Below are 180,822 nucleotides of genomic sequence, written 5' to 3'. Positions count from 1 at the left end.
TGCGCCCGCCAGCCGCATCCGCGACCTGTATACCCGCTATTATACCCCCCGCCGCGCCGCGATCATCATTGCCGGCGATGTGGATGTCCGTGCGGTCGAAGCAAAGATTCGGGCACGCTTCTCGGGCTGGCGGTCGGGCGAAGAAACCACCGGCGATCCGACCGCGACCCAGGTGGCGGCCGATCGGCCAAGCGCCGCCGCCTATTTCCGTGATCCCGACGTGCCGACCAGCGTTTCGCTGTTCGTGATCAAGCCACGCGACGAGAGGCCGGACGATATCGCCAAGCGCCGCACCGATATTCTCCGCAGCCTGGCCAATGCCATCGTCAGCCGGCGGATCGCGCGCCTGGCACGCGAAACCGACGCGCCGATCCTGGGTGGCGGCGCCAGCAATGGCGAGATCTTCTCGACCGCAGAGCAAAGCGCGATCACCATCGGCGGCAAGGGCGACGACTGGCGAAGCGCGCTGGCCGTCGCGGACCGGGAATTGCGCCGCGCGCTGGAGCATGGCTTCACCCGCGCGGAACTCGCCGAACAGCTCGCCAATCTTCGAACCGGCTTCGAAAATGCCGCGCGCCAGGCGGATACCCGGCGGAGTGATGCACTGGCGAGCGCGATCGTCAGCGCGATCGAGCAGGACAGCATCGTCACGACACCCGCCTATCGCCTCACCCTGTTCGAACGCTTCGCGACAGACCTGACACTGAGCGCGGTCGAAGCGGCATTTCGCGAACAATGGGCCGGCGCCAATCCGCTGATCCATGTTTCCGGCAAGGCCGCGCTCGACAATGCCGATGCCACGATCCTTGCGGCCTATGCCGCCAGCCGCTCGGTCACGGTCGATGCGCTTCCGGACACCGGGCTCGACAGTTTCGCCTATGCAGATTTCGGCCCGCCCGGCACGATCGCGGACGATGCGCGCATCGCCGATCTGGGCATTCGCACGATCCGCTTCGCCAACAATGTCCGCCTGTCGGTCAAGACCACGGGGTTTGAGAAGGATCGCGTACGCGTGTCGCTGCGCGTCGGCGGCGGCATGCTGGAGTTTCCCGCCGACCAGCCTGGGCTGGCGCTGCTCATGAACAGCGTGTTTTCCGCCGGCGGGTTGGAGAAGCACAGCTTCGACGCGCTCCAGTCGATGCTGGCGGGTCGAGCGGTGACCTTTGGCCTCGCCGCGTCGGACGATCATTTTGGCGGAACCGTGACGACCAATCCACGCGACCTGGAATTGCAGATGCAGGTCTTCGCGGCCTTCCTGACCGCACCTGGCTTTCGTGGCGAAGCCGATGCCCAGTGGCAGCGCATGGTGCCCACCTTCTACGATACGCTCGACGCTTCCCCCGGCGCCATTGTCGGCCGCGACGTCGGCCGCATCCTGGCGAACGGCGATGCGCGTTTCGGCGTTCCCCCGCTGGAGACGCTGCTGCGCCGGAACATGGCGGAACTGCGCGCCGCCACGAACCGCGCCTTCCGCACCGGCGCGATCGAGATCGCCATCGTCGGCGATGTCGGCGAGCAGGATGCCATCGATCTGGTCGCCCGCACATTGGGCGCGCTGCCGATGCGCGACGCCGCCCCGCCGCGCTTCACCGAAGCCCGGCACGTCGAGTTTCGCACGGATCGAACGCCGGTAACGCTGCATCATGAAGGCAAGCCCGATCAGGCGATGACGCTCGCTTACTGGCCCACCACCGACGATAGCGACTATCCGCAGGTGGCCCGGCTGAACCTGCTGGCCGGGGTGATGCGGCTGATGCTGACCGAGGAACTGCGTGAGCGGCTGGGGGCGACCTATTCGCCGAGCGCCGGGTCCAGCATGTCGGACACCTATCCCGGTTTCGGCCAATTCTCGGTGACGAACAGCATCGACCCGAAAGACGCCCCCATCGTCGAAGCCGCGATCGCGGAGATCACGCAAGCGCTGCGCGACACGCCGGTCGATGCCGATCTGATGCTGCGCGCGCGCCAGCCGATCCTGGAGCGGATCGAGCGAAACCGGCGCGAGAATGCGAGCTGGCTGGCGATCGTGGATCAGGCGCAATCCGCGCCGCGATATCTGGACCGGTTCCGGGCGAGCAAATCAGTCTATCAGGCGATCACCGCCGCCGACCTCCAGGCCGCTGCACGACGCTATCTGCAACCGGACGCGATGTTGCGTATCCGAGTGATGCCGCCCAACGCTCCTTCGCCAAGATAAGACGGGAATCGGGTTGAACCTTCGCGGCTCCGGCGTCATAGGAGCGGCATTCCATCCAGGCCCGAGGACATCCATGAAAACGCGCATCTTCGTCACTCTCAAGGGCGGCGTTCTCGATCCCCAGGGCAAGGCGATCCATCACGCGCTGGAAGGGCTCGGTTTCGACGGCGTGAACGATGTGCGCGCAGGCAAGCTGATCGAGCTCGATCTTGAAGACGGTGTTTCGGACGAGCAGATCGACGAGATGTGCCGCAAGCTGCTCGCCAATACGGTAATCGAGAATTACCGCATCGAAAGGGTGCAAGGATGAAAACCGCCGTCATCGTCTTCCCCGGATCCAATTGCGATCGCGACCTTGCTGTCGCGTTGGGACAGGTGACCGGCCGCAAGGCGGAGATGGTGTGGCACGGCGCCACCGATCTTCCCGACGGCATCGGGCTGATCGCGCTGCCCGGCGGATTTTCCTATGGCGACTATCTGCGCGCCGGCGCGATGTCCGCGCGTAGCCCGATCATGCGCGCCGTGGTCGAGGCGGCCGGGCGTGGCGTGCCGGTTCTCGGCGTGTGCAACGGTTTCCAGGTGCTGACGGAGGCCGGGCTGCTACCGGGCGCGCTGATGCGCAACGCCGGTCTCAACTTCGTCTGCCGCAGCGTCCGCCTGACCGTGGAGAACGCCCAGAGCGCCTTCACCAGCCACTATGACGCCGGCGAGGAGATATCGGTTCCCGTCGCCCATCATGACGGCAATTTCTTCGCCGATGGCGATACGCTGGACCGCCTTGAAGGCGATGGCCGCGTCGCCTTCCGCTATGCCGAGCAGGTCAACGGTTCCGCCCGCAACATCGCGGGCATCCTCAATGCCCAGGGCAATGTGCTGGGCATGATGCCGCACCCCGAGCGTGTGATCGAAGCGGCGCACGGCGGCACCGACGGACGCCGGCTGTTCGAGGGATTGCTGGAAACGGTCGCGTAATGGTTTCCGGCGGCTGCCTGTGCGGCGCGGTGCGCTTCGCGGTGGACGCCGAGCCGATGGCGGCACGGCAATGCTGGTGCCGACTGTGCCAATATCTCGGCGCCGGATCTTCCACGGTGAATGTCTGTTTTCCTGCCGGGGCGCTGACGGTTGACGGCGATGTGCGCTGGCATGCCAGCGTTGCCGACAGCGGCAACCGGATGCAGCGCGGCTTCTGCCCGCAATGCGGCACGCCTTTGTTCAGCAATGCCGAGATCCGTCCGCACCTGACCTTCATCCGCGCCGGCGCGCTCGACGATCCCGGTCTGATCGCACCGCAGGCGACGATCTGGACCGGCCAAGCGCCCGATTGGGCGTGTTTCGATCCGGCGGTCCCGCAGAACGAAGGCCAGCCCCCGCCGGTCGCCTGATGCGACGACTTCAGTCGATACCGGGCAGGTCCGCGGTTTCGTCGAGAATCGCGATCGCCGCCGCATTGCCGCGATAGCGATGCCGGATGCGTTGTTCGTCCTTCTCGATCCGCGCACAGCGCAGGTCGCGGATTGCGCGCTCGATTTCCGCGCGGCGCTGCGCGTCATAAGGCTCCTCGCCGGTCCAGTGATTGCAGTCCGCCCGGCGCTCGACAAATGCACCCGGCGGGCGCGGCAAGGCATCGAGCCGCTGGCGCAACGTCGGCACGTCTCCCGTCGTCGCCAGCAGCGCGATCAGGATCATCATCGTATATCCTCGACGGCAACGGCAGTGCCTCGCTCGAAGATCCGCGTCGTGCGCGCAAGGATGAGCAAAGCGGTCGGCCAGAACAAGGTGTTCCAGATGTCCTTCAGATTGGCCGTGAGGTCGATCGAGGTACCATAGGTCACGCTGTCGCGCAGATCCCATGCCTCGCCGATCAGCGCTGCCGCCAGTACGACCGACCAGGGCTTCCAGCTCCTGAGCGGCCATTTGAACAGCAGCGCGGACCCCAGGAACAGCAGCAGCGCGACATAGATGTGCAGCGCATCCTTGGCGAGATGGACGTGCTGGACCAGCCAGAGCTTCGCCGACTGGACAGGACTCATGTCAAACCCTGGCGCTGAACGGCGTGAAGTTGGTCCCCTCGTCGAAGACGTCGACACCCTCCTGACGCTTCAGCCAGCCGACCACGCCATAGGTGACGGGCGTCAGCACCGCTTCCCAGCCCACCTTCAAGGCCCAGTTGGTGACCATCACCGTCAGCACCTGATCGGTGGTCCACACCCCCAGAAAGGCGAGCGGATAGAAGATCACGCTGTCCACGCCCTGCCCCACCACCGTCGAGCCGATGGTGCGGCTCCAAAGATGCTTGCCCTTGGTCAGGATCTTCATCTTGGAGAGCACGAAGCTGTTGGCGAATTCGCCCGCCCAGAAGGCGAGCAGCGAGGCGAAGACGATGCGCCATGTGCTGCCGAACACTGATTCATAGGCCGCCTGCCCGGTCCAGCCGTCAGCGGGCGGCATCGCCACCACCACCCAGCTCATCACCGCCATGAACGTCATCGCGCCGAAGCCCGCCCAGACGCAGCGCCGCGCGCGCGCATAGCCGTAAACTTCGGTCAGCACGTCGCCGATCACGTAGCCGAGCGGAAAGAACAGGATGCCCGCGCCGAAGGTGAAGCCCCACAAGGTGGAAAGCTTCGCCGCGCCGATCAGATTGGAGAGCAGCAGCACGGTGACGAATGCCGCCATCACGAAATCGAACCAGCGGAAATGCCCGCCCATCAACGATTCGGCCGAAACCGCCCGTGGCGCGCCAACGCCGACCCCGATGCCCCGCATGCTCATGCTGCCATGATGATCGAGCTTGCGCGCACGCGCAATCCATGCCGGACATGAAAGGTTCCGATTTCAAGACGCTTCCCCCGCGCGCGATCACGCGATAAGCGGATGTCCGGCGCGCGCCCGTAGCTCAGCTGGATAGAGCGCGAGACTTCTAATCTTGAGGCCGCAGGTTCGACTCCTGCCGGGCGCGCCAGTCCTTCTCCACCCGCATGTCCGCATTCATGACAGGATTTGACATGATTCTGGCACCAGACGTCACTGGTCCGGAATCGGCGAATTGCACATGATCGGGGCGCGACGACGGACGTTTTGCGAACATGGTGTTCTTCCGGATCGCCTGAACGCGAAACCGCCCGTCAAGCGACGGCCGGCGCCCCGCTCGCCGTCGCGCGCGCCAGTTGCGTATCGCCTTTCAGGCACGAGACATCGTCCGCCCCCTTGCCATTATGCGACCCTGGCAAGGGAGCCGGAGCGGTCAGGGGCGCCGTCATCCAAGGATGGCGGCGCCCTGTTTCGTCAGCGCCCCACAAACACGAAGGGTGCCCAGTTGATCGGCTGATCGCCACCGGGGATCGGCGATCGCTTCATCATCGTCAGCATCGCTTCGCGCAACGCCTCGGCGGGATCGGCGCCGGCGCGGTAGCGCTTGACGGTCTCCACCGAGAGGAACGCGGCGGCATCGTCGCGCACCGCCCAGTGCGAAACCAGCAAATTGCGACCGCCGGCATGGAGGAACGCGCGCGCCAGCCCGGCGAAGCCGGCATCGTCCGCGCCGCCGCCGCCGGCGGTGTTGCAGGCCGAAAGCACCACCCAATCGACATCCATGCGCAGCCGCATGATTTCGCTCGCGGTCAGCAACCCATCGTCGCCCCCACCCGGCGTCACGACCAGCGCCGGTTCGTCGAGCCCGTCGAGCTCGCCGGGCATCAGCCCATGCGTCGCAAAGGCGACAACACCCGCCAGCGGCGTCTGTCGCACCGCCGCCTCGGTCGCGCCCGCACCGGTCAATATGGTCTGGTTCGGCGCGGCCAACGCCCGGCCCAGGGCGGTGAGTTCGGGCGCGGTCGCCGGCAACGACGGCAATTCGGCGACCTGGCGCGCCAGATTGGCCGAACGGAAAGGTATTGCAGTGGCGTCGAGATCGGCGGCGGCGAGTTGAGGAGCCCCGACCGCGACGAAGCGCGTCACGTCCTTCGCCTGGACAAACGCGCGCCGCCGCGCCGCCGCGGCGACATCGGGGAGCTGGACGATCGCATGATCGTGGATCAGCCAGCGCGCCTTGTCCGGCGACGGCGACGTCATTGCCGGCGCGAGTGCCGCGAAGGGCAAGGCGGAGAGGCTGCCCCCGGTCGCGATCAGCAACCGCCTGCGCCCCGCGATCGCTCGCGCGATCGGTTGCGGCAGCAGAGCATCATGCAAAGCCGCCGATGCCGCGAAGTCGAAGCTGCCCCCCCCCGGGGCGATACTCGTCCGCAGTCGCCGCACCAGCGCCTCGACCGCGTCGCGACCAAGATCGACGCGCGCGAGCGCGGCTCCTTTCCGTGTGATCGCGATCAGCGCGGTCCCCGTCGGACCGACCACCGCCACCAGCAATGCCTCTTCGGGCTGCAGTGCCGTTCGCACCTCCGTCAGCGAAACCGGCCGCGCGCGCTCGACGGCGATCAGCGCCGGCGCCAGAACTGCCAGCCGGGCATCCGCACCGGCCAGCTTCCCGGCCAGTGCCGTGCGTTCGGCATCGATCTCCCGCATGTCCTCGCCACGCCCGGCCAGCCGCAACTGCCGGTCCAAAGCACGCTGGAGTTCGGCCGCGATATCCTGACGATCGCGCAACGCCGCGACCGTTGCGGGATCTGTGATCGCCTCACGCGCGGCGGCATCGGCGGCGGCACGACCGGCCGCATTCTCGATGGCCTGCTGCGCGAAGGCGAAGGCCGCATCGGCATTGCCGGCGCTGAGCGCTGCATCGAGCGCCCAGCCATAGCCGCCCCGCGCCTCCCGATCATGGCCGGTGCGCGCCGCCCCGGCGGCACGTAACTGGTCGAGCCTGCGGTCGAGCATCGCCGCCGCTTCGCCGGCGCGGCGCAATCCGGCATCCGCCTGCCCGCCCCGCGCTTCGATCGCGCCGAGCCGCGCGTCCCCCACCAGCCGGGCGATATCGTCGACCGGATAGGTCGCCGCGCGTAGCGCCTGCGCATCGCTTTGCGCGCTCAGCGCCTGCGGAAAAGCGCCCAGCATCAGCGCCTCCGTCGCCATGCGATCGCCGCCAAGGATGCGATCGCGATGATGGGGCGGAAATTTGCGCTGGCGCGTTTCGGCGATGCGCGTCCGAAGCGCGAGCGCGGCGGCCCGATCCCCGCCCGCCGCCATCGCCGCCGCAAGCGTTTCGCGCGCCATCAAAGTGCGATCCGCATCGGGGCCGAGATCGCGCTCGAGAATACCGATGGCGCGTTCGGCCATCGCCCTGCCCTCGGTCACCTTGCGCTGCTCGACCAGGGCCTGGGCGAGCGTCGCCAGATAATTGGCGGTCTGCTGCATCTCGCCGAACTTGGCGGCCGCGATATCGGTCGCGCGTCTGGCCACCAGTTCGGCTTCGGCCGGCCTGCCGAGCTGGAGTTGCAGCCGCGCGAGTGTATTGAGATTCTGCGCGATCGTCGGATGGTCGGCCGGCAAGAGCGTTTCATAATCACGCTGGGCGGAATGAGCGGCTTCCACCGCCTCCTCGATGCGCCCCGCCCCGCCGAGATAGATCGCCAGATTGGCCAGATAGAGCGGAAGATTGGGGGATGGTGGCGAGAGGCGCTTCGATTCGGCGATCGCGCGCCGGTCGGTCTCGATCGCGATATCGTAGTTGCCGAACTCGAATTCGGCATGCGCCAGATTGCCATAGGCGGCGGCAACCTGCCGATGTGGCGCTTCTCCATATTGCGCACGCCGGCGCGCCAGCACCTCCGCCGCGATCTCGCGCGCCTCCCGGTGCAATCCCAGCGTCATCAAAAAAACGACTTCGCCATTCAGCTCGCTGGTCAGCGCCTCCGCATAACCGGGGCCTGCCCGGCGCAATCGTTCGACGATCGGGCGCGAACGCGCCAGCGCGCCCTGCACGTCGCCCTCCAGATAGGAGACCACGCCGATCTGCCCCTCGATCACCGCCAGACGGGGATGATCCGCCGGATAGATGCTCCGCGCGAACGCGTGCACATCCTCCCAGGTCTTGCGATAGGCCTTGAGGTCGGCACGGCCGTCCATCGCGTCGGCCGCCTCATACATCGCGTCGAGCTTCGCGATCGCCGCGTTATCCGGCTGCGGATCGGCCGGGCGAGCGGTCGCGGATGTCGAAAAGGCAAGCGCCACCGCGATCGCGGCGGCGGGATATGTCCAACGCACGGCTTCCCCCAGTCGTCGAATCCATCTCGGGCGCGACCCCGCCGCGCAAACTAGATGTCATTGTCAGGATTGCAACGTCTTCTCCTAACAGGGATTGTCACTGCAGTCGGGGCTTGCGATGCGATATGCGCCAGGTTCGCAGGGGACCATCCGGACGCATGACAGGACTGAACATTCTCTACGTCGAAGACGATGCGATGCTGGCGGACGATGTCGCGCGCATCATGGCATCCGAAGGCAATCGCCTGACCTGGACGGCAAGTGGCCAGGACGGGCTGAGGCGCGCCGCCGTCGAACCCTTCGACGTCATCATCCTCGACCGCATGCTGCCCGATCTGAGCGGCATCGCGGTGATCGAACGCCTGCGCGGCGCGGGCGTCGCCGCCCCCGTGCTGATGCTTTCCGCCCTTGGCCGCGCCGAAAACCGGATCGAGGGGCTCGATGCCGGCGTCGACGACTATATGGCGAAGCCCTTCGAGCCGGCGGAGCTCGTCGCGCGCGTGCGGGCATTGCAGCGGCGCGCGACCGGGCATTCGCACAGCGCGGTGATCCTGTTCGGCGGACTCGAATGCCATGTGAAGGCGCGCACCGCCCATCGCGACGGACGGCATATCCCGCTCAGCCCCAAGGAGTTCGAGCTCTTCCGTTATTTCATGGAAAATGCGGGCGAAGTGATTACGCGCGAGATGCTGTTGCGCAATGTCTGGAACCTTTCCTTCGATCCGCAGACCAATGTGATCGACGTGAATGTCGGCCGGTTGCGCCGCAAGCTGGAGGACGGGTTCGAAACCTCCGTCCTCGAAACGATCTGGGGAACCGGCTATCGGCTGGTGGCGGATTGAACAGGGTCCGCACCGGTCGGTCGCTGGTCGTTCCGGTGATCCTGGCGAGCGCCGTCTTCGCGCTCGCGACCTGCCTGTTCCTCTATCTCACCACCCTGTGGGTGGTCCGCAACGACAGCGATGCCGGCCTTGCCCAGGCCGTCGATATCGAGCTTGCCGCGCTGGCCGATGTCTTCGCGACCGGCGGTCTGGACGAGACCGCGGCCAGGATTTCGGACCGTCTGGCGATGCGCGGCGCTTCGGGCGACAATGCCCATTATCTGCTCGCCGATACCGATGGCAAACGGATCGCCGGAGATATCCATGGCTGGCCGATGCTCTCCGCCGAGAACAGCCAGGCCGGCTTCCTCACCATCAACGGCGATATTCGGGTCTATGCGCGCGCGACCCAGCTCGCGCCGGGCGTCAGCGTGATCGCGGCGCGCGAATATGGACAGCGCAGCGCATTGATCGCGCATCTGAACTGGGTGTTCGCCATCGCCGCCGCATTGGTCCTGATCGCTTCCCTGCTGCTTGCCTGGCGCTACGCGGCGCGGCTCGGCCGCCGGGTCTCCGCGCTCAACGACGCATTCGATGCCGTCCAGGCAGGCACGCTCGACCAGCCCGTGCCGGGCCGAAGCGACGAGGACGAGCTTGGCGCGCTTTCCCGCCATGCGGAACAGTTGATCGGGCGGCTGTCGCACGCACTCAAAGGGCAGCGCGCGATCACCGATCAGGTTGCGCACGAGATCCGCACACCGCTCGCCCATCTCGACAGCCGCCTGCTCAGGATCATCGCCGCCAATCCGGATCCGGATCAGGTGGCGGCGCTCGGCGCGGTGCGCAGGGACGCGCGGGGCATCGCCGACATGCTTGATTCCCTGCTCGACATCGCCGCCAGCGAAACCCGCCGTGGCGACCGTTCCGGTCTTGAACGGATCGATCTGTCCGCCGTCGCGCAGGATGTGCTCGATCTCTACGCCGACAGCGCCGACGAGGCCGGCCATCGCCTGAGCGCGAACCTCACCCCGCAGGTCATGATCGCCGGCGACGCGATGCAGCTCACGCGGATGTTCAGCAACCTGCTCGACAATGCCTTCAAATATGCAGGCCCGGGCGCCGGCATTTCGGTTTCCGTCGAGCAAGGCCCGCGCATCGTCGTCGCGGACAATGGCCCCGGCGTCGCCGCGCCACTGCGCCAGACCATGTTCGAACCGTTCCGGCGCGCCGGTCCCGGCCCGGGGCATGGGCTGGGGCTTGCGCTGGTGCGTGCCATCGCCGAACGCCATGGCCTGTCGATCCGTTACGAGGACGGGCAGCCGGGCGCGATGTTCATTCTGGAAGGGGAGCGATCATGATCGGACTGGCCTTGCTGGCCCTGGCGGCACCCGTCACGGAAATCGAGGTCACGTCGGTCGGCCGCGTCGCCGATGCGCTTGCGGCCGGCGAAGAGGCGGCAGCCAAGAACACGGCGCAGCCGCTGATGAACGCCGCGGAAACGCTGCGCGCCATGGGCGCGAAGCCCGCCGACGACGATGCCGCCGCGCGCTGGCGCAAACAGGCGATCGCAGCCGGCGCGACACCCGTGCCGCCGGTGCGCGGCCGCCTGCTCGGCCCAGCCTATCGATCCGGGCTGATCGCTCCCAATGCCAGTATCAGCACCGAACAGATATTCCTGGCCGGCCAGCGTGCCGAGGTCGCGATCGTTCCGCATGGCGCGGGCACGGTGAAGATCCGGATCGGCGAAGGCGACACCGCGATCTGCGAACGCCAGATCTCTGCGCCGCGCGGCGGATGCAGCTGGATCCCCACCTTCACCCGGCGCATCGAAATCCGCCTGACCAACGGTTCGGCGCAACCGCTGCGCTACTGGCTCGTCAGCAACTGAAAAGATACGGGGGCATGGCGATCCGCCATGCCCCCGCCCCCTTGTAGCTCGCCGTTTCAGAAGCGGATATTGCCCCCAAGCAATTGGCTCGCCTGATCGCGCATCGTCGCCATGTCGATACTCGAAGGCGTTGCGTTGGCTGAGACGCCCGGCACATCGCGAGCGGTCGGCCAGGCCAGCGCCGCCTGCGGTGGCGCGCCGGCTGCCGCACCGTCCTTGGTGAAGGCCGCGACGCCGTGGAAGTCGAGATTGCGCTGCACCGTGTTCTGGACGCGGAAGTGGAGGCCGATGCCCGCCGCACCGCTGCCCGCGAGGAAACCGTTCCAGATCGGCCGGCAGGCATTGCCCGCGCACCCTGTGCCCGTGGCGTTGCCGTTCGGGCCGATTGAATTGAAGCGCCCGTCGGTGCCCACGGTCAGCTCGCTCGCGGAAACGTCGCCGGTGCGGCCTGTCGTCCACAGATTATAGCTGCTGCCGTTGAACTGCGTCGTGATGTCGAAACCGACCTTCACTGTCGATCCGAACATCACCTTTGCCGTGCCCGTTGTCGTCCCGCCCGCCGCGACCGCGCCGAGATTGTCGGCGACCTGCGTGCCGCCGCCGACCGTGTAGCTCGCCGTGCCGCTGGTCGGCATGTTGCTGAGCGGCTGGCCATGCATGATCTGATAGCTGTCGTTCGCGCCGAGCACGACCGAGCTGGGGCCGAAGCGCGCAATGTCGAGCTGGCCGCTGGTCCAGCGCGTCCAGCCGACCAGATTGCCGGCAAGACTGCCACTTTCCGCGATCGTTGCGGTGCCCAGCCGATCGTGCAGACCGTTGAAGCTGGTCATGCCGATCACCTGGCCAGCAGGGTTCAGGTCATAGCTGGCCCCGCTGTTGTTCGGGCTCAGCGCACTGTTGGTGCCGGTATAGGCGAACAGCGTACGATCGGTGACGCGGGTGAGGGTCTGGGGCGCCCCGACCCAATTGCCGGTGAAGGCTGCGGCGCCATGGATGACGGCATCGGGTGAGCCATTTTGCTGCGAGGTCGAATAGGTGACGCCGATCGCCAGCGGATCATTGCCGGTCAACGTGCCGGCGAATCCGATCGTGCAGGCGGTTCCGCACGCCGCCCCGCTGCCCTGTAACGGTGCCGAGAAGTTGAAGCTGCTATCCGCATTGAACTGGAAACTGCTGTTCGGATTGGCGTTTCCGCCCGGCGTGGTGAAGCTGTAGGTGGCGATGCCCGACGCTTCCGGCATGCGGATGGTGCCGGTGATGCCGATCTTGGGCTGCGACGCGAAAGCGATCGACATCGCCGCATCGAACAGGCCCGGCATGGTGCCGCCGCCGACATAGGTGGGCCGCGTCGCCGCCAGCAGCGTATAATCGACCCGCCCCATATAGGGGATGATGAAATCCGGCGTCAGGCCGAGCACATAATGCATGCCGGTGTTCGCCGTCAGCGTGGTGGCGAAGCTGCCGTTGCCCGAGGGCACATAACGGCCGTCGCTCCAGCGTCCGACGACGATCCGCGCATTGCCCGCCACATCGCTGGATTTCGCCTGGTCGCGCGTGACCGTGATGCCCGCCTGCTGGCCGTTGGCGATGCCGATCGCGGTCACGCCGCCATCGGGCTGGATCGTCGCGGTGCCGTTGCGCACCTGGCTGAAGAGTTGGCCGTTCGAGCTGCCGGTGACGCGAACGCCGCTCAGCATGTGGCGGATGCCAGTCCCCGGAAGCCCGGCCACATAGCCATGGTTCGGATCGGGCAAGGGATTTTGCGGCGCCACATAGTCGCCGGTGAAAGCGACGGCGCCCATGATCGGATCGACGCCGGTTCCCAGCGAATAATAGACGAAGCCGAGCGCTTCCGGGCTGGATCCGCCGAATCCACCCTCGAACCGCAGGCTGCAACTGCCCCCGCAGCCCCGGCCTTCCCCCGTCATCGCCGCGATGATCGAGAGTTGCGAAAGCGTGCCGAGATTCAGCGTTTCGCTGGGCGTGGCCGCCCCGCCGGGAGTGGTGAAGGCATAGCTGATCGGACCGCCCTGTTCGGGCATCCGGATCGTACCGGCGATGCCCGCCTTGCGCGTCGCGAAATCGATCGAGAGATCGGCGTCGAACAGCCCGGCGGCGCCATAGCCACTCTCATAGGTCGGCTGGGTCGCCGCCAAGATCTCGTAATCAATACGGCCAGCAGCCGGTGCCGTGAAGCTCGCCGGCGCGGCCGCGTAATAATGGAGCGATTGGGCGCCGGTGGGATTGAACACCGGATTGCCGACGGTATAGGCGCCCGCCGTCCAGCGGCCGACCACGACATTCGCGTTGCCCGCCGCGTCCTTGACCTGCGCGCCCGAGGTGCGGATCAGGCTGGCGAGCTGCGTCGCCTGCCCCTGGGCATTCACGACGACCTGCGAGCCGTTGTTCTGGCTGGTGAACAGCCGCTGCCCGGCCGCGCTCGGCGTGATCGCCTTGTAGCTGGTGTTCGCGTTCGGCGTGAAACCGCCCGAATAGGTGAAGGCGGGCGCGGGCAACGGCGTCAGCGGCGCCTGCGGCAGCCCCGGAAACAGATCGGGATTGCTGCCGCCATCGACCCAGGCGGCATAGTCGAGCAGCAACTGCCGGTCATCGGCGTCGAGGCTCGCGGCGAGCACGCCGGCGGCATCGAGCTTGCGGATATAGCCGATCAGCGTGCCCTGGCTCGCTGCGGTGTAGAGCGACGGTTTACCGCCGCCCGAGATATAGTCGAAATAGGCGAGCAAGGCGGTCTTGTATCCTTCAAAGACCGGCAGGCCCGCAAAGCCGTCGGGCGCGCCGCCGGCCAGCAGATGCGTCACATAGGCCGAAGCGCCGCCGGCACCGGCGAGCATCTGTTCGAGCAGGCCGGCATCGCGAAGCGCCGTCAGATAGGCGAGGAGCTGACCGGATGGCAGTGCACCATAGTTGCTGGGAAGCCCGTCATTCTCGACATAGGCGAGGAATGCGAGCACCGCCGATCGATAGCCGTCGAACACGGGCAGGCCGGGGAAAAGATCGGGCGATTTGCCGGCCTCGATATGTGTCAGATAGGCGGAGAGGAAGGCGGCATCTCCGCCGAGCAATCCCTGCAACAAACCGGCGCTGGCAAGCACGCTCAGATAATCGCGGACCTGCGCCGCGCTGAGCGCGGCATAGCCGCTCGGCAGGCCACCGCCCGCGAGATGCGCGTAATAGCTTTGCAGCGCGGCGGCATAGCTGCCGTAGACCGGCGCGCCGGCGAAGCTTCCCGGTGCGCCACCCGCCGCCACATGGTCGAGATAGGCGGACAGCAAGGTGTCGCTGAGCAGCCCCGCCCCCTTGAGCGCGGCCAGATAACGCTGAAGCGTGGCCGCATCGGCCGCGCCATAGCCGCCCGGCAGGCCGCCGCCACGCAGATAGGCCGCAAAGGCGTTGACCGTGCCAGCATAGGCATCGAAGTCGATCGGCGCGGGAAGATTGGGATAGGCGTCGGGATTGCCGCCGCCGACGACATAGCTGCGATACCCGGTCCAGAAGCCGGCCTCGCTTCCCAGGAAACGGTCGAACACGCCGGCGGCGGTGAGGGCATCGAGATAGCCCGCGATCTGCGCGGCGGTGAGCGCGGCATAGGCGCTGGGTACGCCGCCGGTCTTCAGATAGTCGAGATAGGCGCCGAGCGCCGCCGCATAGCCCGAATAGAGATTGGCAGGCAGGCCCTGCCAGCCATCGACGCCACCGCCCGCCTTCAGATGGGCCAGATAGGCGTCGAAGAACTGCGCCTGCTGGGCCAACAGCCGATCGAACACGCCCGCCGCCTTGAGCGCGTCGAGATAGGCGGCCAGCGTCTCCGCTGGGAGAACGCCATAGGCGGAGGGCAGATTGCCGCCCTTCAGATAGGCGGCATAAGCCGACAGTGCGTCGGCATAGCCCGCATAGACATTGACCGGCAGTCCGGCCCAGCCGTCCGTCGTGCCGCCGGCCGCAAGATGTGCGAGATAATCGCGGAAGAAACCGGCATCGCTCCCCAGGAAGCGATCGAGCGCGCCTGCCGCGGACAATGCCTCCAGATAGGCCTTGAGCGTGGCGACCGGGACGGCGCCATAGGCCGAAGGCAGGTTGCCGCCTTTCAGATAGGCCTCGAACGCCGCGAGCGCGCCGGCATAGCCGGTGAACTGGTTGGCGGGCAGCGCGGTCCAGGCGTCGATCGCGCCGCCCGCGTTCAGATGATCGAGATAAGCGCGGTAGAACGCCGCCTGTGAACCGAGCACGCCATCGAGCAGCCCGGCCTGGGCCAGCGTGTCGAGATAGGCGCGCAGCGTCGCAGGCGGCAGGGCGACATAGCTGCTCGGCAGATTGCCGGCCTTGAGATAATCGAAGTACGCGCCAAGCGCCGAACGATATTGATCGACAAACGCCAACCCGTTGCTGCCATTGGCGAGCCCGTCGAGATAGGCGGTGAGCAGCGCGCGATTGGCGGGCGAAAGCGCACCGGTCAGCCTGGCGTCGCGCAGAAAGGCAAGATAGGCGTTGACGGTCTGCTGGCTCGCCCCGGTGAATTCGGCGGGCGAGCCGCCGGCCAGCAGGAAGTCGAAATAGGCCTTGGCGAGATCGGTGTAGCGTCGGGTGAACTGGTCGGCATTGCCGCCGCCGGCCAGGAAGCCGCGATAGGCGTCGAGCAGCACGCGGTTCTCGGCGGAGAGGCCGGCAAAGCCGCTGGTGCGTGCCTGATAGGCCAGGAAATCGTTGATCTGCCGAACGCTCGCGCCCTGGAAGCTCGACGGCAGCGCGCCGCCGCGCATCAGGTCGAGATATTGGACGAGCAGCGCGGCATAGCCCTGGAGGAAGCTCTCGCGTGCGCCGCCCTTCGACAGATATTCGAGATAGGTGCGCACGATATCCGGCCCCGCGCCCGGAAAAGCCTGGCCGCCGAGCGGCGCGGACAATCGGGCGGCATAGGCGACGAGCGCGCCATAATCGCCGACCGGAAAACTGGTGAGCGACGGATTGGCGACGCTCGCCTCCACGGCGTTGGCGGCGCTGACAATATCGCCCGAAGCGCCGTTCGCCGCCAGCGCCTCGCCCAGCCCGGTCGGCAGCCCCGCCACCACGGCGGCGACCGGGCCTCCGGCGCGCAGATCGGGCACGGCGACCGCGTCGGTGACGCGGATCGCGGTCGCCACGGGCTGGCCGGAGGCGAGCACCGGCGCCGGCGCGCCTTCCGCATTCGCGACCGCACGCGAAGGTTCGCCGCGCGCATCGACCCGCCAGAATTGTCCGCCTGCGTAACTGGTGCGGCCGCTACGCCCGGTGACGACGGCATTGCCCGTCATCACATGGCCGCGCGCGCCGTCGGCCGCTGCCGTGAAGGATGCGGCGCCCGCGCCGCCCAGCCGCCCTTCAACGCCGTTCGGCATATGGACCACCACCGCCTTGCCCGTTTGCGAGGTGACGGTGACGGTGCCGGACTGGAGCTCGATCGCATCGGCGTCGCGGATCGCGAATTCCGCCGCGCCGACGAACGACGCCACCGCACCGCCATCGAGCCGGATCTGGGTCACGCCGCCCGCCAGCACCAGCCGGCGACCCGGTTCGATCGCTTGGCCGCGCAAATTGGCCGATCCGAATATGACCTCACCCGCCTGGGCGCGATCGAAAGGCAGAGCGAGCGAGGAACCGGCGAGCAGGCCGGCGGTGAGGGTCAGCTTGAGCGTTGCGTTCATGGCGGTTCTTCCCCTCAAAATTCAACGCGGGCGCCGAGCCCGGCCGTCCAGCGATCGAAGTCGTAAAGCCCGATATTGCTCCAGTTGCGCGTGTAGGTGACGCGCGGCCGGAGATAGACATTGTCGAAGACCAGCAGCTTGATGCCGAGCGAAGCGTCGACGCGCTCGTCCTTGCGTTTGGCCAGGAACAGCACGTCCGGGGCATCGTGGCGGCGCAGGTCGAACGCCAGGCCACCGACAAAGGCGATCCGATCGTTGATCGGCAATTCTGCCCCCAGATTGGCGCCGGCGAAGACATGCGAATTGGCGTCGCCCGCCGCGCGGCGCGTCGCTTCCTTGCCGGCATTGACGGTGACCACCCAGCGCCGTGCCGCATAGCTGACCGCCGCCGCCACGCGATCGGCATCGCGCAGCGCGTCGCGATCATAGTCGAAGCGATAATATTGACCCGAGATCGAGAGCGCGTCGCCGCCGATCAGATGCGTATATTGCGCGATCGCGCCATAGCCCTGCCGAAAACTCGATCCACCCAGCCAGAATTGCTGCGCCTGGAGCGAGATCGAGATGACGTCGCGGTCGGCGAAGCTATGGGCATAGCCCGCCGTGCCGGTCAGGCTTTGCTGATCGAACATGTCGTCGGACAGATTCTCGCGCCAGCCACCCAGCACGCTGCCGAACAGCCGATCTTGCCGCCCGATCGCGGTAGCGCCCGACAGGCCGGCCTGGGCGTCGATGAAACTGTCGTCGATCGCGCGCGCAGCGCCGCCCAGCGTGCCCGGTCCGAGCCCGGCGAAGAGCGGGATCACGATCGAGGTGAGTTCGGTCGCCGAGTTGATATTGCTGTCCCACCCGCCTGAAATATCAGCGAAACCGGAGACGCTGGAACCGCCGCCGCGAATGTCTCGGCCATATTTGCGGACGATCCCGGTGAAGCGCTGGCGGACGGGATCGGGCAGCGTCGGATCCTCCAGCACGGTATCGAATTGCTGCTTGGCGGTGTCGATATCGCCCGTCATCGCATAGGCGCGCGCGAGTTCGGCGCGCGCGGGGGCATTGCCGGGCTGGAGCGCAAGCACGCGCTGCAACGCCATGATCGCCTCGCCCGGCTGCTTGCTGTCGATCGCCGCGATCGCCAGCGCATAGTCGAAATCGGGATCGCCGATCCGCGAGGCGGTATGCGGGCTGAGCATCTGATAGGCTTTTTCGGGCTCGCCCGATGCGTGGAGCAGCGTCGCGTCACGCACCAGCGCATCCTGTTCGGCGGCGGCCGGCGTAGCGACGAAAGCACAGGTGGCGAGTGCCAGAACCGCAACCGTACGGCTGCAGGTTGAACGCAGATTCCGAAGCATCCGAACCCCCTTTTGATGCAGGGCACGAATGTCCGCAGGGGGAACCGGATTCAAATGACAAGCCTTGTCAGACTTCTGACAAGTGATGTTCGGCGCCACGAGAATGGCGCAAAACCGCGCTTTCGCGCGTCACGGACCTCAATGCTCGATCGGATAGTCCTTGTCGCGCCAGGTCTTCATGCCGCCATCGAGCGCGACAGCGCGCATGAAGCCGAGTTCGCGCAACGTCGCCGCCGCGAGCGTCGAGATCTTGCCGAACTCGCAGCAGGTGACGATGCGCATCGTCGGGTCGGGAATCTCCTCGTTCACGCGCAGCTCAAGCTGGCCGCGTGGCAAATGGCGCGCGCCCGGGATATGGCCCGATCTGAACGCGGCCTCCTCGCGCACATCGAGCACAAGCAGGTTGTTCGCTCCACCTTCGATATGCCTGCGCAATTCCTCCAGGCCGATATGCGGCACCTTGGCGGCGGCATCCGCAAGCAACTGGCTCACGGTCTTGCCGCCCGTCATGTTGGTGCGCAGCGCCTCGGTCATATGCGTCGGCGCCGCCAGATTGAGCTCGCGCATCATCTGTACGAATTCGGCGCGATCGCGCTTCTGCAGCCGGGGATTTTCGGCGATCTCCGCGCCGATCGTCGAATGCGTCCGCCCTTTATAGTCATGCGCGGGATAGACCAGCAGCGCGGGATCGAGCGCCAGCAGCCTGCCGAAGAGGCTGTCGTAGAGCTGGTCGGGATTGCCGGTCGGCAAGTCGGTCCGGCCGGTGCCGCCGATCAGCAGCGTATCGCCGGTGAAGACGCGATCACCGGCCACCAGGCACATCGAATCGCGCGTGTGCCCCGGCGTATGCAACGCCCGGATCCGCAGATTGCCGACGATCAGCATCTCGTCATCGCCCAGTCGCAATCCCGCATGCGGCGCGGGGCTCAACTGGTGCATCACCGTCGGCACGCCCAGCGCCTCGCTGATCCGGTGCGCGGCGGAGAAATGATCGGCATGGGTGTGTGTGTGTCGATCACATAGCGGATCCGCACCCCATAGCGCGACGCCAGCCCCTGGTAACGATCGATCTGGGTGATCTCCGGATCGATCAGCACCGCGCATTGGGTATCCGGGCATCCCAGCAGATAGGACTGGCATCCCCCCGTGGCGATCTGTTCGAACAGCATAGCGTTTGCCCCCTTCACCGATGCCGCCAGCGCTTACGAAAGATGCATGGGCATCGAAAATCCACACCCGCTTGACCAACGCCAGCGCTCGACTTCAATTCCGCTCCCCGGCGGAGAACGCCACGAAGCCTTCCAGGAAGGCCCGCAACCGCTCACGCATGGCATCGTCGGACAACTGTCCGTCGCCATCGAATAAAGCGCCAGCGCGCGAGGCGAGCAGGCGGCCGCCGAACCATGGCCGGGTGCCGAGCGTGCGCAACACCGAAAGCCAGCCATCCTGCGCGAGCAGGGTACCGAAATTGCCCGGCGAGGCGCCGATCAGCGCGACCGGGCGACCACCAAACACACGGCCGATATCGTCGGCAGGCCGCGAGAGCCAGTCGATCGCGTTCTTGAAAACGCCGGGAATGCCGTTGTTATATTCGGGAGTCGCCAGGATCAGCCCGTCCGCGCTCGCAATCGCATCCTTGATGGCGACCACCGAGGCGGGCAATCCCGATGCGGCTTCGTCATCGGCATTATAGAGTGGGATACCCCCGATGGTGTGGACCTCGATCGTCGCACCATCGGGCATCAGCGTTTCAGCCGCACGCAGCAGGCCGAGATTGAAGGAATGCCGCCGCAGGCTGCCGGCGATCCCGACGATGCGCATCATTGTGCGGTTTCCTCGCCCAGATGCGTATCGATCCTCAGTCCCGATTTGATCGCCAGCGTGACGGGGGTGCGCTCGGCGACATCGGCGAGCCGCGCCCGCTGCGCATCGTCGAGATCACCGCGCGGATACAGCGTGCGCTCGATATGGTCGCCATCATCGCCGCGAACGAGCACGAGATCGACGTCGAGCATGTCGAGCGCCCAGCCCTTGTGTTCAGCATACATGCGCAACGTGATGCTGGTGCAGGCGCCCAGCCCCGAAAGCAGGAGGTCGAACGGTGCTGGCCCCGCATCTTGACCGCCCAGCTTCGCGGGTTCGTCGGCGGTCAGATGATGGCGCCCTGCATCGATGGCGACGGCATAGGGGGTGGTGCCGATGCTGGCGCGGACCCTGCTCAGCCTGTGATCGGTCATGCCATGGTCCTTATGTCGTGGCGGGCGCCGGCCGCGCCGGATCCTCGGGCAAGGGAATGAATTCCTGATCGTCGGCATCGGGCAGCTTCATCCGCCCCGCCCGCCAGTCGGCCGCCGCCTGCGCCAGCCGGTCCTTGGACGAGGATACGAAGTTCCAGTAGAGGAAGCGCTCGCCGATCGGCTCCCCACCCAGCACCATGACGGTCGCGCGTTCCGGCGCGCGGATGCGCGACACCCCCGCCCCCAACACCAGCATCTTGCCGGTGTCGTAGCGGATGCCGTCGAACTCGATCGCGCCCGTCGCGACATAAAGCGCGCGCTCGCTGAAGCCGTCGGGCAGTTCAGCCGTAGCGCCCGGCTCAAGATCGAGATGCGCGTAGAAGAGTGGCGAATGCGTGCGCGCGGCGGCGGTCAGGCCATAGGCACTGCCGGCGATGAGTTGGCCATGCACACCCCGTTCGCTCCATTGCGGCAGGTCGACGCCTTCATGGTGCGAAAAGGAGGGCGTGGTCTCCTCGTGCGCGTCGGGCAGCGCGACCCAGGCCTGGATACCGTGGAGATGGTCGCCGGTCGCACGTCCCTTCTCGAATCGCTCGCTGTGGGTGATGCCGCTTCCGGCGGTCATCCAGTTCACCTCCTGCGGGCGGATCGCCTGCTGCGATCCGACGCTGTCACGGTGCATGATCTCGCCGGAGAACAGGTAAGTGACGGTGGACAGGCCGATATGCGGATGTGGCCGCACATCCAGGCTGCGGTCTATGCCCGGCGCCAGATCGAGCGGTCCCATATGATCGAAGAACACGAACGGCCCGACCATGCGCCGCTTCGCGAAGGGCAGCACGCGCCCCACGTCGAGCCCACCGCCCAGACTGCGGCGCCTCTGTTCGATCACCATTTCGATCATGATCGCATCTCCTTGTCAGGTCGGTGATTCGTGCCGTGCCGGTCGCAGCTTCGGGCAGCTTGCTCCCACCCGCAACCCGGTACGCCCCATGGAAAGAAGAACCCGGCCCCTGCACTGAGGGACCGGGTTCGATCGTCAGGCCGCCTCGGCGAATCTGCCGTTGTTGAAGTCGTCAACCGCCTGCCTGATCTCGGCTTCGCTGTTCATCACGAAGGGGCCATAGCCGACGATGGGCTCGTCGATCGGCTCGCCGGTCAGGACAAGCAGCACCGCATCGCCATCCGCATGGATCGCGATCTCACTGCCGTCGCGATCGAGCAGCAGCATTTCCGCCTCGCCCGCCGCTTCGGTGCCGTTGACCGTCACATGACCGCCCAGCACCACCAGCATGGAGGTATGCCCCTCGGGCAGGTCGAGCGTCAGGTCGGCATCGCGGTTCAACCGCACGTCCCAGACGTTGATCGGCGTGAAGGTGTTGGCCGGCCCTTTCGCCTCGCCCAGTTCACCCGCGATGATCCGCGCCCTGCCCGCCCCGTCCGCCAGTTCGACGACCGGGATGTCGGCGGAGACGATCGCCTGATAGCCGCCGGGCGCCATCTTGTCCCTGGCGGGCAGGTTGACCCAGAGCTGCACCATGCGGAAGGGTCCGCCGGTCCTGGCGAAGGCCGGCGAATGATATTCCTCGTGCAGGATGCCGCCCGCCGCCGTCATCCACTGGACGTCGCCGGGGCCGATGACGCCGCCATTGCCGGTGGAATCGCGGTGCTCGACCTCACCGTCATAGACGATCGTCACTGTCTCGAACCCGCGATGCGGATGCTGGCCGACGCCGCGCCGCGCATCGGTGGGCGCGAAATAATGCGGCCCCGCATAATCGAGCAGCAGGAACGGGCTGATATGCGCGCCCAGGCTGTTGTAGGAAAAGAGCGAGCGGACGGGAAAGCCGTCGCCCACCCAATGGCCGCGATCATTGCCGTAGCGGCCGAGGATCTTCTTGCTCATCATCTGTCTCCAGGCGCGATCGGACGATTGTCCATCCGATCGCTGTTGCCCTGGAGTTAACATGGCAACGCTGATGCCAGAAGATCACGGAATTCGACGCAGCGTCCTAACAACAGGACACTGAACCTGACATCATGCCTTGACGAGCTTGTCGCGGCCGATCCGTCGCCCAAGCAGGAGCCCGGCCAGCCCCAGCGCGAACAGGCCCCATGCCCCGTTGATCGGCACGGGCGTCGAGCCACCCGAACTGCCGCCCCCCGTCGGTGGGCCGGACGGCGGCGTATAGCCGCCTGTATAGGTGCCGATATGCATCTCGCCATTCTGGACGAGGCTGCCGAACACCGCCGAACCCTGGATATAATTGCCTGTCGTGGCGGCGGCGCGCGGCGCGAGCACCGATCCACCCCACGCCGTCGTCAGATTGAGCGAATCCGCCTCGGCGAAGTTCCAGATAACATGTTCACCGAGATTGTTGGTACCGCCCAGGAAATTGTCGTTGAGCAGGATCGATTTGCCGCTGACATTGACGATCGCGGTATCCGCACCATTCAGCTTGAAATCGATCTCGCCGATGCTGTTGAGCTGATCGGCAGTGATGTTGAACACCGCGACGCCCTCCGCATTGGGTGCGGCGTTGAAGGTCGCGCGATTCCCGCTGATCGCGACCGCGCTGTTCGAATCCAGCGTCGATAGCGTATGCGACAGATCGGTGAGGCTACTCGTCAGCACGGTCTTCTGCTGGTTGAGGCTCCCCAGGAAATCCGGGCTCGACGCGGCCAGCCCGGACTGGACGGTATTCTGGTTGACGTTGGTATTGCTGATCGTGCCGCCGACCTGCACCGTCTGCGCCGCGCCGTTCAGGTTGAAACCGCTCGAGACGTTACCGCCGACGATCGCACCGGACCCATTGTTGAGGTTCTTGGCGCCGCCGACGACATTGCCGACCACGGTCAAGCCCGGCTGACCGGTCGGCGACGGCGTGGGGGTCTTGATCTGATAGTTGGAGGAATTGCCCGTCAGGTCGCCGCCGACGAAGGTGCGCCCCTCCACTTCGGACGAGGACTGGAGATCGCCCAGCACGATCAGGTTCCATTCGCGCATGCTGTCGAGGCCGACAACCGGCGGCGCCGCCAGAACAGGGATGGAGATGGCCGCCGTCAGCGCGGCACCGAGCAGCAAGTGAATTTTCTTCATGCGCCGCATATAGTTGACCGCCGAAAACGGCGGTGAAGAAATGAAGGTTAATTTTTCCCAAAAAGGGACGGATCGAATTCAGCCGACCCATGACCATCCATCGCGCGGTCGAGAAAATCGGCGATCACCGGGGCGACCAGATCGGCTTGCAACGTCACCTCGTGACCATGGCCGGGAAACTCGCGCACTTCCCATCCATTCGCTTCAAGATCGGATCGCCGCCGCCGGATCGTGGATGCGATCGGGACCGGATGTCCCGCCTCTATCAAATCGCCATCCCCGCCGAAATAGACGAGCCTGGGGCAGCGGATCGCCGCGACCGCATCCGCCTCCGGCCATCCGTCCAGGCTGGCATAGAATTGCGACCATTGGACATATTGTTCGGCCGATCGCAGCACCACCATCGACGAGGGCTCGACATGGCCGATCCTGGCCAGGCTGGCCGCCAGCAGCGCGCCATAGGGCGCATCGATCGGCGGCCAGCCGCCGATGGCAAGCGCGGTCAGCCGATCACTGCGCGTCGCGAGTTGCAACCCCGCCGCCGCGCCCCAGCTATAGCCGCAATAGGCGAAATGATCGAACCCCGCCGCGCTGGCCACGCCCAGCAGGTCGTCGCAGACACGCTCGGCCGTCATCGGCGCAGGCAGGATATCGCGGCTCTTTCCGATCGCCGGATAATCGACCAGCAGGATGCGGTAACGATCGGCCAGCCGATCGAGATAACCATCGAGCAACGCCAGCGACGCCTCGCCGAAGATCGCCTGATGAGACGCCATCAGCGGCAGGCCGATCATCAGCGGCGCGCCCTGGCCATGGAGTTCGTAATGAACACCGGTCGCGGGATCGAGCGGCATCAGGCGGCGGCCGCCCGGGGCGTGGCAGCCTCACGATCGATCCAGGCGCCAACCAGATCGTCGAGCACCGGCAAGGTCACGGCGCCGATACCGGTGATCGCATCATGGAAACCCCGATGGCTGAAACGATCGCCGAGCGCCGCCTCCGCGCGGGCACGCAGGGCGCGGATGCGCAGATTGCCGATCTGATAGGCCAGCGCCTGTGCGGGCAATGCCGCGTAGCGATCGACCTCGCCCGCGATGATCTCCGGCGAGAGCGCCAGCCGTTCGGTCATATAGGCGATCGCATCATCGCGGCTCCAGTCGAGCCAGTGGATACCGGTATCGACGACGAGCCGCACCGCGCGCCACATCTCCATCTCCAGCCGCCCATAATGTTCGTGCGGCGTCTGATAGAGGCCCATCTCGGCTGCCAGTCCTTCGCAATAGAGCGCCCACCCCTCGACGCAGGCGGTATATTTGACCGCGCCGTGGCGGCGGAAATCGGGCAGCCCATCCTGTTCGTGCATCAGCGCGATATGCATCAGATGCCCTGGCCAGGCTTCGTGCACGGCCAGCGCGACATGTATGTAGCTGGGGCATTTTGCGGGAATCGCGCTGGCCCAGAAGATGCCGGGCGCGGAACGGTCGGCCGGGCTCGGCTGCGCATAGGCGGGCGGCATGTTGGCCGAAAGCGCCGCGGGCATCGTTTCCACGCCATAGGTGATGCGCGGGATGCGGCCGAAATAGGCCGGAATGCTCTTGTCGATCCGTTTGCACAGGCTTTCGAGCGCCGCGCGAAGCGCGTCGGGGCTTTCCGCGACGAATTGCGGATCGCCGGTCAGGAACGCGCGATAACCGGCAAGGTCGCCGGCATGGCCCGCCTCCGCCGCCAACAGCTCCAGTTCGGTTTCGAGCCGGGCGACTTCGCCCAGCCCGAGCGCGTGCACCGCCTCGGGCGTCATGCCGGTCGTGGTGAAATGGCGGACGAAGGTCTCGTAATAGGCGCGGCCGCCCGGCGTGTCGCAACAGCTCAGGCTCTCTCGCGCGCCGACCGCCAGCGCGCCGGTCAGGTCGTCGGCATAGGCGGCCATCGCGGGCACGATCTCGTCGCGGATCAGCGCCGCCGCACGCCCGGCCGCGTCGCGCACGCCCGCCTGCCCGCTCGCGGCAGAACGCTTGAACGGCCCGTACCAGGGCAGATCCTCGGCATTGCCGGCGATCATGCCGCGCGTATTGGCGGCCGCGCCCTCCAGCACCGCGCGGGGATAGCGGATGCCTATCGCATGGCCGGCCGCCAGATTGGCGCGGATATCGGCCATGAACGACGGGATCGTCGAGAGCCGTTTCAGATAGAGCGCAGCCGCCTCGCTATCCGCGATCGCAGCGGAGTTGGAGAAGAACACGGTGTTGAAATCGGGGCCGGCCGGCAGCAACCAGGGCCGCAAATGCGCCTGGACGGCGTAAAGGTCGCGAACCGCCCTCAGCTCGCGTTCGAGCAGGATGCGCGTCGCGCGATCCTGATCGTCGAGCCCTTCAGCCGGGATCGCCGCCAGCGCGTCGAGCATCTCGGCCGCACCAGCGTCGCGGCGCGCATGATCGTCGGCGGACTCACGGAAAACGACTTCATCCTCGGTCGGCTGGCCCGCCAGGATCGCGGCGAGCGGCGTTTCCCGGCACTCGAACCGCCAGAATCGCTCAGCCAGCGCAGCAAGCCGTTCATCGCCCATATCAATCGAATCCCTTTTCCAGAAAGCGCTCGGCCAGCCCGGCAAGCAGCGCGCCGCCGCGCGCCATCACGCGTTCGTCGAGCACCATGTGATCGGAATGGAGACCGCAGCACTGCGTCCAGTCGGCCCCCGCCTCCGCCGCCCCCAGGAAGAACATCGCGCCCGGCACCCGATCGAGCACATAGGAGAAATCCTCCGCGCCCATGATCGGCGCGTCGAGCGCCAGCCAGGCATCGTCACCGAACAGCGATCGTGCCACATCCTCGCCGAACGCCACCGCCGCCGGATCGCAGCGCGTCACCGGAAAGCCCGGATCGAAGGAGACCTCGGCGCGTGCGCCATGCGCCGCCGCGATGCCCGTCGCCAGACGCGTAAGCCCCTCCTGAACCGACGCGCGGCGCTCCGCCGAAAGCGTGCGCACCGTGCCCGCCATCAGCGCGGTCTGTGGAATGACATTGTCGGTCGTCCCCGCCTCGATCCGCGCGATGGTGACGACGGCGGGATCGAACACCGAAATCCGCCGCGTGACGAAGCTCTGGATCGCGGTCACGATTTCGCAGGCGATCGGCACCGGATCGAGCGCGTCATGCGGCATCGATGCATGGCCGCCCGCGCCGAACACGGTGATGTTCAGCCGATCGGACGAGGCGAGCAGCGGCCCGGGGCGGCCAGCGATCACCCCGTGCGGCGCATTGGGCATGACATGGAGCGCGAAGGCGGCATCGGGCAGCGGATCGAGCAGTCCGTCGTCGATCATGAAGCGCGCGCCATGCCAGCCTTCCTCGCCGGGCTGGAACATGAAAACGACCTCGCCCGCCAGTCCGTCGCGCCGCTCGGCGAGGATCCGTGCCGCGCCCGCCAGCATCGCGGTGTGCGCGTCATGACCGCAGGCATGCATGGCGCCCGCGATGGTCGACTGGAAGTCGAGGCCGGTGCGTTCCTGCATCGGCAACGCATCCATGTCGCCGCGCAGCAGCACGCGACGCCCGGCCGATCCGCCCTTGAGCAACGCGACCGCGCCGGTGGTCGATGTGCCTTCGCGCCATTCGAGCGGCAGGTCGGCCAGCGCGTCGCGAACCTTCGCCATCGTCGCGGGGGTGTGCAGGCCGATCTCGGGCTCGCCATGGATGGCGCGACGCAGCGACACCATGCGCGGCAGCATCGCTTCCGCTCGTTCCACCAGATCGCCGCCCAGATACGCCATCATCTGCTCCTCATCCTGTGTCAGGCTCATGAGCTAACCGGTTTGTCGCGTTCGCGCACCCGAAAGGGCTCGAGCGCGGGACGATCGAGCGCGAAAGCGGGACGAAGGCTGTCCTCGCCGTCCAGCACTCGCGCGACATGCTCGCCAATGCCCGCCGAATGCTTGAAACCATGGCCGGAACAAGCGGACACGACGAGGATGCGATCGCTGTCGGGGCGGTGATCGATCGCGAAATCGCCATCGGGCGCGTTGGTGTAGAAACAGGCGGCCGAGCGCAGCGCCGAACGCGAAAGGCCGACAAGGCGGCCATCTGCGTGATCGACATGCATCGCTTCCACTTCGGCGGCGGTCACGGTGCGGTCGAGATCGTGCGGAGCGCCCATCTCGGTCGAGAATTGCTCGGTCGCCAATTTCACACCGGGCGTCGCGCCCGGTGCGATCGGGAAACCGTAGAAACTGTCCTCGGGCGCCACACCATGTGCCCAAATGAATGTCGGGAACCGTCCCGCTTCATAATGGTCGGGCCGATCGGGCACGAACCAGTGCAGCACCTGACGCAGCAATTGCAGCCGCCGCAGCGGCGAGCCGATCAGCGCGGGCGTCCATCCTCCCGCCGCGACGACGACATGGCCGGCGTCATAGACGCCGCGCGACGTGGTGACACGCACGCCACCGGAGACGGGCACGATCGCCTGGACCGCCTCGTTCAGTTGCAGCCGTGCGCCCAGCGCCTTGGCCCGCTTGAGCTGCGCGGCGATGCAGTGTTCCGGATAGACCAGTCCGCCACCCGGTTCGTAATAGACGCGCTCGTCCCCGCGCAGCGTGAAGCCCGGAAAGCGGTGCATGAGCTCGTCGGGGCTCAGCACTTCGTGCGCGATGCCGAAACGCTCGGCGGCGCGTTCGGTGCGTTCGGCGAAGCCGTTCTTGCCGTGCATCACCGCCTGACCGCCCGAACTGTCGATCGCGACGAAGCCGCATTCGAGGAGCAGTTGTTCGCCGGTCTCCGCTTCCAGCTCGCGCCAGATCTCGTGCGAACGCAGCACCAGCGGCACATAGATCTCGCCCTCGCCGATGGCCTGGCGCGTGATCCGCGTCTCGCCATGGCTGGAGCCGCTGTCATGGGGCGGCGCGAACCGGTCGATGCCGATCACGCGCGCGTCGCGCCGCGCGAGCTGGTGCAGCGCGGCGGCACCCATCGCTCCCAGGCCGATCACAATGACGTCCGCGGTTTCGGTCATGATATCGTTCGCGATCCGGCGTGCGTTCAGAACTGCACCCGCACCCCGGCGCCGATCGTGCGCGGCCGCGTATAGACGGGCTCGAAATAGGCGCCGAACGCCGGGTTCACGATGCGGCTGGTGTTGGTGAGGTTGTTGGCGAAGACATAGGGTTTGAGCCGCCCGAGGTCGACGCCCAGCCGCGCGTTGAGCACCGCGCGCGATTCGGTGAAGCTCACCTGATCGAGCACCGGGCTGTGCAGGGTGATCCGCGCCTTGTCGCTATAGCCATAGTCGAGATGCGCCAGCAGGCGGGTTTCGCCGCCGATCAGCGGCTCGTAATCGATCGCCGCCGACCAGGTCCAGTCGGGCACCAGATCGAGCGGTTCACCCTTGCTCCGATCGATGCCGGTCGTATCGAAGCGCAGATGGCTGTAGCCGACGCTGGCCGATATCGAGAGGTCGCGCATCACCTTGCCCTGCAGGGTGACATCGACGCCGGGGCCGCTGGCCTTGCCCGAATTGGTGGTGGCGCTGATCGTCGCGCTTTGCGGGAACACCGCCTGCACGCCCTTGTAATCGTTGTAATAGACCGCAATCTCCAGGAACAGGCGGCGATCGAACAGCGCCTGCTTCGTCCCGATCTCGTAGCTCCACAGCTTTTCCGGCCCATAGGTCGGCGGCGTCAGCGGCGAGGTCACGGTGTTGAAGCCGCCGCTGCGGAAGCCCTTGGCGGCGTTGGCATAGATTGTTCCGTCGGCCGAGGTCTTGATGCTGATGCTGGCGCGCGGATTGAAGCTGTTGAAGCTGCCCGACTGCACCGTCGGCGAGGACAGGCCGAGCGACGGGATTTCGAGCACCGTATCGCTTGATCGTCGGTCGTGGAAATAGCGGCCACCGACCTCGACCTTGATCGCATCGGTGATGTCGTAACCCAGATCGCCATAGACCGCCCAGCTCTTGGAAATCTGCGGCCCGCTGATCACATAGTCCAGCCCCGGGATCGCCGGTTCGGATCCGCCGCTGAGATCGCTGTTCGTCCGTCCGTGGACATAAACGGCACCGGCGGTCAGGCGGAACGGGCCGGTCGCGTTGGTGGTCAGCCGCACCTCCTGCGAGAATTTGCTCAGCCGCGTCGCGCTTTCGCCGACCGCGCTCGTGAGCACGGGCGCGCCGAACACGAACATGTTGTAATATTCGCCGGAATCGTCGACCGATCGGCTCTTGTTGCGCAGATAACCCGTCGAGCTCAGCAAGGTTAGCGGGCCGAAATCATAGGTCGCGACGAGATTGCCGAGCGTATAGCTTTGCCGCAGCGGCGAAGCGACGACGGCGTCGCTGTCATAATCCTCTTCGCTGTAATTCTTATAGGCCTGGTTCGCGACCTGATGCTGCACCAGCAGTGAAAGCGTGAAGGCGTCGCTCGGCTTCAGCAACAGCTTGCCGCGCAGCGTGGTGTAGCGCGCATCGTTGACGTTGTTGCCGGCGGGCACATCGACATAGCCGCCGACCTGCTCGCGCGCCGCCGCGAAGCGGATGCCGACCTTGTCCTCGACGAGCGGCAGGTTGAACACGGCTTCGGCGCGGTACCCCGCCTCTCCGCCATCGACGGTGTTTACCTGCGCTTCCGCGCTGCCGCTGACCCGCGTCAGATCGGGAGACGCCGTCACGTAACGGATCGTGCCGCCCATCGAGCCTTCGCCATAAAGCGTCGGCTGCGGACCGCGCAGCACCTCCACCCGTTCCATGTCGAGCAGGCGCATGTCGGAGACGCCGCCCGCCGCGAAATTGTTGATCGACAGTTCGTCGATATAGTTCCCCACGGTCGGCAGGCCCAGGAACTGCGAGATGCCGCGCAACTGGATACGCTGCGTGCCGACGCCGATATCGACGAGCCGGAGCCCGGGCACCGAGGTCTGGAGCGAATCGAGGCTGGTGACGCCGCGGCGCTCGATATCGCGGCTGCCGATCGCGGAGATCGAGATCGGCACATCGACGATCCGCTCCTCGCGCCGCTGCGCCGTGACGACGATGTCGGGAGAACCCACTTCCTCGGCCGCCGGCGCATCCTGCGCCATTGCCGGCATCGCACCCGCGAACCCTCCGGCCAGCAACGCCGACATCAACATCGCCCGATTTCCCAGCCCCGCCATGCTCCACCCTTTCATCATGGTTTTCACGATACAAACATGTATTCGATAGAAGCGCAATAGGCTTCGATTTTGTCGCCAATAGTCGCGATTCATCGCTTGCGCTCGCCGCAATATCCGCTAGCCTCGGATACATCCATGAATTGGAGAGAAGCATGGAGTCGAGCGCCGCCGCGTTACAGCCAGTCGAGACCGAACGCGCCGGATTCGGCGCATGGTATGGGCTGTTCGTGCTCATCCTGACATCGATGGTCGGCAATGCGATCCCGCAAGTGATGCTGCTGGTGACCGAAGCGATAAAGGCCGATCTGAACCTGTCGGACATGCAGATCGGCGCGCTGCGCGGCATCGCGGTCACTTTGGTGGTGGCGATCGCATCCTATCCGATCAGTTGGCTTGCAGATCGCACCGGACGGCGGCCGATCTATGCCGCCTGCATCCTGATCTGGTCGCTGGGCGCCGCGGCAACCGCATTGGCGGGCAGCTATGGCGCGCTGTTCGCCTGCGCGATGGCGATCGCCGCCGGCGAAGCCGTGCTGGGACCCGTCACCTTCTCGATCATCCCGGACCTGTTCAACGAGAAGCAGCGGCTGATCGCCAATTCGATCTTCTTCATTTCGCAGCTGCTCGGCATTTCCGCAGGCCTCGCCATTGGCGGCGCACTCGTCGGCGGGATCACGCAGCATCATGCGGAACTGCCCGCCGCCCTCGCCATGCTGGCGCCCTGGCGACTGGCGCTGATGGCGATGGCGCTGCCCGCGATCGCGTTGATCCCGATGGTGCTGCTCATTCCACTGCGCAAGGCAAGGCGCGACGCGCCGGCCGCCAGCGGCACGGGCGCCGTCCTTCCCTTCTTTCGAACAAATCGGCGGACGCTGTTTCCCGTGTTCATCGGCTTCGGCGCGATCGGTGCCGCCAATTTCACGGTGTTCGGTTGGATGGCGATCGCGATCGTCCGCTTGTTCGAAGCCGATCCGGCGGCGGTGGGCATCCGCCTGAGCCAGGTCTTCGCGATCGGCAGCATCGGCGGGGTCGTGGCGGCGAATCTGCTTGCACGCATGATCGCCGGTCGCACGGGCGATCTGACACCGGGGCGTGTGGCGCAGATCGGCGCGCTGGTCGCGCTGCTGCTGTGCTGCCTGTATCCCTTCGCGCGGTCGCCGGACGCCTTCTACATGATCGCGACCGCACAGATCGCCGCGTCCTTCGGCGGGCTGGTATTGTCACCCACGCTAACCCAGGCACTTGCCCCCGCCGAAATCCGCACGCGCCTGCTGGCCGTCGCGGGCCTGTTCTACACGCTGTTCGGCGCGCTCAGCCCGGTGCTGGTCGGCGCGATTTCCGACGCGCTGGGCGCGGCGCCGTTCGATCTGCTGCAAGCGATGCTGATGGTCGCCCTGCCCGGCTTCGCCGCCGGCGCGATATTGCTGCGCTACAGCGAACGCGGCCTGCCGCAGACGCTGGCCGCCGTTCGCGCCTGAAATCCCCGGCAAGCGATGCTAATCGTCGAAACCAGTCAGCAGACGCGTATAGACCGGCGCGAGCGCACGGCGCTGCTCCTGCGTTTCACGGATGCCCAGCGCCCAATAGCCGATCTGGTGGAAATAGACGATCCGCGCGCGCACCGTCGCCTCCACCTCGTCCTGCCGCGCATCGACGAAGATCCGCGCAAGCGCCGCGATGCATTCCTCGTCGGCCAGGAGCACCTGTTCCGCGACATCGGGTTCGACGCGCCCCCATTGGCGGATCGCCGAATCGAGCGCGGCATCGAAGTCGCGGCCCTCCATCCACAGCCGGACGATCCGGCGATAGCGATCGACCGGCGTGCCCGCGCGATCAGCGGCGCGCAGAAAGGCGCGGACATTGCCGTCGCGCCATTCGCGCAGCAGATGATCGAGCAGGTCCTGCCGGTTCTTGAAACGCCAGTAGAAACCACCGCGCGTGACCCCGAGCCGGGCCGCCAGCGGATTGATCTGGACGGCGGAGATGCCCCCTTCGATCAGCATCTCGCGCGCGGCCGCGATCCAGTCGCGCTCCACGGGAGTCGCCGTGCCGCCTGCCGCGTCGTCCTGCTTGCTCTCGCCCATTCCACTCTCTCAGATCGGCGCGATGCGCGCCGCAATACATGCTTGTATCTGTTAGCGAAGGCGGGCTGAATGCGAAAGGGAAATACCAGGATGAACCCGATGCCTCGGCGACCGATCGACTATCTGCTGACCGTGATGAGCCGGGACTGGGCCGCGCTCGCGCTTGCGCTGTTCCTCGCCATGGCCGGGCTGCTGCTCGTCGCCCTTGGCGCGTCGATCGCGGGAATCCTCCTGATCATCGTCGCGCTGCTCGCCACGATTGGCGGCATCGTGCACCTTGCCCAGGTTCGCCGGGCGATGGCGGCGCATCCCGCGCCCGGCCGGCTGATCGATGTGGGTGGATACCATATCCATCTGCTGGCGGAAGGCGATGCGAACGGCGCCCCCGCCGTGGTCTGGCTGCCGGGCGCGCATGGCGCGGGGCTTGCGCTGGACCATCTTCACCGGGCCTTGCGCAGCGACGGTCGATCGATCCTGATCGACCGGCCGGGCAGCGGCTGGAGCGATCCCGGCCCCTTCCCCCGCACGACGATGCGCGAGGTGGACGAGATCATGACCGCGCTCGACAGGGCCGGAGAACAAGGCCCCTTCATCTTCGCCGGCCACAGTTTCGGCGGATTTCTGGCCGCCGCCATCGCCCGGCATCGTCCGGCATCGGTGGCGGGGCTCGTCCTGCTCGACGCGACGCCGCCCGAAACGATCGTCTTCGGCCCGCCCAACCCCTTTCTCAGTCGCATGCGGCGCGGGGCGTTCTGGTCGGCAACGGTCCGCCTGTTCGGCTTTCGGAGCAGCGCCTCCGAACGCCGGCTGCGCGACGACCCCGCCTTCGCATCGGTGACGGCGGCGGTCAGGAACGCGCTGGGGCCGGCGGTGGACACGGCCACCACCGCCCTGGCGTTGCGCGCGCGTGAAACCTGCGCGGCCGCGTCGATCTTCGAGGAATTGTCGCCCATGGGCATGGCCCGCATCGCCTGGGATGCCATTGCCTATGACCGCGATCTGGGCGACCTTCCCGTCTTCCTCGTCGCCCCCGGCGACACCGATGCGGAGCGGGAGATGATGAAGGCGATCGTCACCGACGAAGCCGGGGATCCCAACCGCGCGCCACGCTTCTACGCGGCGTCGCGCGAACGCTATCTCGCCATCTCCACCCGCGCGGAGCGCATTCGCGCACCTGCCGGCACCGGGCATAATTTCGTCTATGAGGCGCCCGAATTCACGGCAGCGGCGGTCCGCCGGATGCGCGACATGGTTTCCGCCGGAGGCGGCGCATGAGCGATGCGATGCTCGCCGACTGGAAAGGACCGCTGGGCGGACTGCCGCCGCTCGACGCGATCGCGCCCGACCATTTCGTCCAGGCCTTCCAGACCGCGATCGACGATTGCGAGCGCGAGATCGACGGGATCGCGGACAATCCCGAACCACCCGATCACGCCAACACGCTCGCGGCGCTCGGGCAGTGCGGCCGCCCGCTTCGCCGGCTGCGCGCACTGTTCAACGTCGCCGCGGATACGATGGCCGATGCGCGAATTTCGGCAGCCGCACCGACGATACTCGCCATGCTCGCCGCGCATGACGATCGCATCGGCCAGCATGCCGGCCTTCATGCGCGGCTCTCGGCGCTGGCGGGACAGGAGGTCCGCCCGGCGAACGACACGGTCCAGGCGCGCCGCCGCGCCCGTCTGCTCGAACGCATATTGCAGGATTTCCACATGTCCGGCGCGTCGCTCGGCACTGTGGAGAAAGCGCGGCTGATCGCGATCGGCGAAGAGATGGCGGCATGCCATGCCGGGTTCCGCCGGATCCTGATCGAGGATGAGGCCGACCTGTTGCCGCTTACGCCCGCCGAACATGCGGGCCTGCCCCTCGGTCTCGCGGACCGGCCGGTGCCCTGCACGCGCGCGACGATCGAGCCCATCCTGACCCAGCATGCGGATCGCGGCGTTCGCGAACGCGCATGGCGGCTGTTCGCGGCCCGGGGGGACCGTGCGCCCGATCGCTGCACATTGCCGCTCGCCACGACACTGCTTCGCCTGCGCGCCGAACGCGCGCGCCTTCTCGGCTTCGCATCCCATGCCGAACTCGTCACATCGAGCCGCATGGCGGCACACCCCGAGGCAGCGCTCACGCTGCTCGACCGGCTCTGGCCCGCGGCGCGCGCGAAGGCGGATCGGGAACTGGACGCATTGGCGGCCATGGCACGCCGCGACGGGATCGATCGGCTCGAGCCGTGGGACGTCGCCTTTTACCGCGAGCGCGATCGCCAGCATCGCCTGGGTGCGGGCGAAAGCGCGCTTTCGCGATATCTGACGCTCGACGGCTTGCGCGACGGGCTGTTCTGGCTGGCCGAACGATTGTTCGGCCTGCGCTTCGCCGCATTGCCGGAAGCACCGGTCCATCATCCCGATGTGCGCGCCTATCGCGTCGAACGCGCGGGCGAAGCGGTCGGCGCGCTCTATCTCGATCCCTTCGCGCGGACGGGCAAGACGGGTGGCGCCTGGGTACAGCCGCTGCGCCAGCCCGAACGCGGCCATGATCTGCCGATCGCGATGATCGTCCACAATATCGCGCGGCCGCAGGATGGCGCACCGGCCCATCTGCGGCTTTGGGATGCCGTCACGCTGTTCCACGAATTCGGCCATGCGCTGCATCTGCTGCTGGGCGATGTCGAGGATCATCGGCAAAGCGCCTTCCATGTCCCATGGGATTTCGTCGAACTGCCTTCGACGATGTTCGAGAAATGGCTGACCCAGCCCGACATGCTCGCCGCCTTTGCGCGCGATCCGGCGACGGGCCTGGCGATTCCGGCGGATCTGGCCGAGACGCTGCGCCACGCGGTCGCGAAATCGGGCATCGAGACCGCCGAATATCTGGCGGCCGCGATCATCGACCTGCGGCTGCATATGCAGGCCGATCCGCCCGCCGACCTGCGTGCCTTCGAAGACGATACCAGAACGGCGCTGGGCATGCCCGATGCGCTGCGCCCGCTCCATCCGCTCGCGGCGTTCCGGCATCTCTTCGCCGGTGGCGAGCCGACATATTCGGCCGGCTATTACGTCTATATCTGGGCGGAACTGATGTCGGCGGACATCGTCGAAGCCTTTGCCGACGCGCCCGGCGGACTGCTCGATCGACCGACCGCCCAAAGGCTGGAACACAGCCTGTTGTCGGTCGGTGACGCCGATCCACCAGACACGGCATTCCGCGCGTTTCGCGGACGCGATCCGAGCCCGGACGCGCTGCTCAGATCACGCGGGCTTGTTGCCTAAGCCGTCTTCACCAGACGCCATAGAAGCCAGTCAAGCCGCCAGGTCGAACCGCCGCAGCAGCGCATCGCCGTCGGGATCGCGCCCGCGAAACGCACGGAACGCATCGTCCGCCGGGATGCTCGCGCCGATCTCCAGCATGGTCTCGCGCCAGCGCGCGGCGGTTTCCGCGTCATAGAGTCCGTCGGGCGACGCGGTGAACGCCTCGGCGATATCGGCCGCCATCACGTCCGCCCAGAGATAGGAATAGACGCCGGCGGCATAGACGTCGGTGAAGCTGTGGAAACAATGGGTGACGTACATCATCGGATCGATCGCGCGCGGCATGTTCATCTCCGCCAGCACGCGCGCCTCGATCGCCTGCGCATCGCCCGGCTCCGCCCCATGGATCGCGAGATCGACCAGCGCGGTCGCGAGATAGTCGGCGGTCACGCTGAATACGCGATCGTGCCGCACCGCCGCTTCGAGCGCGTCGATCGTCGCATCGGGCATCGGTTCGCCCGTCGCATGATGCCTGGCGAAGCGCCGGAGCAGCGACCGGTCGAGCAGCCAGCGTTCGTTGAGCAGGGCGGGAACTTCGACGAAATCCCAGGCGACCGACGTACTGCCGAGCGACGGGTAACGCGCTCGGCTCATCAGCATATGAAGCGCGTGGCCGAATTCGTGGAACAGCACATTGGCATATTCCCAGGCGAGCAGCACGGGCTCGCCGTCCCGCGCCGGCGTGTTGCTGGAGACGATGCACGATAGCGGCAACACTTTCCCGTCAAAGCTTTCCGCGCTGCGCAGTTCGGACTGCCAGGATCCGTGCCCCTTGCCCTGACGCGCGATCAGATCAAGCCAGAGCCCGCCGATCGGCTCGTCGCCGCGGCGGACTTCGAAGACGCGTATGTCGGGATGCAGCCTCGGCGCATCCGGCATGGCATGGAAGCTCAACCCGTGAAGCGTGCCCGCCGCGTCGAAGGCGGCGGGCAGCACGGTATCGAGCGAAAGATGATCGCGCACCGCATCGGCATCGAAGCCGAAGCGCTCGGCCTTCATCCGTTCGGCCAGGTAGAGGCGATCCCAGGGCTCGACGTCATCGCCCAGCGCGGCCAGATCGGCTTCGGTCACGCGACGCACATGCGCCCATATCCGTTCGAGGAGTTCCCTGGCGCGTTCGGGCGTCCCCGCCATGCGCGGCGCGCACGCCAGTTCCGCATAGCTGGCGTATCCCATCAATCGCGCCAGCGCGGCGCGGCTCGCGATGATCTCGTTCACGACCGGCCGATTGTCGTGCGGCCCGTCATTGGCGCCACGGCCAACCCACATCGCCCAGACCTGTCGCCGGAGATCGCGGTCATGCGCGCGCTGGAGGACCGCCATCACCGCGGGGCGATTGGCTGCGAACGCCCATGTGCCCGGTCGCCCGCGCCGCTCGGCGAGCGCCGCCGCCTGCGCCAGCGCGGTTTCCGCGATACCGCCCAGCCGATCGCGATCGTCGACCTCGACCGCCAGTGCCTCGGCTTCCGACAGGAGATTGGCATGAAAGCGCGCCTGAAGCGCGGTGATGCGTTCGTTCAAGCGCCGCAATTCGGCCTGATCGCCCTCATCCAACCGGGCGCCGCCACGCACGAACCGCTGCAGCAATTGCTCGGCCAGCCGGCGCTGCTCGGGTTCGAGCGGCCCCGCCGCGACCGCCTCGATACGATCGAACAGCCGCCGGTCCTGCGCGATCTCGACGTCCAGTTCGGCGCCAAGCGACGCGAGCCGGGCATTCACCGCCTGCATCTCGGGCGACGCGGCGGTGGTTACCTGCATCTGCCGGAGCACATCGATCCGGCGCAACGCGCGTCCGCAGGCCTCGATCGCCTCGATCACATTGGCGAAACCGGGCGCCTCCATGTCCGTCGCGACCCGTTCGATTTCGGCGCGCTTGGCGGCAAGCGCCGCGATAAAGGCCGCCTCTATGCCGGCCGGTGTCGTGCGATCGAAGGGAGGGAGGCCGCCCAGTGGCCCGTCCCAATGCGTCAGTGAAGATTCGCTCATGACGAATGCTATAGAACACGATACAGGGGTGTATCCAGTCCAAACAGGTTCGAGGATCGATCGTGACCGAAACCGCCGCTTCCGCGCTGATCCGCTCCAGTTTCGCCTGGGACAATCACGCTTGCATGCCATTGCGGCCGGCCGACACCTCGTTCCTTCCACAGGCGGAGCGCGCCCGTGCCGCGGGTTTCGATGCGGTCACGATCAATATCGGCTTCGGCCGGAGCGGGCCGGACGAGCATTTCGCGATGCTTGCTTCGATGCGCGAATGGTTCGGTGCGCGCAGCGACGCCTATCGGCTGATCGATCGCCCGTCCGATCTAGACGAAGCGCGCACCGAAGGCCGGCTGGGCATCCTGTTCGATATCGAGGGCGCGTGCGCGATCTCCGACCGGCTCGACCTGATCGAACGCTTCTACGCGGGCGGCGTCCGCTGGATGCTGATCGCCTATAATCGCGCCAATCTCGCCGGTTCCGGCTGCCTCGATACCGAGGATGGCGGCCTGACGGCGTTCGGACGTGCGATGATCGCGGAGATGAACCGCGTCGGCATGACGGTCTGCTGCACGCATACCGGACATCGTACCGCGATGGACGTGCTCCAGGCCGCGCAGGCGCCGGTGATCTTCTCCCATTCCAATTGCAACGCGGTTTTCCAGCACCCCCGCAACATTCCCGATGCGCTCATCCGCGCCTGTGCCGAAACCGGCGGGGTCGTCGGCATCAACGGGCTCGGCGATTTCCTCGGCCCGCGCGGCGCCGATCTCGACGCGGCGATCGTCGCGCATATCGACCATGCCGTGTCGCTGGTCGGGCCGGAGCATGTCGGCATCGCGCTCGACTATGTCTATGATCGCGAGGAACTGCTCGAATATTTCCGCACGCACAAGGACACGCTGCCGGCCGATATGGACGAGACCGTGCCGATGATCGGCCCCGAAGGGCTGACCGGCATCGTGGAGGGGTTGATCGGACTTGGCTATCCCGAGCCGGCGATCCGTCAGATCCTGGGCGGCAACTGGCGCCGCGTGGCGGACGCCTGCTGGCGCCCGGTCATTGCTACCGTCCAGTAGATGACCGATGTTTAACCCGCCCGCCAGCGGCCGGAACGCGCCTTTCGTCTATCGCCGGACGATCGGCGCGCGCCGCGCCATCGACGGGACAGTGCGGGATGAGATCGATCGCCAAACCGATGCTCTGGCTGTCGCTGCTGTTCGCAACGGCCACCCCTGCATTGGCCCATGACAGCACCGGAGCTTCAGATAACGACATCGATATCGGCGGCGACCGGATCACCATCGGCGCCGGCCTGGCGGTGACACCCAGCTATATCGGATCGGATTCGACGATCGCGCTGCCGACCCTCGCGATCCAGGGGCAAGTGTCCGGCCTGTCGTTCAACAGTCAGGGAACCGCATTCTACCTCGATGCGATCCCGGACAACGGCAAGCCCGGCTGGAAGTTGCAACTGGGGCCGCTCGCGGCGCTGCGGCTCGATCGCAATTCGATGATCGACGACAGCGCGGTCGCGGCGTTGGGCAAGCGCAGAAAGGCGCTGGAGCTCGGCGGTTGGGCAGGCATCCAGCGCACCGGCGTCGTCACCAGCCCCTATGACACCTTGTCGGTCGGCCTGTCCTACCAGCATGACGTGAACCGCGCGCATCGCAGCGATATCGTCAGCCCCAGCATCGACTATGCGACGCCGCTGTCGCACACCGCCTATGCCAGCATTTCGCTATCGGCCGATCATGTCGGCAGGGGATTCGGGCGCTATTATTACGACGTCGATCCCGCCGGCAGTGCCGCGAGTGGCCTGCCCGTCTATTCGGGCGCGGACAAGGCCGGCTGGAAGGACTGGAACGGCAGTATGCTGCTGGCGCATTCGCTGACGGGCAATCTCACTCACGGCCTGAGCGTCTTCGCGACCGGTGGCTATGCGCGCATGCTGGGCGCCTATCGGCGTTCGCCGATCGTCGACATGGCCGGCAACCCCAATCAGTGGAGCGGTGCGGTCGGACTGGCGTATACGTTTTGATAGCGAACGGTCAGGCGACCAGCGCGAGCCGCTTCGTCCCGGCCGCACTCTTGGCGCCTCCTCCGACCAGCGTCTGCAAGTCGATCAGGCCCCGCGCCATGCCAACGCCATGGGGACCGGCGATGTAGCGTGGTTCCCAGACCGGCGAGAATTTCTCCTTGTACGCACGCAGCCCTTCGAAGCCGTAGAAACTGTCGCCATGCCGATAGAGCAACGCGCCGATCCGTGCCCACATCGGCGCCAGCCTGCGGGATTCGATGCCCGACAGTGGCGCAAGACCGAGATTGAACCAGCGATAGCCCTGTTGGCTGCCCCATTTCATCAGCCGGACGAACAGATAGTCCATCGTGCCATAAGGCATGGTTTCGGCGTGGCGCATCAGATCGACCGACAGTTCCTCTTGCGTGCCCGTCGTCCAGATATTGGCGAAGGCGACGATGCGTCCATGCTGGCGGACCACCGCGCAATCGAAGCGCGCGAGATAGGCGGGATCGAACCGTCCGATCGAAAAGGCCTTTTCGCTCTGCCGCTTGGTTCGCAGCCAGGCATCGGACACCCCGCGCAATTCGGGCAGGAGCGCGGGCACGTCCGCAGCCGCGACGATCTCGAAGCTCGCACCTTCGCGCTCGGCGCGGCGCTCGGCATGGCGCAGCGATTTCATGTCGGGCGTGTCGAGCGTGAAACCGGGGAGCGCGACGCGCGCCTCCTCGCCATATTTTACGAGTTGGAGGCCCAGATCGATCGCCACCGGCACCGACGCCAGCGAGATCTGGTACAGCAGCAACCGTCCCTGCGCGGCATCCGCCATCTCGCGGATCCGCCAGAGCAGATCGGGCCATTCGGCCTTCGGCCCGACCGGATCACCCATCACGATCCAGCTCTGGCCCTGCACCTGGTACATCAGCAGCGCTTCGCCGCTTGTTGACGACAGGAAGCGCTTGTCACCCGTGAGCGCGAGCATGGCGTCGGTCCGCTGGCTATGCGCCAGTGCCGGCGGAACGCACCCATTCGCTTGCGCCAGCGGTTCGGTCGCGGGCGGGCGCGCATGGCCGAACAGCCGGTAGACCGCCACCCCGACCAGCACGATCGCTGCCGCGAAGCTCCCCCGCAGGAACCGGGACGCATCGCCGCTCCATGCGAAGCGCCACCAGAGATCGTCCTGATAGGCGACATGCTTGAACGCGAAGAAACCGATCCAGGTCGACAACACCAGCGCGACGACGACGGTGACCAGTGCGCGCGGCGTGCCGGGAAGCCCGGTCATCGCGGTTCGCCGGTAAAATGCGGGATGCGAAAGCTGGAGCAGGCCGGCAATGCCGAGCAGGATCAGCGCCTCTTCATAATCGATGCCCTTGGCTAGCGAAAAGGCCGCGCCTGCGAGCAGCAGCGCCCGGCACATCAGGAAGGCGGCATCGAGCCGGCGATAAAGGCCGGGCGCGATCAGCAGCAGCGCCGTCCCCGCCAGGCTGGCCGCGATATGCGACGCCTCGACGAAGGGCAGCGGCACGACGTCGCGCAGCAGATGCAGTCGCGCCGGGATCGCGGGCAGCGATCCGGAGACGAGCAGGACGACGCCGCCGACGAACACCAAGCCTGAGAGGAAAGTCGGCGCGATGCCATGCAGCGCGAAGCGCAGCGCGCCGAAAGCGGTGGCGAGCGGCCGGCGGATGCTGCGCCGCTCGTGAATAGCGAACAGGATCGCACCCAGCCCAAGCGGCAGCAGATAATAGATGACGCGATAAAGGATCAGCGCCGCCAGCAGCTTCGACGGATCGACGCCGGGCAGCGCGGCGATGACGACCGCCTCGAAAACGCCGACTCCGCCGGGGACATGGCTGAGCAGCGCGATGACGATGCCGAGCGCATAGCCGAGAAACACTGTCGGAAAGACGGAGAGGCCTGCCCCCGGCACCAATACGAGCAGCGCCGCGCTGGCTGCCGCCAGATCGAGCGCGGCGAGAACGATCTGCAAACATGCCTGCCCGGCGGTCGGACGCGGGAAATGCCATTTGAAAATATCGATGGTGCGCGCCCCACCGCGCAGTGCAACGATCGACAGACCCATCGCGACAAGCGTCCCGATCCCGATCGCACGTTGCGCGGCGAGCGGCACCATCCATGTACCGAATGCGAGCGGAACGGGATGCACGACCACCGCCGCCGCCGCCATCACGATGATGCCCGCCCAGAAAGTGACGCTCGCGGTCGCGATCACGCGCAGGATATCAGCAGCCTCCAGCCCGGCCGCGCTGTAGATGCGATAGCGTGCCGGCCCGCCGGTCAGCAGCGCGAAGCCGAAATTATGGCTGAGCGTGTAGCTGGTCAGCGCGGCGAGCGCCGCGGTGCGATAGGGCAGCGGCCGACCGATGATGCGCAACGCCAACACGTCGTAGAGCGTGAGCAGGAAATAGCTGATCGCGGTGAGCCCGATCGCGGCCGCCATTTGCCCCGCGCCAACCTGATGAAAGGCCGCACGCACGTCGTGCACATGGACGTCGGCGAGCAGCGCGTGAAGCGCGAAGAAGCCGAGCGCCGCGACGCCCAATATTCCGACGATCCTGATCGCGACACCATGGCGCTCCACCACGTGCCGCACCTTGCCCCTGAATGACGCCATGGCGCTATCCCCGCTGCCAGGTCTGCGACTTGCAGATCCAACCACCCAATATGCAGCCGCTGATCTTCAGGCTGTTGGGATCGAGCTGGCGGATCGTCGAATAATAGGTCTTGCCCATGTCGGGCACATAGACCCGGCCCTGCCACCGGCCCGGACCGACGGCGCGATAATCCTGGAGCAGCGCCACGCCGATCAGTTTGTCGATGCCCGCCTCATGCGCATCAGAGGTCGCCTGCGGATTGGCCCAGACCACCCAGCCGCACAGCTTGTCACCGCATCCGCCCGTCTGCACCTTCACGGATCCCTTGGGATTGACCCAGGTGCCGATCACGCCGGTGGCGGACGGGACCGCCGCGCCCGCACCGATCGGCGCCAGCGCCATCAGGGTCGCGGAAAGCGCAGCAAGCGACCAGCACCTCATGACATCCTCCGTTCAACGGTTCGATCGCGTCGAGATTAGCGGTGCCGCAATGGTGACAGCATGGGGGATTTCCGAAATTTTTGTAATGTTCGGATTGCGCCGGAACGTGCGGTCGATCATCGCGGTGAGTACGCGATGCACGGCGTCAACATCGCCATCCAGGGGATGCCCGCCGGGCAAGGCAACGCTGCGGACATTGGCCTGGCCGAGCAGCGGGCAGAGGCTTTCGGTCTCCTCCTCGCCATGGATGCAGACCACCGGCACCCAGGTCAGCGCCTGCGCCGTCGGCAGAGCGAGCGCATCGGGCTTCGCCCAGTTGAACAGCTCCGATGGCGAAGCGCGGAAAATGAGCGTGTCGGTCGGCACCACCAGCGCCACCAGCCTGACCCGCGCGCGTAAATCGGGCGGCAGGCGCGTCAATCCGACATGCAGCATGTCCGCGCCGAACGACTGGCCGATCATCACGAGCCGGCGTGCATGGCCGAACGCCAGCGCACGTCGTGCGGCGGAGGCAACCAGTGCGGAGACCTCGTCGGGCGTGCGTTCGCGCCGGAAATAGGTCAGCGAATTGACGCCCACCACCGGAATGCCGTCGGCCGCCAGGCGCCGGGCGATGCGCGGCCCCATGCCGACCTTGAACCCCATATCGCCCGACAGGATCACCGCCGCGACCCCGCCTCGCCCCGGTACGGCCGACGCGGTTGCCGGCACGTCGGTGAATACGGGGCCGCCGAAATAGCCGATATGGACGGCGAAACCGAAAAGTGCGGCGACGAGAAGACCCAGCAGGCCCAGGGCCAGCCTGCCCCGCCCGTTCATGCGAGGATCCCGCGCAGCACCGTCGCCGCGATCAGATCCGCATTGCCGTCGAAATGATGGCCGCCCGGCACCACGGCTTGCGCGATGTAGGGCGCGGCCAGTGCCGAACAGGCGCTGTCGGTTTCGCGCGCGCCGCGAATGCACTGGAACGGCACGCTCGGCATCCGCCGGATCTGCGGCACCGTCGGCAATGCATTGGCCCCCTCGACATCGAGCCAGGAGGCGAGATGGAACTGGAAATCGGCGCTGCCACTCAGCCCCAGCATGGCGACGCGGGCAAGCGCCGGGCGCAGGACCTGGGGCATGGCATCGACGATGAAGGGCAGATCATCCGCGCCGAATGAATAACCGAGCAACAGCAGCTTGGGGCGCTGCCATTGCTGGCTGAAATGATTGACGATCCGGCCGAGATCGCTGCCCGCCTGCTGCGGCGTCTTGGCGTTCCAGAAATAGTCGAGGCTGTCGATGCCGACGACGGGAACGCCGGACGCCGCCAGCCGCGCCGCGACCGCGCGGTCCAGGCCGACCCAGCCGCCGTCGCCCGAATACATCACCGCCATCAGATTGGTACGCGGTGCGGCCGGATCGGTGACGATGTTGAGCGGCAGATCGTCGATGCTGGCCGAGGAACCGATGGACGACGAAGCGCTTTCGAGCATCGGCGCGAAGGCGGCGGTGAATTGCGGCATCCAGTGCGCCTGTACCGAAAAACCATGGCCAACCTTGGCGAGTTCGATCAACTGGGCTTCGGGAATCCTGCCCGTGAAGCTGCGCGTGACCGCGGGCTGGACAACCTGATCGTCAAGGCCCTGCAACACCAGCCAGGGTGCGGAGAGATGCGGAACGGGCGCGAACAGCCAGCCCGCCTCCGGCTTGGTGATCCGCGAAACCGACAGGCCGGGTGCCGCGCACCAGGGCTTGCTGCCGCCGATATCGGGACCGAAGCCGAGCGAAACCGCGCCGCGATAGGAACCGGCGGGCGCCTGCGCCAACGCGCCATAGGCGAGTGTCGCGCCCGAGGAATAGCCGACCAGGATTGGCTTCATATAGTGATCGAGCCCGGCGCGATGCTCGAAATCCTGCGCGAGCGCGGCCAGCGCATAGTTCGGATTGATGCAGCGGTCAGCGCCTTTCTCGAGCGCCTTTTGAAAGGCGGGCGTCGAGAAGCCGGCAACCGCGATGCCCTGGCGCGTCAGCGCCTTCGCCATGTCGACCACGCCCAGATTCCAGCCGCCGTCACCCGACATGAACAGAGCGACGCCGCGCACGGGACCGGACGGCAGATAGGTGGAGACCGGCCCCACCTGCGCCAACCGCATGGTGCCGTCCATCACCAGGCGCGGCGCATCCTGCTCGACGGCGGGCACGGCGCCGGCGATGACGTGCGTACGCGGAAGCGCGAGCGTACCGGCCGCCGCGACCAAAGCCACGACCGACCCGATCTTCAGAAACGGAACAGGCATCTCACCCTCCCCCTTTTTCATCGAAGCGTTCAGCGCGGCATGTCAGCGCTTCGCCGGCGGTGCATCGCTCTTCACCAGAGAGGTCAGCGGATAGGACTGGCCGCGCACGACGATCGAGGAGAAACGGTCGAGCGTCGAGATCGGGCCGGTGGCGAAGCCGATATGCTCGACAAAGGGCAGGTCGAACGCTGGCTGCATCAAGGTGGCGTGATACCATTGCCGATGCGCGTCCTGGATCCAGACACCGCTGGTACCGTCCGCGCGCCAATCCCGGATTCCGCCAAGATTGACGAACGGGATCGTCACCTGACGATCGGTGTTCGCCGCCGGATGAGTGGCGTAAGCGGGCACAATGCCAGCCGCCAGCGAGAGCGCTGCCGCAGTGCCGATGAGGAGCTTGCGAAACATGTCGCGATCCTTCCGTCCCACCGGACCCTTCGCCCGGCCATGAACTGAACCATAGGCGCGCGAAACTGTCGGCGTGCTGGGCGCAGCATTAAGCTTTGGACAGGTTGCTCCCGGGGCGCCGGATGGCCGCCGGATGACCAAAGCTTAACATGACTCGCCAGGGCCGATCACCCAATATCGGGATCGCGGGGCGCCGCGCCGATCCGGTGAAACGGCGCGCCCGCATCACGAAAGGAAGTGCCATGAAGACGCTGCTGCTTGCCACCGCGCTGCTCCTGGGCGGCGCGACCGCGGCCGGGGCCGCAACCCCGCGCACCGTTTCCACGCCGCAGGGCGACGTGCCGCTCTGTTCGAAGACGGTGACCGACGAATGCATGAATCCCCAGGCGGCACCCGCTGCCTCGACGCATCATGCGCGCCATCATCATGCCGCGACCAAGCGGCGTGCGGCGACCGTTCGCGGATGATAGCATGGGCCCCTCGTCCGGAGGATCGCGCGATGATCCTCCGGACTTATCCAGACGGGGGACACGACATGACCGGCCATGACATCCAGACGCTCGCCACCCGCCTGCTGGGCAAGCCAGTCGATGCGCTCGACCCCGAGGAACATAATGTCCTGACGACGATGCAGGCACGGCTGCCGATCAGCCGCGACGCGGCGGACATCGCCGATGAGCGCGCGACGTTCGGCGAGCGCCTTGCCGATCGGGTCGCCGCCGTCGGCGGCTCATGGGGCTTCATCATCGCCTTCGCGATCATCCTGCTCAGCTGGATGACGCTGAACACGAACATACTCGGCCATCTCGGGCTGGCCTTCGATCCCTATCCCTATATCTTCCTCAACCTGATGCTCTCCATGCTCGCCGCCATCCAGGCGCCGATCATCATGATGAGCCAGAACCGCCAGTCCGCGAAGGATCGCGTCGCCGCCAGCCTCGACTTCGAGGTCAATCTTCGCGCCGAACTCGAGATCCTGCGGCTGCACCAGAAGCTCGACCTGGGCGTCACCGACCGGCTGGACCAGTTGGCGCAACAGATCGCGACAATCGCACAGCGCCTCGATCGGCCGGATAGGCCGGCGCGGACGGCATGAGCATGGCGGGCGGCCGCCACAGCAACGCGATGGCCTGGTGGGGCATCTGTTTGTTATGCTGTGCGCCGCTCGCGGCGGCCCCCCTCTTTACGCGATCGATTATCGGCGGCGGGAACGAGGTAGCGCCGATCCGTCCATCCGACCTACTGCCCGGCATGACGATCGAGCCGGCCACATCCGGCCGGGGCCTGATCGTCACCAGCCTGCGTTCCGATGGTGAGGCTGCGGCGAAGGGGATCACGGTGGGCGACGCGATCGCGGCGATCGACGGCCATCGCGTCTCGACACTGGATGAAGCCGCGGCTTGCCTGCATAACCATGCGGGCGATGCGATCGCGCTCGACATCGTCCATGATCGTCATGCCCGGCTGATCGCGCTGACAAAGGTTGAGGGTTGAGGATGGGGCATAAGCTGCTGCTGATCGAGGACGACGAGGCCACCGCGAGCTATATCGTCAAGGGCATGACCGAAGAGGGCTTCGTGCTCGATCATGCCGATAATGGCCGGGACGGTTTCTTCCTGGCGAGCGATGGCAGCTACGACGCGATCATCCTCGATCGCATGCTGCCGGGGATGGACGGCATGGCGGTGCTTGGCGCATTGCGCGCGGCGAAGATCGAGACCCCCGTGATCATCCTCTCCGCGCTTGGCTCGCCCGAAGATCGCGTCGGCGGCCTGACCGCAGGCTCGGACGATTATCTGGTCAAGCCCTTCGCCTTCGCCGAACTGCTCGCACGGGTGCGGCTGATGCTGCGGCATCGCGGATCGGGATCGGCGGTGGTGACGAGCCTGAATTGCGCCGATCTCGATATGGACCTGCTCTCACGCAAGGTGCGGCGTGGCGGCCGGACGATCGAACTGCAGCCGCGCGAATTCCGCCTGCTCGAATATTTCCTGCGCCATGCCGATCAGGTTGTCACCCGCACTATGCTGCTTGAAGGCGTGTGGGATTATCATTTCGATCCCGGCACCAACGTCATCGACGTCCATGTCAGTCGGTTACGCCGCAAGCTGGACGACGGATCGGACACGCCATTGCTCCACACCATCCGGGGTGCGGGTTATCGATTGGGGGCGGCCGCCTGAATGGCGCCGCGCTGGCGCAGCCTGATCCGTTCGACCACCGCGCGGCTGGTGGTTCTGGCGTTCCTGTTCCAGATGCTGGTCACGGCCGGCGTGTTGCTGTTCGTCCAGCAGGCGAGTCAGCACGCGTTGATCGAGGAACAGCAAGCGCTGGTGGGCGAACTGCGCGACGAATTGCGCGGCGCCTATGCCGGCGGCGGTCAGGCGGAAGTGAAGCGCCTGATCCTGACACGGTTGCGATCGGTGCGGAGCGACGCGGTGGTGATCCTGCTCGCCGATCGCGCAGGCATGCCGGTCGCGGGCAATATCGCCGCCTGGCCGACCGTCATTCCATCGGAGACCGACTGGCGGACGATCGATCTGTACCGCATGGGCGCGGACCAGCCCGAACATATGGGTGTGGCGACCACAAGGCTGCCCGACGGATCGCGGCTCCTGACCGGTCATGTCATCGATGCCAACCTGCGACTGACCCGTGTCAATGCGGAGGCGATGCTGGCGGCACTGTCGATCGGCCTGTCGCTGACGCTGGTCGGCACGCTTGCCTTTGGGCGCCTGCTCAGCCGCAAGATCCAGGGCGTGGTCGCGACGGCGGCGGCGGTCGGTGACGGTGCGCTGGCGCGGCGCGTTCCGGTCGACGGCAGCGGAGACGCCTTCGATGCGCTCGGCGAATCAATCAACGTGATGTTGCAGCGGATCGAGGCACTGGTCTCGCAATTGCGGATGATGACCGACGGCCTCGCCCACGACCTGCGCTCGCCGGTGACGCGGCTCAAATCGGTGCTCGAACGCGCGATTGTCGAAACCCGCGACACCGAGGCGCTGACCGCGCTGGAAAAGGCATCGGCGGAAGCCGACACCCTGCTCTCAATGCTGTCGACAGCCCTGCTGATCAGCCGGGCCGAAGCAGGCATCGGCCGCGAATCGCTGGTCGAGAGCGATCTGGCGACACTGCTGTCCGACCTGGTCGAGGTCTATGGGCCGCTGGTGGAAGATCGCGGCTTCACGATCTCCGCGGATGCACAGACCGGTCTCACCGGGCGGCTGCACCGCGAACTTGTCAGCCAGGCGATCGGCAACCTGGTCGAGAATGCGCTGAACCATGGTGAAGGCGGCAGCGCCATCATGCTCATCGCCCGCGACCATGACGGGATCCTGGCGGTGGAGGTGTCCGATGACGGTCCCGGCATCCCGAGCGAACGACGCAGCGATGCGCTACGCCGCTTCGGCCGGCTGGATCCCTCGCGCCACCGCCCCGGATCGGGACTTGGACTGTCGCTGGTCGAGGCGGTCGCGGGACTGCATCATGGCGCGATCTCGCTGGAAGACAATCAGCCGGGCCTGCGCGTCGTGATGACGCTGGGCCCGGCGATCGTTCGGCAGCAATAGCGCACCGATATCATTGCGCGGCGATGCGCGTGCTTCCCTGCCGCCGAGCCGCAGCGATCGCGCCTTCACGCTGGACTGAAACACGATCCGCCGCGTCGGTGCGGCAGCGCTGGATCGCTTTCCAGCCCATCGGATCGGCGCTCGACGCATCACCGCAGGCGGTGGCGATCGCGATCTCGATGCGGCGGTCGAGCGTCTTGCGGCCCTTGGCCGTGCTCAGGTCCAGATCATCGTGCGCGACGGCGCGGACGACGGGCGGGTGGCGGGTTTCAGCCGCGGCGGCCGGCGCCACGCACAGGGCTCCGGCAAGCGCGGATAGCGCTAGCAAGGTCTTCATGACCGTCTCCATAATGTCTAGGTCGCCGGTCTTTTCCGGCCAGACCGATCTACACCCCCCTGCCGGCACAGACGAACAACGATGTTGCGCTGCGATACTGCATTATTGCAGAATGCCGCTATCATATGATCGGGGCATAAGTCACAGATGCTCGACTGGAATGATCTCCGTTATTTCCTGGCCGTCGCGCGCACGGGCAGCACGCTGGCGGCGGGCAAGTCACTCGGCGTCAGCCAGACCACGGCCGCGCGCCGGGTGGCCGCGCTGGAAGCGGCGGCGGGCGTCACCCTGTTCGAGCGGCGACAGGCCGGTTACGTGCTGACCGCCGTGGGGGAGGCGCTGCGCGAACGCGCCGAGGCCGTAGAGGCGGCCGCGAATCGCTTTGCCGAGGATGCCGGATCGCATGGCCGCGAGGCGAGCGGCACAGTGCGGCTGACCATGCAGGAAATCCACGCCGTCACCATCATGGCGCCGATCCTGCGCGATCTGCGCGAGGCGCATCCGACGATCCGGATCGAGCTCGATACCAGTGAGCAGGTACGCGACCTGGAAGCGGGCGAAGCCGATATCGCGCTGCGCTGCGCCGGTCGGCCGTCAGGCAGCGGACTGGTCGGGCGCCGCGTCGCCGACGAACCATGGACGGTCTATTGCAGCCGCGATTATGCCGCACGCCACGGCACGCCGCGCCGCCCGCGCGACATGATTGATCATGTGATCATCGGCGGCGGCGGCAAGGGCGTCTGGCGCATCTATCGCGCTTGGCTGGAACAGCATGGCCTGGCCGATACCGTCGCCATCCACCATGATTCCGCCACCGGACTGCTGTCCGCCGTGCGATCGGGCATGGGGCTCGCCACCCTGCCCTGCTTCGTCGCCGATGCCGATCCGGAACTGATCCGCTGCGTCCCCATTCCCAGGGAAGTGGAACGCGGTGTCTGGCTGCTGACGCACGAACGATCGCGCCATATACCCCGCGTGCGCGTGGTGCTGGATTTCCTGGGCGAACGGCTGACCCAGCTTGCCCGCCGCCAGGCGCAGGCCAGCACCGGCATGGCGCCGGGATCGATCATGCCCGCTTCAGTCCCGCAGGATCAATCCGGATCCCCCTGACGCTCGGCCGCGCGAACCAGGTCGAGGCAGCGCCGATAATCGGCGACTTCCCTGGCGATCTCCGCATCGCTGATCGGACGGCCGCGCAATGCCTTCCAGATCTCCAGCGCCAGGATTTCGTCGGCTCCCATCATGCTTCTCCTTCGCGTGGCGGACGCCATGCATATTCAACCCAACGGCCATACACCCAGATCGTTGCCGGGGATCGGCGCAATGCCCTATCGCAAATCGCCGAGTGGCCCCGGCCGCGCGAACAGATAGCCCTGCCCCAGCGTGCAGCCGAGCTCGATCAGGCGCTGGCGCTGGGCGGTCGTCTCTATCCCTTCGGCAATCACCGATTTGCGCATGCCCCGGCCCAATCCGATGATCGCGCGCACGATCGCCTCGCTGCTGCCGTCGCCATCAAACAGGCTGAGCACGAAGGAACGATCGATCTTGAGGATATCGATCGGCATCCGCTTCAGATGGATGAGTGAGGCATAGCCGGTGCCGAAATCGTCGAGCGCGATCTGGACATTGGCCTCATGGAGCAGGCGCAGCGCCTCCGCCATCGCATCGACCGAACGGCCGAGCACGATATCCTCGGTCACTTCGATGCACAGTCGCTCCGGTGCGACGCCCGCCTCTTCCAGCCGGCTCAACAGTCGCCGCGCTGCGTGCGCACCGTCGAGCTGCGCCGCCGTGAAATTCATCGAGACCGCGCGGATATCGTCAGGGCGCGCGGCAAGCATGGCCAGCACGCGCGTGAGCACGCGATCCTGCACCGCGCTGCCGATCTTCGGATCGACAAGCACGCTGCCGAACACCGATGGCGTCAGCACGCCATGTTCGGGATGCTGCCAGCGCAGCAGCGCCTCGTAGCTGACGACGCGGCCGCCCTCCAGTTCGACGATCGGCTGATAATGGAGGACGAATTCGTCACGCTCCAGCCCCAGATGCGCGTCACGCGCCAGCGCCGCGCTGCGATCGATCTCCGCGCGCAGCCCGGGATCGTAGCGATGCAGCCGCCGCCGCCCACGCAGCTTGGCCTCATAGAGCGCCAGATCGGCGTTCTTGTAGAGCGGATCGGCATCGAGCGCGTCTTCCGGATAACGGGCCATGCCGATGCTCAGCGACAACGCCCAGCTCCGCCCGCCATAGCTCCAGATCTCGCCCTGCATCATGTCGAGCGTTTCGGAGATTTCGGCGATCCGCCGTTCGTCCGCCCGCGTCAGGATCAGCGCGAACTCGTCGCCGCCGATCCGTGCGACATGCTCATCCGTCCCCACCGCGCCGCGCAACATCTCCCCGACATGCACCAGCAAGGCGTCACCCCCATCATGACCCAGCCGGTCATTGATCTCCTTCAGATTATCGACGTCGATCAGATAGAGCTGTATGCCGCGCGCACTCGATTCCATGCGGGTGCGCAACGCCGCCTGGAACGAGGCGCGATTGCCCAGGCCAGTCAGGAAATCGGTCTGCGCGGCGCGGCGCAACGTCTCGCTTTCGATCGCGATCGCCGCGCGGGCCTGTTCGGCCAGGTCGCGTTCGCGGCGCAGCAACCGAAAGCGATCGGCGATGGCGAGCGAAAGCGCGATCGACTCGAAAGCAAGCGTGCCGAAGGTCGCGAGGTCGACAAGATCGTTCTGCGGCAGGAAACCCAGGTTGCGGGCCAGCCGCAGTGCGAAGATGACGAGCACCGGCGTCCAGCCCAGCAGGTAGAACCAGACGATGCGGCTGCCTCGCCGGATCGCATAGCAGACGCCGATAAAGACCGAGATGGCACTGGCGAGGATGGCATAGTTCATCAGCCGGTCCATCAGCGCGGCAGGCAGGATCTGGTCGGCCGAGGCGGCGGCGCCGAGCAATATCCCGATCAGCGCGAGCACGCGCCCGGCACGGTGAAGCCAGCGCGGCAACACGCCTTCCTCGATCACCGCCAGGAAGAAGACATTGCCGGTGCCGATCATGACGCCGACCAGGATAAAATCGAGCCGGACCGTCACCGGCCCGACAAATCCGGGCAACAGCAGCGCGATCACATTGGTCCAGATCAGCCCATAGGCGAGCACGGTTGCCGCCCAGATCAGGTACCAGCGCTGGAATGTCTGGCGATGACCGATATAGATCACAAGATTATAGGCGAAGGCTGAAAGCAATGCCCCGCTGAACAGGCCCATCAGCAACAGCCAGCGATCGCTCAGCTTCCTGGCGGTCTCCGGGCTTGCCGCAGTCACCTTTCGCATCAAGCCGAGATCGGCCAGCCTGTAATAGCCGATATGGATCTGCCGGACGTCGCGGCCCGCCCGATCGACGACGAAGCGCTGCAGTCCGCCTGGCGCCCAGTTTTTTTCGAGGTCGCCGGCGTCCCGTACCATTTCCTGGGCACGCCCGCGCGAGTCGATGATCACGATCGCGATCCGGTCGAAACGCGCCTGATCGATGAGCAGGCGCCATCTGACCGGCAGCGCCGCAACCCGGGCAGCATCGGGGCCCGCAAGCCGGCTGGTGTCGAGCCGTAGCCATAGCCAGCGGTCATGATAACCCGTGGCCTTGCCGCCGCGGCAATCAAAGCTCAGGCCACGAACCGTATTCGCGTTCGGCAACCGATCCGCCGGAGCATTCGCATGGCAGAAATGCGACCTGAGTTCGACGCTTTCCGCCGATGCCGCCCCCGGCCAGAACACCGCGAGCAACAGGAACAGGATCGGCAGGATATTACGTACGTGCACTCGGCTCCCTTCGGGACTGGGTCGTTAGGCCCGCCATGCTGAAGAGAAGCTAAACGCGCCAAATCATATCAGGGTGCATGGTTGGTTAAGGCTGATTATCGCTCAGGAAGGAAGCGCAAGAACGAACAACAGGCCCGCCAGTGTCGGCGAGATCGTCCGCATCGTGTTCCAGCGGGTCCAGGCCCGTTGATAATGCGCCCATAGCGCCGGTTCCCCTGCCGACTGGACCGCTGCGAGCCGATTGTTGAGCGGCACGTTGAAGGACATCGTCACGCCGAAGCAGCCGAACAGATACAGAAGCGCGCCCGACAGGATCAGGCCCGAACCCGCGCGATCCCAGGCGAACAGCGACCAGCCCGCGATCGCGAGACTGAACGGCACCATGCCCATGAACGGAATCATGAAGCTGGGCGTGAACACGGTGACGTTGATCGACCGCATGGCATTCGCACCCTGTTCTGACGGGATACGCCCGAGCCCAGCCATCACGAAGGACGAAAAAGCATGGAAGATGCCGCCGACCAGGATGGCGGCGACCGCAGCGACGAGAAGCGATACGGAAATGATCGTGTCGGTCATGGCGAGACTCCCTTCATGGGGGTTCGACGGAGACGAGGCTGTGCTTCCGCCATGATTTTGTCGTGGCTCTTTGTCGAGCCCGCGTTTTTCGGTCGCCAGCGGGCGGCGGATGGGCAATGGTTCGTCCATGTGTGTCCTGGCCTTCGCATGGCGATCGCATCCGCGCTGGCGCTTGATCGTCGCGGGCAATCGCGACGAGCTTCACACCCGCCCCGCCAGCGCGCTCGCGCGGTGGGATGATCCCGACCATCTGATCGCGGGGCGCGATCTGGCGTCGGGCGGCACCTGGCTGGGCGTTTCCGAACAGGGCAGCTTCGCCGTCGTCACCAATTTGCGAGGCCATGGCGGGCCGGACCCCGACCGCGCGTCACGCGGTGCGCTCGTCTCCGATCTTCTGGCCGGGCACGGCGCCTATGCCGATGCGGACAGCGCCACGCTCGATGACTTCAATCCCTTCAACCTGATCGTCGCCGATCGCGATCGCGCGCTGTTCCTGTCCAACCGGCCCGAAGCGCAGCGCAGCCTGCTCGCGCCGGGCATCTACGGCCTGTCCAACGGCACGCTCGACGAACCATGGCCAAAGACGCTCAGGCTGAAGGCGCTGATGCTCGACTGGATCGTGTGCGACGCAACACACCCGGAGACATTGCTCGACGGCCTTCGCGAGGACGTGCTGCCCGATGTCGGGCTCCGCACGGCCGCTGCGTCGGATGTGCCGCAAGAGCCCGCATTGTCGCCGATCTTCATCCGCAACCCCGTCTATGGTACGCGCTGCAGCACCGTGGTCGCGATCGACGAGCGCGGCCACGGCGTGATCGTCGAACGGCGCTATGATGCTGCTGGGGACGCAACCGGCGAAACGGCGCTCAGCTTCAACTGGCCGCGCTCAGCCGCGAAGCGATAAGGGTCGAAACAGGCGGCATCCGGGTCCGGCATTCCCGACAGATCGGCGGCGATGATTTCGCCGGCCAGCGCAGCGAAGGCGATGCCGTTGCCGCCAAAGCCCGCCGCAATCCACAAGTGCCGCGCATTGGCTGCGCGTCCAATCGCAGGCAGGCCATCGGGCGAGGCCCCGAAGGTGGCTGCCCAACTTCGATCGATCGCAACCGGCCCGCTTCCCAGCATTGCCTCCAGCTTTGCGGCGATGACCCCGGCCTTCGCCGCTATCATTGCGTCGCGACGGGCAGGATCGTGGAAATCCTCGTCCTCGCCGCCCGCGACGATCCTGCCATCGGCTGTCGTGCGGACATAAAGATAGGGATCGGCAGCTTCCCAGATCATCGCGTTTTCGCACCAGCGCGGCGCCAATCCCGGCGGACTTGCGAAAGCGAAGCTGGAAAGCAGGGAGAATTCGGCGGGCAGGAACATCGGCGCACGCTCATAGCCACCGGCAAGGATCACGGTTCGTGCCTTGATCGTCGCGCCATCGCCCAGCCGCAGCGTGATGCCGTCCGCGTGCTGATCAAGCGCGAGCACATCGCGAGGGTGGCAGATCGCGCCGCCACGGGTACGAACGATATCGAGCAATCCATGCGTGAGCGCGACCGGATCGACTTCGAACCCGCCCGACGAAACCAGCCCTGCCCTTGGAGCGATGCCGAAACGGGCCGCGACCCCATCTGCATCCAGGAACGTGCTGGGCAAGGCGTGGCGGCGATGCGCCTCGCCTTCTTCGGCCAGCGCGTCGCGATCGAGCAACCCGCCTTCCAGATACAATGTCGGTCGGTCCACCCGCGCGCAATCAATGCCGAGCGCGTCGATCCGATGGCCCAACCCGCTTACCGCCCGGTAGACGCGCCTCCAGCGACGGGCGGCCTCGTCCTCACCGAGCTTGCGGGCCAGATGCGTCAAGGGCACATCCATCGCCCACATCAGTTCGGCGGTGGACGCAGCGGTGCTGCCATGGCCGGGTGGACGCCGGTCGAGCAGCACTATGCGATGCCCGTCGACGCTCAGCCGCTCCGCTATCGTCGCCCCCATGATTCCGGATCCGATGATCACGATATCCGAGGTTGCGGGAAGCGAATCGGCGGCTTGGCCATCACCCGGACGCCAGACCGGATCGCCGCCGCGAAGGTCGTGATGCTCGGTCAGTTCCATGAGAGTCCCAAACTTCCGGACCTGCCGAAAGTTGCGTGCGCCATTCAGCGCGGGCGGCGCGCCAATCGATCATCAAGCCATACCAGCACGAAGCCGACGGCGAGGAAGCCGATTGCCATCGCGAACGCATTGGTGAGGGTCGCACCCCACCCGATCTGCGCGACATTCATAAATGGATAGGGATAGCGCCCCTCAAGGTCGCCGCGCACCAGCGCATAGCCGAAATAGGCGAGCGGCAGGCACGCCCAGAGGAACGGCGCGCGCCACGTCAATCCGCCCTTGGGCGCGAGCAGCAGCCAATAGAGCGGCACCAGCACCGGCGTGACGCTGTGAAGCAGGATATCGGCGAGCCGCGCGCCGCCGCTCAGTTCGAGCAAGCCGCGCAGCAACAGCGCATAGACCACCCCGACGAGCAGGATCGCGATCGTCACGCCGCCGATCGTGACGGGCGCCTTGAAAGCCCGCCAATCGAGCGCGATACCGGTCATCACGATCGCGGCCAGCAGATTGGCGATGATCGTGAAGAACAGCAGCATGTTCCAGATCGCGCCCCGGACCGAGCCCGCCAGGGCTGTGCTCGCATCGAGCTGAACCCCGATCCCGATCCAGCCGACCAGCGCGACCAGCGCTGCCGCCACCCTGCGCCCGCTCGGGCCGATATCGATCATCCCGCCTCCCCGGCTTCGCCGTTCAGCGCGGACACATCAGGCATACGCTTCAGCATCCTGCGCAGGAAATCGACAAGCATCGCTTCCTCTCCCGCGTTGAAATCCTGAAGCAATATTCGTGCGCGTTCCAACGCGATGGGGACGGCTTCGTCCTGCAGCGCCGCGCCAGCGGCGGTCAGCGCCCAGCGACGATAGGCGGGGTGGCGGTCGTCAGTACGGCTGACCACCAGCCCCCGCGCCTCCAGCCCCTTGAGCGTCCGGCTGGCCGCGCCGGGATCGAGCCCCATCACTTCGGTGAAGCGGCGGCCGAGGATATCGGGCTCGACCGCAAGCATCGCCAGCACACGGAACTCGGTGATGTTGAGCCCGAAGCGCGTGCGATAGGCAGCAGAACCGCTGGCCGTGAGCTTCGTCGCGACGAAATTGATCAACACCGAAACCGAGCGGTCGAGATCCATCGCCAATTGTGCGGGGTGCGCATGCGGTTTCTCGGGCTCGGTCATCGCGCCAACCTACAGCAAGCCCGCCGCCTGCCAAATCGCGATCGCATATTGACACTTTATATTGACTTATCAATATGAATGCAGGAGGCAAATTCGATGCGATCCCCTTATGCGATCTATGATGACGATCCGCCGCCCGGCGTGCCGGTGCTCGATATCGATCCGTTCGAGACCGGCTATTTCGACGATCCCTATCCGGCGCAGCAGGCGATGCGCGACGCGGGGCCGTATTTCTGGCTGTCACGCTACAGCGTCGGCGCGGTCGCGCGCCACGACAGCGTCCGCGCGGTGCTGGCGGACTGGCGAACCTATTGCTCGTCGCGCGGCGTGGGCATGGAGGATTTCGAGCGGCACGGCCGGTTCCGGCTGCGCAGCCTGATCCTGGAGGTCGATCCGCCCGAGCATGACGCGGCTCGGCGCGTGCTCAATCGCGTACTTTCCCCCGCCGTGCTGGCGGACCTTCGCGAGCGCTTCTTCGCGGCAGCGGACGCGATGATCGCCGAGCTGGTCGACCATCGGCGCTTCGACGGGATCGCCGACCTCGCCCACGCCTATCCCCTGCGCGTATTCCCGGACGCCGTTGGCATGGGTGTGGAAAATCGCGAGAAGCTGCTTCCCCATGCCGATGCGCTGTTCAATTCGTTCGGCCCTCGCAACACGCTGTTCCAGGCATCGACCGCGAAGGTCAATTTCGAATGGATCGAAGCGCAGGGACATCGCGAGCGACTGGCCCCGGGCGGGCTCGGCATGATGGTTCATGAAGCGGCCGACCGGGGCGAGATCGGCCATGGCGATGCGCAGATGCTGGTCCGCGCGCTGCTTCAGGCTGGGCTGGACACGACGATCAATTCACTCGCGGCGGCGCTGCACGCGCTCGCGCGGTTCCCGGACGAATTCGACCGGCTGCGCGCCAGCCCCGATCTGGCGAAGAACGCGTTCGAGGAAGCGGTGCGCTTCGAATCCCCCGTGCAGACTTTCTTCCGTACGGCGACACAGCCCGGCGAGCTTGGCGGCCTGCCCGTGCGCGCTGGCGACAAGATCCTGATGTTCCTGGGCGCGGCCAATCGCGATCCCCGCGCCTGGGATGAACCCGATCGCTACGATATCGGCCGGCGCATCACCAATCATGTCGGCTTCGGCGCCGGCATCCATGGTTGTGTCGGCAGGCTGCTCGCCAGGATGGAGGGTGAAGCGGTGCTGGCCTCACTCGCCCGCCGGGCACGCCGCATCCTGCTCGCCGGCGAGCCCGTCCGCCACTACAACAACACGATCAGAAGCTGGTCGAGCCTGCCCATGGAACTGGTTCCGGCATGAGTTGAATGGCGATCGGCTATGCTCGGACCAGTCGACATTCAGTTCAGACCGAGTCGAAAATGGTGATTTTTCGTGACCCGGAGCGTAGCGTGCTTATCGTACGTGAGCACCGGAAGCGCGGGAAAGCGCCATTTGCAGGCCGGTATGGGCTGAATGTCGATTGGTCCTAGAGCGGCAGCGTCGGCTGTGCTGGCCCGTCCGCATCCTCCTCGACGATATTAGAGAGCGTGACGCCGAGCAGACGGATGCCCGGCAGGATCGCGGGCAGATCGTCGACCAGCCCGCGCGCCAGCGTCTCGATCATCTCCGGGTCCCCGGTCGCGCCCGTCAGCGTGCGCGAGCGCGTCATCGAACGGAAATCGGCATAACGCACTTTCAGTGTCACCGTCCGGCCACGCGCGGCGGAGCGTTCGATGCGGCGCATCAGCGAGTCCAGTATCTCGCCAAGCGCAGCCTGAACGGCCGGTGGGTCCATCAGGTCGTTCGAGAATGTCGTCTCGGCTCCAACCGACTTGAGCGGACGGTCCGGCATGACGGGTCGATTGTCTATGCCCTGCGCCGCCAGATGGAAGTAATCGGCGCTGCTGCCGAAATGACGGGCCAGGAAATCGAGCCCGCAATCGCGCAGGTCAGCGCCGGTCCGGATGCCCAGCCGTTCCATCTTGGCCGCGGTCACCGGACCGACTCCACGAAAGCGACTGACGGGAAGCGCCGCGACAAAGGCCGGCCCCATCTCCGGCGTGATCACGCATAATCCATCCGGCTTGTTCTGGTCCGACGCGAGCTTTGCCACGAACTTGTTGTAGGACACGCCCGCCGATGCCGTCAGTTGGGTCTCTTCACGGATACGCCGGCGGATCTCCTCGGCCGTCGCGGTCGCAGACCGCAATGCGCGCCGATCCTCGGTGACATCGAGATAGGCCTCGTCGAGCGACAGCGGCTCGATCAGATCGGTATAGTCGGCGAAGATCGCGCGCACCTGCTGCGAAACCGCGCGATAGACGTCGAAGCGCGGCGGCACGAAAGTCAGTTCGGGACAGCGGCGGATCGCGGTGACCGACGGCATCGCCGATCTGACGCCGAACTTGCGCGCCTCGTAGCTCGCGGCGGCGACCACGCCGCGCCCGCCAGCGCTTCCCACGGCGAGCGGCCGACCGCGCAATGACGGATCGTCACGCTGTTCCACCGACGCGAAAAAGGCGTCCATGTCGATATGGATGATCTTCCGTTCCGCCACTGTTCGCACTTTAGGGGCAAGCGGCCGCCGGTTCTATGCCTCGGCGGTCACGCCATCGACATCGACCAGCCCATCAGCCACGACCACGCCGGTGACGCGGACGCGCTTCTCCACATGATCGACCGGAACACGATGCATATCGAGCATCCAGCGTCCGCCCAGATCGCGCCGCAATACGAAACCGGCGCCTTCGCGCAGCAGCGTTCCCAATTCGTCGATCCTGGTGCCGATGCCCGCCATGCCGTCGCTCTATGGCTTAGATAGCGATCCCGCTAGTCCAAAAGCTTGCATTGTCGTCGAAGCCGGGTATCGAATTTACCTCCATTTTGGAGGAAATTTTCGATGGCCGACGAACGCGACGAAAAGCTGCTCGTTCTGACCGCGGATATCGTCGCCGCACATGTGTCGAACAACAAGGTCGCGGTCTCCGATTTGCCGATGGTGATCGCGAACGTCCACGATGCGCTGGCCGGCCTTGCGAGCCCGCCCCCTCCCGTCGAGGAAGAGCCGCCGACGCCCAAGGTTTCGATCCGCGCCTCGCTGAAGCCCGATCATCTTGTCTGCCTTGAGGACGGGTTGAAGATGCGGACGCTCAAGCGCCATCTGATGACCCATCACAATCTGACGCCGGAACAATATCGCGCGCGCTGGGGTCTGCCCGCCGACTATCCGATGGTCGCCCCCAACTATGCCGAACAGCGCCGCAACCTCGCCATCGCCATCGGCCTCGGCAAGCGCCCGGAGAAGAAACCGACGCGCAAGAAGGGACGCTGAACGACCTTAGGCGGCGAACAATCTGCCGAGATCGGCGCGCCGGGCCAGAAGGTCCTCCAGCGTATAACCGTCGAGCACGCGCATGAAGGCGGCCAGCGCCTCGTCCAGCGCGCCGGTCAGGCCGCAAACGGGCGCGATCACGCAGCCGCCGCAATCGACCAGTTCGAACCCGTCCTCGGTATGGCGCACCACAGCGCCGACATTGATCTCGCCAGCGGGCCGGCCCAACCGGATGCCGCCGAAGCGGCCGCGAACGCTTGCCACATAGCCTTCACGCGCCAGATCGTTGACCACCTTCATCAGGTGATTCTGCGAGATCCCATAAGCGCGCGACACCTCGGCGATCGAGCATAGCGCATCAGGCCGCGCGCCAAGATACAGCAGCACGCGCATCGCATAGTCAGTGTAGCGCGTCAGGCGCATTCAGGCTCCATCTTCGGCATCACGCCATATATGCATTTCTGTTGCATCTTTAGAAGCAGGCTTATACATGCACTGTCAATACATGTTTAAGCGAGTCGATGATGATCGGAACGTCGGACATTGATGAAGAGGCTCTGGGCCGGCTGATTCCGCTCTTCTATGACCGGATCAGGCAGGATCCCCTGCTCGGGCCGGTGTTCGACGGTGCGGTCCATGACTGGCCGGCGCACCTTGAGACGCTGACCGCCTTCTGGTCTTCCGTCATGCTTACCAGCGGTCGTTACAAGGGCAATCCGATGCGTGCGCATCTGGCACATCGCGATACGATCACCCCGGAGATGTTCGAACGCTGGCTCACACTCTGGGCCGAGATCACCGACAGGCACATGCCGCAGGACAGCGCCGTGGCGATGCAGGCCAAGGCCGCGCGCATCGCGGAAAGCCTGCAGCTTGCCCTGTTCTTCCGGCTCGATCCGCCCGCGCGACAGGCAACCGCCTGATTGCCCATCGAAAGGGATCCGTCATGACGACCGCACCGAACAGCCGCGACAGCGCCCGCGCCGACTTCCGCCGGATGATGAAGCTGATCGGTATCGCCGGCATCGTCATGACCGCGGGCGCGCTCTGGTATCTCTCGCTGTTCGGCCCGTTGACCGTTCACATGGTTGTGGCAACGGTCGGCGGCGTCTTCGTGTCCGTGCTGCTGGGATGCGGCCTGTTCGCCGCCGCCTTCTTCAGCGACAAGAGCGGTCATGACGAGCAGGTGACGCGCGCGACATCCGCCGGATCGGCAGCGCGAGCGGCCAATCCGGACGCGATTCCGGATGGCCTTCTCCCCTATCGCCGCACGCCCGATTTTTCCGAGGCCAACGTGCCGGCGGCGCTGCTGGCCGATCATGACACCAAGCCCGGCACCTGGGGACTGATCCACGTCGCCAGCGGCAAGCTGCGCTATACAATCACCGATCCGCGCCGAATGCCGGTCGATATCATCCTGACCCCCGATCGCGCGCCCGGGATCGTCGAACCCACGATCCGCCACCATGTCGAGCCGATCGGTGCCGTCGCCTTCCATGTAGAATTCCTGCGCGCGGCGACGAACTGATTCGATGAACCTCCCGCGCGTTTCGACCACCGTCGGCAGCGCGGATTGAGCCGCCGCACGGGCGGGCGCATGATCCCGAATACGCAATCAAGGGGATCTGACATGCGTAACCTCATCCTGACCGCGCTGGCCGGCGCGGCCGCCTGCATTTCCGTTCCGGTATCCGCCGCCCCCGCCAAGCCCGACCTTGCCGCCGCCGTCGCCAGGGCCGGCCGTCCGGCGGAAGCGATCGCGCTGGACGAAAGCCGAAAACCAGCCGAAACGCTTGCCTTTCTCGGATTGAAGCAAGGCATGTCCGCCGCCGACATCATGACGGGATCGGGCTATTGGGCGGAGATCATCGCCAATGCGGTCGGGCCACAGGGTAAAGTGACCGCCTTCGAGCCCAACCAATTCTACACCGCCCCGGACGAGATCAAGAAATGGAATGCGCTGGTCGCCCGCCGGCCCGACGTGAATTTCGTCCGCTATCCCTTCGAGGCCTTCGCCTCCAAGCCCAACAGCTTCGATTTCGTGATCATCAATCTGAGCTATCACGACCTTTATTGGGAATCGGAGAAGTACAAGATTCCGCGCACCGATCCGGCCGCGTTCCTCAGGACGCTCTATGCCGCGACCAGGCCCGGCGGCGTGGTCGGCATCATCGACCATGTCGGTCCGTCAGGCGAAACCCGCGCGATCGTCGACAAGCTGCACCGCATCGATCCGACGACGGTGAAGGCCGATTTCAAGGCCGCCGGCTTCGTGCTCGAAGCGGAAAGCCCGCTGCTCGCCAATCCCGCCGACGATCATGGCAAGCTGGTCTTCAACCCCGCCGTGCGCGGCAAGACCGACCGGTTCCTGTACCGGTTCCGCAAGCCGAAATAGCGATCGCCACTCAGCGCCCCGGCCGATGCCCTTTCGGCTTGTGGCCCGGCCCCTTGCGGAACGGCTTTGGCGCATGGCGCACCGGCGCGGGACCGGCACGGTTGCGCTTGGCCTCTTCGCGCGGGCTGCCGTGCATCGGCTCGATCCGAACCGTGCCGCCGTCCTCGTCATTGCCCGCGGTGCGCTTGACCGCATCGGCGAAACGCGCGGCGACGGCACGCTGTACCTCGACCATGGTTTCGTTCGCGGCGATGCGGATCGCGCCCACCTCGCTACGCGTGATATGGCCGCGCCGGCACAACAGCGGCAGCAGCCAGCGCGCATCGGCGTTCTGCCGGCGACCGACATCCATGCGGAACCATACCGTATCCTCGAAACCCGGACGCGGCCCTTCGGATTTGGGCGGCCCCGCGCTCGCTTCGACGAGTTCCTCGGGTTGCGGCATCCGCGCACGGTGAACGCGGACCAGCGCCATGGCGATGTCTTCGGCCGAACGCTCGGCAAGCAGCTTCAACGCGACCTCGCGATCCTCGTCATCGGCCTCGACGGGCTGGAGCAGCAGATCGAGCAGTCGCTGGCGATCCGCCGTGCGAATGTCAGTGGCAGTCGGGGGATTCGTCCATTCCGCCTCGATCCGTGCGCCACGCAGCATCGAATCGACGCGTCGGCGGCGCGGATAGGGCACGATCAGGATCGCGGTACCCTTCTTGCCAGCGCGCCCCGTCCGGCCGGAGCGGTGCTGCAGCGTTTCGGCGTCACGCGGGATCTCGACATGGATGACGAGCGACAAGGTCGGCAGATCGATGCCGCGTGCCGCCACGTCGGTTGCGACGCAAACGCGTGCGCGGCGATCGCGCAGTGCCTGCAGCGCATGATTGCGCTCGCTCTGGCTATGCTCGCCCGACAATGCGACGGCGGCGAAGCCGCGCTCGATCAGGCTGGCGTGGAGATGGCGGACATTGTCGCGCGTCGCGCAGAACAGCATCGCCGTTTCAGCCTCATGATAGCGCAGCAGGTTGACGACGACATTCTCGATATCCGACGGCGCGACCGCCATCGCCTGATAGCTGATATCGCCATGGCCGCGATCGGTGCCGACGGTGGAGATGCGCAACGCGTCGCGCTGGTAGCGCCGCGCCAGGGCCACGATCGGCTTGGGCATGGTCGCCGAGAACAGCAGCGTCCGCCGCGTTTCCGGCGTCGCGTCGAGCAGTTCCTCCAGATCCTCGCGGAAACCCATGTCGAGCATCTCGTCGGCCTCGTCGAGCACGGCGACCGATATCGCGGACAGGTCGAGCGCGCCGCGTTCAAGATGGTCGCGCAAGCGCCCCGGCGTACCGACCACGATATGCGCGCCCTGCGCCAGGTTACGGCGTTCCTTCGACGCGTCCATGCCGCCGACGCAGGTGGCGATCCACGCCCCCGCCTTGCCATAGAGCCAGATCAGCTCGCGGCTGACCTGCAACGCCAGTTCACGCGTCGGCGCGATGATCAGCGCCTGCGGGGCGCCAGCAGGCGGCGCCCGGCCGGCATCGCCGGTCAGAAGCTGCGGCGCCATCGCCAGGCCGAACGCGACGGTCTTGCCCGATCCGGTCTGCGCGGAGACGACCAGGTCGCGCCCGTCCGCCTCGGGCTCCAGCACGGCTGCCTGAACAGGGGTGGGCGCGGCATAACCACGGGCGGTAAGCGCCTCCGAAAGGAGGGCGGGAAGAGTGTCGAAGCTCATGGTCTCTCATGCTCGCGCGGGAAATCATGGTCCGCGTCGTCACCAGTCGCCGTCTTTCGGGCACTATGGCACCCTCGGCACCCGCGCCCTTAGCGTGCCTGCCGCCATTCGACAATGCCCGACGGATTCTAAGCTTCGGGACCAGATCGATCGGACGCCCTGCCGATCGCGATCACCGATGGACGCGGCGGACGTCCGGGTGCGAAATCGGGCCAGCCGGTCTTGGCCGCACCGATGTCGTTCGCGCGCTCGGATGGATGCTGGATCGACAGGAACATCGTCCGCCCGTCGGGAGTGAAAGCCGGGCTACAGCATTCGGACTGGATCGGCGGCGAATAGAAGAGGCGCGGCAACCCGGCCCGCTCGCCCTGAACCTCCATCACCCACAGCCCGTCATGGCCGCGAATGCCGGGCCCATCGCTGCACACCCAGAGCCGGCCAGCGGGATCGAAACCGATATTGTCGGGCTCGACGAACCACCCCTTGGCGCTCGTCTCGGGATGGAAGGTGGCGCGATCCGCCGGATCGGCGGGATCGCCGCACAGCAGGAAGACGCGCCAGCCGAAAATATCGGCGCCGTGATCGGGCACGCCGGCCCGGACGGGCGGGATCAGTTCAAGGATATGGCCGTGCGCATTGGCCGCGCGCGGATTGGCGGGATCGACCCGGTCGGGCGAGCGTGCATCATTGCCGGTCAGCGCGATGAAGACATGACCGGTCACCGGGTCGGGCTCGAACCCCTCGGGCGAATCCATCGGTGTCGCGCCAAGCAGATCGGCGGCGCGTCTCGTTTCCAGCAGCACATCCGCCTGGCTGGCGAAGCCGTTGGCGGTGGTGAGCGGCCCCTGCCCCCAGACCAGCGGCAGCCACGCGACATCGCCGTCTGCGTCGAACCGCGCGACCGAAAGCACCCCGTCGTCGAGCAGGTCGCGATTGGCCGCCCGGTTCGTGCGATCGACCGGCCGCGCGCTGACGAAGCGGTAACAATATTCGAATTCCCAATCGTCGCCGAGATAGACCGCGACGCGGCCGTCGGCGGTCAGCGCGCAATGCGCGCCCTCATGCGCGAAACGGCCGAGCGCCGTGCGCTTTACAGGCGGCGCATCGGGATCGAGGGGATCGATCTCCACCACCCATTCGAAGCGATTGGGCTCGTTGGGATGGAGATCGAAATCGAAGCGATCATGGAAACGTGCCCAGCCGTAACGGCCATGCGCCGAACTCTCATAATGATTGCGCTCCATATGCGCGCGATCAGGATGGCGCGCGACGTCACCCGCGAAGAAATCGGCCGATCCTTCCTCGCAGCTCAGGATCGTGCCCCATGGCGTGATCCCTCCATTGCAATTGTCATGGGTGCCAAGCACACGCGTGCCCGTCGGATCGGCGGCGGTGCGCAGCTTCGCATGGCCGGCGACGGGGCCGGAGATACGGATCGGCGTGTCGGCGGTGATCCGGCGGTTGAAGCGGCTGTCGAGGTCGACACACCACTGCCCCCGCTCGCGCCGCAATTCGACGACCGACACACCGCACGATGCGATGCAGATATCGACCTGCTCGCGATCGATGCCATGGGCGACGATGTCGGCGGTGAGCCCGGGGAACATGAGGTGCGGGATGGGATATTCATGGTTGACCACCAGCAGTCCGCGATCCGACCGGCCCGAGCCCAATGGGAGCGGCACGAAGGCGGTATAGTCGTTGTTGAAGCCGAACTGGCGCCGCGCCGCGGCAGCGCTCTGCGCTCCCACATCGAAACCCGGCGCGTCGGCGAACAGCGGATCGCCCCAGCGAAGGACAATCTGTCGCTCATACCCATCGGGCAGGCGGTCACCGGGTTCCACCGTCAGTGGAATCTCCTCGAATTCGAACCGTGCGGCACTTGTCGCCGCCACGGCTCGTACGGGGAGCAACGCGCTCATGGCCAACCCGGCACCACCGGCCAGCAAGCCGCGCCGGTCAATCAGCGCGGACAGCGATGGCGCGGTTCCGTGCGGCCGGGCCGGGCTCAACCCACCCTTGTCGTTGCGGACAAGGGTGGGCCAATGATGTGCACGATCGCTCATCACCGCATCAGTCAGAAGGACGCGTTGATGCCGAAGGTGACGGTGCGGCCAGTATAGGTCGCACCCTCCAGGAAGCGGCTGCCCTTGCCGTACCGCTCGTCGACGATCGGGTTCTTGCCGCTGTTGAGCAGATCGACCGCGTTGACGAACAGCTTGAACCGCGGGGTCAGGGCATAGCGGATCTGGCCATCGAGCGAGCCGTAGGGCTCTTCGACGATACGCGTATTGTAGCTCGAGAAGCGGACAGCCTGACGATCGCGCCAGCTATAGGCCAGCGTGCCTTCGATGCCGTATTTCTGGTAAGTCAGCGCACCGGTGAAGATCGTCTCCGGCGCGTTGAAGAAATCGTCCTTCGCCACGCCTTCGATTCCGGTATCCGCCTCGCTGCGCTGGAAAGTCGCATTGGCATAGATGCCAAGCCCGCCCAACGCGCCCGGCAGTTTGGGGAACTGGCGGACCAGGTTGAGCTCGATGCCGTAGATCTTCGCGCTCTTGCCGTTGGTATAGGTGGTCACGTCGTCGATCACCTTGCCCACCAGGCGCGGATCATTGGCGAAGCGCGCGCGATCCCCCTCGGTCTCCGGCGCGACGCCGCTGAAGATGAAGCGGTCGATCTTCTTGTAGAAGACGCCGCCCGAGATCAGGCCGACCGAGCCGAAATAGCGCTCCAGGCTGAGATCGAAATTATAGGCATAGGCCGGCTTCAGCCCCGGATTGCCGACAGTCACGTCGACCTCGCCATCCTCTTCCTCGATCTCGGTCGCACCCGAGATGTAGAGCGGTTCCGGCCGCGCGATCGAGGTGTAGAAGGCGCCGCGCAGCACCAGATTGTCGTTCGCGCGGAAATTGACCTGAAGCCGCGGCAATATGCTGGTGTAACGCGCCTTGCCCTTCACCTTGGTGAAGACCGGATCCTCGTCCTCCAGCGCCAGCACCTCGAAATTGTCGGACGAGACACGGCTGTGGTCGACGCGGACGCCGCCGATCACTTCGAAGCGGCCCCAGACGCCCTTCGCCATCGCGTAAGCCGCATAGCTGTCTTCGTTGCTGGTATAGCTGTCCTCGTCCTGCGGGATCGCGCCGCCCTCGACATATTCGTTCACATAATCGGGGCTGCTCGCGATCAGCCGCTGCGCATAGTTCCGCCAATCCTTGAGATTGGCGATGTCGAGCGAGAGATAGGGCGCATAGGGCGCGCCGACCACACCGGTATCGACCAGCCGGCCGATGCCGAACTGGTTCATCGTCAGCGGGCCGGTCAATTCCATGACGTTGCCTTCGACCAGCGTCCGGCGCGACCGCTCGGCCTTCACCCCCAGCTTCACCATGCGCAGCCATGACGATGCCGGTTCATACGTCATGTTGAAATGCGCCGCGTAACGCGTGTTCTTCGTGTTATCGATATCGATGTCGTTATAACCCAGCGTGTAACCGTTGGGGTCGGCGATGGCCGCCCGATCCCGCGCGCTCAGGTTCGGGATCGGAAAGCGGCCCGAGAAATCATAGCCGAAGAGATTGCTGTCGAGCTCGCGGGTGAACGCCACCTCGTTGTCGAACGGCTCCTCGCGCTTGCCCGTCGAATAGCCGATGCCGTAATCCAGCGTAAAACCGCCAGTACGGGTGATCCCGCTCAGCACATAGGATTGCTGGGTAAGCTCGGTCTCTTCATATTGGTTGAAGATGTTCGCCGTGCCCGGCTCGGTGCGGATCAGATTGCCGTCATCGGCATATTCATCGGTGCCACCCTCGAAATAGAGCGCACGGCTCAGTTCCTTGTCGAACAACCGGTTGAAGCTGCCCTTGAAGGTGAATTCGGTGGTGTCGGTCGCCGCCCAGTTGAGCGCGACATTGGCCGAGATGTTCTGGCGGTCATTCTCGTATTCGGTCAGGTGATATTGCAGCGGGGTGACCCCGCTTGCCGGGTCGTCCTCGCCGAAGCTCAGATAATCCTCGTCCTGATAGAAGACGAAGCCCCTGGTCTTGCGCTTCGACCAGGCGCCCGAGACGAGGATACCGAACCGGTCGTCGGCACCGAACTTGGTCGCCAGCGTCGCCTGGACCTGGGGCTGCAACTTGTCGGCGAGGTCGTGGTAGAAGCCCGCCACCGTGAAATCCATGACCGGCTTGGGATAGTCGAAAGCGGTCGCGGTCTCGAGCACGACCGCACCGCCGATGCCGTCGGCCTCCTGGTCCGGCAACAGCGTCTTGTGAACGGTGATCGACGAAAGCGCGCTCGTCTGGATCATGTCCATCGGGACGCGCCGGTTCTCCTTTTCAGGCTGCGCGGCGTTCATGCCGTTGATCTGCGTATTGTTGAGTCCGCTATCGAGGCCTCGGATCGAGATATAGCGCCCCTCGCCCGCATCGACCTCGCGCTGGACGGAGACGCCCGGCACGCGCCGTAGCGCTTCGGCCGCGTTGAAATCGGGGAAGCGCCCCGCCTGATCGGCGGAGACGACATTGCGGACATTGTCCGCGGCCTTCTGCTCGTTGATCGCCTTTGCCTGGGCGCCGCGCTGTCCGGTGATGAGGATCGTGCCGGCATCGTCCTCATCCGCGGCGGCGGCGAAAGAAACATCGAGCGTGGCGGCCTGGCCGGGCTCCACCGTCACCTGTGCGGCGCGCACCGGCAGGCCGATATAGCGCACGCTGACGCTGTAGCTGCCCGGTACGACATTGCCGAACCGGTAAAGGCCCTGATCGTCGGTGACCGCGGTCTGGCCGGTCTCCTCGATGGTGACGATCGCGCCTGACAGCATCGCACCGCCTTCCGACTGCGATATCCGGCCCGACAGGACAGAGTTCGAGGTCTGCGCGGCGGCAGGTACGAACGGCAGGGCGACGGCGCCCAACGCGGCGCCACACAACAGGCGTGATGCGGCACGGACGAACAGCTTGGATTCTGGACGCATGACTTTCCCCTGGCCCGCCCGACGCGCAGGCGGGACCCCATATGCGGATGACCCGCGATTGACGGTTGGCAGCCTCTAAGCCCTGGTTCGCGTCACTCGGCCCTCGCCCCGATCGTGAGGGAGCGAATCGATTGGGGCAGCGCGTCGAAAGTTGCCGGCAAGCTGTGCTCGCCCGCTAGCAATGCAATGTTGCACTTTGGGGACATGCGGTAGAGTTTCTACGCGTCGTGGCAGGACTGCTCCGCTCCCAATGCAATCGGGCCATTGTCCGATTCTGCTTTCCAGCGACTGAGCGGACATTATGATTGAGCACGAACCTTGAAAGGGATCGACATGGGCGTGCTTGATTTTCTGTCCAAACAGTTTGTCGACGTCATCGACTGGGTTGAGGAGCCGGGCCTGCTCGCCTGGCGCTATCCCATGCAGGACCGCGAGATCCAGAACGGCGCACAATTGACGGTGCGCGAGGGGCAGGTCGCCGCTTTCTACAATGAGGGCACGATCGCCGACATGTTCGGGCCGGGCCTCTACACGTTGGAAACCTCGACGCTGCCGATCCTGACGGCGCTCGCCAACTGGGACAAGGCGTTCAAGTCGCCGTTCAAGTCCGACGTCTATTTCTTCTCGCAGAAGGAACAGATCAACCTGAAATGGGGCACCGCCCAGCCGGTGACGCTACGTGATCCCGAACTGGGGCCGCTGCGCATCCGCGCCTTCGGCAGCTATTCCTTCCGCGTCGAATCGGTGCCCGCCTTCATGCACAAGCTGGTCGGCACGCTCGAACGCCTGACCGTCGCCGATATCGAACCGCAACTGCGCGGCGCGATCGCGACGGCGATCGCCACCGGGCTGGGCGGCAGCGGCACCCCCTTCCTCGACCTCGCCGCCAGCCAGACCGCCTTTTCCGATGCGCTCAAGACGGCGGTGACGCCCGCCTTCGAGCAATGGGGCCTGAAGGTCGGCAGCTTCTTCGTCGAGAGTCTCTCGTTGCCGGAAGAGGTGCAGAAGCATCTCGACAAATCCAGTTCGATGCGTGTGCTCGGCGATCTCGATCGCTACGCCAAGTTCCAGGCGGCGGAGGCGATCGAGGTTGCGGCGGCGCAGCCGGGCGGCATGGCGGGCATCGGCGCGGGCGCCGCTGCGGGGCTCGCAATCGGCCAGACCATGGCGGGCGCGCTCGGCGGCGCGGCGCAGCCGGCGGCACCCGCCGAGGATCCGTTCACACTGGTCGAGAAGCTGCATAAGCTGCTCACCATCGGCGCGATCACCCAGGCGGAGTTCGACGCGAAAAAGGCGGAGTTGCTGGGCCGGATCCGCTGACACGGCGATGCTGAGCGTCAACTGCCCCAATTGCGGCGCGGAAATGGTGTTCCGTTCGCCGGCGCTGCCGGTGAAGGTGTGCGATTATTGTCGCACCGCCGTCACCCGGATCGACGATGGCGTGCGCGCCGCCGGCGAGATGGCGGTGCTGCCGTTCGATGTCAGCCCGATCCGGATGGGCACGCGCGGCAGCTTCGACGGGCAGGGTTTCGACGTGATCGGCCGCGTCCGCTGGGGCTGGAGCGACGGCGCGTGGAACGAATGGCTGCTGCTGTTCGCCGATGGGCGCGACGCCTGGCTGGGCGAAGCGATGGGGCAGTTCATGCTGCTGTTCGAAAAGCCGCTGGAAGGGTCGCTGGCCCGCGTCGTCTCCCGCCTGGCCAAGGGCGGCGACGCGACGATCGGCGACAAGGCCATGATCGACGGGATCGACTATCAGGTCGCCGACATCAAGGACGCGGCCTGCATCGCCTGCGAGGGGGAATTACCCTTCACCGCGCCCGCCGGCTGGAAGGTCAAGAGCGTCGATTTCCGTTCGAACATCGGCGCCTGCGCCAGCTTCCAGCATGACGGCACCGAGGCGTCGCTCTACACCGGCCGCTATGTCACGCTCGCGGAACTGCATCCGCAGGACCTGCGCGCGCTCGACGGCTGGACGATCCCGAGCTTCGCCGCATGAGCGATCCCGCGATCAACGCGATCACCTGCCCAGCATGCGGCGGCACCGTCGAGATGCGCGCGGCAGGCTACAGCGTCACCATCGTCTGCCAATATTGCAGTAGCGTGCTCGACGTCGCCAATCCCGACGTCCGCATCATCGAACGCTATCAGGAAGCCGCCCGCGCGCTCGCCATCCCGCTGGGCACGCGCGGCACGCTGCGCGGCGTGGAATGGGAGGCGATCGGCTATCTCGGTCGGTCGGAGGGCGGATATTATCCCTGGGAAGAATATCTGCTGTTCAACCCCTATCATGGCTATCGCTGGCTGACGACCGACGGTCGCGGCTGGAGCTTCGGCACCATGCTGACAGCGACACCCGACTATGTCTCGCACGGCGTGCTGTCGGTGAACGGCGAGAGCTATGACGCGTTCTTCCGTGGCGATGCGCAGGTCGATTATGTGCTCGGCGAATTCTATTGGCGGGTCGCGGCCGGCGAACAGGTCCAGACCGCCGACTATGTGCGCCCCGGCACGATGCTGTCGTTCGAGGGCAATGAATCGGAACGCAACTGGACGCTGAATGAATTGCTCGCGCCCAAGGAGATCGGCGCCTTCGGCGTCGATCCGCCCCGGCCCTGGCCGGGCAGCGGCCGGCCGCCGCTGCCGCATCAGCCATCGCCCTATGGCGCGAGCCTGAAAGGCTTTCTCAAGCTCGGGCTCGTCACCTTCGCGGCGCTCGTCGTCATCATCATGCTGTTCGGGCGCAAGGGTGAACCGCAATCCTTCACCATGGCGCTGACGCCGGGCCGCGAAGCGATCAGCCAGAGTTTCGGCCCGATCGTGCTGCCACGACCGAGCCAGGCCGTGACGATCAGCGCCGAGGCGCCGGGTATCGACAATCTGTGGGTCGACATCGATTATGCGCTGGTCGATCGCAAGACCCAGGCGAGCTACGAGGCCTATGGCCTGGTCGAACATTATTCGGGCCGCGATTCGGACGGCGCCTGGACCGAAGGCAGCCGCGACAAGACCACCAAGCTCGCGGTCGTGCCCGCCGGCACCTATGATCTGGTCGTCGACGCATCCGCCAGCCGCTGGAGCGGATCGGGATCGTCATCTTCCTATGCGGCCGACGGCTGGAGCGGGTCCGAACCCTCGGTGTCACTCGATATCAGGATCGCACCCGGCGGCTTCTTCCTGTCGAACTTCTGGCTCGCGCTGATCGTCATCATCCTGCCGATCGGTTTCCTGCTGTGGCGTCACGCGACCTTCGAGACCGCACGGCGGAACGAAAGCGACTTCGCCGGCAGCAGCGACGACGATGACGAGGACGACGAATGAGCAAGGGCACCTTTCTCTACGGCCTGTGGTGCTGCGGCGTCGTTGTCCTGTTCCTGATGAGCGCCTTTTCCGGATATTCGCCCTTTGCCGATGGCGGCCGCGCGACCCGCGCCGGCTTCTATGCCGGCGGCCCAAATCACAAATAGGAGGAATGCGATGGTCACCACGGTCCCCGCCCTGCTCAACACCCTGCTTTACGCGGGCATCGGCATCGCCGTGTTCGTCATCGGCTTCGTCATTCTCGACCTGCTGACACCGGGTAAATTGTGGCAGGAGATCAACGAGAAACAGAATCGCGCCGTTGCCCAGTTCGCGGGCGCGATCGCGATCGGGCTCGCGATCATCGTGGCTGCGGCCATCCATGGCTGAACCGGCTCAGGCCGGGTCGGAGCATCCCAAAGGATCAGCTTTCGCGGGGGCGCTGCTCGTCTCCGTCTTCGTCGTCGCCACCTGCGGCCTGGTCTATGAACTGCTCGCCAGCACCATCGCCAGCTATCTGCTGGGCGACAGCGTCACCCAATTCTCCACCGTCATCGGCACCTATCTGTTCGCGATGGGGATCGGAAGCTGGTGCTCGCGCTATGTGAAACGCGACGAACTGCGCCTGTTCGTCCGCGTCGAGATCCTGATCGCGCTGCTCGGCGGCTGGTCTGCCGCGGCATTGTTCACGCTGTTCCCGGTGCTCGATCATTTCCGCGTTGCGCTTTATGCGCTGGTGCTCGCGATCGGCTTTTTCGTCGGGCTGGAAATCCCGCTGCTGATGCGCATCCTGCGCGGCCGTTTCGACTTCAGCGAAACGGTCTCCAACGTCCTGACCTTCGATTATGTCGGCGCGCTGGCGGCATCGCTCCTGTTCCCGCTGGTGCTGATGCCCTGGCTGGGCATGATCCGGACCGGTTTCCTGTTCGGCCTGCTCAATGTCGCCGTCGCGCTGGCGGTGCTGTTCATGCTGCCCGCGAAGCGCGCGATGCTGGCCGAGAAGATCGCCGGCATCGTCGCCGCCATGCTGTTGCTTGGCGGCTTCGTCGTGGCGGAACGACTGCAGCGCTGGGCCGAGGTCGCCGGCTATGGCGAGCCCGTGATCTATGCGCTGTCCACCCCCTTCCAGCGGATCGTGCTCACCCGCAGCGGCGACGATATGCGCCTGTTCCTCAACGGCAATCTGCAATTCTCGTCGCGCGACGAATATCGCTATCACGAAGCCCTGGTGCATCCGGCGATCGGTCGCGTGGCGCATCCGCGCGACGTGCTGATCCTGGGCGGCGGCGACGGGCTCGCCGCGCGCGAGGTGCTGAAACACCCCGAGGTCCGTCACATCACCCTGGTCGATCTCGATCCCGAGATGACCAAGCTGTTCTCGCAAAGCGACATGCTGGTCGCGCTCAATCACGGCTCGCTCACCGATCCGCGACTGCGCGTGATCAATGCCGACGGTTTCCGCTGGCTGCGCGAGGCACGCGGCCGCTACGACGCGATCATCGTCGATTTCCCCGATCCGACCGATTTCTCGGTCGGCAAGCTCTATACTGAAAGCTTCTACCGCGAATTGTCGCGCGTGCTGGCCCCAGACGGGATCGCGGTGGTGCAAAGCACCTCGCCGCTGGTCGCGCCCGGCGCCTTCTGGACGGTGGCGGCGACGATCGAGGCGGCGGGGCTCGCGACCAAGCCCTATCATGCCTATGTGCCCAGCTTCGGCGAATGGGGCTTCATCCTGGCCGCGCACGGCACCGTGCCCACCCAGGCCCGCATCCTGCCCGGCGCGCGCTTCCTGTCCGCAGAAACCGCCGACCGGCTGTTCGATTTCCCGCCCGACATGGCACGGCGGCCGATGCCGGTGAACCGGCTCGACAACCAGGCGCTGGTTCGCGAATTCGCGGCCGAATGGGCGCGGTACGAGGGATGAGCTGGCGGCCGAGCAGGCGCTCGCTGATCGCGGGCGCCGGTGCCGGCGTCGCGGCGGCGGGCATCGGCTGGGGCGTGACACGGGACAACACGCCGGAGGGCGGCGAAGGCGGCGCGGACATGGCGCGCGGCCATCGCCTGCGCGACGGCGGCTTCCCCGAACCGGTGCATGTGGAACGCACCGGCATCGTCATCGCCGGCGGCGGCGTCGCGGGGCTCGCGGCCGCCTGGGCGCTGGCGGAAGCGGGCCATGCGGATTTCCGCCTGCTCGAACTGGAAGACGAAGTGGGCGGCAACGCGCGTGGCGGCCGCAACGCCGTCTCCGCCTATCCGCTCGGCGCGCATTATCTGCCCGTCGCCAATCGCGAGGCCGGCGCCCTGCGCCGGATGCTGACGCAATTCGGCATGATCACCGGCGAAAAGGACGGTGCGCCGGTCTACGACCCCTATCAGCTCTGCGCCGATCTCGAGGAACGGTTGCTCTGGAAGGGCCGCTGGCAGGAAGGGCTGGTGCCACACAGCGCGCTCACCGAAACCGACCGGACCGATCTTGCGGCGTTCGGTGTGGCGATGGAGGAATTCTCGAAGCGGATCGGCAGCGACGGCAAGCCCGCCTTCGCCCTGCCGATCGCCTATAGCTCGCAGGACGCGGACCTGCTCGCGCTCGACCGCATCGGCTTCGCCGACTGGCTCGACGCACAGGGCTGGCGATCGCCGGTACTGCGCGCGCATCTCCGCTATAGCTGCCGCGACGATTATGGCTGCGAGCCCGCCCATGTCTCCGCCTGGGCGGGCATCCATTATTTCGCGGGACGGCGCGGCTGGGCGGCCGATGGCGCGGGGGAGAATGTGCTGACCTGGCCGGAGGGCAATGCGCGGCTGGCGCGCGCGATGGCCGCGCGCTTCGCGCCACGGATCGCGTCGGGCCGGATCGTGTTCCGCGCCACCCGCGACGCGGACGGCGTCGTCGTCGATAGTTTCGATGTCGCCAGGAACGAGAGCGTCCGCACCCGCGCCGCCGCCGCAATCCTCGCTATGCCGCATTTCGTCGCGGCGCGGATCGCCCCCGGGGTGACCGCCCCCGCAAAAGCATTTGGCTACGCGCCCTGGCTGATCGCCAATGTCACGGTTGACCGCCATCCCGCCGGGCGCGGCGCGAAACTGGCCTGGGACAATGTCTCCGCCACCTCCGAAGCGCTCGGCTATGTCGTTGCGACGCACCAGACGATCGGCGCACGCGCCAAGGAAACGGTGCTGACCTGGTATCTGCCGCTGTCGACCATGGCGCCCGCCGCCGCCCGACGCCTGCTGGTCGAGCGCCCGGCGGAGGAATGGCGCCGGATCGTCGCCGACGATCTGCTGGCGACCAACCCCGATCTGGAGGGCGCGATCCGCAGCATCGACCTGTGGCGCTGGGGCCATGCCATGATCCGCCCCGTCCCCGGCTTCATCTGGCAAGCGGCGCCGGAGGCTGCGGCGGCGACGCGGCCGCCCTTCTTCCTGGCGCATTCGGATCTCAGCGGACTATCGCTGTTCGAGGAAGCGCATTATCGCGGCGTGCTTGCGGCGGAAGGCGCGATGCGCTTCACCGGCCACGCCCATGAGACGATGCTATGACCCAGCCGATATCCGCCCCCGCCTATGACGGCCGCCACCTGCTGGCGGACCTGCACGGCTGCACCGGGCTCGACGATATCGGCCTTATCGAAACCGCGTTGCGCGCGGCCGTCGATGCCGCTGGCGCCACCTTGCTCGAGATCAGGCTGCACGGCTTCGGCCCCGGCCAGGGCGTGACCGGCGTGGCGCTGCTCGCGGAATCGCATATCTCGATCCATAGCTGGCCGGAACATGGCTATGCGGCGCTCGATTTCTTCCTGTGTGGCAGCCGTCACGATCTGGATGCGGCACTTGCCGCGATCGTCGACCGGCTCCGGCCCGAACGGGTCGAGCAAAGGACGATCGCGCGGGGCTATGGGATGGCGCAAACCGAAGCGCGCTGATCAGGGCACGAAATGCGCCGGCGTGCCCGGCTTCACCATCATCGCCAACCGCGCGGCATCCCAATTGGTCAGGCGGATGCAGCCATGGCTTTCTGTCCGGCCGATCGATTGCGGTTCGGGCGTGCCATGGATGCCGTAATGCGGCTTTGAAAGGTCGATCCAGACCACGCCGACCGGCCCGTTGGGGCCGGGCGGCAGCAATTCCTTGTCGTGCTTGGAAGACGCATCCCAGAACAGATCCGGATTATAATGGAAGGGCGGATTGTACGAGACGCCCTTGATCGTCCACTTGCCGATCGGCAGCGGATCATGCTCGCTGCCCATGGTCGCGGGGAACTGCGCGATCAACCGGTCCTTCGCATCGAACACCTTGAGCACGGCTTCGGATTTATCCACCATCACGCGTTCCGCGGCAGGCTGCGCCGAACCGACGCCCAGCGTGGCGAGCATAGCCCGCCACTCAGCATCCTCCACCTTGGCGGCATCGATCACCGCATCGCCGATATTGGGCACGCGGATCGAAAGCCCCGCCCCGATCTTCGTGCCGGGCGCGTTGATCGCGATCAGCGTCTCCGTGTCGGTGTGAAAACGCTCCGCGAGTTTCTCGGCGAGGTTGCGATATCCCATCGTCACCAGCTTCGCCTGGGCGCCAGGATCGCTCGGAATCACGGGCGTAAACGGTCCTTTCGCCAGGTCGGCTGAAATCGTGACGACCCGCGTCGCCGGGATGTTCGTCCATTCGGCCAGCGCGGCGCGCGTCGGCGCGTCGAGCGTGCCACTTTTCGCGAGCCCTCGCGATTCCTGGAAACCACGCAGCGCGGCCGTGAAGGACTGGCCTTCCTTGCCGTCGATCACGCCGGTGCCGAAGCCCAGCCGGTCCAGCACGACCTGTACCTGCATGATCGGACGCGGTTGATCGTTGGCGACCGGCTGGCCTGTCGTCACGCCCGGTGATGACATCCGTTCCGAACGGACCAGGATGTGGGGCAGCGCGAAGACGACAGCGCCGATCAAGAGGAGCACGCCCACAAGCCAGAGGATGATACGCAACAGTCCCTCCCGAATGATGTCATGACGACAACGTTCGGACCCGCGCTTTTATCCACGGCAAGGCCAGCCTTGCCTTGACGGCTCCACGGGCTAGGACATGGGGCATGACCCAACGCACCGGCCCTATCTCCGCATTGCGCGATTTCCTGCAAAGCGAAGCAGCGGGCGGAATCGTGCTCATGGCGGCGGCAGCGCTGGCGCTCATCGTCGCCAACGGGCCGCTGGCCGATGCCTATCACCATCTGCTCCACGCCCCACTGGGGCCGGTGCTGACCGAGAAGCTCGGTCCGATGACCGCGCATCTGTGGATCAATGACGGGCTGATGGCGATCTTCTTCCTGCTCGTCGGGCTGGAGATCAAGCGCGAGTTCGTCGACGGGCGGCTCGCCACCTGGCAACAGCGCCGGCTGCCGGTGCTCGCCGCCGCCGCCGGCATGGCGGTGCCCGCCATCATCTATCTGATCGCGGCCGGGCGCGAGCCTGGGCTGGCGGCCGGCTGGGCGATCCCGGCGGCGACCGACATCGCCTTCGCCATCGGCGTGCTCGCCCTGCTCGGCAGCCGCGCGCCCACGTCGCTCAAGCTGTTCCTGACCACCGTCGCGATCGTCGACGACATGGGCGCGGTCGCGATCATCGCGATCGCCTATACCGCCAAGATCAACCTGGTCGCTCTGACGGCGGCCGCCGTGATCCTGGCCGTCATGATGCTGCTCAACCGTCGCGGCGTGATGGCGCTCACCCCCTACATGATCGGCGCGGCATTGCTCTGGTACGCAGTGCTGCTCTCGGGCGTGCACGCCACCATCGCCGGCGTGCTCGCGGCATTCGCGATCCCGATCAAGCGCACGCCGGGCGCGCCCGATGCCGTCGATTCACCGCTGCACCGGCTGGAACATGCGCTGCACCCGAGCGTCGCCTATGCCATCGTGCCACTGTTCGGCTTCGCCAATGCCGGCGTCTCGCTCGCCGGCATGGGGCCGTCGCAATTGCTCGCGCCGCTGCCGCTCGGCATTGCCGCCGGACTGTTCCTGGGCAAGCAGATCGGCATCTTCGGCAGCATCTGGCTGGCTGTGAAATTCGGTATCGCCGGCAAGCTGCGCGGCGCCACATGGCTGCAGATCTACGGCGTCTCGTTGATGTGCGGCATCGGCTTCACGATGAGCCTGTTCATCGGCGCCCTCGCCTTTCCCGGCGATCCGCTGCTGATCGAGGAAGCCAAGATCGGCGTGCTGCTCGGTTCGCTGTTGTCGGCGATCGCCGGCTTCGCGGTGCTCCGCTTCGCGCCGGCGCATGCCGCGTACGAGCTGGAGGAAGCGGAGATGGCACGCGAGATCGATGCGGACGGAGATACGCGTTGCGAGGAAGAAGCAAACCGCCCTCTCCCCCATTAGGACTGAGCTTGTCGAAGTCCTGTCCTTCCCTTTGGCATCGAGCATGGAGAAGGACAGGGTTTTGACAATCTCAGCCTGAACGGTGGAAAACTACGCCGGTACCCCCACCCCGAAACGCCGACGATAATCGCCCGGCGGCAATCCGGTCACCTTGTTGAACACTTTCCGGAACGCGCCCGGATCCTCATATCCCACCGACCAGGCGATCTGGTCGACGGGGCGGTTGGTGAATTCCAGCAGTTCGCGCGCCTTCCCCACCCGCAGCTTCTGCGTATATTCGGTCGGCTTCAGCCCCGTCGCGGCACGGAAGCGGCGTAGGAAGGTGCGTTCCTCCATATGCGCCTCCGCCGCCATTTCCCGCACGCCCACATCGCGTGCGCCTTTGGCCTGCAGCCAATGCTGCACTTTCAGGATCGCCTCGTCGCCATGGGTGAGCGTCGGTGCGAAGCTGCTATAGTGCCGCTGCTCACGCCCGGCGGGATCGATCAGCAAGAATTTGCCGGTCTCCATCATCACCGTCGGTCCAAGCAGCCGATCGACCAGGCGCATGCCGAGATCGGTCCACGCCATCAGCCCGCCGGCGGTGATGATGTCGCCATCCTCGATCACCATCTTGTCGGGATCGACCGTCACGTCGGGAAAGCGTGCGCGAAACGCATCGACGAAGGCCCAATGCGTGGTGACGCGCCGTCCGGCGAGCAACCCCGTCGATGCCAGCAGGAACGCGCCGCCGCAATTGGACACCAAAGTCGCGCCCTGGGCATGTCGATTGAGCAGCCAGCGCGCATAAGGCGCGGCCTCCTCCGGCGTCACGGGCCCTGAGAGCCGCCCTGGCACGATCAGCACCTGCGGCTCCCCATCGCTGCCCGGATCGGTGTCAAAACAACGCGCGAAGCCACCATCGTCGCCGCGTCGCCAATGGCTGACCCTCAGCCTTTGACCGCCATGTTTTTCCGAGAAATTGCCCGCGATCGCGAGCAGGTCGGTCATGCCGTGGATCATCGCCATCTGGCAACCGGGGTAGAGCAGCAATCCGACTTCCGCCTTTGACGGGTTCGCCATGGTTCGCGTCATCGTCATACCTTTGTCAGTTTTGGCCTGTCTTATGTCGGATACGCCAATCCTGATCGTTCCGGAAGCGACCTATCTCCTGTCCATCGGCAGCGGAAAGCACCGACAGTCTCGAAAGGATCGAACGATGAGCACGATCACCACCAAGGACGGTACCCGCATCTTCTACAAGGACTGGGGCAGCAAGGATGCCCAGCCCATCGTTTTCTCGCACGGCTGGCCGCTCAGCGCCGACGCCTGGGACGGGCAGATGGTGTTCTTCGCCAATCAGGGCTTCCGCACCATCGCGCATGACCGCCGCAGCCATGGCCGGTCGGACCAGGTGTGGAACGACAACACCATGGATCAGTATGCCGACGATCTCGGCGAGCTGCTCGAACAGCTCGACCTGACCGATGTCATCCTCGTCGGCCATTCGACGGGCGGCGGCGAAGTGACCCGTTATCTCGGCCGTCATGGCACGCGCCGGGTCGCCAAGATTGTGCTGGTCGGCGCGGTCCCACCGCTGATGCTGAAGACCGAAGCCAATCCCGGCGGCCTGCCGATCGACGTGTTCGACGGCATCCGCAAGGGCACCTACGACAATCGCTCGCAGTTCTTCAAGGATCTGACGATCCCATTCTATGGCTATAATCGGGACGGCGCCGTGATCTCCGAAGGGATCCGCGAGGAATTCTGGCGACAGGGCATGATGGGCGGGCTCAAGGGCCAGCTCGACTCGATCCGCGCCTTTTCGGAAAGCGACTTCACCGAGGATCTGAAGAGCATCGATCGCCCCACCCTGATCGTCCATGGCGACGACGACCAGATCGTCCCCATCGGCGCTTCCGCGCTGATGTCCTCCAAGCTGGTGCAGGGTTCGATTCTCAAGATCTACGAAGGCGCGGATCACGGCCTGCCGCAGACCCAGCAGGACCGTTTCAACGCCGACCTGCTCGCCTTCTTCCGCAACTGACAGTCGAGCCGGCGGGCGGAGCCCACTCCGCCCGCCGCTCAAGGAGATATGAGATGACCAAGGAAACCGCACTCGTCACCGGTGCTTCCACCGGTATCGGCGCCACCTATGCCGATCGCCTCGCCCGGCGCGGCCACGACCTGATCCTCGTCGCACGCAGCGCCGACAAACTGGAAGCGCTTGCCGAACGGCTCCGCAGGGAAACGGGCGTCGCGGTCGAGATACTCCCCGCCGACCTGTCCGACACGGCCGGGCTCGCGACCGTCGAACAGCGCCTGCGTGACGATCCGACGATCGCATTGCTCGTCAACAATGCCGGCATCGCCGGCGAAGGCCCGATCGCGACCGCCGATCCAGCGCTGCTGACGACGATGATCAACCTCAACATCACTGCTGTCACCCGGCTCACGGCGGCGGTCGCACCGCGCTTCGCGGCCAACGGCAGCGGCACGATCGTCAACATCACCTCGGTCACCGCGCTGATGCCCGAGGCGTTCACCTCGGTCTATCCTGCCACCAAGGCCTTCGTGCTCGCCTTCAGCGAAGCGATCGCCGCCGAACTCGGCCCCAAGGGTGTGCGTGTCCAGGCGGTGCTGCCCGGCATCACCCGCACCGCGATCTGGGAAAAGGAAAGCCTCGATCATATCCCGCCCGAGATGATCATGAAGGTCGACGAGATGGTCGACGCCGCGCTCGCCGGGCTCGATCTCGGTGAGGCCGTCACCATCCCCGCCCTGCCCGACATCGCCGGCTGGGACGCGTTCGTCGCCGCCCGCACCGCGCTGCGCCCCGGCCTGTCGCTCGCCCACGCGGCACCGCGTTATCGCTGATGTTTCCACATCGAAATGAAACACCTAGGCATGGCGGCGGATCATTGTAGCATGCCGCCGCTGCCTCCTTCCGATGGAGTCGACCGATGATCCTGCCTCTTGCTCTCCTGATCGGCGTAATCGCCGGACTTCGCGCGATGACCGCCCCCGCCGCCGTCAGTTGGGCCGCCGCCTCCGGCTGGCTGAACCTCGACGGGACATGGCTCGCCTTTCTGGGCTATCGTTTCACCCCCTGGATCCTCACCCTGCTCGCGCTCGGCGAACTGGTGACCGACCAGCTCCCCTCCACTCCCAGCCGCAAGGTGCCCGTCCAGTTCGGCACGCGCATCCTGATGGGCGCCGTCACCGGCGCTGCGGTCGGCATCTCGGGCGGATCGCTCTGGGGCGGGCTTGCCGCCGGCGCGATCGGCGCGGTCATCGGCACCTATGGCGGTGCGGCGGCTCGCGGCAAGCTGGCGGCGCTGTTCGGATCGGACCGACCGGCCGCGATCATCGAGGATGTCGTCGCGATCGGCGGCGCCTGGCTCATCCTCTCGGCGGCGGCTTCGGCATGAACCGCCGGTTCGACGCGATCATCGTCGGCGCAGGCCAGGCTGGCCCATCACTGGCGGGCCGGCTCACCGCAGCCGGCATGACCGTGGCGCTGATCGAGCGCAAATTGATCGGCGGCACCTGCGTCAATACCGGCTGCATGCCGACCAAGGCGCTGGTCGCGAGCGCCTATGCCGCGCACCTCGCACGGCGCGGCGGCGACTTCGGGGTCGAGACCGGCCCGGTCTCGATCGACATGAAGCGGATCCGGGAACGCGCCGACACCGTCTCCACCAATGCACGCGCCAACAATGAAAAATGGCTGCGCGGCATGGAGCGGCTGACGCTCATCATGGGACATGCCCGTTTCACCGGACCGGACACGATGGAGGTGAAGGGCGAAACCATCTCCGCCCCGCGCATCTTCCTCAATGTCGGCGGTCGCGCCAATATGCCCGACTTTCCGGGCGTGAACGACGTCGACTATCTGACGAATGTCTCGATCCTGCAGCTCGATTCGCTGCCCGAACATCTGGTCGTCGTCGGCGGCAGCTATATCGGCCTGGAATTCGCGCAGATGTATCGCCGCTTCGGCGCGAAGGTGACCGTCGTCGAGAAAGGCCCGCGCCTCGTCTCTCGCGAGGATGAGGATGTGTCCGAAGCGATCCGCGAGATCATGGAAGCCGAAGGCATCACCGTCCGCACCGGCGCCGAATGCATCAGCTTCGCGGTTCATGCCGACGGAATCGAGGTCGGCGTCGACTGCAATTCGGGCAGCCCGACCGAAATCGGATCGCACGCGCTGCTCGCCGTCGGCAGGCGCCCCAACACCGACGATCTGGGGCTGGATGCCGCGGGGATCGCCACGGACGCGCGCGGCTATATCACCGTCAACGATGCCCTGGAGACCAATGTGCCGGGCATCTGGGCGATGGGCGATTGCAACGGCCGCGGCGCGTTCACCCACACCGCCTATAATGATTACGAGATCATCGCTGCCAATCTGCTCGACGGCGCCGATCGCAAGCTGAGCGACCGCATCCTCGGCTATGCACTCTATATCGATCCGCCGCTCGGCCGCGTGGGGCTAAACGAAAGCGAGGCGCGCAAGAGCGGCCGGCCGCTGCTCGTCTCCAAACGGCCGATGACCCGCGTCGGCCGCGCCATCGAGAAGAGCGAGACCAGGGGCTTCATGAAGATACTGGCCGACGCCGACACGAAGAAGATCCTGGGCGCCGCGATCCTCGGCACCGGCGGAGACGAGGCGATCCACGGCATTCTCGACATGATGAACGCAGATGTCGATTATGGCGTGCTCCAATGGGCGGTGCCGATCCACCCGACCGTTTCGGAATTGATCCCGACGGTGCTTGGGGATCTGAAACCGGCGGCGTAAGCGATCACACACATCATCCGTTCGGTTCGAGCAGCATCGAGCGAAGTCGAAATGCGGCCGTCGAAAACCCTTCCGTTTTCGTCGCGACAGACGTTCTCGACTGTGCTCGAACCGAACGAAGCAAATCAGAAATCGACCGCGATTCCCTTCAGCTCCCAATCGCCGTAGCGTACCGGATCGCGCCCCAGCGGATCCTCTTCAGGGCGCTTCAGCTCTTCGGGTTCCGGCACGGGCGGGCTTTTCGACAGGTGCGCCGGGGGTTTCACATGATCTGGACGGCGGCCGGTCATCGCATCACCTCGATATTGCAGCGGAAGCGCTTGCCCCCCACATTGGGGATCGAAGGAGCGAATGCCAAGTGAACGGTTTCAAGACGACAATGCTGCTGGCGGCCTTGACCGCGCTTTTCATGGGGCTGGGCTATACGCTGGGCGGAAGCGGCGGCGCATTGATCGCGCTGCTGGTCGCCGCCGGCATGAACCTGTTCACCTATTGGAACGCCGACAAGATCGTCCTGCGCATGCACAATGCGCGTGAGGTCGATGGTTCGAGCGCACCTGAGTTCGTCGGCATGGTCAGCCAGCTCGCCACGCGCGCCGGCCTGCCGATGCCGCGCGTCTACATCATCGACGATCCGCACCCCAATGCCTTCGCTACCGGCCGCAATCCAGAGAATGCAGCGGTCGCGGCGACCAGCGGCCTACTTAACATGCTGAACCGGGACGAGATCGCCGGCGTGATGGCGCACGAACTCGCGCATGTCCGCAACCGCGACACGCTGGTGATGACCATGGTGACCACGATCGCCGGCGCGATCTCGATGCTCGCCAATTTCGGGCTATTCTTCCGGTCGGGCGACAATCGCGGCAATATGCTGGCGACGATCCTGGCGGTGTTCGTCGCGCCCTTCGCCGCGATGATCGTCCAGCTCGCGATCAGCCGGACCCGCGAATATGGCGCGGATCGCGGCGGCGCCGAAATCTCGGGCAATCCCCGCGCGCTCGCCTCCGCGCTCGCCAAGCTGGCGCAAGGCGCGGCGCGCGTGCCCAATCAATTCATCGATCGCAACCCGGCGGCGGCGCAGCTTTATATCGTGCCGGCGCTGAGCGGACGCGGTGGCGACAGCCTGTTCTCGACCCATCCCGACACGCAGAACCGGATCGACGCGCTCGAACAGATCGCGGGCGAGATGGGACTGCCCAATCCGCCGCCGCTGTTCGAGCAGCCGGCTCGCCGGCAGAGCGCGGTTCCGTCGTCGGTGCGCAACCGGCGCGGCAGCGCGCTCGATCCGCTGCGGCGGAAATGACGGCCGGGATTTGACATCGCGCGTCCCCGCTCAGAGGGGGATATGATGAAGCCCCGCTATCCCGCCCCTACCCCCGGCCTCGCTGCGCGCCGCGCGGCGCTCAAGCTGCTCGATGCCGTGCTCCGCCGCGGCCAGCCGCTGGAAACCGCGCTGCACGCCGCGACGCAGGGTATCGAGAAATCGGAAGATCGCGCGCTCGCCCACGCTATTGCAGCCGAGGCGCTGCGCCGGCTGCCCGATCTCGACGCGCTGATCGATGGCGCAACCGCGAAGATCCTGCCGGAGGATGCCAAGGCGCGGAGCGTGCTGCGTATCGCGCTGGTCCAGGCGCTGGCACTGGGCACCCCGCCCCATGCGGCGATCTCGACGGTTCTGCCCTTGGTGGATGGCGGCCCCAAGCGACTGGTGCACGGCGTGTTCGGCAGCCTGATGCGCGGCGGTGCACGCTTGCCCGAACATCCGGCATTGCCGCCGCATGTGCGCGAGCGTTGGTCTGCCAATTGGGGCGATGCGATGGTCACCGCCGTAAGCCCCGCGCTCGCGGCACCGCCGCCGCTCGACCTGACATTGAGGGATGTAGCCGAAACCGCACATTGGGTCGAAGCACTTGGCGGCACCTGCCTGGCGCCCGGCCATGTCCGCGTGGCCGATAATGGTCCGGTGAAAGGGCTGCCCGGCTTCGACGCCGGCGCCTGGTGGGTACAAGATCTCGCCGCATCGCTGCCTGCGCGGTTGCTGGGGTCGGGCGACGACGTCGCGCTCGATCTGTGCGCGGCGCCCGGCGGCAAGGCGCTCCAGCTCGCCGCCGCGGGCTGGCGCGTGAAGGCGCTCGACCGCAGCGCGCGACGGCTGGAGCGTGTCGCGGAAAATGCAGCGCGGATCGGGCTTCCGCTCGATATCGTGACCGCCGATGCGCTCGAATGGGCGCCGGACGGCCCGGTGCACGCCATCCTGCTCGACGCCCCCTGCACGGCGACCGGCATTTTCAGGCGGCATCCCGACGTTCTGTATCGGATCGGCGAGAAGGAGATCGCCGAGATGGCGGCGTTGCAGGGCCGGATGCTGGCGCGGGCTGTCGACTGGCTCGCCCCCGGTGGCCGGCTGGTCTACGCGACCTGCTCGCTCGAACCCGAGGAAGGCGAAAACGGGATAGAGGCCCTGCTCGCCACGCGCGCCGACATCGCGATCGATCCCGTCCGGCCCGAAGAGCTGCCCGCCGGCGTGCCTCCGCATGAACGCGGCTGGGTCCGCACCTTGCCTGGCATGCTCGCCGAACAAGGCGGGCTCGATGGCTTCTTCATGGCGCGATTGATCCGGAGATAATGTCGGCGGGTTATCCCGCGCTTGCCCGCGCGCAGCCCCTTGGCTAAGGCCCGGGGTTCCATGACCCATCCCATCCGCATCGCGCCATCCATCCTCTCCGCCGACTTCGCCCGCCTGGGCGAGGAAATCCGCGCCATCGACGCGGCCGGCGCCGACTGGATCCATGTCGACGTGATGGATGGCCATTTCGTGCCCAACATCACCATCGGCCCGGCCGTGGTGAAGGCGCTTCGCCCACACACGGCCAAGCCGTTCGACGTGCATCTGATGATCTCGCCGGTCGATTCCTATCTGGAAGCCTTTGCCGAGGCCGGCGCGGACATCCTGACCGTGCATCCCGAAGCCGGCCCGCACACGCACCGCACCGTCCAGGCGATCAAGGCGCTCGGCAAGATGGCGGGCGTGGTCCTCAATCCCGCGACCCCGGCCAAGATGCTCGACTATCTGATCGAGGATGTCGATCTGGTGCTGGTGATGAGCGTCAATCCCGGGTTCGGCGGCCAGAGCTTCATCGAAAGCCAGCTCCGCAAGATCGAGGCGATCCGCAAGATGATCGACAAGACCGGCAAGGACATCCGGCTTGAGGTCGACGGCGGCATCGACGTGAACACTGCCCCGCGCGCGATCGCGGCAGGCGCCGATACGCTCGTCGCCGGCACCGCGACCTTCCGGGGCGGCCCGGATCGCTACGCCGCCAATATCGAGGCGCTGAGGGGCGGGTGAGCGCCGATCCGCCCATCGGAAGGGGCGCCGACGGCATCGAGCAGGGCAAACGGCTCGTGCGGCTCGGCGACAAGGGGCTTTCCCTGGCCGAGCGGCTGACCGCGCGCCTCCACCGGCTGAGCTGGCGGACGCCGCTCCATGCCTTGCGGCTGAAGGGCCGTCATCCGCTCAAGCTGATGGCGGTGCCCGACGATCCGATCATGGGCGATGCGCGCGGCGGCCGATCGCTGCTGTCGGGCACATTCCTGTTTCGTGGCGAGCGGCTGGAACTGGCCGATCTCGACTTCGCCCGGCTCGACGCCTCGCCCGGCCTCGCCGAACATATCCACAGCTTCGCCTGGCTGCGCGACCTTTCGACGGTGGCGACGCGCGAGCAAGGCGCGCCGATCGCCGAAGCCGTGATGCGCAAATGGACGGCCCGTCATGCCGAGCAGGTGAGCGACCTCGCCTGGCGGCCCGATCTGTGGGGCAAGCGCATCCTGTTCTGGACCGCGCATGCGCCGCTGATCCTGTCGAGCCATGACCTGATCTATCGTTCGGCGGTGCTCAACGCGCTCGCACGCGGCGCGCGGCATCTCGATCGCGGCGCCGACAAGGCCGAACCCGGCGTACCGCGCATCGCCGCCTGGGCGGGATTGACGGCGGCCGGACTGCTGATTCCGGGATCGGGCACGCGCCTCGCGTCGGCCGAGTCCGGCCTGGCCCGCGCATTGCAGACCGGGCTGTTTTCCGATGGCGGCGTGGTGTGCCGGTCTCCGTCGGGCCAGATCGAGGCGGTGATGCTGCTGTCCATGCTGCTCGCCGTGTACGATGTCCGTCGCCAGACGCCGCCCGATATTCTCGAAGCGGCGATCGGGCGCGCGGTGCCCGCCTTGCTGGGCGTCACCCATGGCGACGGCGGGCTGGCCAGCTTCCAGGGCAGTGCGCCACTGCCACCGGAGAAAGTCTCCGCCGTCATCGAGGCGTCGGGTATCCGCACCCGGCCGCAACGCCAGCCGCGCGAATGGGGCTATCACCGGCTCTCGGGCGGCGCGACCGTGCTGATCGTCGATGCCGGGCCGCCGCCGGTCAGCCGACTCAGCGCCGGCGGCTGCGCGTCGACCCTCGCCATCGAAATGTCCGACGGGCCGCACCGGCTGATCGTCAATTGCGGTGGATCGCGCGAATCGAGTGCTTATGTCCCCACCCGGCTGACCGCAGGGTTGCGATCGAGCGCCGCGCATTCGACGCTGATCGTCGCCGACAGCAACAGCACCGCGATCCATGCCGATGGCTCGATGGGGCGCGGCGTCGCCGAGATCGAGCTCGACCGTCGCGAACTCGATACCGGCAGCCGGATCGAGGCGAGCCATGACGGCTATGCCCGCCGCTTCGGCTTCATCCATCGCCGCCTGCTCGCGCTGACCTCCGACGGCAAGGAGTTGCGCGGCGAGGACACGCTGCTGCCCGCACCGCACCGCAAGCGAGCCGATACGACGGCGTTTTCGGTGCGATTCCATCTGGCGCCGAAGGTTGAGGCGTCACCGACCGCCGATGGCATGGGGGCGCTGCTCCGCATCGGCCAGGGCGCCCTGTGGCAGTTTCGCTGCCGTGGCGGCGCGCTGACCATCGAGGACAGCATCTGGGTGGATGCCGATGGGCGTCCGCACAATACGCTTCAGCTCGCCGTGGCGGCGGAAGTGACGGCTGAGGGCGGCACGGTCGGCTGGGTACTGAAGCGCGCAGGCTAAGACGGCCCCTTATTCGGCTCTCCAGGCCCGTAAATGCGGGTCCACTGGAAGGCGCGCGCCCTTTTCTTCGTGGGGAAAAGAAGTAGAGGGCTTCGGAATGCTCAGCCCGAACGGATTCGGGACAATTCAGGGATTGAAGATGACCGACGTGAAGATCACCCGTGCGCTCCTTTCGGTGTCGGACAAGAGCGGCCTTGCCGAACTGGGCGCCGCGCTGGCGCGCCACAGCGTCGAACTGGTTTCGACGGGCGGCACGGCCAAGGCGCTGCGCGACGCCGGCCTCGCGGTCAAGGATATCTCGGATCTCACCGGCTTTCCCGAAATGATGGACGGCCGCGTCAAGACACTGCATCCCAAGGTCCATGGCGGATTGCTCGCGGTGCGCGACGATGCCGCGCATGTCGCATCGATGGAGGAGCATGGTATCGGCGCGATCGATCTGGTCGTCGTCAATCTCTATCCCTTCGCGCAGACCGTGGCCAAGGGCGCCGAGCGCGACGAGATCATCGAGAATATCGATATCGGCGGCCCATCCATGGTCCGTTCGGCCGCCAAGAACCACGCGCATGTCGCGATCGTCACCGATCCCGCCGACTATGCCGAGCTGATCGCGGCGATCGACGGCAATGGCGGCGCGACCAGCCTCGATTTCCGCCGGCGCCTGGCCGCCAAGGCCTTTGCCGCCACCGCCGAATATGATTCGATGATCGCGTCCTGGTTCGCCTTCGCCGATCAGGGCGAGATGTTCCCGGCCAAGCTGACCGTGCCGTTCCGCATCGGCCAGTCGCTGCGCTATGGCGAGAATCCACACCAGTCGGCCGCGCTCTACCTGCCCGCCTTTGCGCCCAATGGATCGCTCGCCGACCATCGCCAGGTGCAGGGCAAGGAATTGTCGTACAACAATCTCAACGACGCCGACGCCGCGCTCGAACTGGTTTCGGAATTCCGCGATGGGCCGCCGACCGTGGTGATCGTCAAGCATGCCAATCCCTGCGGCGTGGCGAGCGGCGAAACACTGATCGAAGCGTATAAGGCCGCGCTGGAATGCGACAGCGTCTCGGCATTCGGCGGCATCATCGCGGTCAACCGCCCCCTCGATGGTGCCACCGCCGAGGCGATCTCCGGCATCTTCACCGAAGTCGTCGCGGCCCCCGATGCAGATGCAGATGCACTCGCAGTGTTCGCGAAGAAGAAGAATCTCCGCCTGCTGCTCACCGGCCCGCTCGGTGATCCTGCGCGCGGCGGCATGACATTGAAGACGATCGCGGGCGGGGCGCTCGTCCAGTCGCGCGACAATGGCCGGATCACGCGCGACGCGCTGAAGGTGATGACCAAGCGCCAGCCGACCGAACAGGAGCTGACCGACTGCCTGTTCGCCTGGACCGTCGCCAAGCACGTCAAGTCGAACGCGATCGTCTATGCCAGGGACGGCGCGACCGCCGGCATCGGCGCCGGCCAGATGAACCGTCGCGATTCCGCCCGCATCGCCGCCGCCAAGGCAAAGGAAGCCGCGGAGACCTATGGCTGGGAAGCGCCGCGCACGATCGGTTCGGCCGTCGCCTCCGATGCATTCTTCCCCTTCTCCGACGGCCTGCTTGCCGCGGTCGAGGCCGGCGCCACCGCCGTCATCCAGCCGGGCGGCTCGATCCGTGACGACGAAGTGATCGCCGCCGCCGACGAGGCCGGCCTGGCGATGGTCTTCACCGGCATGCGCCACTTCCGGCACTGAGGGAAAGCGGAGGGCTTGAGTCCCAAGCCCTCCGAGCATCCAGCTCTGCGCCAACCGTCATGCCAGCCCTTCGACTGCCTGCAAGGCAGGCGCTCAGGATGAACTGCGCCTTCGGTGCAGGCTGGCATCTTGCCGGCAATTCAGTGCTTGGGCCTCGAGCAGCCCCCCGGTTTTCGTTGGGTTGACGCGTTTTATCGGCGTCAGGCCGCTTTTTCCTTCATCCGGAACAGCGCGCGATCGTCAGGCCCGAAGCCCCGCGTCCAGATGACATAGCCATAGACGCCCAGGATCAGCGGAATGCCGAGCCCCAGTTCGAGCCATTCAGGAAGCTGCGTCACGACATAGCCGACGACGATCGCCACGGCGGCTGCCCAGATCAGCGCCCAGCGCCAGCCATTGACGGGCGAATCGAGCAGTCGCGAGAGCAACCGGGCCTTGACGATCGAAGCCAGACCGAGCGCGCAACACAATGCTGCCGGTGGACCGGCAGCCACCCAGAGCGCGGGCCAGCCCATTTCCTGTATGGCGAGAATGAAGACCACGCTCAGCGCCGCCTGGATGACGATCATCACCAGCGAGATCATCATGTTGCGATGGCGCGCGACATAGATCAGCGCCGACTCGCTGACGACGGCGGTCGCGGCGACGACCTCGGCGCCTAGCAGGAAAGCGAGCGCGCCGACGCCGCCGACAAAGCCGGGGCCGACCAGACCCATCACGCCCTCACCCGGGATGCCAAGCGCCAGCGCGATCCCGGCCTGCGCGGCGATGATCCAGAAACCGACCTGGCTGACCTGACGTGCGACCGCCGCGCGATCGCCCGCTTCCAGATTGCGCGTGATCACCGGCCCCAGGATCGGATCGAAGCTGGTCTTGAGCTTCTGCGGCAGCGAAGCGACCTGCTGCGCGACATAATAGATGCCGACGATCGCGGGTGAGACGAACAGGCCGAGAATGGCGAGGTCGAGCCGGCGCGACCCCCATTCGACCGCGTCGGCCGCCGCCAGCGGCATGTTCTGGCGCATCAGCCGAACGATCGGTGCCGGGCGGGGCCGCCAGCCATGCGGTACGCCATAGCTCCGGAAGAATGGCCAGAGCGACGCGAGGAGCGCCGCCGCCATGGAGACCGCATAGGCGATGATCAGCCCGTCACGCGTGGAATAGAAAGCCAACGCAAAGGCCGCGATACTGATCGTCCAGGGTTCGATCACCGAACGCGCACGCACCGTGGCGGCGATATCGTAGCGATAGGCAAGCGCCGCGAGCGTCAGATCCGAACCGACCAGCGCGAAGATGGTGAGCGGCAGCAACAGTTCCAGCCCGTTGATCTGGCTGTTCGGAAACATCGCCTGGGGAAAGATCATCAGGATGCCCGCGACGGCCACCGAAACGAGGCCGCCGACAAGCAATGCATCCCACACGACATGGACATGTGGTCGATCGGTCTTGGATAGCTGCTCGGCCAATCCCCGCTTCAAGCCGAACGTCGCGATCTGCGCGGCGAACTCGACGACGAGCACCGCATAGGCGAAACGGCCCAGCGCTTCCTCGCCATACCAACGCCCGGCGATGAACAGGAAGGGCAGCCGCGCGGCCAGGCGCAGCAGGAAACCGAAGAAATTGGTCCGGCCGCCCTTGGCGAGCGCCTGGATATCCTCGGACTTTTCGGCGGGCGCGGCCGTCAAGGCAGTAGCGTCATTCCGGCAGAAGCCGGAATCCAGAGGCGCGGCATGTGCTCGACAGGCTCCTGCTCAGGGATTCCGGTTCTCGCCGGAACGATGGACAGGCACAAGCCCCCCATCAATGCGCGGCGCCCCAGCTACGGCCGGTACCGATCTCGACGCCCAGCGGCACCGACAGCGTCACCGCCGGCTCGGCAGCATTCGCCATGACTCGCTCAATGACGGGCTTCGCACGCTCGACATCGCCCTCGGGCAATTCGAACACCAGTTCGTCATGCACCTGCAGCAGCATCTTCACATCGCGCAATCCGGCATCGAGCAAAGCCGGCCCCATGCGCGCCATCGCCCGCTTGATGATATCGGCGCTGGTGCCCTGGATCGGCGCGTTGATCGCGGCGCGCTCGGCGCCCTGCCGCTCGTGCTGGACGCTCGACTTGATCCGCGAAAAATGCGTCTTGCGTCCGAACAGGGTGGTGGTGAAGCCGCATTCGCGCACGCTCGACAGCGTTTCCGCGATATAGTTGCGGATGCCGGGGAAGCGTTCGAAATAACGATCGATCATCGCCTGCGCCTCGTCCGGCGCGATCTCCAGCCGGCCGGCCAGGCCCCAGCGCGAAATGCCGTAGAGGATCGCGAAATTGATCGTCTTGGCGCGTGCGCGGGTGTCGCGATTGATTTCCCCGAACAATTCCTGCGCGGTCATGTTGTGGATGTCGTCGCCACGCAGGAAGGCTTCGCGAAGCTGCGGCACATCCGCCATGTGCGCGGCGAGCCGCAGCTCGATCTGGCTATAGTCGGCGGAAAGCAGGACATTGCCGGGTTCGGCGACGAATGCGTCGCGGATACGCCGCCCGGCTTCGGTGCGAATCGGGATATTCTGGAGATTGGGGTCGTTCGACGACAGACGCCCGGTCTGTGCGCCCGTCAGCGAATAGCTGGTGTGAACCCGTCCGGTCTCCGCCTTGATCTCGGCCTGAAGCGAATCGGTATAGGTCGATTTCAGCTTGGAGAGCTGGCGCCAGTCGAGCACCTTGCGCACCATCTCGACACCGGGCCCGCCATCCTTGTCGCCGGCGATCCGCTCCAGTTCGTTGACGTCGGTCGAATAGACGCCGGACTTGCCCTTGCGGCCGCCCTTCAGCCCCATCTTGTCGAACAGGATATCGCCAAGCTGCTTGGGGCTGCCGATCGTGAAGGGTACGCCCGCGATCGCGTGAATCTCCTTCTCCAGCTCGACGATCTGTCCGGAGAATTCAGCCGAGAGCCGCGCCAGTTCCTCGCGGTCGACCTTGATGCCCTCGCGCTCCATGGCGGACAGCACGGGCACCAGCGGCCGATCGACCATTTCGTAGACGCGCGTGACATGTTCGGGCGAGAGGCGAGGTTTCAATCGCCGCCACAGCCGGAGCGTGACGTCCGCATCCTCCGCCGCATAGCGCGTCGCTTCGCGCAACGGGACTTCGTGAAAACCCTTTTGCGACTTGCCCGTGCCGACCACGTCCTTGAACGCGATGCAGCTATGGTCGAGATGCGTGGTCGCCAGTTCGTCCATGCCATGGCCATGAAGACCCGCATCGAGATTGAAGCTCATCACCATCGTATCATCGACCGGCGCGACCGCGACGCCCTGACGGCCAAGGATGCTGATGTCGTATTTGGCGTTGTGCCCGATCTTGAGCACCGCCGGGTCCTCGAACAATGGCTTCAGCCGAGCGAGCGCCTGATCGGTCGGGATCTGCACAGGCGTTTCGGAGAGCAAGTCGTTGCCGCCATGGCCGAGCGGAATATAGCACGCCTTGTTGGGCGCGGTCGCCAGGCTGATGCCGACCAGCCGCGCCATCGCGCCAAGCCCGTCGGTCTCGGTATCGAAGGCGACGAAGCCCTGCGCGGTCGCCGCGGCGATCCAGCGGTCGAGCGCGTCCAGATCGATCACGCTTTCATAGGCGTCGTGATCGCAGGGCGGATCGGCGGGCAGCTCGATCGTTGACGCAGGTGCGGGCTGCGGCGCATCGACGCCACCACCAGCGGCCGTGCCCAAGCGCATCAGCAGCGACTTGAAGCCGTGATGATCGAGGAATGCGCGCAGTGGCGCCTCGGGTATGCCCTTGAGTTCCAGATCCTCCAGCGGATCGGGTAGCGGCACTTCGCTGGCAAGCTCGACCAGCTTACGCGACAGCCGTGCCATCTCGGCATGCTCGATCAGATTGTCGCGCAGCTTGCCGGCCTTCATCGTCGGCGCGGCGGCCAGCACCGCCTCGACATCGCCATGCTCGAGAATCAGCTTCGACGCGGTCTTGGGTCCGACACCGGGAACGCCGGGCACATTGTCGACGCTGTCGCCCATTAGCGCGAGCACGTCTCCAAGCTGGTGCGGCATCACGCCGAACTTCTCGACGACCGCCTCAGCGCCCAGCCGCCGGTTGTTCATCGTGTCGTACATGTCGAGGCCGGGTTCGATGAGCTGCATCAGGTCCTTGTCGGAACTGACGATCGTCACCTGCCAGCCCTGTGCCAGCGCCGCCTTCGCATAGCTGGCGATCAGGTCGTCGGCTTCCCAGCCCTCCTCCTCGATGCAGGGCAGCGAGAAGGCGCGCGTCGCGTCGCGGATCATCGGGAACTGGGGAATCAGGTCTTCGGGTGGCGGCGGACGTTGCGCCTTGTACTTGTCGTAAAGCTCGTTGCGAAAGGTGTGCGACGACTTGTCGAGCACGACCGCCATATGCGTCGGCCCATCGGCCTTGTGGACTTCATCGGCGAGCTTCCACAGCATCGCGGTATAGCCGTAGACGGCGCCGACCGGCTCGCCATGCTTGTTGGTGAGCGGCGGCAGCCGGTGATAGGCGCGGAAGATGTAGCCGGAGCCGTCGACGAGATAGAGATGGTTGCTGGCCATGCGCGCGGGGATAGCCGAACGCGACTGGCGCCGCCACTCCCCCCGGATTAATGTGACCTTCGATCGAAGGGAAAAATCATGACACGCCGAATGCTGCTCGCGCTGTTCGCGCTGCTTGGACTGTTCGCGCCCATGGCGGCGCAGGCGAAGGGCTTCGCATCGGACCGAATCACCGTGACGGTCCAGGGCAGGGGCCCCGACGTGATCCTGATTCCCGGCCTCACCTCCAGCCCCGCCGCCTGGAAATATGCGGTGCCGGCGGTACCGGGCTATCGCTATCATCTGGTGCAGGTGAAGGGGTTCGCGGGCACCGCGCCGGAAGGCAACGCAAAGGGCGATCTGCTCGCCGGCGTCGCCAGCGAGATCGCGCGCTATGTCGCCGAAGCGAGGCTCAAGCGCCCGGCGGTGATCGGCCATTCGATGGGCGGCACAATCGCGCTGATGATCGGCGCGCGCCATCCGGCCGCGATCGCGCGCCTGATGGTCGTCGACCAGGTGCCGTTCATGGGGATGATGTTCGGCCCGCCGGGCAGCACCGGCGAAACCATCCGCCCGACGGCGGACGCGATCCTGGCGCAGATGCGCGCCAACAGCGCCGAGGCACGCGAAAAGTCGATCGGCGCGATGACCGGCGGCATGGTGAAGACCGATGCGGAGCGGCCTGCGGTGGTCAAGAGCGCGCTCGACAGCGATCGCGCCGTGACCGAGAATACATTTCACGAGTTGGTCGTCACCGACCTGCGCCCTGAGCTGGCGCGCATCGCGGTCCCTGCCGAAGTTCTTTATGTAACGCCGGCGGGTACCCCTTTCACCGACGCACAGATCGATGCGGCCTATCAGGCATCCTATGCCGGATTGAAGGGCGCCAGGCTGATGCGTGTACCGAACAGCGCGCATTTCATCATGTACGACAACCCCATTGCCTTCCATGCGGCGATGAAAGCGTTCCTGTCAGGAAACTGAGCCCCCACCACCGGGCAAGGCACCACGCCGGGTCACCACACGGCCGATCACCGCGCCACCGAGCAGGATCAGCGCGGCGATGAAGAATGGCGAACCCGGGTGCGGCAGCACCGGATCGCTGCTGACGGACATCGAATAGACGATGCCGAAGAACAGCGGGGATGCGACACCGGCAACGCTCGCCACGCTGTTGTTGGCGCCCTGAAGCTGCCCCTGCTCGCTTTCGGAGACATGGCGGGTCATCAGCGACTGGAGCGTCGGCATCGCCAGGCCCCAGAGCGCGTTGGGCAGCATCGCGGCGACGAACAGCCAGCCCGTTGGCGCCAACCCCATGCAAGTGATGCCGATCGAACCGGCGAACAGCCCGAACACCATGGTGCCGCGATCGCCCAGCCTTTTGGTGAAGGGACCGACCAGCCCGCCCTGCACGCCCATGTCGAGCACGCCGACCATGGCGAGCAGCACGCCCACCTCCAGCGCGCTCCAGCCGTACCGATATTCGGCATAAAGCACGAACACCGCCGAAAAGACGTGGTGCGCGAAATAGAGCAGGAAATTGACGATCGCGAGCCCGGACAATTCGGGATGCGAACGCAGCAGTTGCAGAGCACCGAATGGATTAGCGCGCTTCCACGAGAACGGCATCCGGCTTTCGGGCTTCAGCGATTCGGGCAGGATGAGCAGGCCATATAGGAATGCGACGCCTGACAATGCCGCCGCCGCCCAGAATGGGGCGCGCGGTGAGATTTCGCCGAGCACGCCGCCGACGAGCGGCCCCAGCACGAAGCCGCCGCTGAACGCCGCGCCGATCAGGCCATAGGCCTTGGCCCGCTTCTCGGGCTCGGTGATGTCGGCCATATAGGCGAAGACGGTGGTGAAGCTTGATGACGTGATCCCGCCGATGATCCGCCCCACCGCGAGCCACCAGAGGCTGGGCGCCAGCGCCATCAGCACCCAGTCCGCGGCAAGCCCGGCGGTGGAGAGCAGGATGACTGGGCGGCGACCATAGCGGTCCGACAGCGATCCGATGATCGGCGAGCAGATGAACTGCATGCCCGCCCACAGCGCGATGAAAACGCCATTCCACACGCCGGCGCTTGCGTTCGAACCCGCGAATTCCTCGATCAGCGAGGGCAGGACAGGGATGACGAGCCCCATCGACATCACGTCGAGTGCGGCCGTCACCAGAATGAAGGCGATCGCGGCGTTGCGTCGCCCGGGGGATGCGGCCGTCACGTATGAAACTCCTTGTGGTCGCGGCTTCTAGCTCGCTCTTTCAATCGAGAAAAGGCGCACATCTTCAGCCTGCGTTAAAAGCCAGGCAGCAATTGGGGTCGTGATATGAAGACGTTGCCATCGATCGATCGCCGCACCTTGCTGGGTGGCGCGCTTGCCCTGGCGCTGATGCCGCGCGCGGCTGCGGCCGCCGCATTTGTCTCATCGCGCATGTCGGTCACGGTCCAGGGACAGGGACCGGATGTGATCCTGATCCACGGCGTCGATTCCTCGCGCGCGATCTGGAACACCACCCTGCCTGCGCTTGCCGGCCATCGCATCCACCTCGTCCAGATCGCCGGATTCTCCGGTGTCCCCGCAGGCGGCAATGCCAAGGGGCCGATCGTCGCATCGGTCGCGGCGGAGATCGCGCGCTACATCGCCGATACCCGGCTGATCCGGCCCGCACTGATCGGACATTCGATGGGCGGCACGATCGCGATGATGGTCGCATCGCGCTGGCCCGCGCGGATCGGACGATTGATGGTGGTCGATATGCTGCCCGCGCCCGCCGGTCTGCTCGGCGGCAATGCCGAAGGCTGGGGGCCGTTCGCCGATCGGCTCGCCGAATTGTTCACCGCAACGCCGCAGGGCCGGCGCAGTTTCGAATCGCTGATGCGGATGTTCGGCGGCAGTGGCGCCACCAGCGACCCCGACGTGACCGCGCGCAGCCTGCGCGAACTGGCAGCGATAGACCTGACGCCCGAACTGCCGAAGATCGTCGCGCCGATCACGGTGACCTTTGCCACACCCCGCCCCGGAACCGCGATCACGCCCGCCGAAATTCGCCAGACCTATGCATCCGCCTATCGCGGCGCGAAGCAGGCGCTGCTCACCCCCATCGCGGATAGCGGCCATATGATCATGCTCGACCAGCCGGCCCGTTTCAACGCGGCGGTCCGGAGCTTCCTTGTCGCGCGCTGACCTGCTCGCCGCTCCGCTGCTGGTCGCGCTCTCCGCTTTACCGGCAGTGGCGCAGCCTCGCGATGACGACGGAGACGCGATCGTCGACGAGATGAATCGCGTGCGCGACGACCCGCGCGGCTATGCCCGATCGCTCCGCGACTATCGTGACGGCTATGAAGGCAGGATCGTGACGCTGCCTGGCCGCGACGACCGGTTGATGACCCAAGAGGGCGTCGCAGCCGTGGACGAGGCGATCCGCTTCCTCGAACGCCAGGCCCCGCTGCCGCCATTGCTGCCCGGACCGATTCTGGCTCGCGCAGCCGCCGATCATGCACGCGATCAAGGCAGCCGTGGCGCGATGGGCCATGTTGGATCAGGCGGATCCACCCCGGGCATCCGCGTGCAGCGACGCGGCGGGCACATCTACGTCGGCGAATCGATCACCTATGGCCCGGACAATGCCGAGGACGCGGTGCGCCAATTGATCATCGACGATGGCGTGCCGACGCGCGGTCACCGCAAGATGCTCTTCGACACCCGCTGGCGCCATGCGGGCGCAGCGTGCGGCCCGCATCGCGGCTATCGCTGGATGTGCATCATCGATTTCGGCGAAACCGCCAATGGCGACGTTCGGCCCCCAACGCCACGGGAGTGACGTCGATCAGGGCGCCAGGACGGTATCGATCGCGGCAGGCAACATCTCTGGATAATCGGTCGTATAGTGCAGCCCCCGACTCTCCTTGCGGTGGAGCGCCGAGCGGACGATGAGGTCCGCCACCTCGACCAGGTTGCGCAGCTCGATCAGATCGGGCGTGACGCGAAAATGGCCGTAATAATCCTCCACTTCCTTGCGCAGTAGCGCAACGCGGTGAGCTGCCCGCTCAAGGCGCTTGGTAGTACGAACGATGCCGACATAGTCCCACATGAAGCGGCGGATCTCGCGCCAATTATGCTGGACGATCACTTCCTCGTCCGAATCGGTGACGCGGCTTTCGTCCCATGGCCGGATCGGCGGCGGTGCCGGGAATTCGTCCCAATGCGCGGCGATGTGCCGCGCAGCGGCTTCGCCGAAGACGAAGCATTCGAGCAGCGAGTTGGAGGCCAGGCGATTGGCGCCGTGCAGGCCCGATTGCGTCACCTCGCCCGCCGCGTAGAGCCCCGGCAGGTCGGTACGGCCGTCGAGATCGATCATCACGCCGCCGCACGTATAATGCTGCGCCGGCACCACCGGGATGGGATCGCGTGTGATGTCGATGCCCAGTTCGATCAGGCGGTTGTAGATATTGGGGAAATGCCCTTTCACGAAATCGGCCGGCTTGTGGCTGATGTCGAGATGGACATAGTCGAGGCCGAGCCGCTTGATCTCATGGTCGATCGCGCGGGCGACCACGTCGCGTGGCGCCAGTTCCTCGCGCGGATCGAAGCGCGGCATGAAGCGCTCGCCGCCGCCCTGCACGCCCGGCGGCAGTTTCAGCACACCGCCCTCGCCGCGCACCGCTTCGGTGATCAGGAAATTCTTGACCTCCAGATTGTAGAGACAAGTCGGGTGGAACTGCATGAATTCCATGTTGGAAACGCGGCATCCCGCGCGCCAGGCCATCGCGATGCCGTCGCCGGTCGCGCCGCGCGGCGCGGTCGAATAGAGATAGGTCCGCCCCGCGCCGCCGCTCGCCAGCACCGTCGCACGCGCGGTGAACAGCTCGACATGGCCGGTCCGCCGGTTGACCGCGTACAGCCCCCAGACATGGCCGTCGCCCGAATAGCGCTCGCCATGCCGGCCGGTGACGAGGTCGATCGCCACCATGTCCGGGATCAGGGTGATGTTGGGATTGTCGCCCGCCGCCTTCTCAAGCGCCTGCTGCACCGCCCAGCCGGTCGCGTCATCGACATGGACGATGCGGCGATGGCTGTGCCCACCCTCACGCGTCAGGTGAAGCGCGCCTGCCTCGGTGTTGAACGGAACGCCGATCGCCGCGAGCCGCTCGATCGCGGCCGGCGCGTTCTCGACGACGAATTCGACGGTGGCGCGGTTGTTGAGCCCCGCGCCCGCGACCATCGTATCCTCGATATGGCTTTCGAAGGTATCGCCAGGTTCAAGCACGGCGGCGATCCCGCCCTGCGCCCATGCCGTCGATCCGTCTGACAGCGCACCTTTCGCGATCACCGCGACCTTGAAGCGCTGCGCGAGATTGAGTGCAGCGGTGAGCCCTGCCGCACCGGAGCCGATGACAAGGACGTCGTAATGGTGCATCTTAAAGCCCCTCCCCTTCAGGGGAGGGGTTGGGGTGGGGCAGTCGCCAAGATGATCTTGACGGCAAAGATCGTGCCTTCAGCAAAATGGCTTCCAGAACACCCTCCATATTATTTGCAACGTCCGCATTCGTAAAACGAAGTACGCACAAACCATAGGGCTCGAAAACCCGATCCGTCTCCCGATCCCGCTCGAAATCGTGTGTATCGCCATCGACTTCGATCACCAAGCCAACGGCCGGGCAGAAGAAATCCACGATCCGGTTACCGATGGTAGCCTGACGGCGAAATTTCCATCCATTAAGTTGTGAGTTGGATAGCTGGCGCCAGAGGCGTTTTTCGAACTCGGTCGGTTCCCGGCGCATCTCTCGCGCTCGTTCGACCAGACTCGGGTTCAATCTCGGCATCCTTCCCCACCCCAACCCCTCCCCTGAAGGGGAGAGGCTTATCTATGCATTGCTCGCCCGCGTCAGGTTCAGGAACACGTCCTCCAGATCGGCTTCGCGCGTCACAACGTCGACGATGCCGTATCCATCCTTCTGCACCGCCGCGAGCACTTCGCCGGCGTTCACCTTGTCCTTGGCATAGGTGATCGCGAGCACGCGCTCGCCTTTTAGCTCGATCTTCTGGAAGCAGGCATTGTCCGGCACCGCCGCGACGTCGCGATCGACGGTCACCTCGACCAGCTTTTCCTGCGCCATGCCGACCAGCGTGCGCGTCGGTTCGTTGGCGATCAGCCGGCCATGGTTGATGATCGCGATCCGGTCGCAAAGCTCCTCGGCTTCTTCCAGATAATGGGTGGTGAGCACCACCGTCACGCCCTGGGCGTTCAATTCGCGGACATAGGCCCAGAGTTGCTGCCGGAGCTCGATATCGACGCCGGCGGTCGGCTCGTCGAGCACCAGCACCGGCGGCGCATGGACCAGCGCCTTGGCGACCATCAGCCGACGTTTCATTCCGCCCGAAAGCGTGCGGGCATAGGCCTCCGCCTTGTCGTCGAGGCGGACGGCGCGCAGCAATTCCATCGTCCGGCGCTCCGCCTTGGGCACGCCATAAAGCCCGGCCTGAATCTCCAGCGCCTCGCGCGGCGTAAAGAAGGGGTCGAACAATATCTCCTGATTGACGATGCCGATCGAGAATTTCGCGTTGCGCGGATTCCGGTCGATATCGAAGCCCCAGATCGCGGCCCGCCCGCCGGTCTTGTTGACCAGGCCCGCCAGGATGTTGATCAGCGTGGACTTGCCGGCGCCATTGGGACCGAGCAGACCGAAGATCTGCCCACGCGGTACTTCGAAGCTGACCCCGTCCAGCGCGCGCTTGCCGCCCGCATAGACTTTTTCGAGTCCTTCGATCTCGATCGCTGCCTGAACCATGCGAACCGCGCATACGCCAAGCAGCGCGACGCGCAAGCCTTCCTTAACCCGCGCGCGCGATGATGCGCCCATGACGACCTGGAAGCCCCATTGGATCGAGGACCTGGCCGGCCTGGCGCTGCGTTCGGCGATGCTGCTCGCACTCGTCGGCGCGCCGGCGCTGCTCTGACCCCAAATCCCGCTGGCAAGCGGCCGCGCGCCTTGCTAAGCGCGCTTTCATGAGCTCCGCACCCGAAACCCTCCGCGTGAAGACCAGCCGCGTCGCCTGTGACGGCGCCAGCGACATCCCAGGCGGCGCCGCGCTCGGCCATCCCCGCGTCTGGCTGGAGATCGACGAGACCGGCTTTGTCGAGTGCGGTTATTGCGATCGGCGGTTCGTGCTGATCGGCGGCCCCGCCGATCAGGGCGGCGAAGAGGCTTCGCAGGCGGCCTGAGGATTTTCCAGAGCTTGCGCGGGGGCTTGCCCCTCGACTGTGCTCGGGACAGGCCTATATCGGTGGCATGACCACCGATCCACGCTCCTATCTCTACCGCCCCGACGGGCTCGATCCCGATTCGGCCAAGCGGCTGACCGCCGACGCGCTCCAGCGCTGCGACGATGGCGAGTTGTTCCTGCAATATAGCGCGACCGAAAGCTTCGGCTTCGACGACGGACGCTTGAAGACCGCCGATTATTCGACCGAATCGGGTTTCGGCCTGCGGGGCGTCAGCGGCGAGACCACGGCGTTCGCGCATGCCAATGAACTGAGCGAAGCGGCGATACGGCGCGCGGCCGAGACGATGACGCTGCTCGATCCCGCGAAGGGCGCGCCCGCCCCACCGCCGCGCGGCAACAATCGCCATCTTTATACGGCGGACAATCCGCTCGGCCTGGTCTCGTTCGCCGACAAGGTCGCGCTTTGCGAATCGATCGACGCGATGGCGCGCGCGCGCGATCCGCGCGTCGCCCAGGTCTCGGTGTCGCTGTCGGGCTCCTGGTCGGTCGTCGACATCGTCCGTCCTGATGGCTTCACCGCGATGGACGTGCGTCCGCTGGTCAGGCTGAACGTCAGCATCGTGACCGAATTGAACGGTCGACGTGAAACCGGCAGCTTCGGTGTCGGCGGCCGTTATCTCTACGATCGGCTGCTCGGCCCCGCGCTGATCGACCGCGCGATCGACGAAGCGCTCAAACAGGCGCTCGTCAATCTCGACTCGGTGCCGGCGCCGGCGGGCGAGATGCAGGTGCTGCTCGGCCCGGGCTGGCCGGGCGTGCTTCTCCATGAAGCGATCGGGCACGGCCTGGAAGGCGACTTCAACCGCAAGGGTACCAGCGCCTTTTCCGGACGGATCGGCGAACGCGTCGGCGCGCCGGGCGTGACCGTGATCGACGACGGATCGATCGGCGAGCGGCGCGGATCGCTCTCGATCGACGACGAAGGCACGCCGACGCAGGAAAATGTGCTGATCGAGGACGGCATATTGAAGGGCTATATCCACGATCGCCTCAATGCCCGGCTGATGGGCGTGGAGCCGACGGGCAATGGCCGCCGCCAATCCTATGCCCATGCGCCGATGCCACGCATGACCAACACCTTCATGAAGGGCGGCAACGACGATCCCGCCGACCTGCTCTCGCGGATGAAGTCGGGCATATTCGCCAAGAGCTTCGGTGGGGGCCAGGTCGATATCGTCTCCGGCAAGTTCGTCTTTTCCTGCACCGAGGCCTATCGCGTCGAGAATGGCAAGCTGGGTGCGCCGATCAAGGGCGCGACCCTGATCGGCGACGGCCCGACCGTGCTGACCAAGGTGCTCGGCATCGGCAATGATTTCGCGCTCGACGAAGGCATCGGCATGTGCGGCAAGGCGGGCCAGTCGGTGCCCGCCGGCGTCGGCCAGCCGACATTGCTGATTGAAGGGCTCACGGTCGGTGGAACCGCCGCATGAGCGCCGAGGTCGACGCTATCCTCGCCTATTGGTTCGACGAACTCGGCTCCGATCGCTGGTGGACGCGCTCTGACGAAACCGACGAGACGATCAAGGAACGCTTCGAACCGCTCTGGCATGCTTGGCGGTCGCGTACGCCGGAGAGTTTTCTGGGCACCGCGCGCGAAGCGCTGGCGGGGGTGATCCTGTTCGACCAGTTCCCCCGCAACATCTTCCGTGGCAGCGCCGACGCCTTTTCGACCGATCCGCTCGCGCTCGCGATCGCCCGGGGCGCGGTCGATACCGGACTGGACGATGCGCTGAGCCAAGACGAACGATCCTTCCTCTACATGCCGTTCATGCACAGCGAGGAACTCGACGATCAGGATCGCGCGCTGCTGCTGTTCACCGCGCTCGGCAACCAGAACTCGCTCGATTATGCGCACAAGCATCACGACGTGATCGCGCGCTTCGGCCGGTTTCCGCATCGCAACGCCGTGCTTGGCCGCTCCATGCGCCCCGGCGAAGAAGAAGCCGCGAAAGAAGGCGCAAACTGGTAGTGTTCGTCGCCAAACGCGGGCGCCCGATCCGGTGACGCTGGTTCCGATCGCCGAATATCCAGACCGGATCGCGGCCGATGTCGCGCGCATCGGGCTCGCCGCCCAAGGCATAGAGGCCGTGCTTTTCGATGGCGGCATGGCGGATCTCGGGCTGGGTTTCATGACGCCCGTCCGCCTGATGGTGCACAAGGATGATGCAGATCGCGCACGTGCGCTGATCGAAGCTGCCTAAAAAACGGGCACGACTTCGCACCTGCACAATAATTTAGCGTCTCCGATCGCCGGTGCGCGCATAGGACGATGCGCGCACGGCCAAATTCGCGCCATTTTCGAATCTGGCACACGCCTTGCTCTCTTCTGCTCCGCACAAAAAGCAGATGGGGGCCGAATGAAACTCGTCATAGCAATCATCAAACCCTTCAAGCTCGATGAGGTGCGCGAAGCGCTTTCCGAGCTTGGTGTCGCCGGGATGACGGTGACCGAGGTCAAGGGTTTCGGGCGCCAAAAGGGTCAGACCGAAATCTACCGCGGCGCCGAATACAGCACGAACATGGTCCCCAAGATCAAGATCGAGATCGCCTGCGCTTCCGCGCTGGCGGACCGCGTGGTCGAAGCGATCCAGGCATCGGCGAACACCGGCGCGATCGGTGACGGCAAGATCTTCGTGCTGGATGTCGGCCAGGCTGTGCGCATCCGCACCGGCGAAACCGACGAAACCGCGCTCTAACGGGAAAGGGGGAACAATGACGATTTCCAAGAAAATCGCGGCGGGTGCGGGAGCGGTCGGCGCTTCGCTGTTCGCCGCTATGCCCGCCTGGGCCAATGTGGCTGCCGCCAATGTCGCGGAAACCGCCAATACCGCCGTCGCAGCCTTGACCGAAGCGGCGCCGGCTGCGGTCGAGGCCACCGTCAACAAGGGCGACACCGCCTGGATGATGGTCGCCACTGTCCTTGTCATGGCGATGATCGTTCCCGGCCTTGCCCTGTTCTACGGCGGCCTCGTCCGGTCGAAGAACATGCTCTCGGTGCTCACGCAGATCATCGCGGTCGCCAGCCTCGCCATGATCATGTGGGTCATGTTCGGCTATGGTCTCGCGTTCGGTGGCGACGCCAACAAGTTCGTCTCGGCCGGCAAATGGTTCCTGGCGGGCGTGAACGCCGATTCCACGGTCGCCACCTTCACCGCGGGCGTGAACATCCCCGAATTCGTCTTCATCGCCTTCCAGATGACCTTCTCCGCGATCACCGTCGCGCTGGTCGTCGGCGGCCTTGTCGAACGCATGAAGTTCTCGGCGCTGATGGTCTTCGCCCTCGTCTGGCTCACCATCGTCTATTACCCGATCGCGCACATGGTCTGGTATCTGGGCGGTTCGGACGACGCGACCGGCCTGATCTTCGGCTGGGGCGCGCTGGACTTCGCGGGTGGCACCGTGGTGCACATCAATGCCGGCGTTTCCGCGCTGGTCGGCGCGATCATCCTGGGCAAGCGCATCGGCTACCAGAAGGAAATCATCGCGCCGCACTCGCTGACGCTGACGCTGGTCGGCACCGGCCTCCTGTGGGTGGGCTGGTTCGGCTTCAACGCCGGCTCGGCGCTCGAAGCCAATGGTTCGGCCGGCCTCGCGCTGATCAACACCTTCACCGCCACCGCCGCCGGCGTGCTCTTCTGGATGCTCACCGAAAAGGCGCTCGGTCATAACGGCTCGCTGCTCGGCGCCTGTTCCGGCGCGATCGCCGGCCTGGTCGCCGTCACCCCGGCAGCCGGCAATTCGGGTCCGTTCGGCGCGATCCTGCTCGGCGCGATCGCGGCGGTCGTCTGCTGCATCTTCGTGATGAAGATCAAGGCCAAGCTGGGCTTCGACGACTCGCTGGACGCCTTCGGCATCCACGGCGTGGGCGGCATCATCGGTTCGATCGGCACCGCCTTCACGATGCTGCCTTCGCTCGGCGGCCCCGGCAAGCCGGACTATGACCTGGGCGGCCAGTTGGTCACCCAGATCATGGCTGTCGGTGTCGCGATCGTCTGGGCCGCCATCGGTTCGGCCATCGCCTTCTACATCGCCAAGGCCGTCACCGGCCTGCGCGTCTCCCCCGAAGTGGAGCGCGAGGGTCTCGACCTCGGCGAGCATGGCGAACGCGCCTACAACTACTGACAGGATCGGGAGGCGGCCGGCAGAAGCCGCCCTCCCCAAGGGGTTCCTCCTGCGAACAGACTGGGTCGGCATGGTAACATGCCGGCCCGTTTTTTATGCGAACGCGCCGTTGGCGCGGTTCGCATAACCCCGGCGAAAGCTGGAGTCTCTCACGCGTCGATGCGAAGCTCTCGCATCGCAGCTCGAGACATAAGTCTCTCGCACCCATCCCAAACCCCTCCCGTGAACGGGAGGGACTTTTTAGTGCTGCGCCAGATCGGCTTTCACGAAATCGGCGCAGCGCTCGCCGATCATGATCGTCGGCGCATTGGTATTGCCGGAGACAAGAGCGGGCATGATCGACGCGTCGGCGACATAGAGGCCATCTACCCCGCGTACCCTGAGCCGCGGATCGACCACCGAACCCGCATCGGCGCCCATCCGGCAAGTGCCCACCGGATGATAGACCGTGTCGGCCCGGTCACGGATGATCTCGATCATCGCCGCATCGTCGCGCACACCGGCCATATGCCTGTCGCGCCCGCCATAATCGGAGAGCGGTGGCGCTTCCAGGATGCGGCGCATCAGCTTCACGCCAGCCAACAGTGTCTCGACGTCGCGTGCGTCGGACAGGAAAGCCGGATCGATCAGTGGCGCCGCGGCTGCATCGGGCGACGCGAGACGAACGGTGCCGCGACTATACGGCCGCAACACGCAGACATGGCAGGAAAAACCGTGTCCCTTCACCTTGGTCCGCCCATGATCCTCCAGCAGCGCCGGCACGAAATGGAACTGGACATCGGGCGCGGGCAGATCGGCGCGCGTTCGCGCGAAACCGCCGCTTTCCGCATAAGGCGTCGTAAACGGACCGCTGCGCGACCGGAACCATTGGAACATGGCCCCCAATGTGCTGAGCGTGCCGCGCAAGGTCTGGCCGATGAAAGGCGCACCCGCTGTCTCATAGCCGGCGACATAGTCGATATGATCCTGCAACGCCCCGCCGACCGCCTGCCGATCGCGTATCACCGCGATGCCATGATCGCGCAGATGCTCCGCCGGACCGATGCCCGAAAGCATCAGCGTCTGCGGCGATCCGAAGGCGCCGCCCGCGACGATCACCGCGCCCCGCGCGCGGACGGTGCGCCGGGCGCCGTTCTGCGCGAACTGGACGCCGACGGCACGTCCATCCTCGATCAGGATACGCTCGACCAGCGCGCCCGTACGGATATCGATGCGATCGCGGCGCGGCTCGATATAGGCGCGCGCGGCGCTCCAGCGCTCCCCGCCCTTCTGCGTCACCTGATAGACGCCGACCCCGTCGAGCTGGGCTCCGTTGAAATCGGAATTGCGCGCCAATTGCAGCGACGCCGCCGCTTCCACAAAGGCGAGGCTGCCCGGATTGGCGCTCTGCTGGTCGGACACCGCCAGCGGGCCGCCGACACCATGGAAGCGATCCTCGCCGCGTATATTGTCCTCCGCGCGGCGAAACACCGGCAGCACATCCGCATACGACCAGCCATGACAGCCCATCGCCGCCCAATTGTCGTAATCCCAGGCGCCGCCGCGGATATAAAGCATCGCGTTGATCGCGCTGGATCCGCCCAATCCCCGCCCGCGCGGCTGATAGCCGCGCCGCCCGTTGAGCCCGGCCTGCGGAACCGTCTCGAACCGCCAGTTCGACGCGTCCGGAATGAAGGGCATCATGCCCGGCGCGCGGATGCGCCAATCGGTATTGGCGCCCCCTGCCTCGATCAGCGCGACGCTGAGCCCCCTGTCCGCCGCGAGCCGGCCCGCCACCGCAGCGCCACCCGATCCGCCGCCCACCACGACGATGTCGACCTCGTCCATCCACCCGCTCCCGCTCGGTCACCTGAAAGTGATCTCGCGTTTACGTTAACGTCATTTCCATTACGGGCAAGCGATCAAATATGGACGAAGCTGAGCGCGATTGGGCGGTTGAGCGCACGGGCGTCATCGACGATCCCGACAAGCGCATCGAACAAGGTGGTCAACGCAGGCACGGGCCGCGCCGGGCACAATATTTCGACCGCGAAGGGCGGCTCCACGCCATTGATACCGCCGCCAATAAGGGAATCGGCCAGCGCGTCGATCGAATGGCTGTGCCATGACGGCGCATCGATCGCCGCCAGGAACGCATCGTAGAAGCTTTCCACATCGGCCCAGCCGCGTCCGTCGAGGCGGATCACTTCAGCCATGGTCCGTGATCACCGCGTCCTGCCCCCGCTCCTGCCTCGCTTGCCAGCGCGCCCGGATCGTCTCGCTCGAGTCGCGTGATCCGTCATGACTCCAGCCCGGCGGAGCGACAAGATAACCGATCTTGTTGCGGATACCTGGCGCGCGCCACACATCCCGCGCCATGCCGACCCATTCGTGGAACGCGGCCCAGAGCAGGTTGAAACTGCCCAGTTGCTTCACGATTCCATAGCGTGGGCGCTCCTCGTCGAGCTCAGGCGTATAGGTGCCGAACATCCGATCCCAGACGATGAACACACCGGCATAGTTGCGATCGAGATAGCGCGGATTGGTGGCGTGGTGGACGCGGTGGTGCGACGGCGTGTTCATCACCGCCTCGAACCAGCGGGGCATCCGCCCGATCGTCTCGGTATGGATCCAGAACTGGTAGATCAGGTTGAGCCCTGCACAGAAGAACACCATCGCCGGCGGGAATCCGATCAGGAACAGCGGCAAGCGGAAGATGAAGGCCAGGCTGATGAAACCGGTCCAGGTCTGCCTGAGCGCGGTCGACAGATTATAATGCTGGCTGCTGTGATGGATGACATGGCTCGCCCAGAACCAGCGTACCCGGTGCGCGCTGCGGTGGAACGCATAATAAGCGAGATCGTCGAGCACGAAGCACAGCGGCCATGCCCACCAGCCATAACCGATATCGAGCAACCGGTGGTTCCAGAGCCAGAGAGCCGAAGCACCCACGGCCCCGGCACACAGCACCGCGGCGATCGTGCTGCCCAGCCCCAACCCCAGCGAAGTGAGCGTGTCGCGCACATTATAGCGTGCCCGGTCGCGTCGGCGCGCGACGAGCATCTCCACAAACACCAGGGCGATGAAGCCGGGGACCGCGAAATTGACGGGATCGGGCAGCTCAACCATGATGATTGTATCTAAGGCCGCTCGCCCAGCGCGCCGCCTGATCGCCCAAGTCCAGCGTCACCCGCCCGAACATCCGGTCCGCCGTCGCGATGGTCAGCATCCGCCGATCGAGCCGACCGAAAAAGGGTGGCTCCAGGAGCCGCGAGACGAAGTGATTGCCATGAACGCGGATCAGCATGTGCCGTCCTTCAGCGTCCTTGAGCAGGGCGGCATGGCCGGCGCGATCGACCACCACATCGACAGGATCGAAGCCGCAATGCGCCTCATCCGCCAGGATCCTGGCATGCGCCAGGTCGGCGATGCGGACATCAGCGCCCAATCCCAGCAGTTGCGCGGCAAGCCCAAGGCCGAGAACCCCGACCACCGAACCGCCGAGCAGCAGCCAGTTCATGCGCGCGCCGAAAGCGCGTCCAGCATCGGGCGGATAGACCCGAGATCGTAACCCGCGCCCGCCGCGGTTTCGCTGAGCGCATCGGGCGAACCGCCGCGCTGCGCCGATGCGAGCGCCCAGAGATAGGTGGAACGCGTGCCCGACCGGCAATAAGCGAGCACCGGCCCGCCCGCCGCATCGAGCGCGGCGTTCATCTCGTCGAGCTGGTTGGCCGAGAAGCCGGCATGGGTGACAGGTATCGCGCGATAGGCGAGGCCGGCGGCGGTGGCGGCCGCCTCGATCTCGGCGCCGCTCGGCTGCCCCTCTTCCTCGCCCTCGGGACGATTGTTGATGATCATCGTCACGCCCTGCGCGGCGGCGGCCGCGACCTGATCGGCGGTGATCTGCGGCGACACGGCGATCGTGTCATCAAGCCTTCGGAACATCGGATACTCCACGGGAAACGGAAACCTCATCCGCTTCATAGCGCGACCGAAAGGATCGCGAAACGGCCCTTGCAAGCGACGCCAACGACGAACGACGTTACAGCGCGGCTTCGGTCGCGGGCGGCACGATCGGCCTGCGCCGCGCGGCCCAGAGACACCCGGCGACGATCATCAGCGCGCCTGCGACGGTCATCATCGATACGGTTTCGCCGAACACCCACCAGCCGAGCAGCGACGCCCAGATAAAGGCGGTATATTCGACGGGCAGCAGATAGCTCGCCTCCGCCCGCGCATAGGCCCAGGCCAGCAGCATGATCGAGATAAAGGCGAAGATCGCGCAGACGATCAGGCGCTGCACCTGCACCGCGTCAGGCGCCACCGCCCACCAGGGCGCGGCCGGCATGTAGATGCCAAGCGCGACGATGTTGAAGAACAACGCGACCTCGAACGGATCGGCGACCTGCGACTGGCGCCGCGCGATGATCAGGCTGAAGGCATAGAGCACCGCGCCGATCAGGACGGCGATCGCGCCGCGAAAGGCCTCCGGCCCCATATCCGCCCGCGCCTGCCCGATCAGGATGACGAGCACGCCAAGGAAAGCGAGCGCCGACGCGGCGATCGCGGTCCGGTCAACGCGTTCCTTCAGCATCACCGCCGCGAGATATAGCGCGATCAACGGCGCGATGAAGCTGAGCGCCACACCCTGCGCGATCGGCATGCGGGCGAGCCCCCAAAAGAAGAGCAGCACCGACAGTCCCGCCGTCAGCCCGCGCCAGAAGTGCAGGACCAGCACCGGCCTGTCCGGCCAGCGCCGACGCTTGGCCACAAATATAAGGCCACCAATGATCAACCCGAAGATCGAGCGCCACAGCATCGCGCTATAGGCGCCCATCTCGATCGAGAGCCCCTTCATCAGCGCGTCCATCGCGGAAAAGACCGCGATTCCGAGTGCTGCGACCGCGAAGGCGGCGGCACCGCCCCCAGGCTTCATTCCTGGGTGAGCCGTTCGAGCGTTTCACCCTCCAGCCGCCAGGTTTCCCAGCCGCTCGTCCGATGGCCGCCGATATGAGCGTAGAAACGCTTGGCGTTCTCGTTCCAGTCTAGCACTGCCCAGTCCATCCGGCCGCAATCGCGCACCTTGGCTTCGGCGGCGAGCGCGCGGAACAGCGCCATGCCCGCGCCCGAACCGCGCGCGACCTCTTCAACGAACAGATCTTCGAGATAGAGCGTCGGCTTGCCCGTCCAGGTCGAATAGGTGAGGAACCACAGGGCCAGCCCGACAACCTTACCGTCGATTTCCGCCAGATGCGCCCAGACGCGCGGGACGTCGCCGAACAATGTGGCGCTGAGCGACTCCTCCGTCGCCTTCACCGCATCGGGCTCGCGTTCATATACCGCGAGGGCGTGGATCAACCGCAGGATTTCGGCCTCATCGCCCGCGCGGGCGGTGCGTATGGTGAGAGTCATTCCGCGGCCACCGGCGTATCGATGCTCGCGGCTTCGATCTCGGCGGCCTTCGCCTCGACCAGCTTCACGATATGCTCGATCATCTCGGCATCCTGAACATGATGGTCGGTGACGCCCGATAGATAGACCATATGCTTGCCATTGCCGCCGCCCGTGATGCCGATATCGGTTTCACGCGCTTCGCCCGGCCCGTTCACGACGCAACCGAGCACCGACAGAGACAGCGGTGTGTTGATATGCTTGAGCCGGTCTTCCAGCGCCTGGACGGTGCGGATCACGTCGAAGCCCTGGCGCGCGCAGCTCGGGCACGAGACGACGCGGACACCACGTGTGCGGATGCCGAGCGACTTCAGGATCTCATAGCCGACGCGCACTTCCTCTTCGGGCTCAGCCGAGAGCGAGACGCGGATCGTATCGCCGATACCGGCCCAGAGCAGGTTGCCGATGCCGATCGCCGACTTGACGGTGCCGCCGATCAGACCGCCGGCCTCGGTGATGCCCAGATGCAGCGGGCAGTCCACTGCCTCTGCGAGGCCCATATAAGCGGAAACGGCGAGGAATACGTCCGACGCCTTCACCGCCACCTTGAATTCGTGGAAATCGCGATCCTGGAGCAGCTTGATATGGTCGAGCGCGCTTTCGACCAGCGCCTCCGGACAGGGTTCGCCATATTTTTCGAGCAGGTCGCGCTCCAGGCTGCCGGCGTTGACGCCGATACGGATCGCGCAGCCATTGGCGCGCGCGGCATTGACCACTTCGTTCACGCGGTCCGCGCTGCCGATATTGCCGGGATTGATGCGCAGGCAGGCGGCGCCCGCATCCGCCGCCTCCAGTGCGCGCTTATAGTGGAAATGGATGTCCGCGACGATCGGCACGCGCGCGGCGCGGACGATCTGCTTGAGCGCGGCGGTCGATTCCACATCGGGGCACGAAACGCGGATGATGTCGGCGCCCGCCTCCTCACAGCGGCGAATCTGGTCGATCGTCGCCTTCGCATCGCTCGTCAGCGTGTTCGTCATCGTCTGCACGGTGACGGGCGCATCGCCGCCAACGGGAACATTGCCCACCATGATCTGGCGGGATTGGCGGCGCGCGATATCGCGCCAGGGGCGGACCGACATGTTTTACTCTTCTGTTAGCAAGCAATGCCCTATAGCGCGCTTGAATGACGATCGGTAGTGAAGTTCCTGTGCAGCCCAACGTTACCGTGCCCAGGCACTATGGGCTGGACTGGCTGCGCATCGGCGCCTTCCTGCTGCTGATGCTCTATCATGCCGGCATGGTCTTCGTGACCGGCGACTGGATCGTGAAGACCGCGCACCCGATCCAGTGGCTCGCCTATCCGATGCTGTTCATAACCCCGTGGCGGCTGACCGTGCTGTTCATCGTCTCCGGCTATGCATCGCGCGCGCTGCTCGTAAAGCTCAAGGGCACGAAACGTTTCGCGCGCGAGCGCACGACACGGCTGATCATCCCGCTGCTGTTCGCGATGGCGGTGATCATACCGCCGCAAAGCTGGGTGAATCTGCGCTTCAATCACGGCTACACCCACGACTTCGGCCATTTCATCAAACATGACTGGCTGATGTTCGGGCAATATGACCATGTGACCCTGCCGGGCTGGGAACATCTCTGGTTCGTCTTCTATCTCTGGTTTTTCACGATGCTTCTGGCCGCGGGCCTGTTGCTCCTCCGCGAGGAAACAAAGGCGAAGCTTGCCGGCATGTTCGAAACGCTCGGCATCGGATCGCGCCTGCTGTGGCTGCCGCTCGTCTATTTCGTGCCGGTACGCGTCGCCGTCACCTTCACCACCGGCGAATCACACGGGCTGTTCGACGACTGGCTGACCGACGTGATCCATTTCCCCGCCTTCCTGTTCGGCTTTGGATTGGCCGGTTCACGCGCAGTGTGGCCCGCCTTCGCACGTGTCTGGCGGCCGGCGCTGGCACTGGCGCTGGCGAGCTTCGCCGTTCTCGTCGCGGTTGAAAGCGCCTATCCCGGCACGATGACGCCACCGCATGGCACGATGGCGCTCAACCGCGCCGCGCTGGCTTGCATGATGTGGAGCATGGCGCTGGTGATGATCCATGCCGCGACGGTGCTGCTCAATCGCGATCACCCGTGGCGCGCCCGGCTGAGCGAAGCGGTCTTTCCCTTCTACATCATCCACCAGACCGCGATCGTGATGATCGCATGGTGGCTGCTGCCGCTGGCGCTGCCACCTATCGCCGAAGCGTTGATCATCATCGCGGGCACCGCGCTCAGTTGCGTCCTCTTTTACGGCATCGCCGGCCGTATCGCCTGGCTCAGGCCGCTCATCGGCCTGCGCCGCTAGAGCGATCCAGCGCGTCGCGCGGCTCGCAAATCACGGCGAACCAACCGCCGGGCAAGCAACAAATCATTACAAGCATGATCGGATCGCGACACGCTGCGCGACGATATCGGCTGGGCAAGATCCAGGATCCTCGCCGTGCCGCGCTCCTCCCCCAGCAGAAAATGCGCTCGACACCTGAGCACCTTCATCGCGGCCGGCCTGCTCACCTGCCTGGCAACGCCATCGCAGGCCGGCGCCGAAAAATCGGGGTGCGCATCAGCCGACTGGCATGATTTCGATGTCGATCGCGACCGTCACATCCGCGTACCGGTGACGATCGCGGGCGTCGCATTCTCCGCCGTGCTCGACAGCGGCGCGACGCGCAGCGTGATCGATCGCAGGATCGCCGGGCAACTGGGCCTGCGCATGCAGCCCGGCTATACCGCGCGCGGCCTGACGCGCGACGTGGAAGGCGCGATCGGGGAAGCCGCGGCCGTCAGGATCGGCGATATCGCCCTGTCGCTGTCGATGGGCGTGCTTGATCTCGGCGCGCTTTCCAAGGCATCGGCGCGCCCCATCGACGTCGTGCTGGGCCGGGAGATCTTCGAACAGGGCATCGTCGATATCGATTTCCGGAAGGGTAGGATCCGCTTCCTCAACCGTGACTGCCGTCCACGCGATGATCGTGCGATCGTCCTGCCACTCCGCAAAAAGGACGGCATGTACAGCGTGACCGCGACGGTCGAAGGCAAGAGGGATGTCGATTTCCTGCTCGACCTCGGCAGCACCGTGTCGGTCTATCTTTCCCCAAGCTACGCGCTGGAAGCGAAGCTGCTGGAGGGAAAGAAGGTGTCCACCGGTATGACCGTCGGCATGGAAGGGCTCGATCTCAGCCTGTTGTCGACACTGCGCAGCTTCAATCTGGGCGGTGTCGAGTTCAGGAACGTTCCGGTCGCGATTCCCGAACGCTGGAGCCAACAGACCAGCGGCGTGATCGGGTTACCCGTTCTCGCCCGGTTCCGGGTCCAGATCGATGCCGCAGCCGGAAATATCCGGCTAACGCCCGCGGGCGACGCCGATCGCGAACCCTTTGCCCGCGATCGCTCCGGGCTTAGCACCTATCGCGAGGATCGGCATCTGCGCGTGCTGCACGTCGCGCGCGGCAGTCCCGCCGAACGTGCGGGACTGCGCCCCAACGACCGGATCGTCGCGATCAACGGCGTGGGCGTACCCAAGGCCTATCCGCCCGGCGCCGTTCCGATCGGCCGCAAGCCCGCGGGCACCGTGGTCAAGCTGCTGACGGCCGAAGGTGGCGATCACTCCATCACGCTCGAGGACTATTACTGATCGGTCACCTTCGACCCTGACCGCTTCGGGGAGTGTCGCCACAGGGGTAGGAAGCAGCGATCGGAAGCGATCAGGGTCAGGACGGCGATGCCTTCCTGCGTCCGGCGCGCACCATCTCTCGGCGGGCGGGCGCGGAATGGTGTCGCGCCGGAGCCCTGCACGCTAAGCCCCGTTTATTTGCCACCATTGTCTGCTTTGTAAGGAAATGCGGCTGAGCCCGATCTCAGGCGGACACGCTCGTGCCGGGCAGCCGGATCTCGACGCGCAGCCCGCCATCGGGGCGATTGGCGAGTTGCAGATTGCCCCGTTCGCGCTCCACCGCGCGCGCGACGATCGCAAGGCCGAGCCCCAGGCCGCCGGTGTTGCGGCTCCGCGCGGTATCGAGCCGAATGAACGGCTTGAGCACGTCCGCCATGCGGTCCTCGGGAATACCCGGCCCATCGTCATCGACCCGGATCACCAGATCTTCACCGTCACGATCCAGCGAAAGCGCGGCGGTCTTCCCATAATGAAGCGCGTTCTCGACCAGGTTGGACAATGCCCGCCGCATCGCCACCTGCCGCAAAGGCCATTCGAGATGCACCGGGCCCGCATATTGCGCGTCATGCCCCTGATCGACCATCTCGTCGATGATGGTCGCCGCCATGACCGCGATATCGGTGGGCACGATGGTCTCGGGATCCTTCTCGCCGCCAAGATAGGCGAGCAGCGACGTCACCATCGCGCCCATCTCCGACACATCACCGGAAATCGACTCCCGCAGATCGTCGTCGTCGATCGCATCGAGACGCAGTTGCAACCGCGCGATGGGCGTGCGCAGATCATGCCCCACGGCAGCGAGTGTTTCGGTGCGATCGTCGATCAGTCGGTGGATGCGCCGCTGCATTTCGTTGAACGCGCGGATCAGGTTGCGCACCTCGACGGTGCCCGCCTCCTCGAGTTCGATCCGCTCGCCCAATCCCACCCGCTCCGTCATCTTCGCAAGCCGCCGCAGTGGCGTCAGCGTCCGGCGGATCAGCAAACCGCTCACGATCAGCAGCGCGATCGCCGGGATCAGCGCCAGCCCCATCCGCCCGGCGGTCAATGCCCAGCCGACAGGGGCGTCCTTCATGCTGAAATAAAGCCAGCTTCCGTCGGGCAATTGCAGGCCGCCGGTGACCGTCGACTGCCGCCCCAACGACACCAGGCGGATGCGCAGGTCCGATCTCCCGAGCGACGGCTCCCAGGCAAGGATCTGGTTGCGCATCCGCTCAAGCTGGGGAGACAGGCGCTGGGGGGGCGGCAAGGCCGGCGTCCAGTGCACGTCATAGCGATCGGTGGTAAGCTGGTCCGCCATCGCTTCGCGCTCGTGCCATGGCCGTTCCGCGACAAGCTTGCGCGAGATGATCAGATGCTCGGCCAGGCGCCGCGCCTCGTCCTCCTGCAGAGACAGGTGGCTGGAGCGTTCATAGAGGAAGGTGCCGACGGCGAACTCTATGGTCAGCGCCATCAACAGGATCGCGAAAATCCGCCCAACCAGTCCGAGCGAACCCTGAAAATGGCGCATCAGGCGCGACTGACCTCGGCATTGAACATATAGCCGATGCCGCGCACGGTGGTGATCGGCGCAGGCCTGGTGCCGGTGGAGAGCTTGCGGCGCAATCGGCTGACCAGCACATCGACACTGCGATCGGAGGAATCACCCAGCCGGGTGCGCGACAGTTCGATCAGTCGCTCGCGCGCGATCACGCGTTGCGGATGACTGAGGAAACTGCCGAGCAGATCGAATTCGGCGCCCGTGAGCTCGACCACCGCGCCGCTTGGCGACCGCAGTTCACGACGGGGAAAATTGACCGACCAGCCATCGAAATGCGCTTCGCTCTCGCGAAAGTCGCCGGGCTGGCGTTCGCTACCGACACGGCGAAGCACGGCCCGGATGCGCGCGATCAGTTCGCGCGTGCCGAAAGGCTTTGCGAGATAGTCGTCCGCGCCCAGCTCAAGCCCGATCACCCGATCCGCCTCGCTGCCGCGCGCACTGATGAAGATGATCGGAACTTCGCTCTTGCGGCGGATCTGTCGGCAAAGGTCGATACCATCGGTGCCGGGCAGCATGATATCGAGCAGGACGAGGTCCACCGGGCCGCCCTCGAACGCGACCCACATCTCCGCCGCCGACGATGCGGGGCGGACGATATAGCCGTGCTCCTGCAGCGCGCGTGCGGTCAGCATGCGCAGGGGAGGATCATCCTCGACGATGACGATCGATGGTGCGCTCATGGCTGGAGATGCTGATAGCAGGAAAAATTCATCGGCGCGCGAAGTAGGTAGCGGCCCGGTGAAGGTCAACCGCTCACCCCGCGAAGACCGCCGACATCCGTGCCCGGAAACATTTTGTCATCATCAGGAAACGATGGAGGCACGCGGCAATATTTTCTTACGACGGCGGCACAGAACCGAAATTTCGCAACACTAGGTCGGGCATCGATCCGAACCCTGACGGAGTTGGCTTTGCCTTCCATGCCGAATTTCACCGCGTCGCTCCAGCGGCTTTCCGCCATTGCCGCGATCGCGCTGGTGCTGCCCGCCGTCGCGGGGGCAGCCCCTGACAAACGCCTGGCGGCGATGACGCCCGAACGTTTCCGTGCCGCCGCCTCCACTGTCGACGATCCGCTCGAATTCGAAACCGTGATCTCAACCGAGCGTGGCTATCGCCGAGAAAAGACGATGAAGGGAACGGTCGGCAATGACGCGCATCTCCGCGCGGTTGTCGACAAAAGATCGGGCGCCACCCGTTACGAGGTGTGGCAGGAGATTCGCTATTTCGGTCCACGCCGCGCTTATCACGCCGTCCATTTCGCGGCAGGAGATGATGTCGAGCGCCGGCCGCTGTCGATCGCGCGCCATGGCGCCAATCTGTGCCCGGAACCCGAGACCAACGGCGATTGCGTCATGACCAAGACCATGGCGTTCGCGGTCGAGGAAAAGATGCTGCGGGCCGTTGCGGCCAATTACAGGGCCGGAAGCAAGGATAGCTGGAAGTTCAAGTTCAAGGATGGCACCGGCAATGATGTGGTCAGCGCGATCGCGCCCGCCGAAGCCGCCGGCCTGCTGCTTGCCGTCGACGACTATCGCGCCACCGTCGCATCACGCCGCGAGCCGGCGGGGCGCGATCAGGCCGGCTGACACACCGAAGATCCATCCGACGCTTCTGTACGAGTAAAGATCGTGACCAGGCATTTGCGGGCGACATTCGCGGCGGGCGTACTGTGCTGCGCCTATGCGCCGACGGCCTGGGCGCAGGCACTGTCCGTCGAGGAAGCACAGGTGCTCCGCGACGAGGTCGCGTCGATGAAGGCGCGGCTGGAATTGCTGGAACGGCGCCTTGCCGCGAGCGAGGCCGCATCGCCCAAGCCGACCGCGGACGCAAATCCGGCACCGGTCGCGGTCGCCGCCGCCCCACCGCCCTCGCCATCCAAGGATGTCGATCGCATCCAATGGCGCGGATCGCCGCAATTCGTTTCGGGCGATCGGCGTTTCAAGGTGAAGGGCCGGTTGCAGGTCGATGCCGGCTATGTCTCGCCGCCGCCGGGATCGAAGGACAAGGCGTTCGGCTTCTCGAACGAGTTCCGGCGCATCCGCCTGGGCGGAGAGGGCAATCTCGACTCGCGTTTCGGCTACAAGCTCGAACTCGAACTGTCCGACAACGGCGTCGATCTGGTCGATGCCTTCGTTACCTATGAATCCGGGCCGCTCTCCCTTGCGCTGGGCAATCAGAACCAGTTCCAGTCGCTCGACGAACTCGTCGGCGACACCACCGGTTCGTTCATGGAGCGCGCGGCCTTTACCGACGCCTTCAATTTCGAGCGGCGCCTGGGCCTGTCCGCGAGCTATCGCAAGGGCGACTGGCTGATGCAGGCCGGCATCTTCTCCGACGATCCAGGCTCGCTCGCCAACGACAGCGACGGGCCGGCAGGCGGCGACGAGAATGACAGTTTCGGCATCGACGGGCGGCTGGTTCACGTCCGCCGCTTCGGCCGGACATTGCTCCACCTCGGCGCGTCGGCGCATTGGCGCGCGCTCAACCGAACGGCGGAGCGACCGACACGCTATGGCCAACGTCCCTATCTGCACAGCAGCAACACGCGCGTGATCTCGACGCCCGCATTCGCGGTGACCAACGAACTGCACTATGGCGCGGAAATCGCGGCGATCCGCGATCGCTGGCACTTCGCGGCCGAGGCGCACTGGCTGCGCGCGTCGCGCCCCGGCCTTGCCGACCCGTTGTTCTTCGGCGGCTATGCTGAGCTGGGCTATTTCCTGACGCGTGGCGACAGCCGGGTCTACAAGAACGGCATATTCGATCGCAGCGCGCCAAAATCGAGTGTCACCGATGGAGGCATCGGATCGATACAGCTCAATCTCCGCTATGATTATCTCAGCCTCAACGACGACATCATTCGGGGCGGCAACCAGAATGCCCTGCTGCTCGGCCTGATCTGGACGCCCGTCAACTATCTGCGTTTGAACATGAATTACGGACATATCCGATACCAGACCGCAGATCTGGACGAATTCGGCATCAATGTAGCCGGATTACGGATGGAACTCGACTTCTGATCATATCGATCGATTTCGATTCATATCACATTCGACATGAAATCGGCGTGATCACGGATTTGTAAGCGATCATGTCTGCCTTGCTAAATATTGTTGCTCCGCAACACAGTTCATTGTGCGTTGCAACCCAACACCCCATTCTGTCCCAATCGCGCCCCTTCAAGGATCATCTGTGACCATGACAAGCATATTCGATCGCTGGAAGGCCGACGTACCCGCGTCCATCGTCGTGGCGCTCGTCGCACTCCCCTTGTGCCTTGGCGTCGCGCTCGCATCGGGCGCGCCGCTGTTCTCGGGCATCATCGCGGGCATTGTAGGCGGCATCGTCGTCGGCGCGCTTTCGAAATCGCCGCTCTCCGTAAGCGGCCCCGCCGCGGGCCTGACCGTTATCGTCCTGTCCGCGATCGAACGCATGCCGAGTTTCGAGGCATTCCTGCTTGCCGTCGTTCTGGCCGGCGTGCTCCAGATCATCCTGGGCCTGACGCGATCGGGCGTGCTCGCCGAATTCGTGCCTTCTTCGGTCATCACCGGCATGCTGGCCGCGATCGGCCTGATCCTGATCCTGAAGCAATTGCCGCACGCCTTCGGCTATGACGGCACTTACGAAGGCAGCTTCGAATTCATGCAGGCCGACGGCCTCAACACCTTCAGCACGATCATCCATTCGCTGACGAGCAGCGTTCACGCCGGCGCGATCCTGATCGCGGCGATCAGCATGATCTTCCTGTTCTGGTGGGACAGCGCGAAGCCGACCGAGGGGCCGCTGCGCTATCTGCCCGGCCCGCTCGTCGTCGTGCTGATCGGCATATTCGGCAATATGCTGTTCGGACTGGCGATGCCGACGCTCAAGATCGACGTTTCGCATCTGGTGAAAGTGCCCGTCGCCGAGGACATTCCCGCCTTCCTCTCCCTGTTCAGCTTCCCCGATTTTTCGGCGATCTCCAATCCGGCGACCTGGACGATCGCGATCACGCTGGCGATCGTCGCGAGCCTTGAATCGCTGCTCAGCGTCAAGGCTGTCGATGAACTGGACCCCCAGCGCCGGACCACCGACAAGAATCGAGAGCTGATCGCCCAGGGCGGCGGCAATCTGATCTCCGGCCTGATCGGCGGCATTCCCGTCACCTCGGTGATCGTGCGTTCGTCCGCGAACGTCGAAGCCAAGGCCGAGAGCAAGGCATCGACGATCATGCATGGTACCTGGCTGTTGCTGAGCGTGCTGCTGATCCCGACGGTGCTCAACCTGATCCCGCTGTCCGCGCTCGCCGCGATCCTGATCGCGACCGGTTACAAGCTGGCCAAGCCCAAGCTGTTCCTTCAGCGTTACAAACAGGGCTGGACGCAGTTCGTGCCCTTCGTGGTGACGGTAGTGGCGATCCTGTTCACCGATCTGCTGATGGGCATCGGCATCGGCCTGGCCGTGGGCTTCGTCTTCGTCGTCGGTCGCAACCTCCGCCCCGCGATCACCTTCGCCTGCGACGGCAAGGATTGCCTGATCCGCGCGCGCCGCAACCTCTATTTCATGCATAAATACGAGTTGCAGCGCGAACTGGGGCGCGTGCCCGACGGATCCAACGTGCTGATCGACCTGTCGTCGACCAACTATGTCGACCTCGACAATGTCGAGATCATCAACGCCTTCATCAAGGGTGCGCGCTTCCGCGAGATTTCGGTGATCGTCCGCGGCGATATCGCCGAGAACACCGCGCCGCTGATCAACGCCCCGCTCACCAGGGTTCAATACGCATGAGACAGTATAAGCAGCTCCTCCTCGCCAACAAGGCGTGGGCCTCCGAGATGGTCGAGGAACATCCCGAGTTCTTCAGCCGCCAGGTGGTGGGGCAAAAGCCCGACTTCCTCTGGATCGGCTGTTCGGACAGCCGGGTCAGCCCCGAACAGATGACGATGACGCAGCCCGGCGGCATGTTCATGCATCGCAACATCGCCAATCTGGTCGACGAGAACGACCTGAACCTGATGTCGGTGATCCAATATGCCGTGACCGTGCTTCGCGTCAGCCATATCATCGTCTGCGGCCATTATGGCTGCGGCGGCGTGACCGCGGCGCTCAACGGCGGGACCGAGGGCCCCGTCCACGAATGGCTCGCCAGTCCGCGCGCGACACGCGATCGCCATAGCGGCGAGATCGCGTGCCTCGACGACCAGACAGCGAAGATCAACCGCCTGGTCGAACTCAATGTCGTCGATCAGCTCGAACGGCTTGCGCGCACCGAGACGGTCCGGGACGCCTTCTCGACCGGACAGCCGCTCACGCTCCATGGCTGGGTCTATGATCTGAGCGACGGCCTGATCCGCACATTGGCCGAGATCGACGCGAAGACCGCGAACAAGACGGGATTGCAGCCTCTCGAAGCCGCCTGATGAACCGCCTGCGCGCGAAACGTTGAGAGGGTGGCGCGAAAGCGGCCGCTGCTGGTACAGCGTCGGCGATGACTCGCCTCCTCGCCTTCCTCGCCGCGTTGTTCCTGCTCGCCCCTGCCCCGGCCCAGGCCTGGTGGGAATATGGGCACGAAACCGTCGGCGCGATCGCCTATCGCAACGTGACACCCAAGGCGCGCGCCGCGATCGACGCGCTGCTGCGCAAGGGACGATTACTGGAAACGCCGACCTGCCCGGTCAATACGATCGAATTGGCGAGCTATTGGCCGGACTGCGCCAAGGAACTCGGCCTGCGCTTTTCCTACGCCTATTCCTGGCACTATCAGAATGTCGATATCTGCAAGCCCTTCGACCTGAAGGCGGCCTGCCGTGACGGCAATTGCGTCTCCGCGCAGGTCGATCGCAATCTGAAGCTGCTCAAGGACAAATCGGTGCCGGAACGCGAACGCCTGATGGCGCTCGTCTTCCTCGTCCATTTCGTCGGCGATCTGCATCAGCCGCTCCATGCCGGCGACAAGAGCGATCTGGGCGGCAATCGCGCACGCGCCGCCTATGGCGACTATGTGACTCAAAGGCTCAATCTGCATTCGATCTGGGACGGCTATCTTGCCGAGCGCGCGATCTCGACGCCGCCGCCGCTGGTTCGCGTCTACTCGGCGGAGGAACGCGCCGAGATGGAGAAAGGGACGGTCGAGGATTGGAGCCGGGAAAGCTGGCAGGTCGCGCGCGACACCGTCTACGCCAGCGCCTATGGCGGCGATCCCTGCACCGGACCGGCACAGGAACGTTCCAAGCTGTCGAACGAAACGATCGACATGCTCATTCAGCCGCTGCGCCTGCAGGTCGAACGCGGCGGATTGAGGCTGGCGCGGCTGCTTGACGAAGCCTTGGGCTAATTCCGAGCGGTCGCCTTGCTTAGCCGCGCGGACGGGCCTGTGGATAGGTGCCCAGCATCCGCACCCATTTGGTGTGGAAAGCCAGTTCCTCCAATGCGCGCTTCACCGCCGGATCGTCGGGCGAGCCCTCGATGTCGGTGAAGAATTCGGTCGCGGCGAAGCTGCCGCCGCGCTGATAGCTTTCCAGCTTCGTCATGTTGACGCCGTTGGTCGCGAAACCGCCCATCGCCTTGTAGAGCGCGGCGGGAATATTCTTCACCTCGAAGATGAAGGTGGTCATCAGCTTGCCTTCGGGCTGTTCGGCAAGCGCCTCGCGCGCGAGCACGACGAAGCGGGTGACATTGTCCTCCGAATCGGCAAGCCCTTCAGCCAATGTCTCGAGCCCGTAGATGCCTGCGGCAAGCGGCGGCGCCAGCGCGGCCACTCCGACATCGTTCATCTCGACGACCAGCGCCGCGGCGCCGGCGGTATCGGCATAAGGCACCGGCGTGATGTTTCGCGCGCGCAGCCAGCGGCGGCACTGGCCGAGCGCCTGGGGGTGGCTCACCGCGTCCCGGATCCCTTCGATCGGCCCAAGCCCCATCAGGCTGTAGCGGATCGGCAGGAAATACTCGCCGGTGATCACCAGCCCGGATTCCGGCAGCAGGAAGTGCATGTCGGCGACGCGGCCGTGCAGCGAATTCTCGATCGGGATGAGCGCGCAGCCCGCCTGCCCCTCCTTCACCGCATCGATCGCATCCTCGAAACTGAAACAGGGCAGCGGCAGGGCGCCCGGAAGCGCCTGTTCCACCGCAAGATGCGAATTGGCGCCGGGCGCGCCCTGAAACGCTACGGCACGCGCGGGTTCGCGGGCTGCGGCCTCCAGCATGGCGGCGACGATCGGGCGGGCGGGAGCGGGATATTTTTCCATGATAGGGCGAGCCGCTTACGCATGAAGCGGATTCGGCACAAGCCGCGCTTGCGATGCTCGACACTGGCTCCTAAAGGGAGCGCCATTCGAATGCGGGACGAACAGAGGGATTCTGATGGACGACAGGTTCAACACGATCGCAGGCTGGACCTTGTTTGCGGGGATCGTGGCACTGGGCGCTTCGATCGCCAGCGGCATGTACTTCCATGCGGAAGCGCCTGAAAAGCCCGGCTACGAAGTCGCGGACGCCGATCCGGCGGGTGGCGGCGGCGCGGCCGAAGCGGTCGATATCGCCACATTGCTGCCGGCTGCCGACGCCGCCAAGGGCGCCGAGGTCTTCAAGAAGTGCGCGGCTTGCCACACCATCAACCAGGGCGGCGCCAACGGCATCGGCCCCAATCTCTACGGCACGATGGGTGAAGAGATCGGCCACGGCAAGGCGGGCTTCGCCTTCTCCGACGCGCTGAAGGGCGTTGGCGGCAACTGGGACTTCCAGAAGATGGATGCGTGGCTCGCCAGTCCGCGCAAGTTCGCGCCGGGCACGAAGATGACCTTCGCCGGTCTCTCCAAGCCCGAGGATCGCGCGAATCTGCTCGTTTACCTGAACGCGCAGGGTTCGAACCTGCCGCTTCCGGCTGCAAGCGCAGCACCCGCAGCCGCCGATGCGGCCGCCGCGGCCCCTGCCGCCAATGGCGCGGCACCGGCGGAGAATGCCGCGGAAGCAGCGCCCGCTGCCAGCGCCGCGGCACCCGCCGCGCATTGATCCGCATCGAACCGCTCGCCGGGCCAGCGCTCGGCGAGCGGATCGACGATCTGGCGGCACTGCGGATCGCCGTCTTCCGCGCCTTTCCCTATCTCTATGACGGGGACCTCGACTATGAGCGCGACTATCTGAAAGCCTATGCCGACAGCCCCGACGCGATCGTCATCGGCGCGTTCGACGGAGATCGGCTGATCGGTGCCGCGACCGCCGCGCCGATGGAGGATCATGCGGCCGAGTTCGCCGCCCCCTTCGAAGCGCGCGGTTACGATCTTTCGACCATCCTCTATTTCGGCGAATCGGTGCTTCTGCCCGACTATCGCGGCCATGGACTGGGTCATGCGTTCTTCGATGGTCGCGAAGCGCATGCGCGCGTGCTGGGGCGCGACCACACGACTTTCTGCGCCGTGGTCCGCCCGACCAGCCACCCTGCCCGTCCCGCCGACTATTCGCCGCTCGATTCGTTCTGGCGCAAGCGCGGCTACGGCCTGCTCGACGGCATCACCACCAGCTTTTCGTGGAAGGATGTCGGCGAGCCGGCCGAAACCGAGAAGCCTATGCAGTTCTGGATGAAGACGCTGGCTTAGGCACCAATTCCGTCACGCCGATGCAGGCTCCGAATAAAAGTCCTGCACGATCGCCCAGGCTTCCTCCGCCGTCTCCACATAGTGGAAAAGATCGAGGTCGCGCGCGGCGATCACCCCTTCTTCCACCAGCGCATCGAAATTCACCACGCGCTCCCAGAATTCGCGGCCGAAGAGCAGCACCGGAATCGGCTTGATCTTGCCCGTCTGGATCAGGGTGAGCAGTTCGAACGTCTCGTCGAACGTACCGAAGCCGCCGGGGAAGACCGCCAGCGCGCGGGCGCGAAGCAGGAAGTGCATCTTGCGCAGCGCGAAATAGTGGAACTGGAAGCTCAGCGACGGCGTGACATAGGGATTGGGCGCCTGTTCGTGGGGCAGCACGATATTGAGCCCCACCGTCTCGGCGCCGACATCGGCGGCGCCCCGGTTCGCGGCTTCCATGATCGACGGGCCGCCACCCGAACAGACGACGAAATGGCGCCAGCCCTCGGTGTCGCGCGGGCTCTGGCTGGCGATCCGCGCGAGTTCGCGCGCGACCTCGTAATATTTGGACTTCGCGATCAGCCGCTCGGCGATACGCCGGCTGGCATCGTCGGTCGCCAGATCGAGCAACGCCGCCGCCTTTTCGGGCTCGGGGATGCGCGCCGATCCATAGAAGACGAACATCGACGCGATCTTGGCCTCGTCGAGCAGCAATTCGGGCTTGAGCAGTTCGAGCTGGAAACGGACCGGGCGCAGATCCTCGCGCAACAGAAAGTCCGTGTCCTGGAAAGCGAGCCTGTAGGCGGGATGCTCGGTCTGGGGGGTCGAAACGCCCTGCTTGGCCTTTTCGGCGTCCTGCTTGGCTTGGGGGAAAACCCGGCTGGGTACGATCTTGTCAGTCATCGAGGGCATTTAGCGGGCTTTGGCGGATAGCCCAAGCCCTCAACGGCAGAACGGCCCGCGCCCCATGTCGAGATGGAAATGATCGTAATGCGCCGCATTGTAATCGGGGCTGAGCACTGTCGCGAATCGCTTGCACGCCGAATTGTGGATCGTCTTCAGAAAGGCGCGCTCGCTGCTCGTTCCTTCCTTCCAGCCGCCGCGCACCGCGATGCGGCGACCATCGTCGAGCACGAAGGCGGCGACATCGACGGCATTGCTGTGGGCATGTTCTGAAAGCCGGCCGGTAGTGCCCCCGTTTCCGTTGATGGTACGGCAATTATAGGTACCCATCGTCTCGATCTTCACGACTTCGGCGCCCAGGATCTGGCGCGCCGCCGGCCGCACTCCGTATCGCGCCCAGGCCGCGAAATTCTTCGCCAGAGGGCACGTCATCGCGCCGAGATTGGTGACGGGCGTACCGATATCGAGCAACTTCACGCCACCCAGCGTCGAGCAACCGCCATCGAACTGACGATCCGGCAAGGCGCTGTATTGCACTGACGCCGCACCGAGGTCGGCCATGCATTGCCGAGTCGAGACATCGGCGGCGAAGCGCGGCGCGGGTACCGGGGCAGGTTTCTGCGCCACCGGCCGCTTGACCGGCACACTCCTGCGAACCTCCGGAGCACCGACACAGGCCGCCAGCGCCATCACGGCGACAAGCGGCCCGGCCCGGAAAATCCGATTTCTACGCAGCAAAACCATGCTTGGAGTTCTACGGCGACAATGGTTAACGACATCCTAAGACATGATCTTCGCGAACTCATCGCTTGACACCGGCGAGCGCGACCTTAGGAGCGGCGCCGGGCCACGCTGTCCCAACGCAGCGCGTGCTCTCTGAAAGGAGAGACTATATGACGAATACCCCAGTGCGCGATGCGCACGATTCCGTGACGACTCGCCCCGACACCAAGCCGGCGCGCCCCCATTTTTCCTCCGGTCCCTGCGCCAAGCCTCCGGGCTGGTCGCCCGAACGCCTCGCGACGGGTTCGCTCGGCCGTTCGCACCGCTCCAAGATCGGCAAGGCACGGCTGCAATACGCCATCAACCTGATGCGCGAGATGCTGCAACTGCCCGACACGCATCGCATCGGCATCGTGCCCGGTTCCGACACCGGCGCCTTCGAAATGGCGATGTGGACGATGCTCGGCGCCCGCCCCGTCACCGCGCTCGCTTGGGAGAGCTTCGGTGAAGGCTGGGTCACCGATGCCGCCAAGCAGCTCAAGATCGATCCGACCGTGCTGCGCGCCGATTATGGCCATATCCCCGATCTGACGCAGATCGACTGGACCAACGATGTGCTGTTCACCTGGAACGGCACCACATCGGGCGCACGCGTGCCGAACGGCGACTGGATCCCCGAGACTCGCGAAGGCCTGACCTTCGCCGACGCGACAAGCGCGGTCTTCGCCTACGATATTCCGTGGGACAAGATCGATGTCGCGACCTTCTCGTGGCAGAAGGTGCTGGGTGGCGAAGGCGCGCATGGCGTGCTGATCCTCGGCCCCCGCGCGGTCGAGCGGCTGGAAAGCTATACGCCCGCCTGGCCGCTGCCCAAGGTGTTCCGCCTGGTTTCCAAGGGCGCGCTGGCAGAAGGCGTGTTCAAGGGCGAGACGATCAACACGCCATCGATGCTGGCCGTCGAGGACGCGATCTTCGCGCTCGAATGGGCGAAGTCGATCGGCGGGCTGGAAGGCCTGATCGGCCGGGCGAACGCGAATGCGGCGGCGCTCGACCGGATCGTCGCGGACCGTGACTGGCTGGGCCATCTCGCGCCGGATCCGGCGACCCGCTCGACCACCAGCGTCTGCCTGACGGTCGAAGGCGCGGACGAAGCGATGATCAAGAAGTTCGCCTCGCTGCTCGAAGCGGAAGACGCGGCCTATGACATCGCCGGCTATCGCGACGCCCCCGCCGGGCTTCGCATCTGGTGTGGCGCCACGGTCGACGCCGCCGATGTCGAAGCACTCGGCCCCTGGCTCGACTGGGCCTATGCGACCGTGAAGGCCGCCTGAACTCAATTCACGTCATCCCGGCGAAGGTCGGGATCTCCCTTCCCTCTCGCGCGCTGACGCAGAGGAAAGCGGGTCCCGAATTTCGTCAGGATGACGAAAACCAGAAAGGTTTTCGCAATGCCCAAGGTTCTTATTTCCGATAAAATGGATCCGCAGGCCGCCGCGATCTTCCGCGAGCGCGGCGTCGAGGTCGATGAAATCACCGGCAAGACCAAGGACGAGCTGATCGCGATCATCGGCCAATATGATGGTCTCGCCATCCGTTCCGCGACCAAGGTCACCAAGGAAGTGCTGGACGCCGCGACCAATCTGAAGGTCGTCGGGCGCGCCGGCATCGGCGTCGACAATGTCGATATCCCCGCCGCTTCCGCCAAGGGCGTGGTGGTGATGAACACCCCGTTCGGCAATTCGATCACCACCGCGGAACATGCGATCGCGCTGATGTTCGCGCTCGCTCGCCAGCTTCCTGAGGCCGACGCCTCCACCCAGGCCGGCAAGTGGGAAAAGAACCGCTTCATGGGCGTCGAGCTGACGAACAAGACGCTGGGTCTGATCGGTGCCGGCAATATCGGTTCGATCGTCGCCGATCGCGCGCGCGGCCTGAAGATGAAAGTGGCCGCCTACGACCCCTTCCTGACGCCCGAGCGCGCCGTGGAACTGGGCATCGAGAAGGTGACGCTGGATGAACTGCTCGCCCGCGCCGACTTCATCACGCTGCACACGCCGCTGACCGACCAGACCCGCAACATCCTGTCTGCCGAGAACATCGCCAAGACCAAGAAGGGCGTTCGCATCATCAACTGCGCGCGCGGCGGGCTGATCGACGAGGCCGCGCTGAAGGCGGCACTCGATTCCGGTCAGGTCGGCGGTGCCGCGCTCGACGTGTTCGTCGAGGAGCCGGCAACGGCGAGCCCGCTGTTCGGCACACCCAACTTCATCTCGACGCCGCACCTGGGCGCGTCCACGAGCGAGGCGCAGGTCAATGTCGCGCTCCAGGTCGCCGAACAGATGGCCGACTATCTGGTCAATGGCGGCATCACCAACGCGCTCAACGTGCCCTCGCTCTCCGCCGAGGAAGCGCCGCAGCTTCGCCCCTATATGACGCTCGCCGAAAAGCTCGGTTCGCTGGTCGGTCAGCTTGAGGGCGACAAGATCAAGGGCGTCGCGGTCGAGGTCGAGGGTGCGGCCGCCGAACTCAACCCCAAGCCGATCACCGCTGCCGTGCTCTCGGGCCTGATGCGCGCCTATTCGGACACGGTGAACATGGTCAACGCGCCCTATCTGGCGCGCGAGCGCGGCCTGGACGTGCGCGAAGTGCGCCATGACCGCGAGGGCGACTATCACACGCTGCTGCGCGTCACCGTCTCGACCGAGGCGGGCGAACGGTCGGTCGCGGGAACGCTGTTCTCGAACGCCGAACCTCGCCTCGTCGAACTGCACGGCATCAAGGTGGAAGCCGATCTCGACGGTGAGATGCTTTATGTCGTCAATCAGGATGCACCCGGTTTCATCGGCCGCATCGGATCGGCGCTGGGTGAGGCGGATGTCAACATCGCCACCTTCCATCTCGGCCGCCGCGCCGCGGGTCCGGGTGGCGAAGCGGCGCTGCTGCTCTCGGTCGATTCGCCCGTGCCCGAGCCGGTATTGTGGTCCGTCTGCAACCTGCCCGGCGTGAAGCGGGTCAAGGCGCTCAAATTCTGACGCTGACGGGGCGGGTTCGGAAACGGACCCGCCCTTCTTCATTCCGGAGCGGATTGCTTTGAATCCGTCATCCGCTAAGAGCCCCAGCATGATCCTGCCTGGCCTGCTTCCCGAAGGATATCGCGACCGGCTTCCGCCCGAGGCGGATGCGTCGGCGCGGCTTGTCCGCTGCGTTCTCGATACCGCGACCGGCTATGGTTATGAGCGCGTCTCGCCGCCGCTCGCTGAGTTCGAGGACGGGCTGCGCGCGGGGCTGAAGACCGCGAGCGTCCAGGACCTGCTTCGCTTCGTCGATCCCGTCTCACAGCGGACCATGGCGATCCGCCCGGACATCACCACGCAGGTCGGCCGCATCGCCGCGACTCGCATGGCCCATCACCCCCGCCCGCTCCGGCTCAGCTATGGCGGGCCGGTGCTCCGGTTGAAGGCGACGCAGCTCCGCCCCGAGCGCGAGATGATGCAGGTCGGCGCCGAACTGATCGGCCTCGACACCGTCGCCGCCGCTCTCGAGATCGTCAGCGTCGCGGTGGAGGCGCTGTCCCGCGCGGGCGTGAGCGGCGTCACCGTCGATTTCACCCTGCCCGATCTGGTTGACCATCTCTCCGCCGGACCGCTGCCGCTCGAGGCCGGCGCGGTCTCCGAGATCCGCGCGCTGCTCGACGCCAAGGACGCGGGCGGGCTGGTCGCGCGCGGTGGAGCCGCCTTCCTGCCGCTGATCGAGGCGGCCGGCACCTTCGATGCCGCGATCGCACGGCTACGCGCCTTCGATACCCAGGGCGCGCTCGCATCGCGGCTCGACGGGCTGGAACGGATCGCCGCAGCGATTCGCGACAAGGTCGCGATCACGCTCGACCCCACCGAACGCCACGGCTTCGAATATCAGAACTGGTTCGGCTTCTCGCTGTTCGCCGAAGGCGTCAGCGGCGAGATCGGGCGTGGCGGATCCTACAGCATCATCCACCCAGACGGGCGCGAGGAGCCGGCGATCGGCTTTTCGCTCTATTGCGATCCGCTGGTCGACGCCGGCCTCGCCGCGGAGGAACGCCGCCGCCTGTTCGTGCCATTCGGCGCCGATCCGGCGGAAGCGGCACGGCTGCGCGAACAGGGCTGGGTGACGGTCGCCGCGCTGACCGAGGACGACAGCCCGACGGCGCAGATCTGTTCGCACATCCTGCGCGACGGAGCGCCACAGGCGCTCTGATCGCTTGACCTTCGGGCGTACCGGAGGCAGAGGAGCGCCCGAACGCGGGTAAATACCCGCACCCATCATATCCGGTCGCCGAGTCCTGTCGAAGGGCGTCCCGGATCCGCTCGGCAGGCGGAGACTCGCATTCATGGCAAATGTCGCGGTAATCGGCGCTCAATGGGGCGACGAGGGCAAGGGTAAGATTGTCGACTGGCTCGCCGAGCGCGCCGACATGGTCGTCCGCTTCCAGGGCGGCCACAATGCTGGCCACACGCTGGTGATCGGCGAGAATGTCTACAAGCTGTCGCTGTTGCCCTCCGGCATCGTGCGCGGCACGCCCAGCGTGATCGGCAACGGCGTGGTGCTCGATCCCTGGGCACTCAAGGCCGAAGTCGAGAAGTTGACCGGCCAGGGCGTGAAGGTGACGCCCGAAACGCTGCACATCGCCGACAATTGCGCGCTGATCCTGCCCTTTCACCGCGATCTCGACGCGCTGCGCGAGGATGCGAGCGGCGCCGGCAAGATCGGCACGACGCGCCGCGGCATCGGCCCGGCCTATGAGGACAAGGTCGGCCGCCGCGCGATCCGCGTCTGCGACCTGGCGCATCTCGACGATCTCGGTCCGCAGCTCGACCGGCTGACCGCGCATCACGACGCACTGCGCGCCGGCTTCGGTGAACCGCCCGTCGACCGCGAGGCATTGCTCGCCGAATTGCGCGAGATCGCCGATTTTGTGCTGTCCTTCGCCAAGCCGGTCTGGCTGATGCTCAACGACGCGCGCAAGCGCGGCCGCCGCATCCTGTTCGAAGGCGCGCAGGGCGTGCTGCTCGACGTCGATCACGGCACCTATCCGTTCGTCACCTCGTCCAACACCATCGCCGGCACCGCCGCCGGCGGATCGGGCCTTGGCCCCGGTGCGGTCGGCTTCGTGCTCGGCATCGCAAAGGCCTATACGACGCGCGTCGGTTCCGGCCCCTTCCCGACCGAGCAGGAAAACGAGATCGGCGAGCGCCTGGGCACGCGCGGCCATGAATTCGGTACCGTCACCGGCCGTAAACGCCGCTGCGGCTGGTTCGACGCGGTGCTGGTGCGCCAATCGGTCGCGGTATCGGGCGTCACCGGCATCGCCCTCACCAAGCTCGACGTGCTCGACGGCTTCGACGAAGTCGGCATCTGCACCGGATACCGGCTGCGCGGGCAGGTGATCGACCATTATCCGAGCAATGCCGCCGATCAGGCCGCTGTCGAACCGATCTACGAAATGATCGAAGGCTGGCAGGAATCGACGGCGGGAGCACGCAGTTGGGCGCAGCTTCCGGCGCAGGCGATCAAATATATCCGCCGTATCGAGGAACTGATCCAGTGCCCCGTCGCGCTGGTTTCGACGAGCCCCGAGCGCGAAGACACTATCCTCGTCCGCGACCCCTTCTCGGACTGATATCTGACTCCGTTCATCGTGCCGGAGCCGGGTGAGTCACGCTCACCGGGTTCCGGCGTACGGGGAACCGAAGCCGACCCGGCTTGTTTGGCGTGGGATGCCGTGTAGCACCCTTATATGACCACGCGCGACGCCACCGGGCTGCTGCCGCGATCGCACGGCGCGCAGGCGCGGGAGATCGTCACCTCGCTCACCGACTGGGCGCATATCCTGCTTTTCGGCGCGATCGGATGGCCATGGCTGCTGCGCAGCCTTTCGGGTGGACGCCCCCGCGACAAGATCGCATTGCTCGACCGGCTCGGACTGCCTCATGATTCATTGCCCAATCTCGGAAGCTGGAAGGCGGATACGGCATTGCTCGGTCTGATCGTGGATCAGATCGAGCGGGCAAGACCCGCTGTCGTCGTCGAGCTGGGTGCCGGTGCGTCTTCCTTCGTCACCGCGCGCGCACTCCAGCTCCATGGCGGGGGACGCCTCGTCAGCTTCGACCAGCATCAGGATTTCGTCGAGGCCACGCGCGGCTGGCTCAACGAGCATGGCATGGACGCCGATATGCGCGGCGCCGCGCTACGGCCGGCACCCGGCGACTGGCCGGGCTATTGGTACGACATCACCGCCCTGCCCGATCGCATCGACATGCTGGTGATCGACGGCCCACCCTGGACCATTCATCCCCAGGTGCGTGGTGCCGCCGAATGCCTGTTCGATCGCATTTCGCCCGGCGGCGTGGTACTGCTCGACGACGGCGCCCGCCCCGGCGAACGCATCCTGCTCCAGCGCTGGCGGCAACGCTGGCCCGATTTCGAGTTCCGGCTGGATCTGAGCGGCGCCAAGGGCACGGTGATCGGCATCCGGCGCGGCTGATACATTGCAAAACGGCCGACCACCTTTGGTGGCCGGCCTGATCGATCTTCGGACAGGCCCGGTTATTCGGGGCTCTTTTCCTTCTTCTTGCCCTTCTTGTGCTTGCTGTGATCCGTCTCGTCGGCGGGCGGGGCCGCGCTGTCGCTCGGCGCCTCGGCCGGCTGCGCCATCGGATCGGCGGGCTGCGCAACAGGGTCGGCCGGCGCCGCAGCATCCTGCGTGGTGGTTTCGACGGGTGCCTGGGGCGGCTGGGCGGCCGTATCCTGGGCCTGGGCAGCACCGGCGAAGAACAGGGCCGAGCCCGCGAAGATGATGAGATTGCGCATGAAAACTCCTGACTAGAGCGGTCGATCCGATTGAATCGGATCGACCGCTCTAAGTTTTTGTTTCGCCACGATTTCCGAGTCGTCAGATAAAATCATCTGACTGGAAATCGCTCTAGCGTGCCTTGATCAGCGACGAACCAACGTCGCGCACGCGCTTAGGATGCGCGGTTCATCCCGGCAGCGGCCCCGCCCGCCGAGCGGCGAAGACAGGGCGTTGGATGTGCGGGACGGATGGCGGAACCGGCGGGTTCAGCCACCGCACTGGGCGCGATGGAGCAATTTCTGGTCGGCGAGCACCAGCGCCGCCATCGCCTCGACCACGGGCACGCCCCTGATCCCGACACAGGGGTCATGCCGCCCCTTGGTCCGGATTTCAGATGCCGCGCCATCGCGGTCGATCGTCTCGACCGGCGTCAGGATCGAGCTGGTCGGCTTGAACGCCACGCGCAACCGCACCGGCTGACCGGTGGAAATGCCGCCGGCGATGCCCCCGGCATGATTGGCCAAGAATATCGGCCCCTCATTGCCGGGGCGCATCGGATCGGCATTCTGCTCGCCAGTCAGGCGCGCAGCCGCGAAGCCGTCGCCGATTTCGACGCCCTTTACCGCATTGATGCTCATCATCGCCGCGGCCAGTTCGCTGTCGAGCTTCGCGTAGAGCGGTGCGCCCCATCCGGGGGGCACGCCAACACACTCACATTCGATCACCGCGCCCAGCGACGATCCCGATTTGCGCGCATCATCGACCAGCTTCTCCCAGCGGATCGCAGCCTGGGGATCGGGGCAGAAGAACGGATTGCGCTCGATCTCGCGCGGATCGAAGCGCGCCGGATCAACGGCGTCGCCGCCGATCTCGGACACCCAGGCCAGGATCGACACTTCGGGGATAGCTAGCCGCGCCACCGCACCCGCGGCCACGCGCGCCGCCGTCTCGCGCGCGGAACTGCGCCCGCCGCCGCGATAGTCGCGAAAGCCGTATTTGGCGTCATAGGCATAATCGGCATGACCGGGGCGATAAGCCTTGGCGACCTCCGAATAATCCTTCGAACGCTGGTCGATATTCTCGATCATCAAAGAGATGGGCGTACCGGTCGTCCGCCCCTCGAACACGCCCGACAGTATACGGACCTGATCGGGTTCCTGCCTTTGCGTCGTGAAACGCGACTGACCGGGCCGCCTCTTGTCGAGAAAGGGCTGGATATCGGCTTCGGACAGGGCAAGCCCCGGCGGGCAGCCGTCAACGACCGCGCCAAGCGCGGGCCCGTGCGATTCGCCCCAACTCGTGAAGCGGAACACGCGACCGAACGTGTTGAAGCTCATGCCCTTCTCCCCCTCTCCCCACAAAAGGGGAGAAAGCCCTAAGCCAGGGCGATGTCCGCCGCGTCCTCGGCCTTCATGCCGATGACGTGATAGCCCGCATCCACGTGATGCGTCTCGCCAGTCACGCCGCTGGCGAGATCGCTCAGCAGATACAGGCCGGCGCCGCCGACATCGTCGATCGTGACGTTGCGACGCAGCGGTGAGTTCAGCTCGTTCCACTTCAGGATGTAGCGGAAATCGCCGATGCCCGATGCCGCCAGCGTCTTGATCGGCCCGGCGGAGATCGCGTTGACGCGGATATTCTCCGGTCCCAGGTCCATCGCCAGATATTTGACGCTGGTTTCCAGCGCGGCCTTCGCCACGCCCATGACGTTATAGTGCGGGATCACCTTCTCCGCGCCATAATAGCTGAGCGTCAGCAGCGCCCCGCCATTCGGCATCATCGCGCGCGCGCGCTGCGCCACCGCGACGAAGCTGTAGGCGGAGATGTTCATCGTCATCAGGAAATTGTCGAGGCTGGTGTCGACATACAGGCCGCGCAGCTCGTTCTTGTCCGAATAGCCGATGGCGTGGACGACGAAATCGATCGTCGGCCAGCGCGCCGCCAGCGTCGCGAACGCCGCGTCGAGATTCGCCATGTCCGACACGTCGCAATCGATCAGCAGATCCGAACCGACCTGCTCGGCAAGCGGGCGCACCCGCTTCTCCATCGCCTCGCCCTGGTAGCTGAAGGCAAGCTCCGCGCCCGCCGCGCGCAGTTGCTGCGCAATCCCCCATGCCAGCGAGCGATCGTTGGCGAGCCCCATGATCAGCCCGCGCTTTCCGGTCATCAAGCCGTTCACACGTCCTCCGTAACTGTCGACGACGCTGCCTTCGCCACCGGCGCCGGACTGTCGTCCCCGCGCCGCGTCCCTGGGCTTTCAGCCAGCGCCGCATTGAGTTCGGCCCCGATAACCACGCCGAAGCCAACAAGATAGAAGAAAATGAGCGAGATCATGACACCAGCGAGACTTCCATATGTCAGATCGTACGAACCGAAATGGGCGATCGCCATCGGCAGCAGTGCGCTGACGCCCAGCCACCAGGCGGTGACGATCAGCGCACCGGGCCATTTCGGATATTCGCGACCGCGATACGCCTTGGGCGTCAGCGACACGAACAGCATGTACATCGCGGCGAACAGCGCGAGCCCCGGCGCCGCGCGCGAAAAGGTCACGAGATTGGCGAGTTCCGATTCGACCGGAAGCACGCGGATGATGAACTGCTCCGCCGCGAGCAGGATCACCTGGAAGCTGAATGCGATCATGACCAGAACGACCGACCCGACGATCAGCCCGATCGATCCCAGCCGATATTCCCAGAAGGGCCGTGAATAACGGACTCCATAGGCACGGCGCAGAATGTCACGGATCGTCTCGATGAAGCTGCCCGTTGTCCACAGGCCGACAAGCGCGCCCAGCCACAGCAGCGAGCCCGAGCGAGCGCTCAGCACATCGCCGATCGGCTTGGCCAACACTTCCGCCACGCCGGGCGGCACCGTGCGCAGAAATGCATCGACGGCATGCAGCCCATCCTCGGTACGCCCGAAAAGGCGCGCGACCGCCGCCGCGACGATGAAGAAGGGAAACAATGTGACCAGCGCCAGATAGGCGAGGTTCCCCGCGTGAATGAAGCCGTCGCTATAGACGCCGATAGCGACACGCTTGGCGACGGTGAAGGGATAGGTGCCCGGCCTGATCCGATCGAATGCGGCCCGCGCACCGGAGAGCCGCTTGCGCCTCTCCTCCGGCGATTGGGGCGATATGTTCTGCATCGGGGATCAAACGCCGAGCGCGGCCCTCGGGTTTCGCGCGGCGTCTCCCTTCCAGTCGCTGACGAACGCATTGAGCGCCGCGTCATCGGCGGGAATATCGACGATCAGCGTGACAAGCTGGTCGCCGCGCGTGCCGGACTTGCCATGAAATCCCTTGCCCTTAAGCCGCAGCACCTTGCCCGAATTCGAACCCGCAGGGATGCCAAGCATCACCGGCCCGTCGACCGTGGGCACCTTCACCTTCGCGCCGAGCAAGGCTTCGGACAGGGTGACGGGCAGATCGACGCGGACATTGTCGCCATCGCGCGTGAAGAAACGGTGCGGCCGCACCTCGACAGTGACGATCGCATCGCCCGGCCCGCCCGGCCCGGGCTGGCCCTTACCGCCCAACCGCATCTGCGTGCCGGTCTCCACCCCGCTCGGCAGCTTCAGATCGATCGTCGCGCCATCCTGCAGGGTGATGCGCTGCGGCTTCAGCGCCGCGGCATCCTCGAACGCCACCGCCAGCCGGTACGAGACATTGCCGCCTTTTTGCGGCGGCGCGCGGCGCTGCCCGCCAAAACCGCCGAAACCACCGCTCGAACGCTGGCGTCCGCCACCGCCGAACAGGCCGTCGAAGATGTCGCCGAGATCGAGCCCTTCTTCCGAAAACTCGAAATGCTGCGATCCGCTCCCCCGCCCGCCACCGGGATGGCCGCCACCGAAGCCGAAGGGCGATGTGGGATTGCCGTCGCCATCGATCTCCCCACGATCGAAGCGCGCGCGCTTGTCCTTGTCGGTCAACAGGTCATAGGCGGCCGTGACCTGCCCGAAGCGCTCAGTCGCCTTCGGATTGTCCTTGTTGCGATCGGGATGAAGCTCCTTCGCCAGCCCACGATAGGCCTTCTTGATCTCGGCCTCGCTGGCCCCGCGGGCCACGCCCAAAGTCGCATAAGGATCTGCCATGCCGCCTAGCTAGTGCGTGGCGCGGCTCCCGGCAACCATGGCGAATGGTTCGATCCCAAACGGAGACAAGCGATTGGGCCGGCATGAACGCCAACCCCATGCAACTGGCCCTTTGGCATCGCCGCGCAATCGCCTAAACCGCAGTCATGACGCAGGATCCCTTCGCCCTTTTCGACGACTGGTTCGCGGCCGCGCGCGCCAGCGAGATCAACGACAGCAATGCGATGGCGCTCGCCACCGTCGATGGCGAAGGCCGCCCATCGGTACGCATGGTGCTGCTGAAGGGCCATGGCCCCGAAGGCTTCGTCTTCTACACCAACCAACAGAGCCGCAAGGCCGAACAGCTTGCCGCCAGCCCCAATGCCGCCCTGCTGTTCCACTGGAAATCGCTGCGCCGACAGGTGCGAATCGAAGGTCCGGTCTCGACCGTCAGCGATGCGATGGCGGACGCTTATTTCGCGACCCGCCACCGCGATTCGCAGCTCGGCGCCTGGGCGTCGGACCAATCGCGCCCGCTGGATGCACGCGAGACCTTCGAGCGTCGATTCGACGAGGCGAAGGCCCGGTTCGAGGGTGGCGACGTCCCCCGCCCACCGCACTGGTCTGGCTATCTGGTGACGCCAGAGCGCATCGAATTCTGGCAGGATCGCGAGTATCGGTTGCATGAGCGCCGGCTTTTCCTGCGCACCGACGCGTCGGCCGGTGGAGGATGGAGCGAGACGCTCCTCTATCCATGACCGTGGCAGCGACGCCGGCCGAACGCGCGCGGCTGACGCGCAACGCGGCGATCGCGAGCCTCTCGGTCGCCTTCATCCTGCTGTTGCTCAAAAGCTATGCGGCCTGGGCGACCGGATCGGTGGCCATGCTCGGATCGCTCGCCGATACCGGCCTCGACATATTAGCGTCGCTCGTCACCCTGTTCGGCGTCCATATCGCCGCCCAGCCCGCCGACGAGGGGCATCGCTTCGGTCATGGCAAGGCGGAAGCGATCGCCGCGATGTTCCAGGTGGTCGTCATCACGGTTTCCGCGCTGGCGATCGCCGCCCGTGCGGTGTCGCGATTGATGGCGGGCGATACCACCGCCAATGCCGAATATGGCATCGGCGTCTCCACCGTCGCGATCGTGTTCACGCTCGGCCTTGTCGCCTATCAGCGCAGCGTGATCGCACGGACCCGCTCGGTCGCGATCCGCGCCGACAATGTCCATTACCAAAGCGACCTGTTGCTGAACGGCGCGGTGATCGCAGCACTCGTCATCGATCAATATCTCGGGCTGGCAGGCGCCGATCCGGTGTTCGGCGTGCTGATCGCGCTGTGGCTGCTTTATGGCGCCTGGCGCGCCTCGTCCCAGGCGCTCGACCAACTCATGGACAAGGAATGGCCCGCCGACAGGCGCGCGCGCTTCCTCGAGATCGCGGCGCGGCACCCCGAACTGGTCGATATCCACGATCTGCGCACGCGCACCAGCGGTTCGCAGGATTTCGTCCAGTTCCATGTCCGCGTCGATCCCGACCTGACCGTCGCCGAGGCGCATCGCATCATGGACGAAGTGGAGGCGAAACTCGCCATCGAATTTCCCGATGTCGAGATCCTGATCCACCCCGATCCGGACGGCCAGGTCGACCGTGCGGGCGAGGATGACGAACGGTTGAGGGAGACGCCACAATGAAGCTGCCCATCATCCAGGTCGACGCCTTTGCGGACCGGCCCTTCACCGGCAATCCGGCGGCGGTGGTCCCGCTCGACGCCTGGCTCTCCGACGATGTCCTGCTGGCGATTGCGATGGAGAATAATCTCTCCGAAACCGCCTTCATCCTGCCGGACACCAGCGGCGACGCCGATTACGAGCTACGCTGGTTCACACCGACGGGCGAAGTGACCTTATGCGGCCATGCGACGCTGGCGAGCGGGCATGTCGTGCTCTCGGGTAATCCGGCGCGGTCCGGGGTGCGCTTCCGCACGCGCCGGGCGGGTATTCTCGAAGTCGCGCGCGCGGATGACGGCTATGCGCTCGCCCTGCCCGCCTGGACGCCCGAGCCCAGGCCGCTACCCGATCTGGTCGCGGCACTCGGGCTCTCGAGCGCGGTCGAGACTTTGTGGCATTCGAGCCGATACGGCCTGATCGTGGTCGAGAACGAAGCGACCGTCCGCGCGATCCGACCCGATTTCCGCGCGCTCGCGGCGGACGACGACGTGCTGACGATCGTCACCGCGCCGGGTGACCTGACCGATATCGTCAGCCGCGCCTTCGGCCCCGGCGTCGGGGTCGACGAGGATCCGGTGACCGGATCGGCGCATGCCGTTTCCGTGCCCTATTGGGCGAAGCGACTGGGGCGCACCAAATTCACCGCTTATCAGGCCAGCCGGCGCGGCGGCCACCTGACCTGCCGGCTCGATGGCGATCGCGTGATCCTGGGCGGCCGCTGCGTCACCGTCATCGAAGGCAACTTCGTGCTTTGACCACATGAACGCCCCCTTGTGCGATGCAACAAAGCCGTGCAGTCTCGCGTTCGGAACGCAACTGGGGAAGCGGGTTCGATATCACGGGCATGGCATCACGCGGGACATTCGACGAGATCTGGGGCTTCGGCGCACGGCGCCATGCCCGACCGGGCCTGGAGGAACTGGCCGCCTGGACAAAGGCGACCCCGCGCGCCGAATTCGAACGAAGACAGGGCGCCGCCGAGCAATATTTCCGTGATCTCGGCATCACCTTCGCCGTCTATGGCGAAGAAGACAGCGCGGAACGCATCATCCCCTTCGATATCGTGCCACGCATCTTCACCGCCACGGAATGGACATCGCTTTCCGAAGGCCTGGTGCAGCGCGTCGAGGCGCTCAACGCCTTCCTGAAGGACATATACGGGCCGCAGCGCATCCTGGCGGACGGCATCATCCCGCCCGAGCTGATCTTCACCAACCCGCAATATTGCATCCCCGCCTCCGCCGCACGGCCGCCGCACGACATCCATGCGCATATCTGCGGCATCGACCTGGTTCGTACCGGCCCCGACGCGTTCTTCGTGCTGGAGGACAATGCCCGCACGCCCTCGGGCGTCAGCTACATGATCGAGAATCGCGAGGCGATGCTGCGGCTGTGCCCGGAACTGTTCGAAACCTATCCGATCCGCCCGGTCGATACCTATAACGACTCGCTGTTCCGCACTCTCGTTTCAGTCGCGCCCGAAAGCGCGCGGCGCGATCCGGTTTGCGTGCTGCTGACTCCCGGCCATTTCAACTCGGCCTTTTACGAACACAGCTTCCTCGCCGATACGATGGGCATCGCGCTGGTCGAGGGATCCGACCTCGAAGTCGACGAGGACGTCGTCTACATGCGCACCATCTCTGGCCGGGTGCGCGTGGACGTGATCTATCGCCGCGTCGATGACGACTTCCTCGATCCCCTCGTTTTCCGCCCGGATTCGATGCTGGGCGTCGCCGGGCTCATGTCCGCCTGGCAGGCAGGCAACGTCACCATCGTCAACGCGCCCGGCACCGGCATCGCCGACGACAAGGCGATCTACAGCTATATGCCGGAGATCGTGAAATATTATTCGGGCGGCGAGGCCAAGCTGCCCAATGTCGAGACCTGGCGCTGCCGCGAACCGCAAGCGCTCAAATATGTGCTCGACAATCTCGAGCAGCTTGTCGTGAAGCTCGTCGATGGCTCGGGCGGCTACGGCATGCTCGTCGGCCCCACCGCGAGCCGTGACGAGATCGAGACGTTTCGCGCCGCACTGAAGGCCGAGCCCGCGCGCTACATCGCTCAGCCGACATTGGCACTGTCGACGGTGCCGACCTGGACCGCCAAGGGCATCGCCCCGCGCCATGTTGATTTCCGGCCTTTCCTGCTCACGGGCCGTGACGGCATCACCGTCACGCCGGGCGGGCTGACGCGCGTCGCGCTCAAGGAAGGATCACTGGTCGTCAATTCCAGCCAGGGCGGCGGCACAAAGGACAGTTTCGTCCTGATGGACGATGGCGCTGGCCAGTCCCAGTCGCAATCCCAATCTTTGGGAGCGACGCGATGAGCCTGATCATGCTGTCGCGCACCGCCGCCAATCTCTACTGGATCGGCCGCTATGTCGAACGCGCCGAATTCACCGCGCGGCTGCTGGAAGCGACGATCCGGCTCGACTCGCTCTCCGCCCGCCCCGCTGGCATGGGCGCCTGGACGAGCGCGCTGGCCGTCGCGTCCGCCGCGCAAGGCTTCAAGGCGACGGGGGAGAATATCTCGCCCATGCATGTCAGCCGCTATCTGGCGCTCGACGAGAACAATCCCAGTTCGATCCGATCGTGCATCCAGACCGCGCGTTCCAATGCCCGCGCCGCCCGCGTCGCGCTGACGCGCGAGGCATGGGAAACGATCAATCGCGCCTGGAACAATCTGAAGGGCCGCACCAGCACGGGCGGCACCCAGGCGACGCTCAACCTGGCCGACCAGATCAAGGCGGAGGCACGCGGCTTCGAAGGCGCGATCAACCGCATGCTCCACAGCGAATCCTATTGGTTCGTGAAGCTGGGATCGATCATCGAGCGTGGCGAGGCGACCGCCCGGCTGCTCGACGTGAAATATCACCTGCTGCTGCCCGAGGGTGAGAGAGTGGGCGGCCTGATCGACCGCGACCAATGGCTGACCCTGTTGCAGGTCGTTTCCGCGCGCACCGCCTATCACATGCTCTATCCAGAGGGACTGAAGCCCTGGCTGGTCGCGGAAATGCTGATCTTCCGGCGCGCGATGCCGCGATCACTGGTCGCGACAGCGGACGAGGCGAGCCAGATGCTCAGCGCCATCGCGGGTGCGATCGGCAAGCAGGGTCAGGCCGACCGGCTGGCACGCCGGCGCGAGGCGGCATTGGAACGGCTGACCATCGACAGCGTCTTCCAGAACGGGCTCCACCAGTTCCTGCTGGGCTTCATTCGTGACAATAACGAGCTGGATGCCGCGATCGCCGAGCAGTTCCGGTTCACCTGAGGCCCCGATGCACCTGACGATCGACTATCGTACCGACTATCGGTTCAGCCAGCCGCAGACGCGGATCATCCAGTTGCTGCGCGTGACGCCGGACAGCCATGCCGGGCAGATCATCGTCAACTGGACGCTCGACGTGGAATGCGACGCGCGGCTGCGCAACCATGTCGACGGCTATGGCAACAAGGTGACGATGCTCTATGTCCCGGGCCCGGTCGATCACGTCAGCGTCAATGTGTGGGGAGAGGTGTTCACCGACGACACCGCCGGCGTGATCCGCGACGCGCCAGAGCCGCTGCCGCCCACGCTATTCCTGCGCTCGACGCCGCTTAGCCGGCCCAATGCCGCGATCGCCGATCTCGCCACGCGCCTCACCGAGGTGGAGAAGGACGAATTGTCCCGGCTGCACCTGCTGAACCGCGAACTCAACCGGCGGCTGCGCTTCGATCCAGGCAAGACCCAGGTCGATACCGATGCGGGCGCCGCTTTCGACGCCGGCCATGGCGTCTGCCAGGATTTCGCGCATATCTTCTGCGCGGCGGCGCGCGCCATGGGAACGCCGGCACGCTATGTATCGGGGCATCTGTTCCGCCGTGACGGATTGGCGGAACAGCCCGCCGCCCATGCCTGGACCGAGGCGCATGTCGAGGGTTTCGGCTGGATCGGCTTCGATCCCGCCAACGGCATCTGCGCGGATGATGCCTATGTGCGGGTCGCGACGGGACTGGACTATGCCGCCGCGGCTCCGCTATCCGGGGCGCGCACAGGCGGCGGCCACGAGAATCTGTCCGTCGCGGTGCGCGTCAGCATGTCCCAGAGCCAGCAGCAGAACTAGACGATCGATGACCTATTGCGTTGGAATGCTCGTCGAGGCCGGCCTGGTGATGATCGCCGACACGCGGACTAATGCGGGTGTCGACAGCATCTCCACCTATCGCAAGCTGCACATGCTGGAAGACAGCGAACGCGGCATCGTGGTGGGCATGACGGCGGGCAATCTCTCGGTCACCCAGTCCGCGCTGGCGATGCTGCGCGAAGGACTGCCCGATCCCCAGCATGAAGGCCAGGTACGGCGGATCGAGGACATGCCAACGATCTTCCGTGCGGCGCAGCTTGTCGGCGAGGCGATTCACCATGCCCGCAGCGACCTGGAAAGCACGCTGCAAGGCACCAGCATCAACACCGGCGTCTCCTTCCTGATCGGCGGCAGCATCGGCGGCGAACAGCTTCGCCTCTACATGATCTACAGCCAGGGCAATTTCATCGAATGCTATCCGGAAACGCCGTTCCTGCAGATCGGCGAGACCAAATACGGCAAGCCGATCCTCGATCGCGCGCTTTCCTACACCACCTCGCTCGGTGAGGTGGTGAAGGTGGGGCTGATCTCGTTCGACAGCACGATGCGCTCCAACCTGGCGGTCGGCCGCCCGCTCGATCTGATCGTGATCCCGGCGGACCGTACCCAGCCGGACATCCGCCGCCGCATCGACTGGGACGATCGATACTTCAACGACCTGTCGGTGCGCTGGGGCATGCTGCTCAACGAAGCGCGCGCCACGATACCGGATCCGCCGTTCATGCCGGCGGATTAAGGGTTCGACCCAAACCCGATCATTCCCGGTTTTTCAGGCGGCTCGACGCGGCAAGGATGCCAGGGGCACCAGGCTATCCGCTATGACGACATAAAAGTCGCAAATTTCCGCAAGTTCACCAGCCGCCATGATCAATTCTCCGCCAACGGCAACGCGGTAGGGCGTGTTTCTCGGCCAACCCGCGGTGATCATGGAATCGTCCGGTCGGTCACCTCGACCAACCCGGCCGGAGCAGTGAAACAAGCAATCGCGTGACCGCCCCAGCGCGGTGAGGCGGCCATGATCGGCATCGCCGATCCGCAATGCACCGCGCAGCCGGCGTAGCTTGTTCGCGGTGTTCCGCTCGTTTGGCGGACCGGGAGCGCCGCAGGCATGCGCCACTTCCTCGATCAATATGTTGAGAAATCGATCCAGCTCCCGCAATCCATTTCCGAGCACCTTGGCGCGATATCCGGCCGTCACTCCGCCACACTCATCCGGCAACGCAGACAGCCCGGCACCCAGGAAGCGCGCGCCCCGCCGCAATGTGTCGTGAGCACGATCGACTGCCGTATTCCGGATCGGTTCGCCGAGGACCGTCCCCCCACGACCGGCTGTCATATCCGTCATGGCAGCCCCCCAATATGTAAGCGGGAGCACGAAGGTCTCTCAGCCGCGAGCGCCTACGAACGAACTGCCTGCGATACCGAATGCTAGACAGTTTCGCCGCCAATTGGAACCGCCTATGTCCGGCTCGGCCTTGTACGACCAAATCGTGCCGGCGCAGATTCAGCGTCCCGGCGGCCCCATCCAATCAGTATCCCCGATCGGATCACCCGGCGGGATCGCGGGTGCGCGCGGGCGTTCGGCGACGAGCCGGTCGAGTGCCTCGGGGTCGAGAAGCTGGCGCGAGAGCTGCGCCGCCCAGGCGCGCTCGTCGGCGTCCGCCCTGCTCTGTCCTTTCGCCAGGAACTGCGCGATGCGGTGGACGCGGTCTCCGAGAAGCGACGCCGCCTCGGGCGGGGTATCCGCCCGGCGCGCGGCCTGCGCCATCGTGACGATCGCGCGCGTGGCGAGGCGGCGGCCGAGCGCGTCGCCTCGAAGGTTCAGCGCCTGCGCCTCGATCGCATCGAGCAAATCCGAAACGCCGGGCATGGCGGTATCGGCGGCGTGCTGGATCTCCAGCCGGGCAAGCCGCTTCGATGCGAGCAAGGTGCCGAGCGTCATCGACGCGGCTGTGTCCGCGGCGACCAACGGGTCGAACACCGGGCCGCCCGCCGTGCCGAACAGCTCGATATCGAACTGGCGATTGCTCGTGCCATTGCGCGGCGCTGACAATAGCAGCGATGTCGCGGCGGGCAGGCGCAGCGCCTCGGGTGCGATCGTCCGCAGCACCGCCGTGATCGCCGCACGCTGAACGGCGGCGGGCGCGGGTGCGGCGGTCTCGCGACCGTCGCCCGCCACCGAATAAGCGAAATCGACGCCGCCCACCGCCTTGGCAGCCGCGATCATCTGATAGCGATGGAGCAGATAGATCGGCACGAATCGGCGGCGCAGATTGGCGACGGTTTCGCCGGGCGCGAGGTTGCGCAGCCCGAAATTGTCGATCGCGGCGCGGCGCACGGCCATCATCCGGTCGAGCTCGGCGACGGGATCGGGGCCGTCGTCCCACAGCGCCGCCCAAGGCTGGCCGGTATCGGCGGCGCGCGCATTGTCGTCCTGCACATAGCGCCAGCCGGCGGCGACGATCGCCGCGGCCTTGGCATCGAGTGCGGCTTGGGCGTCCACGCCGGGCACAGGCTCACCATAGAGCCAGTCGACGCTCGCCACGTCCCAGGCACCGATGCCCACGCCATAGGCGTCGGACAGGTCGGGCTTCCCGTCGACCAGGCCGATGCGCGGAGCCGGATAATCCATCACCGATGCGCGATCCTGCGTGCTCGCCGCAAAATTATGCTGGAAGCCGATCGAATGGCCGATCTCATGCGCGCTCAACTGGCGCAATCGGGCGAGTGCGAGCTGTGCCGGATCGTTGGGACCGCCCCGGCCGGTCATCGCCGTGCCCACCAGCCCCTGATAGATCTCGATATCCTGGCGCGCGCGTTCGGAGCCGAGCACGACCATGCCACGCACGATCTCCCCCGTGCGCGGATCGACGATCTGCTGGCCATAGGCCCAGCCGCGCGTCGCGCGATCGACCCAGTTGATCATATTGTAGCGCGCATCGAGCGGGTCAGCGCCTTCTGGCAGCAACCGCACCTCGAACGCGTCGATATAGCCGGCGGCATCGAAAGCCTTGCCCCACCAATTGCCGCCCTCGATCAACGCCGAACGGATCGGCTCCGGAGCGGCGCGATCGACATACCAGATGATCGGCGTCTTGACGCGCGAGCGTGGTGCAGCGGGATCGAGCTTTTCGAGCCGGTAGCGATTGGCATAGTCGCGCACCACGTCCGCACCCAGCGATGCGCCATAATCCACCGCCTGGCTGGAAATGCCGCCGACACGCGGATCGAGCGGGCGCGGCCGGAAACCCGGTGGTGGCAGGGCCATGAAGCTGTGATGGACGCCCAACGTCACCCGGCGCGGATCGGGCGCGATATTCGCCACTTCGTCGCCCGGCTGATCGGAGACGTAGGTCTGGATCGCGTCGATTTCGACATTGCCGGGGAAGACCTTCGTCGAGCCCGCATCGACGGCCGAGAGCGCGGGATCCAGGCGGAAGCCACGCCCCGCGCCCTGCGGGCCGCTGCCGGTGCCGAACACATCGCCCTCCTGCCCCAGCGCGCGCGCGATGCCGAGGATGTCGGCGGCAAGGAACGACGTGATATCGACCGTGATCGCGCCGTCAGCGGCGACATGCGCGATATCCCCCATCCAAACCAGCGACGTCGCGAAATCAGGTGACCGCGCGCCCGGCGCATTGGGCACACGGAAGCGCGGATTCTCGAATTCGATCGCGATCTTCTTGCCGATGCGACGAAAGACCAAAAGCTGTGTGTCACCGATCCGCCCGCGATCGAGCACAGCCGGCGCCGCGCCCAGCCCCGATCGCAACATCGGCGTGTAAAGATAGCGCGCGGCGATGCCGTCCGCTTGCGGTGCAGGCAAGGTGACGAGCACGCGGCCGCCATCGGCATCGACATTGACACGCATCAGCCCCGCACGCGCCACCGTGCCCTTGAAAGCGGCGGGCGCGGCATCGCCGGCGGGTTTCGGCGCACCACCTTGCGCATATGCACCATTTGCCAGCGCAAGCCAGAGCGCGGCCATCGCCGTCGAACGCAACCCATACCCCATTGAAACGCCGCCTCCCCCGTGGAAGATCGGATGATGACGCAGATCGCGTCACGACTCCAGACCGATCGGCGTCGCAACGGGAGAGATCGATGCTTGAGGGCGCGTGCCATTGCGGTGCTGCCGGCTGGACGCTGGAGGGCGATCCCGGGCCCGCCACCGCATGCAATTGCACGCTCTGTCGCCGCTATGGCGCCCTCTGGGCCTATGATTTTGAAGACGAACGGATCCGTATCTTCGGTCAGAGCACCGCCTATCGGCGTCCAGGCAAGGCCGATCCGGCGCTTGAGATCCGTTTCTGCCCGAGCTGTGGTGGCGTGATCTGCTGGCGCGGCCTGCGTCTGGAAGAGGATGGACGGCGCCGCATCGCGGTCAATCTGCGGCTGGCGGCGCCGGATGCGGTCGCCCATCTGCCAATCGACCATTTCGACGGCCTCGACAGCTTCGACGATCTGCCGAATGACGGCAGATGCGTCCGAGATATGTGGTTTTAGGAAACGACATGCGATCCTGGCATTTTCGGATGATCACCGCGCTTTCCCTGGCGACGCCGGTTGCGGCGGGCGCGCAAACGGGCGATGCCCCGCCCGCGCTCGACATACCCGCCAAGGAACTCGGTGACGCGCGCAAATATGTGGTGTTTCACAAGCCGGATGTCACCGCCGAACAAGCGGAGGCCGATCTCGCCTTCTGCTGGCGCTTCCTGGCGCGCGGTGTCCAGCGCCGTGCACCGGGCTTCGTGCCCTGGCGCCAGATCGACGCGCCGCGCGCGGCGCCCTATGACGTCAATCCCTATGGACTCGTCGGCGACGCGATCGGCGCGATCATCGCCGGTCCGCTCGACCGCAGCGTACGCCAGTCGCGGCTCTATCGCTGCATGCTGCCGCGCGGCTATGCGCGTTACCGCACGTCTGAAACGGTCTGGAAGCAGCTCAATTCGGACGATGCCACCCGATCAATCCGCCTGCAGGCGCTGATCGCCGCCGGCCCCACTCCGCCCACGCCGAGGGTCACGCCATGATCGTGCGTTTGTTGATCCTGCCGGTCTGCCTCGCGCTCGGCATCGCCATGCCGGCCTTTGCGAAAACCAACCTCTCCACCGATTTCCGCCAGATCCAGGCGGGAGAGTCGCTCGAACTCAAGCCCGATCGCGCCTATGTGCTGCTGCGGTTCGACACCAGTATCAGCAAATTCTCCGCCGATATCCTGCGCATTCCGGACAAGGCCGAAATCGAGGCCTATGACGCGGCGAAACGGGCCGCTCATGCCAGGGCCGGCGAAAAGGCCGGACCGCTCGAATCCTTCGGCTTCGTCCATGAAGGCCGCCCCAATTTCTACGAATTGACCGCGAAAAAGCCGATCGCTTCGGCCGGCAAGACCGCGACCGTGCTCGCCGAGGTGCCGCCCGGCGACTATATCTTCTATGGAGAGGGGTTCGCGGGCTTCCTCTATCAATGTTTCTGCCTGGGCACCGTCGGTTTCACCGCCGAGGCGGGACGGGTGACCGATCTGGGCACGATGATCGTGGGCCGCGCCGCGGATCCGTCGCCCATTCCCGAATTGGCCGGCGAGGTCGATCAGGGGCCGAGCGCACTGATGGACTATGTGCTCTGGGCGATCGCGTTGCGCCCGCGACGCGCCGGGGAGGATGTGCCCGCTGGACTCGATCCGGCAAGGACACTGCCCGCCCGCTTCCGCGCCATCGGCCCCTTCGTCGATCCCAATACGCTGCTGATCAGCCGGCTCGCCGCCATCCCCGGCGTGCTCGCCTATGATGGCGGCCGGGTGATCGATGTGGCGACGGGGACGGAGGCTCCGCCGAACTGAGATAAATCCGATATCCAGTTGCCGTGATTTCCGAGCCGGCAGGTGAGTCCACCTGCCTCGAAATCACTCTAGCTGAACACGGTCTCGCGTTCGCGCGAGCGGCGTTCGACGAAACCCGGTACCGGCGGCTCGAAGACTTCCCAGCCACCCGGCGTCAGCCGCTCGATCGGACGAAAATTGGTCTTGTACGCCATGCGCTGCGAACCGTGGATCCAGTAGCCCAGATAGACATAGGGCAGGCCCGCACTCGCGGCGCGGCGGATATGGTCGAGGATGATGAAAGTGCCCAGTCCCGGCCGGGTTTCATGCGCGGCGTCGAAGAAGCTGTAGATCATCGAAAGGCCATCGGCCTGCTGGTCGGTCAGGCAGGCGCCGATCAGCCGCCCCGGCCCGCCATCGGCCGCCGGCTCGCGATATTCGATGACGTGGCTGTTGACGGGCGTGTGCTCGACCATGTCGGCATAATCGATCTCGTCCATCTGGGCCATGCCGCCGCCGGGATGACGCGCGCCGAGATAGCGTTGCAGCAGATCGAACTGCTCGCCCGTCGACCATGGCTTGCAGGCGCTGACATGCAGGTCGCCCTGGCGGCGCATCAGCTTGCGATGGCTGGCGCTGGGCACGAAATCGTCGGCGACGACACGCACCGAGACGCAGGCCTGGCAATCAGCGCAGCTTGGCCGATAGGCGACGCCCTGGCTGCGGCGAAAGCCGATGCGACCGAGCGCATCGTTGAGCTCCGCCGCATGCGGCCCGGAAAGCTCGGTGAAAACCTTCCGCTCCACCTTGCCCGGCAGATACGGGCATGGGCTGGGGCTGGTCACGAAAAAACGTGGAAAGCGGAACGGTGCGCTCACCTGAAATTTTCCCCCGAAACCTTTACGAGTGCTTCACCTTGTTTCGAAGTTATGGATTCACAATGCGAGGTTGAAAAGCGCGTTTACCACGAAAGATGCGCCCGCCCCATCAAAGCGGATCGGGATCCGATTCAAAACAGGACAGGGCGATTCAAAACGGGACAAAACCGGCCCGAAAAGTCGATCAGGCCAATTCCACCATGCTTACCGAATAACCACCCTCGCGCAGCGCCGCCATCAACCCGTCGAGATGGGCGGCATCCTTGGTCTCGCATTCGATATCGGTGATCAGGCCCTTGGCGGGCAGCGAGGTGAAGACGCGCTGGTGATAGATCTCGATGATGTTCACCTGCTGCTCGTGGAAGATCTTGGCGACATGGAACAGCGCGCCCGGCCGGTCCTGCAACCGGATGCGCAGCCGCGCCAGCCGGCCGGACCGCGCCAGATCGCGCAACAGCACGTTCGCCAGCAGCCGCGTATCGATATTGCCACCCGACAGCACAATGCCGACATTACGGCCACGGAAGCGCTCGGGATAGCAAAGCAGAGCGGCTAGGCCCGCCGCGCCACCGCCCTCGACCACAGTCTTCTCTATCTGGAGCAGCAGGCTGAGCGCTTCCTCCAGCTTGCGCTCGCTGACCAGCAATACATCATCGACCAGCGCCTCGACGAAACGCGCGGTGAGCTCGCCAGGATATTTGACGGCGATGCCTTCCGCCAGCGTATCGCCCTCGCAGGGCAGCGCCGCATGCTTCACGCGGTTGTACATGCTGGGATAAAGCTCGGCCTGAATGCCGATCAGCGTCAGCTCCGGCTTCAGCGCCCGGGCGGCGACACCCATGCCCGAGATGAGGCCGCCGCCGCCGATCGGGATCGCCAGCGTGTCGATCTCCGGCGCATCTTCCAGCATCTCGAGCGCGACAGTGCCCTGCCCCGCGATGATCGAAGGCATGTCGAACGGATGGACGAAGGAGAGCCCACGTTCAACTTCCAGTTCACGCGCATGCGCATAGGCGGCATCGAAGGTCTCGCCGTGCAGAACCACCGTGGCGCCATGCCCTTCGGTCTGCATCACCTTCACGATCGGCGTCGGCTTGGGCATCACGATGGTGACAGGGATGCCCAATCGGGCGCCATGATAGGCCAGGCCCTGGGCATGATTGCCCGCAGACGCCGCGATCACGCCGTTACGGCGCGCGCCCTCATCGAGCTGAAGCAGGGTGTTGAGCGCGCCGCGCTCCTTATAGGCGGCGGTGAATTGCAGATTCTCGAACTTCAGCCACACGCGCGCGCCGGTCAGATTCGAGAGCGTCTGACTGAACAATGTGGGCGTGCGGACGACCGCGCCGCTAATCCGCTCCGCCGCCGCGCGCACGTCGGGCAGGGTCACGGGCAGGTCTGCCGTGAGATCGGAGGGGATGGGTTCGCTTGCCATGATGGCCGAGGCCCCTAGCCCATCTGGCGCACGCACTCAATTGCCACGACCGAAGCCGCGATCCATCCTGATGATCCACTGGCCCGCACCGGAAACGATGCTATGCAGGCCCGCATGGCGAAGATTGCATTCATCGGCATCGGGGTGATGGGCGGCCCGATGGCGCGGCATCTGGCGAAGGCCGGGCACATACTCACCGTCTACAACCGCACGAGCGCCCGGGCGGACGCCTGGGTCGCAGCCCATGGCGGCACCGCCGCGCCCGATCCGGCCAGTGCGGCGGCGGGCGCCGATGCGGTGATCACCTGCGTCGGCAACGACGACGACCTGGCCGAGGTCACGCTGGGCCGCGAGGGCGCATTCCGCGCGATGCGCAAGGGATCGGTCTTTATCGATCACACCACGGTATCGGCGCGGATCGCGCGCCAGCTTGCCGTCGAGGGCAAGAGCCTGGGGCTGCATATCGTCGACGCTCCGGTCACCGGCGGGCAGGTGGGCGCGGAAAGCGGCACGCTCGCCGTGATGTGTGGCGGATCGGATGCCGCCATGACGGCGGCGGCCCCGCTGCTCGGCGCCTATGCGTCGCGCATCGTCCATGTCGGCCCGGCCGGCGCCGGGCAGACGACCAAGATGGTCAACCAGATCACCTTCGCGGGCATCATCCAGAGCCTCGCCGAAGGGATCAGATTCGCCCAGGCGGCGGGCCTCGATCTCGACAAGGTCTATGAATCGATCTCGGGCGGCGCCGCGTCGAGCTGGCAGATGACCAATCACTGGAAGACGATGGCGCAGGAACAATTCGATTTCGGCCTTGCCGTCGACTGGATGCGCAAGGACCTCGGCCTCGCGCTCGACGAAGCGCGCGCCAACGGATCGGTGCTGCCAGTGGCGGCGCTGGTCGACCAATTCTATGCCGACGTCCAGGCGATGGGCGGCCATCGGCAGGACACGAGCGCCCTGATCCGGAGACTGCCCAAGTGAAACGCCTGCTCCTTCCGCTGCTTGCCCTGATCCTTCCCGCCCCGGCGATGGCGGACGCCCTTATCGACAACGTCAACGGCATCACGCTCGACAAGGACGGGCGCGTCGTCCGCTTCAACGGGCTGGTGGTGACGAACGACGGCAAGGTCGCCAGGCTGCTCGACCGCAAGGACAAGCGCCCCGAGCGCCCCGACTTCAAGACCGACGGCAAGGGCCGCACGCTGATGCCGGGGATCATCGACGCGCACGGCCATGTGATGGGCGTTGGCTTCCAGGAACTGATCCTCGACCTGTCCGATACCCGCTCGCTCGCTGAGGTCCAGGCGAAGATCGCCGCCTATGTGCAGGCCAATCCCAATCGCCGCTGGATCATCGGCCGCGGCTGGAATCAGGAAAGCTGGGGGCTCGGCCGTTTCCCCACCGCCGCCGAGCTGGACGCCGTGGTATCCGACCGGCCGGTCTGGCTGACGCGAGTCGATGGCCATGCCGGCTGGGCCAACAGCGCGGCGATGACCGCCGCAGGGATCACCGCCAAATCGGTCGCACCGACAGGCGGCAAGATCGAGAAAACCGCGACCGGCGCGCCAAGCGGCGTCTTCATCGACGCGGCGATGCCGCTGGTTGAAAAGGTGCTGCCGGTACCGCTGCCGCGCGAACGTGACCTGGCGCTCGTCAAGGCGCAGCAAACGCTGCTCTCATACGGCATCACCACGATCGCCGACATGGGCACCTCGCTCGACGACTGGATGACCTTCCGCCGCGCGGGCGATGCCGGCCGGCTGAACATGCGCATCCTTTCCTATGCCGGGGGCATCGATGCGATGGTGCAGATCGGCGGCCCCGGCCCCACGCCCTGGCTTTACGAGGACCGGCTGAAGCTGGTGGGCGTGAAGCTCTATTCGGACGGCGCGCTGGGATCGCGTGGCGCCTGGCTGAAACAGCCCTATCATGATTCCCCGCGTGAGCGCGGTCTTGGCTTCCTCACAGACGCGCAGTTGCGCAACCTGATGAGCCGCGCGGCGATGGACGGTTTCCAGGTCGCGGTCCATGCCATTGGCGATCAGGCCAATGCCCAGTTGCTCGACGCGATCGACGAACTCGTCCAGAGCTATCCGGGCGATCGCCGCTGGCGGATCGAGCATGCGCAGATCATCGATCCCGTCGATCTGCCGCGCCTGGGCAAGAACGGCATCATTGCCTCCATGCAGCCGGTGCACCAGACGTCGGACCGGCTGATGGCCGAAGCGCGGCTCGGCCCGAACCGGCTGGCTGGCGCCTATGCCTGGCAGACGATCCTCAAGGACGGCGGCAAGCTCGCCTTCGGATCGGATACGCCGGTCGAGAGCCCCGACCCCTTCGCCGGCATCGCCGCCGCCTTCACCCGCGAGGATGCCAAGGGCGAACCGTTCGGCGGCTGGCGCCCGGAAGACCGGGTCAGCCGCGAACAGGCGTTGGCGGGCTTCACAAGCTGGGGCGCCTATGCTGGCTTCGCCGAGGATCGGCTGGGCCGGCTGGAGCCGGGCATGCGCGCCGACTTCATCCTGATCGATCAGGATCCGCTGATGGCGACGCCACAGGAAATCCGCGCGACCAAGGTGCTGGAAACCTGGGTCAACGGCCGGCCGGTCTGGACGCGGAAGTGACGGGCTGGCTGCGGCCCCAAACCACGCTGACCCGCACCGTCATGCCAGCCCTTCGACGCCGCCTGCGGCGTTGCTCAGGATAAACTTCGCCTTCGGCGGGGGCTGGCATGACGCGAGGGGTTCGTTTTTCGGGCGAAACCTCGCCGTCGCTCCAGCGAAAGCTGGCGCCCATCCGGTGCGCCCAACCTTACCTAGGCTGGAATATCCCATGGGCCCCGGCTTTCGCTGGGGCGACATCGGAGAGAGGTTAGCGCGAAGCGCTCTTCAACTCACGCCTTCATATTTGACCGAGCAGCCATAGGGCCGCGCTTCCTTCACCGACACCGGCTTGCCCGCCTTCATTTCGCCGAGCGCCGCGAGCACATGGTTGCGCGCAGTGGCGATGTCCGCTTTGTTCGCGGTCGGCTTGTCGTCGATGCCGCCTTGATAGACCAGGGTGCCGTCTGGTGAGATCACATACATGTGCGGCGTCGTCTTGGCGCCATAGCCCTTGCCGACCACACCCTTTGGATCGAGCAGATAATGGCTGGACTTCGCGCCCTGCGCCGCGACCAGCTTCTGCGCTTCGGGGCCACTCATCGCCCCCTGTTTACCCGGCGCGCCCGAATTGATCGTCAGCCACACCGCGCCCTGCGCGCGCGCCGCCGCCTGGGTCTTCTGCATATTGCCGCTGTCATAATGTTTCTGGACGAAGGGGCAGCCCGGATTGTGCCATTCGAGCACCACGGTCTTGCCCGCGAATTGCGAAAGCTCGACCACCTTGCCGCTCGCGTCGTTCAGACGGAAATTGCCGGCCTTCGCGCCGGTGGTCTGTTCCGCAAGCAGAGGCGCCGCAACCGCGACCGCCGCCGCAACCGTACCGCCGATCCAGTAACGCAGTGTCATGTTCAGGGTCCTCCTAACCGATCAGTCAGCGCCCGCCGCTCGATGAGACGGTTCCCAACCTAGCCCGCGAGCGCGGTCAGAGTCGATGGCGTGAGCACCTGCGGCAAGATCTGCGGCGCGGCACCCGGCCGATAGAAGAGATAAAGCGGCACGCCCGAACGGCCATGGCTCTCGATGAAGCGGCCGATGGCCGGATCGCCATCGGTCCAGTCGCCGACAAGCACCGCCACCTGTTTCGCCTTGAAGGCATCCGCCACTTCCGTGCGCTCGATTGCCCCCTTTTCATTGACCTTGCAGGTCAGGCACCAATCAGCGGTGAAATAAACGAAGACCGAACGCCCTTCCTTCTGAAGCGCGGCCAGCCGCGCCTCGCTGAACGGTTCGGCGGCCAGGATGCCCCCGGCCTCGGCGGTCGATGCCTGGGCCGGCTGCCGAGGCAGCACGACGATCAGCGCGATGGCGACGGCGAGAGCGGGCGCGAGCGCGAGCCAGCCTGGCCTGCCGGCGGATTGGCGGCGACCGATCCACCACAGCGCGACGGCGAGCGCCAGTGCGGCGGCGAGCCCCATCGTCATTCCGTCGACACCCGCCTGACGCCCAAGGATCCAGGCGAGCCCAAGCGCGGTCAGGAACATGGGGATGGAAAGCACGCGGCGGAACGTTTCCATCCAGCCGCCCGGCCTTGGCAACCGCCGCCGCAGCGCCGGAACAAAGCCAAGCAACAGGAATGGCAGCGCGAGCCCGATGCCGAGCCCGGCGAAGATGGTGAGCGCGGCGGCTGTTGGCAGCACAAGCGCCGCGCCCAGCGCGGCGCCCATGAAGGGGCCGGTGCACGGCGTTGCGATGAAAGCGGCTAATGCCCCGGTCCAGAATGCCCCGCCGGCGCCGCCGGTCGACGCCAGTGCGCCACCGACACCGATCGAGCCGATCTCGAACAACCCCGCCAGATTGAGCGCGATCGCACTGACCAGCAGCAGCAGCACGAGGATGACACGCGGATCCTGGAGCTGAAACGCCCAGCCAGCAGCCGCACCCGCCGCACGCAGGCCAAGCAACGCCGCGCCCAGAGCGACGCACACCAGCACGACACCCGCCGTATAGGCCATGGCCTCGCGACGCGCGCTGCGTTCGTCCTCACCCGATCTGGCCAGGCTCAATGCCTTGAGGCTCAATATGGGAAAGACGCAGGGCATGATATTGAGCAGCAGACCGCCGAGCAGCGCCAATCCGAAGGACGCGGCGATGGTGCCGGCAAGGCCGCCGGTGCCCTCCACGCCGCCATCCGAGCCGAGCAATGCGCCGCCCGCCGCGACCGCGCCCGGCGCGGCCTTGAACGAAAGCCCTGTATCGCGATCAAGCGCCAACACGCCCTCCACCGCCTGGAGCGATGCGGCGGAGCCGGGCGCCTTGACCTCGATGGTCAGCAGATCGCCATCGCGGCGCACCGTCTGCGGCGCTGCATATTCGATGGCACCATCGGTCAGCGGAAAGAAATACGCCTCACGTACCGTGGCGCTGGCCGGCAGCGGCACGCCGATCCGGAACACGCCATCCTTCACCTGGAAGCGGGCATCCCTGCCCAGCGGGCGCGGCAACGCCCCGCGCCAGCGATCGAACTGCGCCTTGCGCGCACCATCGATCGCGCCGTCACCCACGATCAAGTCGATCGCGAAGCTGCCGCTTTCTGGCACGCAAATCTCTTCGGTGCAGGCGAGCCAGTCGACGGCAAGACGGATCGGCAGCTTCGTCCCCGGTGCAAGGCCGGCTGGAATGTCGAGCGCGATCAGATGCGCGTAATCGCCTTCATAGACATAGTTCATCAACCCGCCGATCAGCAGGCGATGCGGCACCGGGAATTGCGCCTCTCCAGCCTTGGCCCCGGCGGGCAACGTCCATTTGAACACGGGGCCGACACCGGCATCGCCGGGATTGGCCCAATAACCGTGCCAGCCTTTCTCCGGAGACATGGCCAGCGCCAGCATCACCGTGCGGCCGGCGGCGGGTGCGTCGCTTTCGGCGATCAGCCGGGGCGCGATATGAGTGGGCGCACGCTGTGCCATCGCCGGCGTGGCGATCAGCGCGAAGATCAGCAGAACAAATCTGAGCAAGGGCATAGACGTCTTCATTCGGTCGCACGAACGCTATAGGGGTCGGCCCGCCGATTGGCGACAGGAGATATTCGTGAAGGCTTTCATCCGTATCGCAGCCACCGCAACCTTTCTTGCCGGAGCGGCGACCGGTGCCCTTGCCCAGGAAAAGCCGGCACAGCCACCCAGGCTGGTCGTCGCGATCTCCGTCGACCAGTTCTCCGCAGATCTCTTCGCGGAATATCGCCAGCTCTATTCGCAGGGGCTGAAGCGGCTGGAGATGGACGGCGCGGTCTTTCCCTCGGGCTATCAAAGCCATGGCGCGACCGAAACCTGCCCGGGCCATTCGACGATCCTGACCGGCTCCCGCCCCTCACGCACCGGCATCATCGCCAATGAATGGATCGACCTGAGCATCGCGCGCGCCGACAAGCGCATCTATTGCTCGGAAGATCCCACGGTGCCGGGCAGCGATTCGGAGAATTACACCACTTCCACCGGCTTTCTGAAGGTGCCGACGCTGGGCGACCGGATGAAGGCCGCCAATCCCGCCAGCCGCAGCGTCTCGGTCGCCGGCAAGGATCGCGCGGCGATCATGATGGGCGGGCACAATACCGATCAGATCTGGTTCTGGGGGGGCAAGAGCTACGTTACCCTGCCTGGACGCACCGGCCCGCGCCCCGCGATCGTCGATCAGATCAACGCCCGCGTGGCCGGCATCGTCGCCAAGACCGGAAAGCCGGTGCTGCCCGCGATCTGCCGTGCGCGATCGGTGGCGGTTCCCGTCGGCGGCGGCAAGCAGGTTGGCGTGCTTGCAGATCGCAAGGCCGAGGATTTCAAGAATTTCCGCGCTGCGCTCGATTTCGACGCGGCAACCGCCGATCTCGCGATCGGGCTGATCCGCGACATGAAGCTGGGTCAGGGCCCGGCGACCGACATCATCGATATCGGCCTGTCGGCCAACGACTATGTCGGCCATTATTACGGCACCGAAGGCGCGGAGATGTGTGCGCAGCAGATCGGCCTCGACGCCAATATCGGGCGCATCCTGGCCGCGCTCGACGCGACGGGCGTTCCCTATGTCGTCGCGCTGACCGCCGATCATGGCGGCCACGACCTGCCCGAGCGCAATGCAGCGCGCGGCTTCGCCCGCGCCGAGCGCGTCGATTCCGCATTGTGGTCCGGCACGCTGCTGAAGCCGATCATCGATGAGTTCCGGTTGAAGTTGACCGGCCCGCTCGCCCGCGTCGAAAGCGGCAATGTCTATCTGTCCCTCGACGTACCCGCGGATATCCGGCCGCTCGTCCTGTCGGCGATCCGCGCGAAACTGCTCGCACATCGCCAGGTCGCTGCCGTCTTCACGGCGGAGGAGCTGCGCCGCATGCCCGATCCCCAGCCTCCGGTCGAGGAATGGTCGCTCGCCGAACGCATGCGCGCGGCGTTCAACGCCGAGCGTTCCGGCGATCTGGTGATGCTGCTCAAACCCTATGTGACGCCGATCGCCGATCCCACCAAGGACAGCGTCGCCACCCATGGTTCACCCTGGATCTATGATCGCCGGGTACCCATCATCTTCTATCGTCCGGGTACCGTGCCGTTCGAACAGCCGCTGAGCATCGAGACGGTGGACATCATGCCAACGCTCGCTGGCCTGATCGGTCTCGAGGTGCCCAGCCAGGAAATCGACGGACGCTGCCTCGATCTCGATGCGGGGCCCAAGGACACCTGCGGAAAATAACCCCCTCTTAACCATAGAGGGACTAGGCGGCGTTCATGCAGACCGAGCGCCGCCGCGATCTCTGGACCCTGGCGTTCGCCTTCGTGCTGACGCTGATGCTGGAACTCGCGCTGGTCGAACGCAAGTTCGCGCTGTTCGGCGGCGGGTACGGCCAGTCGCATGTGCTGGATACGCCAGGCGAGATCGCGACATTCGCGATCGGCGCGCTCACCGCGCACGCGCTGCTGCTCGGCGTCTTCTTCCTGATCCTGCGCCGGCTGCACGGACGGCTCTGCGATCCATTGCTGTTTCGCTTCAGCCTGCTCTTCTTCGGTGTCGCCGCCTTTTCGGCTGCATTGATCGCGAAGTTCGAGGTGCTGAGCTATTTCAGCGACGCGGTCAGCTTCGAATTGATCCGCAACCTGGGCGGCGGCAGCCTGTTCGACGCGTTCCTGTTCGCGCTCAGCGAAGGCGGACTGATGCTGGGCATCACCGCCATCGCGCTACTCTTCTACCTGATCTGCGTGCGCTATATCCGCAGGCGCGCCGGCCGGCATCATGCGCCGCCCGCGCTGACGATCGGCCGCTGGGTGGCAGGGCTCGCGATCACGATACCGTTGATCGCGGCCTTCGCCAATCGCGATCCCGACGTCCGTTACGGGCTTAACCGGATGACGGCCTATGGCCTCGCCAACATGCTGCTCGAACAGGCGACCGATTTCGATCGCGACGGTTATGGCTGGTATTCGGCGCATATCGACCGCCATCCCTTCGACGCGACGCGCCACCCTCTCGCGCTCGACATTCCGGGCAACGGCATCGACGAAGACGGCTTTGGCGGCGATCTGGTCTTCACCGGGCCCGATCCGGTGATCGCGGCACCCCGGCTACCGGCCCGGCCGAAACACCTCGTCGTCATCGTGATGGAAAGCACGCGCGGCGACGTGATCGGCAAGCGGGTCAACGGGCGGCTCGTCGCCCCCAATCTGAATGCGCTGGCGCAAGGCGGCAGCCTGTTCCCCCATGCCTATAGCCATGTCGGATTCACCACCGCCTCACTCAAGAGCCTGTTCTCCGGACGGCTCGATCCCCGGGCCGGCGATCCTTCGCTGTTCACCGACCTGAAGGCCAACGGCTATCGCATCGGCGTCTTTTCCGGGCAGCCCGAGAGCTTCGGCGATATTTCGGCGGTGGTTGGCATGCAGCGTTCGGCCGACATCTTCGTCGATGCGGAGACGTTAAAGGACGAGCGCTCGCTCAATTTCGCCGCCAAGGGCTCATTGCGGGTCGATGAGACCAAGCTGCTCCGCGAGTTCGATCGCGGCATGGGCGACAAGGCCGACTGGACCCGCCCGCACTTCGTCTATTTCAACTTCCAGTCACCGCATTTTCCCTACCATCATCCTGGCCTCCCCGACACGCTCGGCATTAATCCACTGTCGCGCGACCGGATCGGCGCGGAAAATGCAGCGCGCGTCCAGCAGACCTATTGGAACGCCGTCGCCTATGCCGACGCGCAATTGGGCGCTGTGATCGCCCGGCTGAAGGCATTGGGCGTCTGGGAGGATGCGCTGCTCGCGGTGACAGGCGATCATGGCGAAGCGCTGTTCGAGAACGGCTTTCTCGGCCACGGCCATGTCATCGACCCCGATCAGACGCATATTCCGCTGGTGCTGAGCCTCCCCGGCCTGGGCCATGACCGGCCCCTGGGCCTCAAGGACATGCGTGGACTGTTCCTCGCAGCGCTCGGCGGAGCGGCGGTTCCAACGACCACAAAACCGACCTTCCTCCATATCGGGCCGATCGGCGCGCCGACCGCGATCGGCATCGTCGAACCCGGCGGCGCCTTCACAACGCTGACCCTCGACACAGAGGATATATGGTTCGGCGATACCGGCAGGCGCGCCCGCTATTCGGAGCTTTCGGGGGCCGACCGCGTTCGCGCCGACCGGCTGATCACCGAATGGGGCCGCCAGCGCTGGATGAAATATCTCGAACAACGCTGAGGCCAATGCCAAGGTGCGGATGCGTCAGCATCCCTGCGCCTTGGTATAAGGCGCCCTGAGCGCCGACGCTTCACCGTTCGGGCTGAGCCTGTCGAAGCCCTGCCTTCCTTTCGCGTCGCGACTGAAGAAGGACAAGGCTTCGACAGGCTCAGCCCGAAGGAGACCGGACGCCGCTCAATCCAGATTGGGCCTCAGCCACCGCGTCGCCTGTTCCAGGTCCACGCCGCGCCGCGCCGCATAATCCTCAAGCTGATCCCGATCGATCCGTGCCACACCGAAATATTCGGCCTGCGGATGCCCGAAATAGAAACCGGAAACCGCTGCGGTCGGCAGCATCGCGAAGCTCTCGGTCAGCGAGATGCCGGTCGCATGGTGTGCATCGAGCATCTTGAACAGGATCGGTTTCAGGCTGTGATCGGGGCAGGCCGGATAGCCGGGCGCGGGGCGGATGCCGCGATACTGCTCGCGGATCAGCGCCTCGTTGGTCAGTTGCTCGCCCTCGGAATAGCCCCATAGCGCGGTGCGCACATATTGATGCAGCCGTTCGGCGAACGCCTCCGCGAGCCGGTCCGCCAGCGCCTTCAGCAGGATATCCGAATAATCGTCGATCGCCGCCTTGAAGCGCGCCAGATGCGGTTCGATGCCGTGGATGCCGACCGCGAAGCCACCGATCCAGTCGCCGTCATGGCTGATGAAATCGGCCAGGCACATATTCGCCCGCCCCTCGCGCTTGGCGATCTGCTGGCGCAGGAACGGCAGGCGCACATGGCTTTCATCGTCCATATGCACGATCACGTCGTCGCCCTCGCGCCGGCACGGCCACAGCCCGGTGACGCCCTTCGCAACCAGCCAGCGCTCGGCGATCACCTTGTCGAGCATCGCCTGCCCATCGCTGAACAGTGATCGCGCGCTTTCGCCGACCACCTTGTCGTCCAGGATCGCGGGATAATTGCCCGCCAGTTCCCAGGCGCGGAAGAAGGGCGTCCAGTCGATATAGTTGCGCAGATCGGCGAGATCCCAGTCATCGAACACATGGACGCCGGGCTGGCGCGGTCGGCCAGGCTTCAATGCCATGTCCGCCTCGAAGCCATTGTCGCGCGCCTTGTCGATCGGCACGAGCGCGCTCTGCCCCTTGCCCTCTCGCGCCGCGCGCACCGCGGCATATTCGTCGGCGACCTTGGCGACATAATCGTCGCGCTGCGTCTCGCTCACCAATGTGGTCGCGACGCCGACCGCGCGGCTCGCGTCGAGCACATGGACGACCGGCCCCTTATAGGCTGGCTCGATCCGCAGCGCGGTATGCACGCGCGATGTCGTCGCGCCACCGATCAGCAGCGGCATCGTCATCTGCGATCGCTGCATCTCCTCCGCCACCGTCACCATCTCGTCGAGCGAGGGGGTGATCAGACCCGACAGGCCGATCATGTCGGCATGATTCTCGTTCGCCGCCTCGATGATCTTCGACCAGGGCACCATCACGCCCAGATCGACGACCTCGAAGCCATTGCACTGGAGGACGACGCCGACGATGTTCTTGCCGATATCATGGACGTCGCCCTTGACCGTCGCCATGATGATCTTGCCCTTGCCCTTGGCGCCGGGCTCCTTGCTCGCTTCGATGAAGGGCAGCAGATGCGCCACCGCCTTCTTCATCACGCGCGCGGACTTCACCACCTGGGGCAGGAACATCTTGCCCGATCCGAACAGATCGCCGACCACGTTCATGCCGTCCATCAGCGGGCCCTCGATCACCTCGATCGGCTTGGCGAACTGAAGCCTTGCCTCCTCGGTATCCTCGACGACATGCATGTCGATGCCCTTGACGAGCGCATGTTCCAGCCGGCGCGCGACATCCCAGCCGCGCCATTCCGCCGCCTGCTTCTCCGCAGCCGCATCGGTGCCGCGATAACGCTCGGCGAGCGCGATCAGCCGCTCGGTCGCGTCGTCGCGGCGATCCCAGATCACATCCTCGCACGCCTCGCGCAGTTCGGGATCGATCGCGTCATAGACGTCGAGCTGGCCGGCATTGACGATGCCCATGTCCATGCCCGCCTGGATCGCGTGATAGAGGAACACCGAATGCATCGCGCGGCGGACGGGCTCGTTGCCGCGGAAGCTGAACGACAGGTTCGAGACGCCGCCCGAGATATGGACGTGCGGGCACGCCGCCTTGATGTCGCGGCACGCCTCGATGAAGTCGATCGCATAGCGGCGATGTTCGTCGATCCCCGTCGCCACCGCGAAGATATTGGGATCGAAGATGATGTCCTCGGGCGGGAAACCGATGCCCGTCAGCACATCATAGGCGCGCTTGCAGATCTCCAGCTTGCGTTCGCGCGTATCCGCCTGCCCCACCTCGTCGAACGCCATCACGACGACGGCGGCGCCATAGGCCATGCACAGCTTCGCCTGCGCGACGAACTGGTCGATCCCTTCCTTCATGCTGATCGAATTGACGATCGGCTTGCCCGAAACGCATTTGAGCCCCGCCTCGATCACCGACCATTTCGAGCTGTCGATCATCACCGGCACGCGCGCGATATCGGGTTCGGCGGCGATCAGCTTCAGGAAGGTGACCATCGCCTCCTGCGAGTCGAGCAGCCCCTCGTCCATGTTGACGTCGACGATCTGGGCGCCGTTCTCCACCTGCTGGCGCGCCACTTCCACGGCGCGCGTGTAATCGCCCGCCATGATCAGCTTCTTGAACGCCGCCGAGCCGGTGACGTTGGTGCGCTCGCCGATATTGACGAAAGAGGCGGATTGCAGGGTCATTCGAATTTCCGTTTTCCAGGCGAAATCGATGCGGCTTGCAGTCGACTTCGTCCAATCCTCAATTCCCGTTCAGGCTGAGCCTGTCGAAGCCTGGGCCTTCTCCGCTCTGGATGCGAAAGAAAAGGCAGGGCTTCGACAGGCTCAGCCCGAACGGGCCTGTTCCAGTCGCTCAGGCCGCCATGATCATCGGTTCCAGGCCCGCCAGCCTTGTGCGCACGTCCGGCTTCACCGCCTTGCGCGGCGGCAGGCCCGCCACCGTCTTCGCGATGGCCGCGATATGCGCCGGCGTCGATCCGCAGCATCCGCCCAATATGTTGACCTGCCCGGCATCCGCCCATTCGCGGACCAGCGCCGCGGTCTGTTCGGGCAGTTCGTCATAGGCGCCCAGTTCATTGGGCAGGCCAGCATTGGGATAGACCATGATCAGCGTGTCAGCGATCGCGCTCAGCGACCGCACATGCGGGCGCAACTGCTCGGCGCCGAACGAGCAGTTAAGCCCGATCGTCACCGGCCGGGCATGGCGCACCGCATGCCAGAACGCCTCCACCGTGTGGCCGGACAGGTTGCGGCCCGACAGGTCAGTCAGCGTCATCGACAGCATGATCGGCAGGTCGCGCCCCAGCGCCTCGCCCGCCTCGATCGCCGCCATGATGCCTGCCTTGGCATTGAGCGTATCGAACACCGTCTCAATGAGGATGAAGTCCACCCCGCCTTCGACCAGCGCGTCGATCTGCTCACGATACACCTGCTTCAGATAGTCGAAATCGATCTCACGATATCCGGGATCATTGACGTCGGGCGATAGCGACAGCGTCTTGTTCGTCGGCCCCAGCGCCCCCGCCACGAAGCGCGGACGGCCGTCCTTCGCCGCATATTCGTCGGCCAGCCGCCGCGCGATCTGCGCGGAAGCGACATTGATCTCCCTCACCAGATGCTCGGCGCCGTAATCGGCCTGGCTGATCACATTGGCGGAGAATGTGTTGGTCGAGACCATGTCCGATCCCGCATCCAGATATTCGCGCGTGATCGTCTCCGGCACCTCGGGTTTGGTGAGCGCGAGGATGTCGTTATTGCCCTTCTGGTCATGGGCCAGGCCCAACGTGCCGGCATAATCGGCCTCGACGAGCTTCCAGTTCTGGATCTCGGTGCCGAAAGCGCCGTCAGTGAGCAGGATACGCTTCCCCGCCTCCGCGAGAAGCCGTTCGCGTACCGTCGTCATGCCGCCTCCACTCGTGCATCCGCATTCGGCCGCAGCCCGAGCAGATGGCAGATCGCATAGCTCAGCTCGGCGCGGTTGAGCGTGTAGAAATGAAAATGCCGGACGCCGCCCGCATAAAGCCTGCGGCACAGCTCAGCCGAGATCGTCGCCGCGACGAGCTGGCGCGCGGCGGGATGATCGTCCAGCCCCTCGAACAGCCGATCCATCCAGGGCGGGATCGCGGCGCCGCACATCGCGGCGAACTTGCGCGTCTGCGCCACGTTGGACACGGGCAGGATGCCGGGCACGATCTCCGCATCGATGCCCGATGCCGCCGCCTGATCACGGAAGCGGAAAAAGGCGTCAGGCGAGAAGAAGAATTGCGTGATCGCGCGATTGGCGCCCGCATCGAGCTTGCGCTTCAGATTGTCGAGATCCGCCTGGGCGTTCGCCGCTTCGGGATGCGTCTCGGGATAGGCCGCGACCGAGATTTCGAACGGCGCGATCTCCTTGAGGCCCGCGACCAGTTCGGCGGCGCTCGCATACCCCTCCGGATGCGGCGCGAAGCGCGCGCCGACGACCGGCGGGTCACCGCGCAGCGCGACGATATGGCGGACGCCCGCCACCCAATAGGATTCGGCGACCTCGCGAATCTCGTTGCGGCTGGCCTCCACGCAGGTCAGATGCGCGGCGGCGGGGATCGCGGTTTCCCGCTGGATGCGCGCAACGGTGGCGTGCGTACGCTCACGCGTCGATCCACCCGCGCCATAGGTGACCGACACAAAGCGTGGCGCGAGCGGTTCGAGCGTCTGCACCGCGCTCCACAGCGTTTCTTCCATCTTCTCGGTCTTCGGCGGGAAGAATTCGAACGAAACCTGCGCGTCCCCGGCAAGATCCGCGAACAAAGGCGCATCGAGCGCGCGGCGCGCTTCCTCGAGCTGGTTGATGCTGAGCGTCATGCGGCCCTCCGCTGATCAAGCGCGGCGGGCACGCGGCGACCCAGCCAGAGTTTCACGGTGAGGGCACCGCCCTTCAATTCCTCGATCGCCACGGTTTCCAGTCCCGCCTCCTCATACCAATGCCTGATCTGCTCGTCGCCGAAGCCGAGCCGCGCATGTGCCTGTTCGGCGCGCAATTCCTCGCGATCGTGCGGCGCGAAGTCCGCGATCAGCAACCGTCCACCCGGCGCCAGCAGCCGTGCCGCCTCCGCGATGGCGAGTTCCGGCATCTGCGCGAAATGCAGCAATTGATGCAGGATCACCGTATCCGCCGACCGATCGTCCAGTGGCAGCGCGTACATATCGGCCTGGCGCAGATCGACGGCATCGAGCCCGGCCTCCGCCAGTCGCGCGCGCGCCAGCCGCAGCATCTGCGGGCTGCGATCGATGCCCAGCGCGGCTTCGGCGCCATGGCCAAACAGCGCGATCATCCGGCCGGTGCCCGTGCCGATATCGACCAGCCTGCCGATCGGCTCTGGCCCGAGCAGCGCGGTCATCGCCGCCTCGACCTCGCTCTCGGCGACGTGCAGGCCGCGGATCGCATCCCATTGTTCGGCATGCGCATCGAAATAACGGCCCGCCGCCTCCGCGCGATCCGCGCGTACCGCCGCGAGTCGCGCGGCATCCGCCGCCTGCCAATGATCGACCTGCTGCCCGTGCTGCCAGGCATCGAGCGCGGCGGTCAACGGATCGACGATGCGCCGGTCGCCCAGCCCCAGAAACACCCAGCTCCCCTCGCGCCGCCGCTCGGTCAGGCCGGCATCGGACAGGATTTTGACGTGGCGCGAGACGCGCGGCTGGCTTTGCCCCAGCACCTGTGCCAGTTCGCCCACCGACAATTCCATAGCGCGCAGCAATGCGAAGATCCGAAGCCGGGTCGGATCGGCAAGCGCGCGGAAGACTTCGAGCTCAACGGACATGAACCATCATATAAAGATATCTTTATATGAGGTCAACGCACGGATTTCCGTGATCCGCCCTGGAACCGGCACCCCGTTGCGTGGTTCTGGACGGCGGGATAGGCTCGGCTACGGCCCGTATCGCGGGTCGGTCGAAATTGAAACAGGAGTGCGCTCATGAGGAAATCCATCACCGCATCATTGATCCTCGCCGCCGCGATGGGCCTTTCGGCCTGCAGCGAGAAGGCGCAGAACGAAGCCGGTGAAGCCGCCAACGCGATCACCAGCGACGCGGCCGCGACGATCGACAATGCGGCCGCCGATGTCGCCAATATCGGCGCGGATGCAGTGGGCGCGGCTGAGAATGCCGCTGACAAGACGGGCGATGCGCTCGAGAACGGCGCCAAGGCGGTCAAGGCCGGCGCCGCGAACACGCTCGACTCCGCAGGCGACAAGCTGAAGCAAGGCGCGGCTGACGCACGCAAGAGCTCGTGAGCGCACGCTGGCTGATCATATCGGCGTGCGCGGCGCTGGCCGCGTGCGACACCGCCGGCGACAATACCACAGTGGGCGGCGTCTCGCCGAGTGAGGCCAAGGCGTTGAACGAGGCGGCCGAGATGCTTGACGAAGGCGCCGCCAACAGCGCGGTGCCACCGCCGCCCGCCGATGCGCCGGTGCCGGCATCCTGACCAAAGCCAGCCAAACTCCATAGCCAAAGGAAAAGGGCCGGGGATCACTCCCCGGCCCTTCTCTTTTTCCGCCTGAACGGCGGGCGTCGGAAATCCGATCAGTCGATCAGAAGTCCATGCCGCCCATGCCGCCCATGCCGCCGCCGCCCATGGGCATGGCAGGCTTGTCTTCGGGCAGTTCGCTCACCGCCGCTTCGGTGGTGATGAGCAGACCGGCGACCGACGCTGCGTTCTGGAGCGCGGTGCGGACGACCTTGGTCGGATCGATCACGCCGGCCGAGACCAGGTTCTCATAGGTGTCGGTCGACGCGTTGAAGCCGTACGACGTGTCCGACTGGTCGAGCAGCTTGCCCGACACGACGGCGCCATCATGGCCGGCATTCGCGGCGATCTGGCGGACCAGCGCGGTCAGCGAGCGGCGGACGATGTCCACACCGCGGGTCTGATCCTCGTTGGCGCCGGTCAGGCCGTCGATCGCCTTGGTGGCATACAGCAGAGCCGTGCCGCCACCGGGGACGATGCCTTCCTCGACCGCGGCGCGGGTCGCGTGCAGCGCGTCGTCGACGCGGTCCTTGCGCTCCTTCACCTCGACTTCCGAAGCACCGCCGACCTTGATCACGGCAACGCCGCCGGCGAGCTTGGCGAGGCGCTCCTGGAGCTTCTCGCGGTCGTAATCGCTGGTGGTGTTCTCGATCTGCTGGCGGATCGCATCGGTGCGGCCCTTGATCGCGTCGGTATCACCCGCACCGTCGACGATGGTGGTGTTGTCCTTGTCGATCGAGACGCGCTTGGCGGTGCCGAGCATGCCGAGCGTGACGCTCTCGAGCTTGATGCCGAGATCCTCGGAGATCACCTCGCCCTTCGTCAGGATCGCGATGTCCTCGAGCATCGCCTTGCGGCGATCGCCGAAGCCCGGCGCCTTGACGGCAGCGACCTTCAGACCGCCGCGCAGCTTGTTCACCACGAGCGTGGCCAGGGCCTCACCCTCGATGTCCTCGGCGATGATCAGCAGCGGACGGCCCGACTGGACGACCGCTTCCAGGATCGGAAGCATCGCCTGCAGGTTCGACAGCTTCTTCTCGTGGATCAGGATGTACGGATCGCTGAGTTCGACCGCCATCTTCTCGGGATTGGTGATGAAATAGGGGCTCAGATAGCCACGGTCGAACTGCATGCCTTCGACGACGTCGAGCTCGAATTCGAGGCCCTTGGCTTCCTCGACGGTGATCACGCCTTCCTTGCCGACCTTCTCCATCGCCTCGGCGATCTTCTCGCCGACGACGGTGTCGCCATTGGCCGAGATGATGCCGACCTGGGCGACCTCGTTCGAGCCCGAGACGGGCTTCGAGCGCGACTTGATGTCCTCGACGACCTTGCCGACGGCCAGATCGATGCCGCGCTTCAGATCCATCGGGTTCATGCCCGCCGCGACCGACTTCATGCCCTCACGGACGATCGCCTGAGCGAGCACGGTGGCGGTGGTGGTGCCGTCACCGGCGACGTCGTTGGTCTTCGACGCCACTTCGCGCACCATCTGCGCGCCCATGTTCTCGAACTTGTCCTTGAGCTCGATTTCCTTGGCGACGGTAACGCCGTCCTTGGTGATGCGCGGCGCGCCGAAGCTCTTGTCGATCACGACATTGCGGCCCTTGGGGCCGAGGGTCACCTTCACAGCGTCCGCCAGGATGTCGACACCCTTCAGGATACGCTCGCGCGCGTCGCGCGAAAATTTGACGTCTTTCGCAGCCATTTCGTGTTCCTTCTTCGAAACGAAAAACCGTTGAGGCCGGGCTTATTCTTGCCCTGCCCACTTCCTGCCCGCCCATCGCCGATGCGACCGGAGCGAGCGATCGGTCGTCAGGTCAGCCGACGATCCCGAGGATGTCGCTTTCCTTCATGATCAGCAGGTCTTCACCGTCGATCTTGACCTCGGTGCCGGACCATTTGCCGAACAGGATCTTGTCGCCCGCCTTGACGTCGAGCGGCGTCACCGTGCCGTCTTCGGCCTTCGAGCCCGAACCGGCAGCGACGACTTCGCCTTCCTGCGGCTTTTCCTTGGCGGTGTCGGGGATGATGATCCCACCCGCGGTCTTCTCTTCAGCCTCGACGCGGCGGACGAGAACGCGGTCGTGCAACGGACGAAACTTCATGCGTCACCCTTTCCTCTATTGTGCAGGGCATCAGCCCCTGCGATTGCGAACCTATTAGCACTCGCACCTGTCGAGTGCCAGCGGCGCGCATATGTGTGTCAGCCTTGGGGAGGTCAAGCGCCTAGCTCAAATTTAGTTCGCGGCGAATGCGGGGTGCGGCAGGCCGCCCATTCCCAAGGTTGTATGGATCGCCGCCGCGGGATCGCCGCAAACGGCACCAAGCGGACGTCCGCAAGAGTTGCTATTGCGTTCGCCCTCCATCGACATGAGAACCGATATCAGCCCCGATTCTGAGCGGAGAATGATGACGATGCCTCCCAGACAGATAGCGCTGACCCTGCTCTGTGCGGCACAATTGCCTTCTCTCCATCCCGCATGTGCTCAAACTGGCGACAAGCCCGCCAACGCTCAAACTGGCGGCGTGGTGGTCAATCGCCCCTGGATCACGCTCGACGATTATCCGGCAAGCGCCCTGGCTCGCAGGGCGGAGGGCACATCCACGGTCAGATGGACGATCACCAAGGAGGGCTTCGTCGCGAATTGCAGGGTCGTTAAATCGAGCGGCCATGCCGATCTGGACCAGGCCACGTGCCAAGCGATCACATTGCGTGGCCGCTATCGGCCGCAAACCGATGCAAACGGCAACCCCGTCGACGTCGAGGATCAACGATCGATCAGGTGGACCTTGCCCCAGTAAACCCGTCAAGAGCACGGTCCCGCGGACGGTGGACAGGGCCGGCAAGCTCCTATAGCCCGAGTTGAAACGCTCATTCGGGAGTCTGGTCTTGGCGTTCGTTCGGGGTGCGTGGAAAATCCTCATGGGGGTCAAGGACGCGCTCGTCCTCTTCCTCCTGCTGCTCTTCTTCGGGCTGGTCTGGACCGCGCTGTCGGCGAAGCCCAACCCTGCGAAGGTGACCAGCGGCGCGCTGCTCGTCGATCTGGGCGGCAGCCTGGTCGAACAGCCAGAGGAGAGCGATCCCGTCGCCATGCTCAGCGGTGCTTCGGTCGCGCGCCAGCACCGCCTGCGCGACGTCGTCCGTGCGCTCGAAACCGCCGCCAGGGACGACCGGATCAAGGTGGTCGTGCTCGACCTCGATACCTTTGTCGGTGGAGGACAGACGACGATCCAGCGCGCCGCCGCCGCCGTCGACACGATCCGCGCCGCGAAAAAACCAGTGCTCGCCTTCGCGACCGGCTATACCGACGACAGCTACGCGCTGGCGTCGCACGCCTCGGAAGTGTGGCTCGATCCGTTCGGCATGGCGCTTTTCACCGGCCCCGGCGGCTCGCGCCTCTATTATAAGGGCCTGATCGACCGGCTGGGCGTCACAACGCATGTCTACCGCGTCGGCACCTATAAAAGCTTCGTCGAGCCCTATACGCGCGCCGACCAGTCGCCGGAAGCCAAGGAAGCCGATCAGGCGCTCGCTGGCGCCCTGTGGCAGAACTGGCAGGACGCCGTGATCAAGGCGCGGCCCAAGGCGCAGCTCGCCGGGTTCATCGCCAGCCCCGACGCGCAGATCCGCGCGGCGGGCGGCGATCTCGCCAAGGCCGCGCTCCAGGCCGGGCTGGTCGACAAATTGGGTGACCGCATCGCCTTCGGCAAGCGCGTCGCCGAGATCGCGGGCGAAGGCGACAACAAGCAGCCCGGCTCCTTCCGCCACACCAAGCTCGCCAACTGGATCGCGGCCAATCCGCCCCCCAGCGGCGGGCAGATCGGCGTGATCACCGTGGCCGGCGACATCGTCGATGGCAATGCGCTGCCGGGGACCGCAGGCGGCGACACGATTTCCAAGCTGATCCTGGACGGGCTGACGGAGAAGGATCTGAAGGCCCTGGTCGTGCGCGTCGATTCGCCCGGTGGATCGGTGCTCGCGTCCGAGAAGATCCGTCTCGCGATCCTTCAGGCCAAGGCCAGGGGCCTGCCGGTGACGGTCTCGATGGGATCGGTCGCGGCATCGGGCGGCTATTGGGTGTCGACGCCGGGTGACCGCATCTTCGCCGAACCCTCCACCGTCACCGGCTCGATCGGCGTGTTCGGCATCATCCCTACCTTCGAGAATGCGCTCGCCAAGATCGGCGTCACCTCCGACGGCGTCGCCACCACCCCGCTTTCAGGCCAGCCGGATATCTTCGGCGGCACCAATCCAACCTTCGACGCGGTGATCCAGGCGAGCATCGAGAATGTCTATGGCCGCTTCGTCGGGCTGGTCAGCCAGTCGCGCAAGCTGCCCGCCCAGCGCGTCGACCAGATCGCGCAGGGCCGCGTCTGGGACGGCGGCACCGCTCGCCAGATCGGCCTGATCGACCAGTTCGGATCGCTTGAGGATGCGATCGCTGATGCGGCGAAGCGCGCAAAGCTCGATCCCGCCAAGGCCGTGCCCGTCTATCTGGAAAAGCAGCCGGGCTTCTTCGAGGCGCTGTTCCAGGGCTGGACCCAGGACGATACCGAGGACAGCCGCGATGCCGACCTGCTGACGCGCCTTTCGCGCCAGCGCATCGCGACACTGTTCAGCGCGGTCAAGGATGCGGAAATGCTTGCCAACGGCCCTGCCGTACGCGTCCAGTGCCTCGAATGTCCCATCGAACCGGCGCGCACCGCGCCACTGCGCGGCTCGGTCGTCGCGCGCATTCTGGAGTGGTTTAAATGACGATCAAGATACGCGCCGCGCGTGACAGCGACGCGGACCAGATTTCCGCTATCTACATGCCCTATGTAACGGGCAGCGCGATCTCGTTCGAAACCAGGCCGCCGAACGCAGCCGAAATGCTGGAGCGGATGCACGGTTATGATCAGCTTTATCCCTGGCTGGTCGCGACCACCGAGGATGACGACGCTGTGCTCGGCTATGCCTATGCCTCGCGGTTCCGCGATCGTCCCGCCTATCGCTACACCGTCGAGACCTCGATCTATCTCGGCGGCGGCGTCGCCGGGCAGGGCGTCGGGCGGCTGCTTTATTCCGCGCTGATCGAGACGCTGATCGCGCAGGACTTCACCCAGGCGATCGCGGTGATCTCATTGCCCAACGAACACAGCATCGCGCTCCACGAAGCGACGGGTTTCCGTCGGGCCGGCATCGTCCGCGAGATCGGCTACAAGAGCGGTCAATGGCACGATATCGGCATGTGGCAGCGCGAGCTGTCAGAACCGACCGAACCACCGCGCGATCCCAAACCCTTCGCGTCGAGCGGGCTGGTCGGGCCGAAATAAGCCCGGTCGCGACCGGTCAACGCTGGTAGCCCGGCAAGCCGACGCCCCGCACGATCGCCCAGCCCCGCAGCAGGAAACCGGCGAAGGCCGCGATCACTGCGGCGGCCAGCGAGGGCATGCCCAAAATGGTCAGGGCGACGAACGACAAGGACGCCAGCGCCGCCGCCGTCACGTAGATTTCGGGGCGGAGCAGGATCGATGGTTCGCCGGCCAGCACGTCGCGGATGATGCCACCGACGCAGGCCGTGATCACGCCCATCATCACCGCGGGCAAGGGCTGGATGCCGAAGGCGAGCGACTTGGCGGCGCCGAACACCGCATAGGCGGCAAGCCCGATCGCGTCGAACCAGTCCAGAGCATTTTCGCGCCAGATCCGCCGGGGCGTGAACCAGACGATCAGCGCCGTCGACAGGCAGACAAACGGCACACGTTGATCCTGAACCCAGAAGACCGGCGCACCGATCAGCAGGTCGCGGACCGTTCCGCCGCCGACTCCGGTGACGACAGCGAAGAAAGTGAAGGTGACGAGCGTTTGCCGCTTCTGCGCCGCCGCGAGCGCGCCGGACGCGGAAAAGACCGCGATCCCGACAAGATCGAGCGTCGCGAACCACAGCGCGATCGGCAGCTTGTCCATGGCAGCATATCCCCCTTGCCGCCCTTATTCCTCACCTGTCATTTCCGCGAAAGCGGGAAACGCCAGTTCGGTTTGGCCAATCCCGCTTTTCCGTGAAGTATCGAAGAGAAGAAGAACAAGCAGCGTGATTTCGGCGAACGCGCATTGGTGTCCGGGATTTCCGAGAAGCGCCCCAACCGTTCGGGCTGAGCCTGTCGAAGCCCTGTCCTTCTAATGCGAAGCCAAAGAAAAGCAGGGCTTCGACAGACTCAGCCCGAACGGATCTGGTGGCGGCAGGGATATGAGCCCGGCTTGGTGTGGGCCACACCAAACCACCCCCCGGACAGCGCTTTCCCCGGAAAAGACAGGTAAGAAAGGGCTCTTAAATATATCGCTGCACACAGGCGTCCATCACCGCCGTGGGGTTGCCGAGCTTCGCGACGGTGCTCATCGCCTTGCGCTTCTGCTCGGTCCCTTCCGGGCCATTGTCGATGCCCTGCCGCGCCATCAACGGCGCCAGCTTGCCATCCAGCTTGCGCTCGAGCGCGCTATATTGGGTCAGCGTCTCCTCGTAACGCCCGTCGCTCGCCAGCGCCCGGCCGACGAACTGACGCAACATGTCGCAGCCCAGCCCGGCGACGAGCGGATCCCTGGGCAGTTCGGGTTGCGCGGTCGCAGCGACCGGATAGGCCTGGGCGCAGGGCTCGACGAGCTTTTCCCATTTGCCGTCGGTCACCTTGTCGGCGATCTCGGGCATGCGCTTGACCACCGCGCCGGCCTGTTCGGCGGAAAAGCTTTCCTGCTGTGCGCCGGTCAACAGGGCATAGCGCAGTGTCTCGCCCTTGGCCTCCACGCTGAGCGGCGCCTTGATATCCGTCGTGTTCACCCGCGCATGGGCAGCGGCGACGACACCGCATGTTGCCGCCCGCTCCACCGGATCGGCGGAGAGGGCGACCTGCTTGGGTCCGCACGCGACCGTCGCCGCGACCAGGCCGGGCAGGACGATCAGCAGAGCCTTGTTCATGTTTCACTCCCGTATCAACTACGGGAGTCAGTGCTTGAGCGAGGTTTCCGTTCCTCGGCTCGTCGCGGATCAGATATGGATCGGCTTGCCCAGCACGCCCATCGCCGCTTCCTTGATCGCTTCCGAATGCGTCGGGTGCGCATGGCAGGTATAGGCGATATCCTCGCTGGTGGCGCCGAATTCCATCGCCTGCGCCGCCTGCGCGATCATCGTGCCGGCGACCGAGGTGATGATCCAGACGCCCAGAACGCGATCGGTCTCCGCATCGGCGATCACCTTCACGAAACCCGCAGTGTCGTGAATGGTCTTGGCGCGGCTGTTGCCCGCCATCGGGAACTTGCCGACCTTCACCTCGCCCTTCTCGCGCGCGGCTTCCTCGGTCAGGCCGACGCCCGCGATCTCGGGCATGGTGTAGACCACGCTCGGGATGACGTCGTGGTTCACGATGCCGGTGAGCCCGCCGATATTCTCGGCGACCGCGATGCCTTCATCCTCGGCCTTGTGCGCGAGCATCGGGCCGGGAACAACGTCGCCGATCGCCCAGATGCCGGGAACGGCGGTCTGGAAGCGGTGATCGGTCTCGATCTGGCCACGACCGTTGACCGCAAGCCCGGCCTTGTCGAGGCCGAGACCGTCGGTGTTGGGCCGGCGGCCGATCGCGACCAGCACGGTATCGGCCTCGATCGTCTGCGCCTCACCACCCTTGGCGGGCTCGACGGTCAGGACGACGCCCTTGCCCTTTTTCTCGGCCTTGGTGACCTTGGTGCCGGTGCGGATATCGAAGCCCTGCTTCTTGAAGATGCGGCCGGCTTCCTTGCGGACCTCGCCGTCCATGCCGGGCAGGATCTGGTCGAGATACTCGACCACGGTCACCTGCGCGCCAAGGCGCCGCCAGACCGAACCGAGCTCGAGCCCGATCACCCCGCCACCGATCACGACCAGATGGCCGGGCACCTTGGGCAGTTCGAGCGCGCTGGTCGAATCGACGATCGCCTTGTGGTCGATCTCGACACCCGGCAGCGGCGTAACGCTGGAGCCGGTGGCGATAATGATGTTCTTCGCCCGATAGCTCTTGCCCGCGACCTCGACGCTGTCCTTGCCGGTGAAGGTGGCCAGGCCCTTCAGCCAATCCACCTTGTTCTTCTTGAACAGGAACTCGATGCCGCCGGTCAGGCCCTTCACCGCGTCCTTGCGCGAACCATGCATCGCGTCGAGATCGAGGCTGGCGCCTTCCACCTTCACGCCGAACTTGGCCAACGCGCCCGAATGCGCCTCCTCATAGAGGTGCGAAGCATGGAGCAGCGCCTTGGACGGGATGCAGCCGACATTGAGGCAGGTGCCGCCCAGCGTCTCGCGGCCCTCGGCGCAGGCGGTGCGCAGGCCGAGCTGCGCCGCGCGGATCGCGGCGACATAGCCGCCGGGTCCGGCGCCGATCACCAGGACGTCATAGTCATAATCAGCCATGTCAGCGTTCCTTAGAGCGATTACCAGCCAGATCGATCATCTGACAACTCGGCAATCGCGGTCAAAACAAAAGCCCGGGGCAGTCGATACGATCGACCGTCCTCAAAGATCGATCAGCAGCCGGGTCGGATCCTCGATCGCGTTCTTGATCGCGACCAGGAAGGTGACGGCCTCACGCCCATCGACGATGCGATGGTCGTAGCTGAGCGCGAGATACATCATCGGACGGATGACGATCTGGCCGTCACGAACGACCGGGCGATCCTCGATCCGGTGCAGGCCGAGCACGCCCGACTGCGGCGGATTGATGATCGGCGTCGACATCAGCGATCCGAACACGCCGCCATTGGAAATGGTGAAGGTGCCACCCTTCATCTCCTCCAGCTTCAGCGTGCCGTCCTTGGCGCGCTTGCCGAAATCGCCGATCGTGTTCTCGACCTGCGCGACGCTCAGCGTCTGCGCGTCGCGGATGACCGGCACGACCAGACCATTGGGCGCGGACACCGCGACCGAGATGTCGGCATAGTCGCGATAGACGATCTCGTCGCCCTCGATCGAGGCATTGACCGCCGGCACATCCTTGAGCGCCTGGCAGGCCGCCTTCACGAAGAAGCCCATGAAGCCCAGGCGCACGCCATGCTTCTTCTCGAACAGATCCTTGTACTTCGCACGCGCTTCCATGACCGCGGTCATGTCGACATCATTGAAGGTGGTGAGGATCGCCGCGCTGTTCTGTGCTTCCTTCAGGCGATGTGCGATCGTCTGGCGCAGGCGCGTCATGCGGACGCGTTCTTCCTTGCGGCCACCGATCTCCGGCAGCGCGGCGGTCGGCGCGGGCGCCGGCGGCGCGGCGGCAGGCGCCGGCGCATCCTTGGCGGTGCTGGCGGCGGCCAGTACGTCTTCCTTGGTCAGGCGGCCATCCTTGCCGCTGCCCTTGATCGACGACGGATCCAGCCCATGCTCGAGCACCAGCCGGCGAACGGCGGGGGACAACGTCATCACCGGTTCCTCGCCGACGGCGGGCGCCGGCTGGGCAGCCGCTGGCGCTGCCGCCTCGGCCTTGGCGGGCGCTGCGGGCGCGGCTGCCGCACCGGCGCCACCTGCTTCGATCATCGCGATCGTCGCACCGACATTCACGGTATCGCCGGGCTGCGCGAGATGCGCGCCCATGACGCCGGCGACGGGCGCGGGCACTTCGACCGCGACCTTGTCGGTTTCCAGGCTCGCGATCGGCTCATCCGCCTTCACGGGCTCGCCCGGCTGCTTGAGCCATTCGCCGATCGTCGCTTCGGTGATCGATTCGCCCAGCGTCGGGACTTTGACTTCGGTGGCCATGATTCAGTTCAACCCTTCTTCTGGCGCCGGATTTCCTGGCGAACGCTGTGGCCGAGCGCATCGGCGACCAGCGCGCCCTGTTCGGCCACGTGCCGCTTGGCGAGGCCGGTGGCGGGCGATGCGGACGCGGCCCGGCCAGCATAGCGCGCGCGGTTCGGCTTGACGCCGGCATCGGCCAGCGACTGTTCGATATATGGTTCGACGAACGACCAGGCACCGTTGTTCTTCGGCTCTTCCTGGCACCAGACCACCTCGTCGAGATTGGTCATGCGCTTCAGCCTGGCGGTCAGCGCCTCACCCGGGAAGGGATAAAGCTGCTCGATCCGGACGATCTCCGTATTCTTGTCGTCCGCCGCGTCACGCGCCTCGATCAGGTCATACGCCACCTTGCCCGAGCAGAGCACGAGACGCTTCACGTCACCACTCTTGGGCGCACTGGGATCGGACTTGATCCGCATGAAGTGCGAATCGCCCATGAACTCCTCGGCGCTCGACACCGCCATCTTGTGGCGGAGCAGCGACTTGGGCGTCATGATGATCAGCGGCTTGCGGAACGGACGCAGCATCTGCCGGCGCAGCACATGGAAATAGTTCGCCGGGGTGGTGATGTTGCAGACCTGGATATTGTCCTGCGCGCAAAGCTGGAGATAGCGCTCGAGGCGTGCAGAGCTATGCTCAGGCCCCTGCCCTTCGTAACCGTGCGGCAGCAGCATGACGAGGCCGTTGGCGCGCAGCCACTTGGCTTCACCGGCCGCGATATACTGGTCCATGATGATCTGAGCGCCGTTGGCGAAATCACCGAACTGTGCTTCCCACAACACCAGGGTCTTCGGGTCGGCCATGGCATAACCATATTCGAAGCCGAGCACGCCATATTCGGAGAGTGGGCTGTCGAGCACCTCGAACCGGCCATGCGGCACGGTACCCAGCGGCACATATTTATGCTCGTCATTCTGGTCGACCCAGACGGCATGACGCTGGCTGAAGGTGCCGCGCCCCGAATCCTGGCCCGACAGGCGCACACCGAAGCCTTCGGAAACCAGCGAGCCATAAGCCAGCGCCTCACCGGTCGCCCAGTCGAAGCCCTGCCCCGTCTTGAACATCTCTCGCTTGGCATCGAGGATGCGGCCAAGCGTCTTGTGGATGACGAGATCGTCGGGAACCGTGGTCAGCGTACGGCCAAGGCTGTCGAACAGCTTCTTCTCAATGCCCGATTCCACCGCGCGGCGCGCGGTTTCGGAATCGGCGGGCTTGTTGAGGCCCGACCAGCGGCCGGCGAACCAGTCCGCCTTGTTGGGCTTGTAGCCCTTGGCGGTCTCGAACTCCTCTTCGAGCAGGTCGACGAACGACTGGCTCGACTGTTCGGCCCATGCGCCGTCGATCACGCCCTCGCTCACCAGCCGCTCGCCATAAATGGCGCTCACCGGCGGATGCTGGCGGATCTTCGCGTACATCAGCGGCTGGGTGAAGCTGGGCTCGTCGCCTTCGTTGTGGCCGAAGCGGCGATAGCACCACATGTCGATCACGACGTCGCGATCGAACTTCTGGCGATATTCGATCGCCATCTTGCAGGCGAAGGTCACGGCTTCCGGATCGTCGCCATTAACGTGGAAGATCGGCGCCTGGACGCCCTTCGCCACATCCGATGGATAGGGCGAGTTGCGCGCGAATTGCGGCGACGTCGTGAAGCCGATCTGGTTGTTGATGATGAAATGGATGCAACCGCCGCTGGCATAGCCGCGAATGCCCTGGAAACCGAGCGTTTCCCAGACAATGCCCTGCCCCGCGAATGCGGCGTCGCCGTGGATGAGCACGGGCAGGACCTGGTCCATCTCCTCAAGGTCGTCACGGATGACGAGCGTCGCGCGCGCCTTGCCGAGCACGATCGGATCGACGGTTTCCAGGTGCGAGGGGTTGGGCACCAGCGACATATGAACGCTGATCCCGTCGAACTCGCGATCGGTGGAGGTGCCGAGGTGATATTTGACGTCGCCGGAACCGCCGACATCCTCGGGATTGGCGGAGCCGCCCGAAAATTCGTGGAAGATGACGCGGAACGGCTTGGCCATCACATTGGCGAGCACGTTCAGGCGGCCGCGATGCGCCATGCCGTAGACGATCTCGCGCACGCCGAGCTGGCCGCCATATTTGATCACCGCCTCAAGCGCGGGAATCATCGATTCGCCGCCGTCCAGGCCGAAGCGCTTGGTGCCGACATATTTGCGGCCCAGGAACTTCTCGTACTGCTCGCCCTGGATCACCTTGGCCAGGATCGCCTTCTTGCCTTCCGGCGTGAACTGGATGGCCTTGTCCTTGCCCTCCATCCGCTCCTGCAGGAAGCGACGCTCCTCCACGTCGGAGATATGCATATATTCCAGGCCGACATTGCCGCAGTAATTCGCGCGCAAAATCTCGACGACCTCGCGGATCGTCGCCTTTTCCAGGCCCAGTGTGCCGCCCAGATAGACCGGGCGATCGAGATCGGCGCCCGAGAAGCCATGATATTCCGGGGTCAGG

166 protein-coding genes and 1 tRNA gene (1 of these 167 only partly in view) are annotated in these 180,822 nt (G+C 65.6%); 85 read left to right on the top strand and 82 right to left on the bottom strand.

What is annotated here, in order from left to right; genetic code table 11:
- The 4 genes from ACODTA_RS15180 to ACODTA_RS15165 form a co-directional block, all read left to right on the top strand.
- Positions 1-2,197, top strand: a 2,197-nt coding sequence (locus tag ACODTA_RS15180; protein ID WP_489066747.1) for an insulinase family protein, incomplete at its 5' end; no start/stop codon positions are given.
- 73 nt (positions 2,198-2,270) lie between these two features.
- Positions 2,271-2,507, top strand: coding sequence for a phosphoribosylformylglycinamidine synthase subunit PurS (gene purS, locus ACODTA_RS15175; protein WP_489066746.1), 237 nt, complete (start codon positions 2,271-2,273; stop codon positions 2,505-2,507).
- A complete protein-coding gene (gene purQ, locus ACODTA_RS15170) occupies positions 2,504-3,169 on the top strand; it encodes a phosphoribosylformylglycinamidine synthase subunit PurQ (protein WP_489066745.1) in 666 nt (221 codons plus the stop codon). Before purS ends, purQ begins: the two co-directional genes overlap by 4 nt.
- On the top strand, positions 3,169-3,579 hold the full coding sequence (locus tag ACODTA_RS15165) for a GFA family protein (RefSeq protein WP_489066744.1): 411 nt from the start codon (positions 3,169-3,171) through the stop codon (positions 3,577-3,579). Before purQ ends, ACODTA_RS15165 begins: the two co-directional genes overlap by 1 nt.
- A 10-nt stretch (positions 3,580-3,589) precedes the next feature.
- Here ACODTA_RS15165 and ACODTA_RS15160 read toward each other — a convergent pair whose 3' ends face one another.
- The 3 genes from ACODTA_RS15160 to ACODTA_RS15150 are packed head-to-tail and all read right to left on the bottom strand — an operon-like array spanning position 3,590 to position 4,906.
- Positions 3,590-3,886 (bottom strand): hypothetical protein, encoded by a 297-nt coding sequence (locus ACODTA_RS15160; protein ID WP_489066743.1) that lies wholly within the window; start codon positions 3,884-3,886, stop codon positions 3,590-3,592.
- A complete protein-coding gene (locus tag ACODTA_RS15155) occupies positions 3,883-4,227 on the bottom strand; it encodes a hypothetical protein (protein WP_489066742.1) in 345 nt (114 codons plus the stop codon). The genes ACODTA_RS15160 and ACODTA_RS15155 overlap by 4 nt, the downstream gene beginning before the upstream one ends.
- Before the next feature lies 1 nt (position 4,228).
- The gene (locus tag ACODTA_RS15150; RefSeq protein WP_489066794.1) at positions 4,229-4,906 is read right to left on the bottom strand and encodes a queuosine precursor transporter; all 678 of its coding nucleotides are present in this window, start codon (positions 4,904-4,906) and stop codon (positions 4,229-4,231) included.
- A 176-nt stretch (positions 4,907-5,082) separates the two neighbouring features.
- Here ACODTA_RS15150 and ACODTA_RS15145 point away from each other — a divergent pair.
- Positions 5,083-5,159 (top strand) — tRNA-Arg (locus ACODTA_RS15145).
- Positions 5,160-5,482: 323 nt separating this feature from the next.
- On the opposite strand, the gene ACODTA_RS15140 is transcribed toward ACODTA_RS15145, so the two are convergent.
- Positions 5,483-8,350, bottom strand: a complete 2,868-nt coding sequence (locus ACODTA_RS15140) for a CHAT domain-containing protein (protein ID WP_489066741.1) — start codon at positions 8,348-8,350, stop codon at positions 5,483-5,485.
- A 158-nt stretch (positions 8,351-8,508) separates the two neighbouring features.
- On the opposite strand from ACODTA_RS15140, the gene ACODTA_RS15135 reads away from it, so the two are divergent.
- Genes ACODTA_RS15135 through ACODTA_RS15125 form a run of 3 tightly spaced genes read left to right on the top strand, consistent with a single transcriptional unit; the run spans position 8,509 to position 11,059 of the window.
- Entirely contained in the window at positions 8,509-9,192 is a 684-nt protein-coding gene (locus tag ACODTA_RS15135) for a response regulator transcription factor (RefSeq protein WP_489066740.1), read from the top strand.
- On the top strand, positions 9,189-10,529 hold the full coding sequence (locus ACODTA_RS15130) for a sensor histidine kinase (protein ID WP_489066739.1): 1,341 nt from the start codon (positions 9,189-9,191) through the stop codon (positions 10,527-10,529). Before ACODTA_RS15135 ends, ACODTA_RS15130 begins: the two co-directional genes overlap by 4 nt.
- Positions 10,526-11,059 carry a hypothetical protein gene (locus tag ACODTA_RS15125; protein ID WP_489066738.1) on the top strand — a complete coding sequence of 178 codons (534 nt, stop codon included), beginning with the start codon at positions 10,526-10,528 and terminating at the stop codon, positions 11,057-11,059. The genes ACODTA_RS15130 and ACODTA_RS15125 overlap by 4 nt, the downstream gene beginning before the upstream one ends.
- A 56-nt stretch (positions 11,060-11,115) precedes the next feature.
- On the opposite strand, the gene ACODTA_RS15120 is transcribed toward ACODTA_RS15125, so the two are convergent.
- The 14 genes from ACODTA_RS15120 to ACODTA_RS15055 form a co-directional block, all read right to left on the bottom strand.
- A complete protein-coding gene (locus ACODTA_RS15120; RefSeq protein WP_489066737.1) occupies positions 11,116-16,758 on the bottom strand; it encodes a hypothetical protein in 5,643 nt (1,880 codons plus the stop codon).
- A gap of 14 nt (positions 16,759-16,772) precedes the next feature.
- Positions 16,773-18,107, bottom strand: coding sequence for a tetratricopeptide repeat protein (locus ACODTA_RS15115; RefSeq protein ID WP_489066736.1), 1,335 nt, complete (start codon positions 18,105-18,107; stop codon positions 16,773-16,775).
- A gap of 138 nt (positions 18,108-18,245) precedes the next feature.
- Positions 18,246-19,058 (bottom strand): rhodanese-like domain-containing protein, encoded by an 813-nt coding sequence (locus ACODTA_RS15110; RefSeq protein ID WP_489066735.1) that lies wholly within the window; start codon positions 19,056-19,058, stop codon positions 18,246-18,248.
- Positions 19,046-19,276 carry a hypothetical protein gene (locus ACODTA_RS15105; RefSeq protein ID WP_489066734.1) on the bottom strand — a complete coding sequence of 77 codons (231 nt, stop codon included), beginning with the start codon at positions 19,274-19,276 and terminating at the stop codon, positions 19,046-19,048. Before ACODTA_RS15105 ends, ACODTA_RS15110 begins: the two co-directional genes overlap by 13 nt.
- A gap of 94 nt (positions 19,277-19,370) precedes the next feature.
- On the bottom strand, positions 19,371-19,931 hold the full coding sequence (locus ACODTA_RS15100) for an NADPH-dependent FMN reductase (RefSeq protein WP_489066733.1): 561 nt from the start codon (positions 19,929-19,931) through the stop codon (positions 19,371-19,373).
- Positions 19,928-20,344, bottom strand: coding sequence for an OsmC family protein (locus ACODTA_RS15095; protein ID WP_489066732.1), 417 nt, complete (start codon positions 20,342-20,344; stop codon positions 19,928-19,930). Before ACODTA_RS15095 ends, ACODTA_RS15100 begins: the two co-directional genes overlap by 4 nt.
- A gap of 10 nt (positions 20,345-20,354) precedes the next feature.
- Complete coding sequence (locus ACODTA_RS15090) at positions 20,355-21,248, bottom strand: pirin family protein (protein ID WP_489066731.1); 894 nt, start codon at positions 21,246-21,248, stop codon at positions 20,355-20,357.
- A 135-nt stretch (positions 21,249-21,383) separates the two neighbouring features.
- Positions 21,384-22,250 carry a pirin family protein gene (locus ACODTA_RS15085; RefSeq protein WP_489066730.1) on the bottom strand — a complete coding sequence of 289 codons (867 nt, stop codon included), beginning with the start codon at positions 22,248-22,250 and terminating at the stop codon, positions 21,384-21,386.
- Between the two features lie 132 nt (positions 22,251-22,382).
- A complete protein-coding gene (locus tag ACODTA_RS15080; RefSeq protein WP_489066729.1) occupies positions 22,383-23,453 on the bottom strand; it encodes a choice-of-anchor A family protein in 1,071 nt (356 codons plus the stop codon).
- Between the two features lie 38 nt (positions 23,454-23,491).
- Positions 23,492-24,298 carry an alpha/beta fold hydrolase gene (locus tag ACODTA_RS15075; protein WP_489066728.1) on the bottom strand — a complete coding sequence of 269 codons (807 nt, stop codon included), beginning with the start codon at positions 24,296-24,298 and terminating at the stop codon, positions 23,492-23,494.
- Entirely contained in the window at positions 24,298-26,007 is a 1,710-nt protein-coding gene (locus ACODTA_RS15070) for a DUF885 domain-containing protein (RefSeq protein WP_489066727.1), read from the bottom strand. Before ACODTA_RS15070 ends, ACODTA_RS15075 begins: the two co-directional genes overlap by 1 nt.
- A 1-nt stretch (position 26,008) precedes the next feature.
- On the bottom strand, positions 26,009-27,211 hold the full coding sequence (locus ACODTA_RS15065) for a M20 metallopeptidase family protein (protein ID WP_489066793.1): 1,203 nt from the start codon (positions 27,209-27,211) through the stop codon (positions 26,009-26,011).
- 26 nt (positions 27,212-27,237) lie between these two features.
- Positions 27,238-28,449, bottom strand: a complete 1,212-nt coding sequence (gene solA, locus ACODTA_RS15060) for an N-methyl-L-tryptophan oxidase (protein WP_489066726.1) — start codon at positions 28,447-28,449, stop codon at positions 27,238-27,240.
- Positions 28,450-28,475: 26 nt separating this feature from the next.
- A complete protein-coding gene (locus tag ACODTA_RS15055; protein ID WP_489066725.1) occupies positions 28,476-30,551 on the bottom strand; it encodes a TonB-dependent receptor in 2,076 nt (691 codons plus the stop codon).
- A gap of 182 nt (positions 30,552-30,733) precedes the next feature.
- Here ACODTA_RS15055 and ACODTA_RS15050 point away from each other — a divergent pair, with 182 nt between their 5' ends.
- Entirely contained in the window at positions 30,734-32,059 is a 1,326-nt protein-coding gene (locus tag ACODTA_RS15050) for an MFS transporter (RefSeq protein ID WP_489066724.1), read from the top strand.
- A gap of 18 nt (positions 32,060-32,077) precedes the next feature.
- Here the strand turns inward: ACODTA_RS15050 and ACODTA_RS15045 are convergent, their stop codons facing one another.
- Positions 32,078-32,665, bottom strand: coding sequence for a TetR/AcrR family transcriptional regulator (locus tag ACODTA_RS15045; protein ID WP_489066723.1), 588 nt, complete (start codon positions 32,663-32,665; stop codon positions 32,078-32,080).
- Positions 32,666-32,755: 90 nt separating this feature from the next.
- Here ACODTA_RS15045 and ACODTA_RS15040 point away from each other — a divergent pair, with 90 nt between their 5' ends.
- Together ACODTA_RS15040 and ACODTA_RS15035 are read left to right on the top strand one after the other, a co-directional pair.
- A complete protein-coding gene (locus ACODTA_RS15040; RefSeq protein ID WP_489066722.1) occupies positions 32,756-33,940 on the top strand; it encodes an alpha/beta fold hydrolase in 1,185 nt (394 codons plus the stop codon).
- Positions 33,937-35,934 (top strand): M3 family metallopeptidase, encoded by a 1,998-nt coding sequence (locus ACODTA_RS15035; protein WP_489066721.1) that lies wholly within the window; start codon positions 33,937-33,939, stop codon positions 35,932-35,934. Before ACODTA_RS15040 ends, ACODTA_RS15035 begins: the two co-directional genes overlap by 4 nt.
- 30 nt (positions 35,935-35,964) lie before the next feature.
- Here ACODTA_RS15035 and ACODTA_RS15030 read toward each other — a convergent pair whose 3' ends face one another.
- Positions 35,965-37,959, bottom strand: coding sequence for a M3 family metallopeptidase (locus ACODTA_RS15030; protein ID WP_489066720.1), 1,995 nt, complete (start codon positions 37,957-37,959; stop codon positions 35,965-35,967).
- Between the two features lie 62 nt (positions 37,960-38,021).
- Between ACODTA_RS15030 and ACODTA_RS15025 the strand changes: the two genes are divergently transcribed.
- Together ACODTA_RS15025 and ACODTA_RS15020 are read left to right on the top strand one after the other, a co-directional pair.
- A complete protein-coding gene (locus ACODTA_RS15025; RefSeq protein ID WP_489066719.1) occupies positions 38,022-39,032 on the top strand; it encodes a dipeptidase in 1,011 nt (336 codons plus the stop codon).
- Between the two features lie 98 nt (positions 39,033-39,130).
- The gene (locus tag ACODTA_RS15020) at positions 39,131-39,994 is read left to right on the top strand and encodes a MipA/OmpV family protein (RefSeq protein ID WP_489066718.1); all 864 of its coding nucleotides are present in this window, start codon (positions 39,131-39,133) and stop codon (positions 39,992-39,994) included.
- A gap of 10 nt (positions 39,995-40,004) precedes the next feature.
- Here the strand turns inward: ACODTA_RS15020 and mprF are convergent, their stop codons facing one another.
- From mprF to ACODTA_RS14995, 5 genes are read right to left on the bottom strand one after another with little or no spacing between them, the layout of a single operon-like run.
- The gene (gene mprF, locus ACODTA_RS15015; RefSeq protein ID WP_489066717.1) at positions 40,005-42,611 is read right to left on the bottom strand and encodes a bifunctional lysylphosphatidylglycerol flippase/synthetase MprF; all 2,607 of its coding nucleotides are present in this window, start codon (positions 42,609-42,611) and stop codon (positions 40,005-40,007) included.
- Between the two features lie 4 nt (positions 42,612-42,615).
- Positions 42,616-43,032 carry a DUF2147 domain-containing protein gene (locus ACODTA_RS15010; RefSeq protein ID WP_489066716.1) on the bottom strand — a complete coding sequence of 139 codons (417 nt, stop codon included), beginning with the start codon at positions 43,030-43,032 and terminating at the stop codon, positions 42,616-42,618.
- Between the two features lie 12 nt (positions 43,033-43,044).
- The gene (locus ACODTA_RS15005; RefSeq protein WP_489066715.1) at positions 43,045-43,851 is read right to left on the bottom strand and encodes an AcvB/VirJ family lysyl-phosphatidylglycerol hydrolase; all 807 of its coding nucleotides are present in this window, start codon (positions 43,849-43,851) and stop codon (positions 43,045-43,047) included.
- Positions 43,848-45,314, bottom strand: a complete 1,467-nt coding sequence (locus ACODTA_RS15000; RefSeq protein WP_489066714.1) for an AcvB/VirJ family lysyl-phosphatidylglycerol hydrolase — start codon at positions 45,312-45,314, stop codon at positions 43,848-43,850. Before ACODTA_RS15000 ends, ACODTA_RS15005 begins: the two co-directional genes overlap by 4 nt.
- Positions 45,315-45,356: 42 nt before the next feature.
- Positions 45,357-45,722, bottom strand: a complete 366-nt coding sequence (locus ACODTA_RS14995) for a DUF6491 family protein (RefSeq protein WP_489066713.1) — start codon at positions 45,720-45,722, stop codon at positions 45,357-45,359.
- A 242-nt stretch (positions 45,723-45,964) separates the two neighbouring features.
- Here ACODTA_RS14995 and ACODTA_RS14990 point away from each other — a divergent pair, with 242 nt between their 5' ends.
- The 5 genes from ACODTA_RS14990 to ACODTA_RS14970 all read left to right on the top strand — a co-directional run bounded on the left by ACODTA_RS14990 (position 45,965) and on the right by ACODTA_RS14970 (position 49,291).
- On the top strand, positions 45,965-46,189 hold the full coding sequence (locus ACODTA_RS14990) for a hypothetical protein (RefSeq protein WP_489066712.1): 225 nt from the start codon (positions 45,965-45,967) through the stop codon (positions 46,187-46,189).
- Between the two features lie 68 nt (positions 46,190-46,257).
- Complete coding sequence (locus tag ACODTA_RS14985) at positions 46,258-46,818, top strand: DUF1003 domain-containing protein (RefSeq protein ID WP_489066711.1); 561 nt, start codon at positions 46,258-46,260, stop codon at positions 46,816-46,818.
- Between the two features lie 155 nt (positions 46,819-46,973).
- A complete protein-coding gene (locus tag ACODTA_RS14980; protein WP_489066710.1) occupies positions 46,974-47,216 on the top strand; it encodes a PDZ domain-containing protein in 243 nt (80 codons plus the stop codon).
- Between the two features lie 2 nt (positions 47,217-47,218).
- Complete coding sequence (locus tag ACODTA_RS14975; protein ID WP_489066709.1) at positions 47,219-47,905, top strand: winged helix-turn-helix domain-containing protein; 687 nt, start codon at positions 47,219-47,221, stop codon at positions 47,903-47,905.
- A complete protein-coding gene (locus tag ACODTA_RS14970; protein WP_489066708.1) occupies positions 47,906-49,291 on the top strand; it encodes a sensor histidine kinase in 1,386 nt (461 codons plus the stop codon).
- A 10-nt stretch (positions 49,292-49,301) separates the two neighbouring features.
- On the opposite strand, the gene ACODTA_RS14965 is transcribed toward ACODTA_RS14970, so the two are convergent.
- Positions 49,302-49,628 (bottom strand): UrcA family protein, encoded by a 327-nt coding sequence (locus ACODTA_RS14965; protein WP_489066707.1) that lies wholly within the window; start codon positions 49,626-49,628, stop codon positions 49,302-49,304.
- 147 nt (positions 49,629-49,775) lie between these two features.
- Here ACODTA_RS14965 and ACODTA_RS14960 point away from each other — a divergent pair, with 147 nt between their 5' ends.
- The gene (locus ACODTA_RS14960; protein ID WP_489066706.1) at positions 49,776-50,738 is read left to right on the top strand and encodes a LysR family transcriptional regulator; all 963 of its coding nucleotides are present in this window, start codon (positions 49,776-49,778) and stop codon (positions 50,736-50,738) included.
- Here ACODTA_RS14960 and ACODTA_RS14955 read toward each other — a convergent pair.
- The 3 genes from ACODTA_RS14955 to ACODTA_RS14945 form a co-directional block, all read right to left on the bottom strand.
- A complete protein-coding gene (locus tag ACODTA_RS14955; RefSeq protein ID WP_489066705.1) occupies positions 50,720-50,869 on the bottom strand; it encodes a hypothetical protein in 150 nt (49 codons plus the stop codon). The genes ACODTA_RS14960 and ACODTA_RS14955 overlap by 19 nt on opposite strands.
- Positions 50,870-50,956: 87 nt before the next feature.
- Positions 50,957-53,452: a putative bifunctional diguanylate cyclase/phosphodiesterase gene (locus tag ACODTA_RS14950; protein ID WP_489066704.1), complete on the bottom strand. Its 2,496-nt coding sequence runs from the start codon at positions 53,450-53,452 to the stop codon at positions 50,957-50,959.
- Between the two features lie 102 nt (positions 53,453-53,554).
- Positions 53,555-54,031 (bottom strand): anthrone oxygenase family protein, encoded by a 477-nt coding sequence (locus ACODTA_RS14945; protein WP_489066703.1) that lies wholly within the window; start codon positions 54,029-54,031, stop codon positions 53,555-53,557.
- 127 nt (positions 54,032-54,158) lie between these two features.
- On the opposite strand from ACODTA_RS14945, the gene ACODTA_RS14940 reads away from it, so the two are divergent.
- The gene (locus ACODTA_RS14940; RefSeq protein WP_489066702.1) at positions 54,159-54,935 is read left to right on the top strand and encodes an NRDE family protein; all 777 of its coding nucleotides are present in this window, start codon (positions 54,159-54,161) and stop codon (positions 54,933-54,935) included.
- Here the strand turns inward: ACODTA_RS14940 and ACODTA_RS14935 are convergent.
- The 3 genes from ACODTA_RS14935 to ACODTA_RS14925 are packed head-to-tail and all read right to left on the bottom strand — an operon-like array spanning position 54,860 to position 57,302.
- On the bottom strand, positions 54,860-56,131 hold the full coding sequence (locus tag ACODTA_RS14935; protein ID WP_489066701.1) for an NAD(P)/FAD-dependent oxidoreductase: 1,272 nt from the start codon (positions 56,129-56,131) through the stop codon (positions 54,860-54,862). The two genes, ACODTA_RS14940 and ACODTA_RS14935, sit on opposite strands and share 76 nt — an antisense overlap.
- A 44-nt stretch (positions 56,132-56,175) precedes the next feature.
- Positions 56,176-56,799, bottom strand: a complete 624-nt coding sequence (locus ACODTA_RS14930) for a Pr6Pr family membrane protein (protein ID WP_489066700.1) — start codon at positions 56,797-56,799, stop codon at positions 56,176-56,178.
- Positions 56,796-57,302: a MarR family winged helix-turn-helix transcriptional regulator gene (locus tag ACODTA_RS14925; RefSeq protein ID WP_489066699.1), complete on the bottom strand. Its 507-nt coding sequence runs from the start codon at positions 57,300-57,302 to the stop codon at positions 56,796-56,798. Before ACODTA_RS14925 ends, ACODTA_RS14930 begins: the two co-directional genes overlap by 4 nt.
- 96 nt (positions 57,303-57,398) lie before the next feature.
- On the opposite strand from ACODTA_RS14925, the gene ACODTA_RS14920 reads away from it, so the two are divergent.
- Positions 57,399-58,616: a cytochrome P450 gene (locus ACODTA_RS14920; RefSeq protein WP_489066698.1), complete on the top strand. Its 1,218-nt coding sequence runs from the start codon at positions 57,399-57,401 to the stop codon at positions 58,614-58,616.
- Positions 58,617-58,782: 166 nt separating this feature from the next.
- Here ACODTA_RS14920 and dinB read toward each other — a convergent pair whose 3' ends face one another.
- The gene (gene dinB, locus ACODTA_RS14915; RefSeq protein WP_489066792.1) at positions 58,783-59,823 is read right to left on the bottom strand and encodes a DNA polymerase IV; all 1,041 of its coding nucleotides are present in this window, start codon (positions 59,821-59,823) and stop codon (positions 58,783-58,785) included.
- A 63-nt stretch (positions 59,824-59,886) separates the two neighbouring features.
- Positions 59,887-60,093 (bottom strand): DUF5818 domain-containing protein, encoded by a 207-nt coding sequence (locus ACODTA_RS14910; RefSeq protein ID WP_222989661.1) that lies wholly within the window; start codon positions 60,091-60,093, stop codon positions 59,887-59,889.
- Positions 60,094-60,195: 102 nt separating this feature from the next.
- Here ACODTA_RS14910 and ACODTA_RS14905 point away from each other — a divergent pair, with 102 nt between their 5' ends.
- Positions 60,196-60,627, top strand: coding sequence for a Ros/MucR family transcriptional regulator (locus ACODTA_RS14905; RefSeq protein WP_489066697.1), 432 nt, complete (start codon positions 60,196-60,198; stop codon positions 60,625-60,627).
- Positions 60,628-60,633: 6 nt separating this feature from the next.
- Here ACODTA_RS14905 and ACODTA_RS14900 read toward each other — a convergent pair whose 3' ends face one another.
- Positions 60,634-61,050, bottom strand: coding sequence for an Rrf2 family transcriptional regulator (locus ACODTA_RS14900; RefSeq protein WP_489066696.1), 417 nt, complete (start codon positions 61,048-61,050; stop codon positions 60,634-60,636).
- Positions 61,051-61,151: 101 nt separating this feature from the next.
- Here ACODTA_RS14900 and ACODTA_RS14895 point away from each other — a divergent pair, with 101 nt between their 5' ends.
- From ACODTA_RS14895 to ACODTA_RS14885, 3 genes are all read left to right on the top strand, one after another.
- Positions 61,152-61,550, top strand: a complete 399-nt coding sequence (locus tag ACODTA_RS14895; protein ID WP_489066695.1) for a group III truncated hemoglobin — start codon at positions 61,152-61,154, stop codon at positions 61,548-61,550.
- A 23-nt stretch (positions 61,551-61,573) separates the two neighbouring features.
- Positions 61,574-62,155 (top strand): TehB family protein, encoded by a 582-nt coding sequence (locus ACODTA_RS14890; RefSeq protein ID WP_489066694.1) that lies wholly within the window; start codon positions 61,574-61,576, stop codon positions 62,153-62,155.
- Positions 62,156-62,257: 102 nt separating this feature from the next.
- Positions 62,258-63,022, top strand: a complete 765-nt coding sequence (locus tag ACODTA_RS14885; protein ID WP_489066693.1) for a class I SAM-dependent methyltransferase — start codon at positions 62,258-62,260, stop codon at positions 63,020-63,022.
- A gap of 10 nt (positions 63,023-63,032) precedes the next feature.
- Here the strand turns inward: ACODTA_RS14885 and ACODTA_RS14880 are convergent, their stop codons facing one another.
- The 3 genes from ACODTA_RS14880 to ACODTA_RS14870 all read right to left on the bottom strand — a co-directional run bounded on the left by ACODTA_RS14880 (position 63,033) and on the right by ACODTA_RS14870 (position 69,726).
- On the bottom strand, positions 63,033-64,748 hold the full coding sequence (locus tag ACODTA_RS14880; protein ID WP_489066692.1) for a DEAD/DEAH box helicase: 1,716 nt from the start codon (positions 64,746-64,748) through the stop codon (positions 63,033-63,035).
- 128 nt (positions 64,749-64,876) lie between these two features.
- Complete coding sequence (locus ACODTA_RS14875; protein ID WP_489066691.1) at positions 64,877-66,814, bottom strand: PhoX family protein; 1,938 nt, start codon at positions 66,812-66,814, stop codon at positions 64,877-64,879.
- 11 nt (positions 66,815-66,825) lie between these two features.
- The gene (locus tag ACODTA_RS14870) at positions 66,826-69,726 is read right to left on the bottom strand and encodes a TonB-dependent receptor (RefSeq protein WP_489066690.1); all 2,901 of its coding nucleotides are present in this window, start codon (positions 69,724-69,726) and stop codon (positions 66,826-66,828) included.
- 333 nt (positions 69,727-70,059) lie between these two features.
- Between ACODTA_RS14870 and ACODTA_RS14865 the strand changes: the two genes are divergently transcribed.
- The 8 genes from ACODTA_RS14865 to speD are packed head-to-tail and all read left to right on the top strand — an operon-like array spanning position 70,060 to position 76,949.
- A complete protein-coding gene (locus tag ACODTA_RS14865; RefSeq protein ID WP_489066689.1) occupies positions 70,060-71,046 on the top strand; it encodes an SPFH domain-containing protein in 987 nt (328 codons plus the stop codon).
- Between the two features lie 7 nt (positions 71,047-71,053).
- Positions 71,054-71,725 carry a DUF4178 domain-containing protein gene (locus ACODTA_RS14860; protein WP_489066688.1) on the top strand — a complete coding sequence of 224 codons (672 nt, stop codon included), beginning with the start codon at positions 71,054-71,056 and terminating at the stop codon, positions 71,723-71,725.
- Positions 71,722-73,047: a DUF4178 domain-containing protein gene (locus ACODTA_RS14855; protein WP_489066687.1), complete on the top strand. Its 1,326-nt coding sequence runs from the start codon at positions 71,722-71,724 to the stop codon at positions 73,045-73,047. Before ACODTA_RS14860 ends, ACODTA_RS14855 begins: the two co-directional genes overlap by 4 nt.
- Positions 73,044-73,193 (top strand): hypothetical protein, encoded by a 150-nt coding sequence (locus ACODTA_RS14850; RefSeq protein ID WP_489066686.1) that lies wholly within the window; start codon positions 73,044-73,046, stop codon positions 73,191-73,193. Before ACODTA_RS14855 ends, ACODTA_RS14850 begins: the two co-directional genes overlap by 4 nt.
- A gap of 10 nt (positions 73,194-73,203) precedes the next feature.
- Positions 73,204-73,416 carry a DUF350 domain-containing protein gene (locus ACODTA_RS14845; protein WP_489066685.1) on the top strand — a complete coding sequence of 71 codons (213 nt, stop codon included), beginning with the start codon at positions 73,204-73,206 and terminating at the stop codon, positions 73,414-73,416.
- Complete coding sequence (locus ACODTA_RS14840; protein ID WP_489066684.1) at positions 73,409-74,950, top strand: polyamine aminopropyltransferase; 1,542 nt, start codon at positions 73,409-73,411, stop codon at positions 74,948-74,950. Before ACODTA_RS14845 ends, ACODTA_RS14840 begins: the two co-directional genes overlap by 8 nt.
- A complete protein-coding gene (locus ACODTA_RS14835; protein ID WP_489066683.1) occupies positions 74,947-76,566 on the top strand; it encodes an FAD-dependent oxidoreductase in 1,620 nt (539 codons plus the stop codon). Before ACODTA_RS14840 ends, ACODTA_RS14835 begins: the two co-directional genes overlap by 4 nt.
- Positions 76,563-76,949: an adenosylmethionine decarboxylase gene (gene speD, locus ACODTA_RS14830; RefSeq protein ID WP_489066682.1), complete on the top strand. Its 387-nt coding sequence runs from the start codon at positions 76,563-76,565 to the stop codon at positions 76,947-76,949. Before ACODTA_RS14835 ends, speD begins: the two co-directional genes overlap by 4 nt.
- Here speD and ACODTA_RS14825 read toward each other — a convergent pair whose 3' ends face one another.
- Positions 76,950-77,909 carry a L,D-transpeptidase family protein gene (locus tag ACODTA_RS14825; protein WP_489066791.1) on the bottom strand — a complete coding sequence of 320 codons (960 nt, stop codon included), beginning with the start codon at positions 77,907-77,909 and terminating at the stop codon, positions 76,950-76,952.
- Positions 77,910-78,103: 194 nt separating this feature from the next.
- On the opposite strand from ACODTA_RS14825, the gene nhaA reads away from it, so the two are divergent.
- Positions 78,104-79,390: a Na+/H+ antiporter NhaA gene (nhaA, locus tag ACODTA_RS14820; protein ID WP_489066681.1), complete on the top strand. Its 1,287-nt coding sequence runs from the start codon at positions 78,104-78,106 to the stop codon at positions 79,388-79,390.
- 90 nt (positions 79,391-79,480) lie between these two features.
- Here the strand turns inward: nhaA and ACODTA_RS14815 are convergent, their stop codons facing one another.
- On the bottom strand, positions 79,481-80,464 hold the full coding sequence (locus ACODTA_RS14815; RefSeq protein WP_489066680.1) for a GlxA family transcriptional regulator: 984 nt from the start codon (positions 80,462-80,464) through the stop codon (positions 79,481-79,483).
- A gap of 124 nt (positions 80,465-80,588) precedes the next feature.
- On the opposite strand from ACODTA_RS14815, the gene ACODTA_RS14810 reads away from it, so the two are divergent.
- From ACODTA_RS14810 to ACODTA_RS14795, 4 genes are all read left to right on the top strand, one after another.
- The gene (locus ACODTA_RS14810) at positions 80,589-81,416 is read left to right on the top strand and encodes an alpha/beta fold hydrolase (RefSeq protein WP_489066679.1); all 828 of its coding nucleotides are present in this window, start codon (positions 80,589-80,591) and stop codon (positions 81,414-81,416) included.
- A gap of 53 nt (positions 81,417-81,469) precedes the next feature.
- Positions 81,470-82,246: an SDR family NAD(P)-dependent oxidoreductase gene (locus ACODTA_RS14805; protein WP_489066678.1), complete on the top strand. Its 777-nt coding sequence runs from the start codon at positions 81,470-81,472 to the stop codon at positions 82,244-82,246.
- 86 nt (positions 82,247-82,332) lie between these two features.
- Positions 82,333-82,800, top strand: a complete 468-nt coding sequence (locus ACODTA_RS14800; RefSeq protein ID WP_489066677.1) for a DUF4126 domain-containing protein — start codon at positions 82,333-82,335, stop codon at positions 82,798-82,800.
- Entirely contained in the window at positions 82,797-84,173 is a 1,377-nt protein-coding gene (locus tag ACODTA_RS14795; RefSeq protein WP_489066676.1) for an FAD-containing oxidoreductase, read from the top strand. The genes ACODTA_RS14800 and ACODTA_RS14795 overlap by 4 nt, the downstream gene beginning before the upstream one ends.
- Positions 84,174-84,298: 125 nt before the next feature.
- Here ACODTA_RS14795 and ACODTA_RS14790 read toward each other — a convergent pair whose 3' ends face one another.
- Positions 84,299-84,463 (bottom strand): DUF1674 domain-containing protein, encoded by a 165-nt coding sequence (locus ACODTA_RS14790; RefSeq protein WP_222989641.1) that lies wholly within the window; start codon positions 84,461-84,463, stop codon positions 84,299-84,301.
- Positions 84,464-84,531: 68 nt separating this feature from the next.
- On the opposite strand from ACODTA_RS14790, the gene htpX reads away from it, so the two are divergent.
- The 5 genes from htpX to purH all read left to right on the top strand — a co-directional run bounded on the left by htpX (position 84,532) and on the right by purH (position 90,984).
- Positions 84,532-85,479, top strand: a complete 948-nt coding sequence (gene htpX, locus ACODTA_RS14785; RefSeq protein ID WP_489066675.1) for a zinc metalloprotease HtpX — start codon at positions 84,532-84,534, stop codon at positions 85,477-85,479.
- A 42-nt stretch (positions 85,480-85,521) separates the two neighbouring features.
- A complete protein-coding gene (locus tag ACODTA_RS14780; RefSeq protein ID WP_489066674.1) occupies positions 85,522-86,802 on the top strand; it encodes an RsmB/NOP family class I SAM-dependent RNA methyltransferase in 1,281 nt (426 codons plus the stop codon).
- Between the two features lie 60 nt (positions 86,803-86,862).
- A complete protein-coding gene (gene rpe / locus ACODTA_RS14775) occupies positions 86,863-87,525 on the top strand; it encodes a ribulose-phosphate 3-epimerase (RefSeq protein WP_489066673.1) in 663 nt (220 codons plus the stop codon).
- Positions 87,522-89,255, top strand: coding sequence for a heparinase II/III family protein (locus tag ACODTA_RS14770; protein WP_489066672.1), 1,734 nt, complete (start codon positions 87,522-87,524; stop codon positions 89,253-89,255). Before rpe ends, ACODTA_RS14770 begins: the two co-directional genes overlap by 4 nt.
- Positions 89,256-89,394: 139 nt before the next feature.
- Complete coding sequence (purH, locus tag ACODTA_RS14765; protein WP_489066671.1) at positions 89,395-90,984, top strand: bifunctional phosphoribosylaminoimidazolecarboxamide formyltransferase/IMP cyclohydrolase; 1,590 nt, start codon at positions 89,395-89,397, stop codon at positions 90,982-90,984.
- Positions 90,985-91,184: 200 nt separating this feature from the next.
- On the opposite strand, the gene ACODTA_RS14760 is transcribed toward purH, so the two are convergent.
- Both ACODTA_RS14760 and polA read right to left on the bottom strand, forming a co-directional pair.
- Entirely contained in the window at positions 91,185-92,669 is a 1,485-nt protein-coding gene (locus ACODTA_RS14760; protein ID WP_489066670.1) for a lipopolysaccharide biosynthesis protein, read from the bottom strand.
- A 115-nt stretch (positions 92,670-92,784) separates the two neighbouring features.
- The gene (gene polA, locus ACODTA_RS14755; RefSeq protein ID WP_489066669.1) at positions 92,785-95,559 is read right to left on the bottom strand and encodes a DNA polymerase I; all 2,775 of its coding nucleotides are present in this window, start codon (positions 95,557-95,559) and stop codon (positions 92,785-92,787) included.
- Between the two features lie 78 nt (positions 95,560-95,637).
- Here polA and ACODTA_RS14750 point away from each other — a divergent pair, with 78 nt between their 5' ends.
- A complete protein-coding gene (locus tag ACODTA_RS14750; RefSeq protein ID WP_489066668.1) occupies positions 95,638-96,522 on the top strand; it encodes an alpha/beta fold hydrolase in 885 nt (294 codons plus the stop codon).
- Here the strand turns inward: ACODTA_RS14750 and ACODTA_RS14745 are convergent.
- Complete coding sequence (locus tag ACODTA_RS14745) at positions 96,511-97,758, bottom strand: TCR/Tet family MFS transporter (RefSeq protein WP_489066667.1); 1,248 nt, start codon at positions 97,756-97,758, stop codon at positions 96,511-96,513. The two genes, ACODTA_RS14750 and ACODTA_RS14745, sit on opposite strands and share 12 nt — an antisense overlap.
- Before the next feature lie 105 nt (positions 97,759-97,863).
- Here ACODTA_RS14745 and ACODTA_RS14740 point away from each other — a divergent pair, with 105 nt between their 5' ends.
- Both ACODTA_RS14740 and ACODTA_RS14735 read left to right on the top strand, forming a co-directional pair.
- Positions 97,864-98,721 carry an alpha/beta fold hydrolase gene (locus ACODTA_RS14740; RefSeq protein ID WP_489066666.1) on the top strand — a complete coding sequence of 286 codons (858 nt, stop codon included), beginning with the start codon at positions 97,864-97,866 and terminating at the stop codon, positions 98,719-98,721.
- Entirely contained in the window at positions 98,708-99,358 is a 651-nt protein-coding gene (locus tag ACODTA_RS14735; protein ID WP_489066665.1) for a CAP domain-containing protein, read from the top strand. Before ACODTA_RS14740 ends, ACODTA_RS14735 begins: the two co-directional genes overlap by 14 nt.
- 6 nt (positions 99,359-99,364) lie before the next feature.
- Here ACODTA_RS14735 and nadB read toward each other — a convergent pair whose 3' ends face one another.
- From nadB to ACODTA_RS14720, 3 genes are all read right to left on the bottom strand, one after another.
- On the bottom strand, positions 99,365-100,954 hold the full coding sequence (nadB, locus tag ACODTA_RS14730; RefSeq protein ID WP_489066664.1) for an L-aspartate oxidase: 1,590 nt from the start codon (positions 100,952-100,954) through the stop codon (positions 99,365-99,367).
- A gap of 1 nt (position 100,955) precedes the next feature.
- Positions 100,956-101,318: an endonuclease domain-containing protein gene (locus ACODTA_RS14725; protein WP_489066663.1), complete on the bottom strand. Its 363-nt coding sequence runs from the start codon at positions 101,316-101,318 to the stop codon at positions 100,956-100,958.
- A gap of 84 nt (positions 101,319-101,402) precedes the next feature.
- Positions 101,403-102,326 carry an ABC transporter ATP-binding protein gene (locus ACODTA_RS14720; RefSeq protein ID WP_489066662.1) on the bottom strand — a complete coding sequence of 308 codons (924 nt, stop codon included), beginning with the start codon at positions 102,324-102,326 and terminating at the stop codon, positions 101,403-101,405.
- 218 nt (positions 102,327-102,544) lie between these two features.
- Here ACODTA_RS14720 and ACODTA_RS14715 point away from each other — a divergent pair, with 218 nt between their 5' ends.
- The 6 genes from ACODTA_RS14715 to ACODTA_RS14690 all read left to right on the top strand — a co-directional run bounded on the left by ACODTA_RS14715 (position 102,545) and on the right by ACODTA_RS14690 (position 106,944).
- Positions 102,545-102,760 carry a zinc-finger domain-containing protein gene (locus tag ACODTA_RS14715; RefSeq protein WP_489066661.1) on the top strand — a complete coding sequence of 72 codons (216 nt, stop codon included), beginning with the start codon at positions 102,545-102,547 and terminating at the stop codon, positions 102,758-102,760.
- Between the two features lie 67 nt (positions 102,761-102,827).
- Positions 102,828-104,252, top strand: a complete 1,425-nt coding sequence (gene tldD, locus ACODTA_RS14710) for a metalloprotease TldD (protein ID WP_489066660.1) — start codon at positions 102,828-102,830, stop codon at positions 104,250-104,252.
- Complete coding sequence (locus ACODTA_RS14705) at positions 104,249-104,791, top strand: DUF924 family protein (RefSeq protein ID WP_489066659.1); 543 nt, start codon at positions 104,249-104,251, stop codon at positions 104,789-104,791. Before tldD ends, ACODTA_RS14705 begins: the two co-directional genes overlap by 4 nt.
- A gap of 31 nt (positions 104,792-104,822) precedes the next feature.
- Complete coding sequence (locus ACODTA_RS14700; RefSeq protein WP_489066658.1) at positions 104,823-105,023, top strand: putative signal transducing protein; 201 nt, start codon at positions 104,823-104,825, stop codon at positions 105,021-105,023.
- Between the two features lie 156 nt (positions 105,024-105,179).
- Entirely contained in the window at positions 105,180-105,518 is a 339-nt protein-coding gene (locus ACODTA_RS14695; protein ID WP_489066657.1) for a P-II family nitrogen regulator, read from the top strand.
- 16 nt (positions 105,519-105,534) lie between these two features.
- Entirely contained in the window at positions 105,535-106,944 is a 1,410-nt protein-coding gene (locus tag ACODTA_RS14690; RefSeq protein ID WP_489066656.1) for an ammonium transporter, read from the top strand.
- A gap of 240 nt (positions 106,945-107,184) precedes the next feature.
- Here the strand turns inward: ACODTA_RS14690 and ACODTA_RS14685 are convergent, their stop codons facing one another.
- From ACODTA_RS14685 to ispG, 8 genes are all read right to left on the bottom strand, one after another.
- A complete protein-coding gene (locus tag ACODTA_RS14685) occupies positions 107,185-108,771 on the bottom strand; it encodes a GMC family oxidoreductase (protein WP_489066655.1) in 1,587 nt (528 codons plus the stop codon).
- A 74-nt stretch (positions 108,772-108,845) separates the two neighbouring features.
- Complete coding sequence (locus ACODTA_RS14680) at positions 108,846-109,139, bottom strand: barstar family protein (RefSeq protein ID WP_489066654.1); 294 nt, start codon at positions 109,137-109,139, stop codon at positions 108,846-108,848.
- On the bottom strand, positions 109,132-110,052 hold the full coding sequence (locus tag ACODTA_RS14675) for a sterol desaturase family protein (protein ID WP_489066653.1): 921 nt from the start codon (positions 110,050-110,052) through the stop codon (positions 109,132-109,134). Before ACODTA_RS14675 ends, ACODTA_RS14680 begins: the two co-directional genes overlap by 8 nt.
- Positions 110,045-110,443 carry a hypothetical protein gene (locus ACODTA_RS14670; RefSeq protein ID WP_489066652.1) on the bottom strand — a complete coding sequence of 133 codons (399 nt, stop codon included), beginning with the start codon at positions 110,441-110,443 and terminating at the stop codon, positions 110,045-110,047. The genes ACODTA_RS14675 and ACODTA_RS14670 overlap by 8 nt, the downstream gene beginning before the upstream one ends.
- Positions 110,440-110,868 (bottom strand): protein tyrosine phosphatase family protein, encoded by a 429-nt coding sequence (locus ACODTA_RS14665; protein ID WP_489066651.1) that lies wholly within the window; start codon positions 110,866-110,868, stop codon positions 110,440-110,442. Before ACODTA_RS14665 ends, ACODTA_RS14670 begins: the two co-directional genes overlap by 4 nt.
- A gap of 97 nt (positions 110,869-110,965) precedes the next feature.
- Positions 110,966-111,859, bottom strand: coding sequence for a DMT family transporter (locus tag ACODTA_RS14660; RefSeq protein ID WP_489066650.1), 894 nt, complete (start codon positions 111,857-111,859; stop codon positions 110,966-110,968).
- On the bottom strand, positions 111,856-112,335 hold the full coding sequence (locus ACODTA_RS14655; RefSeq protein WP_489066649.1) for a GNAT family N-acetyltransferase: 480 nt from the start codon (positions 112,333-112,335) through the stop codon (positions 111,856-111,858). The genes ACODTA_RS14660 and ACODTA_RS14655 overlap by 4 nt, the downstream gene beginning before the upstream one ends.
- On the bottom strand, positions 112,332-113,456 hold the full coding sequence (gene ispG / locus ACODTA_RS14650) for a flavodoxin-dependent (E)-4-hydroxy-3-methylbut-2-enyl-diphosphate synthase (RefSeq protein ID WP_489066648.1): 1,125 nt from the start codon (positions 113,454-113,456) through the stop codon (positions 112,332-112,334). Before ispG ends, ACODTA_RS14655 begins: the two co-directional genes overlap by 4 nt.
- A 44-nt stretch (positions 113,457-113,500) precedes the next feature.
- Here ispG and ACODTA_RS14645 point away from each other — a divergent pair, with 44 nt between their 5' ends.
- Together ACODTA_RS14645 and ACODTA_RS14640 are read left to right on the top strand one after the other, a co-directional pair.
- A complete protein-coding gene (locus ACODTA_RS14645) occupies positions 113,501-114,670 on the top strand; it encodes an acyltransferase family protein (RefSeq protein ID WP_489066647.1) in 1,170 nt (389 codons plus the stop codon).
- Between the two features lie 135 nt (positions 114,671-114,805).
- Positions 114,806-115,996, top strand: a complete 1,191-nt coding sequence (locus ACODTA_RS14640) for an aspartyl protease family protein (RefSeq protein WP_489066646.1) — start codon at positions 114,806-114,808, stop codon at positions 115,994-115,996.
- 223 nt (positions 115,997-116,219) lie between these two features.
- Here ACODTA_RS14640 and ACODTA_RS14635 read toward each other — a convergent pair whose 3' ends face one another.
- Both ACODTA_RS14635 and ACODTA_RS14630 read right to left on the bottom strand, forming a co-directional pair.
- On the bottom strand, positions 116,220-117,542 hold the full coding sequence (locus ACODTA_RS14635) for an ATP-binding protein (RefSeq protein ID WP_489066645.1): 1,323 nt from the start codon (positions 117,540-117,542) through the stop codon (positions 116,220-116,222).
- The gene (locus ACODTA_RS14630) at positions 117,542-118,252 is read right to left on the bottom strand and encodes a response regulator transcription factor (protein ID WP_489066644.1); all 711 of its coding nucleotides are present in this window, start codon (positions 118,250-118,252) and stop codon (positions 117,542-117,544) included. The genes ACODTA_RS14635 and ACODTA_RS14630 overlap by 1 nt, the downstream gene beginning before the upstream one ends.
- Positions 118,253-118,492: 240 nt before the next feature.
- On the opposite strand from ACODTA_RS14630, the gene ACODTA_RS14625 reads away from it, so the two are divergent.
- The 5 genes from ACODTA_RS14625 to ACODTA_RS14605 all read left to right on the top strand — a co-directional run bounded on the left by ACODTA_RS14625 (position 118,493) and on the right by ACODTA_RS14605 (position 123,888).
- A complete protein-coding gene (locus ACODTA_RS14625; protein WP_489066643.1) occupies positions 118,493-119,158 on the top strand; it encodes a hypothetical protein in 666 nt (221 codons plus the stop codon).
- 42 nt (positions 119,159-119,200) lie between these two features.
- Positions 119,201-120,592, top strand: coding sequence for an OprO/OprP family phosphate-selective porin (locus tag ACODTA_RS14620; RefSeq protein ID WP_489066642.1), 1,392 nt, complete (start codon positions 119,201-119,203; stop codon positions 120,590-120,592).
- Between the two features lie 178 nt (positions 120,593-120,770).
- Positions 120,771-122,342, top strand: a complete 1,572-nt coding sequence (locus ACODTA_RS14615) for a SulP family inorganic anion transporter (RefSeq protein ID WP_489066641.1) — start codon at positions 120,771-120,773, stop codon at positions 122,340-122,342.
- Positions 122,339-122,974: a carbonic anhydrase gene (locus tag ACODTA_RS14610; RefSeq protein ID WP_489066640.1), complete on the top strand. Its 636-nt coding sequence runs from the start codon at positions 122,339-122,341 to the stop codon at positions 122,972-122,974. Before ACODTA_RS14615 ends, ACODTA_RS14610 begins: the two co-directional genes overlap by 4 nt.
- A gap of 68 nt (positions 122,975-123,042) precedes the next feature.
- On the top strand, positions 123,043-123,888 hold the full coding sequence (locus ACODTA_RS14605) for a S1/P1 nuclease (RefSeq protein WP_489066638.1): 846 nt from the start codon (positions 123,043-123,045) through the stop codon (positions 123,886-123,888).
- Between the two features lie 19 nt (positions 123,889-123,907).
- Here ACODTA_RS14605 and ACODTA_RS14600 read toward each other — a convergent pair whose 3' ends face one another.
- Positions 123,908-124,798 carry a prephenate dehydratase gene (locus tag ACODTA_RS14600; protein WP_489066637.1) on the bottom strand — a complete coding sequence of 297 codons (891 nt, stop codon included), beginning with the start codon at positions 124,796-124,798 and terminating at the stop codon, positions 123,908-123,910.
- A gap of 115 nt (positions 124,799-124,913) precedes the next feature.
- Between ACODTA_RS14600 and ACODTA_RS14595 the strand changes: the two genes are divergently transcribed.
- Together ACODTA_RS14595 and ACODTA_RS14590 are read left to right on the top strand one after the other, a co-directional pair.
- Positions 124,914-125,561, top strand: a complete 648-nt coding sequence (locus tag ACODTA_RS14595; protein WP_489066636.1) for a c-type cytochrome — start codon at positions 124,914-124,916, stop codon at positions 125,559-125,561.
- Entirely contained in the window at positions 125,558-126,145 is a 588-nt protein-coding gene (locus tag ACODTA_RS14590) for a GNAT family N-acetyltransferase (protein ID WP_489066635.1), read from the top strand. Before ACODTA_RS14595 ends, ACODTA_RS14590 begins: the two co-directional genes overlap by 4 nt.
- 12 nt (positions 126,146-126,157) lie before the next feature.
- Here ACODTA_RS14590 and ACODTA_RS14585 read toward each other — a convergent pair whose 3' ends face one another.
- On the bottom strand, positions 126,158-127,027 hold the full coding sequence (locus tag ACODTA_RS14585; RefSeq protein ID WP_489066634.1) for an LOG family protein: 870 nt from the start codon (positions 127,025-127,027) through the stop codon (positions 126,158-126,160).
- Positions 127,028-127,066: 39 nt separating this feature from the next.
- Positions 127,067-127,771 carry an extensin family protein gene (locus tag ACODTA_RS14580; protein WP_489066633.1) on the bottom strand — a complete coding sequence of 235 codons (705 nt, stop codon included), beginning with the start codon at positions 127,769-127,771 and terminating at the stop codon, positions 127,067-127,069.
- 149 nt (positions 127,772-127,920) lie between these two features.
- Here ACODTA_RS14580 and ACODTA_RS14575 point away from each other — a divergent pair, with 149 nt between their 5' ends.
- The 5 genes from ACODTA_RS14575 (at position 127,921) to ACODTA_RS14555 (ending at position 134,270) form a co-directional block, all read left to right on the top strand.
- Positions 127,921-129,081 (top strand): phosphoserine transaminase, encoded by a 1,161-nt coding sequence (locus tag ACODTA_RS14575; RefSeq protein WP_489066632.1) that lies wholly within the window; start codon positions 127,921-127,923, stop codon positions 129,079-129,081.
- Between the two features lie 117 nt (positions 129,082-129,198).
- A complete protein-coding gene (serA, locus tag ACODTA_RS14570) occupies positions 129,199-130,782 on the top strand; it encodes a phosphoglycerate dehydrogenase (RefSeq protein WP_489066631.1) in 1,584 nt (527 codons plus the stop codon).
- Positions 130,783-130,870: 88 nt separating this feature from the next.
- On the top strand, positions 130,871-131,983 hold the full coding sequence (locus tag ACODTA_RS14565) for an ATP phosphoribosyltransferase regulatory subunit (protein ID WP_489066630.1): 1,113 nt from the start codon (positions 130,871-130,873) through the stop codon (positions 131,981-131,983).
- A gap of 133 nt (positions 131,984-132,116) precedes the next feature.
- Positions 132,117-133,406, top strand: a complete 1,290-nt coding sequence (locus ACODTA_RS14560) for an adenylosuccinate synthase (protein WP_489066629.1) — start codon at positions 132,117-132,119, stop codon at positions 133,404-133,406.
- Between the two features lie 117 nt (positions 133,407-133,523).
- A complete protein-coding gene (locus ACODTA_RS14555) occupies positions 133,524-134,270 on the top strand; it encodes a class I SAM-dependent methyltransferase (RefSeq protein WP_489066628.1) in 747 nt (248 codons plus the stop codon).
- 62 nt (positions 134,271-134,332) lie between these two features.
- Here ACODTA_RS14555 and ACODTA_RS14550 read toward each other — a convergent pair whose 3' ends face one another.
- The 5 genes from ACODTA_RS14550 to ACODTA_RS14530 form a co-directional block, all read right to left on the bottom strand.
- Positions 134,333-134,596, bottom strand: a complete 264-nt coding sequence (locus tag ACODTA_RS14550) for a hypothetical protein (RefSeq protein WP_489066627.1) — start codon at positions 134,594-134,596, stop codon at positions 134,333-134,335.
- Positions 134,597-134,845: 249 nt separating this feature from the next.
- Positions 134,846-135,916: a chorismate synthase gene (gene aroC, locus ACODTA_RS14545; protein WP_489066626.1), complete on the bottom strand. Its 1,071-nt coding sequence runs from the start codon at positions 135,914-135,916 to the stop codon at positions 134,846-134,848.
- Positions 135,917-135,954: 38 nt separating this feature from the next.
- Positions 135,955-136,758, bottom strand: coding sequence for an enoyl-ACP reductase FabI (gene fabI, locus ACODTA_RS14540; protein WP_343228552.1), 804 nt, complete (start codon positions 136,756-136,758; stop codon positions 135,955-135,957).
- The gene (locus tag ACODTA_RS14535) at positions 136,755-137,729 is read right to left on the bottom strand and encodes a YihY/virulence factor BrkB family protein (RefSeq protein WP_489066625.1); all 975 of its coding nucleotides are present in this window, start codon (positions 137,727-137,729) and stop codon (positions 136,755-136,757) included. The genes fabI and ACODTA_RS14535 overlap by 4 nt, the downstream gene beginning before the upstream one ends.
- Positions 137,730-137,735: 6 nt before the next feature.
- Entirely contained in the window at positions 137,736-138,674 is a 939-nt protein-coding gene (locus ACODTA_RS14530) for a DnaJ C-terminal domain-containing protein (RefSeq protein ID WP_489066624.1), read from the bottom strand.
- A gap of 146 nt (positions 138,675-138,820) precedes the next feature.
- Between ACODTA_RS14530 and pdxH the strand changes: the two genes are divergently transcribed.
- The 7 genes from pdxH (at position 138,821) to ACODTA_RS14495 (ending at position 145,238) form a co-directional block, all read left to right on the top strand.
- Positions 138,821-139,411 carry a pyridoxamine 5'-phosphate oxidase gene (gene pdxH, locus ACODTA_RS14525; RefSeq protein ID WP_489066623.1) on the top strand — a complete coding sequence of 197 codons (591 nt, stop codon included), beginning with the start codon at positions 138,821-138,823 and terminating at the stop codon, positions 139,409-139,411.
- Positions 139,408-140,343 (top strand): cation diffusion facilitator family transporter, encoded by a 936-nt coding sequence (locus tag ACODTA_RS14520; RefSeq protein ID WP_489066622.1) that lies wholly within the window; start codon positions 139,408-139,410, stop codon positions 140,341-140,343. The genes pdxH and ACODTA_RS14520 overlap by 4 nt, the downstream gene beginning before the upstream one ends.
- A complete protein-coding gene (locus ACODTA_RS14515) occupies positions 140,340-141,134 on the top strand; it encodes a PhzF family phenazine biosynthesis protein (protein WP_489066621.1) in 795 nt (264 codons plus the stop codon). The genes ACODTA_RS14520 and ACODTA_RS14515 overlap by 4 nt, the downstream gene beginning before the upstream one ends.
- 89 nt (positions 141,135-141,223) lie before the next feature.
- Positions 141,224-142,705 (top strand): circularly permuted type 2 ATP-grasp protein, encoded by a 1,482-nt coding sequence (locus tag ACODTA_RS14510; protein WP_489066790.1) that lies wholly within the window; start codon positions 141,224-141,226, stop codon positions 142,703-142,705.
- A gap of 8 nt (positions 142,706-142,713) precedes the next feature.
- Positions 142,714-143,649: an alpha-E domain-containing protein gene (locus ACODTA_RS14505; protein ID WP_489066789.1), complete on the top strand. Its 936-nt coding sequence runs from the start codon at positions 142,714-142,716 to the stop codon at positions 143,647-143,649.
- Positions 143,650-143,656: 7 nt separating this feature from the next.
- Positions 143,657-144,481, top strand: coding sequence for a transglutaminase family protein (locus ACODTA_RS14500; protein ID WP_489066620.1), 825 nt, complete (start codon positions 143,657-143,659; stop codon positions 144,479-144,481).
- Positions 144,482-144,488: 7 nt separating this feature from the next.
- Complete coding sequence (locus tag ACODTA_RS14495; protein WP_489066619.1) at positions 144,489-145,238, top strand: proteasome-type protease; 750 nt, start codon at positions 144,489-144,491, stop codon at positions 145,236-145,238.
- A gap of 33 nt (positions 145,239-145,271) precedes the next feature.
- Here the strand turns inward: ACODTA_RS14495 and ACODTA_RS14490 are convergent, their stop codons facing one another.
- Both ACODTA_RS14490 and ACODTA_RS14485 read right to left on the bottom strand, forming a co-directional pair.
- Positions 145,272-145,847 (bottom strand): hypothetical protein, encoded by a 576-nt coding sequence (locus ACODTA_RS14490; RefSeq protein ID WP_489066618.1) that lies wholly within the window; start codon positions 145,845-145,847, stop codon positions 145,272-145,274.
- A 159-nt stretch (positions 145,848-146,006) separates the two neighbouring features.
- Positions 146,007-148,517 carry a zinc-dependent metalloprotease gene (locus ACODTA_RS14485; protein ID WP_489066617.1) on the bottom strand — a complete coding sequence of 837 codons (2,511 nt, stop codon included), beginning with the start codon at positions 148,515-148,517 and terminating at the stop codon, positions 146,007-146,009.
- Positions 148,518-148,606: 89 nt separating this feature from the next.
- Between ACODTA_RS14485 and ACODTA_RS14480 the strand changes: the two genes are divergently transcribed.
- The 3 genes from ACODTA_RS14480 to ACODTA_RS14470 are packed head-to-tail and all read left to right on the top strand — an operon-like array spanning position 148,607 to position 150,341.
- Positions 148,607-149,008 (top strand): GFA family protein, encoded by a 402-nt coding sequence (locus tag ACODTA_RS14480; protein WP_489066616.1) that lies wholly within the window; start codon positions 148,607-148,609, stop codon positions 149,006-149,008.
- Between the two features lie 8 nt (positions 149,009-149,016).
- Entirely contained in the window at positions 149,017-149,535 is a 519-nt protein-coding gene (locus ACODTA_RS14475) for a hypothetical protein (RefSeq protein WP_489066615.1), read from the top strand.
- Positions 149,532-150,341 carry a hypothetical protein gene (locus ACODTA_RS14470; protein ID WP_489066614.1) on the top strand — a complete coding sequence of 270 codons (810 nt, stop codon included), beginning with the start codon at positions 149,532-149,534 and terminating at the stop codon, positions 150,339-150,341. The genes ACODTA_RS14475 and ACODTA_RS14470 overlap by 4 nt, the downstream gene beginning before the upstream one ends.
- Before the next feature lie 68 nt (positions 150,342-150,409).
- On the opposite strand, the gene ACODTA_RS14465 is transcribed toward ACODTA_RS14470, so the two are convergent.
- Positions 150,410-151,198: an arginyltransferase gene (locus ACODTA_RS14465; protein WP_489066613.1), complete on the bottom strand. Its 789-nt coding sequence runs from the start codon at positions 151,196-151,198 to the stop codon at positions 150,410-150,412.
- 184 nt (positions 151,199-151,382) lie between these two features.
- On the bottom strand, positions 151,383-152,633 hold the full coding sequence (locus ACODTA_RS14460; RefSeq protein WP_489066612.1) for a threonine ammonia-lyase: 1,251 nt from the start codon (positions 152,631-152,633) through the stop codon (positions 151,383-151,385).
- Positions 152,634-152,747: 114 nt separating this feature from the next.
- Between ACODTA_RS14460 and ACODTA_RS14455 the strand changes: the two genes are divergently transcribed.
- Together ACODTA_RS14455 and ACODTA_RS14450 are read left to right on the top strand one after the other, a co-directional pair.
- Positions 152,748-153,614, top strand: coding sequence for an NAD(P)-dependent oxidoreductase (locus ACODTA_RS14455; RefSeq protein ID WP_489066611.1), 867 nt, complete (start codon positions 152,748-152,750; stop codon positions 153,612-153,614).
- A 47-nt stretch (positions 153,615-153,661) separates the two neighbouring features.
- Positions 153,662-155,257, top strand: a complete 1,596-nt coding sequence (locus ACODTA_RS14450; RefSeq protein ID WP_489066788.1) for an amidohydrolase — start codon at positions 153,662-153,664, stop codon at positions 155,255-155,257.
- A 264-nt stretch (positions 155,258-155,521) separates the two neighbouring features.
- On the opposite strand, the gene ACODTA_RS14445 is transcribed toward ACODTA_RS14450, so the two are convergent.
- Together ACODTA_RS14445 and ACODTA_RS14440 are read right to left on the bottom strand one after the other, a co-directional pair.
- The gene (locus ACODTA_RS14445; protein ID WP_489066610.1) at positions 155,522-156,142 is read right to left on the bottom strand and encodes a thioredoxin family protein; all 621 of its coding nucleotides are present in this window, start codon (positions 156,140-156,142) and stop codon (positions 155,522-155,524) included.
- 59 nt (positions 156,143-156,201) lie between these two features.
- Positions 156,202-158,256 carry a protein-disulfide reductase DsbD family protein gene (locus ACODTA_RS14440; protein ID WP_489066609.1) on the bottom strand — a complete coding sequence of 685 codons (2,055 nt, stop codon included), beginning with the start codon at positions 158,254-158,256 and terminating at the stop codon, positions 156,202-156,204.
- Positions 158,257-158,317: 61 nt separating this feature from the next.
- Between ACODTA_RS14440 and ACODTA_RS14435 the strand changes: the two genes are divergently transcribed.
- Complete coding sequence (locus ACODTA_RS14435) at positions 158,318-159,967, top strand: alkaline phosphatase family protein (protein ID WP_489066787.1); 1,650 nt, start codon at positions 158,318-158,320, stop codon at positions 159,965-159,967.
- A gap of 35 nt (positions 159,968-160,002) precedes the next feature.
- Positions 160,003-161,952, top strand: a complete 1,950-nt coding sequence (locus tag ACODTA_RS14430) for a sulfatase-like hydrolase/transferase (RefSeq protein WP_489066608.1) — start codon at positions 160,003-160,005, stop codon at positions 161,950-161,952.
- 174 nt (positions 161,953-162,126) lie between these two features.
- On the opposite strand, the gene metH is transcribed toward ACODTA_RS14430, so the two are convergent.
- The 4 genes from metH to ACODTA_RS14410 all read right to left on the bottom strand — a co-directional run bounded on the left by metH (position 162,127) and on the right by ACODTA_RS14410 (position 167,840).
- Positions 162,127-164,724, bottom strand: coding sequence for a methionine synthase (metH, locus tag ACODTA_RS14425; RefSeq protein WP_489066607.1), 2,598 nt, complete (start codon positions 164,722-164,724; stop codon positions 162,127-162,129).
- Positions 164,725-164,893: 169 nt separating this feature from the next.
- Positions 164,894-165,943, bottom strand: coding sequence for a homocysteine S-methyltransferase family protein (locus ACODTA_RS14420; protein WP_489066606.1), 1,050 nt, complete (start codon positions 165,941-165,943; stop codon positions 164,894-164,896).
- Positions 165,940-166,881 (bottom strand): methylenetetrahydrofolate reductase, encoded by a 942-nt coding sequence (gene metF, locus ACODTA_RS14415; protein ID WP_489066605.1) that lies wholly within the window; start codon positions 166,879-166,881, stop codon positions 165,940-165,942. The genes ACODTA_RS14420 and metF overlap by 4 nt, the downstream gene beginning before the upstream one ends.
- Positions 166,878-167,840: an ArsR/SmtB family transcription factor gene (locus ACODTA_RS14410; RefSeq protein ID WP_489066604.1), complete on the bottom strand. Its 963-nt coding sequence runs from the start codon at positions 167,838-167,840 to the stop codon at positions 166,878-166,880. Before ACODTA_RS14410 ends, metF begins: the two co-directional genes overlap by 4 nt.
- A 156-nt stretch (positions 167,841-167,996) precedes the next feature.
- Here ACODTA_RS14410 and ACODTA_RS14405 point away from each other — a divergent pair, with 156 nt between their 5' ends.
- On the top strand, positions 167,997-168,314 hold the full coding sequence (locus ACODTA_RS14405; RefSeq protein ID WP_489066603.1) for a hypothetical protein: 318 nt from the start codon (positions 167,997-167,999) through the stop codon (positions 168,312-168,314).
- Positions 168,311-168,508, top strand: coding sequence for a hypothetical protein (locus ACODTA_RS14400; RefSeq protein WP_489066602.1), 198 nt, complete (start codon positions 168,311-168,313; stop codon positions 168,506-168,508). The genes ACODTA_RS14405 and ACODTA_RS14400 overlap by 4 nt, the downstream gene beginning before the upstream one ends.
- Positions 168,509-168,614: 106 nt before the next feature.
- Here ACODTA_RS14400 and groL read toward each other — a convergent pair whose 3' ends face one another.
- Complete coding sequence (groL, locus tag ACODTA_RS14395) at positions 168,615-170,258, bottom strand: chaperonin GroEL (RefSeq protein ID WP_489066601.1); 1,644 nt, start codon at positions 170,256-170,258, stop codon at positions 168,615-168,617.
- A 112-nt stretch (positions 170,259-170,370) separates the two neighbouring features.
- Positions 170,371-170,658: a co-chaperone GroES gene (groES, locus tag ACODTA_RS14390; protein ID WP_222989562.1), complete on the bottom strand. Its 288-nt coding sequence runs from the start codon at positions 170,656-170,658 to the stop codon at positions 170,371-170,373.
- A gap of 265 nt (positions 170,659-170,923) precedes the next feature.
- On the opposite strand from groES, the gene ACODTA_RS14385 reads away from it, so the two are divergent.
- The 3 genes from ACODTA_RS14385 to ACODTA_RS14375 all read left to right on the top strand — a co-directional run bounded on the left by ACODTA_RS14385 (position 170,924) and on the right by ACODTA_RS14375 (position 173,869).
- Complete coding sequence (locus ACODTA_RS14385) at positions 170,924-171,355, top strand: energy transducer TonB (protein ID WP_489066599.1); 432 nt, start codon at positions 170,924-170,926, stop codon at positions 171,353-171,355.
- 88 nt (positions 171,356-171,443) lie between these two features.
- On the top strand, positions 171,444-173,309 hold the full coding sequence (sppA, locus tag ACODTA_RS14380; protein WP_489066598.1) for a signal peptide peptidase SppA: 1,866 nt from the start codon (positions 171,444-171,446) through the stop codon (positions 173,307-173,309).
- The gene (locus tag ACODTA_RS14375; RefSeq protein WP_489066597.1) at positions 173,306-173,869 is read left to right on the top strand and encodes a GNAT family N-acetyltransferase; all 564 of its coding nucleotides are present in this window, start codon (positions 173,306-173,308) and stop codon (positions 173,867-173,869) included. Before sppA ends, ACODTA_RS14375 begins: the two co-directional genes overlap by 4 nt.
- Positions 173,870-173,885: 16 nt before the next feature.
- On the opposite strand, the gene ACODTA_RS14370 is transcribed toward ACODTA_RS14375, so the two are convergent.
- From ACODTA_RS14370 to ACODTA_RS14350, 5 genes are all read right to left on the bottom strand, one after another.
- Positions 173,886-174,503 carry a trimeric intracellular cation channel family protein gene (locus ACODTA_RS14370; RefSeq protein WP_489066596.1) on the bottom strand — a complete coding sequence of 206 codons (618 nt, stop codon included), beginning with the start codon at positions 174,501-174,503 and terminating at the stop codon, positions 173,886-173,888.
- 361 nt (positions 174,504-174,864) lie between these two features.
- Positions 174,865-175,506: a hypothetical protein gene (locus ACODTA_RS14365; RefSeq protein ID WP_489066595.1), complete on the bottom strand. Its 642-nt coding sequence runs from the start codon at positions 175,504-175,506 to the stop codon at positions 174,865-174,867.
- A 69-nt stretch (positions 175,507-175,575) separates the two neighbouring features.
- Positions 175,576-176,970, bottom strand: coding sequence for a dihydrolipoyl dehydrogenase (gene lpdA / locus ACODTA_RS14360; RefSeq protein WP_489066594.1), 1,395 nt, complete (start codon positions 176,968-176,970; stop codon positions 175,576-175,578).
- A 102-nt stretch (positions 176,971-177,072) separates the two neighbouring features.
- On the bottom strand, positions 177,073-178,305 hold the full coding sequence (gene odhB / locus ACODTA_RS14355; protein ID WP_489066593.1) for a 2-oxoglutarate dehydrogenase complex dihydrolipoyllysine-residue succinyltransferase: 1,233 nt from the start codon (positions 178,303-178,305) through the stop codon (positions 177,073-177,075).
- 8 nt (positions 178,306-178,313) lie between these two features.
- On the bottom strand, positions 178,314-180,822 hold the 3' portion of the coding sequence (locus tag ACODTA_RS14350; RefSeq protein WP_489066786.1) for a 2-oxoglutarate dehydrogenase E1 component. It continues 410 nt past the right edge of the window; only the last 2,509 of its 2,919 coding nucleotides appear in the window; its start codon lies off the right edge, out of view; the stop codon is at positions 178,314-178,316.

It is taken from the genome of Sphingomonas sp. FG14 (assembly GCF_057809675.1).
This window is presented reverse-complemented; position numbering and strand designations above follow the sequence as displayed.

Excerpts from the sequence above, each read along its gene's own strand:
- ACODTA_RS14910 (WP_222989661.1), bottom strand. The coding sequence starts at position 60,093 with ATGGCGGGCATCGGCACCAGGATCGACGAATTGGGAACGCTGCTGCGC.
- ACODTA_RS15095 (WP_489066732.1), bottom strand. The coding sequence starts at position 20,344 with ATGACCGATCACAGGCTGAGCAGGGTCCGCGCCAGCATCGGCACCACC.
- lpdA (WP_489066594.1), bottom strand. The coding sequence starts at position 176,970 with ATGGCTGATTATGACTATGACGTCCTGGTGATCGGCGCCGGACCCGGC.
- ACODTA_RS14480 (WP_489066616.1), top strand. The coding sequence starts at position 148,607 with ATGCTTGAGGGCGCGTGCCATTGCGGTGCTGCCGGCTGGACGCTGGAG.
- ACODTA_RS14870 (WP_489066690.1), bottom strand. The coding sequence starts at position 69,726 with ATGCGTCCAGAATCCAAGCTGTTCGTCCGTGCCGCATCACGCCTGTTG.
- ACODTA_RS14985 (WP_489066711.1), top strand. The coding sequence starts at position 46,258 with ATGACCGGCCATGACATCCAGACGCTCGCCACCCGCCTGCTGGGCAAG.
- ACODTA_RS14365 (WP_489066595.1), bottom strand. The coding sequence starts at position 175,506 with ATGAACAAGGCTCTGCTGATCGTCCTGCCCGGCCTGGTCGCGGCGACG.
- ACODTA_RS15155 (WP_489066742.1), bottom strand. The coding sequence starts at position 4,227 with ATGAGTCCTGTCCAGTCGGCGAAGCTCTGGCTGGTCCAGCACGTCCAT.
- ACODTA_RS14825 (WP_489066791.1), bottom strand. The coding sequence starts at position 77,909 with ATGTCATCACCGGGCGTGACGACAGGCCAGCCGGTCGCCAACGATCAA.
- ACODTA_RS15070 (WP_489066727.1), bottom strand. The coding sequence starts at position 26,007 with ATGGGCGATGAACGGCTTGCTGCGCTGGCTGAGCGATTCTGGCGGTTC.
- ACODTA_RS14880 (WP_489066692.1), bottom strand. The coding sequence starts at position 64,748 with ATGAGCTTCGACACTCTTCCCGCCCTCCTTTCGGAGGCGCTTACCGCC.
- ACODTA_RS14900 (WP_489066696.1), bottom strand. The coding sequence starts at position 61,050 with ATGCGCCTGACGCGCTACACTGACTATGCGATGCGCGTGCTGCTGTAT.
- ACODTA_RS14445 (WP_489066610.1), bottom strand. The coding sequence starts at position 156,142 with ATGACACTGCGTTACTGGATCGGCGGTACGGTTGCGGCGGCGGTCGCG.
- ACODTA_RS14410 (WP_489066604.1), bottom strand. The coding sequence starts at position 167,840 with ATGTCCGTTGAGCTCGAAGTCTTCCGCGCGCTTGCCGATCCGACCCGG.
- ACODTA_RS15055 (WP_489066725.1), bottom strand. The coding sequence starts at position 30,551 with ATGTCGGCGTTGCTGGCCGGAGGGTTCGCGGGTGCGATGCCGGCAATG.
- ACODTA_RS14975 (WP_489066709.1), top strand. The coding sequence starts at position 47,219 with ATGGGGCATAAGCTGCTGCTGATCGAGGACGACGAGGCCACCGCGAGC.
- ACODTA_RS14370 (WP_489066596.1), bottom strand. The coding sequence starts at position 174,503 with ATGGACAAGCTGCCGATCGCGCTGTGGTTCGCGACGCTCGATCTTGTC.
- ACODTA_RS15125 (WP_489066738.1), top strand. The coding sequence starts at position 10,526 with ATGATCGGACTGGCCTTGCTGGCCCTGGCGGCACCCGTCACGGAAATC.
- ACODTA_RS15005 (WP_489066715.1), bottom strand. The coding sequence starts at position 43,851 with ATGAACGGGCGGGGCAGGCTGGCCCTGGGCCTGCTGGGTCTTCTCGTC.
- ACODTA_RS14790 (WP_222989641.1), bottom strand. The coding sequence starts at position 84,463 with ATGACCGGCCGCCGTCCAGATCATGTGAAACCCCCGGCGCACCTGTCG.
- groES (WP_222989562.1), bottom strand. The coding sequence starts at position 170,658 with ATGAAGTTTCGTCCGTTGCACGACCGCGTTCTCGTCCGCCGCGTCGAG.
- ACODTA_RS14420 (WP_489066606.1), bottom strand. The coding sequence starts at position 165,943 with ATGACGACGGTACGCGAACGGCTTCTCGCGGAGGCGGGGAAGCGTATC.
- nhaA (WP_489066681.1), top strand. The coding sequence starts at position 78,104 with ATGACCCAACGCACCGGCCCTATCTCCGCATTGCGCGATTTCCTGCAA.
- dinB (WP_489066792.1), bottom strand. The coding sequence starts at position 59,823 with ATGGACGCCTTTTTCGCGTCGGTGGAACAGCGTGACGATCCGTCATTG.
- ACODTA_RS15050 (WP_489066724.1), top strand. The coding sequence starts at position 30,734 with ATGGAGTCGAGCGCCGCCGCGTTACAGCCAGTCGAGACCGAACGCGCC.
- ACODTA_RS14875 (WP_489066691.1), bottom strand. The coding sequence starts at position 66,814 with ATGAGCGATCGTGCACATCATTGGCCCACCCTTGTCCGCAACGACAAG.
- ACODTA_RS15075 (WP_489066728.1), bottom strand. The coding sequence starts at position 24,298 with ATGCCGCTCGATCCCGCGACCGGTGTTCATTACGAACTCCATGGCCAG.
- ACODTA_RS14960 (WP_489066706.1), top strand. The coding sequence starts at position 49,776 with ATGCTCGACTGGAATGATCTCCGTTATTTCCTGGCCGTCGCGCGCACG.
- ACODTA_RS14600 (WP_489066637.1), bottom strand. The coding sequence starts at position 124,798 with ATGGAAAAATATCCCGCTCCCGCCCGCCCGATCGTCGCCGCCATGCTG.
- ACODTA_RS14990 (WP_489066712.1), top strand. The coding sequence starts at position 45,965 with ATGAAGACGCTGCTGCTTGCCACCGCGCTGCTCCTGGGCGGCGCGACC.
- ACODTA_RS14715 (WP_489066661.1), top strand. The coding sequence starts at position 102,545 with ATGAGCTCCGCACCCGAAACCCTCCGCGTGAAGACCAGCCGCGTCGCC.
- ACODTA_RS14945 (WP_489066703.1), bottom strand. The coding sequence starts at position 54,031 with ATGACCGACACGATCATTTCCGTATCGCTTCTCGTCGCTGCGGTCGCC.
- ACODTA_RS14850 (WP_489066686.1), top strand. The coding sequence starts at position 73,044 with ATGAGCAAGGGCACCTTTCTCTACGGCCTGTGGTGCTGCGGCGTCGTT.
- ACODTA_RS15120 (WP_489066737.1), bottom strand. The coding sequence starts at position 16,758 with ATGAACGCAACGCTCAAGCTGACCCTCACCGCCGGCCTGCTCGCCGGT.
- ACODTA_RS14455 (WP_489066611.1), top strand. The coding sequence starts at position 152,748 with ATGGCGAAGATTGCATTCATCGGCATCGGGGTGATGGGCGGCCCGATG.
- ACODTA_RS14405 (WP_489066603.1), top strand. The coding sequence starts at position 167,997 with ATGAGGAAATCCATCACCGCATCATTGATCCTCGCCGCCGCGATGGGC.
- ACODTA_RS15040 (WP_489066722.1), top strand. The coding sequence starts at position 32,756 with ATGAACCCGATGCCTCGGCGACCGATCGACTATCTGCTGACCGTGATG.
- ACODTA_RS15045 (WP_489066723.1), bottom strand. The coding sequence starts at position 32,665 with ATGGGCGAGAGCAAGCAGGACGACGCGGCAGGCGGCACGGCGACTCCC.
- ACODTA_RS14795 (WP_489066676.1), top strand. The coding sequence starts at position 82,797 with ATGAACCGCCGGTTCGACGCGATCATCGTCGGCGCAGGCCAGGCTGGC.
- ACODTA_RS15085 (WP_489066730.1), bottom strand. The coding sequence starts at position 22,250 with ATGAGCAAGAAGATCCTCGGCCGCTACGGCAATGATCGCGGCCATTGG.
- ACODTA_RS14385 (WP_489066599.1), top strand. The coding sequence starts at position 170,924 with ATGAGAACCGATATCAGCCCCGATTCTGAGCGGAGAATGATGACGATG.
- ACODTA_RS14725 (WP_489066663.1), bottom strand. The coding sequence starts at position 101,318 with ATGCGCCGGGAACCGACCGAGTTCGAAAAACGCCTCTGGCGCCAGCTA.
- solA (WP_489066726.1), bottom strand. The coding sequence starts at position 28,449 with ATGACCGAAACCGCGGACGTCATTGTGATCGGCCTGGGAGCGATGGGT.
- ACODTA_RS14510 (WP_489066790.1), top strand. The coding sequence starts at position 141,224 with ATGGCATCACGCGGGACATTCGACGAGATCTGGGGCTTCGGCGCACGG.
- ACODTA_RS14615 (WP_489066641.1), top strand. The coding sequence starts at position 120,771 with ATGACAAGCATATTCGATCGCTGGAAGGCCGACGTACCCGCGTCCATC.
- ACODTA_RS14995 (WP_489066713.1), bottom strand. The coding sequence starts at position 45,722 with ATGTTTCGCAAGCTCCTCATCGGCACTGCGGCAGCGCTCTCGCTGGCG.
- ACODTA_RS15115 (WP_489066736.1), bottom strand. The coding sequence starts at position 18,107 with ATGCTTCGGAATCTGCGTTCAACCTGCAGCCGTACGGTTGCGGTTCTG.
- ACODTA_RS14595 (WP_489066636.1), top strand. The coding sequence starts at position 124,914 with ATGGACGACAGGTTCAACACGATCGCAGGCTGGACCTTGTTTGCGGGG.
- ACODTA_RS14440 (WP_489066609.1), bottom strand. The coding sequence starts at position 158,256 with ATGCCCTTGCTCAGATTTGTTCTGCTGATCTTCGCGCTGATCGCCACG.
- ACODTA_RS14430 (WP_489066608.1), top strand. The coding sequence starts at position 160,003 with ATGCAGACCGAGCGCCGCCGCGATCTCTGGACCCTGGCGTTCGCCTTC.
- ACODTA_RS15020 (WP_489066718.1), top strand. The coding sequence starts at position 39,131 with ATGAGATCGATCGCCAAACCGATGCTCTGGCTGTCGCTGCTGTTCGCA.
- ACODTA_RS14450 (WP_489066788.1), top strand. The coding sequence starts at position 153,662 with ATGGCGGACGCCCTTATCGACAACGTCAACGGCATCACGCTCGACAAG.
- ACODTA_RS14750 (WP_489066668.1), top strand. The coding sequence starts at position 95,638 with ATGACACGCCGAATGCTGCTCGCGCTGTTCGCGCTGCTTGGACTGTTC.
- ACODTA_RS14660 (WP_489066650.1), bottom strand. The coding sequence starts at position 111,859 with ATGAAGCCTGGGGGCGGTGCCGCCGCCTTCGCGGTCGCAGCACTCGGA.
- ACODTA_RS14895 (WP_489066695.1), top strand. The coding sequence starts at position 61,152 with ATGATCGGAACGTCGGACATTGATGAAGAGGCTCTGGGCCGGCTGATT.
- ACODTA_RS14980 (WP_489066710.1), top strand. The coding sequence starts at position 46,974 with ATGACGATCGAGCCGGCCACATCCGGCCGGGGCCTGATCGTCACCAGC.
- ACODTA_RS14930 (WP_489066700.1), bottom strand. The coding sequence starts at position 56,799 with ATGATCGATATCGGCCCGAGCGGGCGCAGGGTGGCGGCAGCGCTGGTC.
- ACODTA_RS14810 (WP_489066679.1), top strand. The coding sequence starts at position 80,589 with ATGAGCACGATCACCACCAAGGACGGTACCCGCATCTTCTACAAGGAC.
- odhB (WP_489066593.1), bottom strand. The coding sequence starts at position 178,305 with ATGGCCACCGAAGTCAAAGTCCCGACGCTGGGCGAATCGATCACCGAA.
- mprF (WP_489066717.1), bottom strand. The coding sequence starts at position 42,611 with ATGGCGTCATTCAGGGGCAAGGTGCGGCACGTGGTGGAGCGCCATGGT.
- serA (WP_489066631.1), top strand. The coding sequence starts at position 129,199 with ATGCCCAAGGTTCTTATTTCCGATAAAATGGATCCGCAGGCCGCCGCG.
- ACODTA_RS14655 (WP_489066649.1), bottom strand. The coding sequence starts at position 112,335 with ATGACTCTCACCATACGCACCGCCCGCGCGGGCGATGAGGCCGAAATC.
- ACODTA_RS14550 (WP_489066627.1), bottom strand. The coding sequence starts at position 134,596 with ATGCGCAATCTCATCATCTTCGCGGGCTCGGCCCTGTTCTTCGCCGGT.
- ACODTA_RS14515 (WP_489066621.1), top strand. The coding sequence starts at position 140,340 with ATGAAGCTGCCCATCATCCAGGTCGACGCCTTTGCGGACCGGCCCTTC.
- ACODTA_RS15135 (WP_489066740.1), top strand. The coding sequence starts at position 8,509 with ATGACAGGACTGAACATTCTCTACGTCGAAGACGATGCGATGCTGGCG.
- ACODTA_RS14800 (WP_489066677.1), top strand. The coding sequence starts at position 82,333 with ATGATCCTGCCTCTTGCTCTCCTGATCGGCGTAATCGCCGGACTTCGC.
- metH (WP_489066607.1), bottom strand. The coding sequence starts at position 164,724 with ATGACCCTGCAATCCGCCTCTTTCGTCAATATCGGCGAGCGCACCAAC.
- ACODTA_RS14695 (WP_489066657.1), top strand. The coding sequence starts at position 105,180 with ATGAAACTCGTCATAGCAATCATCAAACCCTTCAAGCTCGATGAGGTG.
- ACODTA_RS14925 (WP_489066699.1), bottom strand. The coding sequence starts at position 57,302 with ATGACCGAGCCCGAGAAACCGCATGCGCACCCCGCACAATTGGCGATG.
- ACODTA_RS14675 (WP_489066653.1), bottom strand. The coding sequence starts at position 110,052 with ATGGTTGAGCTGCCCGATCCCGTCAATTTCGCGGTCCCCGGCTTCATC.
- nadB (WP_489066664.1), bottom strand. The coding sequence starts at position 100,954 with ATGCACCATTACGACGTCCTTGTCATCGGCTCCGGTGCGGCAGGGCTC.
- ACODTA_RS14470 (WP_489066614.1), top strand. The coding sequence starts at position 149,532 with ATGATCGTGCGTTTGTTGATCCTGCCGGTCTGCCTCGCGCTCGGCATC.
- ACODTA_RS14845 (WP_489066685.1), top strand. The coding sequence starts at position 73,204 with ATGGTCACCACGGTCCCCGCCCTGCTCAACACCCTGCTTTACGCGGGC.
- ACODTA_RS14580 (WP_489066633.1), bottom strand. The coding sequence starts at position 127,771 with ATGGTTTTGCTGCGTAGAAATCGGATTTTCCGGGCCGGGCCGCTTGTC.
- speD (WP_489066682.1), top strand. The coding sequence starts at position 76,563 with ATGACCCAGCCGATATCCGCCCCCGCCTATGACGGCCGCCACCTGCTG.
- ACODTA_RS14740 (WP_489066666.1), top strand. The coding sequence starts at position 97,864 with ATGAAGACGTTGCCATCGATCGATCGCCGCACCTTGCTGGGTGGCGCG.
- ACODTA_RS15160 (WP_489066743.1), bottom strand. The coding sequence starts at position 3,886 with ATGATGATCCTGATCGCGCTGCTGGCGACGACGGGAGACGTGCCGACG.
- ACODTA_RS14670 (WP_489066652.1), bottom strand. The coding sequence starts at position 110,443 with ATGAACTGGCTGCTGCTCGGCGGTTCGGTGGTCGGGGTTCTCGGCCTT.
- ACODTA_RS14530 (WP_489066624.1), bottom strand. The coding sequence starts at position 138,674 with ATGGCAGATCCTTATGCGACTTTGGGCGTGGCCCGCGGGGCCAGCGAG.
- ACODTA_RS14460 (WP_489066612.1), bottom strand. The coding sequence starts at position 152,633 with ATGGCAAGCGAACCCATCCCCTCCGATCTCACGGCAGACCTGCCCGTG.
- ACODTA_RS14940 (WP_489066702.1), top strand. The coding sequence starts at position 54,159 with ATGTGTGTCCTGGCCTTCGCATGGCGATCGCATCCGCGCTGGCGCTTG.
- ACODTA_RS14920 (WP_489066698.1), top strand. The coding sequence starts at position 57,399 with ATGCGATCCCCTTATGCGATCTATGATGACGATCCGCCGCCCGGCGTG.
- ACODTA_RS14645 (WP_489066647.1), top strand. The coding sequence starts at position 113,501 with ATGACGATCGGTAGTGAAGTTCCTGTGCAGCCCAACGTTACCGTGCCC.
- ACODTA_RS14690 (WP_489066656.1), top strand. The coding sequence starts at position 105,535 with ATGACGATTTCCAAGAAAATCGCGGCGGGTGCGGGAGCGGTCGGCGCT.
- ACODTA_RS14935 (WP_489066701.1), bottom strand. The coding sequence starts at position 56,131 with ATGGAACTGACCGAGCATCACGACCTTCGCGGCGGCGATCCGGTCTGG.
- ACODTA_RS14560 (WP_489066629.1), top strand. The coding sequence starts at position 132,117 with ATGGCAAATGTCGCGGTAATCGGCGCTCAATGGGGCGACGAGGGCAAG.
- ACODTA_RS15165 (WP_489066744.1), top strand. The coding sequence starts at position 3,169 with ATGGTTTCCGGCGGCTGCCTGTGCGGCGCGGTGCGCTTCGCGGTGGAC.
- ACODTA_RS14535 (WP_489066625.1), bottom strand. The coding sequence starts at position 137,729 with ATGCAGAACATATCGCCCCAATCGCCGGAGGAGAGGCGCAAGCGGCTC.
- purH (WP_489066671.1), top strand. The coding sequence starts at position 89,395 with ATGACCGACGTGAAGATCACCCGTGCGCTCCTTTCGGTGTCGGACAAG.
- ACODTA_RS14865 (WP_489066689.1), top strand. The coding sequence starts at position 70,060 with ATGGGCGTGCTTGATTTTCTGTCCAAACAGTTTGTCGACGTCATCGAC.
- ACODTA_RS14475 (WP_489066615.1), top strand. The coding sequence starts at position 149,017 with ATGCGATCCTGGCATTTTCGGATGATCACCGCGCTTTCCCTGGCGACG.
- ACODTA_RS14500 (WP_489066620.1), top strand. The coding sequence starts at position 143,657 with ATGCACCTGACGATCGACTATCGTACCGACTATCGGTTCAGCCAGCCG.
- ACODTA_RS14835 (WP_489066683.1), top strand. The coding sequence starts at position 74,947 with ATGAGCTGGCGGCCGAGCAGGCGCTCGCTGATCGCGGGCGCCGGTGCC.
- ACODTA_RS14885 (WP_489066693.1), top strand. The coding sequence starts at position 62,258 with ATGCGTAACCTCATCCTGACCGCGCTGGCCGGCGCGGCCGCCTGCATT.
- ACODTA_RS15150 (WP_489066794.1), bottom strand. The coding sequence starts at position 4,906 with ATGGGCGGGCATTTCCGCTGGTTCGATTTCGTGATGGCGGCATTCGTC.
- ACODTA_RS14485 (WP_489066617.1), bottom strand. The coding sequence starts at position 148,517 with ATGGGGTATGGGTTGCGTTCGACGGCGATGGCCGCGCTCTGGCTTGCG.
- ACODTA_RS14855 (WP_489066687.1), top strand. The coding sequence starts at position 71,722 with ATGAGCGATCCCGCGATCAACGCGATCACCTGCCCAGCATGCGGCGGC.
- ACODTA_RS15105 (WP_489066734.1), bottom strand. The coding sequence starts at position 19,276 with ATGCTGTTCGAACAGATCGCCACGGGGGGATGCCAGTCCTATCTGCTG.
- ACODTA_RS14635 (WP_489066645.1), bottom strand. The coding sequence starts at position 117,542 with ATGCGCCATTTTCAGGGTTCGCTCGGACTGGTTGGGCGGATTTTCGCG.
- ACODTA_RS14705 (WP_489066659.1), top strand. The coding sequence starts at position 104,249 with ATGAGCGCCGAGGTCGACGCTATCCTCGCCTATTGGTTCGACGAACTC.
- ACODTA_RS14490 (WP_489066618.1), bottom strand. The coding sequence starts at position 145,847 with ATGACGGATATGACAGCCGGTCGTGGGGGGACGGTCCTCGGCGAACCG.
- purQ (WP_489066745.1), top strand. The coding sequence starts at position 2,504 with ATGAAAACCGCCGTCATCGTCTTCCCCGGATCCAATTGCGATCGCGAC.
- tldD (WP_489066660.1), top strand. The coding sequence starts at position 102,828 with ATGACCACCGATCCACGCTCCTATCTCTACCGCCCCGACGGGCTCGAT.
- pdxH (WP_489066623.1), top strand. The coding sequence starts at position 138,821 with ATGACGCAGGATCCCTTCGCCCTTTTCGACGACTGGTTCGCGGCCGCG.
- ACODTA_RS15090 (WP_489066731.1), bottom strand. The coding sequence starts at position 21,248 with ATGATCGAAATGGTGATCGAACAGAGGCGCCGCAGTCTGGGCGGTGGG.
- ACODTA_RS14955 (WP_489066705.1), bottom strand. The coding sequence starts at position 50,869 with ATGGGAGCCGACGAAATCCTGGCGCTGGAGATCTGGAAGGCATTGCGC.
- ACODTA_RS15000 (WP_489066714.1), bottom strand. The coding sequence starts at position 45,314 with ATGCCTGTTCCGTTTCTGAAGATCGGGTCGGTCGTGGCTTTGGTCGCG.
- ACODTA_RS14720 (WP_489066662.1), bottom strand. The coding sequence starts at position 102,326 with ATGGTTCAGGCAGCGATCGAGATCGAAGGACTCGAAAAAGTCTATGCG.
- metF (WP_489066605.1), bottom strand. The coding sequence starts at position 166,881 with ATGACGCTCAGCATCAACCAGCTCGAGGAAGCGCGCCGCGCGCTCGAT.
- ACODTA_RS15065 (WP_489066793.1), bottom strand. The coding sequence starts at position 27,211 with ATGGCGTATCTGGGCGGCGATCTGGTGGAACGAGCGGAAGCGATGCTG.
- ACODTA_RS14495 (WP_489066619.1), top strand. The coding sequence starts at position 144,489 with ATGACCTATTGCGTTGGAATGCTCGTCGAGGCCGGCCTGGTGATGATC.
- ACODTA_RS14680 (WP_489066654.1), bottom strand. The coding sequence starts at position 109,139 with ATGGCTGAAGTGATCCGCCTCGACGGACGCGGCTGGGCCGATGTGGAA.
- ACODTA_RS15100 (WP_489066733.1), bottom strand. The coding sequence starts at position 19,931 with ATGATGCGCATCGTCGGGATCGCCGGCAGCCTGCGGCGGCATTCCTTC.
- ACODTA_RS14890 (WP_489066694.1), top strand. The coding sequence starts at position 61,574 with ATGACGACCGCACCGAACAGCCGCGACAGCGCCCGCGCCGACTTCCGC.
- ACODTA_RS14585 (WP_489066634.1), bottom strand. The coding sequence starts at position 127,027 with ATGACTGACAAGATCGTACCCAGCCGGGTTTTCCCCCAAGCCAAGCAG.
- ACODTA_RS14840 (WP_489066684.1), top strand. The coding sequence starts at position 73,409 with ATGGCTGAACCGGCTCAGGCCGGGTCGGAGCATCCCAAAGGATCAGCT.
- ACODTA_RS14780 (WP_489066674.1), top strand. The coding sequence starts at position 85,522 with ATGATGAAGCCCCGCTATCCCGCCCCTACCCCCGGCCTCGCTGCGCGC.
- ACODTA_RS14630 (WP_489066644.1), bottom strand. The coding sequence starts at position 118,252 with ATGAGCGCACCATCGATCGTCATCGTCGAGGATGATCCTCCCCTGCGC.
- ACODTA_RS15010 (WP_489066716.1), bottom strand. The coding sequence starts at position 43,032 with ATGAGGTGCTGGTCGCTTGCTGCGCTTTCCGCGACCCTGATGGCGCTG.
- groL (WP_489066601.1), bottom strand. The coding sequence starts at position 170,258 with ATGGCTGCGAAAGACGTCAAATTTTCGCGCGACGCGCGCGAGCGTATC.
- aroC (WP_489066626.1), bottom strand. The coding sequence starts at position 135,916 with ATGAGCTTCAACACGTTCGGTCGCGTGTTCCGCTTCACGAGTTGGGGC.
- purS (WP_489066746.1), top strand. The coding sequence starts at position 2,271 with ATGAAAACGCGCATCTTCGTCACTCTCAAGGGCGGCGTTCTCGATCCC.
- ACODTA_RS14505 (WP_489066789.1), top strand. The coding sequence starts at position 142,714 with ATGCTGTCGCGCACCGCCGCCAATCTCTACTGGATCGGCCGCTATGTC.
- ACODTA_RS14965 (WP_489066707.1), bottom strand. The coding sequence starts at position 49,628 with ATGAAGACCTTGCTAGCGCTATCCGCGCTTGCCGGAGCCCTGTGCGTG.
- ACODTA_RS14565 (WP_489066630.1), top strand. The coding sequence starts at position 130,871 with ATGATCCTGCCTGGCCTGCTTCCCGAAGGATATCGCGACCGGCTTCCG.
- ACODTA_RS14905 (WP_489066697.1), top strand. The coding sequence starts at position 60,196 with ATGGCCGACGAACGCGACGAAAAGCTGCTCGTTCTGACCGCGGATATC.
- rpe (WP_489066673.1), top strand. The coding sequence starts at position 86,863 with ATGACCCATCCCATCCGCATCGCGCCATCCATCCTCTCCGCCGACTTC.
- polA (WP_489066669.1), bottom strand. The coding sequence starts at position 95,559 with ATGGCCAGCAACCATCTCTATCTCGTCGACGGCTCCGGCTACATCTTC.
- ACODTA_RS14610 (WP_489066640.1), top strand. The coding sequence starts at position 122,339 with ATGAGACAGTATAAGCAGCTCCTCCTCGCCAACAAGGCGTGGGCCTCC.
- ACODTA_RS14665 (WP_489066651.1), bottom strand. The coding sequence starts at position 110,868 with ATGTTCCGAAGGCTTGATGACACGATCGCCGTGTCGCCGCAGATCACC.
- ACODTA_RS14685 (WP_489066655.1), bottom strand. The coding sequence starts at position 108,771 with ATGGACGAGGTCGACATCGTCGTGGTGGGCGGCGGATCGGGTGGCGCT.
- ACODTA_RS14625 (WP_489066643.1), top strand. The coding sequence starts at position 118,493 with ATGCCGAATTTCACCGCGTCGCTCCAGCGGCTTTCCGCCATTGCCGCG.
- ACODTA_RS14860 (WP_489066688.1), top strand. The coding sequence starts at position 71,054 with ATGCTGAGCGTCAACTGCCCCAATTGCGGCGCGGAAATGGTGTTCCGT.
- ACODTA_RS14520 (WP_489066622.1), top strand. The coding sequence starts at position 139,408 with ATGACCGTGGCAGCGACGCCGGCCGAACGCGCGCGGCTGACGCGCAAC.
- ACODTA_RS14970 (WP_489066708.1), top strand. The coding sequence starts at position 47,906 with ATGGCGCCGCGCTGGCGCAGCCTGATCCGTTCGACCACCGCGCGGCTG.
- ACODTA_RS14375 (WP_489066597.1), top strand. The coding sequence starts at position 173,306 with ATGACGATCAAGATACGCGCCGCGCGTGACAGCGACGCGGACCAGATT.
- ACODTA_RS14815 (WP_489066680.1), bottom strand. The coding sequence starts at position 80,464 with ATGACGCGAACCATGGCGAACCCGTCAAAGGCGGAAGTCGGATTGCTG.
- ACODTA_RS14555 (WP_489066628.1), top strand. The coding sequence starts at position 133,524 with ATGACCACGCGCGACGCCACCGGGCTGCTGCCGCGATCGCACGGCGCG.
- ACODTA_RS14805 (WP_489066678.1), top strand. The coding sequence starts at position 81,470 with ATGACCAAGGAAACCGCACTCGTCACCGGTGCTTCCACCGGTATCGGC.
- ACODTA_RS14605 (WP_489066638.1), top strand. The coding sequence starts at position 123,043 with ATGACTCGCCTCCTCGCCTTCCTCGCCGCGTTGTTCCTGCTCGCCCCT.
- ACODTA_RS15080 (WP_489066729.1), bottom strand. The coding sequence starts at position 23,453 with ATGCGGCGCATGAAGAAAATTCACTTGCTGCTCGGTGCCGCGCTGACG.
- ACODTA_RS15030 (WP_489066720.1), bottom strand. The coding sequence starts at position 37,959 with ATGAGCGAATCTTCACTGACGCATTGGGACGGGCCACTGGGCGGCCTC.
- ACODTA_RS14575 (WP_489066632.1), top strand. The coding sequence starts at position 127,921 with ATGACGAATACCCCAGTGCGCGATGCGCACGATTCCGTGACGACTCGC.
- ACODTA_RS15035 (WP_489066721.1), top strand. The coding sequence starts at position 33,937 with ATGAGCGATGCGATGCTCGCCGACTGGAAAGGACCGCTGGGCGGACTG.
- ispG (WP_489066648.1), bottom strand. The coding sequence starts at position 113,456 with ATGTCGGTCCGCCCCTGGCGCGATATCGCGCGCCGCCAATCCCGCCAG.